The sequence below is a fragment of the Pedobacter lusitanus genome (assembly GCF_040026395.1).
In the GTDB taxonomy this organism is placed as follows: domain Bacteria; phylum Bacteroidota; class Bacteroidia; order Sphingobacteriales; family Sphingobacteriaceae; genus Pedobacter; species Pedobacter lusitanus.
In genome coordinates this window covers 2,768,227-2,998,912 of sequence record NZ_CP157278.1, presented here as the reverse complement: position 1 = coordinate 2,998,912, position 230,686 = coordinate 2,768,227, and the positions used below count along the sequence as shown (strand labels likewise).

The 230,686-nt window shown below is 38.9% G+C and carries 202 protein-coding genes and 3 tRNA genes (2 of these 205 running past the window's edge); 140 read left to right on the top strand and 65 right to left on the bottom strand.

Going from position 1 to position 230,686, the window contains the following annotated elements; translation table 11 throughout:
• Positions 1 to 2,540 carry the 5' portion of an OstA-like protein gene (locus PL_RS12760; RefSeq protein ID WP_082035979.1) on the bottom strand. 88 nt of this gene lie to the left of the window's left edge, so the window shows 2,540 of its 2,628 coding nt (coding positions 1-2,540); its start codon is at positions 2,538 to 2,540; its stop codon lies off the left edge, out of view.
• Between the two features lie 163 nt (positions 2,541 to 2,703).
• Here PL_RS12760 and tilS point away from each other — a divergent pair, with 163 nt between their 5' ends.
• The 3 genes from tilS to bshA all read left to right on the top strand — a co-directional run bounded on the left by tilS (position 2,704) and on the right by bshA (position 5,860).
• A complete protein-coding gene (gene tilS / locus PL_RS12755; RefSeq protein ID WP_348621842.1) occupies positions 2,704 to 4,038 on the top strand; it encodes a tRNA lysidine(34) synthetase TilS in 1,335 nt (444 codons plus the stop codon).
• Entirely contained in the window at positions 4,039 to 4,521 is a 483-nt protein-coding gene (locus tag PL_RS12750; RefSeq protein WP_041883721.1) for a hypothetical protein, read from the top strand. It begins immediately after the preceding gene.
• 190 nt (positions 4,522 to 4,711) lie between these two features.
• Positions 4,712 to 5,860 (top strand): N-acetyl-alpha-D-glucosaminyl L-malate synthase BshA, encoded by a 1,149-nt coding sequence (bshA, locus tag PL_RS12745; RefSeq protein WP_041883719.1) that lies wholly within the window; start codon positions 4,712 to 4,714, stop codon positions 5,858 to 5,860.
• A gap of 80 nt (positions 5,861 to 5,940) precedes the next feature.
• Here the strand turns inward: bshA and PL_RS12740 are convergent, their stop codons facing one another.
• Positions 5,941 to 7,059, bottom strand: coding sequence for a lactonase family protein (locus tag PL_RS12740; protein WP_041883717.1), 1,119 nt, complete (start codon positions 7,057 to 7,059; stop codon positions 5,941 to 5,943).
• A 14-nt stretch (positions 7,060 to 7,073) separates the two neighbouring features.
• Positions 7,074 to 8,558 (bottom strand): pseudouridine synthase, encoded by a 1,485-nt coding sequence (locus PL_RS12735; protein WP_041883716.1) that lies wholly within the window; start codon positions 8,556 to 8,558, stop codon positions 7,074 to 7,076.
• Positions 8,559 to 8,852: 294 nt separating this feature from the next.
• On the opposite strand from PL_RS12735, the gene PL_RS12730 reads away from it, so the two are divergent.
• From PL_RS12730 to PL_RS12705, 6 genes are all read left to right on the top strand, one after another.
• Positions 8,853 to 9,560: a lytic transglycosylase domain-containing protein gene (locus tag PL_RS12730; RefSeq protein WP_235324588.1), complete on the top strand. Its 708-nt coding sequence runs from the start codon at positions 8,853 to 8,855 to the stop codon at positions 9,558 to 9,560.
• Between the two features lie 128 nt (positions 9,561 to 9,688).
• Entirely contained in the window at positions 9,689 to 10,792 is a 1,104-nt protein-coding gene (locus PL_RS12725) for an alpha/beta hydrolase (RefSeq protein ID WP_041883714.1), read from the top strand.
• 32 nt (positions 10,793 to 10,824) lie between these two features.
• Positions 10,825 to 11,703 (top strand): hypothetical protein, encoded by an 879-nt coding sequence (locus PL_RS12720; protein WP_041883711.1) that lies wholly within the window; start codon positions 10,825 to 10,827, stop codon positions 11,701 to 11,703.
• An 84-nt stretch (positions 11,704 to 11,787) separates the two neighbouring features.
• Positions 11,788 to 13,239: a Gfo/Idh/MocA family oxidoreductase gene (locus PL_RS12715; protein ID WP_041883708.1), complete on the top strand. Its 1,452-nt coding sequence runs from the start codon at positions 11,788 to 11,790 to the stop codon at positions 13,237 to 13,239.
• A 155-nt stretch (positions 13,240 to 13,394) separates the two neighbouring features.
• Positions 13,395 to 16,238, top strand: coding sequence for an excinuclease ABC subunit UvrA (gene uvrA / locus PL_RS12710; RefSeq protein WP_041883706.1), 2,844 nt, complete (start codon positions 13,395 to 13,397; stop codon positions 16,236 to 16,238).
• A 42-nt stretch (positions 16,239 to 16,280) separates the two neighbouring features.
• The gene (locus PL_RS12705) at positions 16,281 to 17,750 is read left to right on the top strand and encodes an NAD(P)H-hydrate dehydratase (RefSeq protein WP_082035982.1); all 1,470 of its coding nucleotides are present in this window, start codon (positions 16,281 to 16,283) and stop codon (positions 17,748 to 17,750) included.
• On the opposite strand, the gene PL_RS12700 is transcribed toward PL_RS12705, so the two are convergent.
• The 3 genes from PL_RS12700 to lipA all read right to left on the bottom strand — a co-directional run bounded on the left by PL_RS12700 (position 17,743) and on the right by lipA (position 20,107).
• The gene (locus PL_RS12700; protein ID WP_041883702.1) at positions 17,743 to 18,609 is read right to left on the bottom strand and encodes an anti-sigma factor; all 867 of its coding nucleotides are present in this window, start codon (positions 18,607 to 18,609) and stop codon (positions 17,743 to 17,745) included. The genes PL_RS12705 and PL_RS12700 overlap by 8 nt on opposite strands.
• Before the next feature lies 1 nt (position 18,610).
• Positions 18,611 to 19,162 carry an RNA polymerase sigma factor gene (locus tag PL_RS12695; RefSeq protein WP_348621835.1) on the bottom strand — a complete coding sequence of 184 codons (552 nt, stop codon included), beginning with the start codon at positions 19,160 to 19,162 and terminating at the stop codon, positions 18,611 to 18,613.
• Between the two features lie 66 nt (positions 19,163 to 19,228).
• Positions 19,229 to 20,107 carry a lipoyl synthase gene (gene lipA / locus PL_RS12690; protein WP_041880761.1) on the bottom strand — a complete coding sequence of 293 codons (879 nt, stop codon included), beginning with the start codon at positions 20,105 to 20,107 and terminating at the stop codon, positions 19,229 to 19,231.
• Between the two features lie 183 nt (positions 20,108 to 20,290).
• Here lipA and PL_RS12685 point away from each other — a divergent pair, with 183 nt between their 5' ends.
• Positions 20,291 to 20,695, top strand: coding sequence for an OsmC family protein (locus PL_RS12685; RefSeq protein ID WP_041880760.1), 405 nt, complete (start codon positions 20,291 to 20,293; stop codon positions 20,693 to 20,695).
• Here the strand turns inward: PL_RS12685 and ytxJ are convergent.
• The 4 genes from ytxJ to PL_RS12665 all read right to left on the bottom strand — a co-directional run bounded on the left by ytxJ (position 20,685) and on the right by PL_RS12665 (position 23,734).
• On the bottom strand, positions 20,685 to 21,017 hold the full coding sequence (gene ytxJ, locus PL_RS12680; protein WP_041880758.1) for a bacillithiol system redox-active protein YtxJ: 333 nt from the start codon (positions 21,015 to 21,017) through the stop codon (positions 20,685 to 20,687). The two genes, PL_RS12685 and ytxJ, sit on opposite strands and share 11 nt — an antisense overlap.
• Before the next feature lie 212 nt (positions 21,018 to 21,229).
• A complete protein-coding gene (gene ribH, locus PL_RS12675; RefSeq protein ID WP_041880755.1) occupies positions 21,230 to 21,721 on the bottom strand; it encodes a 6,7-dimethyl-8-ribityllumazine synthase in 492 nt (163 codons plus the stop codon).
• Between the two features lie 157 nt (positions 21,722 to 21,878).
• Entirely contained in the window at positions 21,879 to 22,595 is a 717-nt protein-coding gene (locus PL_RS12670) for a M12 family metallopeptidase (protein ID WP_041880753.1), read from the bottom strand.
• A gap of 467 nt (positions 22,596 to 23,062) precedes the next feature.
• Positions 23,063 to 23,734 carry a tetratricopeptide repeat protein gene (locus PL_RS12665; RefSeq protein ID WP_041880751.1) on the bottom strand — a complete coding sequence of 224 codons (672 nt, stop codon included), beginning with the start codon at positions 23,732 to 23,734 and terminating at the stop codon, positions 23,063 to 23,065.
• Between the two features lie 198 nt (positions 23,735 to 23,932).
• On the opposite strand from PL_RS12665, the gene recF reads away from it, so the two are divergent.
• Complete coding sequence (gene recF, locus PL_RS12660) at positions 23,933 to 25,036, top strand: DNA replication/repair protein RecF (protein WP_041880748.1); 1,104 nt, start codon at positions 23,933 to 23,935, stop codon at positions 25,034 to 25,036.
• Positions 25,029 to 25,319 (top strand): DUF721 domain-containing protein, encoded by a 291-nt coding sequence (locus PL_RS12655; protein WP_041880746.1) that lies wholly within the window; start codon positions 25,029 to 25,031, stop codon positions 25,317 to 25,319. Before recF ends, PL_RS12655 begins: the two co-directional genes overlap by 8 nt.
• Positions 25,320 to 25,326: 7 nt before the next feature.
• Here PL_RS12655 and PL_RS12650 read toward each other — a convergent pair whose 3' ends face one another.
• The 3 genes from PL_RS12650 to PL_RS12640 form a co-directional block, all read right to left on the bottom strand.
• Complete coding sequence (locus PL_RS12650) at positions 25,327 to 25,512, bottom strand: hypothetical protein (RefSeq protein WP_041880743.1); 186 nt, start codon at positions 25,510 to 25,512, stop codon at positions 25,327 to 25,329.
• A gap of 57 nt (positions 25,513 to 25,569) precedes the next feature.
• Positions 25,570 to 26,295, bottom strand: a complete 726-nt coding sequence (locus PL_RS12645) for an FKBP-type peptidyl-prolyl cis-trans isomerase (protein ID WP_052496196.1) — start codon at positions 26,293 to 26,295, stop codon at positions 25,570 to 25,572.
• A gap of 128 nt (positions 26,296 to 26,423) precedes the next feature.
• Entirely contained in the window at positions 26,424 to 26,843 is a 420-nt protein-coding gene (locus tag PL_RS12640) for a nucleoside-diphosphate kinase (RefSeq protein ID WP_041880742.1), read from the bottom strand.
• A gap of 141 nt (positions 26,844 to 26,984) precedes the next feature.
• Between PL_RS12640 and PL_RS12635 the strand changes: the two genes are divergently transcribed.
• From PL_RS12635 to PL_RS12600, 8 genes are all read left to right on the top strand, one after another.
• Positions 26,985 to 27,995, top strand: coding sequence for a DHH family phosphoesterase (locus PL_RS12635; RefSeq protein ID WP_041880740.1), 1,011 nt, complete (start codon positions 26,985 to 26,987; stop codon positions 27,993 to 27,995).
• Positions 27,996 to 28,136: 141 nt separating this feature from the next.
• Positions 28,137 to 29,129, top strand: coding sequence for an FKBP-type peptidyl-prolyl cis-trans isomerase (locus PL_RS12630; RefSeq protein ID WP_348621829.1), 993 nt, complete (start codon positions 28,137 to 28,139; stop codon positions 29,127 to 29,129).
• A gap of 70 nt (positions 29,130 to 29,199) precedes the next feature.
• Positions 29,200 to 29,967 carry a TatD family hydrolase gene (locus tag PL_RS12625; RefSeq protein WP_041880738.1) on the top strand — a complete coding sequence of 256 codons (768 nt, stop codon included), beginning with the start codon at positions 29,200 to 29,202 and terminating at the stop codon, positions 29,965 to 29,967.
• Positions 29,968 to 29,973: 6 nt separating this feature from the next.
• Complete coding sequence (locus tag PL_RS12620; RefSeq protein WP_041880736.1) at positions 29,974 to 30,990, top strand: asparaginase; 1,017 nt, start codon at positions 29,974 to 29,976, stop codon at positions 30,988 to 30,990.
• A gap of 25 nt (positions 30,991 to 31,015) precedes the next feature.
• On the top strand, positions 31,016 to 32,431 hold the full coding sequence (locus tag PL_RS12615) for an MBL fold metallo-hydrolase (RefSeq protein WP_041880733.1): 1,416 nt from the start codon (positions 31,016 to 31,018) through the stop codon (positions 32,429 to 32,431).
• Positions 32,432 to 32,437: 6 nt separating this feature from the next.
• Entirely contained in the window at positions 32,438 to 33,412 is a 975-nt protein-coding gene (locus tag PL_RS12610) for a YpdA family putative bacillithiol disulfide reductase (protein WP_041880732.1), read from the top strand.
• A 73-nt stretch (positions 33,413 to 33,485) separates the two neighbouring features.
• Positions 33,486 to 34,457, top strand: a complete 972-nt coding sequence (locus PL_RS12605) for a polyprenyl synthetase family protein (RefSeq protein ID WP_041880731.1) — start codon at positions 33,486 to 33,488, stop codon at positions 34,455 to 34,457.
• A 72-nt stretch (positions 34,458 to 34,529) separates the two neighbouring features.
• Complete coding sequence (locus tag PL_RS12600; RefSeq protein ID WP_041880730.1) at positions 34,530 to 35,981, top strand: M20/M25/M40 family metallo-hydrolase; 1,452 nt, start codon at positions 34,530 to 34,532, stop codon at positions 35,979 to 35,981.
• A 64-nt stretch (positions 35,982 to 36,045) separates the two neighbouring features.
• On the opposite strand, the gene PL_RS12595 is transcribed toward PL_RS12600, so the two are convergent.
• Positions 36,046 to 36,699, bottom strand: coding sequence for a hypothetical protein (locus tag PL_RS12595; protein WP_152620291.1), 654 nt, complete (start codon positions 36,697 to 36,699; stop codon positions 36,046 to 36,048).
• A 443-nt stretch (positions 36,700 to 37,142) separates the two neighbouring features.
• Here PL_RS12595 and PL_RS12590 point away from each other — a divergent pair, with 443 nt between their 5' ends.
• The 12 genes from PL_RS12590 to PL_RS12535 all read left to right on the top strand — a co-directional run bounded on the left by PL_RS12590 (position 37,143) and on the right by PL_RS12535 (position 57,567).
• Entirely contained in the window at positions 37,143 to 38,171 is a 1,029-nt protein-coding gene (locus PL_RS12590) for a LacI family DNA-binding transcriptional regulator (protein WP_041880728.1), read from the top strand.
• 422 nt (positions 38,172 to 38,593) lie between these two features.
• Positions 38,594 to 41,578 (top strand): SusC/RagA family TonB-linked outer membrane protein, encoded by a 2,985-nt coding sequence (locus PL_RS12585; protein ID WP_041880726.1) that lies wholly within the window; start codon positions 38,594 to 38,596, stop codon positions 41,576 to 41,578.
• A gap of 22 nt (positions 41,579 to 41,600) precedes the next feature.
• Entirely contained in the window at positions 41,601 to 43,184 is a 1,584-nt protein-coding gene (locus PL_RS12580; RefSeq protein ID WP_052496194.1) for a RagB/SusD family nutrient uptake outer membrane protein, read from the top strand.
• A 44-nt stretch (positions 43,185 to 43,228) separates the two neighbouring features.
• Entirely contained in the window at positions 43,229 to 44,257 is a 1,029-nt protein-coding gene (locus tag PL_RS12575; protein ID WP_041880725.1) for a SusE domain-containing protein, read from the top strand.
• Between the two features lie 71 nt (positions 44,258 to 44,328).
• Positions 44,329 to 46,803, top strand: coding sequence for a TIM-barrel domain-containing protein (locus tag PL_RS12570; RefSeq protein ID WP_041880724.1), 2,475 nt, complete (start codon positions 44,329 to 44,331; stop codon positions 46,801 to 46,803).
• 10 nt (positions 46,804 to 46,813) lie between these two features.
• Positions 46,814 to 48,664 (top strand): glycoside hydrolase family 13 protein, encoded by a 1,851-nt coding sequence (locus PL_RS12565; protein ID WP_041880766.1) that lies wholly within the window; start codon positions 46,814 to 46,816, stop codon positions 48,662 to 48,664.
• Between the two features lie 47 nt (positions 48,665 to 48,711).
• Positions 48,712 to 49,392 carry a beta-phosphoglucomutase gene (gene pgmB, locus PL_RS12560; protein WP_041880721.1) on the top strand — a complete coding sequence of 227 codons (681 nt, stop codon included), beginning with the start codon at positions 48,712 to 48,714 and terminating at the stop codon, positions 49,390 to 49,392.
• 2 nt (positions 49,393 to 49,394) lie between these two features.
• The gene (locus tag PL_RS12555) at positions 49,395 to 51,716 is read left to right on the top strand and encodes a glycoside hydrolase family 65 protein (RefSeq protein WP_041880719.1); all 2,322 of its coding nucleotides are present in this window, start codon (positions 49,395 to 49,397) and stop codon (positions 51,714 to 51,716) included.
• Positions 51,713 to 53,470 (top strand): alpha-amylase family protein, encoded by a 1,758-nt coding sequence (locus tag PL_RS12550; protein WP_041880715.1) that lies wholly within the window; start codon positions 51,713 to 51,715, stop codon positions 53,468 to 53,470. The genes PL_RS12555 and PL_RS12550 overlap by 4 nt, the downstream gene beginning before the upstream one ends.
• A 67-nt stretch (positions 53,471 to 53,537) precedes the next feature.
• Positions 53,538 to 54,890, top strand: coding sequence for an MFS transporter (locus tag PL_RS12545; RefSeq protein WP_041880713.1), 1,353 nt, complete (start codon positions 53,538 to 53,540; stop codon positions 54,888 to 54,890).
• Positions 54,891 to 54,976: 86 nt separating this feature from the next.
• Positions 54,977 to 56,524 (top strand): S10 family peptidase, encoded by a 1,548-nt coding sequence (locus tag PL_RS12540; RefSeq protein WP_041880711.1) that lies wholly within the window; start codon positions 54,977 to 54,979, stop codon positions 56,522 to 56,524.
• An 80-nt stretch (positions 56,525 to 56,604) separates the two neighbouring features.
• Positions 56,605 to 57,567 carry an acetyl-CoA carboxylase carboxyltransferase subunit alpha gene (locus PL_RS12535; protein ID WP_082035877.1) on the top strand — a complete coding sequence of 321 codons (963 nt, stop codon included), beginning with the start codon at positions 56,605 to 56,607 and terminating at the stop codon, positions 57,565 to 57,567.
• A gap of 283 nt (positions 57,568 to 57,850) precedes the next feature.
• Here the strand turns inward: PL_RS12535 and PL_RS12530 are convergent, their stop codons facing one another.
• On the bottom strand, positions 57,851 to 60,916 hold the full coding sequence (locus PL_RS12530) for a protein O-mannosyl-transferase family (protein ID WP_052496065.1): 3,066 nt from the start codon (positions 60,914 to 60,916) through the stop codon (positions 57,851 to 57,853).
• A gap of 231 nt (positions 60,917 to 61,147) precedes the next feature.
• Between PL_RS12530 and PL_RS12525 the strand changes: the two genes are divergently transcribed.
• The 4 genes from PL_RS12525 (at position 61,148) to pth (ending at position 63,630) form a co-directional block, all read left to right on the top strand.
• Positions 61,148 to 61,218 (top strand) — tRNA-Gln (locus PL_RS12525).
• Between the two features lie 74 nt (positions 61,219 to 61,292).
• Positions 61,293 to 62,234: a ribose-phosphate pyrophosphokinase gene (locus PL_RS12520; RefSeq protein ID WP_041878463.1), complete on the top strand. Its 942-nt coding sequence runs from the start codon at positions 61,293 to 61,295 to the stop codon at positions 62,232 to 62,234.
• 94 nt (positions 62,235 to 62,328) lie between these two features.
• Positions 62,329 to 62,907 carry a 50S ribosomal protein L25/general stress protein Ctc gene (locus tag PL_RS12515; RefSeq protein WP_041878464.1) on the top strand — a complete coding sequence of 193 codons (579 nt, stop codon included), beginning with the start codon at positions 62,329 to 62,331 and terminating at the stop codon, positions 62,905 to 62,907.
• A 162-nt stretch (positions 62,908 to 63,069) separates the two neighbouring features.
• Entirely contained in the window at positions 63,070 to 63,630 is a 561-nt protein-coding gene (pth, locus tag PL_RS12510; protein WP_041878466.1) for an aminoacyl-tRNA hydrolase, read from the top strand.
• 7 nt (positions 63,631 to 63,637) lie between these two features.
• Here the strand turns inward: pth and PL_RS12505 are convergent, their stop codons facing one another.
• The 5 genes from PL_RS12505 to PL_RS12485 all read right to left on the bottom strand — a co-directional run bounded on the left by PL_RS12505 (position 63,638) and on the right by PL_RS12485 (position 71,969).
• A complete protein-coding gene (locus PL_RS12505) occupies positions 63,638 to 65,239 on the bottom strand; it encodes a response regulator (protein ID WP_041878468.1) in 1,602 nt (533 codons plus the stop codon).
• A 29-nt stretch (positions 65,240 to 65,268) separates the two neighbouring features.
• The gene (locus tag PL_RS12500) at positions 65,269 to 66,105 is read right to left on the bottom strand and encodes a CheR family methyltransferase (RefSeq protein WP_348621814.1); all 837 of its coding nucleotides are present in this window, start codon (positions 66,103 to 66,105) and stop codon (positions 65,269 to 65,271) included.
• A 1-nt stretch (position 66,106) separates the two neighbouring features.
• Positions 66,107 to 69,592 carry a response regulator gene (locus PL_RS12495; protein ID WP_041878470.1) on the bottom strand — a complete coding sequence of 1,162 codons (3,486 nt, stop codon included), beginning with the start codon at positions 69,590 to 69,592 and terminating at the stop codon, positions 66,107 to 66,109.
• Positions 69,593 to 69,779: 187 nt separating this feature from the next.
• The gene (locus tag PL_RS12490) at positions 69,780 to 70,463 is read right to left on the bottom strand and encodes a LytR/AlgR family response regulator transcription factor (RefSeq protein ID WP_041878471.1); all 684 of its coding nucleotides are present in this window, start codon (positions 70,461 to 70,463) and stop codon (positions 69,780 to 69,782) included.
• A gap of 3 nt (positions 70,464 to 70,466) precedes the next feature.
• Entirely contained in the window at positions 70,467 to 71,969 is a 1,503-nt protein-coding gene (locus PL_RS12485) for a sensor histidine kinase (RefSeq protein WP_041878473.1), read from the bottom strand.
• Positions 71,970 to 72,108: 139 nt separating this feature from the next.
• Here PL_RS12485 and PL_RS12480 point away from each other — a divergent pair, with 139 nt between their 5' ends.
• From PL_RS12480 to PL_RS12445, 8 genes are all read left to right on the top strand, one after another.
• On the top strand, positions 72,109 to 72,456 hold the full coding sequence (locus PL_RS12480; RefSeq protein WP_041878476.1) for an ArsC family reductase: 348 nt from the start codon (positions 72,109 to 72,111) through the stop codon (positions 72,454 to 72,456).
• A 145-nt stretch (positions 72,457 to 72,601) separates the two neighbouring features.
• Positions 72,602 to 73,339, top strand: coding sequence for a hypothetical protein (locus PL_RS12475; protein ID WP_041878478.1), 738 nt, complete (start codon positions 72,602 to 72,604; stop codon positions 73,337 to 73,339).
• 23 nt (positions 73,340 to 73,362) lie between these two features.
• A complete protein-coding gene (locus tag PL_RS12470) occupies positions 73,363 to 75,333 on the top strand; it encodes a M1 family metallopeptidase (protein WP_160292065.1) in 1,971 nt (656 codons plus the stop codon).
• A gap of 252 nt (positions 75,334 to 75,585) precedes the next feature.
• Positions 75,586 to 78,048: a GNAT family N-acetyltransferase gene (locus PL_RS12465; protein WP_052496067.1), complete on the top strand. Its 2,463-nt coding sequence runs from the start codon at positions 75,586 to 75,588 to the stop codon at positions 78,046 to 78,048.
• Positions 78,049 to 78,139: 91 nt separating this feature from the next.
• On the top strand, positions 78,140 to 79,966 hold the full coding sequence (locus tag PL_RS12460; RefSeq protein WP_041878480.1) for an IucA/IucC family protein: 1,827 nt from the start codon (positions 78,140 to 78,142) through the stop codon (positions 79,964 to 79,966).
• A complete protein-coding gene (locus tag PL_RS12455; protein ID WP_041878482.1) occupies positions 79,966 to 81,372 on the top strand; it encodes an MATE family efflux transporter in 1,407 nt (468 codons plus the stop codon). The genes PL_RS12460 and PL_RS12455 overlap by 1 nt, the downstream gene beginning before the upstream one ends.
• A 49-nt stretch (positions 81,373 to 81,421) precedes the next feature.
• Entirely contained in the window at positions 81,422 to 81,661 is a 240-nt protein-coding gene (locus tag PL_RS12450; protein ID WP_041878484.1) for an acyl carrier protein, read from the top strand.
• 149 nt (positions 81,662 to 81,810) lie between these two features.
• Positions 81,811 to 83,184, top strand: a complete 1,374-nt coding sequence (locus PL_RS12445; RefSeq protein WP_041878486.1) for an AMP-binding protein — start codon at positions 81,811 to 81,813, stop codon at positions 83,182 to 83,184.
• On the opposite strand, the gene PL_RS12440 is transcribed toward PL_RS12445, so the two are convergent.
• Complete coding sequence (locus PL_RS12440; RefSeq protein WP_041878488.1) at positions 83,181 to 84,512, bottom strand: mechanosensitive ion channel family protein; 1,332 nt, start codon at positions 84,510 to 84,512, stop codon at positions 83,181 to 83,183. The two genes, PL_RS12445 and PL_RS12440, sit on opposite strands and share 4 nt — an antisense overlap.
• 31 nt (positions 84,513 to 84,543) lie before the next feature.
• The gene (locus PL_RS12435) at positions 84,544 to 85,188 is read right to left on the bottom strand and encodes a hypothetical protein (protein ID WP_041878490.1); all 645 of its coding nucleotides are present in this window, start codon (positions 85,186 to 85,188) and stop codon (positions 84,544 to 84,546) included.
• Between the two features lie 268 nt (positions 85,189 to 85,456).
• On the opposite strand from PL_RS12435, the gene PL_RS12430 reads away from it, so the two are divergent.
• From PL_RS12430 to rpsJ, 5 genes are all read left to right on the top strand, one after another.
• Positions 85,457 to 85,678: a VF530 family DNA-binding protein gene (locus PL_RS12430; protein ID WP_041878492.1), complete on the top strand. Its 222-nt coding sequence runs from the start codon at positions 85,457 to 85,459 to the stop codon at positions 85,676 to 85,678.
• A gap of 217 nt (positions 85,679 to 85,895) precedes the next feature.
• Positions 85,896 to 86,309 carry a 30S ribosomal protein S12 gene (rpsL, locus tag PL_RS12425; protein WP_008244597.1) on the top strand — a complete coding sequence of 138 codons (414 nt, stop codon included), beginning with the start codon at positions 85,896 to 85,898 and terminating at the stop codon, positions 86,307 to 86,309.
• A 16-nt stretch (positions 86,310 to 86,325) separates the two neighbouring features.
• Entirely contained in the window at positions 86,326 to 86,793 is a 468-nt protein-coding gene (gene rpsG, locus PL_RS12420) for a 30S ribosomal protein S7 (protein ID WP_041878496.1), read from the top strand.
• 16 nt (positions 86,794 to 86,809) lie between these two features.
• Entirely contained in the window at positions 86,810 to 88,924 is a 2,115-nt protein-coding gene (fusA, locus tag PL_RS12415; protein ID WP_041878497.1) for an elongation factor G, read from the top strand.
• 64 nt (positions 88,925 to 88,988) lie between these two features.
• Positions 88,989 to 89,294 carry a 30S ribosomal protein S10 gene (rpsJ, locus tag PL_RS12410; RefSeq protein WP_008244591.1) on the top strand — a complete coding sequence of 102 codons (306 nt, stop codon included), beginning with the start codon at positions 88,989 to 88,991 and terminating at the stop codon, positions 89,292 to 89,294.
• A gap of 82 nt (positions 89,295 to 89,376) precedes the next feature.
• Here the strand turns inward: rpsJ and PL_RS12405 are convergent, their stop codons facing one another.
• Entirely contained in the window at positions 89,377 to 90,000 is a 624-nt protein-coding gene (locus tag PL_RS12405; protein ID WP_041878499.1) for a hypothetical protein, read from the bottom strand.
• Positions 90,001 to 90,078: 78 nt separating this feature from the next.
• Between PL_RS12405 and PL_RS12400 the strand changes: the two genes are divergently transcribed.
• The 33 genes from PL_RS12400 (at position 90,079) to dnaK (ending at position 109,905) form a co-directional block, all read left to right on the top strand.
• Positions 90,079 to 90,915: a sulfite exporter TauE/SafE family protein gene (locus tag PL_RS12400; RefSeq protein ID WP_041878501.1), complete on the top strand. Its 837-nt coding sequence runs from the start codon at positions 90,079 to 90,081 to the stop codon at positions 90,913 to 90,915.
• Positions 90,915 to 91,310: a DUF1634 domain-containing protein gene (locus PL_RS12395; RefSeq protein ID WP_041878503.1), complete on the top strand. Its 396-nt coding sequence runs from the start codon at positions 90,915 to 90,917 to the stop codon at positions 91,308 to 91,310. The genes PL_RS12400 and PL_RS12395 overlap by 1 nt, the downstream gene beginning before the upstream one ends.
• A 183-nt stretch (positions 91,311 to 91,493) precedes the next feature.
• Positions 91,494 to 92,111 carry a 50S ribosomal protein L3 gene (gene rplC / locus PL_RS12390; RefSeq protein ID WP_041878505.1) on the top strand — a complete coding sequence of 206 codons (618 nt, stop codon included), beginning with the start codon at positions 91,494 to 91,496 and terminating at the stop codon, positions 92,109 to 92,111.
• A 4-nt stretch (positions 92,112 to 92,115) separates the two neighbouring features.
• Positions 92,116 to 92,745 carry a 50S ribosomal protein L4 gene (rplD, locus tag PL_RS12385; RefSeq protein ID WP_041878506.1) on the top strand — a complete coding sequence of 210 codons (630 nt, stop codon included), beginning with the start codon at positions 92,116 to 92,118 and terminating at the stop codon, positions 92,743 to 92,745.
• 1 nt (position 92,746) lies between these two features.
• Complete coding sequence (gene rplW / locus PL_RS12380) at positions 92,747 to 93,037, top strand: 50S ribosomal protein L23 (protein ID WP_041878507.1); 291 nt, start codon at positions 92,747 to 92,749, stop codon at positions 93,035 to 93,037.
• Positions 93,038 to 93,060: 23 nt separating this feature from the next.
• On the top strand, positions 93,061 to 93,885 hold the full coding sequence (gene rplB / locus PL_RS12375) for a 50S ribosomal protein L2 (protein WP_041878509.1): 825 nt from the start codon (positions 93,061 to 93,063) through the stop codon (positions 93,883 to 93,885).
• Positions 93,885 to 94,151 carry a 30S ribosomal protein S19 gene (rpsS, locus tag PL_RS12370; RefSeq protein WP_008244581.1) on the top strand — a complete coding sequence of 89 codons (267 nt, stop codon included), beginning with the start codon at positions 93,885 to 93,887 and terminating at the stop codon, positions 94,149 to 94,151. The genes rplB and rpsS overlap by 1 nt, the downstream gene beginning before the upstream one ends.
• A gap of 7 nt (positions 94,152 to 94,158) precedes the next feature.
• A complete protein-coding gene (gene rplV / locus PL_RS12365; protein WP_012780780.1) occupies positions 94,159 to 94,521 on the top strand; it encodes a 50S ribosomal protein L22 in 363 nt (120 codons plus the stop codon).
• A gap of 5 nt (positions 94,522 to 94,526) precedes the next feature.
• Complete coding sequence (gene rpsC / locus PL_RS12360) at positions 94,527 to 95,387, top strand: 30S ribosomal protein S3 (RefSeq protein WP_041878513.1); 861 nt, start codon at positions 94,527 to 94,529, stop codon at positions 95,385 to 95,387.
• A 38-nt stretch (positions 95,388 to 95,425) separates the two neighbouring features.
• A complete protein-coding gene (gene rplP, locus PL_RS12355; RefSeq protein WP_041878515.1) occupies positions 95,426 to 95,848 on the top strand; it encodes a 50S ribosomal protein L16 in 423 nt (140 codons plus the stop codon).
• A 75-nt stretch (positions 95,849 to 95,923) separates the two neighbouring features.
• Positions 95,924 to 96,133, top strand: coding sequence for a 50S ribosomal protein L29 (gene rpmC / locus PL_RS12350; RefSeq protein ID WP_041878521.1), 210 nt, complete (start codon positions 95,924 to 95,926; stop codon positions 96,131 to 96,133).
• 13 nt (positions 96,134 to 96,146) lie between these two features.
• On the top strand, positions 96,147 to 96,401 hold the full coding sequence (rpsQ, locus tag PL_RS12345) for a 30S ribosomal protein S17 (RefSeq protein WP_037442595.1): 255 nt from the start codon (positions 96,147 to 96,149) through the stop codon (positions 96,399 to 96,401).
• A 1-nt stretch (position 96,402) separates the two neighbouring features.
• The gene (gene rplN / locus PL_RS12340) at positions 96,403 to 96,771 is read left to right on the top strand and encodes a 50S ribosomal protein L14 (protein WP_041878524.1); all 369 of its coding nucleotides are present in this window, start codon (positions 96,403 to 96,405) and stop codon (positions 96,769 to 96,771) included.
• A gap of 1 nt (position 96,772) precedes the next feature.
• Positions 96,773 to 97,114 carry a 50S ribosomal protein L24 gene (rplX, locus tag PL_RS12335; RefSeq protein ID WP_041878526.1) on the top strand — a complete coding sequence of 114 codons (342 nt, stop codon included), beginning with the start codon at positions 96,773 to 96,775 and terminating at the stop codon, positions 97,112 to 97,114.
• On the top strand, positions 97,114 to 97,686 hold the full coding sequence (gene rplE, locus PL_RS12330; protein WP_041878528.1) for a 50S ribosomal protein L5: 573 nt from the start codon (positions 97,114 to 97,116) through the stop codon (positions 97,684 to 97,686). The genes rplX and rplE overlap by 1 nt, the downstream gene beginning before the upstream one ends.
• Positions 97,686 to 97,955, top strand: a complete 270-nt coding sequence (rpsN, locus tag PL_RS12325) for a 30S ribosomal protein S14 (protein ID WP_041878530.1) — start codon at positions 97,686 to 97,688, stop codon at positions 97,953 to 97,955. The genes rplE and rpsN overlap by 1 nt, the downstream gene beginning before the upstream one ends.
• Positions 97,956 to 98,089: 134 nt before the next feature.
• Positions 98,090 to 98,488, top strand: a complete 399-nt coding sequence (gene rpsH, locus PL_RS12320) for a 30S ribosomal protein S8 (RefSeq protein WP_041878531.1) — start codon at positions 98,090 to 98,092, stop codon at positions 98,486 to 98,488.
• 18 nt (positions 98,489 to 98,506) lie between these two features.
• A complete protein-coding gene (gene rplF, locus PL_RS12315; protein ID WP_041878532.1) occupies positions 98,507 to 99,064 on the top strand; it encodes a 50S ribosomal protein L6 in 558 nt (185 codons plus the stop codon).
• A 5-nt stretch (positions 99,065 to 99,069) separates the two neighbouring features.
• A complete protein-coding gene (gene rplR, locus PL_RS12310; protein ID WP_037442582.1) occupies positions 99,070 to 99,423 on the top strand; it encodes a 50S ribosomal protein L18 in 354 nt (117 codons plus the stop codon).
• 18 nt (positions 99,424 to 99,441) lie between these two features.
• Positions 99,442 to 99,960 carry a 30S ribosomal protein S5 gene (gene rpsE / locus PL_RS12305; RefSeq protein ID WP_041878534.1) on the top strand — a complete coding sequence of 173 codons (519 nt, stop codon included), beginning with the start codon at positions 99,442 to 99,444 and terminating at the stop codon, positions 99,958 to 99,960.
• A 4-nt stretch (positions 99,961 to 99,964) separates the two neighbouring features.
• On the top strand, positions 99,965 to 100,144 hold the full coding sequence (gene rpmD, locus PL_RS12300; protein ID WP_041878535.1) for a 50S ribosomal protein L30: 180 nt from the start codon (positions 99,965 to 99,967) through the stop codon (positions 100,142 to 100,144).
• A gap of 107 nt (positions 100,145 to 100,251) precedes the next feature.
• Positions 100,252 to 100,698, top strand: coding sequence for a 50S ribosomal protein L15 (gene rplO, locus PL_RS12295; protein WP_041878576.1), 447 nt, complete (start codon positions 100,252 to 100,254; stop codon positions 100,696 to 100,698).
• Positions 100,699 to 100,711: 13 nt separating this feature from the next.
• The gene (gene secY / locus PL_RS12290; RefSeq protein WP_041878536.1) at positions 100,712 to 102,052 is read left to right on the top strand and encodes a preprotein translocase subunit SecY; all 1,341 of its coding nucleotides are present in this window, start codon (positions 100,712 to 100,714) and stop codon (positions 102,050 to 102,052) included.
• 6 nt (positions 102,053 to 102,058) lie between these two features.
• A complete protein-coding gene (map, locus tag PL_RS12285) occupies positions 102,059 to 102,844 on the top strand; it encodes a type I methionyl aminopeptidase (RefSeq protein ID WP_041878537.1) in 786 nt (261 codons plus the stop codon).
• 71 nt (positions 102,845 to 102,915) lie between these two features.
• Complete coding sequence (gene infA / locus PL_RS12280) at positions 102,916 to 103,134, top strand: translation initiation factor IF-1 (protein ID WP_008244555.1); 219 nt, start codon at positions 102,916 to 102,918, stop codon at positions 103,132 to 103,134.
• Between the two features lies 1 nt (position 103,135).
• Positions 103,136 to 103,252: a type B 50S ribosomal protein L36 gene (ykgO, locus tag PL_RS12275; RefSeq protein WP_008244551.1), complete on the top strand. Its 117-nt coding sequence runs from the start codon at positions 103,136 to 103,138 to the stop codon at positions 103,250 to 103,252.
• 80 nt (positions 103,253 to 103,332) lie between these two features.
• On the top strand, positions 103,333 to 103,710 hold the full coding sequence (gene rpsM / locus PL_RS12270) for a 30S ribosomal protein S13 (protein ID WP_037442576.1): 378 nt from the start codon (positions 103,333 to 103,335) through the stop codon (positions 103,708 to 103,710).
• Between the two features lie 21 nt (positions 103,711 to 103,731).
• On the top strand, positions 103,732 to 104,121 hold the full coding sequence (rpsK, locus tag PL_RS12265; RefSeq protein WP_041878538.1) for a 30S ribosomal protein S11: 390 nt from the start codon (positions 103,732 to 103,734) through the stop codon (positions 104,119 to 104,121).
• A gap of 65 nt (positions 104,122 to 104,186) precedes the next feature.
• Complete coding sequence (gene rpsD, locus PL_RS12260) at positions 104,187 to 104,795, top strand: 30S ribosomal protein S4 (RefSeq protein ID WP_041878578.1); 609 nt, start codon at positions 104,187 to 104,189, stop codon at positions 104,793 to 104,795.
• Positions 104,796 to 104,875: 80 nt separating this feature from the next.
• Positions 104,876 to 105,868 (top strand): DNA-directed RNA polymerase subunit alpha, encoded by a 993-nt coding sequence (locus PL_RS12255; protein ID WP_068403471.1) that lies wholly within the window; start codon positions 104,876 to 104,878, stop codon positions 105,866 to 105,868.
• 85 nt (positions 105,869 to 105,953) lie between these two features.
• A complete protein-coding gene (rplQ, locus tag PL_RS12250) occupies positions 105,954 to 106,484 on the top strand; it encodes a 50S ribosomal protein L17 (RefSeq protein WP_041878541.1) in 531 nt (176 codons plus the stop codon).
• A 141-nt stretch (positions 106,485 to 106,625) separates the two neighbouring features.
• Entirely contained in the window at positions 106,626 to 107,810 is a 1,185-nt protein-coding gene (locus PL_RS12245) for a class I SAM-dependent methyltransferase (protein ID WP_041878543.1), read from the top strand.
• 184 nt (positions 107,811 to 107,994) lie between these two features.
• Positions 107,995 to 109,905, top strand: coding sequence for a molecular chaperone DnaK (gene dnaK / locus PL_RS12240; protein ID WP_041878544.1), 1,911 nt, complete (start codon positions 107,995 to 107,997; stop codon positions 109,903 to 109,905).
• 105 nt (positions 109,906 to 110,010) lie between these two features.
• Here dnaK and PL_RS12235 read toward each other — a convergent pair whose 3' ends face one another.
• The 4 genes from PL_RS12235 to PL_RS12220 form a co-directional block, all read right to left on the bottom strand.
• Complete coding sequence (locus PL_RS12235; protein ID WP_041878546.1) at positions 110,011 to 110,910, bottom strand: nucleotidyltransferase family protein; 900 nt, start codon at positions 110,908 to 110,910, stop codon at positions 110,011 to 110,013.
• A gap of 101 nt (positions 110,911 to 111,011) precedes the next feature.
• Positions 111,012 to 112,127 carry a M42 family metallopeptidase gene (locus PL_RS12230; protein ID WP_041878548.1) on the bottom strand — a complete coding sequence of 372 codons (1,116 nt, stop codon included), beginning with the start codon at positions 112,125 to 112,127 and terminating at the stop codon, positions 111,012 to 111,014.
• A gap of 102 nt (positions 112,128 to 112,229) precedes the next feature.
• Positions 112,230 to 113,774 (bottom strand): acyl-CoA carboxylase subunit beta, encoded by a 1,545-nt coding sequence (locus tag PL_RS12225; protein WP_041878581.1) that lies wholly within the window; start codon positions 113,772 to 113,774, stop codon positions 112,230 to 112,232.
• A gap of 85 nt (positions 113,775 to 113,859) precedes the next feature.
• Positions 113,860 to 115,092: a porin gene (locus PL_RS12220; protein WP_348621794.1), complete on the bottom strand. Its 1,233-nt coding sequence runs from the start codon at positions 115,090 to 115,092 to the stop codon at positions 113,860 to 113,862.
• A gap of 369 nt (positions 115,093 to 115,461) precedes the next feature.
• Here PL_RS12220 and PL_RS12215 point away from each other — a divergent pair, with 369 nt between their 5' ends.
• From PL_RS12215 to can, 3 genes are all read left to right on the top strand, one after another.
• Positions 115,462 to 115,740 carry a hypothetical protein gene (locus PL_RS12215; RefSeq protein WP_235324437.1) on the top strand — a complete coding sequence of 93 codons (279 nt, stop codon included), beginning with the start codon at positions 115,462 to 115,464 and terminating at the stop codon, positions 115,738 to 115,740.
• A gap of 79 nt (positions 115,741 to 115,819) precedes the next feature.
• Positions 115,820 to 117,415 carry a SulP family inorganic anion transporter gene (locus tag PL_RS12210; protein WP_348621792.1) on the top strand — a complete coding sequence of 532 codons (1,596 nt, stop codon included), beginning with the start codon at positions 115,820 to 115,822 and terminating at the stop codon, positions 117,413 to 117,415.
• Between the two features lie 5 nt (positions 117,416 to 117,420).
• On the top strand, positions 117,421 to 118,089 hold the full coding sequence (gene can, locus PL_RS12205) for a carbonate dehydratase (RefSeq protein ID WP_348621790.1): 669 nt from the start codon (positions 117,421 to 117,423) through the stop codon (positions 118,087 to 118,089).
• Positions 118,090 to 118,188: 99 nt separating this feature from the next.
• Here the strand turns inward: can and pruA are convergent, their stop codons facing one another.
• Positions 118,189 to 119,817 (bottom strand): L-glutamate gamma-semialdehyde dehydrogenase, encoded by a 1,629-nt coding sequence (pruA, locus tag PL_RS12200; protein ID WP_041878552.1) that lies wholly within the window; start codon positions 119,815 to 119,817, stop codon positions 118,189 to 118,191.
• 163 nt (positions 119,818 to 119,980) lie between these two features.
• Between pruA and lpxK the strand changes: the two genes are divergently transcribed.
• The 3 genes from lpxK to PL_RS12185 are packed head-to-tail and all read left to right on the top strand — an operon-like array spanning position 119,981 to position 123,994.
• Positions 119,981 to 121,036: a tetraacyldisaccharide 4'-kinase gene (gene lpxK / locus PL_RS12195; RefSeq protein ID WP_041878554.1), complete on the top strand. Its 1,056-nt coding sequence runs from the start codon at positions 119,981 to 119,983 to the stop codon at positions 121,034 to 121,036.
• Positions 121,008 to 121,823: a purine-nucleoside phosphorylase gene (locus tag PL_RS12190; protein WP_041878556.1), complete on the top strand. Its 816-nt coding sequence runs from the start codon at positions 121,008 to 121,010 to the stop codon at positions 121,821 to 121,823. Before lpxK ends, PL_RS12190 begins: the two co-directional genes overlap by 29 nt.
• Positions 121,823 to 123,994 (top strand): putative porin, encoded by a 2,172-nt coding sequence (locus tag PL_RS12185; RefSeq protein WP_041878557.1) that lies wholly within the window; start codon positions 121,823 to 121,825, stop codon positions 123,992 to 123,994. The genes PL_RS12190 and PL_RS12185 overlap by 1 nt, the downstream gene beginning before the upstream one ends.
• A 2-nt stretch (positions 123,995 to 123,996) precedes the next feature.
• Here PL_RS12185 and PL_RS12180 read toward each other — a convergent pair whose 3' ends face one another.
• Positions 123,997 to 125,178 carry an asparagine synthetase B gene (locus PL_RS12180; RefSeq protein ID WP_235324438.1) on the bottom strand — a complete coding sequence of 394 codons (1,182 nt, stop codon included), beginning with the start codon at positions 125,176 to 125,178 and terminating at the stop codon, positions 123,997 to 123,999.
• Positions 125,179 to 125,433: 255 nt separating this feature from the next.
• Here PL_RS12180 and PL_RS12175 point away from each other — a divergent pair, with 255 nt between their 5' ends.
• Both PL_RS12175 and PL_RS12170 read left to right on the top strand, forming a co-directional pair.
• Positions 125,434 to 125,895, top strand: coding sequence for a peptidylprolyl isomerase (locus tag PL_RS12175; RefSeq protein ID WP_041878562.1), 462 nt, complete (start codon positions 125,434 to 125,436; stop codon positions 125,893 to 125,895).
• A gap of 3 nt (positions 125,896 to 125,898) precedes the next feature.
• Positions 125,899 to 126,432 carry a DUF5606 family protein gene (locus PL_RS12170; protein ID WP_041878564.1) on the top strand — a complete coding sequence of 178 codons (534 nt, stop codon included), beginning with the start codon at positions 125,899 to 125,901 and terminating at the stop codon, positions 126,430 to 126,432.
• 284 nt (positions 126,433 to 126,716) lie between these two features.
• On the opposite strand, the gene rlmH is transcribed toward PL_RS12170, so the two are convergent.
• Entirely contained in the window at positions 126,717 to 127,190 is a 474-nt protein-coding gene (rlmH, locus tag PL_RS12165; RefSeq protein WP_041878566.1) for a 23S rRNA (pseudouridine(1915)-N(3))-methyltransferase RlmH, read from the bottom strand.
• Positions 127,191 to 127,343: 153 nt separating this feature from the next.
• Here rlmH and PL_RS12160 point away from each other — a divergent pair, with 153 nt between their 5' ends.
• Complete coding sequence (locus PL_RS12160) at positions 127,344 to 129,176, top strand: MutS-related protein (RefSeq protein WP_041878568.1); 1,833 nt, start codon at positions 127,344 to 127,346, stop codon at positions 129,174 to 129,176.
• A gap of 95 nt (positions 129,177 to 129,271) precedes the next feature.
• Complete coding sequence (locus PL_RS12155; protein ID WP_041878571.1) at positions 129,272 to 130,609, top strand: GH1 family beta-glucosidase; 1,338 nt, start codon at positions 129,272 to 129,274, stop codon at positions 130,607 to 130,609.
• 65 nt (positions 130,610 to 130,674) lie between these two features.
• Here PL_RS12155 and PL_RS12150 read toward each other — a convergent pair whose 3' ends face one another.
• Both PL_RS12150 and PL_RS12145 read right to left on the bottom strand, forming a co-directional pair.
• A complete protein-coding gene (locus PL_RS12150; protein WP_041878572.1) occupies positions 130,675 to 132,942 on the bottom strand; it encodes an aconitate hydratase in 2,268 nt (755 codons plus the stop codon).
• A gap of 282 nt (positions 132,943 to 133,224) precedes the next feature.
• Complete coding sequence (locus PL_RS12145) at positions 133,225 to 133,842, bottom strand: polysaccharide deacetylase family protein (protein ID WP_041886303.1); 618 nt, start codon at positions 133,840 to 133,842, stop codon at positions 133,225 to 133,227.
• An 83-nt stretch (positions 133,843 to 133,925) separates the two neighbouring features.
• Between PL_RS12145 and PL_RS12140 the strand changes: the two genes are divergently transcribed.
• From PL_RS12140 to ggt, 6 genes are all read left to right on the top strand, one after another.
• Positions 133,926 to 135,308, top strand: a complete 1,383-nt coding sequence (locus PL_RS12140) for a TolC family protein (protein ID WP_041886301.1) — start codon at positions 133,926 to 133,928, stop codon at positions 135,306 to 135,308.
• A 30-nt stretch (positions 135,309 to 135,338) separates the two neighbouring features.
• Positions 135,339 to 136,691 (top strand): efflux RND transporter periplasmic adaptor subunit, encoded by a 1,353-nt coding sequence (locus PL_RS12135; RefSeq protein ID WP_041886298.1) that lies wholly within the window; start codon positions 135,339 to 135,341, stop codon positions 136,689 to 136,691.
• Positions 136,692 to 136,763: 72 nt separating this feature from the next.
• A complete protein-coding gene (locus PL_RS12130) occupies positions 136,764 to 137,765 on the top strand; it encodes an NAD(P)H-dependent glycerol-3-phosphate dehydrogenase (RefSeq protein ID WP_041886296.1) in 1,002 nt (333 codons plus the stop codon).
• A 112-nt stretch (positions 137,766 to 137,877) separates the two neighbouring features.
• The gene (locus PL_RS12125; protein WP_041886294.1) at positions 137,878 to 138,195 is read left to right on the top strand and encodes a hypothetical protein; all 318 of its coding nucleotides are present in this window, start codon (positions 137,878 to 137,880) and stop codon (positions 138,193 to 138,195) included.
• A 203-nt stretch (positions 138,196 to 138,398) separates the two neighbouring features.
• A complete protein-coding gene (locus PL_RS12120; RefSeq protein ID WP_041886291.1) occupies positions 138,399 to 141,179 on the top strand; it encodes a TonB-dependent receptor in 2,781 nt (926 codons plus the stop codon).
• A gap of 246 nt (positions 141,180 to 141,425) precedes the next feature.
• Positions 141,426 to 143,114, top strand: coding sequence for a gamma-glutamyltransferase (gene ggt, locus PL_RS12115; RefSeq protein ID WP_041886289.1), 1,689 nt, complete (start codon positions 141,426 to 141,428; stop codon positions 143,112 to 143,114).
• A 340-nt stretch (positions 143,115 to 143,454) separates the two neighbouring features.
• Here the strand turns inward: ggt and PL_RS12110 are convergent, their stop codons facing one another.
• Together PL_RS12110 and PL_RS12105 are read right to left on the bottom strand one after the other, a co-directional pair.
• Positions 143,455 to 145,326 carry a DEAD/DEAH box helicase gene (locus PL_RS12110; RefSeq protein ID WP_200890809.1) on the bottom strand — a complete coding sequence of 624 codons (1,872 nt, stop codon included), beginning with the start codon at positions 145,324 to 145,326 and terminating at the stop codon, positions 143,455 to 143,457.
• Positions 145,327 to 145,519: 193 nt separating this feature from the next.
• On the bottom strand, positions 145,520 to 145,972 hold the full coding sequence (locus tag PL_RS12105; RefSeq protein ID WP_041886286.1) for a DUF4293 domain-containing protein: 453 nt from the start codon (positions 145,970 to 145,972) through the stop codon (positions 145,520 to 145,522).
• A 78-nt stretch (positions 145,973 to 146,050) separates the two neighbouring features.
• Between PL_RS12105 and truA the strand changes: the two genes are divergently transcribed.
• The 13 genes from truA (at position 146,051) to PL_RS12040 (ending at position 161,736) form a co-directional block, all read left to right on the top strand.
• The gene (gene truA, locus PL_RS12100) at positions 146,051 to 146,809 is read left to right on the top strand and encodes a tRNA pseudouridine(38-40) synthase TruA (RefSeq protein WP_041886305.1); all 759 of its coding nucleotides are present in this window, start codon (positions 146,051 to 146,053) and stop codon (positions 146,807 to 146,809) included.
• Positions 146,810 to 146,811: 2 nt separating this feature from the next.
• Positions 146,812 to 148,581, top strand: a complete 1,770-nt coding sequence (locus tag PL_RS12095) for an ABC transporter ATP-binding protein (RefSeq protein ID WP_041886285.1) — start codon at positions 146,812 to 146,814, stop codon at positions 148,579 to 148,581.
• A 957-nt stretch (positions 148,582 to 149,538) separates the two neighbouring features.
• Complete coding sequence (gene sucD, locus PL_RS12090) at positions 149,539 to 150,411, top strand: succinate--CoA ligase subunit alpha (RefSeq protein WP_041881437.1); 873 nt, start codon at positions 149,539 to 149,541, stop codon at positions 150,409 to 150,411.
• A gap of 126 nt (positions 150,412 to 150,537) precedes the next feature.
• Positions 150,538 to 151,014, top strand: coding sequence for a methionine-R-sulfoxide reductase (locus tag PL_RS12085; protein WP_041881439.1), 477 nt, complete (start codon positions 150,538 to 150,540; stop codon positions 151,012 to 151,014).
• A 136-nt stretch (positions 151,015 to 151,150) separates the two neighbouring features.
• On the top strand, positions 151,151 to 151,549 hold the full coding sequence (locus PL_RS12080; protein ID WP_041881440.1) for a septal ring lytic transglycosylase RlpA family protein: 399 nt from the start codon (positions 151,151 to 151,153) through the stop codon (positions 151,547 to 151,549).
• A 385-nt stretch (positions 151,550 to 151,934) separates the two neighbouring features.
• Positions 151,935 to 152,906 carry a ribonucleoside-diphosphate reductase small subunit gene (locus PL_RS12075; protein WP_041881443.1) on the top strand — a complete coding sequence of 324 codons (972 nt, stop codon included), beginning with the start codon at positions 151,935 to 151,937 and terminating at the stop codon, positions 152,904 to 152,906.
• Positions 152,907 to 152,983: 77 nt separating this feature from the next.
• On the top strand, positions 152,984 to 155,362 hold the full coding sequence (locus PL_RS12070; protein ID WP_041881446.1) for a ribonucleoside-diphosphate reductase subunit alpha: 2,379 nt from the start codon (positions 152,984 to 152,986) through the stop codon (positions 155,360 to 155,362).
• A gap of 77 nt (positions 155,363 to 155,439) precedes the next feature.
• Positions 155,440 to 155,658 (top strand): cysteine-rich CWC family protein, encoded by a 219-nt coding sequence (locus tag PL_RS12065; RefSeq protein WP_082035903.1) that lies wholly within the window; start codon positions 155,440 to 155,442, stop codon positions 155,656 to 155,658.
• Between the two features lie 121 nt (positions 155,659 to 155,779).
• Positions 155,780 to 156,655 carry a carbon-nitrogen hydrolase gene (locus tag PL_RS12060; RefSeq protein ID WP_041881449.1) on the top strand — a complete coding sequence of 292 codons (876 nt, stop codon included), beginning with the start codon at positions 155,780 to 155,782 and terminating at the stop codon, positions 156,653 to 156,655.
• Complete coding sequence (locus PL_RS12055; protein WP_041881452.1) at positions 156,639 to 157,694, top strand: agmatine deiminase family protein; 1,056 nt, start codon at positions 156,639 to 156,641, stop codon at positions 157,692 to 157,694. Before PL_RS12060 ends, PL_RS12055 begins: the two co-directional genes overlap by 17 nt.
• A 168-nt stretch (positions 157,695 to 157,862) precedes the next feature.
• Entirely contained in the window at positions 157,863 to 158,606 is a 744-nt protein-coding gene (gene fabG, locus PL_RS12050; RefSeq protein ID WP_041881454.1) for a 3-oxoacyl-[acyl-carrier-protein] reductase, read from the top strand.
• Positions 158,607 to 159,029: 423 nt separating this feature from the next.
• On the top strand, positions 159,030 to 161,111 hold the full coding sequence (locus PL_RS12045) for a hypothetical protein (protein WP_041881563.1): 2,082 nt from the start codon (positions 159,030 to 159,032) through the stop codon (positions 161,109 to 161,111).
• A gap of 13 nt (positions 161,112 to 161,124) precedes the next feature.
• Positions 161,125 to 161,736: a trimeric intracellular cation channel family protein gene (locus PL_RS12040; protein WP_041881456.1), complete on the top strand. Its 612-nt coding sequence runs from the start codon at positions 161,125 to 161,127 to the stop codon at positions 161,734 to 161,736.
• Between the two features lie 13 nt (positions 161,737 to 161,749).
• On the opposite strand, the gene PL_RS12035 is transcribed toward PL_RS12040, so the two are convergent.
• The gene (locus tag PL_RS12035; protein WP_041881458.1) at positions 161,750 to 162,049 is read right to left on the bottom strand and encodes an FtsB family cell division protein; all 300 of its coding nucleotides are present in this window, start codon (positions 162,047 to 162,049) and stop codon (positions 161,750 to 161,752) included.
• 345 nt (positions 162,050 to 162,394) lie between these two features.
• Between PL_RS12035 and PL_RS12030 the strand changes: the two genes are divergently transcribed.
• The 5 genes from PL_RS12030 to PL_RS12010 all read left to right on the top strand — a co-directional run bounded on the left by PL_RS12030 (position 162,395) and on the right by PL_RS12010 (position 171,010).
• Positions 162,395 to 165,679: a DUF6443 domain-containing protein gene (locus PL_RS12030; protein ID WP_348621778.1), complete on the top strand. Its 3,285-nt coding sequence runs from the start codon at positions 162,395 to 162,397 to the stop codon at positions 165,677 to 165,679.
• Positions 165,669 to 166,058 (top strand): hypothetical protein, encoded by a 390-nt coding sequence (locus PL_RS12025; protein WP_041881464.1) that lies wholly within the window; start codon positions 165,669 to 165,671, stop codon positions 166,056 to 166,058. Before PL_RS12030 ends, PL_RS12025 begins: the two co-directional genes overlap by 11 nt.
• A gap of 64 nt (positions 166,059 to 166,122) precedes the next feature.
• Complete coding sequence (locus PL_RS12020; RefSeq protein ID WP_041881467.1) at positions 166,123 to 166,707, top strand: hypothetical protein; 585 nt, start codon at positions 166,123 to 166,125, stop codon at positions 166,705 to 166,707.
• An 86-nt stretch (positions 166,708 to 166,793) separates the two neighbouring features.
• The gene (locus PL_RS12015) at positions 166,794 to 167,126 is read left to right on the top strand and encodes a hypothetical protein (RefSeq protein ID WP_041881469.1); all 333 of its coding nucleotides are present in this window, start codon (positions 166,794 to 166,796) and stop codon (positions 167,124 to 167,126) included.
• A gap of 467 nt (positions 167,127 to 167,593) precedes the next feature.
• Entirely contained in the window at positions 167,594 to 171,010 is a 3,417-nt protein-coding gene (locus PL_RS12010; protein ID WP_348621776.1) for a hypothetical protein, read from the top strand.
• 85 nt (positions 171,011 to 171,095) lie between these two features.
• Here the strand turns inward: PL_RS12010 and eno are convergent, their stop codons facing one another.
• The 4 genes from eno to carA all read right to left on the bottom strand — a co-directional run bounded on the left by eno (position 171,096) and on the right by carA (position 175,581).
• On the bottom strand, positions 171,096 to 172,388 hold the full coding sequence (eno, locus tag PL_RS12005; protein WP_041881475.1) for a phosphopyruvate hydratase: 1,293 nt from the start codon (positions 172,386 to 172,388) through the stop codon (positions 171,096 to 171,098).
• A gap of 109 nt (positions 172,389 to 172,497) precedes the next feature.
• The gene (locus PL_RS12000) at positions 172,498 to 173,589 is read right to left on the bottom strand and encodes an ABC transporter permease (protein WP_041881567.1); all 1,092 of its coding nucleotides are present in this window, start codon (positions 173,587 to 173,589) and stop codon (positions 172,498 to 172,500) included.
• 12 nt (positions 173,590 to 173,601) lie between these two features.
• Positions 173,602 to 174,369: an ABC transporter ATP-binding protein gene (locus PL_RS11995; protein WP_041881478.1), complete on the bottom strand. Its 768-nt coding sequence runs from the start codon at positions 174,367 to 174,369 to the stop codon at positions 173,602 to 173,604.
• Between the two features lie 99 nt (positions 174,370 to 174,468).
• Positions 174,469 to 175,581: a glutamine-hydrolyzing carbamoyl-phosphate synthase small subunit gene (gene carA, locus PL_RS11990; protein WP_041881480.1), complete on the bottom strand. Its 1,113-nt coding sequence runs from the start codon at positions 175,579 to 175,581 to the stop codon at positions 174,469 to 174,471.
• A gap of 260 nt (positions 175,582 to 175,841) precedes the next feature.
• On the opposite strand from carA, the gene panB reads away from it, so the two are divergent.
• Complete coding sequence (panB, locus tag PL_RS11985) at positions 175,842 to 176,657, top strand: 3-methyl-2-oxobutanoate hydroxymethyltransferase (RefSeq protein ID WP_041881482.1); 816 nt, start codon at positions 175,842 to 175,844, stop codon at positions 176,655 to 176,657.
• A gap of 2 nt (positions 176,658 to 176,659) precedes the next feature.
• Positions 176,660 to 177,346 carry an RluA family pseudouridine synthase gene (locus PL_RS11980; RefSeq protein ID WP_041881484.1) on the top strand — a complete coding sequence of 229 codons (687 nt, stop codon included), beginning with the start codon at positions 176,660 to 176,662 and terminating at the stop codon, positions 177,344 to 177,346.
• Between the two features lie 17 nt (positions 177,347 to 177,363).
• Here PL_RS11980 and PL_RS11975 read toward each other — a convergent pair whose 3' ends face one another.
• From PL_RS11975 to PL_RS11950, 6 genes are all read right to left on the bottom strand, one after another.
• Positions 177,364 to 177,828: a hypothetical protein gene (locus tag PL_RS11975; protein ID WP_041881485.1), complete on the bottom strand. Its 465-nt coding sequence runs from the start codon at positions 177,826 to 177,828 to the stop codon at positions 177,364 to 177,366.
• Between the two features lie 138 nt (positions 177,829 to 177,966).
• Positions 177,967 to 179,385 (bottom strand): glycoside hydrolase family 30 protein, encoded by a 1,419-nt coding sequence (locus tag PL_RS11970; RefSeq protein WP_041881487.1) that lies wholly within the window; start codon positions 179,383 to 179,385, stop codon positions 177,967 to 177,969.
• Between the two features lie 2 nt (positions 179,386 to 179,387).
• Entirely contained in the window at positions 179,388 to 181,688 is a 2,301-nt protein-coding gene (locus tag PL_RS11965; RefSeq protein WP_041881489.1) for a glycoside hydrolase family 3 N-terminal domain-containing protein, read from the bottom strand.
• Positions 181,689 to 181,748: 60 nt separating this feature from the next.
• Positions 181,749 to 183,167 (bottom strand): RagB/SusD family nutrient uptake outer membrane protein, encoded by a 1,419-nt coding sequence (locus PL_RS11960; protein WP_041881491.1) that lies wholly within the window; start codon positions 183,165 to 183,167, stop codon positions 181,749 to 181,751.
• A 12-nt stretch (positions 183,168 to 183,179) separates the two neighbouring features.
• Positions 183,180 to 186,089, bottom strand: a complete 2,910-nt coding sequence (locus PL_RS11955; RefSeq protein ID WP_041881494.1) for a SusC/RagA family TonB-linked outer membrane protein — start codon at positions 186,087 to 186,089, stop codon at positions 183,180 to 183,182.
• Positions 186,090 to 186,410: 321 nt separating this feature from the next.
• Positions 186,411 to 188,318, bottom strand: a complete 1,908-nt coding sequence (locus PL_RS11950; RefSeq protein WP_041881497.1) for a 7TMR-DISM family protein — start codon at positions 188,316 to 188,318, stop codon at positions 186,411 to 186,413.
• Positions 188,319 to 188,452: 134 nt separating this feature from the next.
• Here PL_RS11950 and lgt point away from each other — a divergent pair, with 134 nt between their 5' ends.
• On the top strand, positions 188,453 to 189,289 hold the full coding sequence (gene lgt, locus PL_RS11945; RefSeq protein ID WP_052496241.1) for a prolipoprotein diacylglyceryl transferase: 837 nt from the start codon (positions 188,453 to 188,455) through the stop codon (positions 189,287 to 189,289).
• On the opposite strand, the gene PL_RS11940 is transcribed toward lgt, so the two are convergent.
• Genes PL_RS11940 through PL_RS11930 form a run of 3 tightly spaced genes read right to left on the bottom strand, consistent with a single transcriptional unit; the run spans position 189,279 to position 191,887 of the window.
• Positions 189,279 to 190,475: an MFS transporter gene (locus PL_RS11940; RefSeq protein ID WP_041881500.1), complete on the bottom strand. Its 1,197-nt coding sequence runs from the start codon at positions 190,473 to 190,475 to the stop codon at positions 189,279 to 189,281. The genes lgt and PL_RS11940 overlap by 11 nt on opposite strands.
• Positions 190,476 to 190,516: 41 nt before the next feature.
• The gene (locus tag PL_RS11935) at positions 190,517 to 191,155 is read right to left on the bottom strand and encodes a hypothetical protein (RefSeq protein WP_041881502.1); all 639 of its coding nucleotides are present in this window, start codon (positions 191,153 to 191,155) and stop codon (positions 190,517 to 190,519) included.
• Between the two features lie 18 nt (positions 191,156 to 191,173).
• Positions 191,174 to 191,887 carry a YqjF family protein gene (locus PL_RS11930; RefSeq protein WP_041881505.1) on the bottom strand — a complete coding sequence of 238 codons (714 nt, stop codon included), beginning with the start codon at positions 191,885 to 191,887 and terminating at the stop codon, positions 191,174 to 191,176.
• Between the two features lie 627 nt (positions 191,888 to 192,514).
• Here PL_RS11930 and PL_RS11925 point away from each other — a divergent pair.
• Positions 192,515 to 192,856: a single-stranded DNA-binding protein gene (locus PL_RS11925; protein WP_041881576.1), complete on the top strand. Its 342-nt coding sequence runs from the start codon at positions 192,515 to 192,517 to the stop codon at positions 192,854 to 192,856.
• 44 nt (positions 192,857 to 192,900) lie between these two features.
• Here the strand turns inward: PL_RS11925 and PL_RS11920 are convergent, their stop codons facing one another.
• The 3 genes from PL_RS11920 to PL_RS11910 form a co-directional block, all read right to left on the bottom strand.
• Positions 192,901 to 194,958, bottom strand: a complete 2,058-nt coding sequence (locus PL_RS11920) for a TonB-dependent receptor (RefSeq protein WP_041881512.1) — start codon at positions 194,956 to 194,958, stop codon at positions 192,901 to 192,903.
• The gene (locus tag PL_RS11915; RefSeq protein ID WP_041881516.1) at positions 194,959 to 196,278 is read right to left on the bottom strand and encodes a PQQ-dependent sugar dehydrogenase; all 1,320 of its coding nucleotides are present in this window, start codon (positions 196,276 to 196,278) and stop codon (positions 194,959 to 194,961) included.
• 219 nt (positions 196,279 to 196,497) lie between these two features.
• On the bottom strand, positions 196,498 to 197,733 hold the full coding sequence (locus tag PL_RS11910) for an isocitrate dehydrogenase (NADP(+)) (protein ID WP_041881519.1): 1,236 nt from the start codon (positions 197,731 to 197,733) through the stop codon (positions 196,498 to 196,500).
• Between the two features lie 129 nt (positions 197,734 to 197,862).
• Here PL_RS11910 and PL_RS11905 point away from each other — a divergent pair, with 129 nt between their 5' ends.
• Positions 197,863 to 198,288, top strand: a complete 426-nt coding sequence (locus tag PL_RS11905) for a hypothetical protein (protein ID WP_041881521.1) — start codon at positions 197,863 to 197,865, stop codon at positions 198,286 to 198,288.
• Here PL_RS11905 and PL_RS11900 read toward each other — a convergent pair.
• Positions 198,280 to 200,121, bottom strand: a complete 1,842-nt coding sequence (locus PL_RS11900; RefSeq protein WP_041881527.1) for a DNA polymerase III subunit gamma/tau — start codon at positions 200,119 to 200,121, stop codon at positions 198,280 to 198,282. The two genes, PL_RS11905 and PL_RS11900, sit on opposite strands and share 9 nt — an antisense overlap.
• Before the next feature lie 215 nt (positions 200,122 to 200,336).
• Between PL_RS11900 and PL_RS11895 the strand changes: the two genes are divergently transcribed.
• The 5 genes from PL_RS11895 (at position 200,337) to rplI (ending at position 205,288) form a co-directional block, all read left to right on the top strand.
• Positions 200,337 to 202,808, top strand: coding sequence for a TonB-dependent receptor (locus PL_RS11895; protein ID WP_041881530.1), 2,472 nt, complete (start codon positions 200,337 to 200,339; stop codon positions 202,806 to 202,808).
• Between the two features lie 72 nt (positions 202,809 to 202,880).
• The gene (locus tag PL_RS11890; protein ID WP_041881532.1) at positions 202,881 to 204,131 is read left to right on the top strand and encodes an outer membrane beta-barrel protein; all 1,251 of its coding nucleotides are present in this window, start codon (positions 202,881 to 202,883) and stop codon (positions 204,129 to 204,131) included.
• Positions 204,132 to 204,209: 78 nt separating this feature from the next.
• Positions 204,210 to 204,572: a 30S ribosomal protein S6 gene (gene rpsF / locus PL_RS11885; protein ID WP_037444035.1), complete on the top strand. Its 363-nt coding sequence runs from the start codon at positions 204,210 to 204,212 to the stop codon at positions 204,570 to 204,572.
• Positions 204,572 to 204,835 (top strand): 30S ribosomal protein S18, encoded by a 264-nt coding sequence (gene rpsR, locus PL_RS11880; RefSeq protein WP_008244392.1) that lies wholly within the window; start codon positions 204,572 to 204,574, stop codon positions 204,833 to 204,835. The genes rpsF and rpsR overlap by 1 nt, the downstream gene beginning before the upstream one ends.
• Positions 204,836 to 204,844: 9 nt before the next feature.
• Positions 204,845 to 205,288: a 50S ribosomal protein L9 gene (rplI, locus tag PL_RS11875; protein WP_041881537.1), complete on the top strand. Its 444-nt coding sequence runs from the start codon at positions 204,845 to 204,847 to the stop codon at positions 205,286 to 205,288.
• Between the two features lie 112 nt (positions 205,289 to 205,400).
• Here rplI and PL_RS11870 read toward each other — a convergent pair whose 3' ends face one another.
• Both PL_RS11870 and tal read right to left on the bottom strand, forming a co-directional pair.
• A complete protein-coding gene (locus PL_RS11870; RefSeq protein ID WP_041881540.1) occupies positions 205,401 to 205,694 on the bottom strand; it encodes a hypothetical protein in 294 nt (97 codons plus the stop codon).
• Between the two features lie 35 nt (positions 205,695 to 205,729).
• A complete protein-coding gene (gene tal, locus PL_RS11865) occupies positions 205,730 to 206,827 on the bottom strand; it encodes a transaldolase (RefSeq protein WP_041881542.1) in 1,098 nt (365 codons plus the stop codon).
• A 138-nt stretch (positions 206,828 to 206,965) separates the two neighbouring features.
• Between tal and mtgA the strand changes: the two genes are divergently transcribed.
• On the top strand, positions 206,966 to 207,700 hold the full coding sequence (mtgA, locus tag PL_RS11860; protein WP_041881545.1) for a monofunctional biosynthetic peptidoglycan transglycosylase: 735 nt from the start codon (positions 206,966 to 206,968) through the stop codon (positions 207,698 to 207,700).
• A gap of 15 nt (positions 207,701 to 207,715) precedes the next feature.
• Here mtgA and PL_RS11855 read toward each other — a convergent pair whose 3' ends face one another.
• Complete coding sequence (locus PL_RS11855) at positions 207,716 to 208,195, bottom strand: hypothetical protein (protein ID WP_041881549.1); 480 nt, start codon at positions 208,193 to 208,195, stop codon at positions 207,716 to 207,718.
• A gap of 51 nt (positions 208,196 to 208,246) precedes the next feature.
• On the opposite strand from PL_RS11855, the gene PL_RS11850 reads away from it, so the two are divergent.
• Positions 208,247 to 208,723, top strand: coding sequence for a hypothetical protein (locus PL_RS11850; RefSeq protein WP_041881551.1), 477 nt, complete (start codon positions 208,247 to 208,249; stop codon positions 208,721 to 208,723).
• Here the strand turns inward: PL_RS11850 and PL_RS11845 are convergent.
• The 3 genes from PL_RS11845 to PL_RS11835 are packed head-to-tail and all read right to left on the bottom strand — an operon-like array spanning position 208,647 to position 211,598.
• The gene (locus tag PL_RS11845) at positions 208,647 to 209,486 is read right to left on the bottom strand and encodes an MBL fold metallo-hydrolase (RefSeq protein ID WP_041881554.1); all 840 of its coding nucleotides are present in this window, start codon (positions 209,484 to 209,486) and stop codon (positions 208,647 to 208,649) included. The genes PL_RS11850 and PL_RS11845 overlap by 77 nt on opposite strands.
• Positions 209,476 to 210,276 carry a (Fe-S)-binding protein gene (locus PL_RS11840; RefSeq protein WP_348621764.1) on the bottom strand — a complete coding sequence of 267 codons (801 nt, stop codon included), beginning with the start codon at positions 210,274 to 210,276 and terminating at the stop codon, positions 209,476 to 209,478. Before PL_RS11840 ends, PL_RS11845 begins: the two co-directional genes overlap by 11 nt.
• Positions 210,277 to 210,302: 26 nt before the next feature.
• On the bottom strand, positions 210,303 to 211,598 hold the full coding sequence (locus PL_RS11835) for a 4Fe-4S dicluster domain-containing protein (protein ID WP_041881557.1): 1,296 nt from the start codon (positions 211,596 to 211,598) through the stop codon (positions 210,303 to 210,305).
• A gap of 210 nt (positions 211,599 to 211,808) precedes the next feature.
• Between PL_RS11835 and PL_RS11830 the strand changes: the two genes are divergently transcribed.
• Positions 211,809 to 211,881: transfer RNA gene (locus PL_RS11830), tRNA-Phe, on the top strand.
• Positions 211,882 to 212,107: 226 nt separating this feature from the next.
• Here the strand turns inward: PL_RS11830 and PL_RS11825 are convergent.
• The 3 genes from PL_RS11825 to PL_RS11815 form a co-directional block, all read right to left on the bottom strand.
• Positions 212,108 to 213,532: a hypothetical protein gene (locus PL_RS11825; protein WP_041883089.1), complete on the bottom strand. Its 1,425-nt coding sequence runs from the start codon at positions 213,530 to 213,532 to the stop codon at positions 212,108 to 212,110.
• 50 nt (positions 213,533 to 213,582) lie between these two features.
• Entirely contained in the window at positions 213,583 to 214,284 is a 702-nt protein-coding gene (locus PL_RS11820; protein ID WP_262496972.1) for a porin family protein, read from the bottom strand.
• Positions 214,285 to 214,540: 256 nt separating this feature from the next.
• Positions 214,541 to 215,461, bottom strand: a complete 921-nt coding sequence (locus PL_RS11815) for an AraC family transcriptional regulator (RefSeq protein ID WP_235324558.1) — start codon at positions 215,459 to 215,461, stop codon at positions 214,541 to 214,543.
• Between the two features lie 166 nt (positions 215,462 to 215,627).
• Here PL_RS11815 and PL_RS11810 point away from each other — a divergent pair, with 166 nt between their 5' ends.
• From PL_RS11810 to PL_RS11800, 3 genes are all read left to right on the top strand, one after another.
• Positions 215,628 to 217,121: an aldehyde dehydrogenase family protein gene (locus PL_RS11810; RefSeq protein ID WP_041883087.1), complete on the top strand. Its 1,494-nt coding sequence runs from the start codon at positions 215,628 to 215,630 to the stop codon at positions 217,119 to 217,121.
• Between the two features lie 20 nt (positions 217,122 to 217,141).
• Complete coding sequence (locus tag PL_RS11805) at positions 217,142 to 217,522, top strand: DUF779 domain-containing protein (protein WP_041883084.1); 381 nt, start codon at positions 217,142 to 217,144, stop codon at positions 217,520 to 217,522.
• Positions 217,523 to 217,637: 115 nt separating this feature from the next.
• Positions 217,638 to 217,710, top strand: a tRNA-Phe gene (locus PL_RS11800).
• A gap of 49 nt (positions 217,711 to 217,759) precedes the next feature.
• Here the strand turns inward: PL_RS11800 and PL_RS11795 are convergent.
• Positions 217,760 to 218,902, bottom strand: coding sequence for a dipeptidase (locus tag PL_RS11795; RefSeq protein ID WP_041883083.1), 1,143 nt, complete (start codon positions 218,900 to 218,902; stop codon positions 217,760 to 217,762).
• Positions 218,903 to 218,968: 66 nt separating this feature from the next.
• Positions 218,969 to 219,274 carry a hypothetical protein gene (locus PL_RS11790; RefSeq protein ID WP_348621760.1) on the bottom strand — a complete coding sequence of 102 codons (306 nt, stop codon included), beginning with the start codon at positions 219,272 to 219,274 and terminating at the stop codon, positions 218,969 to 218,971.
• 27 nt (positions 219,275 to 219,301) lie between these two features.
• Between PL_RS11790 and PL_RS11785 the strand changes: the two genes are divergently transcribed.
• From PL_RS11785 to PL_RS11750, 8 genes are all read left to right on the top strand, one after another.
• On the top strand, positions 219,302 to 220,159 hold the full coding sequence (locus PL_RS11785) for a helix-turn-helix domain-containing protein (protein WP_041883081.1): 858 nt from the start codon (positions 219,302 to 219,304) through the stop codon (positions 220,157 to 220,159).
• A 98-nt stretch (positions 220,160 to 220,257) separates the two neighbouring features.
• Positions 220,258 to 220,836, top strand: a complete 579-nt coding sequence (locus PL_RS11780) for a DUF417 family protein (RefSeq protein ID WP_041883079.1) — start codon at positions 220,258 to 220,260, stop codon at positions 220,834 to 220,836.
• A 263-nt stretch (positions 220,837 to 221,099) separates the two neighbouring features.
• Positions 221,100 to 222,839, top strand: coding sequence for a GMC family oxidoreductase (locus tag PL_RS11775; RefSeq protein ID WP_041883077.1), 1,740 nt, complete (start codon positions 221,100 to 221,102; stop codon positions 222,837 to 222,839).
• 10 nt (positions 222,840 to 222,849) lie between these two features.
• Entirely contained in the window at positions 222,850 to 223,476 is a 627-nt protein-coding gene (locus tag PL_RS11770) for a gluconate 2-dehydrogenase subunit 3 family protein (protein ID WP_041883076.1), read from the top strand.
• 320 nt (positions 223,477 to 223,796) lie between these two features.
• The gene (locus PL_RS11765) at positions 223,797 to 225,110 is read left to right on the top strand and encodes a gluconate:H+ symporter (RefSeq protein WP_041883075.1); all 1,314 of its coding nucleotides are present in this window, start codon (positions 223,797 to 223,799) and stop codon (positions 225,108 to 225,110) included.
• Between the two features lie 10 nt (positions 225,111 to 225,120).
• Positions 225,121 to 225,594, top strand: a complete 474-nt coding sequence (locus tag PL_RS11760) for a RidA family protein (protein ID WP_041883073.1) — start codon at positions 225,121 to 225,123, stop codon at positions 225,592 to 225,594.
• A gap of 1 nt (position 225,595) precedes the next feature.
• Complete coding sequence (locus tag PL_RS11755; RefSeq protein WP_041883091.1) at positions 225,596 to 226,711, top strand: D-TA family PLP-dependent enzyme; 1,116 nt, start codon at positions 225,596 to 225,598, stop codon at positions 226,709 to 226,711.
• A gap of 10 nt (positions 226,712 to 226,721) precedes the next feature.
• On the top strand, positions 226,722 to 227,792 hold the full coding sequence (locus tag PL_RS11750; protein WP_041883072.1) for a dipeptidase: 1,071 nt from the start codon (positions 226,722 to 226,724) through the stop codon (positions 227,790 to 227,792).
• Positions 227,793 to 227,876: 84 nt separating this feature from the next.
• Here PL_RS11750 and PL_RS11745 read toward each other — a convergent pair whose 3' ends face one another.
• Complete coding sequence (locus PL_RS11745; protein ID WP_041883071.1) at positions 227,877 to 229,016, bottom strand: acyltransferase family protein; 1,140 nt, start codon at positions 229,014 to 229,016, stop codon at positions 227,877 to 227,879.
• 71 nt (positions 229,017 to 229,087) lie between these two features.
• Positions 229,088 to 230,686, bottom strand: the 3' portion of a protein-coding gene (locus tag PL_RS11740) for a RagB/SusD family nutrient uptake outer membrane protein (protein ID WP_041883070.1). The gene runs 189 nt beyond the window's last position; 1,599 of the gene's 1,788 nt are visible here — the last part of the coding sequence; its start codon lies off the right edge, out of view — the gene reads right to left on this strand; it ends in the stop codon at positions 229,088 to 229,090.

Here is a 230,686-nt window from a genome sequence, read left to right as displayed (position 1 = left end):
ATTTTTGACGGAATCTTCTCTGCCAGCTTCAATGGATTGACATTCTTTTTCAGAGAATCAACCTGCTTGTTTAGGGAATCTATGTTCTTCTTCGGAGCCAGTTTATCTGTTGCCTTTTTCAGGGTAAGTGAATCCACATCCTTTGTGGCTTGTTTGATAAGGCCTTTAGCTCCCGGAATCTGATCGCCAATGGCATCAATTGCTGAATCTTTCAGGTCTTTAACTGCAGGCTTATCTGTTGCTTTTGCACCAGGTTTAACCGCTGTCCCCGGAGCTGTTTTTCCGGTAGTTTTTCCTGTGGTTTTTGCTCCTGCTTTTATAACTGGTTTTGCTTTGGCAACTACTTTTGGATTAGTGACTTCTCTTTTTGAACGTGGTCGTAATTCAGGTTTCCAGATAAAGCCAGTCAGGATTACATCTTGTTTAATATCAGCTACAGGAGTAGTTGCACCTTCTACATCTTTGATAGGCACTACATCTGAGATCTCATTTTTCTTGAAATTGACTTTAATCCTGCTGCTGATAGTCTGATTCATTTTGTCATATTTTTTACCATCATCAGTCTTCGTAAAATACACACTTTCAGCGTTTCCATCTACGTACATGCTGGTTAATGTTCCGTCCTTAAAGAAGCCGGTAATCATTTTTCCTTTAATCTGATTGAATTTGGCAGAGTCAGTATCTACATTGACCGCAAATGCAGTATGAATAACCTGTACGGAATTTATCTTCTTATTTCTAAGCTGCAGATAAATAGTATCTCCGGTCTGCTGAGAATTCTGAGACCAGATAATAGGATTTTTATACCACCTTAAGGTCGAATCTGCACTGGTATAGAACAGAGAGTCTGCCTTAGCCTGCATATTTGTTTTAAATACGTTGACATGGTGATAAGCTTTGATACTTCGGGTAAGAACAGTGTCTGCCGGGTTAAATGGCAAACTGTCTTTGGTTGTTTTTTTAATTGCCCCCTTTATTCCGCTTTTAATTTTCGAGGTATCTGTTTTAAGCTTTGCCGTGTCGGTTTTAAGTTTTGCCGTATCACCTTTTAAGGTCAGGCCAGTCTTTAAGTTAATTTGCTTTTTCAGACTATCGCCTTTTAATGTACCAGCAGCCGGGATGCCTTTTTTAATTACGGAATCTATGCCTTTGAGTATGATGGCTTTCTTTTTCAGTGAATCAGTTAGCCCGGGCAGATCGGGTTTATCCTTGCCTCCTGCCTTTTTTAGCTGATCGGAGACCCGCAGTTCTGCTGTCTTTTTAAGAATGGAGTCAATTTTATTTATCGGAACTTTCGCTTTAAGGAGGCTGTCTCTTTTTAAGCTGTCTTTTGCAGTTAAAACAGGTTTATCATTGTTTTTCTGATTCTTCTTGTCATCGGCCGGTGTTTTAGGGTTTTTGCCATTAGCAGCAGGAACAACTGGTTTTTTAGTATCTGTACCTTTCTTTTTACTACCCACCTTACTGCCTTCCCGGTCTTCCTCACCCAGTTCATTATCTTTCTTGATCACTGGTGCTTTGATCAGTTTTAAAGTCTTTTGAAGCACCATTTGTGTCTCCAGTGTATCGGCACCCAACCATAATGTGTCTGCCCGTTTCACGTCTTTGACCGTAATGGAATCACTGGTTCCAATACCCGCATAGGCATTTTTGGTAACGAGTGTCCGCTGATCTTTCTTATAATAAAAACCCAGCTGACCATGCATCAGCATTTTATCGATGGTATCTTTAAAAACAATATTTCTTACTGCTTTACCATATCCTGCACGTCCGTCATAATACAGGCTGTCACCTTTCAGAGATTTACTGCCGGATGTGTAAAGATTGTTTTTTCCGAAATAGGCATAGGTTGTCTTTGTATTATATGCGCCGTTTTCGGTGTAAAGATTACCGCCGTCTTTCTCTCTGATATTGGTAGGGCCATAGAAATAAGCCCAGTTGCTGAAGGTGTTGTATCTTAAAGTATCAGATTTTATTGTACTCTGATCTGTTACAACGAGTACGTTAAAACGAAAATAGGCATCCCTGCTATTAGCAAAATAATAACCGTTTTTACTCGTAATGGTTGCATCTTTATTGACAATTTTACCTCCGCTTACATAGGTTCCGACTTTTGGTCCCATGGCATAGTCAAGTATATTGGTAGTGAGTACAGAGGTTCTGTCCAGTAAACGGACATTACTGGTTAAGTGAGCCAGTTTGGCATTTCCGTCATAGGTGAGATAGTCTGAATAGATATTGATCGTATCTGCCTGGTTGATATGTACATTGTTAAATGCTTCGAAGTAATTTTTTGCAGTGTAGAAAACGGCACTGTCACAAGTCAGAATAGCGTTATCCTGCCTGAATACTGGTTTTCTCAGATAGGTGATATCTGTTTTGGGAATAATTTTACTTCTCTCTGAGCTCTGCAGAATAATCTTTGTCCGCTGCTGCGCAGATTGTACTACATTTTGCTGTGCGGAAAGGCACAATGGAAATAAGAAAAACAGGATAAACCCTGTAATCTTTATAGTCAGATTAGCATATAATGAATTCATGATCATACCATGAATGTTAAAAAACGTATTTATTTTACTGGAAATGTGTATTTTTTGCACAATACAAAGTTAGTTTTTTGCTTACCATTATAAGCGCCTGTTTTAAATTTATCTAATAATTAGTTTGTACCGCTTTTTGGCCTCAAATCGTTATTTTTGGAGAATGTTACCCTTACAAAATTTCCTCGGTTATATCGGTCAGAATTCCTTATTTAATCCGGATCAGCGAATTCTGTTAGCCGTAAGCGGAGGTAAGGACTCTGTGTTGATGGCTCATCTTTTTAAGTTGGCAGGATTTAAATTCGGAATAGCACATTGTAATTTCGGACTGAGGGGTGAAGAGTCACAAAGAGATGAACGTTTTGTAAGTTCTCTGGCTACTCAGCTGGAAGTACCGTTGTATGTAACGCATTTTGCTACTAAAACGTATGCCGCTGAACATCGGGTTTCCACGCAGATGGCTGCCAGAGATTTAAGGTATCATTGGTTCGAAGAACTCAGACAGCAGGAAGCCTATGATTATATTGCTGTTGCTCATCATCAGGACGATGCTATAGAGACAGTTTTACTGAACCTGGTCAGAGGAACCGGCATAGCAGGATTACATGGTATTTCATCAAAAAGAGATCGTCTGATCAGACCTTTGCTGTTCCTGTCGCGTGCTGATATCGATGAGGCAATTCAGCAGCATAATTATGATTTTGTAGAAGACAGTTCTAATTCAAGCACTGCTTACGCCAGAAATAAGCTAAGGCTGGGCGTGATTCCTCTGCTTAAGGAGATTAATCCTAATCTTGAACAGACTTTCGAACATAATATTCTCCGTTTTGCGGAAACTGAAATGGTTTTGCAGCAGCACGTGATTCAATTGAGAAAAGAGATTTTTGAGGAAAAGAAAGACGGTATGTATCTGTCGCTAAATAAAATTAAAGCATTGAATCCTAAACGGTTGCTTTTGTTTGAGCTGCTTAAACCCTACGGTTTTACAGAAACGGTAGTAGAGGATATACTGAACTCCTTATCTAAACAGAGTGGTACTTCTTTCTATAGCACGGGGCACCGGTTGACATTAAACAGAGGTAAGCTTTTACTGACTGCAATTGAAAAGGAAGGAACTGGTCTGAACGGTATTATTCATCCGGATGATAAGGAGGTAATATTTGGGAATCAGGTTTTTGATATTTCATATTCTGAGCAGATTGTATTTGAAAATAATCCCCGGAAAGCATTTATAGATGCAGATAAACTGATCTTTCCGGTAGTTATCAGAACCTGGCAGGAAGGGGATCGTTTTATGCCTATAGGAATGAGAAATTATAAAAAGCTGAGCAATTTCTTTATTGATGAGAAAATACCTCTGCCCCAAAAAGATAGTATTCCAATTCTGATTAATGGAAACGGAGAAGTGGTATGGGTAGCGGGTTTAAGGCAGGACAATAGATATAAAGTAACTGCTACAACAAAAAAAGTCGCTATATTCGAACAGAAATTAAATTAAATGGGCAATAAGTACGCTTTTCTGGAGAAACAATATATAGGCAGGGATTATATCAGGATCTGTATCCGGTTATTGATGGCCGCTTTCTGTTTTGGTGCATATGTATATGAAAGAGATCGCGACAATACACAGGATTTGTTCCTTGTAGTAGGCTTTGGTATCATTGGTATATCCATTGCCTTATTATTCCTGATTCAGTATAAAACCATTATTCATAATAAAAGTATGATCATTGATGGGCTGTGGACAGCAAAAAAAGTCAAGATAGATTTAAATAGTATAACTGATGTAAGAAAAGATACTTACAGTAGTTATCTTTTTAATAACCCGGTTTATAATCTGCATCGTAAAGGTAGTATCCGTTTTTATTCTTCAGGTAAGGATGCAGTTGTGCTGACAGACCGTGATGGTCTGGAATATTATATTGGTACGCAAAGACCAAATGAAATGCTTCTGGTCATTCAGGCCGAAATGAAAAAGTAATTCTGTCGCAAATCAAATAATTGCAATTGTTTAACATAAAGATCAGTTTTAGTACTGTTATTTGCGGTTGAAACAGTTTAATGAAAACTGTTGTTGAAATCATCATGTGCAGCAGAACTTGAACTGAAATGAATACAGAACGGATAGCACATGATAGCTTCATTACAATTAAAAAAACAATTATATTCCAATGAAAATAGGTATTGTTTGTTACCCTACATTTGGTGGTAGCGGTGTTGTCGCTACAGAATTGGGAAAGGCACTGGCCGATGAAGGACATCAGGTCCATTTTATCACCTATAGCCAGCCTGCGAGGTTAGACTTTTTTTCTGCTAACCTTTATTATCATGAAGTATCTGTCCGGGATTATCCATTATTTGATTATGCACCTTATGAGTCTGCTCTGGCCAGTAAACTGGTAGATGTGGTAAGGTTCGAAAAACTGGATATCCTCCATGTACATTATGCAATTCCACATGCTTCTGCTGCCTTTATGGCAAAACAGATCCTGGAAACTTATGGTATACATATACCGTTTGTAACTACACTCCATGGAACTGATATTACTTTAGTTGGAAAAGATCCTACTTACAAACCTGTGGTTACTTTCTCTATCAATAAATCTGATGGGGTAACTACTGTTTCAAATGACCTGAAAGAAGATACCAATAATCATTTTGATATTACCAATGAGATCAGGGTAATCCCGAATTTTATTGATTTCAGCAGATTTAGCCTTAAACCAAAAGATCATTTCAAAAAAGCTATAGCGCCTAATAATGAAAGAATCCTGATCCATACGTCTAACTTTCGTAAAGTAAAAAGGACAGCAGACGTGATTAAAATGTTCAGACTTATTCTGAACAAAATCCCTTCTAAATTACTGATGGTAGGAGATGGACCTGACCGCGCCAATAATGAGATGTTATGCAGGGATCTTGGTATTTGTGATCATGTCCGTTTTTTAGGAAAACAGGATGCTGTGGAAGAAATCCTTTCGGTAGCTGATTTATTCCTGATGCCTTCCGAAACGGAAAGTTTCGGACTTGCCGCTCTTGAAGCAATGGCCTGCAAAGTGCCGATCATTACTTCGAATGCTGGTGGTCTGCCCGAATTGAATATAGATGGCTTTTGCGGATATATGAGCAACGTTGGTGATGTGGATGATATGGCAGCCAAAGCGATTGCGATTCTTGAAGATGACGATGTTTTAAACAGGTTTAAAGAAAATGCTTTTAAAAGAGCACAGGATTTTGATCTGAAAAAAATACTGCCTTTATACGTAGATTATTATAATGATATTATAGCAAAGAATCTTGAACTGCAGGCAGTACTTTAAATGCTGTCCTGTTATTAATAAAAAAAGCCCGGTAATCAATTACCGGGCTTTTTTTATTAATTAAGTATCTGTTTAAACTATTATTTGTCTTTGAGTACAAAAGCGAAACAAACCGGAGCACCTACACTGATTCTCTTTCCACTGTCTTTTAATGCGCCTGTAGCCTTATTACGTTTAAAAATGACTACATCATTTGTGTACTGATGACCAACTAATAACCAATTACCACTTGGATCGATTACGAAAGCTCTCGGGCCTTTACCTAAAGTACTGGTCAGACCTTTATTAATCAGGTGTCCGTTACTTTCAACAGCAAAAGTAGTAATGGTATTGGCAGTGCCTCTGTTACTTACGTACAGGAACTTTCCATCAGCAGAAAGTTGTATGTCTGCAGCTCCGCTCTCCCCTTTGAAATCTTTAGCCAGCATAGATATCTCCTGTATTTTCTTGAAGATACCGTCGTTATAACTGAAAACAGTTACCTCTGCAGTCATTTCCTGTATCAGATAGGCAAATTTACCATTGCTGCTAAAGATGATATGTCTTGGGCCGCTACCAGGTTTAACACTGATACTGTCTTTTAAAACCAGAACTTCATTTGGTGAGTCCTGATGATAAGCGTAGGTGTAAACCATATCTTTTCCAAGATCATTGGAAATTATATAACGATGATCAGGGCTAAAACGCACCATGTGAACATGCGCACTGCTTTGTCTGGCTTTGTTAATGCTTGAGCCTGTATGTTGAACTACCTGTTTAGCAGGAGTCAGCGCACCGTTCGCTTCTCTGCCAAAGACACCAATGTTGCCACCGCTATAATTAGCGGTCAGCACATTTTTGTCATCAGCAATCAGATAACACGGATCTGCTCCCTCTGCTTTTTGTTTATTCAAAAAACCTAATTTTCCTGTAACCGCATCAAAGCTAAAAGCACTAACCATGCTTTTGTCTCCATCTTCATTTACCGCGTAAACAAATTTCCTGTCTGGTGTAATGGTAAGAAAGCTTGGATTAATCACATTCTTCTCTACATTATTTAATCTGAGTGCAGCGTCAGATGTGTTAAAATCGTAAACATAGATTCCTTCACTTTTACCAGGAGCAGTATATGTTCCAATAACAAGATGATAGTCTTCCTGTTGTGCTTTAGCAGATAAAAAACAAACGGTAGCGGTTAACAGACAAATCAGGTTCTTCATATTTTAGCCTATAATTATTGAATCAGATGTTTAATCTGTATCAGTTCATGTTCTTCTAAAAAGCGCCATCTTCCACGTGGAAGATCTTTTTTGGTCAGATTGCCATAAACCACACGGTCTAATTTGACAACTTCATAACCCAGGTGCTCAAATATTCTGCGGACGATTCTGTTTTTACCACTATGAATCTGAATACCTACCTCACGTTTAGAACCTCCGGCAACGTAAGATACAGAATCTGGTTTAATAATACCATCTTCTAATTCCAATCCGAACTGAATTTTGTTCAGGTCACCCTGACTTAAACTTTTGCTTAACTCAACGTGATAGATTTTAGTAATACCATTTTTTGGATGCGAAAGCTTATCTGCCAGGTCACCATCGTTGGTCATTAATAAAAGTCCTGTGGTGTTACGGTCTAAACGTCCAACCGGATAGATACGTTCTCTGCTTGCTTTTTCTACTAAAGACATTACTGTACGACGCTCCTGAGGATCATCGGTAGTAGTAATATAATCTTTAGGTTTATTTAAGAGTACATAAACTTTCTTTTCACGTTTAAGTAACTCACCGTTATAACGTACTTCGTCTTTTCCCGGGTCTACTTTATGTCCCAGTTCAGAAACCGGAACTCCGTTTACAGAAACCACACCAGCGGCAATCAGCTCATCTGCCTTACGACGTGAACAGATACCTGAATTAGCGATATAACGGTTTAAACGAATCTTTCCATCATCTATAGTGTTGCTTTCCTTTCTGGCACGCATTACCGGTGCTTTAGGAGCATAAGGCTTAGGTGAACCTGAATATGGTTTTGCCGGTGCGCCTTCTTCTCTTTTTCTGAAAGGTCTGCTATCTGTACTTCTGGAAGTGTTTTTCTTATCGTCGAAAGTTCTGAATGGTCTTTCACCATCAGTACTGAAATTGTCTTTCTTTATATAACTACGACCTTCATTTCTTGGCATTTCTTTTGAACTGCCTTCTTTGAATGCACGTGGTTTGAATGTTTTGCCACCGGCACCTCTTGAGGAGAAACTCTTAGCCTCACCATCTCTTGGAGGTCTTGAAGAGAAACTTTTGGAATCGCCATCTCTGCCTGCTCTTGGTTTAAAACTGCTGTTGCCGTCTCTTGGAGGTCTTGAGGAGAAGTTTTTAGCCTCACCATCTCTGCCTGGTTTTGATCTGAAACTGCTGTCGCTGTCTCTTGGAGGTCTTGAGGAGAAGCCTTTAGCCTCACCGTCTCTGCCTGTTCTTGGTCTGAAACTGCTGTCGCTGTCTCTTGGAGGTCTTGATTTGAAATCATCGCCATCTTTACTGGCTCTTGGTCTGTAATTATCCTTTCCAGCACCAAACTTACTTTTGTCGTTCCCTTCTTTATCTCCAAACTTGCTTTTGCCTTTGTAAGAACTATCTGCTCCACTACGACCTTTACCTGTTGTGCTTCGGTTTCCCGGTTTGGACTTGTCATCCCGACTGTTCCTGTTGTTGTTATTTGTCATGATACGCTGTTAACCACATAATTAATGCGGGGTGCAAATTTAATAAAAATCGCGCAATTACTCATTTATATTTTCAGCATGCCAGATAAAAATAAAATCATGCTCTATGGGTGTTTAAACGTTGATTTTATTGCTTATTTCTGTAAAATGTTGATAATTAGATAAATATAAGGTACATTTGCAGGCGTTTTATAATTGTTCACCAAAAAAAGGAGGAAAATGATAAAGAAACACATAATAACATGTTCGATAATTTTAGGATTATTGGTTATGGCAAAAGTGTTTGCTTACAACATGCCCCAAGCATTTAAAAGTCAAAAAAAAGGACTTAATAACACTACAAAAAGTATTACCACTACTACCACTACTATTACAGAAGAGCCTGTAAATCTGATGGCTCAGTTAAATTTCGCAGAAGAAACTTTACCTCTTGGTGACAGGAAGGTGGAGCAAAAAATGAAAAGAGTTCTTGCGGGATATAGTTACAGTAATCTCCAGACAAATCGTTTACACAGAATGGCTGCAGAATGGTTCCCTATTATTGAACCGATTCTTGCTGCATATGGTATTCCCAACGATTTTAAATACATGCCCCTTGTTGAATCTGGTTTACAGGGTGGAATGTCTCCAAAAGGAGCAAATGGATTCTGGCAGTTTATGCCAGGTACAGCACGTACTTACGGACTAAAAGTGAACTCTGAAGTAGATGAACGTAAAAATTTGCGTAAGTCTACTATAGCAGCCTGCAAATACATTAAAGAATTGTATGGTGTTTTTGATAGCTGGACCCTGGTCGCAGCAGCTTATAATGTGGGTGATAACCATATGAGAAAGCAGATCAACAGACAAAATCAGGATAATTATTTCAAAATGAAGCTTAATCGTGAAACAGGTGGTTATGTTTACAAGCTTATCTCAATGAAACAGATTATACAGGATCCGTCACGTTATGGCTATCGCGAATCTAAAGGCGTATTGGCTATGAATACGAATCAGGAATAAGAGATCAATAACATGAAATTAAAAAGCCGGCACATGCCGGCTTTTTTTGTGAATAAGAATATTAATATCGACGTAACTAAATTGACTAATTTGTTTCTAATCAGTATTATATTAATTCCAGGAAACTTATGCGTACTTTATTAATCGCGTTGATTTATCTAACCTCATTTTCTCTGCTTGCGGTAGGGCAAAACAAGATACCCCAGCAGGATCCTTATGCTGAAGGAAAAGAAATTATAGCTGGTCTTGGGAAGATTGTTAATCCAAATGGAATACAGGAAAGTTATAAAGTTAAAATAGGAGGGATTAATCAATGGGTCACTGTTCGGGGACAAAGTCGTAATAACCCTGTAATTATATTCGTTCATGGTGGTCCGGCTTCTCCGATGACACCTCTGATCTGGACATTTCAGCGACCTGTCGAAGAATATTTTACAGTCGTTAATTATGATCAGAGAGGCTCAGGAAAGACTTATCTTGAAATTTCTCCGGATTCAATCCGCAATTCGATAAAAATAGAAAACTATGTTCGTGATGCAATTGAATTGGCTGAATTCGTAAAAAAGCATTATCAGGTAAAGAAAGTTATCCTGATTGGGCATAGCTGGGGAACAATTATTGGTATGAAGGCAGCATTGACGCGTCCTGATTTATTTTATGCTTATGTTGGAATAGGTCAGATTATTAATACCAGGGACAATGAACGTTTAAGCGTTGAATATGCGATCTCACAGGCTGTGAAATTCAAAAATGATACAGCACTAAAAGAATTAAAATCTATATCACCATATCCGGGAAATTTACCCGTTACCAGACCACGCATTATTCTTGCAAGAAAGTGGGCACAGTATTATGGTGGATTGAGTGCTTTTACAGCTGATTTCAGGTATTATTTCAATGCACCTCTTCTTTCTCCTGAATACAATGAAAAAGAAGTCTCAGCTATAAACAAGGGTAGTATGCTTACTTTAGGTAATGTGCTGCCTGAATTTCTGGAAGTAGATTTTAAGAACATTCAAAGATTTCCAATTCCTGTATTTATGTTTATGGGAAGATATGATTATACAACTCCATCAGTACCGACAGAAATATGGCTGAGTAAAATACAGGCGCCTGTGAAAAAAGGGATCTGGTTTGAAAATTCTGCGCATTTAATTCCATTTGAAGAACCAGGGAAAATGCTCGTTACTTTATTACAATATGTCAGACCACTCGCTGAAGATTCAAAATAAGCTTAGCTTTATATCATAAGCAAAAATATGATATGGAGCATTTATACTATAAACCATCGGGCAAAATACCAGTAAAGGGTATTGTTATTTCTTTGATAACGACTGTGATCCTGACTGTGATCCTCAGCATTCTTTATATCGCTCTGCAATGGTTTATTCCTTTTATTTATCTGAATTTCTTTATTGCCGTTGGGCTGGGGCTTGGAGTTGGGGCAGTTGTATTTATAGCAATTGGTTTAGGAAAGATAAGGAATACAGGGTATGACCGCTTACTGGCTTTGGTCAGTGGTTTGTTGGCCTGGTACTCACAATGGTCATTGTTTGCCTCTTTAATGTATGAGGCAGAAGGGAGCATGGCCGGGGGCATGTGGGTCCGTTCTTCTTTTAATCTGAATGGTTTCCGAAATGTATTTACACATCCTGATCTGCTTTTTCAGGCAATGCTCAATCTGAATAATGCCGGGACTTTTACCTTAAAACATAATGTAGTTTCTGGTGCTCTTTTATGGGTGATATGGGGTATTGAGGCTTTGATTATAATTGCAATACCTATTATATTCTCAATTTCCGGAAGAACAACAAGCCCGTTTTCTGAACAGAATGATATGTGGATGGAAGAACGTGATCTTGAAGGTAAACTGAAAACCATTGAAAACCCTGAAGAATTGACTCTTGAACTAAATTCGGGTGATTTCAGATCGTTGAAAAACTTTCTGCCTGCTGATGATCCGGGCGATCATTATGCTGTTTTACGTGTGTATGAATCTCCTGGTGATCCGGTCAGTTATATAAGTGTAACAAACATCAGTCATATAACCAATAAGAAAGGTGAACTCAAGAAAGAGAGTAAAACAGTAATTGAATATTTCAGGGTTGTTTCGGAAGTAAAATTTTATTCACTGAATTCATGATTTTTTCACTTTATCTTAATTAAGAAATGTTTTTCTTCTAACTGAAAACGTATATATTTAGTGAGTTTAAAAAATACTCCTCTAATGAAATCTGCTATACGAATAATTCTGATTGGTGTCGGTCCTCATTCTAAACGTGTATATCTGCCTGCTCTGGCTAAGTTGAAGAAGAAATTTGATGTTGAAATTTCTCTGGCAATCGATGTTAAATCTGAAGCCCGGAAGATTGAGCAACATTTTGAAAAACATGATTATATAATCAATACGCTCTTTATAGATCCTTTTACAGGTGCATTGCCGGCAGATCTGAGTAATGATCTGACCCGCTTTGTTAGTGAAAATCACATTAATGCGGTCATTATTGCGACAGAGCCTTCGGTTCATCATACCTATGCGGAATGGGCTTTAAGCTTAAAGTTACATATCCTGATGGATAAGCCTGTCAGTACGAGAGAAAATGCGGTTTCTGATCTGGAACAGGCCAATGGGATACTGGCTGATTATCTGCAGCTGTCTGATCTTTATCAGGAATTTCAGAAAGAAAAACCAACGATCTTTTCTATTAATGTTCAGCGAAGATATCATCCGGGTTTTCAATATGTCATGGAGAAGATAAAAGAAGTGAGTCTGGCTACCAACTGCCCGGTTACTGCTATTCATTCCAGTCACAGTGACGGCCAGTGGAGGCTGCCTTCAGAAATGGTTTCACAGGATTATCATTCCTATAATAAGGGACATGGAAAGATGTCTCATAGTGGGTATCATATTTTTGATATTGTAAGTCAGCTATATAATGTTCCTGATATAAAGGCCAAATTACCTGATGGTATGGAGGTCATCAGTTCTCTGATACAACCAGACGGTTTTATTACTCAGATGAATGAGCAGGATTACGCAGGCTATTTTAATGCCGAATATGAATCAGTGAAAGTATATAAAGACGAGCAGCTGATGAACATCTTTGAAAACTATGGAGAGGTAGATGCGGCGATCCTGATACGGATGCTTAAAGAGAAGAGGAATATTGCGAACATCACGATCAATTTATTGCATAATAGCTTTAGCAGAAGAAGCTGGGTTTTGCCTAATGCAGACCTTTATAAAGGGAATGGCCGGGTAAAACATGAATATCATAATATACAGCAGGGACCCTTTCAGAATATTCAGATCCATTCTTATCAGGCTAAGGATAAACATCATCATAACAGTAAGAAAGATCATAAAGCCGGGGGCAATAATCATTTTGATATTTATATCTTCCGTAATATCGGAATATTGGGAGGAAAGCATCCTTTAGAAGTCATTACGATGAAAGATCTTTCGGCAAAACATGATCTTGACGATTCCAAACTGCTAACTGAACAGGCCAAGACTGCGGTAGTTGAAGAGTTTCTCGGTTTCATTGATGGCAGGCTAGATAAAAAAGAGCTGAAATCAAATATTGACAGTCATCTTAATAGTGTAAAAATGATGTCAGCTTCTTATGTGTCACATATTAACCAGAAAGATGGGAAAACACCGGTAGTGAATATTTAATGGCTCATCTTTCTTTTAATACCTGTTGATTTTCTTTGAACAGCCTGTGCTGATTTATAAATCCGGATAGGCTATTCAAAGAAAAATGGGTACTTTTGTGGCTGCAAATTTGCTTTCTTTATTTCAAAGATTTCAATAGCATTTTTTAGACACATATGAGCAAAAATACCATCGACCTGGGTGAACAAAAAGATGTTGAAGTATACGGTGCAAGGGTTCACAACCTTAAAAACATAGATATTTCTTTTCCGCGTAATCAACTGGTTGTAATAACCGGTTTAAGTGGCAGTGGTAAATCTTCTCTGGCATTTGATACGATTTATGCCGAAGGACAACGCCGGTACATGGAAACCTTCAGTGCTTATTCCCGCCAGTTTATGGGGGGTATGGAGAGACCTGATGTTGATAAAGTATCAGGACTGAGTCCTGTAATTGCCATTGAACAAAAAACAACAAGTAAAAATCCAAGATCTACTGTTGGTACCATTACTGAAATTTATGATTTCATGCGTTTGCTGTATGCCCGTACTGCTGATGCTTTCTCTTATAATACCGGAGAGAAAATGGAACGCATGAGCGAAGATCAGATTCTTAATAATATCTATAATAAGTATGAAGGCGTTGCGGTTAACATTCTTGCACCCGTTGTTAAAGGCCGGAAGGGACATTACCGTGAACTGTTTGAACAAATTCGTAAACAGGGATATGTAAAAGTGCGTATTGATGGAGAAATACAGGATATGACTCCAAAAATGCAGGTTGACAGATATAAGATTCATGATATTGAGATTGTCGTAGACAGACTTTTAGTAGATAGAAAAGATCATAAACGACTGATTGATTCTGTCCAGACCGCTATGCGTGTGGGCAAGGGGATTATAAAAATCAGTGATAAAGAGAATAACGTTTCTCATTTCAGCCGTTTCCTGATGTGTCCTACCACAGGAATATCCTATGATGAACCTCAGCCAAACAGTTTCTCCTTTAACTCTCCTTACGGAGCCTGTGAGCAATGTGATGGTCTGGGTTATATTTTTGTAGTTGACAGGGAGTCGGTGATGCCTAATCCTAAGTTAAGTATTATGAATGGCGGACTGGCTCCGCTTGGAGAATACAGGGATATCTGGATGTTCCAGGTGATTAAGGCACTGGCTAAAAAATATAATTTCTCGCTTTCAACGCCTATAGAGAAATTGGGAGAGGAGAATATCAATATTCTTTTAAACGGTAGTCCGGACCTGCTTTCTGTAGCTGTTGAATATAATAAGTGGAACGTACAGAACTACCAGATCACTTTTGACGGGATTATCAAATTGCTCGAAGAACAAAATGAGAAAAAAGGAGAAGGTGCTGTGGACGATATGGATACCTTCCGTAAGCTAAAAACCTGTCCTTCCTGTAATGGTGCAAGACTGAAAAAAGAAAGTCTGCATTTTAAAGTGGACGGCAAAAATATCTTTGAACTGGCTGAAATGGACATTAACAGTCTTAAAGGATGGTTTAATGAACTGGAGAACCGTTTAAGTGAAAGACAGAATACAATTGCCAAAGAGATTTTAAAAGAAATCAGAACGAGACTGGGCTTTCTGACCGATGTAGGTTTAAATTATCTTTCTCTCGATAGAACAGCAAGAACGTTGTCAGGAGGGGAAGCGCAGCGGATAAGGCTGGCTACGCAGATAGGATCACAACTGATGAATGTCATGTATATTCTGGATGAACCAAGTATTGGTCTTCATCAGCGTGATAATGAACGGTTAATTGGTGCGCTGAAAAACCTGCGCGATCTTGGGAATACAGTGCTGGTTGTAGAACATGATAAAGACATGATCCTTGAAGCGGATTATGTAATTGATGTTGGTCCTGCAGCCGGTTTACATGGTGGACAGGTCGTTGCCGAAGGCACACCCGCAGAGATTCTGAAGTCAGGAACATTAACTGCAGCTTATCTGAATGGCAGTAAGGAAATAGAAACTCCGGCAAAAAGAAGAAAAGGCAACGGACATAAATTGTCTATTGTCAAAGCAAGTGGTCATAATCTTAAAGATGTTTCTGTAGATTTTCCATTAGGTAAGTTTATTGCGGTTACCGGTGTTTCCGGTAGTGGTAAATCAAGCTTAATCACAGAGACGCTCTATCCGATATTAAACCATCACTTTTTCAGAGCAAAAAAACATCCTTTGCCTTATGAGAAAATCAATGGGATCAAAGAAATTGATAAGGTCATTGAAATTGATCAGGCACCTATTGGCAGGACACCAAGGTCAAATCCTTCTACTTATACCGGTGTTTTTTCAGATATAAGAAACTTATATGTACAGCTGCCGGAAGCCAAGATCAGAGGATATAAACCTGGTCGTTTTTCTTTCAATGTAAAAGGTGGCAGATGTGAAACCTGTCAGGGTGCAGGGATGAAGGTTATTGAAATGAATTTCCTGCCCGATGTACATGTGCCTTGTGAGGAATGTGGTGGCAGAAGATATAACAGAGAAACACTGGAAGTGCGTTATCGTGGTAAATCAATCAGTGACGTACTCGATATGAGCATTGAAGATGCCTGTACATTTTTTGAGAATATGCCGGTGATTTATCGTAAGATCAAAACGTTGAAAGATGTTGGATTAGGCTATATCACATTAGGACAGTCTTCCACTACTTTATCCGGCGGTGAAGCACAGAGGGTTAAGCTGGCTACTGAATTATCTAAAAAAGATACCGGTAAAACTTTCTATATTCTGGATGAACCTACAACAGGTCTGCATTTTGAAGACATCAATGTACTATTGGGAGTGTTAAATGAGTTAGTAGACAAAGGAAATACCGTACTGGTGATTGAACATAATCTGGATGTGGTTAAAGTGGCCGACTGGGTTATTGATTTAGGTGAAGAAGGTGGTGCCGGTGGTGGAAGAATCATCTTTGAAGGAACACCGGAAGGTCTGATCCAGAGTCCGATCAGTTTGACCGGTAAATTCCTGAAAAAAGAAATGAAACATTAATCTATACTATTTTACATGCAGAACCTGATTAATCAAGAGCAGATGCGTTCAGCAGACGTATTTACCATTAAAGAGCAAGAGATATCCTCCATAGAGTTAATGGAAACTGCTTCTGCAGCTTTTGTAAAAGAGTTTGTCCGGGAGATTACTGACGAGAATACACCGATAGCTGTTTTATGTGGTAAAGGAAATAACGGCGGTGACGGATTAGCGATTGCCAGAATACTTAATGATAAAGGATATAACCTGGTCTCGGTATATCTGATTGATTTCTCCGCTCAGGAAACTGAAGAGTATAAGGTTAACCTGAACCGTTTAAAAGACCAGTGGTTTCCTTTAACAACTGTAAAATCTGTTGCAGACCTTAAAAATCTGAAAAGCGGGGTAATTATCGATGCTGTTTTAGGAGCAGGATTAAATAAAAAATTAAGTGGTCTTTATCTGGAGCTTGCGCAATTCGTTAACGGATTAAATCTTCATGTGATTGCTGTAGATGTTCCGACGGGTTTCCCTGCCGAAGGTAAACTGGATAAGGATAATGTCTATATTAAAGCTGAACTGGTCATCTGTTTTCAGCGGCCAAAGATCAATTTTTTCTTTCCTGAATCGGCAGCTGCTTTAAACCGGTTTATAGTAACGCCAATCGGACTTAGTGAAGAATTTATTGAACGTTTTGATTCTCCCTATAAGCTTTCGGATGCTGGAGATATCAGCGATTTAATCAAACCGAGAAAGCCATTTACACATAAAGGTACTTATGGTCACGCATTGATTGTGGCCGGACAAAGAGAAACCATGGGCGCTGCAATTCTTGCTGCCAGAGCCTGTTTATATAGCGGAGCAGGATTGACAACTCTTTCTATTCCTGAAAGCGGATTAACTGCCCTGAACGCCACTCTTCCTGAGGTTATGTATAAAGACCGGACAGCGTTAAGTCAATCTGGCGGAGGGTTTGAAAACTTTAGCGCAATTGCGGTAGGGCCGGGGCTGGGTACAGGAGCAGAAAGTCTTGATATCTTAACCAGTCTGCTCAAGCTAAAGCTTCCTCTGATTATTGACGCTGATGCCTTAAATCTGCTTGGTGAATATGAAGAACTGTTTAAGCAGGTACCTGAAGGCTCTGTATTAACACCTCATATCAAAGAATTTGATCATCTGTTTGGTGTGCATGATTCCTGGTGGGACCGTTTGCAAACTGCAAGAGCACAGGCTGTTCAGCGGAAATGTGTCATTGTTCTTAAGAATCAGTATACTTTTATTATTGATCAGTATGGTGGGGTAAAGATCAATCCTACTGGTAATCCGGCAATGGCGCAGGGTGGAATGGGAGATGTGCTGACCGGCATAATTGCCTCATTATCTGCTCAGGGCTATCCAGCTGATCAGGCTGCCAGTGCAGCTTGTTATCTGCATGGATTGTCAGGAGATAAACTTGCTGTATCAAAGATTGCTGTCACTGCTTCTGCAGTTGCCGGTTATATCCCTGAAGTTTTAAAAGAATTGATTAAATAGAGACACCGCCCATAACAACCATTTTTTCCATAGTTGGGTTAATGCTGCCTCCGCGTTTTTCAAGAGTTACCGCAAATGCCTGAGCATTTCCAACTTCTTTCATAGAAATGAGTAGTTTTTTAGGTACAGCAGTTGCGTCAAATACACCAAGATCTACAGGTTTGCCATTGACGATTGCCCATAGCTGATACTGATGGGAAGCATCATTTTCCGGAAGTGCCATTTTAGTAATGTCTACCATTACATGCTGACCTTTTTTATGCCAGTAAACCATCATATTAGCTTGCGGAGAAATTTTTGTCCCGGCAAGTTTAACAGATGTCCATGTAGGATCTGCGGCAATTGTTGCGATTTGCTGCAGATCTTTATTCTCTTCTTTCATAAAGCTTACCGTACTGGCAAACTTTTCTTTATTAACATTTAAAGCTATAATCTGTTGATTGGCACTATTGAGCTTGTCATGCGCAGAATACAGTGCAACCACACTGACAATTAAGAGTCCGATACAAGCTACAAGGGCGTATCTTAATGTTTTGATAGTCGAAGCAGCATTGTCGTTTTGCAAAGGAATAATTCTGGCTTCATGATTTGTAGCTGGCAAAGATTTTTTTGGAGCAGCTTCTGTACTGGCAGGAACAAGTATTTTCTCAAATATCTGTTTATCGAGTCCACCGGTTGGTTCAATAGCATGTTTAATCGCATATTGCTCCATGGCAATTTCAATAGCGCTGATCTCCTCTTTAATTGCAGGATATTTAGCCGCCATCTCTTCTACTTCACGTTGTTCATGAGCATTTAACTGCCCCAGAACGTAAAGTTCAAGTATGCCTGTTTCGATATATGCTTTTACTTCTTCCACTTTAATTAAAATACTTTCTTAATTCCATAATAGCCATTCTGATACGGGTTTTAACCGTTCCCAATGGTAAATTCAGTTCTTCTGCGGCCTCTACATGGGTGTAACCTTTGAAATAAACCATGTCTAACACACTATTGAATTCAGGTTTAAGTGCAGTAACCATATCTTTTAATCCCATTGTATCGGCATTAAAAGTCACCTTTCTTTGTTGGTCAATGAAATCTACGTTATTTTCTATGTCTTGGTTTTTATTGGCATTACGGAAGTCTTTGGAGCGTACCTTATCTATAGCCAGGTTACGGGCTACATTGATCATCCAGGTAAATAAACGGCCTTTAGAGCTGTCGTAACTATCGGCCGAATGCCATATCTTAATGAAAGTATCCTGTAAAAGATCTTCAGCTATTTCTGAATGTTGTACAATTCTGGAAATTACACCTAACAGTGCCCCTGAATACATATCGTATAATGCCTGAATAGCGATTTTATCGCGATCTTTCAGTGCACGCACCAGATCTTCTTCTGTAAGGGATATTTTTCTATTTGGTGCCAATATTTGCTAATATACAGAATGTGTAACAAGTTCAAACATCTTTTTGTTTGAACCTGCTATTTGTTGTTAGAAATCGAAAAGATGTTTTTCAGCATGGTAGGAAGAACGTACCAGCGGGCCGCTTTCTACATATCTCAGGCCTTTTGCCATTCCAATTTCTTTGTATTTAGCAAATTGATCAGGATGAATCCAGTCTACAACAGGGTGATGGTTACGTGTTGGCTGTAAGTACTGGCCTAAAGTCAGAATATGAACGCCATTTGCAACCAGGTCATCCATAGCTTCCAGTACGTCGTCTTCAGTTTCTCCCAGTCCAAGCATAATACCTGTTTTGGTTCTCAAACCAAATTCTGATATTCTTTTCAGACATTCCAGACTTCTGTCATATTTAGCCTGAACACGTACTTGTTTGGTTAAACGGCGTACTGTTTCGATATTATGTGACATCACTTCAGGGCGTTCTTCCAGAACACGGTAAAGGTTATCCCAGATACCTCTGAAGTCCGGAATAAGTGTTTCTAATGTAGTTGAAGGACTTTCTCTGCGGATAGCCTGTAATGTTTCTGCCCAGATAATAGATCCGCCATCTTTTAAATCATCACGGTCAACCGAAGTAATTACGCAATGTTTTACCTGCATTAACTTAACTGAATTGGCTACACGGTTTGGCTCATCAGTATCCACAGCTTTTGGTCTGCCTGTTGCAACTGCACAGAATGAGCAGGAGCGGGTACAGATATTACCCAGGATCATGAATGTTGCTGTACCGGCACCCCAGCACTCACCCATATTCGGGCAATTTCCACTTTCACAAATGGTGTGTAATTTATGGGTATCTACAAGGCTGCGCACTTGTGCATACTCTTTACCTACAGGAAGCTTAACTCTAAGCCAGTCTGGTTTACGTTGTACTGTGTTTGCTGAAACAACCGGAAGTTCGATCATGAAGCAAAGTTAAGCAATAGGTTTGAATTGTTATAAACATGAAATGTATGTATGGTGTAATGTTATGCTTAAATACTATTGAAATATGACAAACATTGCAGAATCGGGAGGGCGGGATTATTGATTTCGTAAATTATTTATGCTAATCTTGTAAACCGGCTCTTAGAAACCGGCCTCAACAATATGGCAACTTCAAAAATAACTTATACCGGAGGGCTTAGAACCAGCTCTGTTCACTTACGCTCAGGAAATGAAATTATTACAGATGCACCAGTAGATAATAAAGGCAAGGGAGAAGCATTTTCACCTACAGATTTGCTGGCTACTTCTTTAGGGAACTGTATGGTCACTATTGTAGGGATCGCCGCTGCTGAGCATGGCTTTAATATTGATGGAACAACCTGTGAAATCACCAAAGTTATGGCAGAAGGCCCCAGAAGAGTAGCGGAAATTATCGCTGTCTTCCAGTTTCCTGCAAATAATTATTCTGAAAAAGAGAAAAAGATTATCGAAAGGTCTGCAAATACCTGCCCGGTATTTTACAGTCTTCACCCTGATTTAAAGAAAACAATTTCTTTTAATTATTAATCAGTTCGGCTACTTCGTCTGCTGAGATGTCACTATGAGAGGCATCCAGCACACAATCACCATCCTTGATTAATAAGATCTGAGGGGATTCATGATGAACCTGAAATGTTTCAGCTATCTGTGCAGAAATTGCACGGTGGCTGATCAGGTCAAGGAAATACAGATTTGTATCTGACGGGATAACCTCCCAGTCAAGTTCAAATCTTTTTTTTGCCATCATACTCACTGAACAACGGGTGCTGTGTTTGAAAATTAAACTATAACCCGCCTGCGTTTTTATGTCACTGATCTGATTCAGATCAGTAATGTTCTTCCACTCCATCAAATTTGTATTTTTAAATTATGTCAAGCTTACTTTCTCCTGCTGCCTTTCGGATACGAACTGTATGCCGGGCAGATACGGTTAGAGCAAGACTCTAAAACTGTTATCGCAAAGAATACTCCAAGCAATACTATAGCTATCTTTTTCATGAGCGTAGATATTATTTTCTTCTGCTAATCTACACTATTCCAGAAAATAAAACAATTCAGATATTAAGCTGTTGCCAATAAATGAGCCATTTTTATTGCTGTAATAGCTGCTTCATCTCCTTTATTACCATGTTTGCCACCAGATCTGTCTAATGCCTGCTGAAGATCGTTGGTTGTCAGGACACCAAAAATAACTGGTTTGCTATATTTAATTCCTACTTGTGTTACGCCGTTAGCTACTGCATCACAGATAAAATCAAAGTGTTTGGTATCACCCTGTATCACACATCCAAGACAGATAACAGCATCAAGATCTGCATGTTTTTTAAGTAAGATCTCTGCTGCACCGGTTAATTCAAAACTTCCCGGAACTGCTATAGAGGTGATATTCTCTTCTTTTACGCCATGTTTTAACAGCGTTTCCAATGCACCTTTGTAAAGACTGCCTGTTACATCTGCATTCCATTCTGCTACCGCTATTGCAATTTTATAAGCTGCGCCATCAGGTACAGTAGTATGAGAGAAGTCGGACAGGTTTTTTAATTGTGTTGCCATAATGCAAAGATAAGTATTAAAACAAAAAGGCCTGCAATAAATAAGAGATTGTAAAAATGACCTTTATATCGTTCTACTTTCTGATGTTATGACCGGTAAACTGAAAAGACCAGTAAATATATTTACCGGTCTTTTCTCTGGTGTGTTATAATGTTTTTTATCTTGGATAAATACTACTGATGAAATCCTTGTCTATTTGAGATAGTTCGCCTTTAAGGTCATATACATACCCAGGTATTCCAAGACCAGATTTTGTATACTTTGCTTGTATAGCATAATGCATAATGGATTTTTTATCGTAAGGAGATTTTAAATATTTTGAAAACGAAGCTGAGTCTATTTTTTTTCCGCCAATATCTAACTGATCATCCCATTTAACATCACCGTCTGGTCGACCCTGCTCGTGTGTTAATCCTAACATATGCCCAAATTCATGTCTTACTGTTGCAAGGTCAAATATTGGTGCAGGTGCTCCATTTTTTCCTTTTGAACCTAATGTTGCAAATAAAAACATTGTTGGTTCTTTTGCGTCTATAACTTTATTATCTAAACCAACAAAACTATTACCGCTTAATATCTTTGGAGTAAATTTTATTCTTATATCTGATCCGACAGGAGAGTTTACATAATCAAATATTAGATTAATCTGATTTTGCCATGCTTGTGAAGATTGTTTTACAAATTCCTGCTGTTCTTTAGTCCCATTTAAAAATGCAATTTTTATCTTGTATTTTTGTGGCCATAAATACTTTTTCCCGGGTATTATTGCTTCTGTTGTTGCTTTTAATCCAACCGGCTTATTAAATTGCTTTTCTTTTTTACAAGCAACAAAACATATAGCAATTAATGCTATCACTAATAATTTAAATTTCATTTAATTGTTTTTATAAAGATGAATAATGGCGGCAAAGATGTAAGCTTTCTAAATAAATTCATCTACTGAAATATACTAATTACCCTACTAAAATGTACTAATTATCGCTTTATAGAGCCATATTTAATGCAGATAAAAAGAGAAAGTCCGGTGTGATATATTAGAGCCGGATACGCATTTAGAATAGCTGTTTGTCCTGGTAAAACTTAAACCCGGGACTTGTATTTCTGCATTGCTCTTAAGTCTGTAGTAAATAGTCAAATGCGCCAATGTGTCCTGATTAAAGCCAATGCCTTCTGTTTATTTCATTCTTAAAGGAGCCATTTGATTGGCTGGACTAGCTGCATCTGATCTCACAGTAAAGTCAGGATATTTTGTGTGACAACAATATAATGACCTTTTTAAAATTCTCAGTAAAAATAAAAGGCCCGCATAAAATGCAGGCCTTTGTCAAATATTTTTAAATTTTATTTTCCTTGTGCAGCTGTAGCGCGTGCGATATACTCATCAATCATCGCAGCTTCCTGACTTGCAGGGAACTCATTTTTGATTTTGTTATATGCTTCTTCAGCATTTTTGAAGTCTTTTTGTGATTCGTAAACTAATCCCAGTTTTTTCAGGAACAATGGAGAAGTAAATTTGTTGCTTGATTTTTCAGCTGCTTTCTTGTAATAAGTGATCGCCTGGCTGTAATCTTTCAATTCACTGTAAGCATCTCCCAACATTCCTAATGCCAGAGGGTCTGCTACAGGACTTCCTGTTTCTGAATATTTACCTAAAACCTCAGTTGCTTTTTTGTACTCCCCTTTACGTAAATAGATTCCTCCAAGATACAGGTTAGCTAAGTTAGCTGATTTGGTATTGTTGTATTCTTCAGCAATTTTTTCAAATCCAGGATAACCTGAATCTCCGTTAATAGCTTTGTTAGCCAGAGAATCTACCCCAACATATTGTTCTGCTTTGTACATTTTTGCAGAAGCTTCTTCAGCTCTGCCTTTCAAATATACATTCTGATACCAAAAGTATATGATCACTAATACGATTACCGCTGCGGCAATGAATAAAAGGCTTTTAGAGTTTTCCTCTAAGAATGAACCTTTTTTAACGTTATGATTTACTTCTTTTTCTGTTGTGGACATTTTATTTAAAAAAATTAAGGATTGCAAAAATACATTTTTCAGTTAAAGTATCAACCTCTTTTTCAGTATTTAAATAAAAATTTTATAGGCAGTGCTTTTTCGAACCTCCTGAATTAGATGTGAATAGGATATTGATGAAACAAATCTGCAGATCAGCTTCTTTTAACAAAGCTAAACGGTAACTTTGCATTTCATACTATGTGGTTAAAAAACATTACTCTGCTCAACTTCAAGAATTATTCTGATGCTGATTTACGCTTTTCGAAAACTGTAAACGCATTCATTGGGAATAATGGTGCCGGGAAGACCAATTTGCTGGATGCTATTCATTATCTGTGTCTGTGTAAAAGCTATTTTAATCCGATTGATAGTCAGCAGATCAAAACTGCCGAAGATCTTTTTATGATCCAGGGGGATTTTGACCGTCAGGAAAAAAATGAGAAGATTACCTGCGGGGTTAAGAAAAATCAGAAAAAGCAATTCAAAAGAAATAAAAAGGAGTATGATAAACTAGCCAGTCATATCGGGCTTTTTCCGCTGGTCATGATTTCTCCCTATGACGTAACCATCATTATGGACGGGAGTGAAGAACGACGGAAGTTTATGGATAATGTAATTTCCCAGACAGATGCTCAGTATCTGGATGAACTGATGTTGTATAACAGACATCTGTTAAACAGAAATGCTTTGCTCAAACAGATTGCTGTCACCCGTCGTTATGATCCTGCTTTGCTGGAAATATTTAATGAGCAGTTAATTGGCTGTGGAGAGAAAATATTTGAGAAGCGCAAGCAGTTTATGCTTGATTATATAGAGCTGTTTAATAAGTATTATCAGTATCTGACACAGGATGCCGAGCAGGTTAATCTGATCTATCAGTCTCAGCTTAATGAAACTGCTTTTGATACTTTATTGCAGCAGTCGGTAGAAAAGGATAAAATTCTGGAAAGAACCACAACCGGTATACATAAAGATGATCTGATTTTTACTATCCGTGACATGCCGCTAAAGAAATTTGGTTCACAGGGACAGCAGAAATCCTTTCTTATTGCACTAAAACTGGCGCAATATGCCTATGTAGAGAAGTTTAAAGGCTTTAAACCTTTGCTGCTGCTGGATGATATTTTTGATAAGCTCGATGAACACCGGATGCATAAACTGATGGAGATGGTTTCACACCATGATTTCGGACAGATATTTATTACAGATACAGGAAAAGAAAGAGTCATGAATATCTTTGATAAGATCAAAGTTCCCGTAACTTTATTCGAAGTAATTAACGGAGCTATAAAACATGCGTAAACCTAATGATATGACCCTTAAGGATGCCATTTCAAAAATGTTGTCCGTATATAGGTTAAAAGGTAAGTTTGATGAAACAGGCGTTGTAGCGATGTGGCCTGAAATTATGGGAACCGCAATCGGAAACAGAACAACGCAGATCTATATTGCGCATAAGAAATTGTTTGTCCGTATTGAATCTTCGGTAATTAAAAACGAGTTACTGATGGTAAGAACCGGCATCATCCAGAAACTGAATGAACGCGCCGGTTCGGAGGTTATCAATGAAATTGTATTCTTATAAGGATCGGTCAGTTTCCGTTTCCACCACCGAAAATCTTGCTGACCACCCAGATAATCAGGGCAAGTACCACAACAACTACAATTATACCGGACCAGACTCCGGCCTTGAATATACTCTCCACAAGCTGACAGCTACTTAGAGTTGTCATAATTAAAGCCACAAAGGCCAATGGTAAATATCTTTTTATGTTCATAGCAGAATTAATTGTCTTCTCAGAACAAACCATCTCTGTAATGGTTTTCGAAAAAAATTATTTGCCGTTTATTTTAAGCAATTCAACTTCAAAGATCAGCATGCTGTAAGGAGGGATGTCTTTTCCCATAGCCCGCTCACCGTAAGCCAGATTATAAGGAATAAAGAATTTATATTTAGCCCCTGGCGACATTAACTGTAAACCCTCTGTCCATCCCGGAATTACTCTGTTGACAGCAATGGATAGTGGTTCTTTTCTGTCATATGAACTGTCAAATTGTTTTCCGTTTAATAAAGTACCTTTATAATTAACCAGTACATTGTCTGTAGCTTTTGGTTTAGGCCCTTCTCCCGGAGTAATAACCTGGTATTGTAAGCCGCTGGATGTACTTTTAACGTCAATGACCTTCAGATTGCCCTCCAGAAAGTTTTGCTCTTTTGCGATTTGGGCCGCATACTTTTCTCTGGTAATCTCTTTGAAAAAGTTGCCGATAACCTGTTGTGAAGCCTGCTCAGTCAATAAAAGAGTCTGACCCTGAAAGGCATCTTTTAAACCTTTGATCAATAAATCGTAATTCAGTGTTTTTACACCGTTTGTTTTAAGACCTGAGCCCATGGAAGTTCCAAAAGCATAACTTGCCGAATCTGCCAGGCTGGTCATTTTTACAGTAGCAGCAGCCGCTGTTTTTACCGGTGCTTTTTTGTTTGTAGGTTTACGTTTAGTCTGTGCGTTCACAGCATAACCGCAAAACGGAATTAAAAGAGTAAGGACTAATTTCTTCATTTGTAATTATAAGGTTCTGTAATTTGCAATAGCGGTTGCCGGCTTCAGCATGCAGTTGAAAACAAAGATGTCTTAACGAAAATAAGCACCCTTTTGAGGTGCTTAGCTTATCCGGTTGTTGAGCAGAATTAGAAACGTTCTGCAGCTGTAAAGAAGAAATCTCCTTCGATTGCAGCGTTCTCATCAGAATCAGATCCGTGAACTGCATTAGCGTCAATTGACTTCGCATATTTCTGACGGATAGTGCCTTCAGCTGCATCAGCAGGGTTTGTAGCACCGATCAGTTTTCTGAAATCTTCGATAGCGTTATCTTTTTCAAGAATTGCAGCTACGATTGGTCCTGAAGACATGAAGTTAACCAGTTCGCCATAGAATGGACGATCTTTGTGAACCTCATAAAACTTACCAGCAGTTTCTTCTGTCAGTTTAGTGTATTTTAAAGCAATGATTTTAAAACCAGCAGCAGTAATGTCATTGATAATTGCTCCGATATGTCCATTTGCAACTGCATCTGGCTTAATCATTGTAAATGTTCTGTTTGTAGTCATCGTTGTGTTATTTATTTTGCAAAATTACATTTTCTGCTGTTAATATTAAACATCAAAATCAAACAAGCATTCAGCTAATATTTTCTAGCTAAATTTAAGCCGCTTCTTATTCATTAAATTATTAGATTTGCAGCGAAAATTATGCTATCCCTTTCCGAACTTAAAACATTGCTGGCAACGCCGCAGAAAATTGTAATCACTACACACCATAAACCTGATGGCGATGCTATGGGCTCTTCTCTGGGCTTATATGCTTATCTGATCCAGAAGGGGCATCATGTCAAAGTAATTACCCCAACTGATTATCCATACTTTCTGCATTGGCTGCCTAATAATGCTGATGTACTGATTTATACTGAAGCTAAGGAACAGGCAGAACAGCTGGTTGCTGATGCAGCTCTTGTATTCTGTCTGGATTTTAACACCTTAAGCCGTATCAATGAGCTCGGTGAAGTTATCCGTGGTTGCTCTGCGTATAAGATCATGATTGATCACCATCTGGATCCTGAGGATTTTGATGATTACAGACACTGGAGTATCAATGCCTGTGCAGCGGCTCAGCTGGTTTACGATTTTATTGTCAATGAACTGGACGACGCAGAAATGATGAACAAGGATATTGCCACCTGCTTATATACAGGAATTATGACTGATTCAGGATCTTTCAGATTCCCTTCAGCCACATCTACTGTTTATCGTATAGGTGCTGATCTGATTGACGCAGGTGCAGAACACTGGCGTATCCATCAGCTGGTCTATGATAATGCCACAGAAAACCGTTTACGGTTCCTGGGAAATTGTCTGACCAACAAGCTGGAAATTATCAGAGAATACAATACAGCTATCATATCGGTTACTGCCGAAGAACTTAAGCGTTTCAGTATTGTTACCGGTGATACAGAAGGTATTGTAAACTATGCACTCTCTATTAACGGGATCAAACTGGCTGCCTTCATTATAGAAAGGACAGATAAAGTAAAACTATCTTTACGCTCAACCGGTGATTTCCCTGCAAATGAAATTTGTAAGAGATATTTTAACGGGGGCGGACACAGAAATGCTGCCGGAGGATACTCTGATCAGAATCTTGAGGATACTATAGCACACTTTAAATCAATTCTGCCAGAGTATAAAACACTATTATTGCAGTAAATAATTTAAACTTTGCTTAAACTTGCGTTTGGTAAAAGAAAAACAATCAAAAAATATTGAAACGAATAGCTGATATTGTATAAATTGCAGGAAAGCTGCATCGTGCTTCATGAAACTAAAATAAAAAACAATAAATCTGAAATGAAAAAAACATTAGTAATTCTTTTTGCAGCTACACTTGGTTTAGCGGCTTGTAACAACTTCAAAAAAGGTCCGGGAGGCCTGATGTATACTATACACAAGACTGAAGGAAAAGATAAGATCGTTGAAGGCGATATCATTAAAATCAATGCTATCCAGAAAACTGAAAAAGATTCAGTAACCAGCAGTACTTATGATATTCAGCAACCAGCTGTATTCCCTGTTTCTAAAAAACAATGGGCAGGAGATATCTCTGATGCTTTAATGTTATTGGCAGAAGGTGATAGTGCTACTTTTAAAATTGACCTGGATTCAATGGCTAAATATTCGAACCAGCCAAAACCAGCTACTCAGAAAGACAAGTACATGGTTTTTACTGTGAAAATCGAAAAAGTAATGCACAAAGCTAAAGGTGAAGCTGATTCAACTTTCCAGAAAAAAGCTACTGAGTTTTTCCAGAAAGATTTCCAGGCTACAGTTGCTAAACACAAAGCTGCTGAAGCAGGTAAAATCAAAAACTTCATTGAAGACAATAAATTAAAAGTACAAACTACAGCATCTGGTTTACAGTATGTGATTACAGCTCCTGGTGATGCACAAAGAGCTACACCTACTGATACTTTAATGGTGAACTATACTGGTAAACTATTAACTAAAAAATCAAATGGTAAAGAAAGCATTTTTGATACAAGTATCGAGAAGATAGCTAAGGAATCTGGTAAATTCAACCAGATGGCACAATACGGTCCCCGTCCATTTACTTTAGGAAGAGCAATTCCAGGATTTGACGAAGGTCTTAAATTAATCGGAAAAGGTGGAAAAATCACTTTGATCATTCCTTCAAGATTAGCTTACGGTGAAGGTGGAATGCCACAGGGTGGTATTACTCCATTCTCTCCACTGGCTTTTGATGTTGAAATTACTGACATCAAAAAACCTACAGGAGCACCTGTAGCAGCAGCGCCGGTTGCGGCTCCTGCAGCTAAAAAATAATTTTGATATTAATCATTACTATAGACCCTGTCCGGATTACCGGACAGGGTTTTTTTATTAACTTTGTTCTATGTTTTTAACCGATACGCATACGCATTTGTATTACGAAACGGACGAGGAAAAACAGGCATTACTTTTTCAGCGTTGTTTCGAAAATAAGATAGACCGTTTATTCCTTCCCAATGTTGATATCTCTTCGATCGCGAAGATTGATGATCTGGTCAGAAAATATCCGGATAATTGTTTTGCAATGGCAGGACTACACCCCTGCGAGGTAAAAGAAGGGTATGCTGAGGTACTGGCAGAAATCCATAAGAGCATTGAAGGACGCAGAATCTATGCTATTGGTGAGATCGGTATAGATCTTTACTGGGATAAAACTACGCTGGGTATACAACAGGATGCCTTTGCTGAGCAGATCCGCTGGGCTAAAGAATTGAAACTTCCTATTGTGATCCATTGCAGAGAAGCTTTTGATGAGGTTTTCGAAGTCCTGGAATCAGAAAAGGGAGATGACTTAAGAGGAATACTCCATTGTTTTACCGGTAATCTGGAACAGGCAGAAAGAACAATTGATCTGGGATTCTATTTGGGAATAGGTGGTGTGGTTACCTATAAAAAGGCCGGACTGGATGAAGTCCTTTCACATCTCTCATTAGAGAGCCTTGTGCTGGAAACAGATTCGCCTTACCTGGCTCCTGTACCTTACAGAGGTAAACCCAACGAAAGTAGTTATCTGATTCACATTGCACAGAAAGTTGCTGATATTTACCATATTCCGGTTGAAAAAGTTGCGGAAGTAACTACAGCCAATTCTATAAAAATATTTAACGTCTAGTATTACATGACAAAAATTCTCATTATCTATACGGGTGGAACTATCGGTATGGTCAATAACCCGCTGACGGGTTCATTAATTCCTTTTGATTTCGAGCAGATTCAGCAAAATGTACCGGAACTTGCGCGGTTGAATTACCAGCTTGCTGTACATTCTTTCGACCCTATTCTGGACTCCTCGAATATGGACCCGGTAATATGGGCAGAACTGGCAGGAATTATTGAGAGAACATATGATGATTATGATGGATTTGTTGTCCTGCATGGCTCAGATACAATGGCCTATACTGCATCGGCACTGAGTTTTATGCTGAAGAATCTGGCCAAGCCCGTTGTACTTACCGGTTCACAGTTACCGATAGGAGAAATCAGGACAGATGCAAAGGAGAACTTAATTACCGCACTGGAAATTGTAGCAACGAAGAATAACGGGGTTGCCATGGTACCCGAAGTATGTATTTATTTCGACTACCAGTTGTTTCGTGGTAACCGCTCCATTAAATATAATTCAGAGAAATTTGAAGCCTTTCAGTCCCCTAATTACCATATTCTGGCAGAGGCAGGTGTAAATCTGTCATTCTATAATAATTATATCAGTGAGCTTCCGAAAGAACCTATGCAGGTACAATCCGGTTTCAACGCAAATATTGGTGTACTGAAATTGTACCCGGGTATTACGGCGCAGGCAGTACAGGCAATTACGCAGTCTTCTGTAGATGCTATTGTACTGGAAACTTTCGGATCTGGTAATACAAGCACGGCACAATGGTTCATAGACAGTTTGCAGGCAGCTATAGATCAGGGTAAACTGATTGTTGATATCTCACAGTGTCAGGGTGGGTCAGTTGAACTGGGTAAATACGAGACAAGTAAGAAATTGCAGCAAATGGGTATTATCAGTGGTTTTGACATGACATTTGAGGCTACAGTAACCAAGCTAATGTATTTGATGGGTCAAAATCTTACAAATACAGAAATAGCAGTGCTAATGGAGCAATCTTTGCGCGGAGAGTTAACAGCGTAATTTAAATAGCAGAAAGATATTCTATATGAAGATAGAGCAAATTTATACGGGCTGTCTTGCCGAAGCAGCTTATTACATTGAGAGTAATGGAGAGGCGGCAATTATTGACCCTTTAAGAGAAGTACAACCTTATCTTAAAAAGGCCAAACTGGCAAATGCCAGAATTAAATATATTTTTGAGACACATTTTCATGCGGACTTTGTTTCCGGTCATGTTGATCTTGCTCAGCATTCGGGTGCTCAGATTATTTATGGACCTACCGCACAGACGACTTTTGATTCTTATGTTGCTGCTGACGGAGAAACCTTTAAAATAGGTGAACTCACGATCATGACATTGCATACTCCGGGCCATACGCCTGAATCCACTACTTATCTGCTTAGTGATAAAGATGGTAATCCTTATTGCATTTTTACTGGTGATACACTTTTTATTGGTGATGTCGGCAGACCCGATCTGGTACAAAGAGGAACTCAGACAGCAGAAGAAATGGCAGGAATACTTTATGACTCGTTGCAGTCAAAAATTCTTTCTCTGCCAGATCATATCCTGGTATATCCGGCGCATGGTGCGGGATCTGCCTGTGGTAAACATATGAGCAAAGAAACCTTTGATACTTTAGGAAATCAGAAGCAGGTTAATTATGCGCTTAAGACATCCGGCCGGGAAGATTTTATTCAGCAGGTAACAGAAGGTACTTTGCCTCCTCCTCAATATTTTGCAAAAAATGCCGCAATCAATAAAAGCGGTTATGAAAGCTTTGCCCGGGTTAAAGAAAAGGGATTAATTCCTATGGAGCCTGAAGAATTTGAGGCGACAGTTAATCACGCAGGTGCGCTGATTCTGGATACCAGGGATCCGCAGGAGTTTGCTAAATCATTTATTCCTTCGTCTATCAATATTGGGCTGAACGGACAGTTTGCACCATGGGTTGGAGCTTTGATTACTGACCTGCAGCAGCCTTTATTATTAATTGTAGAAGAAGGAAAAGCTGAAGAAGCAATTACCCGTCTGGCCAGAGTAGGCTATGATCAGACCATTGGATATCTGGAAGGTGGAATAGCAGCATGGATTGCAGCCGGTAAAGACACAGATACTATTGATTCAGTTTCTGTTGATGTTTTTGAGGATATAGTTCAGGCCAATCCGGATTTAAAGGTACTTGATGTGCGTAAACCCGGAGAATATGAAGCCGGACATTTAGAGTGTACACTGACACGTCCCCTGGATTATATCAATGACTGGACAAACGAAATCAAACCACAGGAAACTTATTATATTCATTGTGCCGGGGGATACAGATCGATGATCGCGGCTTCAATTTTAAAGGCAAGAGGTGTAGACAAGGTGATTGATATCAAAGGTGGTTATGCAGCGATCCGTTCAACGGGGCTGAAACGTACAGATAATGCCTGTTCTTCGAAAGAAGTTAAATCCTGATACCAGATGGAAGAATATGATGTTTTGATCATTGGTGCCGGGCCAATAGGCATGGCATGTGGAATAGAAGCGAAAAAAGCAGGACTTAAATACGTCATTGTAGAAAAGGGGGCTCTGGTCAACAGTTTATACAATTACCCTGTATTTATGACTTTTTTCTCTACTTCCCAGAAACTGGAGATCGGAGGGGTACCTTTTGTCAGCATCAGTCCTAAACCAAACAGGAATGAGGCGGTTGAATATTATCGCCGCGTGGCAGAGAAATTTGATCTGCAAATCAATCTTTTCGAGAAGGTGATGGAAGTGAATAAAGTGTCTGCGGCACAATTTGAGGTTAAAACATCTAAAAGGGCTTATAAAACCAAAAATGTGGTTGTGTCCACAGGATTTTATGATACTCCGCTGTTGATGAATATTCCCGGTGAAGACCTGCCCAAAGTTACCCACTATTATAAAGACCCCCATTTATATGCTTTCCAGAATGTAGTCGTAATCGGGGCAAATAATTCTGCTATAGATGCTGCTCTGGAAACTCACCGTAAAGGCGCAAAGGTTACATTGGTTATCCGTAATTCAGAAATCGGATCTTATGTCAAATACTGGGTTCGTCCTGATATAGAAAACAGGATTAAAGAAGGAGAAATCAAGGCCTATTTTAATGCAGAGGTTATTGCGATAGCTGAAGATAATGTAACGATCAGAACAGCGGAAGAAACATTTACACTTGCCAATGATTTTGTTATTGCAATGACTGGTTATAAACCTGATTTTGAGATGCTGAAAAAACTGGGTGTAAATCCTGAAGACAAATTTGCTGCTACCTCTGTTTATAATCCTGAAACAATGGAAACTAATCTGCCTGGTTTATATCTTGCCGGTGTAGTTTGTGGTGGTATGGATACACATAAGTGGTTTATTGAAAATTCGAGAATCCATGCCGAACAGATCTTTCAACATATTGCTGCAAAGCATAAACAGTAATATTTAATTTAAAAATTTCATACAAGCAGAATTAGCTGAATTTAGTTAAGTTTGCAAATATTTTTAAACCTGAATGCCGGGAATAAGCCAGATTAAGAAACCCATAGCCGCAGATATAGCAGTCTTTGAAGAGAAATTCAAAGCTTCGATGCACAGTGATGCCCCATTATTGGATCGTATCACGCACTATATTGTCAAGAGAAAAGGTAAGCAGATCAGACCTATGTTTGTTTTTTTTGCCGCCAAACTTTGCGGGGGGATTATTGAATCCACACATCGCGGAGCTGCACTGGTTGAATTATTGCATACCGCTACCCTTGTTCATGATGATGTTGTGGATAATGCTTATGAGCGCAGGGGATTCTTTTCAATCAATGCCTTATGGAAGAATAAAATTGCAGTACTGGTAGGTGATTATTTACTGGCCAAAGGTTTATTGCTTTCTGTAAACAATAATGAATTCCGTCTTTTACAGATCGTTTCTGAAGCTGTGAAGCAAATGAGTGAGGGTGAACTGCTGCAGATTGAGAAGGTGAGAAGAATGGATATCAGCGAAGATCTTTATTTTGATGTTATCCGTCAGAAAACAGCTTCACTGATTGCGTCATGTTGTGCCTGTGGCGCTGCATCGGCCGGAGCCAGTGATGAGACCATTGAGAAAATGCGCTTATTCGGAGAAAAGGTTGGTATTGCTTTCCAGATTAAGGATGATACTTTTGATTTTGGAACAGATGATGTTGGTAAACCTCTGGGGATAGATATCAAAGAAAAGAAAGTTACTCTTCCTTTGATCTATGCTTTAAACCGTGCGGATAAAGCTGAAAAGAAAAGGATCATTAATCTGGTTAAAAATCATAATGATGAGCCGGCTAAAATACAGGAGATCATAGATTTTGTTAATGGCAGGGATGGGGTACATTATGCTACAGAGAAAATGATTCAGTATCAGCAGGAAGCATTTGATATTCTTTATACTTTTGAGGAAAGTGAAGCCAGAACCGGGCTTGAACAATTAGTCCGTTATACTACAGAACGTAAAAAGTAACAATTCCTATACACTATATTTTTGTCCGGATATATTTTAATTAAAAGCTTATTTTAATCAAAATATATTTTCATGAAGATTCTTTACGTTCTCTTTTTTGCCGGGATGGCAATTTCTGCACATGCCCAGGACAATTTCAGTACTGCTTTTAACCGGATCAATACAGATGTACAACAGCATTCAAGGGCTTATAGTACCTTAAAGTCTGCTACAGAAACTATTGGTCACCGTTTAACGGGATCTGCAAATGGGGCCCGAGCCGAAGAGTATGCCTTTAATCTATTTAAATCTTATGGTTATAATGTCCGCTATCAGCCTTTCGAAGTAGAAAGCTGGAGCAGGATCACTAATGAAACTAAAATTGGTGACGGGCCGGCAAACCTGAAAACGGTACCTTCAGTTGCACTGGCTCATTCACCGGTAAAATCCGCTGTTTCGGCAGAAGTAGCAGATCTGGGCAATGGTCTGGAAAGTGACTATGCGCATGATGCAGGTAAGGTTAAAGGTAAAATAGCCCTGGTTTATCTGGGAGTATTACCCGGATCGCCTGCCGGTACGCCTTCTCTTCATCGCTCTGAAAAGACTGCAATCGCAATTAAACACGGGGCAGTTGGAATTATCATTATCAATGGGGTAAAGGGCGGTGTTTTACTGACCGGGACAGCTTCTGTAACCGGTAAACTCATTACCATACCTGCTGTTTGTATCGGTCTGGAAAACGGCATGGAGATAAAGCAGCAGCTGAAATCAAAAACACAGTATGCAAGTCTGAGTATGACCAATTTCTCAGGTATGATCAAAGCCAGAAATGTGATTGCTACTTTAAAAGGAGATTCTCTTCCTGAGGAAAAGATTTTGGTTGGCGGACATCTGGACAGCTGGGATCTGGCTACCGGCGCTATAGATAATGGCATTGGCTCTTTTGCGGTAATGGATATGGCAAGATCTTTTAAGGCGCTGAAGCTGAAAACGAAACGTACAGTTGAGTTTATCCTGTTTATGGGTGAAGAGCAGGGGCTGTTAGGTTCAAAGGCATATATCGCACAGGCGGAAAAGAAAAATGAGCTGGGCAAGGTGAAATTTATGCTCAATTATGACATGACAAATGATCCTAAGGGTTTTGCAACCAGCAGAGTAGAAATGAAAGATACATTTACAGACTGGGGCAGCCAGATTGCTCAGATTGATACCGGATTTAAAAATGTATTTGTTTCAGGGGCGTGGTTACATAGTGATCACCAGCCTTTCATGCTCGAGGGAATTCCAACCGGTGGAGGTGCAGGCGGTCAGTTGCCTAATCATTCCGGACAGTTTTATCATTCTGATGGCGACAGTTTTAAACTGGTTGATGAACAGGGGTTAAAGAATACAGTAAGATATAGTGCAATGTTAACTTACGGGCTGGCTAACATGAAAGTTATTCCGGTTGGTGTACAGGAAGAGGGGAAGTTAAAGGCGTTTTTGAAAGAGAACAAACTGGAAGAGCCGTTAAGGATTGCAGGAGAGTGGAAGTGGGGTGATTAGGTCTATAAGCTAAAAAGCCAGGTATAGCGATATACCTGGCTTTTTATTGATTATCCAACAGAGATTACCATTTTGCAGGTGTAACCTTATTTTGATCAGGTATAATAAATTCATTGTCATTTAACTTCATCGGGGTTATTTTTATTGCTGTGCTTGTGAAGATAAACTGATCAATTTCATATACCACTTTCAGGGGGATTGCTTTGGTTTTAGACAGGAGATAGTACCAGTTTCCATACTGATGTCTGGCTAGTAATTCTGAATTTACCCCATATTTTTTATTGTAATAATAGGTGGCTTTACTTCCGGCTGTATAGATGGTGATTTCATCACAGATTAACCCCATAATTGTAGCTGTGTTTTTCCTGATCTCGAATTTTGTGGCAATATCTTTATTTTTGCTATAATCGTCCCAGTACAGAGAATCAGATTTTGCTGTAAGCGCGTAGCTTTTATTCTCAGCTGCCCTGTATAATTGCATTTTAACAAATGAACCATTAAATACAGACTTGTAATTCCCTCCTTTAATATAATATTCCTGCGTTGTACCCATCATTGAATTGAGCTGCTCATCTTTCAATTGGGGAGATTTACTTTTGTAGCTGTTAGCGAAAGTAATTGTTCCTTCAAATAATTGTGAAAAAACCACTGCCGGGGTAAATAATAATATTAAAACAACCAATCCTATATGTCTGGACAGGGTTTTTGTGAAATTCATGTTAATCATCATTAGCTGATTCTGTTAAGGCGCTATTGGTAAAATTTCCGCAAGATACACTTTTGGGAAATTCATTGCTCATAAGATCTTTGAAGGCCATAAGTACGTCAAAAAGGAGTATTTAAGAAAAGGTTATCTGCAGTTAATACAGGTGTTATTCGAAGCCATCTGAATACTGTCTGAAGAAGCTGTGAACAAGGTCTGAATGATGTCTGAACAAAGTGGGTTTAACTATCTGTTAATCAGTCTATTGAAAATGTGTTGTTCAGACGGTTTTTCTGATGTATTTTAAGCGGGTTTCACAGGGGAATATCCTTACGCAACAGGCTGGGTTACTGCGTTCTGAAAATAATGACTTTAGTAAACAGAACGAATTATAAATTAGTACAGGTTAATGAATTTCGGTTATATTTACCCTGTAAAAAATAATTGCAGGGGCGTAGATGCGTAATATCAATATAAAAGAACTGGCGAAAACGCTTAATTTATCAACTTCAACTGTTTCCCGGGCATTTCGGGATAATAGTGATATCAGCAAAGAAACCAAGGATAAGATATTGGCTGCGGCAAAAGAACTGAATTATCAGCCTAATCATTATGCAAGTAATCTGAGAGAGCAACGCAGTAAAACTATTGCTGTTATCGTTCCCGAGCTGGCTAATAATTTCTTTTCACAGGTTATACATGGCATTGAAGGGGTAGCCAGAGCAAGAGGTTACCATATCCTGATTTATTCTACAGATGATGACTATGAAAAAGAAGTTTCATTTATCAGACACCTGCATAACGGACGTGCTGATGGAATTATTATGTCTGTATCAGGCGAAGCCAATGATCACAATTACCTGAATGAACTGAATCAGAAAAGACTGCCATTGGTTTTCTTTGACAGGGTATATGAAGATATTATTACACCCAGGGTTATTACCAATGATTACGAAAGTAGCTTTTCTGCTGTTCAGCATCTGATTAAGCAGGGATGTAAACGCATAGCCTGTTTAGTTATTAATAAAAACTTATCAATCGGTAAAACCAGGATGCAGGGCTATCTGGATGCGCTGGCAAAGTATGACATTCCATTTGATGACCGCCTGATTGTAGATTGTACCAATAGCTATAAGCGGAATAATGTAATCCTGAAGGATATGCTGAAACGCCTGAAACCTGATGGGGTATTTACTTCTGTAGAGCGTCTGGCCTTTGCTACCTATTATGCCTGCAATGATCTGGAGGTTGCTATCCCTGAACAGGTCAAAGTTGTCGGGTTTTCAAGTCTGCAGATTGCACCATTACTAAATCCTTCATTAACTACAGTTACCCAGCCATCTACAGAAATTGGAGTGGAGGCAGCTTCGCTTTTATTCAAAATGCTGGAGCATCCTGAAACAGTCAATATCAATGAGAAAATTGTGCTGGGATCCAAACTGGTAAAGCGGAATTCTACCGCTTTGGGAGAGTTAAAAAAACGTTAAATTTCTATTACTAAATCGAGGGTTTTTGAGCAGAATATTTTAGGATTCTCCAGAAATACGCAGAATTCCAGTTTTTTTTTCTGTCGTGATTGTTAATAAGGTTCCCGAAGTTCGGGAACGTTCCCGGTATCGTTCCCGAAAAACAGACGGAAAAACACTTAGTGTAAAAAAAACACTTTTATAGGGTTAAAATTGATGTTAAGTTGTTGATTTACAATTTGATGAATGTGAATTTTGTGCCAGTGTGTTGTATTTGGCTATAGAATATTTTAGGGTGTTTTTGTGCTTTTGAAATATTAAATATTGTGTTAAAAAATTATTTGATATAAAATTTTGAAATCTGATCACCGAATGTAAATTTACGATGTGTGTGATACACACCCTGGATTATCCAAATATATAACCAAAAAAAATTATTAAATATGAGAGTATTTTACGTGATGAGGTATTGTCTGCTATTGATTTTTACAATCACAGCATTGGCCGTACAAGCACAAACCGGTTCTATCACTGGTAAAATTATTGATGAAACCGGGCTGGGTCTGCCGGGGGCTTCAGTACTGGTTAAAGGCCTGGGCAGAAGCGCGAGTACAGATGTAAACGGAAACTTTAAACTGACTGGTGTAACTAACGGGCCTGTTACTTTAACGGCAAGCTATATTGGTTACAGTTCAGTAGATCTGAATGTTACTGTGAAAGGTAATACTACAGCAAATTTCTCTCTGAAGCCAGATGCACAGAACTTAAATGAAGTTGTGGTAATTGGTTATGGTACTTCGCAAAAAAAGGATCTGACTGGTTCGATCACTACGGTAAGCTCAAAGAACTTTCAGGGCGGAAATATTACTTCACCGGAGCAATTGATTGCTGGTAAAGTCGCTGGTGTTTCGATCGTGTCCAATGGAGGTGCGCCAGGAGCAGGAAGTACGATCCGCGTACGTGGAGGAGCTTCTTTAAGTGCAAGTAATGATCCTCTGATTGTGGTTGACGGAGTTCCTTTTGGGAGTAACAAATTACCGGGGGCGATTAGTTCCAATGCAATTTCAGGAGTATCTAATCCTTTGAGTTTGATTAATCCCAACGATATTGAAACTTTTACAGTGCTGAAAGATGCAAATGCGACTGCTATTTATGGTTCCAGAGCTTCTAACGGTGTTATTCTCATTACTACAAAAAAAGGGAAAAGCGGTGAACCCAGTATTGATTTCAGTACGGTGAATTCATATGCCACTATAGCCAGAAAAGTAAAGGTATTAACCGGTGACCAGATTCGTGCATTTGTAAACGCAAATGGTAATGATGCTCAGAAAGCATTATTGGGTACTGCAAATACAGACTGGCAGGATGTGATTTTTAACAATGCTTTCAGTACAGATAACAACCTGAGTATTTCCGGGAAATTTAAAAATGTTCCTTACCGTGTTTCGGGTGGTTATTTAGATCAGAGAGGATTATTACTGACAGACCGGATGAAAAGAGCTTCAGGTGGGATTACATTGAACCCGACTTTCTTTGATAATCATCTGAAAGTTGATCTGAATTTAAAAGGTACAATAAGTGAATCGAATTTTGCTAATCAGGATGCCGTATTTCAGGCTGTTCAGTTTGATCCGACACAGCAGGTTTATGCAAATAATCAGTATGGCGGATACTTTGAGTGGATAGGGACTTCAGGACAGTTAAATCCAAATGCGCCGAGAAATCCTCTCGGGCTGATTGAACAAAAAAGTGATGTTGGTAAGGCTGACAGAAGTTTTGGCAATTTAAAACTGGATTACTCTTTCCATTTCCTTCCTGAACTGCATGCAAATGCCAACGTAGGTTATGATGTTTCCAAAGGATATGGAACTACATTTATTCCTGCATACGCAGCACAGAAATTTACGGTAAGTGGTGTGGCTACTCAATATGAGCAGGTACAGCACAATAAGGTTGCAGAGTTTTATCTTAATTATATCAAAGACCTGAAAGGTATAAATAGTAATATCAATGCTACGGCAGGTTATGGTTATTATGATAACGCAACTACTGTATATAATTTTACGGATTATAATGCATTGGGTGGGGTACAGAAATTACCGGTCTTCCCTTTTGATAAACAGCAAAATAGATTGTTATCTTATTATGGTCGTTTGGTTTATACTCTGGCGGATAAGTATATTCTGTCAGGAACAATGCGTGCCGATGGATCTTCGAAGTTTAGCGAATCTGGCAGATGGGGTTATTTTCCATCAGCTGCTTTCACCTGGAGAGCCATTGATGAATCTTTCCTGAAAGACAGTAAAGTGTTCTCTGACTTAAAACTTCGTTTAAGTTATGGTGTTACAGGTCAGCAGGACGGACTTCCAAATTATAGTTACCTGCCTAATTATTCCAATAGTACGAATGAATCCCAGTATCAGATTGGTGGTCAGTTTTATCATTTATATTCTCCTATTGCATATGATAAAAATCTGAAGTGGGAAACTTCCACAACTTATAATGCCGGTCTGGATTATGGCTTATTCAATGGAAGAGTTTACGGTAGCGTAGATGTGTATTACAAAAAAACCAAAGACCTGTTAAGTCTGGTTCCGATTGCTGTGGGTACAAACTTCAGTAATCAGTTGATCACCAATGTTGGAAATATGGAGAACAAAGGGATTGAAGCCAGTATCAATGTCAGCCTGATTAAAAGCGCTGATGTAAACTGGGATATGGGCTTTAACGTAACCTATAATAAAAATAAAGTAACCAACTTATCTTTAAACCCGGATCCCGATTTCAAGGTTGGTACTACTGGTATTGATGGAGCAACCGGTACTACGATACAATGGAACTCTGTGAATTACAATCCTAATTCATTCCTGGTATACAAGCAGGTATATGATGCAAAAGGTGCACCTGTTGAAGGGGTATATGCTGATTTGAACAATGATGGAAAAGTGAATGAGCAGGACAGATATTTCTATAAATCTCCTGCACCTAAATATATCATGGGCTTCACCTCTTCGTTCAGTTATAAAAAATGGACCTTGAGTACGGTATTACGTGCTAATCTGGGCAATTATATTTATGATAATATTTCTTCCAACTTAGCTGTGAGCAGAAATATTCTGAGTCCAAGCGGATTATTGAATAATGCTACGACTACCATATTTGATAGTAATTTCTCCAATAACCAGTTTCTGAGTGATTATTATATCCATAATGCTTCTTTCCTGAAAATGGATAATGCAGGACTGGCTTATAATTTTGGTCGTCTGTCACCAAACTCAAAAACAACTTTGCGTATTACAGCGAATGTTCAGAATGTATTTGTAATCTCTGATTATAAAGGTCTTGATCCTGAAATCAGCACTGGTATAGATTACAAATTGTATCCAAGACCAAGAACTTACAGTTTAGGGCTTAATGTTGGATTTTAATAAATTATAATTTAAGAAAGAGATGAAGAATCTATTCAAAATATTTACGGCAGCTGCCTTTCTTGCAGCAACATTATCATCTTGTAAAAAAGATTTGGTTTTAAAGCCAACCAACGACCTGACATCAGAGGTGGTTTACGCAAACCTGAGTGGATATAAGCAGGTACTGGCCAAAGCTTACGCAAGTTTTGCAACTACTGGTCCAAAGGGTTCCGGTGACAGTGATCTTGGTGGTATTGATGCAGGAACTTCTGATTTTCTGCGTTTATACTGGAATGCGCAGGAATTAACTTCTGATGAAGGGATCTGTGTATGGAATGACCCTGGAGTTTATGATTTAAACTACCAGACTTATACTTCTGATAACATTCTTCTGCGTGGTTTATATACCAGAAGTTTATATCAGATTACGATCGTAAACGAGTTTCTTCGTGAAAGTACGCCAGAGAAACTGGCTGCGCGGAATATCACTGGTGCTGATGCGGCTGAAATTACCAGATACAGATCGGAAGTAAGATTTTTACGGGCTTATCAATACTGGGTGCTAATGGATTTATTTGGTAACCCTCCGTTCATTACTGAGGCTAATGAAATAGGCGTAATTGCACCTAAGCAAATTAAACGTGCCGATTTATTCAAATATGTAGAAAGCGAACTTTTGGCTATAGAACCGGAATTACAGGCTTCCAATGAATATGGAAGAGTAACAAAAGGTGCTGATCAGCTGCTTTTATCACGATTGTATCTGAATGCTTCGGTTTATACGGGAACAGCTAAAAATACAGAAGCAGTTACTTATGCAAATAAAGTAATCGGAGGTAGTTATTCCCTGAACAGTGCTTACAAAAATCTGTTCCTTTCAGATAATGATACGAATAACCCTGAAGTGATTTTATCGATTAACTATGATGGGAATTTTACGCAGAATTTTGGTGGTACAACTTTCCTGACCAATGCTTCAATCAATGGGGATATGAAACCTGCTGATTTTGGTATTCCGGGTGGAGGATGGGGTGGTATCCGTACCCGTTCAACGTTACCTGCTATTTTTGGTATTTCCGGCGCTTTTACCAGTAACCCGGATTCAAGAGCTATGTTTTATGGAACTAAATCAGCAAATGATGATGTGGCGGTATTTACTGATGGTCTGCGTGCTGTTAAATTCAGAAATGTAGATCGTGCCAATGTTCCTGCTCCATCTAACAACGGAACATTCTGTTCTATTGATTTTCCTTTATTTCGTTTACCTGAAGCGTATTTAAATTATGCTGAAGCTGTTTTACGCGGTGGAGGTGGTGGCTCATTAAACCAGGCAATTGACTATGTAAACAAATTGCGCCGCCGTGCTTATGGTAACGATTCCGGAAATGTTTCCTCGCTTAATTTAGATGATGTATTAGCTGAAAGAGCTAAAGAATTTTTCTGGGAAGGTTACAGACGTACAGACCTGATACGCTACAGCAAGTTTACAGAAGGATCTTATTTATGGCCGTTTAAAGGGGGAGTTAAAGCAGGACGTGGTGTAGAATCATTCCGCAGTATTTTTCCATTGCCGTCAGCAGATGTAATTGCGAACAGCAACCTGATTCAGAATCCTGGTTATTAATTATCAAAGACGCCATCTTACAAAAACATAAAATAAATAAACGGATGAAATCATTATTTATAAAAACCATGACCTATAGCCTTTTGCTGCTATTATTTGCGTCATGTAAAAAGGATGAAACTAAAACTGTAGCCGGAAACGGTACAGCACCGGTTTTGACTGCGAGCCAGAATAACCTGGTATTAAGTGCTGATCATGCTGCGCAGACTGCAACGGTACTCAACTGGTCAGCTTCTTCATTTGGCTATAGTGCTGATATCGCTTATGCTGTACAGATTGACAGTGCAGGGAAAAATTTCAAGGCACCAAAAGAAGTGGCCCTGGCAGGGTTATTAACTAAAACTTTTACTGTTGCAGAAATCAATGACCTGGCTAATCAGTTAGGCCTTACTTCGGGTGTAGCAGGAAAAGTGGAAGTGAGAGTCAAAGCGAGTATCAGTGATAAATATACACCCGCCTATTCGAACGTATTAGCGTTAACTGTAACTCCTTATCTGGTTGTGATTAACTATCCATCACTATATGTTCCGGGATCTTATCAGGGCTGGGATCCTAAAAGTGCTGCAAAAATTTCCTCTGTAAATGATGATAAAGCTTATGAAGGATATGTTAATTTTCCGGATGCAACTACCGACTTTAAGTTTACTTCACAAGGTGACTGGAATGGTATAAACTACGGCACTTCAACGCCAGGTATACTTAATGCCGGTGGTGGAGATAATCTGCATGTAGATGGTGCCGGATATTACCGCATTAAAGCGGATACCAAAGCATTGACTTATTCGCTTACCAAAACTGTATGGGCAGTCATTGGCAGTGCTACCGGATCATGGGATAATGAAACACTAATGACTTATGATGCAACTGCTAAAGTATGGACAATTACCAAAGCTTTAACCGCCGGAGAATTTAAATTCAGAGCCAATGGTTCTTATGATATCAACTTCGGTGATGACAAGGGTAAACCAAAATATGGAGGCGACAATATTAAAGTCGCGGCCGACGGAAATTACAAAATCACTTTAAATCTGAGTGTTCCGGGTAACTATGCTTACAGTGTAACAAAACTTTAAAAATGTAAATGCCCTGAAGATTCTTCAGGGCATTTGCTTCGTTAATTCCAAATCTAATTTTTCCGATCAATATGAGAAAACTGACCACGATCCCAAAGCTGCTGCTGCTTTTAACTTTCCCTGTGCTGACCTTTGCCCAAAATGGCCCGGTACGTGGTACTGGAAATATAACCTCGGTGAGTATCACCGGGCAAAAAATAGAGTTTACAACAGAAAATGCACATGGGGAACTGACAGTTTACAGTCCCAATGTGATCAGTGTCAGATTAGATCAGAAGAAGCTGGGTAAAGACTTTTCTTATGCGGTGATTTCATCGCCGGTAAAGACTCCTGTTGCTATCAGTCAGAATGAACAGGAGATTATGGTAACGACCGATTCTCTGAAAGCCAGGATTACTAAAAAACCTTATAGTATTGCTTTTTATACATTGGATGGCCAGGTGATCAGTCAGGATGAAAAAGGGCTGACTACTTCGTGGGTGGAAAGTGAAGTCACAACCTACAAGAAAATGCAGGAAGGGGAACGTTTTGTCGGGCTCGGAGAAAAGACAGGTAACCTTGACCGTAAGGGAAGTGGTTATACCAACTGGAATTTTGATGCTTACGGCTATTCGACCGGGCAGGACCCGATTTATTCTACGATACCTTTTTACATGGGAATACATCATGGATTAAACTATGGTATATTTCTGGACAACACTTACCAGAGTGATTTTAACTTTGGTGCGAGTAACAACAGATTTTCATCTTTTGGTGCACAAGGCGGAGAAATGAATTACTATTTCATTTATCATAAACGCCTGGCAGATATTATTACTTCTTATACAGCGCTGACAGGGCGTATGAATCTGCCACCCCTGTGGAGTTTAGGCTATCAGCAAAACAGATATACTTATTATCCGGAAACAGAGGTTTTGCGTATAGCACAAACCCTGAGAGAGAAGAAAATTCCCGCAGACGGAATCACACTGGATATCCATTATATGGACCAGTATAAATTATTCACCTGGGATAAATCGCGTTTCCCCAATCCGCTGGCTATGAATAAAAAACTGGCAGATATGGGCTTTACCACAACGGTAATCGTAGATCCGGGCATTAAAGTAGAAAAAGGTTATCAGGCTTACGAAAGCGGTCTGAAAGAAAATATATTTATTAAATACCCTGACAGTACAAATTACTCCGGACAGGTTTGGCCCGGCTGGTGCAATTTTCCTGATTTTACCAGTGAAAAAGGCAGATCATGGTGGAGAAATGAGGTGAAGTTTTTTGCCAGTACCGGCGTCTCAGGTATCTGGAATGACATGAACGAAATTGCTACCTGGGGAAACAAAATGCCAAATAACGTTTTGTTTAACTATGATGGTGCTATGGCCAGTCACAAGCAGGCACATAATGTATACGGCTTACAAATGGCACGTTCCAGTTATGAAGGCGCCAAAGCATCTATGGATAACAAACGTCCTTTCATTTTAACCCGTGCAGGTTATGCCGGACTACAGCGTTATACTGCAATCTGGACCGGAGATAACCGTCCCGAAGAAGATCATATGTTATTGGGAGTACGTTTAATTAACAGTTTAGGGCTAAGTGGTGTCCCTTTTGCCGGAATGGATATTGGCGGATTTATTGGTACGCCCAGCAACTCGCTGTTTGCAAGATGGGTTCAGATTGGTGCATTTAACCCGTATTTCCGTAACCATGCAGCAGTGAATACCCAATCTTCTGAGCCCTGGACACATGGCGAAGAGGTACTGGAAATTTCCAGAAATTACATCAATCTCCGTTATAAACTGATGCCATATTTGTATGCTGCTTTTTTTGAAGCTACACAGAACGGACTGCCTGTGATGAGAACACTGGCCATAGACTATACCTTTGACGCAAAAATATTTGATACTGCTTTTCAGAACCAATATTTATTTGGTAAAGCATTTATGGTATTGCCATTTGAAAGCACAAAAGAATTTGGAAATGCTTATTTCCCTAAAGGATTATGGTATGATCTGTATACTGATGAAACGCAAACCGGCGGCACAGAAAAGATCCTTCGTTTATCTAAAAACAAACTTCCGGTTTACGTAAAAGAAAGTAGTATTGTACCGATGCAATCACTGGTTCAGTCTACTCAGGAAAAACCAACAGACACCTTGACGGTTCATGTCTATAAAGGAGCATTAAATAATTCTTTCGTTTACTATGAAGATGATGGTCAGACATTTAATTATCAAAAGGGCGATTTTTATAAACGTACAATCACTTATGATCCGGCCGGCCGGAATATTATATTTGAACAGGCCGAAGGTTCGCGGAAGTCGAAATTCGGCCAGCTTCAGCTAGTTTTTCATGGTTTTAGTGATGCAGATAAAATAACTGGTACTACAGCACAATTAAATAACGGCCAAAAAGTCAAAGAGTCTTTGAATTCATTTCTTACACCAATTTCCCATTTCGATCCTCAGGGAACTGCAAACCCGGTGGAAGGGGCGAAGGTTAAAAATTTAACCCTCACCCATACTGCTGCCCGGTTTGTGATTGCCTATTAAAACATTAAAAATGAAGAAACTATTAATTGTACTATTTGTTCTGTTAGCAGCAAATACATGGGCACAGTCTAAACCCGATCGTATAGAACCTATGTTCTGGTGGGCTGGAATGAAAAATCCAAAACTTCAGCTATTGGTTCATGGTCAGCATATCGGAGCATATAGTGTACGGCTGAATTATCCCGGGGTAAAGCTGCTTAAAGTTCATGAGGTGGAAAATCCAAATTACCTGTTTATTGATCTGGAGATTACTGCGGATGCTAAAGCTGGTAAGTTCCCGATTGTTTTTATGGATAAATGGAAGAAGGTTGCTGAATATAGTTATGAACTGAAGAACAGAGATCTTTCTCCTTCAAGAATTCAGGGAGTAACTGATAAAGATTTGATCTATCTGCTAATGCCTGACCGTTTTTCAAATGGTGATAAATCAAACGATATTGTCAAAGGGCTTGCTGAGCATAAACTGAATCGTGATTCTATGTATTACCGTCATGGCGGAGATATTCAAGGGGTAATTAATCACCTGGATTATCTGAAAGCATTGGGGGTAACGACTATCTGGATGACACCGGAAATCGAGAACGATATGCCACTGGCTTCTTACCACGGATACGCAGCAACAGATCATTATAAAATAGACCCGCGTTATGGGACTAATGAATTATATAAAACCTATGTAGACAAAGTACATGCTAAAGGGTTAAAAGTGATCAAAGATATAGTGCATAATCACATCGGTACAGGCCATTGGATTTTTAAAGATATGCCAATGAAAGACTGGGTGAATCAATGGCCGGTTTATACACAGACAAGCTACCGTGATGAGCCGGTAATGGACCCGCATACCTCACAGGCTGATCTGAAAAAACAACTGGATGGCTGGTTTGTACCAACCATGCCGGATCTGAATGAAAAAAATCCTTATGTACAAAATTACCTGACGCAAAATCATATCTGGTGGATTGAATATGCTGGTATTGATGGATTGAGGTTAGATACCTACGCTTATAATGATCCTGCTTACATGGCCGACTGGGCCTTGAAACTTAAAGCGGAATTTCCTTCTTTATCTATTTTCGGGGAAACACTGGTAAACTCTGTTCCTGCACAAGCTTATTTTACCCAGGGTAATACGGCAAACAGAGGTTTTGATACACATTTACCAGGGGTAACAGATAATGTACTGAAGAGTGCTGTTTATGAAACACTGAATGGTAAATCCGGATGGGTAGATGGGGTTTTCAGATTATATAATGTCATTTCACAGGATTTTCTCTATCAGGATGCAACAAGAAATGTTATCTATTGGGATAATCATGACATGAGCCGTTTTTATTCTATGATACAGGAAGATATCAATAAATATAAATCAGGAATGGCTCTGCTGCTTACGATGAGAGGTATCCCTCAGTTATATTATGGAACAGAAATCCTGATGAAAAATTATTCTGCTCCTGATGGACTGGTACGTTCTGATTTCCCGGGAGGATGGGCAGGTGATGCGAAAGATAAATTTACAGCTGCCGGCCGGACTCCTCAGGAAAATGAAGCATGGAACTTTGTGAGTAAACTGGCACTTTACAGAAAAAATAATCCTGCACTGCAAAATGGTAAGATGATGCAATTTGTTCCTGAAGATGGGATGTACGTTTATTTCAGGTATCTTCCAGAAGGAAATGGTAAAGATGTGATGGTGATCTTAAATAGTGAAGATAAAACTAAAGTACTGGACACCTCGCGATTTGCAGAAAGAATGAAAAATATACACTCGGCTGTGAATGTGATCAGCGGAGAAAAATTAAATACGGTAAAAACGATTAACATTCCAGCTAAAACAACACTGGTACTGGAGTTGAATTGAAATTAACAGGAAAGCGGCAAGCTTCAAATCTATAAATAGAAATAAGGATGAAACATACAACTATAGCATGCATTTTTGATCTTGATGGAGTATTGGTAGATACTGCGGTTTATCATTATCAGGCATGGAAGAAACTGGCTAACTCATTAGGTTTTGATTTTAGTGAAGCACAGAACGAACAGCTGAAAGGTGTAAACCGGATGCGTTCTCTGGATATGATCTTAAACTGGGGTAGAGTAACAAAAACAGCCGCCGAAAAAGAAGAACTGGCTACACTTAAAAATAGCTGGTATGTGGATATGATTAATAAAATGTCGGTCTCTGAAGTATTACCCGGCTCGCTGAATCTGTTAAAGGCATTGAAAGCACAGGGAATTAAAATTGCTTTGGGGTCGGCAAGTAAAAATTCAGGACTCATCCTGGAAAGAACAGAGCTGGCACACTTTTTTGACGCAATTGTGGATGGTAATGCGGTTACAACTTCAAAACCGGATCCGGAAGTTTTCATTAAAGGGGCAGAGCTGTTAAATGCAGCTGCTGCTGATTGTATAGTTTTTGAAGATGCAGCTGCCGGTGTACAGGCAGCCATTGCAGCAGATATGGCGGTAATTGGTATAGGAACAGCGGCTAATTTGCCTGGGGCAGATGAGTATTATAAAGATCTTTCGGCAATTACTGTTGAAGGACTGATTAATTTAGTAAAGAGTAAGCATAGCGTAAAAGGATAGACATGAAGAATTACATACAAGCGCAAGAGTGGGATATCGTAGAGAATGGTTTTGATTCTCATTTGAATAAAATATCAGAAAGTATATTCAGTCTGGGTAATGGCCGGATGGGACAGCGTGCAAATTTTGAAGAAACCTATACCGGTGATACTTTGCAGGGAAATTATGTAGCAGGAGTTTATTATCCTGATAAGACCCGTGTGGGCTGGTGGAAAAATGGTTATCCTGAATATTTTGCTAAAGTATTGAATGCTGCAGACTGGATGGGACTGGAGCTTAAACTGGATGGAGAGCTTTTAGATCTTAATCAATGTAAGGTAACAGCATTTCAGCGGGTGTTAAACATGCAGGAAGGTTACCTGGAACGTACATTTACTGCAGAACTGGTATCTGGCAAGCAGGTACAGGTGAAGGCTAAGCGTTTCTTCAGTATTGCCAATGATGAGATTGCTGCTTTACATTATCAGTTAACTCCGCTTAACTTTTCAGGAAAACTGGATCTGATCTCTTTTATTGACGGGGATGTGAAAAATCAGGATTCAAACTATGAAGAGAAATTCTGGGACGAGGTTAGCAGTGCACAGGAAGCAAGTGGTTCTTATTTAACATTGAGAACTAAAAAAACAGCATTTGAGGTTATAACAGGGGTTAAAACTGTAGTGATTAAAAATGATAAAACGGTTCAGCTATCAATAGATACTAAATCGCGTGACAAGTATCTTTCGGAAAGTGTTTCTCTGGATCTGACTTTGAATGAAGGAATCAGCATTTATAAAATAGCGACTAACCTGTCTTCACAAAATTATGCTCCTGCTGATTTACCGGATAGAGCCAAAGAAGTAATTAAGGCTGCGGTTGAAAAAGGTTTTGAGGAGTTATTAAAGGAACAGGCTGCTGCATGGGCGACCAAATGGCAGGAAGGTGATATTATCATAGAAGGTGATGTTGCAGCACAGCAGGCTATCCGTTTTAATATTTTCCAGTTAAACCAGACTTATACCGGAAAAGATGCCCGTTTAAATATTGGCCCGAAAGGCTTCACAGGAGAAAAATACGGAGGTTCTACTTACTGGGATACCGAAGCTTATTGTATTCCTTTTTACTTATCGACAGCACCTCAGGAGGTTTCCAGGAACCTGCTGGTCTATCGTTATAAACATCTGGAAAGAGCTATAGAAAATGCGGGTAAACTAGGGTTTAACAAAGGTGCAGCGCTATATCCGATGGTAACGATGAATGGTGAGGAATGCCATAATGAATGGGAAATTACTTTCGAGGAAATTCATAGAAACGGAGCAATTGCTTTTGCAATTTTCAATTATATCAGGTACACAGGTGACTCTTCTTATCTGAAAGAATTCGGACTGGAGGTCTTGATTGGTATTGCCCGTTTCTGGAAGCAAAGAGTAAACTGGAGTGCTGATAAAAAACAATACGTTATGCTGGGAGTGACCGGGCCTAACGAATATGAGAACAATATCAATAATAACTGGTATACCAATACACTGGCTGCATGGTGTTTAAAATATACGATGGAGGCTGCCGGAATCGTGAAAGAGAATGATCCGGAACAGTATCAGCGTATTGTAGCTAAAACGGCATTGGAAGAAGGGGCAGAATTTGCTGACTGGAAAGAAATCTCTGAGCACATTTATCTTCCATATGATGAAGAACTAGGCGTATTCCTGCAACAGGACGGATATTTAGATAAGGAGCAGATTCTGGTAAAAGACCTGCCTGCTTCAGCACGTCCGTTAAACCAGAAATGGAGCTGGGATAGAATCCTGCGTTCGTGTTTCATTAAACAGGCGGATGTTTTACAGGGAATGTACTTTTTTGAAGATGACTACGATCTGGAATCTTTAAGAAGGAATTTTGATTTTTATGAATCCCGTACTGTACATGAAAGTTCTTTATCGCCCTGCGTACATAGTATTCTGGCAGCTAAATTAAATGATGGGGACAGGGCGTATGAATTTTATCTGCGTACGGCACGTCTGGATCTGGATGATTATAATAACGATACAGAAGATGGTTTGCATATCACTTCAATGGCCGGAACATGGATGAGTATTGTAGAAGGATTTGGTGGAATGCGTGTTAAGAATGACACCCTTTCATTTAACCCTTTTCTTCCGGAACAATGGAAATCGTTTGCCTTTACTATCGGATTCCGCGGAATTCAGCTGAACATCAAGATTAAAAAGGACGAAATCATTATTAATACGACGAGCAAAGAGTTGCTGCACATTAATATATTTAATAAGTTACACCCCGTTCAGGCAGGTGAAACGGTAATTAATTATAAAGGACTACTGGTATGAAAACCCGTTACTGGATTTTAACTGTAGTTGTTTTACTGTTTTCAGGATCTATAAATAGAATTATGGCGCAGAATAATAAAAAAATCATGATCTACCAGCTGTTGCCAAGGTTATTTGGTAATAAGGAGCAAAACAATATTCCTTACGGCACTATTGAGCAGAATGGCAGCGGGAAATTTAACGACATTACTGCTGACGCCCTTGATGGGATTAAAGAGCTGGGAACAACACATGTTTGGTTTACCGGTGTAATCTCTCATGCTACTTTAACAGATTATAGCCGTGCAGGTTTGCCGGCAAATAATGCCAGTGTTGTCAAAGGCAGAGCAGGGTCCCCTTATGCAGTCAGAGATTACTATGATGTAGATCCTGATCTGGCCGTTGATGTGAATAAAAGAATGGCCGAATTTGAAGCATTGATCAAAAGGACGCATGATAAAGGATTGAAAGTGATTATTGACTTTGTCCCTAATCATGTCGCCCGTCAGTATCAGTCAAAAATGAAGCCTGCCGGTGTTAAGGATTTTGGAGAGGGTGATAATGTACAGGTAGCTTTTAGTCCGGCTAATGACTATTATTATGTGCCGGGAAAAGACTTTGTTGTTCCGGCACCTAAATCTGATCAGCCAACGCCGCTTTCTGTTTTGCAGCAGGCGAGTTACCTGGAGTCACCGGCTAAGGCTACAGGAAATAATGTTTTCTCTGAAAGACCATCTGTGGATGACTGGTATGAAACCATCAAACTCAATTATGGAGTAGATCAGCAAAATGGTGCAAAACCACACTTTACACCAACACCTGCAGTCTGGACTAAAATGAGAGATATTTTGGTTTACTGGACAGGAAAAGGAGTAGATGGTTTCCGTTGTGATATGGCCGAGATGGTTCCTCTTGAATTCTGGAATTGGGTAATCCCTGAAGTGAAAAAGGTAAAACCAGGACTGATATTTATTGGGGAAGCCTATGATCCTGCAACTTATAAATCATTTCTGACTACTGGTAAATTTGATTATTTATATGATAAGGTAGGTTTATATGATGGACTGAAGAAATTGATCAGAAGTGAAGATCATGCGGATGTCAATGATATCCGGAAAGTCTGGCAGCAGGAAAGTGCCGGTTTCGGGGATCAGATGCTGCGTTTTCTGGAGAATCATGACGAAGAGCGGATAGCTTCTGCTGGTTTTGCCGGACAGGCGGAACTGGCATTGCCTGCCATGGTTGTTTCTGCTACCTTATCGGGTGGCCCTGTAATGACCTATTTTGGCCAGGAGGTTGGTGAACCAGGCAGGGGTGCAGAGGGTTTTGGCGGAGAAGATAATCGTACGACCATTTTTGATTACTGGGGTATACCGGAACATCAGAAGTGGATGAACGGCGGTGCTTTTGACGGTGGAAAAATTTTGGGCGCACAAAAGGAACTCAGGAAATATTATGTCAGACTGCTTCAGTTTACTGCGGGATCAGAAGCCATAGCCAATGGTCAGTTATGGGAAATCCCTGTTGGTGGTAATATGAACAAAAGGATGTATGGTTATGTGCGTTATACGGCTAATCAGCGTCTGCTGATCCTGGTCAACTTTGACCGCCATTACAGAATGGAAAGCCAGGTACAGATCCCGGCAGAGATTTTACAGCATCGTCCGGTTACTACTGCCACAGACCAGCTGTCTGATCTGAAATTAACTGATCTCAAAGATAATACGATACCCATCCGGGTATTGCCTATGCAGGCGCAGATCATTGCATTTTAATCCCGCGGACCTTCAAAATTACCAGAACTCAATATAACACCTGAACCTCCAAACCGAACAGATCCTCATGGAACAAAATAAAGCCGTTGCCGCTAAACCAAGATTGTCCAATGCTCAGATTTTTAATATGAGTGCAGGTTTTTTTGGGATACAATTTGGTTTTGCCCTGCAAAATGGAAATGCCTCAAGAATTCTGCAGACTTTTGGTGCAGATGTTGAACATCTTTCCCTTTTCTGGCTGGCAGCTCCTCTGACTGGTATGATCGTCCAACCGATTATTGGCTATTACAGCGATAAGACCTGGAACCGTTTTGGCAGAAGGAGACCCTATTTTCTGATTGGTGCAATTTTAACAGCTATTGCTTTAATCCTGATGCCTAATTCGGGTGCTATGGCCAGTTTTCTGCCTCCTATTATTATCGGGGCAGGAATGCTGATGATTATGGATGCTTCAATTAATGTAGCAATGGAACCTTTCAGGGCTTTGGTAGGAGATAAATTGCCTGAAAGTCAGCGGAGTTTTGGGTTTTCCATGCAGACTTTTCTGATAGGAGCGGGTGCGATATCCGGTTCCTGGCTGCCCTATATATTTTCTGAATATCTGGGTGCGTCTAAGGTTGCAGCAGCAGGACAGGTTCCCCATAATGTGATTTACTCTTTTTATGCAGGGGCTGCGATTTTACTGTTTACTATATTATGGACGGTATTAACGACTAAAGAATATCCGCCGGAAGAAATGGCTTTATACCATGCTGCGGAACCGGAAACAGAAGAACAAAAAGGATTATTATCTATCCTGACCGATTTCTCCAAAATGCCTTTAACGATGAAACAGCTGGGGCTGGTTCAGTTTTTCTCCTGGTTTGCCCTGTTTTCTATGTGGGTATTTACCACACCGGCTATTGCCCAGCATATCTATAAGGTACTTCCGGGTGATACTTCTTCTGTGAAATTTGCTGATGCGGGTAACTGGGTAGGTATCCTGTTTGGTGTATATAATGGTGTTTCGGCTATTTATGCTTTGGTTTTACCTGCTATTGCCAGAGCTACAAGCCGTAAGGTAGCGCATGCTTTTTCTTTACTGGCAGGTGGTGCAGGTTTGTTATCTATCTACTTTATCAGTAATCCTGATCACCTGATCTATTCAATGATCGGTATTGGTCTGGCCTGGGGAAGTATCCTTTCTATGCCTTATGCGATTTTATCCAGCGCAATACCGGCACGTAAAATGGGGGTTTATATGGGGATATTTAACTTCTTTATCACTATGCCGCAAATTGTAAATGGCATTTTCGGCGGGTTGATTGTCAAGAAATTTTATCATGGTGAGGCTATTTATGCAATTGTGCTTGCGGGTATATTCATGATCCTTGGTGCAATCTCTGTTTTATATATACAGGGTAGTAAGGACGCCAGGTAGGCTAATGGAAGAGTAACATTTTTAAGGTGTTAACATATATTCAGATCTTATTTTGATATTTAAGGGACCTAAACAATCCCATTGAAATGAAGATATTTTATACTTTAATCCTGGCTGGATTGTGTGTTTGCCATTCAGTAAATGCACAAAAAATGCAGCCGCTCAAGTCTGTTCCTGAAACAAAGAAAGGTGACAGTTCAGCAAATAACGAAGTAAACTCCCGTAATATTGTAACTGAAAGCTCTGTAGTGACGCAACATCAGGTCACTATTAAAGGCCAGCGTATTCCTTATAAAGCGGTTACAGGAACACTGCCTGTCTGGGACGAGACCGGCAAGGCCATAGCTGGTCTGTTCTATACTTATTATGAAAGATCAGATGTCAAAGAACGAAGCAGCAGACCGCTTGTTATTTCTTTTAATGGTGGTCCGGGTTCGGCATCAGTATGGATGCATATCGCCTATACAGGCCCTGTTTTACTCAATATTGATGATGAAGGATATCCGGTACAACCTTATGGATACACAGAAAATAAATATTCTATACTGGACGTAGCAGATATTGTCTATATCGATCCTGTAAACACCGGGTACTCCAGAGCAATCAATAAAGACATACCCGGCAGTAAGTTTTTTGGTGTGAATGCAGATATTAAATATCTCGCTGAATGGATTAATACCTTTGTAACCCGCAATAACCGCTGGGGTTCGCCCAAGTTCCTGATTGGTGAAAGTTATGGTACCACCCGTGTTTCCGGTTTGGCACTGGAGCTGCAGAATTCACAGTGGATGTATTTAAACGGAGTAGTACTGGTTTCGCCTACTACGCTGGGTATACAAAGAGGAGACGCTCTTTCTGCTGCGCTGCGTTTACCTTATTTTGCTGCCACAGCCTGGTATCACAAAGCACTGAAAGCAGATTTACAACAGAAAACCTTAAGTTCGTTGTTACCCGAAGTAGAGCAGTTTACCATGAATGAACTGATTCCTGCGTTAGCAAAAGGGAGTCAGCTGAGTGATGAACAGAAAAAAGTGATGGCGGCTAAGATGTCTGCCTACTCGGGAATTACGGAGAAGACCATACTGCAGCACAATCTGGATGTTCCAGCCGACTTCTTCTGGAAAGAATTACTCCGGGATAAAGGATTTACTATTGGCAGACTGGATTCCAGATACCGCGGGATGGATAAACAGGATGCGGGAGACGGACCTGATTACAATGCAGAGCTCAGTTCATGGCTGCATTCTTTTACACCGGCAATTAATATGTATATCCGCAATGAGCTTAATTATAAGACTGATCTGAAATATAACATGTTTGGTTCTGTTTATCCATGGGATAATACAGGAAACCGTACAGCAGAAAACCTGCGGGATGCGATGTCTCAGAATCCTTCTCTTCACCTGCTGGTACAATCCGGTTATTTTGACGGCGCTTGTGATTATTTTAATGCAAAATATAACCTGTGGCAAATGGATCCGGCAGGTAAATTAAAAGACCGAATGAGCTGGGAAGGATACGAAAGTGGACATATGATGTATTTGAGACGTGCTGATCTGCAGAAAGGCAACGACGATCTCCGCGACTTTATTAAAAAATCTTTACCTAAAGCAGGAATAGCTTCAAAATTTTAGACTCTTTATAAGAGGCTGTTTAAATTTATCATCTAAATTTAAACAGAACAAAATAAAATACCTATTTTTACCGCCCACTTATGGAACAGATAAAAACGTCATTTGATTTTGAAAAGCCTATTGCTGAACTGATACAGCAAATTGAAAAGGTTAAACAGGTTGCTGATAAAACAAAAGTAGATATGTCTGCTACACTGATTGAGCTTGAAGATAAGCTGTCTAAAACGCAGAATGCACTTTATGCAAACCTAACAGGTTGGCAGGAAGTACAATTGTCACGTCATCCTGAACGTCCTCAGACGCTCGACTATATTGGAATGATCTGTGATGATTTTATCGAATTGCACGGTGACCGTACAGTAAAAGATGACAAGGCGATTATCGGTGGTTTTGCTACTATTAATGGTGAAACAGTTATGGTAATCGGTCATCAGAAAGGTAAAAACACTAAGGAACGTCAGTACCGTAATTTCGGAATGGCAAATCCTGAGGGATACCGCAAAGCATTAAGACTAATGCGTCTTGCAGAAAAATTCAATAAACCGGTTATTTCTTTTATTGATACTATGGGTGCTTATCCTGGTATTGAAGCTGAAGAGCGTGGTCAGGGAGAGGCTATTGCCAGAAACCTGCTGGAAATGTCTGTATTGAAAGTACCTATTATCTGTTTGATTATCGGTGAAGGTGCATCAGGTGGTGCATTGGGTATTGGTATCGGTGATAAAGTATATATGCTTGAACATACGTGGTATTCGGTAATTTCTCCGGAATCCTGTTCGTCAATTTTATGGCGCAGCTGGGACTTTAAAGAGAAAGCGGCTGAATGTCTGAAGCTGACATCGAAAGATATGTTAAAAAACAAGCTGATTGACGGCGTAATTAATGAACCTCTGGGTGGTGCACATCAGAATCCTGTGTTAATGGCAGAGACACTGAAAGTGCAGATCCTGAAAGATATGAAAGCATTGAAAAAAGAGAAACCAGAAAAGATGATCTCTAACCGAATTGATAAGTTCTGCTCGATGGGCGTAGTTGTCGAATAAGTTTTCCTGCTTTAAAGCTTAAAAAAAAGGCTCAGATAATTAATTATCTGAGCCTTTTTTTGTGGGCTGTATACGGATTGCATAAGGAATATGCTGTTTACCCCATTAACAAAGTGTACGCATAACAGCAGTTAAATCTGTACCGCTTTGCGTGATGTGATATTCTTTCGATTGAGGAGGGTGCACACTTTGGAAAGGCCTGTCTGAGTTTTTGAAGCGTCTGCAATTGTTCTTAAATAAAAAAGCCTGCTTATGAACGGCAGGCTTTTTTATTTAATTGTTATTACTCTTCAGGAGCTTGAGGTACCTGTGGAGGCCCCTGTTGTTGTTCCTGTGCAAAGTAAATAGAGAACCTTGCTTCCAGACCCTGGAACTGCTGTGCCAGTTTCTGAGATAACTTAGTCTGTTTTTGCTCCGCTGTAGTTTTAACCATCTGGTTAAGGAACTGCAGGCCTAACTGAACATTCTGTCCGCCAACAAATCTGTTTTTGCTTTTGGAAACATCAGCCAGGTAGGTTAATTCCTTCTGGATATAATCTGCTGATTTTTCTATCAGTGCGTTCGCTTTGTTGGTATCTCCCAGGATATACAGGTTTTCTGCAAAGAAATAAACACCCATCATAGAACGCATACCGTAGAAACGCTCAGGCATTACCTCGAAGTAACGGGCTACTACTTTTTTCGCATCAGCAATTTTTCCTTCTTTAATCAATCCTGAGATTGTAGTATTGAATACATTGTTAAAGATAGAAATATCATCTGCAGATTGCGGATCAAGATAGCTGGCTGTTTTAACATTACCCCATTTGAATTTGGTATACATGTTATGGTAAAGGATATCTGTATTAACCAGGTCACCTCTTCCTGACGCTGAATCCGTTTTAAGTGGTAATAAACGCATCGCAAGACCTTCAGTATATAAATAGTTATCTAAACCATTAAACTGGTCAGATGGAACTGTACTGGCAAAATAGATAGGTCTTTTCCAGTTATTGTGTACCAGGATATCCAGCATAGCCAGCGTACCTTTGGTTACATAACTCTTATTGAAAGTCCATTCCATTGCAGGAGTGATTTTTGATGCATCAGCTGCTTTAACAGTTCCGGTTTTAATTACTTCTTCCGGGTTAATTGTCAGCTTGAAGTTTTTAGTAGGAATGAAATTCTCTTTGGTCCCGTTTTGCAATGGAATTTTATCATCGTCATCATCTGACAATAATACATCAAGAATATTCTTTAATTCTACTGAACCGGCAAGCTTATAATCCTGATAATACATCACATCTCTCACACCCTGTACATATTGAGAAGGTTTCATACTGATCGGAAGCGGAGCAGAGGCATTCTGCTGACGTTTCATACCATCAATGTACCAGTCAGTATCAAATAAACTCAGGTTAACCAGTCTAACATCAGGTCTGACATTTTCCACTTCCTGTATATACCAGAGCGGATAAGTATCATTGTCACCATAGGTAAACAGGATCGCATTCGGAGCACAGGATTCCAGATAATCAACTGCAATATCATGTGCAACCATTTTCTCTGAACGGTTATGTGCTTTCCATCCCTGCGCACCCATAATTACCGGGCCGGCAAATAAAGAAACTGCCGTAGCTGCAATAGCACCATTTTTTGGTGTGATTTTTTTAAATACCCATTCTCTTAAGGCAAGAACTCCAAATCCTATCCATATGGCAAAGGCATAGAAAGATCCTGCATAGGCATAATCTCTTTCTCTTGGTTCCAGTGGCTTCTGATTCAGATAAAGAACGATAGCCAGACCAGTAAAGAAGAATAACAGACCAACTATACCTGCATCTTTCTCATTACGTTTGAAGTGCCATACTGCTCCCAGTAATCCCAGGATCAGCGGAAGGAAGAAAAAGCGTGTATATGCACTGCTTTCTACAATAGATGGAGGTAAGTGACTCTGGTCACCCAGCATTGCAGCATCAATAGGCTTAATACCACTTAAAAATTGTCCCTGATAAATACCAGCACCCTGATCATCGTTCTGACGGCCAACAAAATTCCACATGAAATAACGCATGTACATATTGCCGATCTGGTATTTAAACAGATAGGAGATGTTATCAAACAAGCCAGGGAAATGTGCATCATCAAAACCCATCAGGCTTTTATATTCCTGTACGTGTCTTGGATCATCACTATACATCCTTGGGAATGGTGTTGTTCTGTCATACTCATAGTCGGTTTTTTTACCAGCTACTTCGTATTTGGTATCTCCTTTTCTATAAATGTTTTTGCCTTCTTTAAGACTTACCTTTTCTGAATTATAGTTAGGACCAAATACTAATGGTCTGTCTCCGTATTGCTCTCTGTTCAGGTAACTTAAGAAAGAGAATGCATTGTCCGGATTACTGTTATTCAGGTTAGGACTTGCTTTTGCCCTGATAATGATCATGGCAAATGAACAATAACCGAAAATAATCAGTGCGGTCGAAAGCAATGCAAGATTTAAGAATTTATTACGCTTTTTAATGGAGTAGGTGATACCCCAGGTTAAACCGCCTATCAGCAGGACAGCGAAAAAGACTACCCCGGTTCCAAAGCCCATACCTAAGGTATTGACGAAGAACAGGTCGAAATAAGCACCGAAAGATACTACATACTGTATGATACCATATTGCACAAATGCCAGGATCAGTACACCAACAATAAAGGTTTTTATAATACCAAAGTTTGTAGGCTTTGGCGTTTTCTTGAAATAATATACAAATGCTATCGCAGGGATAGTTAATAAGTTTAATAAGTGGATACCGATGGACAGTCCCATAATATAGGCGATGAATAATAACCATCTGTCTGCGCGGGGTTCATCCGCATGAGCTTCCCATTTCAGGATACCCCAGAATACGATTGCCGTAAACAATGAAGAAAGTGCATATACCTCAGATTCTACTGCTGAAAACCAGAAACTGTCTGAAAAAGTATAAGCCATTGCTCCTACAACTCCTGCTCCCATAACGGTGATCAGGTTTCCTGTAGTAAGATCTGCTTCAGTTTTAATCAGCATCTTTTTAGCCAGGGCAGTAATTGTCCAGAATAAAAAGAGGATGGTAGCAGCACTGGCCATTGCAGAACCTATGTTCATGAAATAGGCTATTTTATGAATATCTCCAAAAGCAAATATTGAAAAGAAGCGCTGAATCATTAAAAATAATGGTGCACCAGGCTGGTGAACAACCTGCATTCTAAGTGCAGATGCTATAAACTCTCCGCAGTCCCAAAAGCTAACTGAGGGTTCCAGCGTGAGTATATAGGTGATGGCCGCCAGGATAAAGCACATCCACCCTGTAAGGTTATTAATTTTTGAATAGTTCATTTCTTTATTAGTATAAAATTTCGGCTTTTAAAAATGCAGCCGAAAATAATCAAATAGATTGATAATAGTACATATATCCATCTACATTAACAAATTTTAATGTGTTACATGTGTTTAAAGGCGGTTTTTAAAAATATTTAATTTTTTTTTGCGGAAGATTTGCATTTATCAAAAAGCTGCGTATATTTGCATTCCCAAACGAAACAACTCATACTTATTTCGTCGGAAGATTGCCCGATAGTATAAAGGTAGTACAACGGTTTTTGGTACCGTTTGTCTAGGTTCGAATCCTGGTCGGGCAACTAAACAACATATAGGATTGTGATATATTCACAATCCTATTTTTTCGTAACCCAGCATTGATACCCGTCTAATCATGCCCTTGCAGTTTAATCCAGTTAAACTTTTTGCCGGAAGCGGTACAAAAGCATTAGCACACAAAATTGCCGAAAGTTACGGCAAACCACTCGGTAATGTAACCTTAAGCAAGTTCAGCGATGGTGAGTTTCAGCCTTCTTATGATGAAACAGTAAGAGGATGCGATGTCTTCCTTATACAATCAACCTACCAGCCTTCTGATAATTTAATGGAACTTTTGTTGATGATTGATGCTGCAAAGAGAGCTTCTGCGCATTATATCACAGCTGTAGTACCTTATTATGGTTTGGCCAGACAGGACAGAAAAGATAAACCAAGGGTTGCAATAGGAGCAAAGTTAGTAGCTAACCTGTTAAAATCTGCAGGTATCCACCGCATCATGACGATGGACTTACACGCAGCGCAGATACAGGGCTTCTTCGATATTCCTGTTGACCATTTGGACGGTTCAGTGATTTTTGTGCCTTATATCAAAAGCTTAGGTCTGGAAAATCTGACTATTGCTTCTCCTGATATGGGTGGATCATACAGAGCACGTACCTTTGCCAAGTTTTTTAATGCCGAGGTTGTGATTTGTGATAAACGCCGTAAACGTGCCAATGAGATTGAGTCTATGTCAATCATTGGAGATGTAACGGGAATGGATATTGTTTTAATTGACGATATTTGTGATACTGCAGGAACATTGGCTAAAGCTGCGGCTTTAATTATAGAGAAAGGTGCGAAAAGTGTAAGAGCGGTTTGTACACACCCTGTATTGTCAGGTAAAGCTTATGAGACTGTTGAAAATTCTCAGCTTACCGAACTTATTGTTACGGACACTATTCCTTTAAAACAGGAAAGTCCAAAAATCAGAGTACTGAGTACAGCTAGTTTATTTGCAAAAGCAATTGCGAATGTAAATGAGCATGGATCAATCAGTGACCTGTTTAGAGTTTAATATTAATAAACAAATAAATATATAAGATGAAAGCTGAATGGTCTGCAAGACCATGAAAGCTTCATCTCCATTAAAAAAACAAATTAAAAACAAGATGAAAATAATCGCAATTAGCGGTTCTCCAAGAGAGAACGTAGGGAAACGCGATGCTAAAGAGCTTCGCTATGAAGGTAAAGTTCCTGCAGTATTGTATGGTGGTAAAGAACAAGCACATTTTGCTGTAGTTATTACAGAATTAAAAGATGCTATTTACACTCCTGAAGCAAACTTTTTAGAAATTGATATCAATGGTACAAAAACCAAAGCAATCATAAAAGAGTTACAATTTCACCCATTAACAGACGTATTATTACACGTAGATTTTCTTCAGTTATTTGATGACAAAGAAATCGTTATGGAAATCCCTGTTAAATTAGCAGGTACTTCTCCAGGTGTTAAAATGGGTGGTAAATTAGTTCAGAAATTACGTAAACTTCGTGTTAAATCTTTACCAAAAGATATGCCACAGGTTGTTGAAGTAAGCATTGCTAAATTAGAAGTAGGTAACTTATTCCGTGTACGTGACCTTGGAAAAGGTGCTTATACTGTTACAAACACACCAGAAGATACTATCGTTTCTGTTGTTATGTCAAGAGCTCTTAAACAAGCTGAACAACAAGCAGGTAAAAAATAAGCTGATTTTTCAGCCCAATTTGAAAGCAGCACTGATTTTCAGTGCTGCTTTTTTTATGTCTTATTTTTGCACCACATACAGGTTTGACAGAAACTGTTATCTTTGCGGCCGGTGTATACTGCTGTTTGAAATTAGCTATACGACAATAAAATTATACAATAGATGAAATATTTGATAGTAGGTCTGGGAAATATAGGGGCGGAATATGTGGGCACGAGACACAATATAGGTTTTGAAATTGTCGATGAACTAGTCAGACAGCTGGGCGGATCTTTTTCTAATATACGGTTAGCCTATTATGCAGAAGTGTCATGGAAAGGGAGAAAACTTCATGTGATCAAACCTACAACTTATATGAACTTAAGTGGAAGGGCTGTAAACTATTGGATGCAGGAATTGAATATTCCATTGGAAAATGTATTGGTTGTTGTAGATGATATTGCGCTTCCTTTAGGAAAGTTACGTCTTAAGTTAAAAGGCAGCAGTGCCGGGCACAATGGATTGAAGAGTATTGAAGCAAGTTGTGGGAGCCAGGATTATCCGAGATTACGTTTCGGTGTAAGTGATAATTTTGCCAAAGGCAGACAAGCTGATTATGTACTTGATGGATTTGATAAAGATGAATTACCTGAATTACCTGCATTGGTTGAGAAGAGTGTAGCACTGATCCAGAGTTTTGTAACTGTAGGACCAGCGCTTACCATGACTGCTTTTAATAAATAAGAAGAGATTAAAGCATTAATGCCTTCTTATCAATAAAATGTGTGATTTTCTGATGCAATAATCTGAGTTCAAATGGTTTGCTCAGTACGTCATTTGCACCAGCTTCAATAGCAGCTATTTTATCATTTTCCATTACAGCCGCAGAGAAAGTAATGATTGGAATATCTTTTTTGCCAGGTATAAAATCCGTTCTGATGAGCTTGGTAGCTTCCAGTCCGTTCATAACGGGCATGAAGGTGTCCATCAGGATCAGGTCGTAATTATTATCTCTGAGTTTATCTAATGCTTCTTGTCCGTTATCCACAAAATCCGCATTGACCTCCCAGTCTTTCATGATTTTAACAATCAGGAATTTGTTTATCGGGTTATCCTCTGCTACCAGAATTCTGACATTGGTGAAAGGCAGTAGTTTTTCCTGAACCTTTTCTTTGGCCTGCGGAATATCCTGCAGAACCTCATACCAGTTGATAAAGCAGAAAGTGCTGCCCTGGCCTTCCAAACTATCTACAGTAAGGACTCCACCTTTTAAACGGGCAAGATTCTTAACGATTGACAGCCCCAGACCAGTGCCGCCAAAATTCAATGTAGTATTATCATCTGCCTGTTCGAAAGTTTCAAATATCTTATCAATCTTATCTTCTGGAATACCGATACCTGTGTCTGTGATAGAAAACCTGATCTGAAGATTATTCCCTTTACGGTCCATGACTTCTACCTTTAGTTTTACACTGCCCTTATTGGTGAATTTAATAGCATTGCCAATCAGGTTCATGAGGATTTGGTTGAGTCTTAAAGAATCTGCCGATACGTTTTTAGGCAAATCGGGATCAAACTCAGTAATCAATTCCAGATCTTTTTCTTTTGCTCTTATTCTTAACAGGTTATTTACTGCATGGCAAACCTCAACAATATCAGTTGCAGTCCGGTTAATTTTGAACATACCTGCATCAATCTTGGACAGGTCAAGAATATCATTAATCACGCCCAGTAACGAACTGGATGAAATCTGCAGTAAAGAAATCATCTCATTTTGTTCTGCAGTAAGTGGTGTTTTCTCCAGTAAATTTGCCAGACCAATGATACCATTGATAGGTGTGCGAATCTCGTGACTCATATTGGCCAGAAAATTCTCTTTTATTTTTTTGCCTTGTTCTGCCAGTTCCTTTGCCTTAATCAGCTCTTTCTGATAGGCCTCCAGTTGTTTATTCTTTTTAACAATATCCCTTTGTGTTCTCACAAATTGTAAAAATGAATCTACTTTTGCAGAAGTCACATAAGGGTTTAAAGGTTTGTATAAATAATCAACAGCCCCGGTGTTGAGTCCTTTTACTGCATATTTGGCATCTGTGGAAATCGCAGTTACAAAGATGACAAGAATGTCTTTTGTCCTGGGGTTACTTTTTAATATCTCTACTAGTTCAAACCCATCCATCTCCGGCATCTGGACGTCTACCAATGCAATTGCGATATCCATTTCCCATGCCAGTCTGAGTGCTTCGTTAGGCAGTGTAGTAGAAACCAGATTTACATCGTCTCTTTCCAGTAAAGCCTCTAATGCGATAATGTTCTCGGGTCTGTCATCAACGATAAGAATGTTAATCTTTTCCATAATTTTAGTGGGTATCTTTTTGAAAAGACTTATGCTATTTTCTGGTAAATATTATTTTTTTGATCTACGATCCTGAAACGTCCGATTTCAGTACTTCTGAGTGTTTCTTTAGAGCCTAAACAAAGAAAGCCAAAATTAGCTAAACTATTGTAAAAAAGATCAATCACCTTTTTTTGAAGCTTAGTATTGAAATAAATCAGCACGTTGCGGCAGGAGATTAACTGGAACTCATTAAACACGCCGTCCGAAGCTAAATTATGTGCTGAAAATAACATGTTCTTTTTTAAAGAATGATTAATTGAGGCGGCGCCATAACGTGCCGTATAATAATCTGCAAGCGTATGTAGTGCACCTGTCTTCTGGTAGTTTTCTGAATAGTGCTTCATCTTCTGCAAGTCATATATCCCATTTTTGGCAAATTCCAAAACATCTGCATTGATATCAGTTCCGTAGAAGAAACTCCGTTCATATAAATTCTGTTCAGAAAACAGGATCGCGAACGAGTAAAGCTCTTCTCCTGTTGAGCAGCCTGCATTCCATACCTTTATCCTTTGATAGGATCTGAGATAAGGAATGATATGTTCAGCAACAGACTTGTAGAAAAGCGGATCTCTGAACATTTCAGTCACATTTACGGTAACTTCTATCAAAAAGTACTCAAAATAATCATGATCATTTGTCAGTAATGTACGTAATTCAAACAAGCTCAGTTGCTGTAACTGCATAATTCTGGTCACTCTTCTTTTGAGTGATGCAGCGGAATAATCGCTGAAATCAAAACCATGTATATTATTAATAAAATCAGTCAGGCTTTCCAGCTCCTCATAACTAATCACTTCTTCCGGGTTTTCGGCTGCCTGTTTCATATTAACTTAACCACACTCTTAACATAGACAATAACTGATCAATATCTACGGGTTTAGCAATATAATCATTGGCCCCGGCTTCGATACATTTTTCCCGGTCGTTTTTCATAGCCTTAGCCGTTAACGCAATAATTGGTAATTTCTTATATTTTCGGTCCTGCCGGATTATCCGCATTGCTTCGTAACCATCCATCTCAGGCATCATAATGTCCATCAGGACCAGATCAATAACTTCCGTCTCTTCCAGTTTTTCCAGTGCCTCTCTGCCGTTGTTTGCAATTACAATATTGATATCATAAACCTGTAAAGCACTTGACAGGGCGAAGATATTTCTCATGTCATCATCTGTAATCAGAATCGTTTTGTTCTTCAGTACTTTTTCTATGGTAGATACTGTTTTTGTTTGGGCTGTCCCTTTGGTACCAGTCTGAAAGTTGTCCTGTTTTTTCAGTTTATTCATAAACAGACTTACTTCATCAATTAATCTGTCATTGGATTTATTTGATTTCAGCACCATAGCTTCAGAGTACCTCATAATATGAGCCAGTTTATCCTGGTCAAGTTCCATAGCTGTATTGATAATGACTGGTATATGCGTAAATCTTTCCTGTGTTTTGATCTGGTCAAGTAAGTTAAACCCAGAGATATCCGGAAGATTTAAATCCAGAATTATACAGTCGAAAGTCCGGTTCTCAAGCATTTCCAATGCCTCCTGTCCGGTAAAGGCCTGGGCAACTTCAATTCCCTTTTCTACCAGTTGTTCTTTAACGGCAAGACTTTGGAGTTCATGATCTTCAATGATCAGTACAGTCTGGAAGTCATATAAAATATGACCTGCATTCAGTACCGAGAATGCATGATCAAGCTGGTCTTTTTCTATAGGTTTTTTTAAGAAACCAATCGCACCTTCTTTTAAAGCTCTTTCACCTTTTACCTCTCCGGCAGACATCATGTGAATTGGAATATGTTTGGTCTGCGGATTTGCTTTTAATCTTTTGAGTATGCTCCATCCATCCATCACGGGTAACATAATATCAAGAATAATCGCATCAGGAAGTTTTGCAATTGCCATTTCCAGTCCGGTATCACCACTATGAGCGAGCAGCGGTTCAAATCCTTTTTCTATAGCATAGTCCTTGAGTACATCTGCAAACACCAGATCGTCCTCAACAATTAGTAAGGTTTGTTTTTTGTTTTTGGATGCCGGACTAATAAGCGGTGTTTCTGCAATAAAAGGTAATGGTTCCGGTACGGCTGTGATTTTGGTTTCCGGTTCAGCTACTGAGAGCTCTTCTTTAGGTAATACCGGCAGGAACAGGGTAAAACGGCTGCCCATTCCTGGTTCACTCGTTACCTGTATTTCTCCGCCCAGGATATTAGCCAGTTCTTTACTGATAGATAAACCAAGACCTGTACCACCGTATTTTCTGCTGGTTGTACCATCAGCCTGTTTAAAGGCTTCAAATATTAATTTCTGTTTATCTTCAGGAATTCCGATTCCGGAATCTTTCACACTGAAAGAAAGAATCTGCTGTTTTGTACTTTTAAGCTGATCAGAGTAAAATGCTGTTTGCGGAACGGCCGTACTGATCTCGAGTCTGATCTCTCCATTTTCAGGAGTAAACTTAAAGGCATTGGATAAAAGATTTTTAATGATTTGTTCAGCTCTGGATAAGTCTGTCATGATTCTCTCCGGTAAATCTGTGCCGAGAGTAATCTGATAATTTATCTTTTTGCTTTTGGCTATCTCGGTAAAGAGAGATTCCATATTCTGTTTTATTTCCTTCGGTCTTACCGGTTCAATGTCCAGATCAACCTTACCCGACTCAATTTTAGAAAGATCAAGGATGTCATTAATCAGCGTCAGCAGGTCACTGCCTGCATTATGGATGACTCCTGCATATTTAAGTTGTTCTTCATTTAAATTTTCAGGTCTGTTTTCTTTTAAAATCCTGGCCAGGATAAGTATACTGTTCAGCGGCGTACGTAATTCATGACTCATATTTGCCAGGAACTCTGATTTATATTTGCTGGATACTTCCAGTTCTTCGGCTTTTAAGCTCATCGCTTCTCTGGCTTCATTGACTGAGATATTGCGCTCTTCCAGTAAACTTGCTTTTTCTTCCAGTTCAGCATTAGTCTGACGTAGTTCTTCCTGCTGTACCCTGAGTTCTTCTTCTGAAGCCTGTAATTCTTCAGATTTATGAATCAGTTCCTCATTGGTAGTTCTTAATTCCTCCTGCTGACTTTCCAGTTCTTCTGCCTGCTGCTGTGTCTGCATAAACAGATCACGTAACTGATCTCTTGCAATTGAACTATTAATTCCTACTCCAATACTTTCGGTAATTGTACTTAAAAAGACATTGATAATTTCAGTAGGTTCGTTCAGTAATCCAAGCTCGATTACTGCGATCGTTTCCTCTTCAAAAAGAACAGGTAATACAACAATTGTATGAGGAGCTGTATCCCCCAGACCAGAGGAAATTTTCAGGTAGTCCGCAGGTACATCATTTATTTGTTTAATGCGTTTTTCCAGTGCAACCTGGCCTACCAGACCTTCGCCCAGTGCAATTTCTTTTACTTTACCCTTTTTTTCCTGATAAGCATAACCGCCACTTAGCTGTAGTGTCTGTTTTTTGGGATTAAACAGGTATAATGCGCCAACTGAAGCTGACAGATAAGTACATAACTCAGTCATGATATGCGTTGACAGGTCATCTGTTTCCTGTTCTCCGCGCATAGCTTCATTGATAACCGATGCACCTGATAACAGCCAGTTCTTTTGTTTATTCTCTTCTGAAAGTGCTTCCAGCTGATTGTTATTTTCCCGGATGGTTATTTCCGTTAGCTTTTGTGCGTCAAAAGTCTTTTTGATAAAACTAAACAGGTACAAAATCAGACCAAAGATAATCACTGAACTTACAGCAACTATAATGATAGACTGCTGAGCGCTGTCCGCTCTTCTCTCAGTTCTTAATTTAAGGAGTCCTTTTTCTGCCTGGATTGCTGCGTTATTGACCCTAAGCATATTTGTCTTGTAAATTCTTCCTTTATCCGTAAGAATTGCCTTAATGGCAGCCTCTTTGCCCGAAACCTTATTGGTCTGAAGAACTTCTTCCATATCCTTGACTTTCTGCGCAGAATAAAATTCAAGAGAATCAAGTCTTTGCTGCTGAACCGGGTTGTCAACCGTCATCTTTTGCATTTCCCTGATTTTAGGAAGAATCTGGTGAATGTTTTTAGTATAAGTATCCAGGTATTCAGTACGCTGTGTAATGATGTAGCCACGCAGTGAAGTTTCAGAATTCAATAATTTCAGTTCTATATCCTGTGCGACATCAATTACATCATAAGTATGATTTTCCCAGGCTGCATCTTCATTCACCATGCGGATGCTGATTGTTGAAGTAATTGCAGAGAGGAGCACAAATAGTAAGGAAATAACAAATCCTGTTAATACCTGCTGTTTAAACGTTAATTTGAACATATGTATTTTGAAAATCAGATGATTAATAATATGGTTAATAGTTTTAGAAGCCGTTAACCTGTAAATTCATACGGCTCTTAAATTATTAAAATAACTGACAATAATACAGATAAATACGCATCCAACTGACCTTGGTATGAAATATACAGTCCGTTTTTAATCGCATGTTAAAATATTAAACTTTTTTTTAGAATTCCTGTAGACATTGAGCATAGGTCGGCCCTATAGGAATGATCTTTTCGCCGATCCAGACCTGATTCCGGTCAAATCTGGTTACCGCATTTTTGGCAACAATAAAAGCCCGGTGGGTGCGGATGAATTTTTGGGCAGGAAGCAGCGCATGCATATCACTGATAGGCATTCTGGTACTTAGAGAAGAGTTGTTCACCAGGTTAATTTGTGTATAATTACCGGCGGCTTCTATAAACAGGATGTCGTCAATGGCAACTTTAATCTGCTCATAACCATCCTTAATAAAAACATGCGCAGACTGGAAATTTGTATTTGACTTTTTACGCAGGCTATAAAGCTCTTCAGCTTTGTTGCATGCTTTTAAAAAGCGGGCCAGTGAGAAAGGCTTTAGCAGATAATCCAGTGCATTCAGTTCAAAACCTTTGACTGCATGTTCAGCGTAGGCCGTGGTGAAAATAACAAGTGGAGGATTACTTAAGCTGTTTAAAAAATCAATCCCATTGATATCGGGCATTTTAATATCCAGAAAGATGAGATCTACCTCGTTTTGCTGCAAAAATGAAATGGCATCAAAGGCGTTGGTGAACACAGCCTGCAGGGTAATAAAAGAAACTTTAGAGGCATGGGATTTGACCACATCCAGTGCTATGGGTTCATCATCTATGGCTATGGCAATCATTATTTAATCCAGATTCAACGTCAAATGTACATAAAACTCCCGGGCACTCTCTCTTATAATCAGTTCGTGCTTTTTAGGATAGAGTAAATTTAAGCGTTGTTTCACATTTTGCAGACCAATACCACTATTTATTTTTTCAGGATCACCATCGGCTTTCAGGTGAATGCTGTTATTTACATCGAAATACAACATGTTTGCTTTGGTTTGCAGAGTAACTTTGATATGTGAAGGTGACTGTAAACTAATCCCGTGTTTGAAGGCATTTTCTACAAAAGGTATCAGTAACATAGGCGATATTTTCAAATCAGCCAGCTGTTCTTCAATTTCTGTTTTAATGAGGATGTCTACTGTAGTTGATGTTCTGAGTTTCTGCAATTCAATATAATTATTCAGGTAATCAATATCCCTGGTCAGAGAAATCTTATCCTGCATGTTTTCGTGCAGCATAAAACGCATCATGTCACCTAATTTTTGTATCCCTTCACCAGTGCGGTCGGCCTTTTCCTGCAGGGCAGTTCCGTAAAGTGTATTCAATGCATTGAAGAGGAAGTGAGGATTAATCTGTGATTTAAGGAAGCCAAGATTGGCATCAGACTTACCCAGCTCCTTTTTAAGCGTAAAGATCTGCTGATCCGTTGCATTCCTTGTCTTATAAATATACCAGGCCAGCGGGGTGCTGATCAGCAGCTGGGCCGGGATATGAAAAGCATTTACTATAGGAAACATTTCGCCTCTTCCTGTAATTACAACTGCTATTAATCCCAGCGGAATGGTAAAAAGAAGAGTTAACAGGATATTCTTGCCGAAAAAATGACGGAATCTTTTTTCCTGTGCGAGGGTCGTCGGGATCAGATAATAAATACTATATATAGTTAAGAAAGCACAGGCTCCGACTACCAGAGTCCAGCAAAGAATAACTTCAAAGTCAACACCAATACTAAGCCAGACCAGTATACCCACAAACCAGAAAGCAGAAGCGAATGCAATCTCCAGTTTCATTCTTTTATTACTTTCCTCTCCCTTGTTCTCTATCAGGTGGATGATCAGCTTTTTAAGCGCAACATAAATAGCAGTCAGGACAACTACCCAGCCTGCATAGGTAAAACCTTTAAAAAAGATGTGGTCATAAGCCTCATCCAGGTTGTCATATTGAACCAGAATATAAGCCTGGCTGTAAGTCTGTGCAATACTCAGAACTAATCCTGAAACCAGGTATACAGCAAACAGGATGGAAAGATTGACGCCGGTGTTGGTTTTTTTATATAACTGTGGCAGGCAGCAGAAGTTGAGTAGCAGAAAGCTGAAATACAGGATAGAGTATTTGAACAGTCCCGGCATAAAATAATTGGAAAAGTAACTGAAGTTTATTCTGGCCAGTTCAAAATTATAGGGAGTTGAAATATGGCTGTCTGATCCATTTGAAATCAGTAACATAATAGCAAAGCCATATATGACACTCACTGTCCAGAATTCTATTTTATTTAAATCTTTAATATCTATTTTCATGTGCTGGCGTTAATTTATCTCCACGGATAGAGCACAATATTACAAAGGGTTTTTCTGTATGTCGTCAAAATGTGATGAAAGCCCCAAAAAATGTGACGAATAAGGAAATATAGGTATCTTTAGCTTTTATTTTATACAGATGATAGTTTACGGAATTCCAAATTGTAATACAGTTAAAAAAGCAAGAACGTGGTTAACAGATAATGGTATAGATTATGAATTTCATGACTTTAAAAAGCAGGGAATAACAGCTGAAAAGCTTCATGAGTGGTGTGCCGTGTTTGGTTGGGAAGTCGTTTTGAATAAGAAAGGGACTACCTGGAAAAAGCTTACAGCAGATGAGCAACTGGCTGTTAAAGATGAAAAATCGGCAATAGCTGTTCTTTTAAATCATACCAGTGCAATTAAGCGACCTGTTATTGAGCAGGATGGTAAGGCCGTTCTGATTAGTTTCGACGAAGAATTATATAACAAAGTATTAAAATAGGGAAACTATTACCTGTTAATTTTTGTTAAAAAATAAGTTGCAGTGACAAACTGGATTATATTTGAATCCTGCACTTATAAAAAACCACGCATGTTTCTAAACATCCTGCAAAGGAAATAGCAGAAACAGCGAAAAAATAAACACAATGAAAACGTTTAAGAAGCTGATTGCCGTATTGTTTCTGACAATACCTCTATATACATTTGCACAGACCGGTATAACGGGTGGTGTATTTGATTACGATAACAAAAGTTTCCCGCTGCAAAAAGTAACAGTAAGAAACCTGAATAACAACGAAACTACATTTACAGGTGCTGCAGGTCAGTTTCTGATCAAAGCCAGCAAAGGTGATCTGCTGGAGTTCTCTTTACCTGGTTTTCATACAGATACACTGTATCTGACCAATATGTTATCAAAAACTGTTTATTTGCCTGCTGCTTCTACAACTCTGAAGCAGGTTGATATCAAAAGTGCAAAACTTTCCAAAGATCTGAATCTGAGAAACCCCAATGCTAAAGGCTTTGAACGTGTACACGGGATTTCTCCAACACAAAATGTACAGCGGGCCGGAGGAATAGGACTGGCCTTTGGATCAGGAAAAGTAAGAAGAGAAAAAGCAAAAGAAAGAGCGCTGGAAGAAAGAGGTGCATATGAGGCAGAAATCAATCAGTATTTTAATGAGGAACATGTAAATGGCCTGATTAAGCTGCAGGGGCAGGAGCTGAAAGAATTTATTGAGCTTTACAGACCTACAGTAGAAAGAGTGAAAGCTGAAGATCCTTTCAATTATGATTACTATATTGCCGTTGCTTATCAGACCTGGCTGAAATTACCTCCTGAACAAAGGAAGCTGCCACCAATGAAAAAGCTGGAAAAGAAATAGACTCATAAACCAACTTAATCATAATGAATTATCAATTTATCCGGAAAACACTCCTTTTTGTAGTGTTTTTTGCTTTTAGTGCCAATTTGCAGGCACAACAGACAGGTACAGAAAGTAAATATGATCCGCATCTGGCCTTTAGTCCGCTGTTTTATACTCAGAATGGAAATGAGTTCCGTTCGGCCAGTGGATATCCGGGAGCTAAATACTGGCAGAACAGGGCAGACTATAATATTTCTGCTACGCTGGATGATCAGAACAATACAGTAACAGGCACCGTAACCATTACCTATAAAAATAATAGTCCGGATCAGCTGCCGTATATATGGCTGCAACTGGATCAGAACCTTTTTGCAGAAAACTCAAGAGGTAACGGACTGATTAAAGCCGGAAGCCGTTATGGAGCAAGAGGAGAAAAGGTAAATGGTGGTTATAAAATTACTGATCTGGCTGTTTCTCAAAAAACACAGGCAGTGAAATTTACTTCTGTCATTGAAGATACCCGTATGCAGATTCGTCTGGATAAGCCTTTAGCTGCAAATGGTGAACTGATTACTATCAAAATGAATTATTCATTTGTGATTCCTATTAACGGATCAGACCGGATGGGGCATCTTGCCACTAAAAACGGAGAGATTTATTCTATAGCACAGTGGTTCCCGAGATTATGTGTTTACGACGATGTACTGGGCTGGAATACCTTGCCTTATTGGGGTGCAGGAGAATTTTATTGTGAATATGGTGATGTAAATTATAGTGTCACTGCTCCGGCCAGTCATATCCTGATGGGCTCAGGAGAATTGCTGAATGCTGAAGAAGTATTTACTCCGGCACAGTTAAAAAGATGGAATGCAGCCAAATCAAGTGACCAGACTATTGCTATACGTACAGCAGAAGAGGTGACTGATCCAAAATCACGTCCTGCAAAAGATAAGCTGACCTGGAAATATAAAATGTCTAATACAAGGGACGTAGCTTTCGCTTCTTCAAAAGCTTTTGTGCTTGATGCAGCAAGAATTAATCTGCCAAGCGGTAAAAAATCTCTTGCAGTTTCTGCGCAACCTGTGGAAAGTAATGGCCGTGAAGGTTATGGCAGGGGAGTAGAATATGTAAAGTCTTCTATCGAACACTATTCTGAAAAATGGTTTGAATATCCATATCCAATGGCCGTTAATATCGCTTCCAATATCAGTGGTATGGAATATCCGGGTCTGGTTTTTTGTGGCTGGAAAGCTCAGAATGAACAAGCCTGGGGAGTAATCGATCACGAATTTGGCCATAGCTGGTTTCCTATGATCGTTGGCAGTAATGAGCGCAAGTTTGGCTGGATGGATGAAGGATTTAATACATTCATTAATTCTATCTCTTCAGAAGCATTTAATAAAGGAGAATATAAAAGTGCAAAAACCGATATGCATGCGACAGCCAGCTATATGGCAAAACCAGAAAGAGAAATGATTCTGGTAAGTCCGGATGCCATGGTTGAAGCCAATATTGGAACCAATCTATATTATAAACCGGCTATAGGGCTTAAATTATTGAGAGAACAGATATTGGGACATGACCGTTTTGATTATGCATTCCGGAATTACATTAAGCACTGGGCTTTTAAACATCCTACACCTTTTGACTTTTTCCGTTCCATGGAGAATGGCGCAGGCGAAGATCTTTCCTGGTTCTGGAAAGGATGGTTTTTACAGAACTGGAAAATGGATCAGGCCATTACCAGCGTAACACCGGTTAAAAAAGATGGACAGCTGGAGAGCTATAATATTGTAATCTCCAATCTGGAGCAAATGCCGATGCCTATTATTTTACAGGTAAAAAGTAAGAGCGGTAAAGTAGGAAATATTAAGATACCAGTTGATGTATGGATGAGTAATAAGAGCTGGACGATCAATTATCCGACTACAGAAGAATTACTTTCTGCAGAACTGGATCCGGAGAAAATTTTGCCGGATGTAAATGTGACAAACAATACCTGGTTCAAATAGGAAGACTTAAAAATACTGTTCTTTAAAAGACAGAAAATCCAAAAAAGGGGATAACACAGTAATTGTGTTATCCCCTTTTTTTTCGTCCTGGTATCTGGAAAAATATTTTTATGAAATACTATTTTACTTATTCTTTCGTTGAGCAAACTTTTATTTGCTATTTATAATAATTATAAATAGGTTTACCGCAGTTAATTTTAATTGTTCTAAATAAGAATAAACTGACTTGTTACACCCTACATCTGCTATTTTATGAAAACTACAAGCACTACTTTCGACTTAACTGAACTGCGTCAGCAGGCAGAGCAGGTTAACTTTAAATCCCTGATCAATTGCTGCTGCCGGGAGTTCAGCAACTGGAGTCGTTATGAAGGTATTCCGAAATATGATATAGCTCTGGCTGATTATATGCAGTCTTCGGGTTATACCTCCTTCTTAAGATTTGATTTTACCAGTATTGGAATAGAAGTATTTATTCCGCTGGCCTATTATTCTGACAGTGGGGTACACTCTTTCTTTTTTCCTGTTGTGGAGCGTAACTGTGAAAGCGATGTGATCACTACGATTAGCCCGAAACGGTTTATTGAGTTAATAGCTGAATATGCAAAAGGCGGTTATCCCGATATTGATCCTGAAATTACGCTGGGACGTCTGGAAAACAGTATAAGTAATTTAAGAGGATACCTGTTTGATTTCCAGGAGAACAAAAGGACAGCCAATCAGCCTGAACAATCATTTATTGAAGCTGAACAGTGCCTGGTTCTCGGGCATAGCGTACACCCGCTGCCAAAAAGCAGGGAAGGTTTCACCGAAAGAGAGCTTGCCTTATATTCTCCGGAAACGGGAGGACAGTTTCAGTTACATTATTTCCTGATTCATCCGGATAATGTAACAGAGAAAAGTTCTGAAAAAGAACTGACCACTGTTCAGTTAAGAAGGGATATATTAACCCATGGGAATGATGCTGTAAAAAGTATTGTGCAGCAATATCCTGACTGGACAGTTATACCGGTACACCCCTGGGAAGCAAATTATCTGTTAAATCTTGCAGAGGTTAAAGAGATGCAGTCAGCAGGAATTTTGCACAGTCTGGGGCAATCGGGTCCTTTGTTTACAGCTACCTCATCCGTTCGTACGGTTTACAATGCAGAAAGTGAGTGGATGTATAAATTCTCCCTTCATGTAAAGATTACAAATTCTTTCCGTGTAAATTATCCGCACGAATTACACCGCGGTTATGATGCAAGTGTATTGTTAAAAACAGCGTGGGGTGATGGCATAAGAAAAGATTTTCCCGAAATCAATTTCATAACTGACCCGGCTTTTATTATGGTAACCTATAAAGGGCAGGTTATTGATGGTTTTAGTACAAGTCTGCGTCAGAATCCTTTCAGAGCAGAGGCTGCAAAGAAGAATGTAGGTATGGTGGCTTCTTTATGCCAGGATGGGGTATTAGGACAGGCACCAAGAATGCTGAATCTGATTGAAGAGGCGGCCAGACGTAAAAATCGACCGGTAGAAGAAGTTGCTCTGGCCTGGTTTAGTCAGTATCTGAAAATCACGATCAAACCACTGGTAGGCATTTTTAATAAATACGGGCTGGGCGGAGAATATCATCAGCAGAATATGCTGGTTGAATTTGATCAGGATCTCTTTCCTTTAAAACTTCATTTCAGAGATAATCAGGGATACTTTTTCCGTCAGGGAATAGTAGAAGAACTTTATACCATCATTCCTGATTTTGGTATAGACAGCAGGTCCTTCATCGGAGAACCCAGACTGATTAATTTCCATAGCTATTACCTGCTCGTTAACCATCTTTTAGGTGTGGTTAATGCAATCGGCAGAAGCGGACTGGCCGACGAGCAGACACTGATCAGTTTGCTTTATGATGCCTACTGGGCAGAAGAAGAAGCTGATACGACAGGGCTTGTTGCACACTTGCTGAACAGTACCAGGCTAACGGTTAAAGGGAATCTGCTGACTAACCTGAACAATATGGACGAAGCCAGTGCGCCAAGAACACATCCGGCTATCTATATAGATTTTCCTAATCCATTAAACAAAAAGGTTTTCTCCAGAGAACTGATTAAGCCAGAAGGGAAAGAAATCGTTTTCAGCCGCTATTTTGCTAAAGAAGATGTTGAAATTACGATTCGTCCCGTAGACCTGGACCGTGACCTGGAAATGCTGCATGAGTGGTTTCACAGAGAACACGCTTTGAAAATATGGAAGATGAACTGGCCTATCCGTGAACTGGAAACTTTTTACCGGACACTGCTGGCAGGAGATGTGGTAAATAGCTATATCGGAGAAGCCAATGGAGTGCCAAGCTTTAATTTTGAAGTATACTGGGCATGCAGGGATCTGGTTGGTAATTACTATGATGCTTTACCCAATGATTATGGTACCCATCAGTTTATTGCACCGGTTGATCCCAAATTGAAATATGCTTCACCGTCTACGCAATCTATACTTGATTTTGTCTTTGCTGAACCAAAGGTTGGAAAAATGGTAGGTGAGGGATCTGTAGATTCTATGGCATCTATTATGAACAAAGCCCATGTTGGTTTCAAAATTGAAAAGGTGATCGAGCTGCCTGATAAAAAAGCAAATCTGAATTTCTGTTACCGCGAATGGTACTGGGCAAAATTCCCTGCTGCCAAAGATTTCCGGAATGAACTGGTATCAGAGCTGAGTACTAAAAAAGTATAGGCAAATACCAGGAGCGCCTGTCCCTGAGCTAAAGGACGGGCTGCCTGAATGAAGAATTTAATTTGTGGCAGCACAACAAAAACACCTTAAAATGACAACGACAAATTTCACAGGAAGCATAGAGCCCCTGAATATTACTATATGGGAAAAGGTAAACCTGAATCTGTTTGCTAAGACACTTACAGAGCTTATGCATGAGCATGTTGCTCTCCCGCTGATCACCGGTAAAGACGAAGATGGTTTAATCCATTTCAGATTGAATACTGATCATGAAAATATCTATTATACTTTTTCAGGTTATCCGCGGATGCTGGATTACTGGCATGTGCTGAAGCCTTCCATTAAAAAACATGAAAATGGAAAAGAAAGACCTGCAACAGATGTTTCAGCTTTCTTTGTGGAAGTGCAGGAAACTTTTGGGCTGAATTCTTTTACCCTGGCACATTATATAGAAGAAATCCTGCATACTTTATATGCTGATGCTTTCATGTTATCCAAAGGCCGTATTGCAGTAGGTACACTGGCTGATGCAGATTATCAGACTATCGAACACCAGATGGAAGGTCACCCCTGGATTATAGTTAATAAGGGCAGACTGGACTTTAATCATACAGATTATCTGAATTATGCTCCGGAAGCCAATAAGAACATAAAACTGTTGTGGATTGCTGTGCATAAAAGCCGTGCTGCTTTTAAAGCTGTAGAGGAGATTAATGAAAAGGATTTTTTTGAAGCAGAACTGGGAAAAGAAACAGTTGCGGCATTTAAAAATGTTCTGTCTGCAAAAAATGCAGACCCTGCAGATTATTTGTTTCTGCCCGTACACGAATGGCAATGGAATAATAAACTGCTGATCCTGTTTGCCTCAGATATTGCCAATCAGCTGCTGATTCCTTTAGCCTCTGGTGATGATATTTATTCTCCTCAGCAAAGTATCCGTACTTTTTTTAATCTGAGTCATCCTGATAAACATTATGTCAAGACGGCAATTTCTATTCTGAATACTGGTACGGTAAGAGGGTTACCACCAAAACAACTGGCCATAGCACCGCGTTTAACGGCATGGCTTAAGCATATCCTGCTGGGTGATCAGTATCTTCAGGATCTTGGTTTGATCCTGCTGGGTGAAGTTGCCACTATCGGCTATTTACATCCTGATTACACGGAGATCAAAGATCCGCCATTTCAGTACAATGAATACCTGGGTGCCCTGTGGCGTGAAAGTCCGGGAAAATTCCTGAAACCCGGGGAGCGTTTAATGACTATGGCAGCACTGCTTTATGTAGATGACAGCGGGAAAAGCCTGGTAGCCGAGCTGATAGAAAAATCGGGGCTTAAAGCCGGAGAATGGCTTATGAGTTATCTGAATGCTTATCTCAGACCAATATTGCATATCTATTATCAGCATGCTGTTTGTGTGAATCCGCATGGAGAAAATGTGATACTTGTAATGGAAAACTATGTTCCTGTTCGTATCGTCCTAAAAGATTTTGCTGGTGACATCCTGCTTAATGAAGAAGCACAGGCAAAATTACCCAAAGATTTTTCAGAGAATATGATCCTCTCTTCTAACCCGGAGAGCGTACCACTGGTTATACTTATTGGTGTTTTTGAAGCCTATTTCAGGTATCTGGGAGACATCTTTGAAACGACTACAGGTTATGATGAAAAATCTTTCTGGAGAAGTGTGTACAATGTCATACAGACTTATCAGGATGAACATCCGGAGCTGAACGCCAAATTTGAAAGATATAACCTTTTTGTTCCGCACTTTAAACGTTTGAATATCAATAGTCAGCGCTTATTTAACGGATATAAAGAAACTACAGGATTTGCAAGATCATTTAAAAGCGGCGAATTAGGAAATCCGCTCACCCAGTTCAGAACTGAGGAGACCGTATCCTTAAAAGAAAGTTAATGAAAACGATCATCCTGCAAACAAGATCAGTACTGCTGTTGCTGCGGCAGGCAGTACAGGGCACAGAGAAGAAATTTACTACCGGCGGCATTAACAGGGCAATAGTCCTGCTGTCGGTCCCCATGGTTCTGGAGCTGACCATGGAATCTCTTTTTGTGTTCGTGAATATATTTTTTGTCAGTAAGCTTGGTGCGAATGCCATTCTTATTGTAGGAATTACCCAGTCTATAAATGCAGTTGCCTATTCGGTAGCTATGGGCCTTAGTATTGCTGCCTCTACCATTATAGCCAGGCGCGTTGGAGAGTCTAACTTTAAAGAGGCCGGTTCTACTGCTATGCAGGCCATTTATGTCGGTGTAAGCATCGGTGGAATCATTGCTGCAGGTTTGTGTATCTTCTCTAATCAGGTATTACGTGCAGTAGGTGCTTCAGATTCACTGATTGTATACGGACATTTGTTTTCTCAGCTCATACTGGGCAGTGTGTTTTTACTGATCCTCAGAATGCTGTTAAACGGAATATTCCGGGGTGCCGGAGATGCAGCTATGGCGATGCGGAACTTATGGGTCTCCAATCTCCTCAATATTATACTCTGCCCTATACTGATTTTTGGCTGGGGTTTTATCCCTGGCTTTGGTCTTACCGGAGTTGCTCTGGCCACTGTGATTGCCAGGGTTATAGGTGTAATCTATCAATTCTGGTATCTGATCAGAGGCAGGACAATTATTGTGATCAGGAAGGCACAGCTTGCATTTGTTCCCGGAATCGTGAAGAGCATTTTGCGTCTGGGTTTTGCAGGTACTTTTCAATACCTGATTCCTTCTTCCAGCTGGCTGATCATGACCAAGATCATTACCCATTTTGGTGCTGACGCATTTGCCGGATACATTATCGCTCAGCGTGTAGCTTCAGTAGCTACAATGCCGGCCTGGGGAATCGGAAACGCTGCAGGCGTACTGACCGGACAGAATATGGGCGCCAATCAGCCCGAACGTGCCGAACAGACCGTATGGCGTGCAGGCTGGTTTAATATGTGCTTTTTAAGTCTGGTTGCTGTATTCTGGTTGTTTTTTGCCAAAGATGTCATTGGCATATTTACCAGCGTACCCGGCATACTTCAAAACGGAGTCATGTATATACAGTATTTGTCCATTGCTTATGTTCTGCTGGGTTATACCATGGTGATTTCCAGGGCGCTGAATGCTGCCGGAAATGTAAGACAGCTGACTATGCTCTATGTACTGATGTTTTATATTACCCAGCTTCCGTTAGCCTGGTTTCTGGGGATTAATATGAACTGGGGAACTAAAGGAGTCTTTATCGCTATTCTCACTTCCGAACTGGTACTGGCTATAGCCTGTATTATCATCTTCAGAAAAGGTGACTGGAAGAAAACCAAAGTCTGAACAATATGACCGTCTGGTCTTAATTATTAAAAATTAAAAACGAAACAACATGAGCATGTCACCAAAATTACAAGAAGTTTTTGCTACTGCCTTAGCACTTCCTGCTGATCAGATCACTAACGACCTGGCTTATCAGAGTGTACCGGAATGGGATTCCATGTCACATATGATTCTTATTGCAGAACTGGAATCTAAATATTCAATTACTATTGAAACCGAAGATTTACTGGAAATGAATGATGTTACCAATGTCATAACGGGATTAAAAAAATACGGAGTAGAGGCTTAATTAAACATGTCTCTGCAGATTACCTCTATAGTATCCGGAAATCATTGAAAAGAAGATGATTTCCGGATACTCAATACCTGGCCGGCTGCCTGAAAAGATTCACTTGCTTTTAAGAGGGATCATTCCTATGAAAAACAAAATACAACAGCATGAAACTTTACGATTTAATACAAAGCAATAAAAATCTGGTTTTTACAGATGCGCTGACAGATCTATCCTATAGTGTCAGTGAATTTCATCAGTCTATCAGCATAGATGATAAAAAAGCAGTGGTGTTTTTATATACAGATAATATGATCGGTTCGGTAGAAGTGTTTTTAAACTTTCTGCAAAGCCGTTTTACAGTAACCTTATTAAGCCCGCAACTGGATATACAGTTTAAGCTGGAACTGGAACAGGCTTATCAGCCTTATTATATCTATGATCCTTCCCGTACCGAAATTGATGGATTCAGTGCTTATACTGCCTCTTCAAGGATTCAATTGTTCAAAAATGAGTCTGAGCCGGATTATCCGGTACATGAAGAGATCAAATTATTGCTGAGTACTTCAGGAACGACAGGCTCTCCAAAATTTGTCAAGTTATCAGATCAGAACTTAGTACAGAATGCCCATTCCATTCTTGAATTCCTTCCTATCCTGGAAACTGATGTAACACCATTGAATGTGCCCATCATTTTTGTCTACGGCTTATCTATTTTTACCAGTAATTGTATTGCCGGCGGAAGAATGATCTGTACCAACAGGGATATTTTACAGAAAACCTTCTGGGAAGATTTTGATAAATATGCCTGTACCTCTATCGGTGGTGTGCCCTATGTTTATGAGATGCTTAACCGCATCGGCTTTTTCAAAAAAGTATATCCTTCATTAAGATATATGACACAGACTGGCGGAATTCTTAACCGTACACTGGTGCAGGTGCTGGCCGAACACAGTACCAGACAGGAAACACAGTTTTTTGTCATGTACGGACAGACCGAAGCTGCCGGAAGAATGGCTTATCTGCCGCCCGCTGATCTGTTTACTAAAAATACTTCAATCGGTATTCCGATTAAAAACGGAAGTTTTGAGATTGACCCGGACAGCAGTGAACTGATCTATCTTGGACCTAATATTTTTGGTGGTTATGCCAAAAAGCCCGAAGATCTGAACACCTTTCATCATAGTGAACGTTTACAGACAGGCGATGTAGGCAGAAAAGATGAAGATGGTTATTACTATATCACCGGAAGGATCAAAAGGATTGTTAAATTATTCGGAACCCGGATGAATCTGGACGAAGTAGAGCTGATTCTTAAAAATGCACTGGGCGGGGAAACTTTTGTCTGCATGGGTATCGAAGATAAATCTATACTGGTACTTCATTTAAATGAAGAACTGGTAGCAGATCAGGTGAAATCGATATTGAAAGAGAAACTAAACGTGCATCCGAGTATGGTTAAAGTTAAATTCGTGGAGTCGGTTCCGCTGACACCAAATGGTAAGATAGATTACAGTACTGCGATCCAGCTGATGGATTAAAGTTTAGCCGGATTTGAAACCGGTTGACGGCTGACTGTTAAAGGATCATTAAAGCTAATGGTGGTGGTGTCTCCTGAAGCCTCAGTTTCGTAAATCTGCAGGTCAAAATAACGGGCGGCTGCAATCATATGGTCAAAAATATCGGCCATGATGTATTCGTAGTCGGCCCATTTTGTCGTGCTGGTAAAGGCATAAAGCTCAATGGGTAAACCATTGGGTGTAGGGGCAAGATGTCTGACCATCATCGTCATTTTTTTATGCGTGCCCGAATGGCTGTTCAGATAATTATCAATATACTTTCTGTAAAGCCCGGCATTGGTCAGGTTTCTGCCATTGATTAAAAGTGATTTGTCTATACCTAAACGTTCATTGTTTTTATCAATGTCTTTTTGCCGGTGTTCAATATAACTGGTCAGAGACTGAATTTTTTTGAATTCTTCTACTTCTGCAGGAGTGATAAACCGGATGGTTGCCTGTTTAATCAGAATGGCTCTTTTGATTCTTCTGCCACCGGCCTCGCTCATCCCACGCCAGTTCTGAAAAGAATCTGAAATCAGCGAATAGGTAGGAATAGTGGTGATGGTTTTATCGAAGTTCTGTACTTTAACTGTAGTCAGGTTAATGGCAATAACATCTCCGTCGGCCCCGTATTTTGTCATCGTGATCCAGTCGCCAATTCTTACCGTATCATTGGCCGTTACCTGTATACTGGCCACAAAACCCATGATAGTATCCTTAAACATCAATAGTAATACAGCCGAAATGGCACCCATTGCCGTAAAAAATGCAATTGGAGATTGTCCGGTTAAATGCGAAAATATAACTACAGCCCCCATCAGATAGAGGATCATCCTGATCACCTGTATATAGCTGTCTATCGGTTTTTCCCGGAAAGTGGATTTAGTCCGCAGGTCATCGCCGCTGGCTTTAATCAGTGCCATCAGCATCCAGATCACAATAAATACCATATAAACATCAGTAATGGCATTCATCGGTTTGATCATATCCGGGAAATCTGAAAACAGAGTCGGAATGACTGCATTAACCAGTATCAGCGGAGCGCACTGAGCCAGGAAATGCGGGAACCGGTTATTGAGTAAATGATGAAAGAATTTAAATTTTGAACGTTTACTAAAACGGATTAATGCAATCCGGAGTATCCGTCTTACTACATAATGAAAAACATAAACAATTCCGATCAGGGCAAAAAGGAGCAGGAAAAGATTGACAAAAGCTGCCAGATCTTCGGGCACGCCCCATTTAACCAGCAAATCATAAGTCCAGCGGCTGCTCGTGTTTAAAGTATGGGTAAATTTAAATTCTCTCATTCAGATTCTTCAATATTCCGGATGGCTGTACTTAACGGGCTTTAAAAAAACTTTCTTTTAATTTTTGTGCATCTATTAGCGGTGCAGGCTCATCCAGTCTGATTAACCAGCCTTTTTGTTTCAGTAAAGCAATTTCCACCTTGGCTACAGAAAGATCTTTTCCTTTGATGTTTTCACGATAGGTCAAAGGTGCGGGAGGTTCAATGTTGGCTGCGGTAGAGAACAGTATTTCAATATTGAATTTTGGCCACAGTTGTATATCTCCGAGATTGGCTGAGAAAATCTTTTTTGCACTGTGTGCAGGTATAACTGCTGCAAATTCACCTTTATAGTTCCCGCCTTTTTCTGTCGTTAAAGTAGCCAGTAACTGGAAAGACGTTTCGTTAAGTAAATTGAAATGTGCAACTGCTGTACTGTGCTGATCGGTAACCAGACCCAGATATACGCCTTCTCTGATAAATTCAGCAACCGGGGCAGCTACTGGCTGACGGTTGGAAACTACGGTGTTTTCATCAGGAATTTCACCATGTACCAAAGTTACTTTTGAAGCCTGCACAGGAATTTCAAAGTCATTTGAATCAGTAACGCCAATAGTGTCCTTGTCAATTATCCGGGTAATATAACCCTCTATATTTTCGTCAACAAAACGGACGAAATCTCCTAAGTTAAAGTTCATATAATTTTCTTTTAGTGGAATCGGTATGCTATTCTATACAAACCTAAGGAAATATATAGAATAATGGAGACCGGGAGGAGGGATTGATCAGGGGATGTCATGCGGCTAACCTGGGTGAGTGTGCAGATCAGTTCCATAGCAGCTCCATAGTGAGTCCACGTTTTTATGGAAAAAGGTGGACTCGACGTGGACTCATTGTGGACTCGGGGTGGACTCATAGCGACTTTATCCGGCTTTCTTTCTATCTTTGCCTGCACAGTGAAATTTTATGGCAGAAGAGAAACAGATTAACAACCCGCTGCACGGGAAAACATTGGAGTTTATACTCAAACAACTGGTCTGGCACTATGGGTGGCCTGAGCTGGGTGCGCTGATTAAGATTGCCTGTTTCAATAATGACCCGAGTCTGAAATCCAGTCTGACTTTTTTAAGAAAGACAGAGTGGGCAAGAAAAAAAGTAGAAAAACTTTATCTGAATACTTTCCATTAAGCTGTTTTCAGGTGTTATGCCTTAGCGTCTTTTGCCGGCGGTAAATAACATTCTGTATCCCGCAAACAGCCTGTAAGTCTGTGTTTTCGTTTTTTTATGTTTCAATGGGATTAAATTTGAGTTAACCCCTTGATTTATAAAATGTATTGTCATACCTTTGCAGTCCCTTATTGAGGGGTAAAGTTTTTAATAACAATATAGAAAAAACAAAAAAACAATGCCAACCATTCAACAATTAGTTAGAAAAGGTAGAGTAGCACTGGAGTTCAAGAGTAAGTCTCCGGCGTTGGACAGTTGTCCACAGCGAAGAGGTGTATGTACACGTGTATATACCACTACCCCTAAAAAACCAAACTCAGCAATGCGTAAAGTAGCGCGTGTACGTTTGACCAATGGAAAAGAAGTTAACGCTTATATTCCTGGAGAAGGTCACAACTTACAGGAGCACTCTATCGTATTGATCCGTGGTGGTCGTGTTAAAGATTTACCAGGTGTACGTTATCACATCATCCGTGGAGCATTAGATACTTCAGGTGTTGCTGGTCGTAACCAACGTCGTTCAAAATACGGTACTAAACGCCCTAAACCAGGACAAGTAGCTGCCGCACCAACAAAAGGTAAAAAGAAATAATTAGGAGGAACAGAAAATGAGAAAGTCAAAACCAAAAAAGAGAATTATCCTTCCTGATCCAAAATTTAACGATGTTCAGGTGACGAGATTTGTAAACAATATGATGTACGATGGAAAAAAATCTATCGCATATTCTATTTTTTATGATGCAGTAGAATTAGCTGAGAAAAAAGCTGGTGAAAACGGATTAGAAGTATGGAAACGTGCTTTAACTAATGTAATGCCTGCAGTAGAGGTTAAGTCACGCCGTGTAGGTGGTGCTAACTTCCAGGTTCCTACAGAAGTTCGTCCTGACCGTAAAATTGCTTTAGGCATGAAATGGTTAATTTCTTATGCACGCAGACGTGGTGAAAAAACCATGAAAGAAAAATTAGCAGGAGAAATCGTTTCAGCTGCTAAAGGTGAAGGCGCTGCAGTGAAAAAGAAAGAAGATACGCACAAAATGGCTGAAGCCAACAAAGCGTTCTCACATTTCCGTTTTTAATTATTGAAAACATAAGATGTCTAGAGATTTAAGATTTACAAGAAACATTGGTATTGCTGCGCACATTGATGCTGGTAAAACCACTACAACAGAGCGTATCCTTTATTATGCTGGTGTTAGTCACAAAATTGGTGAAGTGCACGAAGGTGCTGCAACAATGGACTGGATGGCACAGGAGCAGGAACGTGGTATCACTATTACTTCTGCCGCTACTACTGTTGGTTGGAAATACAGAGGACAGGATTACCATATTAACATCATTGATACACCGGGTCACGTGGATTTTACCGTTGAGGTAAACCGTTCACTGCGTGTATTAGATGGTTTGGTATTCTTATTTTCTGCGGTTGATGGTGTTGAGCCTCAATCTGAAACTAACTGGAGATTAGCTAACAACTACAACGTTGCCCGTATTGGTTTCGTTAACAAGATGGACCGTTCAGGTGCAGACTTCCTGAAAGTTGTCGGACAGGTTAAAAGTATGTTGGGAAGTAATGCAGTTCCATTACAATTACCAATCGGTTCTGAAGATAACTTCACAGGTGTGGTTGATTTAATCAACAACCGTGGTATCGTTTGGAATGAGCATGATAAAGGTATGACCTTTACTGAAGTGCCAATTCCTGAGGATATGATTGATGAGGTTGCTGAGTGGAGAGAAAAATTATTGGAATCAGTTGCTGATTACGATGAGACTTTGATGGAGAAATTCTTCGAAGATCCAAACTCAATTACTGAACGTGAAATCTTAGACGCTTTACGTAAAGCAGTTTTAGATGCTACAATTGTGCCTATGGTTTGTGGTTCATCTTTCAAAAACAAAGGTGTACAAACTATGCTGGACTATGTGATGGAATTATTGCCTTCACCAATGGATTCAGAAGGTATTGTTGGTACTAACCCTAATACTGGTGAAGAAATTTTACGTAAACCAAGTGAAGCAGAGCCTTTTGCAGCTTTAGCATTTAAAATTGCAACAGATCCTTTCGTTGGTCGTTTATGTTTCATCCGTGTATATTCAGGTAACTTAGAAGCAGGTTCATACATTTATAATGCACGTTCTGAAAACAAAGAGCGTATCTCCCGTATCTTCCAGATGCACGCAAACAAGCAAAACCCGATTCCTAATGTTGGAGCTGGTGATATTGCTGCGGTTGTAGGTTTCAAGGATATTAAAACAGGTGATACACTTTGTGAAGAGAAAAACCCAATCGTTCTGGAGTCAATGGTATTCCCTGAGCCGGTTATCGGATTAGCTATTGAGCCTAAAACTCAGGCTGATATCGATAAATTAGGTATGGGCTTATCTAAACTGGCTGAAGAAGATCCTACGTTCAGAGTTCAAACTGATGAGGAAACTGGTCAGACTGTAATCTCTGGTATGGGTGAGCTTCACTTAGACATCCTGATTGACCGTCTTAAACGTGAGTTTAAGGTTGAGGTTAACCAGGGAGCACCACAGGTTGCTTACAAAGAAGCAATCAATGGTACTGTTCAACACCGTGAAACTTATAAAAAACAATCAGGTGGTCGTGGTAAATTCGCGGATATCCAGGTTGTTATATCTCCAATCGATGCTGATTTCGAAAAAGGTGGTTTACAATTCGTAAACGAAATTACAGGTGGTTCAATTCCACGTGAATTTATCCCTTCAGTAGAAAAAGGTTTTGCAGCTTCAATGACTAACGGAGTTTTAGCAGGATACCCACTTCCTGATATGAAAGTTCGTTTAATTGATGGTTCATTCCACGCTGTCGATTCAGATGCTTTATCTTTCGAACTTGCTGCTAAAATGGCATATCGTGAGGCATTACCTAAATGTAACCCGGTATTGATGGAGCCAATCATGAAAATCGAAATCTTAACCCCTGAAGAAAACATGGGTGATGTTATCGGTGACATGAACCGTCGTCGTGGTCAGCTTTTAGGTATGGATACACGTAATGGTTCTCAGGTAATTAAAGCAACTGTACCTCTTTCTGAAATGTTTGGTTATGTAACTCAGTTACGTACTATCACTTCAGGTCGTGCAACGTCTACTATGGAGTTCGATCACTACGAACCAGCTCCTAAAAACGTTATGGATGAGGTAATTGCTAAATCTAAAGGTAGAATCAAATCTGCTGAATAATTTTTAAAATAAACCGGCTGCCTGTTATTAATAGCTCTAACAGGCAGCTTTAAATAAAAATAACATGAGCCAAAGAATCAGAATTAAATTAAAATCTTACGATTACAACTTAGTAGATAAATCTGCTGAGAAAATCGTTAAGACTGTAAAGCCTACGGGTGCAGTTGTTAGTGGACCAATTCCATTGCCAACAGAAAAGAAAATCTTCACTGTTTTACGTTCACCACACGTGAACAAAAAAGCACGTGAGCAGTTTCAATTATGTGCATACAAACGTTTGTTAGATATTTATAGCTCTAACTCTAAAACTGTTGATGCTTTGATGAAACTTGAATTACCTAGCGGTGTTGAAGTAGAAATTAAGGTTTAATGCTTTTTTAGATTACAACAAAAAAGGCCTCCGGATTTCCGGAGGCCTTTTTTGTTTATTTGATTTTAGGATTGAGGATCAGTTAGATACCTCTGCTTTTATATTCGTCAAGTTTGTTGCGTTCATCCTGCAGTTCCCTTGCTAATTTCTTTTCTTTCTCATTCGCCTTCACTTTATAAGCCTGGTATTCCTGAGAGATTTCTTCATAAAGTCCGCTTCTGTATTTCGCTTCATGTATGTTTTTGGCAGATCTGATCGTGACAAAGGCAAAGCCCAGTGCCAGGACAATGATCAGCGTCCATACGATCGTATTATAAGTCCCTTTGGCAAAAGAAATTCCCAGAAAGGTAATCTCATTTACCTTTGAGTTTGAACTGGCCAGCGAGCTTTGATTTCCTTTGATCTGATTATTCAGATCGGCAATTGTTTTTGCCTGTTCAGCTACTTTGGCATTGGCACTTTTATAGGTACTCCGTTCTTTTCTGATCGAATCAGTAACACTTTTATAAAAAGCAGAAAGCCTGTAAGGATTAATCAGTTTATAGGTATTGAGTGTTTTTGATTTTGACAGCATAAACTCGTACTGGCCTTTTAAGCTCGGATCAGTTTTAGTACTGTCAACAGGTGGTTTTACCTGGGCACCTGCCTGTATAAAAGACAGGTTAATCATCACAAGGGTAAGGAGCGGGAATAAAAATTTGTTCATTTGGAATAGATTATTTATAATTTAACAATGAGATTTTAATTTTATTGTGTTTTGATTGTAGATAGTATATTTGTCTCAATGTCGGTATTACTATTTACAATTATTGTCTTAGCGGGTGCTTTTTTAGCAGGACTTGTCGGTTCTTTAACTGGTCTGGGTGGCGGAGTGATCATAATTCCCTTATTAACACTGGTTTTGGGTGTTGATATTCATTATGCTATCGGCGCCTCAATTGTTTCTGTTATTGCAACTTCCTCGGGGTCGGCAGCGGCTTATGTTAAAGAAGGGATAACCAATATCCGTATCGGAATGTTTCTGGAAATTGCAACCACGATAAGTGCGGTCATAGGGGCGGTGATTACTGTTTATATCAATCCCGGCTATATAGCTGTTATTTTTGGCTGTATCCTGCTTTTCTCTGCGGCGATGATGGTCAGGAAAAAAGTAGATCACTCTGATGACAGAGCGACAGGCGTGCTGGCTAATTTCTTTAAATTAAACGGCAGTTATCCGACTGCTGACGGAACAGTTAAGTACGGTGTACATAATGTAATAGGCGGCTTTATAATGATGTTTATTGCCGGTATTATCTCTGGTTTACTTGGGATAGGGTCCGGGGCTTTAAAAGTAGTCGCGATGGATAATATCATGCGTCTGCCTTTTAAGGTATCTACAACCACCAGTAATTTTATGATGGGCGTGACCGCTGCAGCGAGTGCAATTGTCTATCTGCATCGTGGTCAGATTGATCCTGGAATAGCTATGCCGGTTACGCTGGGTGTACTGACAGGCGCAACAGTCGGCTCAAAATTGCTGGTGAAAACAAATACAGACAAACTAAAGATTATATTTGCCGTGGTGGTAACTTTCCTGGCACTGCAAATGATTTATAACGGATTATCGGGAAAATTGTAATGAAACAGACAGGTAAACATTATTTCGCAGATAAAGACATACAGGTAATCCTGGGGACTTTGCTTCGTGTAGGAGTGATCGCTTCGATGCTGATTGTTTTTATCGGAGGGCTGATTTATCTGAGTGGATACAGTCGTGAAATTATCGATTACAGCGTTTTTAATCCTTCAAAAACAAAATATTCTTCGATTCTGGCTATCTTTCAGGGACTGAGTGCATTAGACGGAAAGGCAATTATACAGTTCGGTACATTACTGCTGATTTTTACGCCTGTGACCAGGGTTGTGTTTTCAATTTTCGGCTTCCTGATTGAGCGGGATTATTTATATGTGCTGATCGGACTGTTTGTCCTGTGTGTAATTCTGATCAGTTTGAGTAACAAGCTGGTAGGATAAAATCTCGCTTAACTGCGTTTTATCAGATCTCTTCAAAAATATTAGCAATTATTTGCAAAATAAATTCGCTAACTATTTGATCATTAAGATTTATTTCTTATTTTTGCCCTCCCTTAATAGGGATGTGTATCCACCTTGAACGAAGCCCTACTGCTTCGATGGGTGTTAAATTAAAAAAAGAAAATGTCAGGTATTATTGGAAAAAAAGTAGGAATGACCAGCATTTTCGACGCCGATGGAAAAAACATTCCATGTACGGTGATCGAAGCTGGGCCTTGTGTAGTTACACAGGTTAAGACCGCAGAAAAAGACGGTTACGTTTCAGTTCAGTTAGGCTTCGATGAAGCTAAAGAAAAGAACACCACCAAGCCTTTGAAAGGCCATTTTGCGAAAGCAAGCACAACTCCAAAACGCAAGTTGGTAGAATTTGAACCGTTTGAGGAATCGTTGAATTTAGGCGATACTGTAACGGTTAACATTTTTGCTGAAGGCGATTATGTTGATGTAGTTGGTACTTCAAAAGGTAAAGGTTTTCAGGGTGTTGTGAAACGCCATGGATTTGCGGGTGTGGGTGGACAAACTCACGGTCAGCATAACAGAATGCGTGCGCCAGGTTCATTGGGTGCGGCTTCGTATCCAGCACGTGTATTTAAAGGTATGCGTATGGCAGGTAGAATGGGTGGAGATAGAGTGAAGGTTCAAAACTTACAGGTTTTGAAAGTTTATGCAGATCAAAATCTTGTTGTAGTTAGTGGTTCCATTCCAGGAGCTAAAGGTTCTTACGTAATCTTAGACAAGTAAGCAGATGGAATTAAATGTAGTAAACATTTCAGGAAAAGAGACAGGTGCCAAGGTGCAACTTCCTGAGTCGGTATTTGGTGTAACACCTAGCGATCATGCAATTTATTTAGATGTTAAACAGTATTTGGCTAATCAACGTCAGGGTACTCACAAGTCTAAACAACGTAATGAAATCGCTGGTTCAACACGTAAATTGTACAAACAAAAAGGAACTGGTGGTGCTCGTGCGGGTAGTATCAAATCTCCATTGTTCAATGGTGGTGGTCGTGTATTCGGTCCTCAACCACGTGATTACAGTTTTAAACTGAACAAAAAATTAAAATCTCTGGCACGTAAATCTGCGTTGTCATACAAAGCTCAGGATAACAATATCCTTGTTTTAGAAGATTTTACTTTTGATTCAATCAAAACTAAAAATTACGTATCGTTAGTTAATGCTTTAAGCTTAACTGGTGAAAAAACTTTGTTGGTTTTACCAGTACAGGATAACAATATTTATTTATCAAGCAGAAACATTCAGAAAGTAAAAGTAATTACTGTAGATCAGATCAATACATATGATGTATTAAACTGTGGTAAACTTTTGTTAACTGCAAACACTGTTAAAACATTGGGGGAGGCATTTGCCAAGTAATATGGAATTTTTAAAGAAACCAATACTAACCGAAAAAGCATCTGCACTTACAGAAAAGTCTAGTCGCTTTACTTTCCAGGTTGAACACAAAGCAAACAAATTGCAGATTAAACAGGCTATCGAAAAAATGTATGGTGTTAACATCCTTGCAATCAATACTATGGTTGTAAACGGAAAGTTAAAATCAAGAAATACAAAAGGTGGTTTAGTTACGGGTCGTAGCCCTAAATACAAAAAAGCGATTGTTACTCTGGCAGCAGGTGAAACAATTGATTATTACGCGAACATTTAATAAGAATTGAATATTTTATAACTATGGGCTTAAGAAAATTTAAACCAGTCACTCCGGGTACCCGCTTTAGAGTTGGGGCCAGTTTTTCGGAGATTACAGCAACCAAGCCCGAAAAATCATTGGTTGTTTCTTCTAAGAAATCGGGAGGACGTAACAATACAGGAAAGATGACTATGCGCTACATGGGTGGTGGTCACAAAAAATCTTACCGTTTAATTGATTTTAAACGTGATAAGTTTGATATTCCTGCAACAGTTGCTACTGTTGAATACGATCCGAACCGTACTGCGCGTATCGCATTATTACATTATGCTGATGGTGAGAAACGTTACATTATTTCACCAGAAGGCTTACAAGTTGGGCAAAAAGTATTATCAGGTGATACTGCAACTCCGGAAATCGGAAATGCTTTAAAATTATCAAATATCCCGTTGGGATCAATTGTACACAACGTGGAGATTCATCCAGGTCGTGGAGCTCAATTGGCTCGTAGCGCTGGTGCTTATGCACAATTAGCTGCTCGTGATGGTAAATATGCGACATTGAAAATGCCATCAGGTGAGACAAGATTAATCTTGACTACTTGTTTAGCAACAATCGGATCTGTTTCAAACTCAGATCACGCAAATGAAGTATTAGGTAAAGCAGGTCGTAAACGTTGGTTAGGACGTCGTCCTAGAACACGTCCGGTTGCGATGAACCCTGTCGATCACCCAATGGGTGGTGGTGAAGGTCGTTCATCAGGTGGTCAGCCTAGATCAAGAAATGGCATGTATGCTAAAGGCTTCAAGACCCGTCAACTTAAAAAATACTCAAATCGTTTCATCATAGAGAAAAGGAAGAAATAATGGCTCGTTCGATTAAAAAAGGACCTTATATTGACCATAACGTAGAGAAGAAAGTAGTATCTATGAATGATTCAGGCAAAAAGTCTGTCATTAAAACTTGGTCTCGCAGATCAATGATCTCACCAGATTTCGTGGGTCATACATTTGCAGTGCATAACGGTAATAAATTTATACCGGTATACGTAACAGAAAACATGGTTGGTCACAAGCTGGGAGAGTTTGCTCCAACCAGAACATTTAGGGGTCACTCTGAAAAGAAAAAATAATTAAGAGATGGAAGCAGTAGCGAAATTAAACAATTGTCCAACCTCACCACGTAAGATGCGTTTGGTTGTAGATCTTATCAGAGGTGAGCGTGTTGAGAAAGCATTACATATTTTAAAATTCACCAATAAAGATGCAGCAATAAGAGTTGAAAAACTTTTGTTATCAGCAATCAAAAACTGGGAAACTAAAAATGAAGGTTCTCGCCCTGAAGAAAACCAATTATATGTGAAAACTATAATGGTTGGTGGCGGCCGTCAGTTGAAAAGACTGAGACCAGCACCTCAAGGTCGTGGTTACAGAATACGTAAGCGTTCTAACCATGTAACTTTGATAGTAGATAGTAAAAACGTTGAAACTCAAACTAATTAGTAGAAATGGGACAAAAAGCACATCCAATAGGAAACAGGTTAGGAATCATCAGAGGTTGGGATTCTAACTGGTTCGGTGGCAACAACTATGCTGACAAATTAGTTGAGGACGAAAAAATAAGAAAATACCTTTCTGTGCGTATCGCAAAAGGAGGAGTAGCTAAAGTAGTTATCGAACGTACGTTAAAACGTATCACTGTAACTATCCACACTGCACGTCCCGGTATCGTAATCGGTAAAGCAGGAGCTGAGGTTGATAAAATCAAAGAAGAGTTAAAGAAACTGACTAAAAAGGAAATTCAAATTAACATCTTTGAGATCAAACGTCCTGAGCTTGATGCACAACTGGTAGCAGAAGGTGTAGCAAAACAATTAGAAGCAAGGATCTCTTTCCGTAGAGCCATGAAGTCAACTATCGCATCAACAATGCGTATGGGAGCTGAAGGTATCAAGATAATGACTTCAGGTCGTTTAGGTGGAGCAGAGATGGCTCGTAACGAGCAGTATAAAGAAGGAAGAATTCCTTTGCATACTTTCCGTGCTGATATTGACTATGCATTAGCTGAGGCATTAACTACCTATGGTAAGATTGGTGTTAAAGTATGGATCTGTAAAGGCGAAGTTTATGGTAAACGTGATCTTTCTCCAAACATTGGTGCAGTAAGTAACGCTCCTGGTAAAGGTGGCAGACCTGAAGGTGCTTTTGGTGCAGGTGGCAGAGACAGAGATAACCGTGGCGGTGGTGACAGAAGAAACGACAACAAAGGTGGTCGTGGAAGAGGTCCAGGTCAGGGTGGTCCAGGTCAAGGCGGTCCAGGTAGAGATAATAGAGGCGGAAACACTCCTAACAGAGGTCCTCGTAAATAATTAGTTAACAGATCGTTTTACGATAATATTAAGATAAAATGTTACAGCCAAAAAGAACGAAGTTCAGAAAGATGCAAAAGGGCAGAATGAAAGGTTTAGCTACACGTGGAGCTGAATTATCATTCGGGTCTTTCGGGATTAAATCTTTAGAGGCGACCTGGATTACAAGTCGTCAGATAGAGGCAGCCCGTATTGCGGTAACTCGTTTCATGAAACGTGAAGGCCAAGTGTGGATTAGAATTTTCCCGGACAAACCGGTAACTAAGAAACCAGCTGAAGTACGTATGGGTAAAGGTAAAGGTGCTCCAGAGTACTGGGTAGCTGTTGTTAGACCAGGACGCATCATTTTTGAAGCTGAAGGTGTACCTCTAGAAGTTGCTAAAGAAGCAATGAGATTAGCTGCTCAAAAATTACCTATCCAAACAAAATTTGTAGTACGTAGAGATTACGTAGAAGCATAGAAAAAAGTTTTGGGGTCAATGTTGTAAGTAACTTGTTATTATAACCGCTAGACCCAGAACATAAAAATTAATAAAATGAAGAACTCAGAAATCACAGGGCTTTCAACAGAAGAACTAGTAGTCAGGATTGCAGAAGAGAAAGAAAACTTAGTTAAGTTAAAATTTGCACATACAATTTCGGCTATAGAGAATCCTACCCGCATTACTAAGGTAAGAAAAGACATCGCCCGATTAAATACTGAAATGACTAAGCGTAAAGCACAGTCAGCTAGTGAAACTAAATAACTTTAGAGTCGAAATGGAAAGACAATTAAGAAAAACAAGAACCGGGTTGGTGGTAAGCAACAAAATGGATAAATCTGTTGTTGTAGCGGTAGAACGTAAAGTGAAGCACCCGATCTATGGTAAGTTTGTTAAGAAAACTACCAAATTTATGGCTCATGACGAGAAAAACGATTGTGGTATTGGTGATACAGTACTTATCATGGAGACTCGTCCGCTGAGTAAAAACAAGAACTGGAGATTAGTGGAAATTTTAGAAAGGGCTAAATAACATGGTACAACAGGAATCAAGATTAAACGTAGCCGACAATAGCGGCGCAAAACAAGTATTGGTTATCCGTGTACTTGGTGGAACCGGAAAGAGATACGCTTCTATTGGTGACAAAATCGTTGTTACCGTTAAAAGTGCATTGCCTTCAGGTAACATTAAAAAAGGAACCGTTTCTAAAGCAGTTGTTGTAAGAACAAAGAAAGAGATCAGACGTAAAGATGGTTCTTACATCCGTTTCGACGATAATGCAGCAGTCTTATTAAATGCACAAGATGAGCCGCGTGGAACACGTATTTTTGGCCCGGTAGCGAGAGAACTGCGTGAGAAACAATTCATGAAAATTGTATCATTAGCACCGGAGGTATTATAAAATGAAAAATAAAGTAACTGTTCAGCCAAAAATTAAAATCCGTAAAGGAGATTTAGTAAAGGTTATCGCTGGTGATTCAAGAGGCCAGGAAGGTAAAGTACTTTCTGTATTAATTACTAAAAGCAGAGTACTGGTAGAAGGTGTAAACCTTGTATCTAAACATACAAAACCAAATGCTGCTACTCCAAACGGAGGTATCATTAAAAAAGAAGCTGCTCTTCATATTTCTAACGTTGCGTTAATTGATCCTAAATCAGGAAAAACTACGCGTGTTGGCAGAAAGCTTAATGCTGATGGGAAATTAGTTAGGGTATCTAAAAAATCAGGAGAGGAGATCAAATAATGACTTACATACCAAGATTAAAGACTAAATACAAAGAGGAAATTGTAACTGCTCTTAAAGAGAAGTTCAATTACAAAAGCGTAATGCAGGTTCCTAAGTTAACTAAGATATCTGTCAACCAAGGTGTTGGTCGTTTCTCTGTAACTGATAAGAAGATTATGGATAGCTCTATTTTAGAGATGTCTACAATCACTGGTCAGCAGGCAGTAGGTGCGAAATCTAAAAAAGATATCTCAAACTTCAAATTACGTAAAGGTATGCCGGTAGGTGTACGTGTAACTTTACGTGATAACAACATGTTTGAGTTTTTAGATCGTTTAATTTCCGTAGCTTTGCCACGTATCCGTGACTTCAAAGGTATTAACGACAAAGGATTTGATGGAAAAGGTAACTACACATTAGGTATTACTGAACAAATCATCTTCCCTGAGATCAACATTGATAAAATCAGTAAGATTTTAGGTATGGATATTACCTTTGTAACATCTGCAACAACTGATGTTGAAGCAATGGAACTTTTAAAGCAATTTGGATTACCGTTTAAAAACCAAACTCTTAATACAGATCAATAATGGCAAAAGAAGGTGTAAAAGCTCGCGAAATTAAGCGCCAGAGATTGGTAGCTAAGTATGCAGACAAACGTGCAGAATTAAAAGCTGCAGGTGATTTCGAAGGATTAGATAAGTTACCAAAAAACTCATCACCAGTACGTTTACACAACCGTTGTAAATTAACTGGCCGTCCACGTGGTTACATGCGTACTTTCGGTATATCAAGGGTTACATTCCGTGATATGGCATTAGCAGGAAAAATTCCTGGAGTTACCAAAGCAAGCTGGTAAAATCGTTTTACGTTAGAAAGTTTTACGCATCATGCGTTTAACTTCTAACGTTATACGTTTAAATAGAAAAATTAACCGATGGAAGGTCGCTCCGAATAGTTCGGAAAGGAAACCACTATCACAAATCAACAAAGATGAATACAGATCCAATAGCAGATTATCTTACAAGAGTAAGAAATGCCATTAAGGCAAATCACAGAATTGTAGAAATTCCTGCATCAAATCTTAAAAAGGAAATTACTAAAGTACTTTTTGACAAAGGTTACATTGCCAACTACAAGTTTGAGGAAACAACAGTTCAGGGAACGATTAAAATCGCTTTGAAATATAATCCGATCACTAAAATACCTGCTATCCGCACTTTAATGCGTATCAGTAAGCCAGGTTTAAGGCAGTATGCAGGCGTTGATAATATGCCAAGAGTATTGAACGGTTTAGGTATCGCTATCCTGTCAACTTCTAAAGGAGTTATGACAGATAAAGAAGCAGCCAGACTAAACATTGGTGGCGAAGTTTTGTGTCACGTTTATTAATTAAAGGAGGATAGCAAAATGTCAAGAATAGGAAAAGCCCCAATTAATGTACCTGCTGGAGTTACAATTACAGTTGATAAGAACAATTTAGTAACTGTAAAAGGACCAAAAGGTGAATTACAACAAGCAGTTGATGCAGACATCACTGTTTCTCAGGAAGATGGTGTACTTACAGTAGCACGTCCAACTGAACAAAAAAGACATAAAGCATTGCACGGTTTATACCGTTCATTGTTAAACAATATGGTTATTGGTGTAACAGAAGGTTACAAAATCCAACAGGAATTAGTAGGTGTGGGTTACCGCGCAACTAATACAGGTAATACACTTGATCTTGTTTTGGGTTTCTCTCACCACTATGTTTTCCAGTTACCGGAAGAGATTAAAGTGACTACTACTTCAGAAAAAGGTCAGACTCCTAAAATCATTTTAGAAAGTATTGACAAACAACTGATTGGACAAGTAGCAGCGAAAATACGCTCGTTACGTGCACCAGAGCCATATAAAGGTAAAGGTATCAAGTTTGTAGGCGAAGTGTTAAGAAGAAAAGCAGGTAAATCAGCTTCTAAAAAATAATCATCATGGCAGGGAAAAAATTATCTCGTAGAGATCGTATAAAAAAAGGAATCAGAAAAAGACTTACCGGTTCTGAAAGCCGTCCACGTTTATCAGTTTATAGAAGCAATAAAGGAATTTATGCTCAAATCATTAACGACGTAACTGGAAGCACAATCGTATCAGCATCATCATTATCAAAAGACTTTTCTGGTAATGGAAATAAATCAGAGCAATCTGTAGCTGTAGGTAAATTAGTAGCTGAAAAAGCAATCGCAGCTGGCATTAAAGAAGTTGTTTTCGATAGAAATGGCTATTTATACCATGGTCGCGTAAAATCGTTGGCAGAAGGTGCCCGTGAAGCTGGTTTAGTATTTTAATCTGAAAATAGGATAAGAATGTCAACTATCAATATAAAAAGAGTTAAGACTAGCGAGGTCGAATTAAAAGACCGTTTAGTTAGTATACAGCGTGTTGCCAAAGTAACCAAAGGTGGACGTACTTTCAGTTTCTCAGCTATCGTAGTTGTTGGAGATGAAAACGGAATCGTAGGTTATGGTTTAGGTAAAGCAAAAGAGGTAACTGAAGCTATCGCTAAAGGTATCGATGATGCTAAAAAGAACTTGGTAAAAGTTCCTTTATTAAACGGTACTGTTCCTCACGAACAAATCGGTAAATTTTCAGGTGGTTTTGTATTAATCAAACCAGCTGCAATTGGTACCGGAGTTATCGCGGGTGGTGCAATGCGTGCTGTATTAGAGAGTGCTGGTGTACACAACGTATTAGCAAAATCAAAAGGTTCATCAAATCCTCACAACGTGGTAAAAGCAACAGTAGATGCTTTAACAAAAATGCGTGATGCTTATACCATCGCACAACAACGTGGTGTTGATTTAAACAAAGTTTTTAACGGATAAGAACATGGCTAAGATCAAAATAACCCAGGTAAAAAGTATCATTGACAGAAGCGAACGTCAAAAAAGAACTATGCAGGCATTAGGTTTAACTAAAATGAACCAGTCTGTTGAAGTTGAGGCTAACGCTGCTATCATTGGGATGGTGAGAAAAGTGAATCACTTAGTAGCTATCGAAAGTATATAATTCGCAGAGGTTGTAAATTAGTTTATTATTACTAATTTGCAACCTTTGTATATGTTTAACCGTTGCCCTGATTAGTGAAAGCGAAGGGCAGCACAATAAGTTTCAAAATGAACTTAAGTAATTTAAAACCTGCAGTAGGTTCTACTAAGAATAGCAAGAGAATTGGTCGTGGTACTGGTTCTGGTCGTGGTGGTACTTCCACCCGTGGTCATAAAGGTGCTGGATCCCGTTCTGGTCATAAGACTAAAATCGGTTTTGAAGGTGGTCAGATGCCATTACAACGTCGTGTACCAAAGGTTGGTTTCAAGCCAATTAACCGTGTTGAATATGTAGGCGTTAACTTAGACGTTTTACAAGGTTTAGCTGAGAAATTCAGCTTGACTACTATTGATTTCGCTACTTTGCAAGATCATGGTTTAGCACACAAAAATGATCTTGTTAAGATCCTTGGTCGTGGTGAAGTAAAAACTAAAATCGAAGTTAAAGCACATGCTTTTTCTGCAACTGCACAGAAAGCTATTGAGGCTGTTGGAGGCTCAATAGTAAAATTGTAATTAATTATAATTAATGAAGAAGCTCTTTACTACTTTAAGTAATATTTGGAAAATTCAGGAATTAAAAGAGCGTATAGTATTTACGCTCGTAATTCTTTTGGTCTACAGGTTCGTTTCTCACGTGGTTTTACCAGGTGTGGATGCAACAGCTTTAGGCGATAATCAGAAATCTGGAATCCTGGGTCTGCTGGATATGTTTGCAGGGGGATCATTCTCCCGCGTATCTATTCTTGCACTTGGGGTAATGCCGTATATTTCTGCATCAATTGTAGTTCAGTTATTAGGTATCGCTGTTCCCTCTTTCCAGAAAATGCAAAAAGAAGGAGAGAGTGGCAGAAATAAACTAAATCAGATTACCCGTTACTTAACTGTAGCTATTACAGCTGTTCAGGCTGTTGGTTATGTAAAGACGCAGGTCCCTGCAGAAGCAATTCTGATAGACCACACTTTATTCTTTGTTCTTGCAACTTTTGTTTTATCCGCAGGTACTTTGTTTGTAATGTGGTTAGGGGAAAAAATCACTGATAAAGGTATAGGAAATGGTATTTCACTAATCATTATGGTTGGTATTATTGCCCGTCTTCCGATAGCTTTACAGCAGGAGATCAGTTCAAGATTTGTTGGAGATGGTGGCTTAATCGCGCTTGTTCTGGAAATCGTAGCACTGTTTGCTGTTGTAATGTTTACTATCCTTATTGTTCAGGGTGTCCGTAAGGTACCTGTGCAGTATGCAAAACGTATTGTTGGTAACAGACAATTCGGTGGAGTAAGACAATATATCCCATTGAAAGTAAATGCAGCAGGTGTAATGCCTATCATCTTTGCTCAGGCACTGATGTTTATTCCAACTACAGTTACTCAGTTTTTCCCTAAATTACAGAATACCTGGTTAGTTCAGTTTAGTGATCCTACTTCACTGGCCTACAGTTTAACTTTTGCATTTTTAATCATTGCTTTCACATTCTTCTATACTGCGATTACTGTTAATCCGGTACAGATGTCTGATGATATGAAGAAAAATGGCGGTTTCATTCCTGGTATTAAACCTGGTTTGTCTACCTCATCATTCATTGATGATGTAATTTCCAAGATCACCTTTCCAGGTTCAGTATTCTTGGCAATTATCGCTATCCTTCCATCGATTGCAGTAAAATTTGGTATCAAATCAGAATTTGCGCATTTCTATGGTGGTACATCCCTGCTTATTCTGGTAGGTGTTGTATTAGACACTTTGCAACAGATTGAAAGTTATTTATTAATGCGTCATTATGATGGGTTAATGAAAACAGGAAGAGTAACAGGTCGTACCGGTGTAGCAGCTGCAAATACAAGCAGCAGCAGCGCTGTAATTTAATATTGAATGTCTAAGGTTTATTATAAGTCTCCCGAAGAGGTAGAGCTAATCCGGGAAAGCTCATTACTGGTGTCAAAAACACTCGCAGAAGTAGCGAAAATCATTGCACCAGGAGTTACTACGATGCAGTTAAACAAACTCGCGGAGACTTATATACAAGATAACGGAGCAATACCAGCATTTCTAAATTATAACGGATTTCCATACTCGCTTTGTATTTCTCCAAATGAACAGGTTGTTCATGGTTTTCCAGGTGATTATGTGATACAGGAAGGCGATTTGATTTCTGTGGATTGCGGTGTGATTAAAAACAACTTCTTTGGTGATTCGGCTTATACTTTCTCTATCGGAGAAATTAGCCCTGAGCGTCAGAAGCTGGTGGATGTCACCCAGGAATGTTTAAAACGTGCTATCGATAAAGCTGTTGTCGGATCCCGTATCGGAGATGTGGGGTTTGCAGTTCAGTCTTTAGCGGAAGAGAACGGTTTTGGTGTCGTGAGAGAGCTTGTTGGTCACGGTGTTGGTGTTAAATTACATGAGAAGCCCGAAGTACCTAATTACGGGAAAAGGGGCACAGGGATGAAATTAGAGGAAGGGATGGTAATTGCCATTGAACCAATGATCAATGCCGGTACAGCTAATGTAAAGTTTTGGTCTGATGGCTGGACAGTTACGAGTCGTGATAATTCTCCATCGGCACATTTTGAACACACAATCGCTGTTAAAAAGGGAAAAGCAGACGTTTTATCAACCTTTTCATTGATTGAAGAAGTTTTAAAAGAAAAAAGGTAAATAATTAAATATTTTTATTTAATTTTGCAACCCTGTTTAATAGCAGCTAATCAAGTAAAAATCAATATTATATGGCTAAACAAGCCTCGATTGAACAAGACGGTGTAATAAGAGAAGCATTATCAAATGCTATGTTCCGCGTTGAGCTGGAAAATGGTCATGAGATTATTGCTCATATCTCGGGTAAAATGAGAATGCACTACATTAAAATATTACCTGGGGATAAAGTAAAATTAGAGATGTCGCCTTACGATTTGTCAAAGGGCAGGATTACTTATAGATATAAATAAAATGAAAGTTAGGTCATCAATTAAAAAACGCAGTGCTGATTGCAAGGTTATTCGTCGTAAAGGTAAGCTTTACGTTATAAACAAGAAAAATCCTAAGTTCAAGCAGCGTCAAGGTTAAAAGAAATTATTGAAGTATGATTAGATTGAATGTACAGGTTACTCAATCTGTCGTCAAATAATCAAACATTTAGTACAAATATGGCAAGGATATCAGGTATAGATTTACCAAGAAACAAAAGAGGCGAAATCGGACTAACTTACATCTTCGGTGTAGGCAGATCAACTGCTCAGCGTATATTAACTGAGGCAGGTATCGATTTTAGCAAAAAAGTACAGGACTGGTCTGATGATGAGTTATCAGCGATTCGTACAATCATTAACGACGGAATTAAAGTAGAAGGTGCTTTACGTTCTGAAGTTCAGTTAAACATTAAACGTTTAATGGACATTGGTTGTTACCGCGGATTACGTCACAGAAAAGGTTTACCAGTGCGTGGACAACGTACTAAAAACAATTCTCGTACTCGTAAAGGCAAGAGAAAAACAGTTGCTAACAAGAAAAAAGCTACTAAATAAAATTAGTAACGAATAATAATTATGGCTAAGAGTAAAAAAGTAACCAAAAAGCGTATTGTTGTTATTGAACCAGTTGGTCAGGCACATATCAATGCGACTTTTAATAATATCATTGTTACCCTAACAAATAACAACGGTCAAACTATTTCATGGTCTTCAGCTGGTAAAATGGGCTTCAAGGGTTCTAAAAAGAACACTCCATACGCTGCCGGACAAGCTGCATCTGATTGTGGTAAAGTAGCTTTTGATTTAGGTCTGCGTAAAGTAGAAGTTTTTGTTAAAGGTCCAGGTTCAGGTCGTGAGTCTGCAATCAGAACATTGCAAATCTCTGGTATCGAAGTTACCTCAATCAAAGATATTACACCGCTTCCACACAATGGATGTCGTCCTCCTAAGAAGAGAAGAGTTTAATTTATTAATTTTTAAAGCTAAGAGTCTGCAGCTTAAGGTTGCATGATACTTTAAAACAAAAAGAAATGGCAAGATATACAGGACCAAAATCCAAAATCGCGCGTAAATTCAGAGAACCAATTTTTGGTCCTGATAAAGTATTAGATAGAAAAAACTATCCTCCTGGACAGCACGGTGCGTCTAAAAGAAGAGGTAAACAGTCTGAGTATTCAGTACAGTTAATGGAGAAACAAAAAGTTAAATATACTTATGGTGTATTAGAGCGTCAGTTCCGTAACTTGTTTACTAAAGCATCTTCCCGTCAGGGCATTACAGGTGATAACTTATTACAATTATTAGAAGCTCGTTTAGATAATACAGTTTATAGATTAGGTATTGCAACTACTCGTTCTGCTGCTCGTCAGTTAGTTAGCCATAAACACGTAACAGTGAACGGTGAAGTAGTAAATATCCCTTCTTATCAATTGAAAGCTGGTGATGTTGTTGCAGTTCGTGAAAAATCTAAAACTCTTGAAAGCATCACTAATTCAGTAGCAGGAAGAGTAATCAATAAGTTTAATTGGTTAGATTGGAATGCATCTGAACTAAGCGGTAAGTTCTTAACTTATCCGAATCGCGACGAGATTCCAGAAAATATCAAAGAAAACCTTATTATAGAGTTGTACTCTAAGTAATAAATTTAGTTAAAGCCTATTATACAGGCTTTAACTATTTTACGTTACATAATTTTAATAACGATCTAAAAACATTATAAATGGCAATTTTAGCATTTCAGAAACCCGATAAGGTCATCATGCAGAAATCAACGGATTTCGATGGTATATTTGAATTTCGTCCTTTAGAACCCGGTTTCGGTGTAACAATTGGTAATGCCTTAAGAAGAATCCTTCTTTCTTCATTAGAGGGCTATGCCATTACAAGTATTCGTTTTTCTGGCGTATCACATGAATTTTCTACAATGAAAGGTGTTGTAGAGGATTTAACTGAAATTATCCTTAATTTGAAACAAGTTCGTTTTAAAAAAGCTGGTGATTCAGGTGAATCTGAAAAAGTCTTTATTGTAGTTAATGGCCAGGATCAATTTCTTGCAGGCGATATAACTAAATTCTCTAACAACTTCGAAGTCCTTAATCCGGAATTCGTAATTTGTAATATGGAGAAATCAGTTACTTTAGAGGTAGAATTAACTATCAATAAAGGACGTGGTTATGTTCCAGCTGAAGAAAACAAAATTAATGATGCTGTAGTTGGTGTAATTGCTATCGATTCGATCTTTACTCCAATGAAAAATGTAAAATACACGATTGAAAACTATCGTGTTGAACAAAAAACAGATTATGAAAAATTAATTTTAGATATCTCTACTGACGGATCTATTCATCCTGAAGAAGCATTAAAAGAGGCTGCTAAAATTTTAATTCAGCATTTCATGCTATTCTCTGATGAGAACTTAGTATTAGAATCTCAGGCTAAAGAAGAAACTAAAGAAGTTGATGAGGAAATTTTACATATGCGTAAAATCCTTAAAACTGAGTTAGTTGATCTTGACTTATCAGTTCGTGCATTAAACTGCTTAAAAGCAGCTGATATCCGCACATTGGCTGACCTGGTTTCTTATGATGTAGCTGATATGTTAAAATTCAGAAACTTCGGTAAGAAGTCATTAACTGAAATCCAGGAATTAGTAAAATCTAAAAGCTTATCATTCGGTATGAATTTAGGTAAATACAAACTGGACGAAGAATAATTTCAACAGACAAATAACAAATTGTTAATAGTGTGTAATTCCCTCTTTAATTAAGAAGAGACGGTACAGACTAAATAGAAAAAAAATGAGACACGGTAAAAAACACAACCACTTAGGCAGAACTAAGTCCCATCGTAAAGCGATGTTGGCTAACATGGCCTCATCATTGATCAAACACAAAAGAATCTCTACTACCTTAGCAAAAGCAAAAGCTTTGCGTATGTATGTTGAGCCTTTGATCACTAAATCTAAAAACGATACTACACACTCTCGTCGTACAGTTTTTAGTTATTTACAGGACAAAGATTCAGTTACTGAATTGTTCCGTGACGTAGCTGCTAAAGTTGCTAACCGTCCGGGGGGTTATACCAGAATTATCAAATTAAACAATCGTTTAGGTGATAATGCTGAGATGGCATTAATCGAACTGGTTGATTACAACGAAGTTTACGGTAAAGAAGCTGCTACTGAAGAAAAGAAAACAACACGTCGTGGTAGAAGTAAATCTACTGCTAAGAAAGCTGACGCTCCTGCAAAAGCAGAAGCTGCTGCTGAAACTGAAGCGGTTGTTGAAGCTCCTGCAGCTGAAGAAACAAAAGAAGATAAAGGAGAATAATTTATTCCTTTCTTTATATAAAGATGCCTCTCTGAATTTCGGAGAGGCATTTTTCATTTATATCATATTTTTTTGCCGGTAATGAAACTAACATCAGCTCATGATGGTTTTCTTTCAGAGGCTCTAAGCTAATTTTATCGTATGTCAAATCCCGAAAATCTGGTTGTGTTCCAAGGCTTATTAAAAGATAGTCTGTCAGCAGGCACTTTTATAAAAATCTCTTTAGGTGGTTATACCGGAGAAGAAAAAGACCTGAAAAATATTTATGTCAGAAAGATCCTGATCAAAGGTACAGACCGTTTAGCTTTTACCTATCGTTACAAAACCAGGGATATCACTAAAAACTATATTTATACTGAAGGAGTGGAGCGGATAATTTCTTATCTGAAATCCGGGTTTAGAAACTGTACCTGTTTTACTACTGTCAATGACCTGGTACTGCAGGCTGGTAAAGCTGGTGTATATTCCTTAAAAATAAATAAACCTACCTCAACTGTGGCTCCGGCAGTAACTCATGATAAAGAGAAGGCAAGGCTTATAGAAACTATAGAGAAACCTTATCTGCATGCACTTCAGATTACGGATAAGCATGGGGTAGTTTATAAAAATGCACAGGACAAGTATAAACAGATTAACCAGTATGTGGCTTTGCTTGATCCGCTGATCCGTACTTTACCCGCAGGACAGTTTAAAAAGGTTGTGGATATGGGGTCTGGTAAGGGATATCTTACTTTCGCTTTATACGATTATCTGGTTAATGTGTTAAAGATTGAAGCGGGTGTTACTGGCGTTGAATATCGTCAGGATCTGGTAGACCTCTGTAATAAAATCGCTGCCGGATCAAACTTTAAAGGACTCGAATTTGTTCAGGGTACTATAGAAGATTATGAATCGGATGAGATCAACTTACTGATTGCTTTGCATGCCTGTGATACGGCTACTGATGATGCCATTTATAAAGGGATTAAAGGGAACGCTGAACTGATTGTGGTTGCTCCATGCTGCCATAAACAGATCAGGAGACAGATGGAAAAAGGGAAGGCCTCCAACGAACTTGATTTCTTAACCAGATACGGAATCTTTATGGAACGCCAGGCAGAGATGGTGACTGATGGAATCAGGGCACAGATACTGGAATACTCGGGGTATAAAACAAAGGTTTTTGAATTTATCTCGGATGCCCATACACCGAAAAATGTATTGATTGTTGGCGTGAAAACGAAAGATCAGTTAGTAAACAGAGCGGAGCTGCTGGATAAAATCAGGCAGACAAAAGAATATTTTGGCATTGAGTATCATCATCTTGAAACTCTGATGCAAATCTGAGGTATTTGCAGCTACATAAAATGTCAATTATGACAACCTGTCAGAATTGTAAAAGGTTTTTATTTACATTTTAACCAAAATATAAAAACCAGTGCCTGTTTAACTGACAAAAGCCAATTGGCACATTGCTTGTTAAATAGAATTAGGAAATAAGAATTCATAACATAAACAAAGATAAAATAGCATGTCAAAAATTATTGGTATAGACTTAGGAACAACAAACTCTTGCGTAGCCGTAATGGAAGGTAACGAACCTGTAGTTATAGCCAACAGTGAGGGGAAACGTACAACGCCATCCATTGTTGCATTTGCAGAAAATGGTGAGCGTAAAGTAGGTGATTCTGCAAAACGTCAGGCAATCACTAACCCAACAAAAACAATTTATTCAATTAAACGCTTCATGGGCAGCAGCTTTGCTGAGGTTGCTAAAGAAGTTGGTCGTGTACCTTACAAAGTTGTTAAGGGCGACAACAGTACTCCACGTGTTGAAATTGATGACCGTAAATATACTCCACAGGAAATTTCTGCAATGATCTTGCAAAAAATGAAAAAAACTGCTGAAGACTTTTTAGGTCACGAAGTAACTGAAGCAGTTATTACTGTTCCTGCTTATTTCAATGATGCTCAACGTCAGGCGACTAAAGAAGCTGGTGAGATCGCTGGTTTAACAGTTAAACGTATTATCAACGAGCCAACTGCTGCTGCTTTAGCTTACGGTTTGGATAAAGCACATAAAGACATGAAAATTGTTGTGTTTGACTGCGGTGGTGGTACTCATGACGTTTCTATTCTTGAATTAGGTGATGGTGTATTTGAAGTAAAAGCTACTGATGGTGATACACACTTAGGTGGTGATGACTTTGACCACATTATCATTGACTGGTTAGCTGCTGAATTCAAAGCTGAAAATGGTATGGACCTTAATCAGGATCCAATGGCATTACAACGTTTGAAAGAAGCTGCTGAAAAAGCTAAAATTGAGCTTTCAAGTACTACTTCTACTGAAGTAAACTTACCATATATTACTGCTGATGCAAGCGGACCAAAACACTTGGTTAGAACTTTAAGCCGTGCTAAATTTGAGCAACTGGCAGCTGATCTGATCAAACGTACTATCGAGCCTTGTAAATCTGCATTGAAAAATGCTGGTTTGAAAACTTCTGATATTGATGAGATCATTTTAGTAGGTGGTTCTACACGTATTCCTGCTATTCAGGAAGCTGTAAAAGCATTCTTCGGTAAAGAACCATCTAAAGGTGTAAACCCTGATGAGGTTGTAGCTATCGGTGCTGCAATTCAAGGTGGTGTTTTAACTGGTGAGGTTAAAGATGTATTGTTATTAGACGTAACTCCTCTTTCTTTAGGTATTGAGACTATGGGTGGTGTAATGACTAAATTAATTGAAGCGAATACTACTATTCCTTCTAAAAAAGCAGAGACTTTCTCTACAGCTGCTGATAACCAGCCTTCGGTAGAAATCCACATCTTACAGGGTGAGCGTCCAATGGCTGCTCAGAACCGTACGATTGGTCGTTTTATCTTAGACGGTATTCCACCAGCTCCACGTGGTGTTCCTCAGGTTGAAGTTGCTTTTGATATTGATGCTAACGGTATCTTACACGTAAGTGCAAAAGATAAAGCTACTGGTAAAGAGCAAAAAATCCGTATTGAAGCTTCATCTGGTTTAACTGATGAAGAAATCAAAAGAATGAAAGAAGAAGCTGAGCAAAATGCTGATGCTGACAGAGTAGCTAAAGAAGAAGCTGATAAAATTAACAGCGCTGATGCTTTAATCTTCTCTACTGAAAAACAATTGAAAGAATTTGGTGATAAAATCTCAGCTGATAAAAAAGCTCCGATCGAAGCTGGATTAGCTAAATTGCAGGCAGCTCATGCTTCAAGAAACTTTGCTGATATCGATGCAGCTCAGGAAGAATTACAGGCAGCATGGAATGCAGCATCTGAAGAGATGTACAAAGCTGGTCAGGACGGCGCACCTGCTGAAGGTGGTGCTGAAGCTAACGGTCAAACAGCTGACGCTGCTGACAACGTTACTGATGTTGACTTTGAAGAAGTAAAAGACGATAAGAAATAAGCTTATCTATCATATAAAAAAAGAGGGTAACTGAAAAGTTATCCTCTTTTTTTATGGCTTTTTATTTAGCCCTTTATTAATCCGGGCTTTAAATAGCAGCTGATTTTAGTTCCAGAGGTTTTCCGGATAAACACCGTCTTTAACCAATTGATCAATAGATGCCTGTACTATAGGCTTATCTTCTTTATAGGTTACGCCAAACCATTTGCTGTCAGTAGGGACAACTTTGAAATCTGCATTTTCTGAGCTCAGTAAACTGTCTGCTACCAGTGGAATAAAGAATTCTGCTTTTGGATTGTCTTTATTTGCATGTGCAAATTCTCTGAAAAGTTCTTCAGAAATTTTGAACATCTCTGGTGTAAAGCCCCAGAAATTCATAGATACACGAGTATCTAATGGCAATGGATATTGTTTTTCGTCTTCTTCGTAAACGATGGTTTCTCCTTCACGAAATACTTTGGTCCGTTCGATTACTTCTTCAAGATAACCGTCAGCACTAACTTTACATACACCACGTGATACAGAACCATAGTCTGATAATGTTTTACCAATCTCATAACCAATCATGGAGTAGTTGCTTCCGCTAACTTCGGTAGTTAAAAATTTAACCATTTTTTCATAAGCATCCAGACCGTAGAAATCATCAGCATTAATTACGCAGAATGGTTCTTTGATCGCATGTCTTGCTGCAAGAACAGCATGTGCAGTTCCCCATGGTTTGCTTCTTTCTATTTCAATATCAATACCGTATTGTTTAAGATCGAAATTCTGGAATACATAATCAGTTTCTATTTTTCCATTAAGTTTTGCGTCAAAGATCGCTTTGAAGTTTTCTACGTATTCCTCTTTGATAATAAACACTACTTTCCCAAAGCCGGCTTTGATAGCATCATAAATAGAATAGTCGATTATGGTCTCTCCGTTCGGACCAAAGCCATCAATTTGTTTCATGCTGCCATAGCGACTTGCCATACCGGCTGCGAGTATTAATAGGGTAGGTTTCATTGTTTTTATATTTTTAGTTCAGTGCATTTGATACAATTGCGTGCCATAAAAAAGCGTGTCCGAAAAATCAAACACGCTTAATTTTCTGTGAAGATAAGATCTTATTTATTGTATTTAAAATCGTGGTCTTTTTTTATGTTCAATAAAGAGTGATAGATCAGGCTGATGACGTTATCTACGTCTTCTTTATGGATCATTTCAACTGTGGTATGCATATAACGCAAAGGCAGTGAAATCAGTGCTGAAGGAACTCCTCCGTTTGAATAAGCGAAAGCATCTGTATCTGTTCCTGTTGAACGTGATGAAGCCTGGCGCTGGAAAGGAATATCATTTTTTTCAGCAGTTTCGATCAGTAATTTATTCAGATTGGTTTGTACTGCTGGTGCATAGGAGACTACTGGTCCTTTACCGCAGGCTAAATCTCCCTGAGTGATTTTATTGATCATCGGTGTAGAAGTATCATGGGTTACATCGGTCACGATAGCTACATCAGGTTTAATCCGGTGTGCAATCATTTCTGCACCTCTTAAACCTATTTCTTCCTGTACGGAGTTTACGATGTATAAAGCAAATGGTAATTTTTGTTTGTTTTCTTTAAGTAAACGCGCAACCTCAGCAATCATAAATCCACCTGCACGGTTATCCAGAGCCCGGCCTACATAGTAGCGATCGTTTAAGACCATGAATTCATCTTCATAAGTGATTACACAACCTACATGAACACCCAGTGCTTCAACTTCTTCTTTTGTAGTACAACCGCAATCCAGAAAAATGTTCTTTAAAGCCGGTGCTTCTTCTTTTTCTCCTGCACCTCTGGTATGAATTGCAGGCCATCCGAATACTGCTTTGACCAATCCTTTGTCGGTATGGATATTGACACGTTTAGAAGGAGCAATCTGATGATCTGAACCACCATTTCTGATTACATAAATTAAACCATCACTGGTGATATAGTTCACAAACCATGAAATTTCATCGGCATGTGCTTCTATAACGACTTTATATTCTGCTTTGGGATTGATAACGCCTACTGCCGTTCCGTAATTATCGATAAAACTTTCATCGATATAAGGTTTTAAATAGTCTAACCATAGTTTCTGGCCAGGGTACTCAAATCCTGTTGGGGATGGGTTATTGATATATTCTTCAAAAAACTGAAGTGATTTCTTAGTTACGACAGATACATGTTTCTGCTTCTCGTCTTTCTTTTTAGCCATCTTTATATTTTTATGATAAACAAATATATAAAGATGGCTTTAAGCATCAAGTCTATTATTGATATCTAAATCAATAATGACATAATCCAGAGTTGTTTTTTATTATAACGGAATATTTCCGTGCTTTTTACGTGGATTATTGACCACTTTATTTTCCAGCATCTTGAACGCCCGGATTAATTTAGCTCTTGTATCAGCAGGTTCAATGACCTCATCTATGAATCCACGTTCTGCCGCACGATATGGATTTGCGAAGATTTCCGCATACATTTTCTCTTTTTCAAGCAATTTGGCAGCCGGATCAGCAGCACTGGTAATCTCTTTTTTAAAGATAATTTCTGCAGCACCTTTAGCTCCCATGACTGCGATTTCTGCCGTCGGCCATGCATAATTCATATCTGCACCAATATGCTTGGAATTCATAACATCATAAGCTCCGCCATATGCTTTTCTGATAATTACTGTAATTCTTGGTACGGTTGCTTCACTAAAGGCATAAAGTAATTTTGCCCCGTTTTTGATAATCCCATTCCATTCCTGATCTGTTCCGGGAAGAAAACCCGGAACATCTTCCAGTACGAGCAAAGGGATGTTAAAACAATCGCAGAACCTGACAAAACGGGCTGCTTTGATGGAAGCATTATTATCTAATACGCCGGCAAGGTAGGCGGGTTGATTGGCAACAATTCCAATACTTCTTCCTGCCAGACGGGCAAAACCAACAACTATATTCTCTGCAAAATCTTTTTGTACTTCCAGAAAACTATCCTGATCGCTTAGCTGCTCTATTACACCTCTCACATCATAAGGCTGATTTGCATTCTCGGGTATAATTTTATTTAAAGCTGAACGGGTTTCATCCTGATCCTGTCTATAGGACAGCATTGCTGGTGTCTCTTCACAATTCTGAGGCATATAACTCAGCAATTGTTTAATATGATTAATGGCATCAAGCTCATTTACACAGGAGAAATGTGTTACTCCTGATTTTGTGGCGTGTGTACTTGCTCCACCCAGCTCTTCGGAACTTACTTCTTCGTGTGTGACTGTTTTAACTACGTTTGGGCCAGTTACAAACATGTAAGAGGTGTTTTCTACCATCAGGGTGAAATCAGTGATTGCAGGGGAGTAAACTGCGCCACCTGCGCATGGCCCCATAATAGCTGAAAGCTGGGGGATTACTCCTGATGCCTGTACATTGCGGTAAAAAATATCGGCATATCCACCCAGTGAGACAACACCTTCCTGTATACGGGCTCCTCCGCTATCATTTAAGCCTATCAGCGGAGCACCGGTTTTTAAGGCCATCTCCATGATCTTACATATTTTTTCAGCATGGGTTTCGGAAAGGGACCCCCCGAATATGGTAAAGTCCTGAGAGAAAATATAAACGAGTCTGCCATTTATGTTGCCATAACCGGTTACGACACCATCGCCGGGATATTTTTCTGTTTCCATACCAAAGTCAGTGCTCCGGTGGGTAACAAACATCCCTATTTCTTCAAAGGTACCTTCGTCCATTAAGAAATGAATACGTTCCCTGGCAGTTAACTTGCCTTTTTTATGCTGACTATCTATTCTTTGCGGACCACCGCCTGCATATGCCTGTTCTATTTTATCCTGTAGTAATTTTATTTTATTATCCATGGAATTAAACTCAGTTTTTATAAATGTATAAAAGAACCTCATTATAATTTATAATTCAGCAGATAAATTTTAACAAGATCAGGGTTTACCAGCGATATTGTAAACGGGTGGTAAAGACATCGTCTCTGATATCTTTATTATAATTAGGTAATTGTGTAGGGGAGTTGATTACTCTTTCGTTATAAACGGTTAATTTTAATCTTGAACTGAACAGGTAGGTTACGCCATAACCCAGCGTGCTGAATTTAATATCACCTGCGGTTGTATTATTATCAAGTCCTATCTGACTTTCCTTGATTTTTCTGTTCGGATCGTAAACGTCGTATGCCAGTAAAGCGCTGAATCTGCTTTTAAGAATTTGCTGGGTGAACCAGATATAATAACCTGTGAAATTTCTGAGATAAAGATCAGTGGCGGGTTGGGTAGAAAAGCTCTGACTGGCCAGTGCTCCGCTTACTGTACTGGAGGCAGCTACTCCTGGCTGTGTTCCGGTAACATATTCAGCTTTCAGGCTGGTAGTCCCAAAGGTGTTGTCATATTGGACCTGTATATTTCCGCCATAGTAATTCCTTTTCAGGTTAGAGCCTTTTATTGAGGGGTCGGTATTTTTGGTGAATCCGTTTCCATTATCTGAATAATAGGTGTCAGTAGCACTGCGAACTGACCCCTTATAAATGGAGCCTCCAAAACCAATATGAAGTTTTTTATTGGCAAGGCTATCAAATTTGAAAGACAGATTACCAATTACGTCTTTTTTTGAGTCATAATCTCTGGCAAACAGCCCACTGCCATTGACAACAGCCAGATCCATATTCAGGAAATGAAGTTCTCTGATAGGCTGATAGGATAACATTGCGCCAATATCACGTTCACGAGGCATCAGGGTTTGAAATACACGCGAACGTTCCGGAAAATCCCTGTAGCCGGAAGAGTACACAATCGAATAACCAAAAGGTCTGTTAAAAAGACCCGCGGTTAACTGAAATCTTTTGTTATCGGGTTGATGAAGTTGTATAAAGGCATCCATTAGCTGTACACCATTTTGTGTAGCGTCAATCTGAAAAACTATGCTGGAATATTTATCTACGCGGTCAATTTTAAGACGCCCCCTTCTGATCATAAATCTGTTATCGGAATTCTCTGCAAAATCTCCACCCGAAAAAGATGAAATTCCTGGTGACTGAGCCACTTGAAACTGTGTTTGGAGATAACCCGTAATCTTAATATCATGAATATCATAAGAAGATGGAGCATTATTACTCTGACTAAAGACTAACAGCGGATAAAATAAAATCAGGGTTAGCAGACTTTTTTTCATAGGTAGTTTATTGCTTTTAATGGTCATGAAGCTTTCGCGTGCTTTCAGGCACACTCAGGTTTCATAGGTAGTTTATTGCTTTTAATGGTCATGAAGCTTTCGCGCGCTTTCAGGCTTCACAGACATTATGTTGTTTAGGAATTGCGAAAATACAGTTATTGCTAAATTAATTCATCACGTAATCTGTAATTCCATTAACAGAATGAGCTTTCAGAAAACTTAATTACATTTTTTTTACATATTTTTTTGATAAAAAGGGGTTCTTGGTATTACATTTGGGAAGTAAAAATAGCTGAATCCGACAGAATGTCATTTTATAAGTATCGTCTACATATTGTTATAGCCTTCATAAGCATCTTCACCGTGAAGATGATTATTTCTGCTGCACCGGTATTTGTAGGTCATATGGACAAGAATGTAATTAAAACTGTTATTCTGCAATTAGAGCAGGAACATAGTTCTGATTGTGATTCAGGAAAGTCTTTACTCAAATTTATTGACTACAAACCTATAGATTTTCATAACACTTATACTTACGTACCATTATTAGTAGATTTTGGGATAAGGAATTGTTATATAGATCATTTTAAACGGTATGTAGATCCTTATCATCCTTCTGTACCCACACCGCCGCCTAACTTTTGCTAATCTTTATAGATTAAGCAGTCTGTCCAATGGGACAGACTGTAACTAAATAGTTATAAGTAATAATTAGCGCAGGAATGTTATGCAAAATGGAAACTCAACCTCTCCGCAGGTTGGATTGAAAAAATATATCTTAAAAAAGAATCTAAAGCGCGATTTACCGGCAAGTATTGTCGTGTTTTTAGTAGCCCTGCCTTTGTGTCTGGGGATTGCCCTGGCTTCGGGTGCACCATTGTTTGCCGGTATAGTTACTGGTGTGGTTGGTGGAATAGTTGTGGCCAGTGTAAGTGGCTCACAACTAAGTGTAAGTGGTCCGGCCGCTGGTTTGACAGTTATTGTACTGGGAGCTATAGCTCATCTGGGTAGTTATCAGGTGTTTTTGCTGGCAGTGATGCTGGCGGGACTGTTGCAAATTGTATTGGGTATAGTCCGGGCTGGGACTATTGGCAATTATTTCCCTTCAAGTGTGATTGAAGGAATGCTTGCTGCGATCGGTCTGATCCTGATTCTGAAACAATTACCTCATGCATTAGGAGTCGATAAAGACTTTCTGGATGAAAATCTGAGTAACGGTCATATGTATCAGGTTGTTCTGCAGGCGATAAAAATGCTCAATCCGGCTGCCATGATTATTACCATACTTTCGATAGCTATCCTGATCTTCTGGCCTAAGCTGAAAAAAGTAAGTGCTGTTCCGGCACCTTTACTGGTGGTTATACTTGGTGTGGTAATGACTTTGCTTTTCCAGCAAACACCTTATGCATTAAGACCTGAACAGATGGTTAGTATTCCTGTAGTAAGCGGGTGGACAGAATTCTCGAACTTATTCACTATGCCTGATTTTTCAGCTATCACTAATAAAGAAGTATGGATTGTTGCGATAACAATTGCTGTTGTAGCAAGTCTGGAGACTTTATTGAGTATAGAGGCTGTAGATAAGATAGATCCTGTAAAAAGAGTTTCACCAACCAACAGAGAGCTGATTGCGCAGGGAGTAGGAAATATGACGAGTGGTATGCTTGGGGGATTACCGTTGACTTCTGTAATTGTAAGAAGCTCTGCTAACGTAAATGCGGGTGGAAAAACTAAAGCTTCCGCTATTTTGCATGGCTGCTGGTTATTACTTTCTTTTCTTTTTATACCCGGTTTAATCAATATGGTACCGCTGGCCTGTCTGGCAGCCATCCTGCTGGTGACTGGTTATAAATTAACAAGAATTAGTTTATTCAAACATATGTATCACAAAGGCTGGGATCAGTTCGTCCCATTCTTTATTACTGTGGTTGCCGTTTTACTGACCGATTTATTAAAAGGTGTGGCAATCGGTATGTTGTTATCAGTGTTTTATCTGCTGCGTACCAACATGCGTAATCCTTTCTTTTACAAGATTCAGGAAGAAGGAAATAAAAAAAATCTGAGAATCAAGCTTTCTGAAGAAGTATCCTTTCTGAATAAAGCAGCAATACAGGTTGTATTGACGAAAATTCCTCAGGAAACAAATGTAATTATTGATGGCAGCAATTCCAGGTATATACATCCTGACGTGCTGGAAACCATTTTCAATTTCAAGCATAATGCTTATACAAAAGGTATTATCGTTACCTTAGTTGATATAAAAGAGCATTATATAGTACCAAAAATAACGGACAAAATTATTCAAGATATTCATAAAATATAAATATTATGTGTGCAACAAAATCAGAACCTCACAACCACAACATTACTTACGAAGGATTATTAAAAGGAAATAAAGAATGGGTAGCAGCTACTTTAGCTGAAGATCCTACTTTTTTTGATCGCTTATCAGCCGGACAAAAACCACCTGTTTTATGGATCGGCTGTTCAGACAGCCGTGTGCCGGCTAACCAGATTACGCACACTAATCCGGGTGACATTTTTGTTCACCGTAATATTGCGAATGTAGTAGTACATACGGACATGAATATGTTAAGTGTACTGGATTATGCAGTAAATGTACTGGAAGTTGAGCATGTTATTGTTTGCGGTCATTACGGATGTGGTGGTGTTGCAGCAGCAATGAGCAATAGACAATTTGGTATTATTGATAACTGGTTAAGAAATATAAAAGATACTTATCGTTTACATAATGATGAGCTTGACGGTATTGAAAATGAGAAAAAACGTACAGACAGACTGGTAGAGCTGAATGTAATAGAAGGAGTCTTTAATCTGACCAAGACATCAATCGTTCAGAACAGATGGGGTAATGGTAAAAAGCTAGGTATTCATGGCTGGGTATATAGTCTGGAAACCGGATTGATAAAGGATCTGAAAGTTACAACAGAATCTAATGATCATATCTCTTCTGTATTTAAAGTTGATGGTAAATAAATCATGAGGCTTCGGCTGATGCATCTGGTGATCAGGAATAACTGAGAACTTATTTATTATAAAAAAAGCCGGTATTAACCGGCTTTTTTTATAATTTGATTATCCCATGAAAGGGTAACGGTAATCCTTAGGCGGATCGAATGTTTCTTTAATAGTACGGGGAGAAACCCAACGTAATAAATTAATCATTGAACCTGCTTTATCGTTAGTACCTGAACCTCTGGCTCCGCCAAAAGGCTGCTGACCAACAACGGCACCTGTACATTTATCATTAATGTAGAAGTTACCTGCTGCATTACGTAAAGCATAAGATGCCTTATCAATAGCATAACGATCCTGAGCAATAACAGCTCCTGTTAAAGCATATGGAGAAGTTGTATCAATAATTTCCAATACCTGATCAAAATCAGCGTCATCATATACATATACACTTAAAACCGGTCCGAATAACTCTTCGCACATAGTTGTGTATTTAGGATCATCAACTACTAAAACTGTTGGCTCAATAAAATAACCTTTAGATTTATCATAGTTACCACCTGCAATGATTTCTACTCCCTTATCAGCTTTTGCCTGATCGATATATTTAGCCAGTTTGGTGAAAGAACGATCGTCAATTACAGCATTGATGAAGTTACCGAAATCTTCAGTTCCACCCATTTTGAAGGTAGCAAGATCACGCAGCATCAATTCTTTAATTTTTGGCCATAAACTTTTCGCAATATAAGTTCTTGAAGCAGCAGAACATTTTTGTCCCTGATATTCAAAAGCGCCACGTAAAATTGCTGTACTTGAAACTTCTGCATCAGCAGAACCGTGAATCAGGATAAAATCTTTACCACCTGTTTCACCCACGATACGCGGATATGTTTTGTATTTATGAATATTTGTACCAATTGTTTTCCATATGCTCTGGAAAACTCCAGTAGAACCTGTAAAGTGAATACCGGCAAAATCAGGACTGTTGAAAATAACTTCTCCGGCTTCCGGACCACCTACATAAACAAGGTTGATAACTCCGTCAGGTAAACCAGCTTCTTTGAAAATTTCCATCAATAAATTGGCAGCATAAATTTGTGTTTCCGCAGGTTTCCAAACAACCACATTACCCATTAATGCTGCTGATGTTGGCAGATTTGCTGCGATAGCAGTAAAATTGAAAGGAGTTAAAGCAAAAACGAAACCTTCTAATGGGCGCTGCTCAACTCTGTTCCAAACACCTTTTGGTGAAACAGGAGGCTGTTGCTTATAAATGTCAGCCATATAACTAACATTGAAACGCAGGAAGTCTATCAATTCACAGGCTGAATCAATTTCTGCCTGGTATGCATTTTTAGACTGACCGAGCATAGTTGCTGCATTTAATTTATAACGATACGGACCTGAGATTAACTCAGCGATCTTTAAAAATATAGCTGCACGTTGTTCCCATGGCAGATTTTCCCATTGAGGCTTTGCAGCTAAAGCTGCGTCGATAGCCTGTTGTACATGAGTTTTATCGCCTATGCTGAATTGTGCTAAAACGTGTTGGTGATCGTGCGGTGGAGTAACTGTTCCCTTTTTATCGGTATGGACTAATTTGCCTCCGATGTGCATAGAGATGTCACCTTTTTTTGAACGTGCTTCAGCTAAAGCAGCCTTCAATAATTCACGTTCTTTACTTCCTGGTGCGTAACCTAAAATAGGTTCGTTCTCAGGTGTTGGTACGTTAAAAAATCCTTTGAGCATGATATAATATTGTTGTTTGCACAAAGATAGTTTTTTATTTTATTGCCTGTCAATCCATTCTGCTATATGATATTCTTCTAACAGACCACAGGGCGAGAAAAATAATTCTTATTTTTGAGGTGCTGCTGTGGTTTACCGCCTAAACTTAAGCAGCTTTCACAACATGATAAAATACGTCCGATTACTATTGCTGCCCTTTTCTGTTATCTACGGTATAGTGGTAGTTTTAAGAAATAAACTCTATGACTGGGGCATTTTTAAGTCCCATAGGTTTGATATACCGGTAATTTGTGTAGGTAACCTGGTTGTTGGCGGTTCAGGAAAGAGCCCGGTTACTGAATATCTGGTACACTTACTTGGTGATTATAAAATTGCCATTCTGAGCAGGGGGTATGGAAGAGATACTAAAGGATTTTTATACGCCGATAAGACTTCAACTGCGAAATCGATAGGTGATGAGCCACTGCAGTTTTATCATAAATTTCCACAGTTGACTGTTGCAGTCTGTGAGGATAGGGTAAAGGGAGTGAGTATGTTGAGAGAGAGGCATGATGTGATTATACTTGATGATGCTTTTCAGCACAGAAGGCTGAATCCGGGATTCAGTATTCTGCTTTTTGAATTTCAGAAATTATTGGAATGGCAATTTTTACTACCTGCCGGGAATATGAGAGAACCTTTCAGGGGGTATAAGCGTGCAGATATTTTGCTCGTTACCAAATCACCACTGGAAATCGGTAGTCAACAAAAAAATCAATGTGCCGGACATTTTAAGCATGCGGCAGATCAGCTTTTTTTCTCTTCTATAGCTTATAAAGAGCTGCATGATCTTTATACAACCAAAGTTTTACCGGTAAATATACTGAAGCATAAAAAGGTGTTTTTATTGACAGGAATTGCTAATCCCGGGCCTTTGTTTGATTATCTGTCACAGTTTGCTCCGGCTATAGAACATCATGATTATCCGGATCATCATTCATTCAGTTCAGGAAATTTAAGTAAATTGGTAAAAGCTTTTCGCCAGGATCCGGCGAAAGAAAAAATTATTATCACAACAGAAAAGGATGCGCAGCGTTTATTTGATGTTACAATCAGAGAATTACTGTTAGATTTGCCTGTATTTTATCTGCCAATCCAAATAAATATTGATGCAGACTATAAAAAAACATTTGACCAAAAGATACTAAAATATGTTTCAGACACTACACGAGACCGTTGAATATATAAAGCTAAAATGCAATAATTTCCAGCCGGAAATTGGAATAGTACTGGGAACCGGATTAGGCGGCCTTGTGAATGAGATTGAAGTAGAATTTAGTCTGATGTATTCCAATATTCCGAATTTTCCGATTTCTACATTGGAGTTTCATTCGGGAAAATTGATTTTCGGAACACTGAATGGTAAAAAGGTAATTGCTATGCAGGGCAGACTGCATTATTATGAAGGCTATTCTATGCAGCAGATTACTTTTCCGATAAGAGTAATGAAAGCTTTGGGAATTCAGTATCTGTTTATTTCCAATGCAGCAGGTTCTCTGAATGCTGATTTTAAAAAGGGCGACCTGATGATTATAAATGATCATATCAATTTGCAGCCTGAGAGTCCTTTGCGTGGTAGAAATGATGCTGATATGGGACCAAGATTTCCTGATATGAGTCAGCCTTATCAGAAAGATTTTATTAAACGTGCGCTGGAAATTGCAGCAGCAGAAAAGATTAATTGTCATCAGGGAGTGTATGTTTCTGTAACCGGGCCTAATCTGGAAACTAAAGCAGAGTATAACTATTTGCGTATTATTGGTGGAGATGCAGTAGGAATGAGTACTGTTCCGGAAGTTATTGTTGCCAAGCATATGAGTATTCCGGTTTTTGCTATTTCAGTGTTGACTGATGAAGGTTTTACTGATGTTTTAGCTCCGGTCAGCCTGGAAGAAATACTGGAAACAGCAAGAATTGCCGAGCCTAAAATGACAAGAATATTAAGCCAGTTAATTCTTTCTTTATAATGCGTAAAACCATTGTTTTATTTCTTTTAAGCTGTGTCTTTTTTGGGGCAAAGCAAGTTGTTGCTCAGGATTTGAAGACTTCGGTGAATCAGAATAAAGAATTGGATTCTTTAAGAAGTAAACTGGAAAACAGTAAGGATTCAGTTATTTTTACCTCGAGATTTATCCGTTATACTACGCTTAAGCTGAATAAAGACAGTATCCAGACGCTGGCATTGGATACCAGTTTAAGGGGAATGCAAAATTTCAATCCGATAATACAGCCCACCAGGCCTACTATTAATACCGGAAACATTGGACTTGCCGCAAGAGATCTGTTATTTAATCCTTCTAAAACCATTGGTTTTGATCCTGGATTTCACTCACTGGATTGGTATGCCATTGGAAATGATGATATCAAATATTATAAAGCAAGAACGCCATTCAGCAATCTTTACTACGCGGGGCAATACAGTGGGGACAATGAGCAGCTTTTCAGGGTATTGCACTCTCAGAATATTAAGAAAAATTTTAATGTTGGAGCAAGTTATAACCGGATTGGTGCTAACGGTGGTTATCAGAGGCAAAGGGGAGATGTGTTGAATGGTACTTTCTTTAGCTGGTATACTTCACCCAATAAACGATATGCACTTTATGCAAATGCTATTTTTAATACGCTGAAGGCATATGAGAATGGATCGATTGTGAACGATAATATCTTTGGTGATAATCAGCTTTCTATCGACAGAATGTCTCAGAGTGTCAGGTTGTCTTCTGCAAGACAGATCTACAGAAAAAACACGTTTTTTCTGAAACAGACTTATTTTGTAGGTCGTATTGATACACTGGATCAGGAAATCAGTAAAAAGATATTACCTACCAATAAGATTTCCTATACCATAAAATATGATAAGGATTCTTATGCTTTCCAGAAAACCCAGTCAGATGATCATACTGTCCTGCCTTCTGGTATGCGTGATCTTTCTTATACCAATGACAGTACTTCGGTAAAACATATACAGAATGAATTTATCTATAGTTTTTTTCTTCGTGGAAAATCTAGCTCTGTAATCAAAAATGAATTGAAAATTGATGCGGGGATACGTCATGATTTCTATAATTATTCGCAAATGGTTGGTGTTTTACCTCAAACCACGACCAGTACCAATACTGATGCCAATGGGGTTGTTACAACGGTGACTAATACTGTGGATAACAAGTACTTTTCTAATTATACCAAGTCATTCCAGAATGTCACACTGCTGGGGTCCGCAGGTTATAGATTCAGTAACCGGATAGATCTGAACTTTGATGTGCAGCAAATATTCCAGGGCAGACAGGCCGGAGACTTTATGTATGAGGCCAAAAGTAATGTTCTGGTGAGCCACAATCTGGGCAGAATTGTATTGGGCGCATATATTCAGAATAAATCACCAGAAGAAATTTATGATACACATTATGGGAATCATTTTGGCTGGACAAATGCAGTTGCGGATCCCAAATATGCAGCCTATAGAAACGCTAATCCTTCTATTGATACTAATATGGTCATCCTGCCTAATCCATGGAACAGAACAAAAACGGTTAACCTGTCTTTTAAATATATTAATGAGAAATTAGGACTGGAAGCAAGTGCAGAGTATTCAATGGTTAATAATTATTTGTATTTCATACAAACCAGACCAGCAATAGACTCACTGACAATTGTTCCGGCACAGTTTTCCGGAAGTATCAATGTGTTAAAGTTAACGTTAGGAAAGAAGTTTACTTATGGCAGGTTTAACCTGGATAGTTACATAGTTTATCAAAAGACCAGCAAACAGGATATCATGCCTATGCCTGATTTTTATACTTTTAATAGTTTATATATGAAGGCAACTGTTTTTAAAGTTTTAAAGACAGAATTTGGCTTTGATGTAAGATATAACAGTAAATATGTAAACTACTCTTATTCGCCAGCTGTGAGCCAGTTTTATATTAAGCAGGCATCTGCAACTTATCAGCCGGTTAAATTCAATACCTATCCTATTGTAGATCTTTGGGTAAGAGCAAGTTTAAGGAAGGCAAATATCTTCCTTAAATATGAATATGTGAATCAGGGGCTTCAGTCGAAAGGATATTACGTGGTTAACAGGTATCCAATGCCTGATAAATTATTCAAGATCGGATTAAGCTGGAATTTCTACGATTAAGATCAGGTCTTCTGATGTTTTTTCTTGGCTGCAGGAAAGAGGACATTATTCAATATCAAACGATATCCGGGAGAATTAGGATGAAGATTTAAGTCAGTGGGCGGGTCGCCCACTGCATGCTGATAGTCTTCAGGATCATGCCCGCCGTAGAAAGTGAATTGCCCTTTTCCAATATCTCCATGCAGATAACGTACTTCTGCAGCTCCTTTATTTTCTCCCAGAACGGTAATATTTGGTTTGATCAGACTTTTTCTGAAGGCAGTAGTCTGGCCCATGAATCCTTTAATCACCCGGTCATGATCCTGAGTAAGCATAGTGGGAACAAGATCAGACTTTGCTGAAAATTCAAATAAGGTAAAGAAGTCGTTTTGCTGTGCCAGATTTCTGGTCTGTGTCACATCGATATCTGAGAATTCATAATTTGCAGGATTCAGGTCCAGTCTGAAGTCTTTAAAAGCAAGTGTTTTTTTGAAATCCAGTTTTGACTGGGCATTGGGGTCTTCAGCATCACCATCAAACATGCTGGCACAGATATCAACTCCTTCAGCCGATAAGGCTATGTCAAAGCTATCAGTGGCAGAACACATAGCGAAGAGAAAGCCACCACCTGCACAAAATTCGGTCATTTTTTTAGCTACGGCAAGTTTCATCTGAGACACTTTGCCAAATCCGTTTCTCTTGGCAGTTGCTTCCTGGGTCCTGACATCTTCCCGATACCATACTGCATTTTGAAAAGCACTCCAGAAGCGGCCATACTGTCCTGTAAAGTCTTCGTGGTGTAAATGAAGCCAGTCATAACCGTTTAGTTTATCTTTTAATACTTCATCATCGTAAACAACATCATAAGGGATTTCTGCATAGGTAAGCACCATAGTCACGGCATCATCCCAGGGTAATTTGCTTTTTGGTGAGTATACGGCAATTTTGGGAGCTTTCTCCAATTTAACCATTTCCATATTTACTTCAGGGTCACTGATCTCATTTAGTATGGCAGTAACCTTGCCATCGGCGATTACCTGGTAGGAAACGCCTCTTGTTTTACATTCGTCTTCTATAAGTTTGCTGTATTTGATCAGAAAGCTGCCACCCCTGTAATTTAGTAACCAGCTTACTTCTGCATTTTGTTTGATACTCCAGTAGGCAATCCCATATGCTTTGAGATGATTCTTCTGATCTTCATCCATATTAATCAGAATGGATGAGGCTTTGAGCATCAGTGTTAAAGTCAGAAATAACAGCAGGAGAAAACTCTTTTTCAAAATCATAATTGAGGGAACCAGATACGAATTTAAACTTTTAATGACCTGTTTAAAATTATTATCACTATTAAACGTTAAAATGGATCATTATATATACATTTATAGGTTGGATGGTTTTTTAAACCTTTAGTTTATCTAGTCATTTCAATTTACTAAATTTGACCATTACAAAAAAGGAATATGAGCAAAGCAATAATAAAAACAGAAAAAGGCGACATGACTGTCGAATTTTATGATCAGGATGCCCCTAACACAGTAGCAAACTTCAAAAAATTAGCAAATGAAGGGTTTTATGATGGAATCACTTTTCACCGTGTAATTCCTGATTTCGTAGTACAGGCAGGATGCCCGAATTCCAAAGATGCAGCTACAGCTCATTTAGCTGGAACTGGCGGTCCTGGTTATAAAATTGACTGTGAACTTGATGGTGGAAACCAACATCATGAGCGTGGTGTATTATCTATGGCGCATGCAGGTAGAAATACTGGCGGTTCTCAATTTTTCATTTGCCACAGCAGATCAAATACTGCACATTTAGATAGAAATCATACTTGTTTTGGTAAAGTTGTTGAAAATGTTGACATTGTTGACAGTATCAAACAAGGAGATAAGATTTTAGGTATAGAAGTGATAGAAGATTAAGATATGAATTTAAGAGGAATTGTAGCCGTATCTGGCAGACCAGGTTTATTTAAACTTGTTGGACAAAATAAAGCCGGTTATGTACTGGAAGGGTTAGATGCTCAAAAAGTTAAAATTGTAACCAGTATCTCTTCTACAAAATTAGCTTCATTAGAAGATATTACAATCTATGGTGAAGATGAAGATTTAAAACTGATTGATGTTTTGGCAAATATTGCTGCATTGAAAGGTGAAGTTGCTGATGCTAAAGCTGATGCTTCAGTGTTAAGAGCACTGTTCGTTGAGGTTGCACCTACACATGATCAGGATAAAGTTTATACTTCAGATATGAAGAAAATCGTTACCTGGTATCATTTGTTAAAGGATCTTCCTTTATTTACTGAAGCTGCTCCGGGAGCTGTTGAAGGTATTGAAGCGGTTAAAGCAGCAGAGGAGAAGAAAGCTAAAGCTACACCTAAACCTTCAAATGCTAAAGCGCCGGTTAAAACATCTCAGCCAGCAAAAAAAGCTAGTATGACAAGCAAAAAAGGAGTTTAATTACTCTTTAATGAATATAAAAAAACCGGATGTTTAACATCCGGTTTTTTTATGCATACAGAATTCTTTCTGTATCCGATATTGCTTAAAGGTAATATACGATTAGCAAAAATGCGATTATGGAAATTATAATAGCTATGGTAAAGCTCCAGCGGTTACCCTCAGCTTTGCTTCTGAATCTGTATTTTCTTTTAAAATCTCCTGGTTGCATAAAGTTCCTTTCTTAGTTTAATTCTTATAGTAATGATGCAGAAAATAAAATATTCCATAATAAACAGGAATATTTACTCATGGTGATAAGGCTCACCTTTTAAAATACTAAAAGCTCTGTATAACTGCTCTACAAAAAATAAACGAACCATTTGATGAGAGAATGTCATGTCTGATAAGGATATGCTTCCGTTAGCTCTTTTGTAAACACTTTCGTCAAAACCATAAGGTCCGCCAATAACAAAAATCATATGCTGAACACTTCCAATCATCTGTTTGTTTAAATAATTTGCAAATTGAACAGAGGTGTATTTTTTGCCTTTTTCATCCATTAAGATAACCGTATCCAGATTACTGATCTGTTTTAAAATCAGTTCAGCTTCTTTGTTTTTTTGTTGTGCTTCTGTTAAGTTCTTGGTATTCTTGACATCCGGGATTACCACCAGGCTGAACCCGATATAATGTTTTAGGCGGTTAAGATATTTTTCAATACCCTCAATCAGATATTTGTCTTCAGTTTTTCCAACAACGAGTAAAGTTATTTTCATTCAATATTAATCTGCTAGTGTAGTAATTCCTATATTTAGAAACGTCTCAATTAAAGAGTGGACTTAAATTCAGGTGATCAGCAAATTATCATATGAATTTTGAATCTGTCTGAAATTTCAGGCGTTTTTTAATAATTAAGAGGATTCAAAGATATGGTAAAATCTAAAGATAGTATTTTAAAGGACTATCAAAATAACGTTTCAACTCAGGAAGCACAAATTAGAGAACTCAATAAGACGCTCAATAATATCTCTTTATCCCGGCTTGGATTATTTATTGCAGAAATACTTTTAGTAAGTATTACTATCTATTTAGGATATCATTGGATAACAGGTATACTCATGTGTATCCCTGTTTTATACTTTATGGTGCTTGTCAAACGACAGACCATTAAAGAAAATGAACTTAATTATGCTGAAAAGCTGCTTTTTGTATTCCAGAATGAAGTAAGTGTTATGCTTACCGGTAAAAATAAATACAAGGAGGGTAAACATTTCGAAGATGAGTATCATCCCTATTCTTCTGATCTGGATATTTACGGACATTCTTCTTTATTTGCATTTATCAACCGGTCCAATACAGTAAACGGGATGAAGCTGCTTGCTGATAGTTTGAATAAACCGGCTAACCTGGAAATTATCAGAGAACGTCAGGCTGCAATAATTGAACTCACCGGTCACATCGGTCAGACTTTTCATTTCAGGGCCGGGTTACAAAACCATAAACCAGAACAACTGGAAATTATCAGTTATAAACTGGAGCATGAGATGCCTGATCAGTTGAAATTTACGCATAACAAGCTATTACGGATTTATACTGCGATAGTACCATTTATTTCCGCAGTACTGATTATCCTGGGTATATTATATGGGGATCCCTTCTGGAAAGGATTGGGCTTTTATGCTGTTATCAATATTGCTTTATCTTTTGGTCTTGGTAAAAAGATCAATCTGATCCATTCAGGATTTAGTGGCAGTGCAAGTTTACTTAATGCGATTTCCGGAACAGTAAAATGGACTGAAGAGCTGAAATGGGAGAGTAAATATATCAAAGGCTTCTTTACGGAAAAGATTCTCGCTGTACCATTGAGTTTACAGATCAAAAAGCTATCTGGTATTATCAATTCTTTTGATGTAAGATTGAATATGGTAGTTGGCACACTATATAATGTCTTTCTCTTATGGGATTTCAGATGTGCAATTCAGCTGGACAAGTGGTTTGTCAATTCATCGGATCAGTTAATCAAAGGTTTATATACTATAAGTCAGTTTGAAGAGCTGATTTCTTTTGCAACCTTCAATCATAACGAACCGGATCTTACTTTTCCGGTGATCACTGAAACTTTCCATTTTGAAGCAAAAGAACTGGGACATCCGCTGATTGCAGAGAATAAAAGGATAGTGAATGATTATAACTTTGATACCCATCCGACTGTTGATATCGTAACAGGGTCAAATATGGCAGGTAAGAGTACGTTTTTGCGAACTGGCGGTATCAATATGGTTTTGGCCTTTTCAGGCGCTCCTGTGTGCGCTAAATATATGAAGGTATCCATTTTTGAAATTCTTACCTATATGAGGATAAAAGACTCACTGAATGATCAGACTTCGACATTTAAAGCTGAGCTGAACAGGCTGAAAATGATTCTGGAAGGAGTGACAACGCTATCTCATCCTTTAGTACTGATTGATGAAATGCTGAGAGGTACAAATAGTAAAGATAAATATCTGGGGTCTAAGGTTTTTATCCAGCAAATGATTCTTAAAGCTACACCAACGCTGTTTGCTACCCATGACCTTCAGTTATCAGAGATGATTGAAAAATATGCTGGTCAGGTGAGGAATTATCATTTTGATATTCAGCTTGCTGAAGGAGAGATGAACTTTGATTACAAATTAAAAGAGGGTGCCTGCAAAACATTTAATGCAGCGCTATTACTTAAAGAGATTGGACTAAGTTTTAATCCGGTAGAAATGGACTCGTAAAAACAGGCCCGAATTTTAAGCGGACTATAACTTTACGGTAAACATAACATGAAGTTAACATCAAATTCTCATATTGCCTGTTATAGATTTCAGATATGATTAAAGCATCCGATTTTGGTGATGATTTTTTGTGGGGGGTAGCAACTGCTGCTTTGCAAATTGAAGGCGCTGCAGATATGTATGGTAAGGGCCCGTCTATCTGGGATACCTTTTCTAAAAGATCCGGTAAAATTAAAAAAGGACATCATCCGGCAATGGCCTGTGATTTTTATCATCGTTATAACGAAGATATTGCGCTTGTTAAATTACTCGGATTCTCTGTATTCAGATTCTCTATCTCCTGGCCGAGAATTCTTCCTTACGGGAAAGGAATTGTAAATGAAGAGGGAATAAGATTCTATCATAATGTAATTGATGAGTGTCTGGAACAGGGGATTACTCCTTATATTACTTTATATCACTGGGATCTGCCGGAAGCTCTGGAAGAGGAGGGTGGATGGACAGCATTTAGTATTAATATGGCGTTTAATGCTTTTGTGACGTTATGTGCTCAAACCTATGGCGATAAGGTGAAAAACTGGATTGTACTGAATGAGCCTTTTGGTTTTACTTCCCTGGGCTATATGCTTGGTGTGCATGCACCGGGTAAAACAGGACTGACAAATTTTTTCTCTGCGGTACATCATACTGCAATTGCTCAGGCTGATGGCGGACGTATCCTGCGGGCAGAAATATCGGGTGCAAATATTGGAACTACCTATTCCTGTTCAGAAATTATTCCCTATACGCAGAGCGATGCAGATGTTCTGGCAGCTACCCGTGTAGATTGTCTGATGAACAGATTGTTTATAGAACCAGCTTTAGGGATGGGTTATCCCGGACAGGACTGGGAGGTTATGGAGAAGTTTGCCATCTCACATTCTACCTGGAGACATACGGAAAGACTGACATTTGACTTTGATTTTATAGGGTTACAGAATTACTTCCCATTAACTATAAAATATAATGCATTTATACCTGTGGTTCAGGCCTGGGAGGTAAAAGCAAAAAACAGGAAAAAGCCTCATACGGCAATGGGCTGGGAAATAAACGGAGACAGCTTTTATAATATTATCAAACAGTTTGCAGCTTATCCCAATGTTAAAAATCTGGTGATTACGGAAAACGGTGCTGCTTTTCATGATAAGCTAACAGGTGGAGCAGTCGATGATACCGAACGTATTGAGTACTTCAGACTTTATCTGCTGGCTGTGCTGAGAGCCAAAAAAGAAGGGATTAATATTAGTGGTTATATGGCCTGGACACTGCTTGATAATTTTGAGTGGGCAGAAGGTTTTAATGCCAGATTTGGCTTGATACATAATGATTTCAAAACCCAGCAGCGTACCATCAAGTCATCAGGATACTGGTGGCAGGAATTTCTGAAGGGTTAACCTGAAAAAAGGGCAAAAAAAAAGCTCCCGTTCTGCAACGGGAGCTTTTTACAAAAGCTATTATATTATTGAGCTACTTGTTTACGAATAATATTTAATGCACCACCGGCTTTAAACCAGTCGATCTGTTGTGCATTATAACTATGGTTAACTTTGAATTCTTCTGTTGTACCATCCGCGTGGTTTAATACGATTGTAAGAGGTACATCAGGAGTAAAAGTTGTTAATCCTACAATGTCAATTACATCATCCTCACGGATTTTATCATAATCTTCCTTGTTAGCAAATGTTAAACCTAACATTCCCTGTTTTTTAAGGTTAGTCTCATGAATACGTGCAAAAGATTTAACCAATACTGCACGAACACCAAGGTGACGAGGCTCCATTGCAGCATGCTCACGTGAAGAACCTTCACCATAGTTTTCATCACCAACTACGATAGTTCCGATATGATCTGCTTTATAAGCACGTTGTGTTGCAGGAACAGGACCATATTCGCCGGTTAGCATGTTTTTAACGGTATCAGTTTTATCATTGAAATAATTCACTGCACCGATCAGCATGTTATTAGAGATGTTATCTAAGTGACCACGGAATTTTAACCATGGACCAGCCATAGAAATATGGTCAGTTGTACATTTTCCTTTTGCTTTGATCAGTAATCTTAAGCCTTTAAGGTCAGTACCTTCCCATGGAGTAAAAGGATCAAGCAATTGCAGCCTGTGAGAAGTTGGTGAAACTAAAATCTGTACACCGCTTCCATCAACTGCCGGCTCCTGATAACCTGCGTCATCAACAGCGAAACCTCTTGGAGGTAATTCAAATCCTGTTGGCTCATCCAGTTTTACCTGTTCACCATTTGCATTGGTTAATGTATCTGTCAATGGGTTGAAGCTTAAGTCACCTGCGATAGCTAATGCTGTTACCAGTTCAGGAGAACCAACAAATGCAAAAGTATTAGGGTTACCGTCAGCACGTTTTGCAAAGTTACGGTTGAAAGAGTGAACGATAGTGTTTTTCTCTTGTTTCTCCGAACCTACTCTATCCCACATTCCAATACAAGGTCCGCAGGCATTAGTAAATACTTTAGCACCTATTTGTTTGAATACATCCATAAATCCATCACGTTGTATAGTGAAACGGATTTGCTCAGATCCAGGGTTAATACAGTATTCAGATTTTGCGGTTAAGCCTTTTTCTGATACCTGTCTGGCTACACTCACTGCTCTTGAAATATCTTCGTAAGAAGAGTTGGTACAAGATCCGATCAGACCAACCTCGATTTTCATCGGCCATCCGTTAGCTAAAGCAACTTCTTTCATTTTTGAAATAGGAGTTGCCAGATCCGGAGTAAAAGGACCGTTCAGATAAGGCTCAAGTGTAGATAAGTCAATTTCAATTACCTGATCAAAATATTTAGCCGGGTCAGCATAAACTTCAGCATCACCTGTTAAATGTTCTTTAATAGCATTAGCTGCATCAGCAACATCAGCTCTGTCTGTAGCACGTAAATAACGTTCCATGCTCTCGTCATAACCGAAGGTTGAAGTCGTTGCACCGATTTCAGCACCCATATTACAGATGGTACCTTTACCAGTACAGCTCATATTTGTTGCGCCTTCGCCAAAATATTCAACAATAGCACCTGTACCACCTTTTACAGTCAGGATACCCGCTACTTTTAAGATCACATCTTTAGGTGAAGTCCAGCCGTTTAATTTACCGGTTAACTTTACACCAATTAATTTAGGGAATTTAAGCTCCCATGGCAAACCGGCCATTACATCACATGCATCAGCTCCACCTACACCGATCGCAACCATACCTAAACCACCAGCGTTTACTGTGTGGGAGTCAGTTCCGATCATCATTCCACCTGGAAATGCATAGTTTTCCAATACAACCTGGTGAATGATACCTGCACCTGGTTTCCAAAAACCAATACCATATTTGTTTGATACCGAAGCAAGAAAATCAAATACTTCTTTACTTTCTGTATTTGCTGCAGGAAGATCCTGCTCAGCACCTAGTTTTGCAGTGATCAGGTGATCACAATGTACCGTTGAAGGCACAGCAACTTTCGGTCTGCCAGCCTGCATAAACTGCAATAATGCCATTTGGGCAGTTGCATCCTGCATAGCTACACGGTCAGGGGCAAAATCTACATAATCAGTACCCCTTACATAAGCGGTATTTGTATTTTCATCCCAAAGGTGGGTATATAAGATTTTTTCTGAGAGTGTTAAAGGTCTGCCTACTAATTTACGGGCCGCCTCAACTCGGGGACCAAAGTTTGCATACACCTTTTTGATCATTTCTATATCAAAAGCCATTGATAATATGTGTTAAAAGGTAATATAATTTAAATTATTTGTAGCGAATTTACAAAAAAAAACAGGGTCAGACTAACCTATATAAGTTCATTATATTATTTATATATGTTCTAAATAAAACAGGCGTTAAGACTTGAATTCAATTTTTCTGAGGCTGTTCGTAAATGAACGATATCGTTCATTTACGAACAGCCTTTTTTCGGGTAATGCTTTAACAATACAGCCGGAGCGGTTTTAGACACTATTTGTCTTTTGGCCCGAACTTCGTAAGGCTTGGGGAAATTAAAGCGTATGGAACTTATAACCCTGAGCGGTTAAAAATTTTAAGGTGGCAGGCAAGGCGAATTTCAATCTGTCAAATGCTTTCAGACTATCGTGGAATACGATTATAGATCCGTTTCTAGTGTTTTTGATCACATTCTCATAACATTTTTCCGGAGAAAGGTTAAGATCAAAATCTCCGCTAAGTACATCCCACATAATAATATTAAGCTGTGGGTTAATTTTTCGGAGCTCTTTAATCTGAGATTTTTTTATTCGCCCGTATGGCGGACGAAAAAGATTGGTATTCGTGAGTTTTTGACAATCCTGAAAATTTTTTATGTAGGTCTTATCTTCAGTTATCCAGCCTTTTAAGTGGTTTAAGGTGTGATTTCCGATTGCATGACCATCATTTTTAACTTGTTCAAAAATTTCAGCATGTTTGTTTATATTGTCACCGATACAAAAGAAAGTTGCCTTGCAATTGAAACTTTTTAAAGTATTTAAAACAAAGTCTGTAACAACAGGTATAGGTCCATCGTCAAAGGTTAAATAAATGACTTTATCGGACCGGCTTTTGTTCCAGACTAAGGATGGGTAATACCATTTCAATAAAAGAGGTGATTTAACCAGATACATTGACCAAATGTAAGCAATAACAAATGGTTGTGAAGAAATTGATAAAACTGATAAGTTGTTTATTTAAGAAAAATATAAAGCCAATGAAAATGTTTACTAATAATACGCTGTTCTCAAAACTAACCTTTGCCGTTACTTTTAGTTTGGTAACGATGGGTCTTTCTGCTAACCTGCATGCTCAGGAAACGCTTACCATTCAGGATGCGATTGATCGTATGCTGGAAAATAACCTGAATATCAAGCAGTCTACACTTAATGTAGCAACTGCGACGGTGAATCTGGAACAATCTAAAGCAGCACTTTATCCCAGCTTAAGCGGAACGATCAATAACTCGCTGAATTATGGTAGAAGTCTGAACCCTGCGACGAATCAGTTAATCACTCAGAATTTTTATTCAGGAGATGGTACGCTGAGTGCACAGGTGGATGTCTTTGCCGGATTCAGTAAAATTAATCAGATCCGTCAGAATAAGCTCTTGCTGGAGGCTGGTAACAGTAATCTGGATAAGATAAAAAATGACCTTGTTTTACAGGTGGTGACAGCTTACTTCCAGGTGGTATTTAATACAGACCTGTTAAAAGCTTCCAAAGAACAATTGGTTGTTGCACAGGAAACACAGAGACGTGAACAAGCTTTATTAGAAGCCGGAAATAAAACTCTGGCAGACATTTCGCAGGCAAAAGCTCAGCGTGCTACAGCTGAACTTAATGTGACCAATGCACAGAATCAGCTAACCATTTCTTATCTGACACTTTCTCAACTGATGGAGATGCGTCCTGATTCACAGAATTATACAGTGGTTAAGCCAACCATTAAAGATATTGCACAGGCACAGAAAAGTTATGATGTCAATGATGTATATAATACGTCGCTGTCATTCTTCCCGGATATCAAGCTGGCACAGTTAAACAGAGAAGCTGCCGGGAAAGCAGTTGCAGTAGCTAAGGGCGGATTTTTTCCAAGACTTACACTTGGTGGTGGTCTGGGTTCAAGATATTCTTATTCAATGGGTGCAAAAGCCTTTGGACTTCCGGCAGATCCGCATTTGAATGACCAGATTAGTAATAACTTTTATCAGAATGTTGGATTTACTTTATCAATCCCGATTTTCAATGGTCTGACTGTCAGGTCAAATGTGAAAAAAGCTAAGATCTCTTACGAAACCAGTAAAATCAGTGAACAACTGGCTAAAAACAACTTAAATAAAGTTATTGCGCAGGCAGTGGCCGATTTAAGAGCTGCAGATAGCAGATATAAATCCAATGAAAATACTTTTAATGCACAGAAGGATGCTTTTAACGTAATTGAGCAACGCTATGCAGTAGGATTGGTAAACTCATTAGATTACAATACTTCAAGAACAAACAGAAATAAGGCAGAAGTTGATTATATCCAGTCAAAATATGACCTGTTGTTCAAATCAAAAGTTATAGATTATTATTTAGGAAAACAGATAACCTTTTAAGCACGTACCAAACAAATAAAAAAGAAAGAAATGAAACTAAAACACATACTCATCGCCGTAGGAGTCCTTGTCGTCTTACTTGTTATCGGTTCTTTGACCGGATTAATAGGCGGTGATAAAGCTGAAAAAGTTACTTTAGAAAAAGCTGCAACCAGGAATATAGTTGAAACAGTTACCGCAAGTGGTAAAATTAAGCCGGAAACCGAGGTTAAGGTGAGTTCTGAGGTCTCTGGTGAGGTAGTAGAATTACGCGTTAAAGAAGGTGATATTGTAAAAAAAGGACAACTTTTATTTAGAATCAGGCCAGACGTATTGAAGTCAGGTCTGGACAGAGCCAGTGCATCTTATAGCTCGCAGAAAGCTTCGGTAGGTTCTGCTGCTCAACAATTGAAACAGGCAGAAGCGAACTTTGTCAATCAGGAAGCAATCTATAAACGCAATGTAGAGCTGTTCAAAAAGAAAGTGATCTCAATATCGGAGTATGATGCTGCAAAAGCAGCATATGTTACCGGAAAAACAAACCTGGACGGTGCAAAACAATCCCTGATCGCGGCAAAGTTTAATCTTGCGCAGATGGGTGCAGGGGTACAGGAAGCAAGTGCAAACCTGGCCAAAGCAACTGTGTTTTCACCAGTTGATGGAGTTATCTCTAAACTATCGGTAGAAATCGGGGACAGGGTTTTAGGTACAGCGCAGTTTGCCGGTACAGAACTGATGAGGATTTCTAATCTGAATTCTATGGAGGTAAACGTGGATGTGAACGAGAACGATATCAACAGAGTAAATGTTGGTGATCATGCTGCAATTCAGGTAGACGCTTTTGATGATAAGAAATTCAAAGGAGTAGTTACAGAAATAGCCAGTTCTTCTAAAGATATAGCGGTTGCTGCTACAACGGTTGACCAGGTTACTAATTTCGTAGTAAAAGTTCGTATCTCAGCAGAATCCTATACTGGAGTTAAAGGTGGTGCAAAAGACCTTCCTTCACCTTTCAGACCAGGTTTATCAGCTACTGTTGATATTGAAAGTTCTTCAGTAAAAAGTCTGTCGGTTCCAATTATGGCCGTATTTGTTGAAGGACTTAAAAAAGATGCCGGTAAAGAAGATAAGGATGAAGATCCTAATGCCGGGAAACAAAAAACTAAGCTGAATGACAAAGCTGTTAAGCAGTATGTGTATACCTATGCAGATGGTAAAGTGAAAAAAGTTGAGGTTACCACAGGTATTCAGGATGATAAATATATCCAGATTAAAAGCGGCCTGAAAGAAGGAACTGAAATTGTAAGCGGGCCTTACTCAACAGTTCAGAACAAATTGAAGGACGGAATGAAAGTAGAAAAAGAGGCTAAAGATCAGTCAGTTTCTAAATCTGCCAAGAAGTAAGACAGGCTGTTCACAATAAATTAAGTAATTTGTCCCGGTTTAAAACATTAAGCCGGGATTTTTTATTTATATATGATGATACCAAGAGTCGCAATGATTGGTGGCGGTAGCTGGGCAACTGCTGTTATAAAAATGCTTTCAGATAATCTTACTCAGAAGGAGATTTATTGGTGGCTGCGTGATACTGCATCAATTGCACACCTGAAGCAATACAAACACAATCCTAAATATTTGAGTTCAGTGGAACTCAGATTACCGGAAAATAATATCTCTGCTGATATCAGTCAGATTATCAGTCAGGCTGATTATATAATTCTGAATGTTCCGGCCGCTTTTCTAAAAGAAACTTTGAGCGGGGTTACCCCAGAAATGTTAGCCGGAAAAAAAATTGTTTCAGCTATTAAAGGAATTGTACCTGATGAAAATCAGATTATCGGGGAATTTATGCATGAGAAGTTCAAAGTACCGCTGGAGGATATACTCGTGATCAGCGGACCCTGCCATGCAGAAGAAGTAGCACTGGAGAAGTTATCTTATCTGACTATAGCCTCTATCAATCTGGAAACAGCTGCTAGCTTTTCAAAATTATTGAATACGAGGTATATTAAAACGAATATATCAGATGATATCTTTGGAACAGAATATGCGGCTGTACTGAAAAATATTTATGCGGTAGCCAGTGGTATCTGCCATGGAATAGGATATGGTGATAATTTTCAGGCTGTACTGATTTCCAATGCGATCCGCGAGATCAAAAGATTTGTGGAGGCCGTACATCCTATTAGTCGTGATATCAAGGAATCTGCATATCTCGGTGATTTGCTGGTAACGGCCTATTCTCAGTTTAGCCGGAACAGGACATTTGGTAATATGATCGGGAAAGGGTATACCGTTAAATCAGCACAACTGGAAATGAATATGATTGCAGAAGGATATTATGCGGCAAGCTGTATGCATGTGATCAATAAAAAGTATAAGGTTGAAATGCCTATCTGCCGTGCAGTTTATGCAATCCTTTATGAACGTCATTCCCCGCAGATTGAAATGGCTTTACTTACTGAACAATTAAATTAAAACAATATAATTATCAGATTGTTATTGAATTTATACCGCTGTATAAAAACTCAGTTTCTAAGGAGAGAAACCGGATTTCTACAAATGGAAAACTTAAAAAACAATCTATAAAATGAACAAAAAATATCTAGCGGGTTTACTAACCCTGGCATTAGCGGGCACTATCTCTCTTTCTACACAAGCACAGGAGAAAAAGAAAACACTTGGTGAAAAAATTGAAAACACAGCTTCAGCAGTCGGTAATAAGACAGCAGAAGTAGCTGTAAAAGGAGTTTCAAAAGTAGGTGACAAAACCTATAAAGGTAAAGTTGCACCAGACGGTTCAGATGTTTATATCAATAGCAAAAACCGTAAATATTACATAAACAAAAAAGGAGCTAAAGTATATCTGAAAGCTTCTCAGATTAAAGATAAACCGGCTGGTAAATAAGCAGGTATCGTAATATCTCCAATCCGGATCATATGATCCGGATTTTTTTTTGCTGTTTTTTTATAAACCAATTGTTAAAAAAGTCTTTCTTTTTATTAAAATCTACTAAATGAGTAGTTTTTAATTTTAATAAGAATATATTTGAAAACTGCTGATAACCAGCGGTACTGTTTATCAGCTATCCTAAACCTAAACATGTGCATATGAACATTAAACTCTACTCCATTATTCTGGTTTTTATATCCCTTGCATTAACCACGCAGGCCCAAACTATACGCGGGACAGTCAGCGATACTTCCCAGACAATTATAGGAGCAACAGTCTCTGTCGTAGGAACCAGTCAGAAGGCAGGGACAAATGCTACTGGAAAATATCAGCTTAAACTGGCAAAAGCGGGTACTTATACAGTTGTGGTTTCCTATATTGGTTATCAGACGCAGCAAAAAAAGATTACCATAGCAGAAAATGAGACCAAAGACCTGGACTTTCAGTTGTTATCCAATGATAATAATCTAGAAAATGTAGTTGTATTAGGGTCCAGAAGTGCACCCAGATCCAATCTGGATACTCCGGTTCCGGTAGATGTGGTTGATATCAAAAAGATCACACAAAATATTCCACAGGTTTCGCTGAATCAGATCCTTAATTTTGTCGCTCCATCATTCACGTCAAATGTAATGAGCCTGACCGATGGGACAGATCATATTGATCCGGCTTCATTACGTGGACTGGGACCAGATCAGGTATTGGTTTTGATTAATGGAAAAAGAAGACATACTACGGCTCTTGTCAATATAAATGGTAGTCTGGGTAAGGGATCAGTTGGTACTGATATGAATGCCATACCTACTTCAGCTATCAAAAGAGTGGAAATTCTGAGAGATGGTGCTGCAGCGCAGTATGGATCAGATGCAATAGCAGGAGTAATTAATATCATACTCAATGATGATGTCAATAAGCTGACTGCCAATGTTTCCGGAGGCGGGTATACCGGAAAACATTCTGACGGCCTTGATGGTGAAACTATACAGGCTAATGTGAACTATGGAGTGAAACTAAGTGATAAAGGAGGCTTCCTAAACCTTGCAGGTTCGTTCGATTACAGGGATTTTGCTTCCCGTACCACACCTTATCGCGGAGTTATTTATTCTGATTATAACAATCCGGGCTTATATCCAACTCCAACAGGAGTTGATATTACAGATGCAGAACTGGCAAGGAGAGGACAAAGCAGGGCTGATTTTGTACCGAACATCGGACAATCAAAAAACAGGGGAGGTGCATTATTCTTTAATTCAGTGATTCCTGTTGCTCAGGATGCAGAGATTTATGCTTTTGGTGGTGTAAACTATAGAAATGGTATTTCTAATGCCTTTTACCGTACTCCACGTCAGTTGAATCAGAATAATGCAATTATCTATCCGAACGGATTCTTACCGGAAATAGTAACAAATAGTCTTGATCAATCTGTTGCGGGAGGGATCAGAGGAAAACTGGGAGAGTGGAAAACTGACTTTAGTAATACTTATGGCAGAAATGTAATCGATTTTAAAACGGCACATAGTCTGAATGCTTCTATGCTGACGGCTTCGCCTACCTCATTTGAATCCGGCGGTTATGAGTTTGTGCAAAACACGACTAATTTAGACTTTACCCGTTTTTTTAAAGAACCATTAAATGGAATCAACGTAGCTTTTGGATTTGAGAACAGATTTGAGAATTATAAAATCAAACCGGGAGAAGAAGCTTCCTGGAGAAATTATGGCAACGCACTTCAGATAGGTGTGGATGGTGCCGGTAAACCAATCCTGGTACCCGATGCAAACGGTAACATTTCTACCCGTTTCGCTCCTAATGGCGTTGCCTATGCCGGCGGGGCACAGGGATTTCCCGGGATCAGTACAGCTAACCTGACCAATGAATCCCGTAATTCATTTGCAGCTTATGGAGATGTGGAATTAAATTTCACAGAGAAGCTGTTACTTGATGCAGCAGCCAGATTTGAGAATTACTCAGATTTCGGTTCCACTTTAAACGGTAAGCTGGCAGCCAGATATAAATTCTCTGATCAGTTTCTGTTTCGTGCTGCGGCAAGTACAGGATTCAGGGCTCCTTCTCTTCATCAGCAGTTTTTCAGTTCTACTTCTTCAGTTTATGTAGATGGAAACATTGTAGAGTCAGGGACCTTTGCAAATGACAGCCGTATCGCGCAATTGCTGGGTATTCCTAAATTAAAACAGGAGACTTCTAAAAGTTTAAGTGCGGGTTTCACTTCTAATCTGGGGAAATTAAAAATCACTGTTGACGGTTATTTTATCAGAATCAATGACAGGGTAATTTATACAGGACAGTTTGCAGGTAATAACTCATCGACAGCATCACCACAGGATAAAGAGATTTATAACCTGTTACGTTTAGCCAATGCAACTACAGCAAGATTCTTTGCTAATGCTGTAAACACTGAGACCAAAGGTTTGGATATTGTGCTTTCTTACAATACAAGACTAGGTTCTGGTAATCTGAGAACAGACTGGGCAACTACTTTTACCAAAACTTCTATAGTAGGACCTGTTCATGCATCAGCCCTGCTTGCAGGAAAAGAAAGTACTTACCTGGATAATGCCAGCCGTATCCTGATTGAAAAGGTTACACCCCGTGTAAAATCGAATATAACTTTTGATTATACGATCAATAAATGGAATGTTTTTCTACGGAATGTATACTTTGGTAAAGTTTCTCAGCCAACCAACGTAGCTGCAAATGAGCAGGAGCTGGCAGGCAGGGTAATTACCGATATAGGCGCTGGTTACAATCTGACCAAAAACCTTAAACTTACAGTAGGGGCGAACAATATATTTGATGTTTATCCTCAGGAGTTATTGCTGGGCTCTCAGGGTACTTCAGGTATATTATACCCTAATCAGGCCCCACAATTTGGTTTCCTGGGCAGATATGTATTTACCAGGCTATCGTTAAACTTTTAATACCAATATAATTCTTTAAATTTAACGCGTTTTCCTGCCGCTGAATTTTGAGTCAGCTGAAATTAACAGGCTCAAAACTCAGCGGCAGGATTGTTTATAATACTGATGAAGTCGTTGTTTGCAATATAACAGTTCCTGAAATAAGCGGGAATTGAAGAGGCACATATTTGCTTTGTTACCGTTAAACCAAGTGGTGCGCTGGTATTATTTAAAACATATGTACTACGAAAAATAAGATATACTCCAATGAAAACAAAAACATCATTATCACGTCTGCTGCTCGCTCCGCTTTGTCTGGGGCTAATGGTTTCCTTTACAGTAAACGGTCAGGAATTTAAGCATGCAGCAGTAGTTTCGGCGCATCCTGAGGCTTCCAAGGCTGGGATTTCAATTATAAAACGTGGAGGGAATGCAATTGATGCGACTATAGCAGTACAATTTGCGCTGGCCGTAGTTTATCCCGATGCCGGTAATATCGGTGGCGGTGGTTTCCTGGTTTACAGAGATAAAAATGGAAATACAGATGCTCTTGATTATAGAGAGAAAGCACCTGAAAAAGCTTCCAGAGATATGTATCTTGATGCTCAGGGAAATGCAATAACAGATAAAAGCCTTTACGGTGCATTGGCATCAGGAGTTCCTGGTACAGTAGATGGAATGGTGAAAGCTCATAATAAATACGGTAAACTGAGTTGGAAGAAAGATATTCAGCCGGCTATAGACCTGGCCGAAAATGGTTTTCAGCTTACAGAACAACAAGCCGCATTGTTAAACACATACAGAGAGAAATTCCTGAAATACAATAACAAACCCACTGTCTTTGTAAAGAAAGATTTATGGAAAGCAGGAGATATACTGAAGCAGCCTCAGCTGGCAAAAACATTAAAACTGATCAGAGATAATGGTAGAAAGGGATTTTATGAAGGAGCAGTAGGTGCGGCGATTGTAGCCGCTATGAAAAATACCAGTGGACTGATTACTGCAAAAGATCTGAAAGATTATTCGTCAGTATGGAGAAAAACGGTGTCTGGTAAATACAAAAATTATACAGTAATTTCTATGCCTCCACCGTCCAGTGGTGGTATCGCTTTGCTGACTATGTTAAAACAGGTAGGTGAATATCCGTTAAGTAAATGGGGCTTTCAGAGAGATTCTACGGTACAGTTAATGGTAGAATTAGAGCGCAGGGCATACGCTGACCGTGCGAGTTACCTTGGAGACCCGGATTTCTTTAAAGTGCCTCAGGCAGCCTTACTGGATGGCGGTTATATAATGTCAAGAACAGAGGGAATCAGCCTGGATAAGGCTACCCCAAGTTCAGAAGTTAAACCTGGTACTTTGCCGTTAAAAGAAAGCGAGCAGACTACTCATTGTTCTATTGTTGATAGCGAAGGAAATGCTGTTTCGGCTACAACTACCTTAAACGGTTATTTTGGTTCGACGGTAGTGGTAGATGGGGCTGGTTTTATCCTGAATAATGAAATGGATGATTTCTCTGTAAAACCTGGTACACCTAACATGTATGGTCTTGTTGGAGGAGAAGCGAATTCAATTGTTGCCGGTAAGAGAATGCTCAGTTCGATGACTCCGACAATCATAGAAGAAGATGGAAAATTGAGAATGGTTGTAGGTACTCCCGGAGGATCAACTATTATCACTTCGGTTTTCCAGACTGTACTGAATGTTCTGGCATTTGGACAGAGTATGCAGCAGGCTGTGGCTTCCCCAAGATTCCACCACCAGTGGTTACCCGATGAAGTTTTTGTAGAGAAGGGAGCAATTGATAACGCAACCAGAGTTAAGCTGGAATACAAAGGCTATAAGATTACCGAACGTGAACCTATGGGCCGCGTTGATGCTATTCTTGTTAAACCAAACGGATCTCTGGAAACAGGGGCAGATCCAAGGGGAGATGATAAAGGGTTGGGTTATTAAGCAGGCGTCTTTCCAGAAAAATAACAATTTACGCCAGGTTATATTTTAACAAACAAAAAGAGTTTTGGCGGGAGTGAGGCAGGGCGATTAAGATTTACTTGCGGATTACAAGCTGAAACCTGAATAAAAAAAGCATGCCCTTAAAACCGGCGTGCTTTTTTTATGAAGATCATCCATCCGGACGAATCAAAAATCTTTGCTGACATAAACGGCATTAGCGTTCCGGTACCCCGAGGGCATAAGGAAATGCAGCGGAGTTTTTTTATTTCCCTGCCGAAAAACCCTCCAAAAAAAAACAGCCCGATCTCCCGGGCTGCTTATTTTTATATTTAGGTTGTGATTAAGATCTGCGTCTTCTTTCGCCTGTTCCGCTTCCGCCTTCACGAGGTTTACCAGAGAAATCTCTGAAACCACCTTCACGTCTTCCGCTTCCTCCTGAATTACCACCGTAGCTTCTTTTCTCGCCACCGCCATAACTCTTTCTCTCTCCGCCGCCATAGCTTCTTCTTTCACCGCCGCCAGAACTTCTTCTGTCGCCACCGCCACCATAGCTTCTTCTTTCTCCGCCACCTCTTCTTTCGCCACCTTCAGGAGCGTCGCCAGATTTTTCAATTCTAACACTACGGTTATTGAACTGGATGTCTTTGAAATTGCTGAACAATGAATCAACAATAGCATTTTCAACTTCAAAGAATGAATAAACACCTTTAAGGTCAATTTTACCAATGTTTTTTCCACTGATTTTACCGTTGTTACATACAAAAGATAATAAGTCACCTCTTGTAAATTCATCTACCGAACCTACGTTGATAAATAAACGGGTATAATCACTGTTTCTTGCACCTCTGCCAGAGCGGTCAGAACGTTCACCACGATCGTCAGCTGCTGCATTTAAGTCTGGTGCATTTTTGTAATACTCTAAAAAGCGGTTAAACTCTAAAGATGCAAAACGTTTGATTACTTCTTCTTTGCTTAATTCAGCAAATTCATCCATAATTCTAGGGATGTACTGCTCAATCTGTGCCTCATTTACTTCAACATTGTGAACTTTATGAACCAGTGAGAATAGTTGTTTTTCACAAACATCAAATCCTGTTGGTAATTCAGCTTTAGTAAATTGTTTACCGATGATTCTTTCAATCTGACGGATTTTTCCAATTTCCTTAGAGTTGACAATACAGATAGAAACACCTGATTTACCAGCTCTTCCTGTACGACCACTTCTGTGTGTATAACTTTCAATCTCATCAGGTAATGAATAGTTGATAACGTGAGTTACGTTATTTACATCAATACCACGTGCTGCAACGTCAGTAGCAATTAATAACTGCATGTTACGGTCACGGAAACGCTGCATAACTTTATCACGTTGTTGTTGTGATAAGTCACCATGCAATGCATCAGCATTGTAACCATCCTTGATTAAGTTCTCAGCAACATCCTGTGTATCCATTTTGGTTTTACAGAAAACTACTGCGAAAATTTCAGGGTTGAAATCTACAATACGTTTTAAGGCAGCATATTTATCTCTTGCACGTACTACATAGTATTCGTGTTCGATATTTACGTTACCTGTGTTTTTGGTTCCCATAGTCAACTCAGTAGGGTTGTCCATGTAGTTTTTAGCTATTCTTCTAACCTCAGGAGGCATAGTAGCTGAAAATAACCATGTTTTTTTGTCGTCAGGTGTAGTAGACAAGATATCATTAATGTCTTCCTGGAAGCCCATGTTAAGCATCTCATCAGCCTCATCAAGTACTACATATTTCACATTACTGAAATCTATAGCCTTACGACCGATAATGTCTAACATACGACCCGGTGTAGCTACAACTACTTGTACACCGTTTCTGATCTCACGCAATTGCTGCACAATGTTTGCACCGCCATAAACGGCAACAACACTAGCACCAGGCGTGTTTTTTGAGTAATTTTTGATGTCGCTGGCAATTTGCAAGCAAAGCTCCCGGGTAGGGCATAGAATTAAAGCCTGAGGCTTATTCATCTTGAAGTCAATCAGTTCAATTAGCGGCAAACCAAATGCTGCTGTTTTTCCTGTTCCTGTTTGGGCCAAACCAACAAAATCATTATTGCCCTCTAACAGCACAGGAATAGCTTGCTCCTGAATAGGTGTTGGATTTTCGAAACCTAAATCCTTTACGGCATTAACAACGTCATCACTTATCCCCAATAATTTAAATGGGTTTATCATTTTAACTTTATTTATTAAGCCGCAAAGGTACGCTTAATTTTCGGTATTTGTTTGGTACATAACCAAATAATCGTTATAAGCTTAACTTTTTGAGTGTTAATGGTAAGGATGTCTGGCCTTAATTGAGAAAACAGGAGGAGAAGAGGATGTCACCGGATAATGGAAATTACGATGTCACAGCCAATTAAACCCTCTATCTTAATCTGTCAGCCGAGCGAATCAGTTTGTCATCGTTATTAATGCCCCTTATTGCCAGTAAACAGAAAATAATTGAAAGAATTGGTAAAAATGCACCTATACTCAGCTTAAATTCCTGTAAAATGTTAGGGATGTTAAGCAGGTTAGCTGCGGTCCATCCAATTAAAATGAGAATTAAAATTATAGTCAGCAGAATGATACGTTTTTGTAAGGATCTGTTTCTGAAACTGAAAATATTTACCAGGCAAATTAATCCAACAACGATTGTACCGCCAAAAAGGGCAGTAAAGGATTCTACTTTTGCACCATCTGTTTTACTATAAACACCGCCGATCTGGTAGGTTAAACCAGCCGGAGGATTACCAGTACTTAGTATAGGTGAAATCAGTAATAAAAACAGCGTAAGTGCTGCTAAAAACAACCAGATGGATTGAACCCTTTGTATCATATCAATTTAATAATTTCCAACAAATATATTAAAAGACATTAAACGTCTGTCTTGTTAAGCGGAAAAAAGTATTTTTGCATTATATTGGATACACAACGTTTTTTTATAGAATTAGCCTACGACGGAACTGCTTACCATGGCTGGCAGACGCAACCCAATGCGATAACTGTTCAGCAGGAACTGGATAAGGCATTATCTGTTTTCTTCAGACAGCCGGTTGAATCATTGGGCTGTGGCAGAACAGATGCAGGTGTGCACGCAAGCAAGTTTTTTGCCCATGCAGATTTACGGGGAATCACAGAGACTGCAGCTATAAATGCAGTGGGGGGAGTAAACGCTCTTTTGCCCTATCAGATTGCCGTGAAAAGAATTTTTTTGGTTTCACCGTCTGCTCATGCGCGTTTTGATGCAACAGCCAGATCCTATGAATATCATTTTCATTTCCATAAAGATCCGTTTAAATTAAACAGATCATGGTTATATAAGGGTGCACTGGATATCGAAGCTATGAATATTGCAGCTGCACAACTTTTAAACTATATTGATTTTACAAGTTTTAGTAAGTCCAATACCAATACAGCCACTAATAATTGTAAAATTACCGAAGCTTATTTCCGTGAAACGGATAACGGGCTTATATTTACTATCTCTGCAGACCGCTTTCTGAGAAATATGGTAAGGGCAATTGTAGGAACCTTAATCCTGATTGGAAGAAAAGAAATAGGACTGACACAGCTGGAAGAAATTATAGAAAGTAAAAACCGGAGTAATGCAGGACAATCTGTGCCTGCATGTGGTCTTTATCTGGTCAATATTATTTATCCTTTTGTAAAATAATTATGTCGAAAATTACTGGTGATGCGTTAAATGTTGGCTTGTTGAAAAGAGTATTTCAGTATGTAAAACCTTATCGCAGCATATTTATCTGGTCAGTTGTTTTAACGATTTTACTTGCATTAATTGCACCGGTAAGGCCTTTTCTGATCAAATATACCCTGGATAATTATATTCTTAAAGGGCAGTATAATGGATTGGTTATGATGACCATGGTCATGCTTTTTTTATTGGTTGTACAAAGTGTTATTCAATACAGTCATACTTTATTAACCAATACGCTGGGGCAATCGGCAATCAGGGATCTGAGAATTAATGTGTTTAATCATATTACCAAACTCAGACTACAGTATTTTGATAAAACACCCATAGGACAGCTGATCACCAGAACGGTTTCTGATCTGGAAACTATCTCTGATATTTTTTCTGAAGGCCTGATCGTCATTATCGGAGATATACTACAGGTCATTGCTATTATAGCGGTTATGTTTTATGCAGACTGGGAACTGACTGTAATTGTGTTACTGCCAATGCCTTTATTGATTATGGCAACTTCTATATTTCAGAAATCCATTAAATCAGCATTTCAGGAAATCAGAACTGAGGTTGCTAATCTGAATACTTATTTACAGGAACATATTACCGGGATTTCAATCATTCAGTATTTTGCAAGAGAAGAGCAGGAATATCGTAAATTCAAAAAAATCAATGCACGTTACCGGGATGCAAATATTCGTTCCAACTGGTATTATTCTATATTTTTTCCTGTTGTAGAAATTATATCTGCCATGTCACTGGGGCTTTTGGTTTGGTACGGGGCTAAAAGTATTCTGGCCAAACCTCTGGATGTAACTCCGGGTACTATTGCCGAATTTATTCTCTATATCAGTATGCTTTTCAGACCAATCAGAGAGCTTGCAGATAAATTCAATACGCTGCAAATGGGAATGGTAGGAGCTGAACGGGTATTCAAAGTGCTTGATACCAGAGAACTGACCCCTGATAACGGAGTTTACAAGCCTGAAAAAATGGCTGGTAATATCACTTTTGATAAAGTCTGGTTTGCTTATAATGAGGAGAACTTTGTACTGAAGAATATCTCATTTGAGGTTAAAGCAGGTCAGACAGTAGCGATGGTTGGGGCAACAGGTGCAGGGAAATCTTCTACGATAAATATACTTAATCGTTTTTATGCAATTCAGAAAGGAGAAATCAAAGTCGACGGTGTCAGTATTGATGATTATGAACTGAATTATTTAAGGCATAATATTGCCACTGTTTTGCAGGATGTTTTTCTGTTTTCTGATACTATTTATAATAATATTACGCTGAATAATCCGGCAATTACGATGGATGAAGTGGTGGATGCTGCACAAAAAGTAGGAGCCCACGATTTTATTGAAAGACTTCCGGGAGGATACCAGTATAATGTAATGGAACGCGGGGCTACACTTTCTGCAGGGCAGGCCCAGTTGATTTCATTTATCAGGGCTCTGGTTTATAATCCGTCGATTCTTGTTTTGGATGAAGCAACTTCGTCAGTTGATACGGAAACTGAAATGCTGATTCAGACAGCTATTGATAAGTTGATGAAGGGACGTACTTCTATAGTAATTGCTCACCGTTTGTCTACTATTCAGAAAGCTGATCAGATTATTGTGCTGGATAAGGGAGAGATTAAGGAAATTGGTAGTCACCAGGAGTTGCTCAGACTGGATGGGTATTACAAAAGGTTGTACGATTTGCAGTTTAACTCTGTTGGTATCGCTAAGTGAGGCTTTTCTAAAGGGATACTAAAAAGTGCAACAGGTGTATCCGGCCTACGCTCCTAAGGGAGCTGATGCCCGGATACACCTGTTGCACTTTTTTTAGTATAATACTTTTTGTAACCCTTTGGGCGCTCATGTGCTGGTTGGTGTTCATGTCTTTTGCCTTAACCAGGTGTTCATGCCTTTTGCTGATGCTTGGTGTTCATGCCTTTTGCTGATGCTTGGTGTTCATGCCTTTTGCTGATGCTTGATGTTTATGCCTTTTGCTGATGCTTGGTGTTCATGCCTTTTGCTGATGCTTGATGTTTATGCCTTTTGCTGATGCTTGGTGTTCATGCCTTTTGCTGATGCTTGGTGTTTATGCCTTTTGCTGATGCTTGATGTTTATGCCTTTTGCTGATGCTTGGTGTTCATGCCTTTTGCTGATGCTTGATGTTTATGCCTTTTGCTGATGCTTGGTGTTCATGCCTTTTGCTGATGCTTGATGTTTATGCCTTTTGCTGATGCTTGATGTTTATGCCTTTTGCTGATGCTTGGTGTTCATGCCTTTTGCTGATGCTTGGTGTTCATGCCTTTTGCTGATGTTTGATGTTTATGCCTTTTGCTGATGTTTGGTGTTTATGCCTTTTGCTGATGCTTGATGTTTATGCCTTTTGCTGATGCTTGGTGTTCATGCCTTTTGCTGATGCTTGATGTTTATGCCTTTTGCTGATGCTTGGTGTTTATGCCTTTTGCTGATGCTTGGTGTTCATGCCTTTTGCTGATGCTTGATGTTTATGTCTTTTGCTGATCCCTGGTGTTTATACCTTTTGCTTATGCTTGAAGTCAGCAGCTGATGTTTCTGTTTTTACAACATTCTTAAGCCGTTCAAAGTCTCCTGAAAAACATTCTTTTCATTATAATTGGAAATGCATTTGCCATTCCATTCAATAATCTTAGATTTGCATAAAAAATTATAGATACATGAGTGTTTTAGTAAATAAAGATTCAAAAGTAATTGTACAAGGTTTTACCGGAAATGAAGGTACTTACCATGCTTCACAAATGATAGAATACGGAACTGACGTAGTTGGCGGGGTTACTCCTGGTAAAGGCGGACAAACTCATTTAGATAAACCGGTTTTTAACACGGTTAAAGATGCGGTTGATCAAGCTGGAGCTAATGTATCTATTATCTTTGTTCCACCTGCATTTGCTGCAGATGCCATTATGGAAGCTGCTGAAGCTGGAATTAAAGTTATTGTATGTATTACTGAAGGTATCCCTACAAAGGATATGATTCAGGTAAAAGAATATATTTCTGGAAGAGATTGCCGTTTAATCGGTCCTAACTGCCCGGGTGTAATCACTGCTGATGAAGCTAAAGTTGGTATCATGCCAGGATTTATCTTCAAAAAAGGTACAGTAGGTGTTGTTTCTAAATCAGGAACATTAACTTACGAAGCAGTTGACCAGGTAGTAAAAGCTGGTTTAGGTATAACTACTGCAATCGGTATCGGTGGAGACCCGATCATCGGAACAACAACTAAAGAAGCTGTTGAATTATTAATGAACGACCCTGAAACTGAAGGTATCATCATGATCGGTGAAATCGGTGGTGGTATGGAAGCTGAAGCTGCCCTTTGGATCAAAGAAAATGGTACAAAACCAGTTGTAGGATTTATCGCTGGCCAGACTGCTCCTGCGGGACGTAGAATGGGCCATGCCGGTGCTATCGTTGGTGGTGCTGATGATACAGCTGCTGCTAAAATGAAAATTATGGCAGAATGCGGAATCCGTGTAGTAGAAAGTCCTGCTGAAATCGGTGAAGCTATGGCAGAATTATTAAAGAAATAATCCTTCTTAAATCAATATAAAAGAGGCTCGCGTAAAAACGAGCCTCTTTTTTTATATCATGTATTTGTCAGCTTAAATTCTTCCTGTGCTAAAAACTACAGGTCACCGTTAATCGTATATACAACTATGAGAACGATCATTGGTAAATCGATATTAATAGCCGGGCTGGTCTGTATTTGCAGCCTCTTAGCCTGCGCTCAGAAACATGAAAAAGAACCATCATCAAAAAACACAGGCAAAATGGAATGGAATAAACTAACTGCAGAGGAAGAAGATGTAATTGTCCATAAGGGTACAGAATACCCCGGAACTGGTACACTACTTAAAAACACAGCAAAAGGTACTTATATCTGTAAACGATGTAACGCACCTCTTTACCGGTCAGAGTCAAAATTTGAATCTTCATGCGGCTGGCCAAGCTTTGATGACGAAATTAAAGGAGCTGTAATACGGATTCCGGATGCTGATGGATCACGTACCGAAATCGTGTGCGCAAATTGTAAAGCACACCTGGGTCATGTGTTCCTCGGGGAAGGTTTTACTGCAAAAAATACAAGAAATTGTGTAAACTCAATTTCAATGAATTTTGTTCCTGATAAATAGCTTTTAAGATAATTTAAGCTCAGTTATAACCCCTTTGTTTTATGTAAATGCCCGATGATCAGTTCGTTGGGCATTTTTAGTTTGGGAGTATATACTTTTTTTACTTACCTTTGAAAGTTCACCAACAAAATTAAATATGAAATATTGTTTGCTTTTATTGAGTATGTTCCTGTTCTTGCGGGCTGACGCACAGGGAGATACTACAGCGTCAGACAGTACATTGTTAGATAGCGCTGCACAAATAAAAACAGGAATGGCAACCTATTATCATAGGAAGTTTGAAGGCAGAAGAACTACAAGCGGAGCCAGATACCGCCGCAAAAAATTAACGGCAGCTCATCGCACACTTCCCTTTGGCACAATCGTAACTGTTACCAACGTCGCCAATGGCAAATCAGTAGATGTCGAAATCAATGACAGAGGCCCCTTTACCAAAAGATATATAATCGACGTATCCGAACAGGCAGCCAAAGACCTTGGTTTTTTCAGAAAAGGACAATCGAAAGTAAAGATCAGCTACGATAAATCTTCTTAAATCCTGAATATCAGGTAGCAATAGTCAAATTTGCAAATGTTATTAACAGTTTTTTCAAGCTTCTTTGATAACAACAGAAATCAATAACAACTTTACAAAGTAAATTAACTGTAATTTTTGTTCCGCAGTGTGGATAACTACGTCCTCTTGTTAAGAACTATTGCTAACGTTTAAAAGCCTCAAAGTTTATATTTGTTTTAGTAAAAATTCTGGCATTATTATCAATAATTTGTTGGTTAAATGTTTAGTAGTTAATATTTTATGTTTAAATATTAAGCCCTGTTTTATTTAAATATTTTGATTTGTTAAAGCTTTCTGCTAAAAAAGACCGTTTAAGAGAATTTATACCTATTGACATCGTTTTATTACCCTTATAATATACCCCATGGAAGAAGAAGTATTACTGAAAGAGAACAAAGATCGCTTTGTACTTTTGCCAATTAAGTATCCGGCAATCTGGGAAATGTACAAAAAGAGTGAAGCTAGTTTTTGGACAGCAGAAGAGATTGATTTATCTGATGATCAGAAACACTGGGATAATCTTAATGATGGAGAGCGCCATTTTATCTCTCATATCCTGGCATTTTTCTCAGCCAGCGACGGAATAGTGAATGAGAACCTTGCAGTCAACTTTATGAGTGAAGTCCAGTTGCCGGAAGCACGTTGCTTTTATGGTTTCCAGATTATGATGGAGAATATCCACTCTGAGACTTACGCTTTACTGATTGACACTTATATCAAGGATGAAGCAGAAAAAGACAGACTGTTTCACGCAATTGAGACTGTACCTTGTGTAAAGAGAAAAGCAGAATGGGCATTACGCTGGATTGACGGAGGAAACTTCGCAGAACGTCTGGTTGCTTTTGCTGCAGTAGAAGGTATTTTCTTTAGCGGAAGTTTCTGCTCTATTTTCTGGTTAAAGAAACGTGGATTAATGCCAGGTTTAACCTTTAGCAATGAGCTGATCTCAAGAGATGAAGGTATGCACTGTGAATTTGCCTGCCTGCTTTACAAAATGCTGAAAAACAAACTTTCTCAGGAAGCAGTTCATGGTATTATCAAAGATGCTGTTGAAATAGAAAAAGAATTTGTAACAGATGCACTGCCAGTTGCTCTGATCGGTATGAATGCAAAACTAATGTCTCAATACATCGAATTTGTAGCAGACAGATGGTCAAGTGAACTGGGATATGATAAAATATATAACGCTACTAATCCGTTTGACTTCATGGAAATGATTTCATTACAGGGAAAAACCAACTTCTTTGAAAAACGTGTTGGCGATTACCAGAAAAGTGGTGTTTTAACATCTACAGAAGATAAAGCTTCAGCTTTCTCTCTGGATGATGATTTTTAATAAAAGAATATAAACTGTTGCCTATGTTCTGAATTGCCTTGAACAATAAGAATATGCAGCTTTAAACCTAAGAAAATATGTTTGTAGAAAAAAGAGATGGTCGCAAAGAAGCGGTGCGGTTTGATAAGATCACTGCCCGCATCGAAAAGTTATGTTATGGCTTTAATGTGGAACTTGTTGATCCTATAGATGTAGCCAAGAAAGTAATTGAAGGATTATATGATGGGGTTACAACCTCAGAATTAGATAACCTTGCTGCTGAAACGGCTGCCTCTTTAACCACTAAACACCCGGATTATGCTTTACTGGCGTCAAGGATAGCCGTGTCAAATTTGCATAAGAATACAACGAAGTCGTTTTCTAAGACGATGGAGATGTTATATAGATATATAGATCCTAAAACTGAAAAATCAGCTTCTTTAATTGCTGAAGATGTTTGGGAAGTAATTCAGGAGCATGCTGATTTACTGGACAGCACAATTATCTATGACAGGGATTTTGGCTTTGATTATTTCGGATTCAAGACTCTTGAAAAATCTTACCTGCTTAAAATTAATGGTGAAATCGTAGAACGCCCTCAGCATTTGTTTATGCGTGTATCGGTAGGGATTCACAAAGGTGATATTGATAGCGTAATTGCTACCTATAACCTGATGAGTGAGCGTTGGTTTACGCATGCCACACCTACTTTATTCAATGCAGCCACACCTAAACCTCAAATGTCTTCGTGCTTCCTGTTGTCTATGCAGGATGATAGTATCGAAGGGATTTATGATACCTTAAAACAAACTGCTAAAATCTCACAGAGTGCTGGTGGTATTGGTCTGAGCATCCACAATGTAAGAGCCACAGGTTCTTATATCAGCGGAACTAACGGAACAAGTAATGGTATCGTACCGATGTTAAAGGTATTTAATGATACAGCACGTTATGTAGATCAGGGCGGAGGTAAACGTAAAGGTGCCTTTGCTATCTATTTAGAACCATGGCATGCTGACGTTCTTGCTTTCCTTGATTTACGTAAAAATCATGGTAAAGAAGAAATGCGTGCCCGTGATTTATTCTATGCACTTTGGGTTTGTGATTTATTCATGCAGCGTGTAGAAGAAAATGGCGAATGGAGTCTTTTCTGTCCGCATGAAGCACCGGGGCTGGCAGATTGCTGGGGAGAAGAATTTAACGAATTATATACCCGTTATGAAAAAGAAGGTCGTGCGCGTAAAACAATCAAGGCTCAGGAATTATGGTTCGCCATCCTGGATTCACAGATTGAAACCGGTACACCTTATCTGTTATATAAAGACGCTGCCAATGGTAAATCCAATCAGCAAAACCTGGGAACGATCAAAAGTTCTAACCTGTGTACCGAAATCATAGAGTATACCTCTAAAGATGAAGTTGCAGTATGTAACCTGGCTTCGCTTGCTTTACCAAGATATGTAGTTAACGGAGAGTTTGATCATCAGAAATTATATGATGTGACTTATCAGGCTACTTTAAACCTGAATAAAATCATTGATTATAACTACTACCCTGTAGAAGAAGCAAGAAATTCCAATATGCGCCACAGACCAGTTGGTTTAGGTGTACAGGGATTGGCCGATGCATTTATCTTAATGCGTTTACCGTTTGAAAGCGATGGCGCAAGAGAACTGAACAAAGAAATCTTTGAAACGATCTATTTTGCTGCAATGAGTGCTTCGCATGATCTTGCGGTTAAAGACGGAGCCTATGAAACTTTCAAAGGTTCTCCTTTATCAAAAGGTAAATTCCAGTTTGATCTTTGGAATGTAACTCCATCGAGCAACCGCTGGGACTGGGAAACTTTACGTAAAAAAGTAGTGAAAGACGGTGTACGTAACTCTTTACTGGTTGCACCTATGCCTACTGCTTCAACTTCTCAGATTCTGGGTAACAATGAGTGTTTCGAGCCTTATACTTCAAATATCTATACAAGACGTGTATTGAGCGGTGAATTCATCGTGGTTAACAAACACTTATTGAAAGACCTGGTAGCTTTAGGTTTATGGACACCAGCAATGAAAGACAGAATTATTTTAGCTAACGGTTCTATCCAGGACATCGCTGAAATTCCTGATTATATCAAAGAACTGTATAAAACAGTCTGGGAGATTAAAATGCGCAGTATTATTGACATGGCAGCAGATCGTGGTGCCTACATCTGCCAGTCGCAATCTCTGAACCTGTTTATTAATGCACCTAATACTTCTAAACTGACTTCAATGCACTTCTATGCATGGAAAAAAGGTTTGAAAACAGGTATGTATTATCTGCGTACACAGGCTGCTTCTCAGGCGGTGAAATTCACTGTAGAGAATCAGGCAGGTAAAAATATGGAGCCGGTAATTCCGGAGCATATTGAGCAGGTAGCTGAAGAAATCACAGACGGTCCTGTTTGTTCTATGGAAGAAGGCTGTATCAGCTGTTCAGGATAATCTAAATCTCATAAAATGAAAGGCATAAAGTACGGTAATTCAAATTACCGTACTTTTGTTGTATTATCCCCCCTTTAATGGCAAAACACGAAATTATACCATGTGAACGTTGCGGTGTGCCGATTGAGTGCAAGGCTAACTCTTACACTAAATGTCAGTGTAGTGCAGTGCACCTTGACCTGAACGAGGTGCAGTATATCAGTGAGCATTATGATAGTTGTTTATGTGCCAAATGTCTGTTTGAACTGCAACAGGAATACAGAGATACGCTAACCAGGACAACTACTTCTTCTTAAGCATTTCCCACTCCCTGTTTGCCTGATTTTAGGCCCCTGTTTCTATCTGAGAGCTCCTTTTCAGAATAATGAACTACAGAATTTTTTTTCTGCTAACTTTGCATTCACAAAAATTCAAAGAATGGCTAAAGTACAAGTTGGATTGGTGCAGATGACCTGCTCCGGTAACAAACAAGAAAATTTAGATAAGGCGATTGCAAAGATCCGTGAAGTTGCGGCACAGGGTGCCCAGGTGGTTTGTCTGCAGGAGCTTTTCACCTCATTATATTTCTGTGATGTGGAAGATTATGAAAACTTCAAATTAGCAGAAACTATTCCCGGACCATCAACCGATGTTTTATCGGCTGTTGCCAAAGAATTGAATGTAGTAATAGTTGCCTCTCTGTTTGAAAAAAGAGCGGAAGGACTATATCATAATACTACTGCAGTTCTGGATGCAGACGGTGCATATTTAGGTAAATACCGTAAAATGCATATCCCGGATGATCCTGGCTTCTATGAAAAATTCTATTTTACTCCTGGTGATCTGGGTTATAAAGTTTTCAAAACCAAATATGCTAAAATAGGAGTGCTGATCTGCTGGGATCAGTGGTATCCTGAGGCTGCAAGATTAACTTCATTAATGGGAGCTGATTTCCTGGTTTACCCGACTGCAATAGGATGGGCAACTACACAGGATGAAGAAACCAATAAAGAACAGTATAATGCATGGCAGACTATCCAGCGTTCTCATTCCATTGCAAATGGAGTACCTGTAGTTAGTATTAACCGCGTAGGTGAAGAAGCTGGTGTGGCTTTCTGGGGCGGATCGTTCGTGTCTAATCCTTTTGGGTCACTTTTATACCAGGCTTCACATGATAAAGAAGAATTAAAAGTAGTAGAACTTGACTTGTCTAAATCTGACAGTTACAGAACACACTGGCCTTTTTTACGTGACAGAAGAATTGATAGTTATTCACAAATTACCAAAAGATATATAGATGACGAGTCTATTTGATAACTCTCCGAAGAAAGCCGGATATCGCTTTCCTGCTGAATGGGCAAAACATGAGGCAACCTGGTTAACATGGCCTCATAAAGAGGCTTCATGGCCTGGTAAAATCGATATGATCTATGCACCCTATTGTGAATTTATCAAAATCGTAGCTCAGGGAGAAAAGGTAAGGATCAATGTGAATGATGAAGCAACCAAAGCTTTTGCAATTACTAGATTGCAGGAAGCAGGTGCTGATTTAACACAGATTGAGTTTTATTTCAACCCAAGTAATGATGCCTGGTGCCGCGATCACGGCCCTGCTTTTTTATTAAACCTGAACGCAGAACAGAAAAAAGTAGTTATTGACTGGGGCTATAATGCCTGGGGCGGAAAATATCCTCCTTATGAACTGGATGATGTAATTCCTACGCGTATTGCGGATCACTTTGGTTTGCCGGTATTTAATCCGGGTATTGTGATGGAAGGCGGATCGGTAGAGTTTAATGGTGCGGGTACTATTTTAACTTCCAGAGCCTGTCTGTTAAATAAAAACAGAAATCCTCATCTTAATCAGGAGCAGATTGAAGAATATCTGAAAGAGTGTTATGGTGCAGAACAGGTTTTATGGGTAGGAGATGGTATCGTTGGTGATGATACTGATGGCCATATCGATGATATCACCCGTTTTGTAAATGCGAATACGGTCTTAACTGTAGTGGAATCAAATCCGCTGGATGAAAATTATATCCTTTTAAAGGAAAATCTGGAAGAGCTGAAAGCAATGCGTTTGTTAAACGGAGAACCTTTGAACATTATCCAGTTACCTATGCCATCGCCGGTTATCCACGAAGATACGCGCCTGCCAGCCTCATACGCTAATTTTTATATTGCAAATGAAGCTGTAATTGTACCTACTTTCAGAGATGTAAATGATGAAATTGCACTGGATATTATCAGAGGTGCTTTCCCTGACCGGAAAGTAGTTGGAATAGATTCTACAGATATTATCTGGGGATTGGGCAGTTTCCATTGTCTGAGTCAGCAGGAACCAGCTATATAAAACCTGAATTCAGGTTTGCCTGGCAGACCGGATATGAAATAACCATTATTAAAAAAATAGACAACAACTAAATGAATCCGGCATGATTAAAATAATTATTTAAACCCGCAGGGCAATAATTAATTAATCATCAAAGGCTCCTCTCACAAAAAAACAATATATAAACAGATGAAACTATTAGAAGGAAAAACAGCATTAGTTACTGGTGCTTCAAAAGGAATAGGCCGCAAAATAGCGGAGAAATTTGCGGAACAGGGTGCAAATGTTGCTTTCACTTATCTGTCTTCAGTAGAGAAGGGAGAAGCATTAGAACAGGAATTGCAAGCTTTCGGAACTAAAGTGAAAGGATACCGTTCTGACGCTTCTAAATTTGATGAAGCAGAAAAACTAATTAGTGATATCGTTGCTGAATTTGGTACTATTGATATCGTTGTTAACAATGCCGGTATCACTAAAGATGGTTTATTGATGCGTATGAGTGAAGAAAACTGGGATGACGTGATTAACGTAAACCTGAAATCTGTTTTCAACGTAACTAAAGCGGCTTCAAAGATCATGATGAAAAACCGTAAAGGATCTTTCATTAACCTGAGCTCGGTTGTAGGTGTACAGGGAAATGCTGGTCAGGCTAATTACGCGGCTTCAAAAGCAGGTATTATTGGTTTCTCCAAATCTGTTGCTAAAGAACTGGGATCAAGAAATATCCGTACTAATGTAGTTGCTCCTGGATTTATCCGCACTGAAATGACTGACGTACTGGATCCTAAAGTTGTAAAAGGCTGGGAAGAAGGTATTCCATTGAAACGTGCAGGTGAACCTGAAGATGTAGCTAATGTTTGTGTATTCCTTGCTTCTGATATGAGCGCATATGTGACCGGACAGGTACTGTCTGTTTGCGGCGGTATGCTATAAGACAAATTTATTAAATACAAAATTATTTGAAGGGTAAAAAACCACCTGTTAAAGGATGGGTTTTTTACCCTTTTTTGCTGGAACTAAGATATGCTCAGACTGGTCTTAAAAGACTCGTCGAAAAGCCCCGATAAATGTTGTTTCCAGTGCTTATTAAGGCTTTATTCAGGTTTGAGTGAACGTTGTCTGAACAATAAGTGGAGAGTGTCTGAACGATGTCTGAACAAAGTCCTTTTAAGGTGTTGATTCATAGTGTGTTACAAGAGACGTATTTTGGTCTTTTTTTGCACCTGAAAATCGCTTCGAAATGGTCTGAAAATTTGGGGAAATCACTTCAGGATTTTTAACAAACAGATTCATGAATTTGATTTTTCCTGATAAACTATCATGTTTTTTAAAAAATCAGCATCTTTACGAAGACCTATGAGTGATCACTTTAACTTTTATAGCTTTCTTGCATTTACCGGCTGCTTAGCAGCGGGATTATTTTTTGCATGGTTGCTCTATGGAAAGAAATCTGGTTTAACCCGTCCGGTAAGTATAGCTTTAGCAGTAATCAGAGCCATAACGCTAACACTGATTTTATGGTTTTTATTTGCACCATTGATCAGACAGGTTAGTTATACCCTGGAAAAACCTATCATAATTATAGCTCAGGATAATTCTGAATCTGTTGGTGCTTTTACGCCGGCAGGATTTGATAGTCTTCAGTATAGAAAAAACCTTCAGAAGCTCCAGGCTGACTTATCAGAAAAATATCAGGTTAAGATGTATAGCTTTAGTGATAAGGTGATCAGCGGGCTTGATTTTAGCTATAAAGGAAAAACAACCAATGCAGTCCAGCTGATCAGTCAGCTCAATGATGAGCTGATGAATAAAAATGTCGGAGCAGTAATTATGGCTACTGATGGTATTTTCAACCGGGGAGGAAATCCTGTTCAGGATCTGGCTTTGCTGAAAGCTCCTGTTTATACCATTGCGCTGGGGGATACGATTCCTAAAAAAGATATACTGATCAGTTCTGTAAATGTGAACGATCTGGTTTATCTGGATAATGATTTCAGGATGGAAGTGCAGGTACAGGCTTATCAGTGTAATGGGGCTGCGGTTAGATTAACTGTGCAGGAAGATGGGAAGAAAGTTTTTGAACAGGGGATTGCTGTTAATGCTGAACAGTTTTTGAAAAACATTCCTGTCAATTTGAAAGCGACCAAAACCGGGCAGCATAAATATATCATTTCCGTATCTCCGGTTGAAAAGGAGGTCTCAGTAAAAAATAATATTTTCCAGACTTTAGTAGAGGTTATTGATGAACGTCAGAAAGTATTGATTGCTGCTGCAGGCCCTCACCCTGATCTGGCTGTATTGAAACAGGCGATAGGATTGAATAAACATCACGAAGTTTCTGTGATCCTGAATGATGATCTGCTGAAAACTGACCTTAAGGGATATGGACTGATCATTTTGTATCAGTTACCGGATAATCAGTTTGACGCGAATGCCTTTTTAACTAAAGTTAAAGCTGAAAAAGTTCCGGTATGGTATATTACAGGAGCACAAAGTAATCTGAGCAGATTTAACCAGGTACAGCAGCAGGTTAATTTTTCGGGAAATACTGCTTTGCAATATCAGTATAGTGATGTGGATCAAAATTTATCTGTTTTTGATTTAAGTCCGGCTTCGCGTAAAGTCATTGAAAACTTTGACCCTTTACAGGCGCCTTCCGGACAGTTTAAAGTGCTGGGCAGCCAGCAGGTCGTACTGGATCAGCGTAATGGGAAAATGAAAACGGATCGTCCCCAGCTATTTTTTATGAATGATAACGGACGTAAAACGGGTTATTTGATTGGAGAAGGGCTATGGAAATGGAAATTGTCTGAGGCCCGTGAAAATCCTCAGACCCCTGTTTTTAATGAGCTGATAGGAAAAGTGGTACAATATCTTTCTGTTAAGGACGATAAAAGGAAGTTCAAAGTCAGGCCGATTAAAAATACCTTCGAAGAAAATGACCGCGTGCTCTTGAATGCAACCTTATACAATGATAGTTATCAGCCTGTCAATACACCTGACGTTAATTTTGTGCTGAAGGATGAAAAGGGAAAAACCTATAATTTTGCTTTTTCCAGATTTGAATCTTCCTACCAGCTGGATGCGGGTATACTGCCTCCGGGTAATTATAGTTTTGTAGCAAATACGACGTTGGGTAACCAGCGTTATCAGGATAAAGGTTCCTTTTTTGTCAATACCTTGACTGCCGAATTTCAGCAAACACTGGCAAATCATCAATTATTATATCAGTTAGCTAATCAGACCAATGGAAAATTGTATCTTCCAGACCAGATTTTAAAAATTAAAGATGATCTGCTTAAAAGTAACCAGTTAAAAACACTGAGTTATGAAGACCGTAAGTATGAGGAATTAATTAATTTAAAAAGTTTATTTATACTGATTTTGATATTGCTCAGTATAGAATGGTTTGTACGTAAAAGAAATTCGGCGCTGTAATTAAGGTTAATTTATGGAATTCACTACCTCTCAGGTTATAGAAATTTTAGGGACTATTGCTTTTGCGATCTCTGGTTCATTTTCTGCTATACAGCGGCGGCTTGACCCTTTTGGCGTATTAATTATTGCCTTTGTTACTTCTATTGGAGGGGGTACTGTCCGCGATTTGCTTTTGGGTGATACGCCGGTTAAGTGGATGAGGGATGTAAACTACTGTCTGCTGATCCTGGTAACTTCACTACTGACTATCTTTCTGAAAAGACATAGAAAGAGATTTACAGTTACCTTGTTTCTGTTTGACTCCATGGGACTGGGATTATTTACTATACTGGGAATCCAAAAGGGAATCGCCTTTGGCCTGAGCCCGGGAATTTGTATTGCACTAGGGACAATTACAGGTTGTTTTGGCGGGGTAATCAGAGATACTTTACTGAATACTATTCCTTTAATCTTTAAAAAGGAGATCTATGCCACAGCCTGTATTCTGGGCGGAATCCTGTACTTCACTTTATTGTTTTTTAATTTGAAAGCAGATATAGCGAAAGTGCTGGTTATCGGGTTTATTTTTACATTGAGAGTAATCGTAGTAAGATATAAACTGACTTTACCGAGATTCGGCTATTAGACTGGGCTGATTATTAGTCTTTAGGACTTGCTTTAATGATGACAAAAACATCTTCATTATCTTTTTTCATGAAGTATTTTTCTCTGGCAAATTTTTCTGCGGTATTCAGATTGGTATTCAGTTCGTTAAGATCTTTCTTTACCTGGGCAGTTTGCTTCTCATAGAAATCTTTCTCTTCCTGCAGTTTGTGTACTTCTGTACGATACTCATACTGAGAGAGCATATCATTCTTATCAAAGAATAACATCCATACCGCAAATGCTGCAGCTGACAGAAAGTATTTGTTGCGAAAGATTTCCAGTAATCTGTTCATATAAACAAAGATAGGAATTATAATACAAAAAAAGGTAGGGGAGTTTTTTGGTGTAAACGTTCTGGAAATTAGAGTATTCAGGGTTTATTGAAAAACTTTATCTATTTGTTTTTATTATCTGCTTTATGTTTAATGAGTTTCTATTTGAAAAATATTATATTTGTATTCTGTATTTTATATCGTTTTCAGGTGTTAAATATTATATTTTATTAGATTTTTTTATATCTGTAACTGTCATTTAATTAGCAGGTTATATTAGATTAATTGAGGTTTTGATGAGAGGTAAATAGTAGCATTCTTTTGAAAGTTGAAATGCTGTTTATTAAAGTAAGAATCAAAGATCTCATGAAATCCCTTCTAAATTACGCTATCTCTTTTTTTTGTGCCTTGTTTTTTGGTATCAATAGTTCCTCTGCCCAGCAGGATACTACGTTGAATGTTTATACTGGACAGAGTGAAATCACCGCAAGTAGAAGAATTACACTATCATCAGGGTTTTATATTCCTTCAGGTAAAAAGGTCCGTATTTTTATAGTGCCAAATTCACAGACATGCATTCCTTTGGCCAGTAATCCTAGTAATGATCAAAATTATATCAGTACAAGGGTTTTTAAGATACCGAAAGTGCTTACTGATAAGGATGCTAATTCAAATGCGCGTAGTACTTGTGAGGTAAACCAGACGATTCAATATTTTGATGGACTGGGGCGTCCGTTACAAACTGTTTTGGTACAGGGAAGCCCGGGATTTGCAGATGTAGTACAGCCTGTGATTTATGATGCTTTTGGAAGAGAATCTATAAAATATCTGCCTTATGCGGTTACCAGTAATGGTGGAACTTATCGTAAAGATGCAATAAAGGGGCAATCTACTTTTTATAATGGTAACCAGACAGGATTAACCAACACAGCTTTCCCTTTTAGTCAGACATCTTATGAGTTTTCGCCTTTGAATAGGGTAACAGAGATGAGTGCACCCGGCGCTTCATGGAACTTAGCTTCAGGACATACGCAAAAAATAGAGTACGGAACAAATATTGCAAATGATGTTAAGCTCTGGACTATTAGTGGAAACGGTGCAAAATCGACCTACTATGATGCTGGAAAATTGTATAAAACGACAACAAAAGATGAAAACTGGATTTCAACTGACCTAAAGGCAGGAACTACAGACGAGTACAAGGATCTTGCTGGTCGTATTGTTTTAAAGCGGAATTGGGAAAGTAATACTAAAAGTCTCTCAATTTATTATGTTTATGATGACCAGGGTAACCTGAATTATGTATTACCTCCTGCAGTAAATGAAAATGGATTGAATACTGTAAATACCTTTGATGAAAGCAATGATGTTTACAAGCAATTTATTTATGGTTATCATTATGACGGACGTAAACGCCTGATAGAAAAGAAAGTGCCTGGTAAAGGCTGGGAATCGATGGTCTATAACAAATTAGATCAATTAGTTTTGCGCCAGGATGTGAACCAACAAGGTAAAGAATGGATCTTCACCAAATATGATGCCTTTGGAAGAGTAGTAAGTACAGGAGTATGCAAAGATACTGGTGACCGCGCTGCTTTACAGGCTAAAGTGGATAGTCAAAATACTTTTGTTGAAAAAAGAGTAGCTACTGGTATAGGCTATGATAACTCTTCGTTTCCACAGGTTATTGATACATATTATGTGATCAATTATTATGACGATTATAATTTTCCAGGCAATACTTTTGGCTCTGCGACAGGTGATCAGGTGGGGGCTGGCCGTACCATGTCGTTGCTGACGGGAACCAAGGTGAATACTCTGGGGACTAAAGATACCTTATTATCAGTTCACTATTATGACAGTGAGGGGCGTGTCGTTCAAACTAAAAGTTTTAATCATTTAGGTGGTAAAGATGTTGTAGATAACACATATAATTTTGTAGGAGAACTGAAGATCAGTACACGTAGCCATACGGGAAGTAGCACCGGAGCAGCAACTACGATTGCTATGCGTTATACTTATGATCATATGGGACGTAAGAGTGCTGTAATGGAAAGTATTAACGGGCAGGATGAAGTAGTGCTGAGTAGGTCTGATTATACAGAGACCGGACAATTGGTTCGTAAGCAATTGCATAGTACAGATAGAGAAAAAAGCTTTCTTCAGAAAACAGATTATGAATATAATGAGAGGGGATGGCTGAATAAAAGTTCAAGTGATCAGTTCAGTCTGCAGTTGAAATATAATGATGGGAATACACCTCAATGGAATGGTAATATTGCTAACCAATTGTGGGGTTCGAAGAGCGATTTAAGGAATAATTTTAATTATACTTATGATAAGCTGAACAGATTGACACTTGCCTCTTCTGCAAATCTCGGGGAAAGCATTGTTTATGATGTAATGGGGAATATTACCAGCCTGACCAGAGATGGGTATGGAACAAATAAGTATACTGGTTATACAGGTAATCAACTTACAAAAATAGAGGGTTTTACTAATAGTACTTATATCTATAATGATAATGGTAATTTAACGAGTGATGAAGGGAAAGGAATTAAAATAAGCTATAATAGCCTGAACTTACCGGATCAGATTACTGGTGCTCAGACTATAAGTTATATTTATGATGCTACCGGAAGAAAGCTAAGAAAAGTCAGTAAAACAGAAGGAACCACAGATTATGTTGATGGTATCCAGTACCTGGGTGGAAAAATAGATATTATTACGACTGAGGAAGGATTGGCAAGAAATAACAAAGGTATTTATAGCTATGAATATACATTGACTGATCATCTGGGAAATAATAGAGCGACATTCTATAGGAACCCAAGTGGAGGTATTGAAATCCTGCAAAGGGATGATTATTTTGCATTTGGATTAAGGAAACCGATTCAAATAGGAGCAAATGATAATAAGTATCTTTATAATAAGAAAGAATTACAGGAAGAGTTAGGAGAGTATGATTACGGCGCTAGGTTCTATGACCCGGTGATTGGAAGGTGGGGTATTCCGGATCCTTTAGCTGATATGTATGATCATTTGTCGCCATATAACTACGGGATAAATAATCCAATACGGTTTACTGATCCTGATGGTATGGCTGTCGAGGATCAGCAGGAGGAGCCTCCTAAAAAGAAAACGATTCAGTTGAAGGAAGTGAATATAACAGCTTCAAGAATAGCAAGTACTGCTAGTATTGCACTTCCTCTGACTAGGCCGATTTCTCTTCCAGGATCAAAAATAAGTGCTCCCGCTTTACCAAACCCATTTTTTATATTTGTTGGTTTGTTATTGTGGCCAACAAATATGAATGACCAATCGAGTGACCGCATAACTCGAGACCCTATTGTTTATACTGAGAAAACAGTGGAAGATTTGGAAGCAGAATCAGAACCAATCAAGATAAAAAATAAGAAAAATAATAAATTTTACAAGAGAAAGGGTGGGATGACTCAAGCTGATAAAGATTATGATGCTTTAGGCTCCAGTGTTACAGGTACAATTCCTGAAAAAAAAGGTAGAATGGGTACATTGCCAGATGGTAGAAAAATTAATGTTAGAAATGGGAGCAGTACCCCGGGAGATGATCCAACATTACATGTAACGAACCCAGATGGTAGTACAATAAAATGGAGATATGAAAAGTGAAAATTTTAAAAAATGGGAGCCAATAAATAATATACCTTCAGAACTATTTCTAGATAGTATAACAGATGATCATAATGGTTTAGCTATTGCTTTAAGAGGTGAAGATAGTGACGATATGATTTTTATACAGTTTGGTTTGTTTGTTTTGTCTTACCAAAGTACTACCGAGACGTGTATACTTAAAAACTTAGATGATCATTTGGTACTGAAATCGGCCTGGCCTCTGTTTATTTGCGATGATTCAAATTATATTGATTGGTTAGTAAAACAGAGTTATAAGATAATTGAGAACGAACCAAAGAGTCATTATGTTATTAAGCATGCAGATGGCATTATTGACATTGTCAGTACAAAAGCTCCAGATGTAAAATGGCAATAAACCGTTCATAGTTTTGCACCTTAAAAGTAGAATATCAAACGAAAAAACTCCAATCAGTAAACCTATGAATTTTGATAAATCAGAAGAGTATAGAAAATATGTAATTGGACTACAATTTAAAGAAACTGATCTTTATACAGTTTGGGGCACGGATATGGTGGATGGTGAAAACGATAAATTTTTAGTGAATGAGACAAAATTAATGGTGTTTGAATCTCTGGATCTACTAGAGAGTTTCCTTAAAACATTAGACCATCCTTTTAAAGACAAACGGAATTTTAAAAGATGGGTAAATGAAGAGAGTTTAAAGAGAGTGTATAATTTTAACAATATGAGTTTGTTGGCAGATTTTAATCTAAACTTATTGAATGATAAGAAATCTTCATTAGATATTTTGCACTCTATAAATTTAATTCGGGATTTTTTTATTCAAATTAATGATAGTCAAATAGATATTGCTTGTGAAAACCCTTCGATTATTAATCTAAAGGATTTTATCTATGATAATTATTTTCGGGAAAAGAAGAATGAAGGCATTACGATTGATGAATTAAACTTTGTGAATGTTTCCATCTCTTTGAGAGAAATGTATGATCGTTTCTGTAATAAATTGGAAGTATTAAAGAATGAAATGTTGCAGGCAATTTAAAGTTAATTGGTAATGGTCCGTTTAAGGGGGAAATTTTCCAAACCAGCCTTAAAGCTTCGGGATATTTAAAGCAAAAGTAAAAATATATGGGCACAGCCTATGAAATAAGGATTAACTGCAATGAGCAGGAAAAAAAAGTTGAAGATGTTTTAGGGTTATCCAGTGATGATTCTTCAATGGGGTGGAGTTTGACAATTGAAGAGAATTCTCCCCAATTTTCAGATGCTTTGAGTATTTTTTTTGATTTAATATCAAATAACCTTCCGAAGTTAAATAGTGTTGGAATTAAAACTGAAATGATAACTTTTTGGTATTTGTATGAATATGAGCAGGAATGCAATATGGAGTTTTGGCCGGAAATCACTAAGAAAATAGGCGATTTAGGGGTTATCTTATGTATTAGTTGTTGGGAAAAATAGCTGTTGATGGAGATTAATGGGAGTGATATCAAAAATACAATTATCTATAGCAACTTTAAAGCAAAAATAATTTTAACAACTGTGATTTTTATGGTTGCGTTAATATTTCTGAGTTCATTAAAAGGTATGACTGATGGATTTGATCGGTTAAGTTTTCTTTCAGCATCATGATGGAAAATGTCGGGATTGTGACCATCTCAATTGGTTTAAGTTTTCTAATTTACTTTTTGATCTGCTTTACAGTTATATCTTCTCTTCTTGTGGAAATATATAAGAAAGGGTCCAATAAGAGCTAAAATTTAAGCAAATCTGTAGAATGTCTGATTATCTCCTGTGACTTGATGATGGAGAAGTTAAACTTAATTCATCTATTTGAAGAGGATGATCACGGGTCTGTATTTATCACTACCTTTTTAGCACCCAATATTATAAGAAAAACAAGCCATGTAATTGGCATTTAATAATTTATGAAGAAAATATCTATTTTAATTTTAAGCTTAGTCCTGGTTTTTAAATTTGATCTTAAGGCCCAGAATGGTGTTCAACGGGTTATTCCTTCCAGTCCGATTGCCTCATTGTTAGGTGTCTATGGGCAGATTCCTGTGTCTATGTTTACTGGGGTACCTTCGGTAGAAATCCCTTTGGGAAATGTATCGATCGAGGATGTTAGTATACCTATTGCAATGAATTATTATGGAGGAGGCGTTCGGCCAGATAATCATGCCAGCTGGACTGGAGTTGGATTTAATCTCTTTGCAGGTGGAGTAATTACCAGAAGAACTAATGGACAAATCGATGAGATGGAAAATGTGGAACTGATAAGAAACCCACCTGTTCCGGATTTGTTGAGTTATTATAAAAATTTTGGAGAATTAAATAATGAACAGTGGTTTACCAAGGAGTCAATTGTCAAATATATGACTACAGTCCCTGCTAAAGATGTCCGTCCTTTACCGGGGCCAGATGAATTTATTTTTAATTTTGGAGGTTATACAGGCTCTTTTCTTTACGATCATTATGGTAAATGGCAGGTTAAATCAGAGAGTCCATTAAAATTATCAATTCAGGAAGAAACAGCGAGTGATTTTAAATATCCTGGTTTGGGGTATATTTTTTCGACTAAACGTACTTTTTATAAATTTACGATCGTAACACCAGATGGCACAAATTATATTTTTGGTGGAAGTCCGGAGGCTGTTGAATTTACAGCAACAGGTACATTCAATAATAGCAGTGGTTATAATCCTGAGTTTAATTCAACAGCGTGGTACTTAAGCAAGATTATAACCAGAAACGGAAAAGAGGTAAATTTTAAATATGAAAGTGATGGTTTAACTAAGGAAATACAAGAGACGAGGGTTTTAAGTAGTTACAATTTGGGGAATCAGGCGGGCGCAAGCTCAAGTTCTGCCACCGATAATTTGAGTTTGATAACAGGATCATATCTTTCTGAAATAGTTGCCCCAAATCAGATTATTAAATTCTACAGATCGAAAAGTACTGAGTTAGAAGGGCCAACAGCTAATTCGAGTACTGTACATCCCAGTAGAATTCCTTTATTACAATATTTGACAAATGGTTCTGTTAAGGAATTTAAGCTTGATTCTATTTCTTTTCAATCCAACAAGGTTGAATTAAAAAAGATTATCTTTTCTTATACTCAGAACACATCTTCGCGTTTGTTTTTAGAACGTATTCAGCAAAAAGGGCAAGATGGGCAATACAATTCACCTTATAAATTCTTTTATAATCCAATTGTATTACCTAAATATAATTCTGGTGAAACAGATCACTGGGGATTTTACAATGCAAATAAATGGAGTGATAATGCTTCCGGATATTTTGAGAGGAGCAGAGAACCCAACCCTGATTATATGCAGGCAGGGATATTGACTTCCATTGTATATCCGACGGGGGGAAGTACCCAATTTGAATATGAACCACACCGATATTCAAATATTGTAAAAAGGAGCGATCCACTATATGAACTAATCTCTACATCTAATACAGACGCAGGCGGAGTTCGTATAAGAAAGATAACTCATAACGATGGAATTTCGAAAGAAAACAGAGTTGTTGAATATTTCTATGTTAAAGATTATCAGTTAGGAGGTACCAAGTCGAGTGGGATTTTAGCAGGTATTCCCGTTTATACTGATGCTGGAGCTACAGACAGTTATAATTATAGTTTTACCTATTCCTTTCCTGTTGAACAACTCAGCTTTACAAATGGAAATCATATAACCTATAGTGAAGTAGTAGAAAAAAATAGAGACGGAGGATATACGATTTATAATTATTCAAATCATGATCAACCAAAATATAGAGATAGAAAGCCACTTAATGGAGATTATTCGATAACAAAGAAATGGGTTTTAGATCCGGATATTAGTATGGCTCTTGATAGAGGTAAAATATTAGAGCAAAGGGTTTATAATCCGTCAAATACTTTATTGAAACATACAAAATTTGAGTATGATGAATCTGTTGATCGGGAAAGAGAAGCTGTAAGGAGTATTGCTTCATTTTCCAGAACCTTTCCCAGGGATAGGCTTAGTGCTTATGTTGATGCTAGGATAACAGCATATTTGATTTTTACTTTTCCAAGGTTATTAATCAAACAGACCGATAGTCTTTTTGATGTTAATGGGTTGAATCCTATTACAACAGTGAATGAATTTACCTATGATAGATCTTTCAGACAAAAGATTGATAGCAGGACTGTGGGCAGTGATCTTAAAAAGATAAAAACACGATACATTTATCCTTATGATATGGTATCTCAAAATCGTGATCCAAATAAAATATATGATGAAATGGTTAAAAGGAATCTAATTAATCCTGTAATTGAGCAGGAGCAGTTGGTAGATGAAGCCTTGCAAGAAAAATCGATAACAAATTATACAAAACAAAATACGACTGACCCTTATCTAATTCTACCGCAAAATACAGCAACACAATACAAAAATGAGACTCCTGAAATCCGCTTAAGGTACAAAGCCTATGATAATAAGGGAAATCTCTTAAGTATGGCTCAGGAAAATGGGCTGATTAGTTCTTTTCAATGGGGCTATAACCAGATGTATCCTGTTGTTAAAATTGATAATGCAGAAAATACTGTTATTACAGAATTAGCTGAGGAGGAATTAAGCACCTATGCATCGATGGATAAAGAACCGTCCAAAAAAATTACTACCAGTGTTAGGGGAGATATCCGACTTAATGTGGATGGGGAACCAGGACAGACTTTTAGCCTTCGCTATTCATTGACCGGACCAGTTACTAAAGAGGGGATTTTGTGTGTATCAAGAAGTACAACAACATGTAACTATCCAAGTAGCATTACTTTTCCTGATATGCCGGCTGGTGATTATACGCTTAATATTGCAAACGAAGCTGGGCCAACGAGTAATAAAAGAATGACGATCCGTTATTCTGTTCGCAGAACTATCTCGAAAGGTGTCAAAGAATTTTTTTATGAAAATTTTGAGGAAGACCCAACTGCTATGATTGGTAAAGGCCATACAGGAACCAAATACAATAATGGTGCTTATACTGTAAATTGGACAAAGCCGAATGATCGTAATTATGTAGTTAGTTATTGGTATCTGGATGATAAGGGATGGAAATATTCTGGCCTGAAAGCATACACTGGTACTTCCTTTGTATTAACCGGAGGGACTGCCTACGACGATGTCTGCATTCGTCCTTCAGATACTCATATAACTACTTATACTTACGACCCGCCAACTGGTGTGTCAAGTATGACAGATGCGAAAGGCAATACTACAACCTATGAATATGACGGTTTTCAAAGATTAAAGCTGGTTAAAGATCAGGAAGGTAATATAATCAAAAGCATGAATTACAATTACAAGCATTAAGCCTTTAGCAGGCAAGAGAAATCTTAACTAAAAAAAAGACACAGCCATTATGACTGTGTCTTTTTTTGCGTACTGGAAAACCAGCTTATTTTTTCAGGAATTTGAAATCTTTACCAATAAAACGTGCTGCAGAACCTAATTCTTCTTCAATACGTAATAACTGGTTGTATTTTGCTATTCTGTCAGAACGTGAAGCTGAACCGGTTTTGATCTGACCACAGTTTAAAGCTACTGCTAAATCTGCAATGGTTGTATCTTCAGTTTCTCCCGAACGGTGACTCATTACTGAAGTATAACCGTTGTTCTGAGCCAATGATACGGCATTGATAGTTTCAGTCAGTGAACCAATCTGGTTTACTTTAACCAGGATAGAGTTAGCGATGCTTTTATCAATTCCCTGTTGTAAACGTTTTACGTTAGTTACAAACAAATCATCACCTACCAGCTGTACTTTGTTACCGATAGCTAATGTCAGTGATTCCCATGCAGCCCAGTCATCTTCATCCAGACCATCTTCAATAGAAATGATAGGATATTTGTTTGCCCAGTCTACCCAATACTTAACCATCTCATCAGAAGTTAATTTCTCGCCTGAAGATTTATGGAAGTTGTAAGTTTTGGTTTTTGAATCATACATTTCAGATGCAGCTGCATCCATAGCAATCCAGATATCTTTACCAGGAGTGAAACCCGCAGTTTCGATAGCTGTTAAAACAGTTTCAATAGCCTCAACATTTGAACCGATGTTTGGTGCAAAACCACCTTCATCACCAACATTTGTTGAATAACCTTTTTTCTTTAATACGTCTTTCAGGTGGTGGAAAACCTGAGTTCCCATTTGTAATGCTTCAGAGAAACTTGCAGCTCCCAATGGCATAATCATGAACTCCTGGAAGTCGATTTTGTTATCCGCATGTGCACCACCGTTTAAGATGTTCATCATTGGAACTGGTAATGTATTTGCATTTACACCACCGATATAACGGTATAGTGGTTGTCTGCTTTCTGCCGCTGCTGCTTTAGCTACTGCTAAAGAAACACCCAGGATCGCATTAGCACCTAAGTTTCCTTTGTTTTCTGAACCATCAAGGTCGATCATCGCCTTGTCGATCAGGTTTTGCTCAAAAACATCGATACCCTGAAGTTCTTTAGCTATTTTCTTGTTCACATTTTCAACGGCTTTCAATACACCTTTGCCCATGTAAACTTTCTTATCTCCGTCTCTTAGCTCAACAGCCTCGTGTTTACCTGTACTTGCACCAGATGGTACAGCAGCACGGCCCATTTGGCCATTTTCAGTGATTACTTCTACTTCAACAGTAGGGTTACCTCTAGAATCGAGGATTTGCCTTGCATGAACATCAATAATTAAACTCATTTTAGTTGTTTTAAGTGTTTTTATCTCCTTAGTGTAAATAATACAATTACTAGGTGATGATCAAAGTTAAAATAAAATTTAAATTATAAAGATTGATTTTCCTATAATTTTATTCCCACTTGAATACCTTCACCGCTATTGCGTATATTCCTAACCCCCAGATCACCATGATTAAAATCTGTTGTTTTACATCCCATAGTCCGGCGCCTTCAAAAGCAACCTGTCTCATCGCATCGTTTAAATAGGTCAGCGGTAAAGCCCTGCTAATTGGTTGCAGCCAGTTTGGAAAGTTTTCTATAGAAAAGAACGTACCAGATAATAAAAATTGTGGTAAGGTAATAATATTTGAGATAGGTGGGATGGTACTTTCACTTTTTGCTATGCCAGAAACGACAAAACCGAAGCCCATGAAAACTATTACGCCAATCGTAGAAAGGATGAGCATATTTAAGACTGTCGCAGCCCCGTGTATCAGCGTGAAATGGAAAAAGAAATGACCAACCAGGATGATAAATAAAGCACCGATTAAAGCAAAGCCTATTCTGGCCAGTCCTTCACCCAGGATAATACTCGATCTTTTTACCGGAGTGGCAAAAAAACGTTTGATAACCAGTGTTTGTCTCAGACTGAAAAAAACAAAAGCTGTTCCGAAAACACCCGTGCTCAGTAAAGAGAAACCCAGCTGTCCGGGCAGGATAAAGTCAATTGTGCGGTAAGTTCTGCCATGAACGGTACTTTCTTTCAGTTCTGCTACCGAAGGCTTCAGATCCCTGGTATTCAGCGTATACATCAGGTTGTTTAAAATCGATTTCAGGATATTTCCCTTGTCCATCGATGCAGAAGTATATTTTACATCGGCTAAGTATGCCGGCTGCGGGACTGTATTTTTATGTACGTTAATTACCCCGGCAATAGTTCCTTTTTCTAAACACTGCTGAATTTCAACATCACCTTTATCTGTCATAAGATGGATGACAGGCGTATGCTGCAAGGCAATAATAACAGGATTCTGCAAATCGGAACCTGGTGCTACGGCAAGATCTAATTTTACACCTCCTCCTCCCAGAAATCCAAATACAAGAATAAAGATCAGTGGAAATGCAAGAGTAAAGACTACTGCCGAAGGACTGCGTGTGATAGATCTGAAACTTGCTTTGGCCAGTGCCAGTGTGGCTTTGATATTATTATAAGGTTTATTCATTTTTGAGCTCATTTAGCCTTCACGCCATTCCTGGCCTGTGAGATTGATAAATACATCTTCGAGGTTAGCTTTTTTTACTTCTTTTTTTCTTTCAAATCCGCTGCTGATTAACTGGTCAATCAGATTATCAGGGGTATCCAGGGCAATGATCTCTCCATGTTCCACAAAGGCCACACGATCACAAAGCTGCTCTGCCTCATCCATATAGTGCGTAGTCAGCACAACTGTAGTCCCATTGTTCCTGATATCAATAATCAGATCCCATAAATTACGGCGTGCCTGAGGGTCCAGTCCTGTGGTAGGTTCATCAAGAAATATGATTTTTGGAGAATTCAATAGGGTTGTAGCGATAGAAAAGCGTTGTTTCTGCCCACCTGAAAGTGCTTTGTATTTTGCTTTGGCCTTATCCTGGAGATTTACTTTCTCCAGCATTTCCATCGGTTTGATGTTTACACCATATAATCCGGCAAAAAGCTCCATCAGCTCCACCAGGTTCAGGTTAGGGTAATAACCCGCAGCCTGCAGCTGTACGCCAATAATTCTTTTGATTTCGCTGGCATCTTTATCTGCTGAAAGGCCATCTACAGTAATCTCTCCTGAAGTTTTATCACGGAGTGTTTCGATGATTTCCAATGTAGTAGTTTTGCCGGCACCATTGGGGCCCAGCAGTCCGAAAATCTCATTTTCATAGACATCGAAACTAATCCCTTTGACTGCCGGAAAATCGGCGTAGTTTTTTACCAGATTACGGACACTGATAATGGTATTCGTTTTATCCATGAGATAAATGTAATAAGGTTTAATGTAAAAAGGATTGATGTGACTCAATCCTTTCTTAAAATGTCGGTAAAATGATGTTTAGAACCGGTGATTACCAGTTTACCAGCTTAATTCGCCTTTGATCAGGCTCACGAAATCATCAAATAAATAACGTGAATCATGCGGGCCAGGTGAAGATTCCGGGTGATATTGTACCGAGAATGCTTTTTTGCCTTTCACACGAATTCCTTCGATAGACTGATCATTTAAGTTGATATGGGTGATTTCCACTTTGTCAGACTTTCTCACTTCTTCAGGGATTACACCGAAACCGTGATTCTGTGAAGTTACTTCGCAGTGGTTTTTAATAATATTTTTTACCGGGTGATTTAATCCCCTGTGGCCGTTAAACATTTTCATGGTTCCGATTCCATTAGCCTGTGCTAATAACTGGTGACCTAAACAAATCCCAAAAAGAGGTTTGTCTGAAGCAAGAATTTGTTTTACAGTTTCAATAGCATATGGCATAGCCGATGGATCACCAGGGCCGTTAGATACAAAGTAAGCATCTGCACCCCATTTATCCATTTCCTCAAAAGTAGTTTTTGCAGGAAAAACCTGTACGTATAAATCTCTCTGGTCAAAATTACGCAAGGTATTTTTCTTAATACCGAAGTCCAGGGTAGCCACTTTATAGGTAGCATCTGGTGAACCATAGAAATAAGGTTCTTTGGTAGAAACCTGTGAGGATAACTCAAGACCGTCCATAGAAGGTACCTGCGCCAGTTTAGCTTTTAATTCTTCAATGTCAGTAATTTCTGAAGAGATGATCGCATTCATAGCTCCCTGATCTCTGATCTTCCTTACTAATGCACGTGTGTCAATGTCAGATATTCCAACGATATTCTCATCCTGGAAATAGTCCTGTATAGATTCACTAGCTTCTTTACGGCTATAACCAATACTGTAATTTTTGCAAACCAGACCTGCAATCTTAATCGAATCTGATTCGATTTCTTCTTTATGAATTCCATAATTACCAATATGGGCATTCGTAGTGACCATGATTTGTCCGAAATAAGATGGATCAGTAAAAATTTCCTGATAACCTGTCATTCCTGTGTTGAAACAAATCTCTCCTGTTGTTGTACCAATCTTTCCGGCAGCTTTACCGTGGTAAACAGTACCGTCAGCCAATAACAGGATAGCAGGTAACTTGGTGTAGTTAGTCATCGTAATTAAAATGAAAAATAAAGTTTAAAAAAGGGATTAATGAATGAAGATTTGCGGTTTTGATGTCGCTATAGTGATTAACAAATGTGCTGTTGTTTAACCCGTTCATTTCGGGATACAAAGATAGTTTTTTCATCCTTAAATCCATATTTTTTTTATCAGGATTACAATGTTATGTAACATATCCCCCATAATATAAGAAGTAAGGGTAATTTTGTCAATTGAATACCCTAATTTTACCCCCCTAAAAGCATAAATTTATGTCTATACACAAAGAAGTAAAGCGTATTACAACCCACATTCTGCAAGAGATGAAACAGAGTGGTGAAAAAATATCGATGTTGACTGCTTATGATTATTCCATGGCTACTGTTCTGGATGATGCGGGACTTGATGTTTTACTGGTTGGAGATTCAGCTTCAAATGTAATGGCGGGTCATGAAACTACATTGCCGATTACACTGGATCAGATGATATATCATGCACAGGGTGTCGTTAGAGGCGCAACGCGTGCTTTTGTCGTAGTGGATCTTCCTTTTGGTTCTTACCAGGGTAATTCAAAAGAAGCTTTAAGTTCTGCGATCAGGATCATGAAAGAATCAGGTGCTCACGGTGTAAAACTGGAAGGCGGAACTGAAGTTGTGGATTCTATTTCACGTATTATTACTGCCGGAATTCCCGTAATGGGCCATTTAGGTTTAACTCCTCAGTCAATCTATAAATTTGGAACTTATACAGTAAGAGCTAAAGGAGAAGAAGAAGCTGAGAAATTAAAAGTTGATGCTAAAGCTTTGCAGGATGCAGGCTGCTTTGCTATTGTACTGGAAAAAATACCTGCGGCATTAGCAAAAGAGGTAGCTGAAAGTCTGCATATTCCGGTTATCGGGATAGGTGCGGGTCCGCATTGTGACGGACAGGTTTTAGTGGTAAATGACATGATTGGACTAACCAAAGGGTTTAAACCACGTTTTTTACGTCAGTACATTAATCTGTATGATGGAATTTTAGGTGCTGCAAAAGCATATATTAAAGATGTGAAAGCGAATGACTTTCCAAATGAAAAGGAGCAATACTAAAAATGCCGGTAACTGATAAAGATGTTCTTTTCGAAGATAATCACCTGATTGCAATTTGCAAACGTGCAGGTGATATTGTCCAGGTTGATGAAACCCGTGACGAACCATTGGAAGATATGGTGAAAAGATATATCGCTAAAAAATATAATAAGCCTAACAGTGCGTTTTTAGGTGTGGTACATCGTTTAGACCGCCCGGTAAGCGGGGTTATCTTATTTGCTAAAACAAGTAAGGCGCTGGAAAGAATGAATGCCATCTTTAAAAACAGGGAGGTGAAGAAAACTTACTGGGCGGTTGTACGTAACCGTCCGGCAAATATTTCAGGAACGCTGGTGCACTGGCTGGTTAAAAACCCCAAAACCAATATTGTTACTCCACATAATACTGAGGTTCCGGGTAGCCAGCGGGCTGAATTAAGCTACAGATTGCTTGGAGAACTGGGCGGATATTACCTGATTGAGGTTGACCCGTTAACTGGTCGTTCTCATCAGATCAGGGTACAGCTTTCTACTTTGGGCTGTCCGATTGTTGGTGATAATAAATATGGTTATCCCCGTGGCAGTCGTAAAGGAAGTATTTGTCTTCATGCCAGAAGGTTACAATTTATTCATCCTGTCAAAAAGGAACCGGTAAATATTTTTGCCAAACTTCCTGTAGATGGATTCTGGGAACGTTTCGAATCCTTTTAGGGATTCGAAACGCTTTATTATTTACAGGCTATAGCTGATAGGGTGATATCACCGAATTTTAGTCCGGCTAAATTGGTGAACACTCTTCTTCCGTCTGTTTCCTGGGTAGGGCCGTAACCTTCCAGCAACTGATCACCTTTCTTTACAAATGCAACTTGTCTGTAAGAGGTTTTTCCTTCTGAGTTAAAGGTGTAATCTGCAATAATGGTATCTCCTTTGACTATCCCTGAAATCGTACCTGAATTTTTATCTTTTTCATAAAAGTTGTAATTCAGATTTCCTGCAACTGCATTTCCTGCCATATTTAATGATAAAGAAACGGTGTCTTTATTTTTAATATAAGCGTAACATGTTTTTGCTTTGGAAACACTGGTATCAGGGGCAGCAGCCAGACTGTCTATTTTCTGCTCTGTGGTACTATTGCTCCTGCAGGCAGTCATTAAACCGGCCAGTACTGTTATGGATAAAATAATATTTTTCATTGATGTGATTTTTCTCTGTTGGTGATGAGGCTAAATTAGCTATATGTATGGTTTAGCACAAGAGTCTGGCCAGAAAATAAAAAAGAGATAAGCTGTATAAGCTTATCTCTTTTTAGAATGGATTAATCCTGATGATTGCTACCAGACATAAGTAGCAACGGCACCACCAGCCAGCGAAGTACTCACTTCTTTTCCATTATAATTGATATTAAAGTTTTTTTCAGCGGGGTTTTCATTCACAACAATCAGCGCAGTCTTTCCGTCAGGAGTTCTGAAAGCAACGTTCTGCAAGCCCTCAGTAATATTGGAACCGATTCTGTATGATCCCGGTCTTACAAATTTTGACGCATGACCAATGATATAGTAAGCAACATTTCTTGTGACCTCAGGGGCTATTGTAATCGCTCCTAAGCAAGTTGTACAGCCACCTGCAGTATGTGGTCTGTATAACGGGTCGGCAGCTAAATTCCACTCCAAAACATTTCTGCTCCAATTGCGGGTTGCTCCGATGATTAAAGTAGAAACATGCCACTTTAAATCTTCATCGAATTTTCCGGGGCCGCCAACCCATTGTTCTGTAAAGTAAAGGTTCTTATCCGGATGAGCTTCGTGAACTTTAGATAAGGCAGTGATCTGGCCGCCATATAAATGGAAAGCTGAGCCATCTGCATATTGGTTTGCCTGCGGGTCGTCCAGAATAGTTATCGGATAATCCGGGCGGTCTGCATTATGATCATAAATGATAATTTTTGTTTTGACTCCTGCTGATTTAAACACCGGGCCTAAAGCCGTTTTGATAAATATTGCCTGATCTTTTGCTTCCATATACATGCTTGGCACATTTCCAGGATGTAAAGGCTCATTCTGAATTGTAATGGCATCAATTGTGATTCCCTGAGTTTTCATTGCATAGACATATTTAACCAGGTATTTCGCATAAGATTCATAATATTCCGGTTTCAGACTTCCGCCTTTAAAGCTGTGATTGGTTTTCATCCAGGTAGGAGCAGTCCATGGAGAACCTAAAATTTTCAAATCAGGATTAATAGCCAGAATTCTTTTCAATACCGGCACCAGGTCTGTCATTTCTTTAGACATAGAGAATTTATCCTGATTAATGTCTGTCTGTCCTGCTGGCAATTCATTGTAGGTAAAGGTTTCTGCACTCAGATCTGAACCTCCGATACTGATTCTCAGATAACTTACACCAATACTGTTTTTTTTGGTAGAGAATAGCTCCTGTAGTAATGTATCTTTGGCTTTTTCATCCAATGCATTAATTAAACTTGCGCTGCCACCGGTTAAAGTATAGCCGAAACCATCAATAGTCTGGAATTTCTGCGTGTCATCAACAGTAATTATTGCATTAGTGGCTTGAGCTGTGCCAAATTTCAAAACAGCAGGCTGCTCTTCCAGCAGCGCTGTTTTGTCGCCTTTGGTGATCCAGTATTTCACCCCGCCATTAGATGCTGCAGACCTTGCAGGTCCCGTAGCATCTCTTTTTGCTGAACATGCCGATAGTGCAATAGCAAAAGCAAATAAAATATTCTTCTTCATGATTACTGATTGTACGTGAAATTGATTTTCTGATCGGCTATTTGTATGGTAAAGTCTCCGTCTTCTGTTATTTTCTGACCTTCAGGGTTAATAAACCCTAAGTCATCTGCCGTAATTTTAAAGGTTACTGTTTTAGTTTCACCAGCTTTAAGATCAATTTTCTCAAAACCTCTTAAGCGTTTTACATCAGGACTAACCAATGTAGCGACCAGGTCTGATGTAAACAGCAGTACACTTTCTTTACCTGCAACTTTACCAGTATTGGTTACATCTGCAGAAACTGTTAAAGTTTCTCCTTTTTTCAAAGTAGCAGTGCTTAGTTTAACCGGACTGTATTTAAAAGTAGTATAGCTTAGACCAAAGCCGAAAACATACTGAGGATTGTAATCTGCATCATAGTTATAAACACCTTCTGTAGTTGAACGTGATTCTGATGGTTTATGGTAATAGGTAAATAGTGCATTTGGGAATTGCGGATAGGTATAAGGCAATTTACCCGATGGATTCACTGTACCTAAAAGAACATCAGCAATGGCATCACCTCCAAAATTACCAGGTAAGTAACTTTGTACAACAGCACTCATCTTTTGCTCAAATTTAGAAATGATACGTGGCCTGCCTTCATTTAATACCAGGATGATCTTTTTGCCAGTTGCAGCAAGTTTTTGTGCAAGCTCAGTCTGAAGATCTGAAAGATAAAGGTCACTTAAATTACCAGGGGTTTCTGTATAAGAGTTTTCACCTAAACATAATACAACCACATCTGCTTCTTTTGCTGCTGCAATTGCTGCATCCAGCTGGTCTGCATATTCTTCAAAGTATCTGCCATCCATTTTATAGCTCACGCCCGGTACATAAGTTACGTTTTGTTTACCGGCCTTAAGTTCAAGAGCTTTTACAATAGTATTGTATTTTGCAGCAAATTCTTCAACCTTTTCTCCCTGCCATGAATATGTCCATGCACCATTCAATGTTCTCATTGAATTGGCATTGGGGCCGGTAACCAGGATTTTCATTGATTTATTCAATGGTAATGTCTGATCTGTGTTTTTCAACAGCGTAATCGATTCTGCTGCTGCCTGATAAGAGGCCAGCTCAAATTCCTTACTGCCAAACTTAGGATAGTCTTTAGGGTTGGTAGTTGGTTTATTAAAAAGATCCAGGTCATATTTTACCAGCAGAATTCTTCGTACTGCATCATCAATACGGCTTTCTTTTACTTTACCTTCTTTAACCAGGGCAATCAGATCGTCACAGAAAGGCTCATAGTTATAGGCTACCATAGACATATCAATACCGGCATTGATTGCAATCCGAACGGCATCTTTATTGTCTTTGGCTACATGATCCCTTTTATAAAGATTTTCTATATCTCCCCAGTCAGTAACGGCTAAACCTTTAAAACCCAGTTCTTCTTTTAGTAATTTGGTGAGCAGGTTATAATTGGCATGTACAGGAACACCATTAATGATTCCGGAGTTAATCATAATAGTTTTTGCGCCAGCCTGAATAGCTGCACGGAAAGAAGGCAGGTGATACTCTCTCAGTGCCTGATCAGAAATGAATGCCGGTGTTCTGTCCTTTCCTGAAACTGGTACCTGATAACCTAAAAAGTGTTTGATGGAAGAAGCTACATGGTAAGGGTTAGCTACGTCATTATTTTCTCCTTCCAAACCTTTTACAGCCTGAACTCCCATTTGACTTACCAAATAAGGATCTTCTCCGAAACTTTCCCACTGACGTGGAAAACGAGGGTCAGCACCCAGATCCAGTAAAGGAGAGAAAGCCCATGGAATAGAACTTGCACGGGTTTCATAAGCCGTAATTTCAGCTCCTTTACGCACAAGGCTTCTGTTAAAAGTTGCAGCCTGCCCGATTTGCTGCGGGAACATGGTTGCACCGGCAGTATAGGTCTCTCCGTGAATAGCATCAATACCATATAAAACCGGAATACCATTTTTGGTTCCTTTCATGGCTGTTTGCTGGATTTTGCTGATGATTTCATACCAGACCTGAGGTGTCCTTGCTCTGTTATTTGAAGTATTTAATACTGAACCCAGTTTGTACCGGATCAGCGCCTTTTCCATTGCCTGCTGATCTAGTGAGAATGGCTCAGTACTGGTATACCGGTCATTACCGGCGCCGATAACATCCAGTGTGATCTGAGCCATTTGACCTACCTTTTCTTCCAGAGTCATTTTTTGAAGCAGGCTTTCTACTTTAGCATTGTTCTTTGTCTGGGCATTTGCCATCCCATAAGAGACCAGCAATAACAGTACGGAGAGTGGTTTTTTTAAATACATTTTATTTTTAGTTAATTACAATGAAGGCAGGGTGTGCTGCCTTCAGGGATTCAAAATTGGTTATCTGATATTCGGATTCCTGTCTATTTCTTTTTGAGGAATAGGGAAAAGTAATTTTGCAGGGGTAACATTGTAGTTTAACGGGGTACCTTTGCCATCAAGCTGCGCGTTCATAACCGTAATAGCTCTGTTTGTTCTTAACAGATCGAACCAGCGGTGGCCTTCAAACGCAAGCTCCAGTCTGCGTTCTTTCTCCAGGGCAAGACGCATAGCTGCCTGATCTGCAGCAGGTGTACCAGCAAGTTTTACCCTGGCTCTGATCTGATCGACTATGATTTTTGATTGTGCCCAGCCTGAGGTTCCCGCCTCATTCAGTGCTTCTGCTTTTAACAGTAAAATATCAGCAAGACGTAAAATGTAATTATCACTTTTATCATCTGCTCTGTATTTATTAATAAACGGATAATTGGCTTTTGACCAGTAACTGTCTGACCAGCCGTCTGTACTTACATTTTTAAACAGAATGCTGGAGTTTTTCCGGATCAAATCTCCTTCATCGTCATAAGCTTTGACCAGGTCGTTGGATGGGGTGTTAAATCTTTTCCAGCCTGTTCCTGTAATAATACCAGGCATCCAGTTACCATGCTCACCACCATTTCCCTGAAATTGCAGTTCCCAGATAGATTCTGAATTATTCTTATTGGCGATATCAAATAGTCCATTGAAATCAAAGAATAGGGAATAACCGCCGGCTATAGTTGCATCACAGTACTGGAGAACTTTTGCCCAGTCTGGTGAGGGTTTGGATGCATAGACTTTAGCAAGTAATCCGTTAGCTGCACCTTTGGTAAAAATGCCCTTGTTTGCTGCTGTAGCACCGGCATTTGCTGCGGCAAACTCAAGATCTTTGATAATCTGTGCATACAGCTGATCTATGGTGGCCTTTGGCTGCTGAGTCTCCGTGAGATTCGAAGGAGTTTTCAGGATCAGGGGCACAGCTCCGTACAAACGTACCAGGTTGAAATACATGTAAGCACGTATTCCGCTTGCTTCTCCGAGAATCTGATTTCTTCTGCCACTGGCATCTAATGAAGGATCTGGTACTTTAGGGATGTTTTCCAAAATCTCGTTTGCATTCTTAATATCTTTATAAAGAGCAGTCCAGTCACGGTCAACGTTTCCGTTGGTTGAATTGGTTGTAAAGAGATCTATCTGAATATTTGCAGGATTATCACCACCGGCATAGGCATTATCAGAAGTTACATCACCATTGGTCATAAAATCCCAGATATGGTAATCATTGTACATGCCATCGTAGACACCTTTCATTAATTTATTTGCACCTTCAGCATTAGACAGTACGATGTCTCCGGTGATCTTGTCAATCGGATCTTTTTTTAGAAAGTCTTTTTTACAACCTGTTTGAATGGTAAAGAGAAAAGCCCCGGCTGCAATAAGTGAATATATTTTTAAGTTCATTTTTTTCTGAGATTAAAAGCCAACATTAATACCTAGTAAGAAACTTCTTGATTGTGGGTAGGTTCCATAGTCTACTCCCATGTCCGGGCCATTGGCGCCATAACGATTTACTTCCGGATCCAGGCCGCTATATTTGGTGAAAGTCAGGAGGTTATATCCTGTCGCAAATATCATCAGCTTATCCATTTTTAGTTTTCCCAGTGCTGTTTTCCCAAAGTTATAAGACAGGGTTGCAGTCTTTAGTCTAAGGTAAGAAGCATTTTCAACAAATCTGCTGGAGGTTAGTGAATTAGTATTTGTGAATGAAGATGTGGTTAGCTGGGCTCTCGGGATATCAGTAATCTGACCAGGGGTTGTCCATCTGTTTAAGACATTGGCAGATTGATTTTTAGCATCATACATTCCTTCCAGCTCAATTTTTGAGGCATTAAATAGCTGGTTGCCCTGTACACCCTGGAAGAATACTGACAGCCCAAAGTTTCCATAGGTGAAATTATTGTTGACACCATACGTAAACTTAGGTTGTGCCGACCCGATAAACTGGCGGTCATCATTATCTCTCTGACCATTGTTATTGGTATCCTGATAAGTAGCATTACCGGTCTGAGGATCAACACCTGTGAATACATAGCCATAAAAACTTCCAAGCGGACGGCCAACTACAACTTTTATCGCCGCATCACGTTCAAAAATTCCACCAAAGTCAAGTGATTTTGTACTGTTTCCCAAACTGGTTACTTTATTTCTGTTCAGGGAGAAATTTAAATCTGTTGACCAGGTAAACTTACTTTTCTCTATGTTTTTAGTTGAAAGGGCAAATTCTAAACCTTTATTTTCCATTGATCCGACATTAAGGGCTTGTGTTCCCAAACCTGATGATGTAGGTAACTGAACATTCACCAGCAGATCATTGGTTTTCTTCAGGTAGGCATCGGCTGTAAAAGTTACCCTGTTATTGAATAAGGTTAAATCAAGACCGATATTTGTTTGCGTAGTTTTTTCCCAGGATAACTGATCATTAGCCGGCTGATCAAGGATATAAGAGTTTTGCGCAGTGATCTGGTACAGCTTCATATAAGCATAATCGCCAATACCTTCATCGTTACCTACTTTACCCCAGCTTCCACGAATCTTTAAGTCATTGATTGTTTTACTGTCTTTCAAGAAGTTTTCTCCTGATATTCTCCATCCTGCGGAAACAGAAGGAAAATAACCGAACTTATGGTCAGGTGCGAAACGGGAAGATCCGTCTGCTCTAAAATTAGAGCTCAGTAAGTATTTACCATCAAAAGCATAGTTTATTCTTGCCAGATACGATTGTTTGGACCATTGAGACCGCTGTGGTATTTTTGGTGCAATAGAGGGAGTGATTGGAAGACCTTTCTGGTCTACAAAACGGGTAGCTGAGTATTCGAGATAGGTGTAGTCGGATTCCTGGACCGTATAGCCAGCCATAGCTCCGAAAACATTTTTACCTATGGTTTTATTATAACTCAGTATGTTCTCATTGAGCCATACATGATCGTTGGTTTTGTTATTGTTATAGATACCTCTTTCGTTACGGCCATAAACTGTTTGATATGGATCGAGTGTATAGTCGTAATATTCATTTCTGACATTGGTACTAATGGTAGATTTGAATACCAGGTCTTTTGTGAAATTAATCTCACCTCCAAAAGCCCCGATGAATTTTAACTGTCTTCTCATATTTCTGGAGCCAAATGCATTACCAATAGGGTTTTCATATCCCCCTGGTACTGGTGTATAATTACCATTTGGCTCAAAGATTGTTAAAGTAGGTGGTGTAGTTAAAGCAGCTAGTATGACACCGCCTTTGGAAATTCCAGCATTATCTGATACATCAACAGACTTATTGGAAGTTAAAGCCGCAGTAACATTAAATTTAAGCCAGCTGGTCATACGCTGACTACCGTTGAAATTTAAACTGTATCTGTCTAGTTTTGCCGGTGCAACAACACCTTTATCCTGTTGATAACCTGAAGACAGGTAGTACTGACCTCCTTTTGTTCCGCCGGAAAGCGATAATTGATAACTGTTTTGCTGTCCGGTTCCAAAAGCTTCTTTTTGCCAGTCTGTATGCTGTGTGCCGCCAAATTCTGTATAGCCAAGATCTTTCATCAGGGCGATGTACTGGTCACTGTTTAAAACATCTTGTTTTCTCCAGAAGTTAGAGATACCGGTGAATGCATTAAAACCAACTTTAACTTTACCTGCAGAACCTTTTTTAGTCGTAATGAGTACAACTCCGTTTGCACCGCTTGAACCATAAATGGCGGCGGCTGATGCATCTTTTAATATGGTCATCGTTTCAATATCGTTTGGATTAATGAAACTGGCATCTCTGGATGTAACACCGTTAATGACATACAAAGGGCTGTTTGAAGCTGTCAGTGAAGTATTACCACGGATACTTACCGTAATTCCAGCCCCGGGTTTACCTGACTGAGAAGTTACCTGCACACCTGCTGCTTTACCTTGCAGAGCCTGCAATGCATTGGTTACGGGTTGATTCTGAATATCTTTTGCAGAAATAGAAGTTACGGCTGTAGTCAGGTCTTTTTTGGTTTGAGTGCCATAACCAACCACAATTACTTCATTCAGCTGCTGGTTATCATCTGTCAGGATTACATTCAGTTTTTTACGACCAGTTACGGCTTCTTCTGTTGTTTTATAACCTATAAAGGAAAAAGTAAGTGTACTGCTTGCTGGTGCAGATAAAACAAAGGAACCGGTTCCGTTTGTTACTACTCCATTATTAGTGCCTTTAACCTTTACCGAAACGCCAGGTAAAGGAAGGCCCTGGTGATCTTTCACTTCCCCTTTTATAGTGATGTCCTGTGCTATGGCAACAGAAATTCCACATAAAAGACAAATGAGAAAAAGAGTAAAATTTTTAATCATGATTTGCTTGTTTAGGTTTGTATTTGATTACTAATTGATGGTCTAATATCTGTTAAAAATAAGATACTAGGTAATTAATTATTATATAAATAGCTGATATATAGATTGTTATGTCGATATTGATACGCTTCAATACCGTGAAGGAGGGAGGGGTTTATCGCTGATTTACAATGGATAGGAAAAGATATGCTTTCAGTAGCGTTCTATAAACGATACGCTCTGATACCATGGCAAATTAATTTGTTTTTTTGCTTAACTGATCTTAAATTATATGACCAGGGAAGAGAAATGCACCTGTGAAAGACTGGATTCTATCTGTTTTTAATCAAGAACAAGCTGGCTCCATCCATTTTTGTTCGCTTTTTTTAGCACTGTTTTTCTTTCTTCCATCAGCAATTTAATCTTGGAGCCATAGGTCCAGCAGGTACTCTGGCGGATATTAAGGATTTCAGCAAGTTTATGGGAAGAGATTTTTCCTTTGCTGGAATAGATCAGAAAAATCATGTAAAATGCTTTGTTTATAGGGATCCTTGTATTTTGAAAGACGGTATAGGCAGTAACTGATTCTTCATATCCACATTTGCTGCATCGTCTGCTAAAGGCAATATGTCCATTATAGTAGTGGGTATTCTTGCATTTGCGGCAATTGTAGCCATCTTTCCATTTCAGTTCAGAAAGGAAAAGATTACAGCTGTCTTTGTCTGGATAGATTTTGCTGAATTCTTCAAAATCTACGTCAGCAGACATGACACGGTCACGGGTAACTTTTTCAACATTAGTCTGCAGCTCCTGGTTATCCTGTTCCAGCAGAATATTCATTCTTGATATTTCTTCTGCCTGTTGTTGTAGTCTGTCATTAACTTCAAGCAGTTCTGCATTTTTGGCTTCAATGATTAGTGATTTATGAAATACCTCTTTGGTGCGTTCTTCTACTTTAGTTTCCAACTGCTGGTTTAAGGTATCTTTCAGTTTCACATTTTCTGCCATCTGACGGATCATCTGACGTTGTACTTTTTCTTTCTTTGTTTTCAGAATCCGTACTTTATCGCCAATGGCAAAAGAAAGAAAGACCATTTCCAGAACAAAACAAAAACTCAGGCTGTAATAACTGATCACACCAAAGTTTAACCAGGAAAATCCCAGCATAATCAGGAATTTTAAGGTAAAACCTATAAACAGGAAGCTATAGCCTAAGACAAAAAAACGGGCAGGTTTATAACCTTGCTTATAGACATAAATACCGGTGTAAAAAGCTACTGCTAAAGGAATGAATTCAAGAAATTTATAAGTGAACAATGACTGATCTATAAACAGGCTGTACAGAAAAAGGGCAGTGCGTATGCCGATAATATAGAGGATAAACTGGTTTAATTTCGGGGCTTTTGATTTAACGAGTAAAAGCTCTTTGGTGAACAGTAAAGCAAATACACTGGTCGCATATAAGGCAAAGGCATAGGCAATCTGGTTCCATGCAGGTGCGGCAGACCATAAGTATTGATATGCAATACCGTCTGTACTCATTTCAAAAAAGCCGACACTTAGATTATACAGCACATAGTAGAGGTATTGCCTTTGCCGTATGGCAATAAACATGATCAGATTGTAAAAACTAAAGACCAGGATCATTCCATAAAAGATTCCGAAGTAGAAATATTCATCAAGAGCGTAGGAAATAAACCAGTCTACACTTCTCAAAACAATAATTGCATCTGAAATTTGTGATGATTTAAATTTGAAATAGTAAAGTTGCGTTTCATCATTATTATTGTTGATATACAATTCGAAATTTTTATGATGAAGTTCCCGTTTATCAAAGCTGAACTGATCTCCGAATTCTTTAACTTCATAAAGACCGTTTTTCAGGGGCAGGTAGGCTGTTACATGATCTATGGTCTGATCGAAGAACTCCAGTAAGTATTTTTTACCGGCTTTACTGTTATGTTTGATTTTAATTCTGAACCAGTAGGTTGCCTGCAGATCTGTAGTTTGTGGTGTACTCTTCAAACTAGGCTTAAAATGCTTATCAAAGCTTTTACTGCTGATCTTTTCAAAACTTAAATCGTTTTGAGTGTCTTTTAACCATTCTATCTCGCCGAAATTGAAAATGTGCTGATCTACGCTATCATTTATTCCGACTGCTTTTTGAGCATAACTGCCCGGGCCAAAAGTGAAAATTAATACTGCTGTCAGCAGAAAGTATACTGGGATGAGAGAGAACCGGTTAAACATAGAAAATTAGGGAGGCCTATGGCATTTGGTACGAAAGCAAATATAAACTTAATTTGATTGCATTTCTGCAACGTTATTGATATGTGTATATATGGTCTATATTTGCAGGCATTAATACAAATTTTCGAACAGATATGAGCATAGCTACCATTATATGGAACCCCGGTGATTCAATCATAGATTTAGGTTTTTTTTCGTTGAAATATTATTCCCTGTTTTTTCTACTTGCTTTTGTTTCAAGCTATATTGTAGTGAAAAAGCAATTTATAAAATATGGGATTGATGTTGAATTAATGGATTCCTTAACTATTTATGCGGTTTTAGGAACACTTATCGGGGCACGTCTTGGTCATGTTCTGTTTTATGATTTTGCTTATTTCTCTCAGCATCCGCTGGAAGCTGTTCTTCCTGTTACTTTTTCACCACATTTTCGCATTACGGGTTTTCTTGGACTGGCCAGTCATGGCGGTGGAATAGGTATTATGCTGAGTCTGATCTTATTCAGCAGGAAATTTAAGATAAAGCTGTGGTTTTTGTTAGATCAGGTTGCACTGGTAGTTCCGCTGGCCGGGACTTTCATCAGATTGGGAAACCTGATGAATTCAGAGATTATTGGTAAACCAACAGATGTAAGCTGGGCCTTCATATTTTTGAAAGACGATAATATTCCACGTCATCCTGCACAGCTGTATGAGGCTGTTGCTTACTTACTGATATTTGGTTTTGTATACCTGATGATGAAAAAATATCCGAGATCTTCTGGTTTCTATTTCGGAATGGTCATCTTCCTTATTTTCTGCTTCAGGATAGCGATTGAATTTATTAAAGAAGATCAGTCTGCTTTTGAAGCAGGGCTGCTTTTAAATATGGGGCAGCTACTGAGTATCCCATTTATTTTAACAGGTATACTTATCATGTATCTTAAAAGGGGAAATGCTGAAAGTATGCCTGTAAAACCCGCTAAGCCATAGCAGGTTTTACTTTTGTTCGGTTACTTAATAGTGAGGTTAACAGCATGCATAACAGGAACCCGCCGAAAGCGAGTGCTGCACCTACATATTGCGGAGAGGTAAAGCCGTAAGCTGCAATTGGCAGTCCTCCTAAAAAAGCTCCAAGGGCATTTCCTGTATTTGCACTGGCCTGCATAGAAGAAGATGCCAGCATTTCGGCTCCTTTTGCTGCACCGATCATCAGCATCTGTAAAGGGGCAATCACAGCGAATGCGAGTGCACCGGTGATAAAGGTTAATAAGATTGCTGCGATTTGAATATGACTTAGCAGTGCGACAAGTATTAACGTAATAATCATAGCCATTAATAAATAGGTCGTAGTTTTTAACGGTGAAAACTTGTCTGCCAGACGACCCCCTACAAAATTACCAACGGCCATTCCAACACCGGCAATGACCATAATCGGGGTAATCATATTACTGTTAAAATGTGCAACTTCTGTCATTAGAGGTGCGATATAACTGATCCAGGCAAATAAACCTCCTGTACCGATGGCACAAATTCCTATAATAATCCAGAGCTCTGGTTTTTTGAACACTTTAAGCGTATCTGAGAATTTGGTTTCAGTCTGTGAAGGTAATACGGGTAACCATAGTTTTATACTTGCTGCGGTAATCAGGGCAATTACAGAAACCAGAGAAAATGAAATTCTCCAGCTGATATTATGACCGATAAATGTACCCAGCGGAACTCCTATAATATTAGCGATGGTCAGACCCGCAAACATCACAGATACAGACTTTGCTTCACTTCCAGGATCGGCTAACCGACTGGCAACAACTGCTCCAATACCGAAAAAGGCACCATGTGGTAATCCAACCAGAAAACGTGCGGCAAGCAGAAGTTCGTAGGTAGGAGCGATACTGAACAATATGTTACCAATGGCAACAATAATCATCAGTCCGATCAGTACTTTTTTAGGCGGATATTTACCAAGGACAGCAACCATGATGGGCGCTCCGATAATTACACCTAATGCATATATAGAGATTAAATTTCCTGCAGTAGGAATATTGATTTTGAGGGTGCCGGCTACATCTGGCAATACCCCCATCATCATGAATTCTGTCATTCCCAGGCTGATGCCACCCAGACAAAGTGTGATCAGACTTATTTTTGTATTCGTGATTAGCTTTAGTAATTTCATATCGGCCGCAAAGATAAGATTGTTTGAGGCGATTAGCTGATTTACAGATTTATATGATACGGATATGAAATTTCTATGAGATCTTCTATAAGCTGATCCCAGTCTTCAGGTTCTCCGATTATTGATGAAACCATTTCACGGGTTAATGGTTCCTGGTTAAAAATACGCGTTACAGTTTCGAGTGGAATTCCATCTGCATTATAACTTCCTTCGAAATAAACTGAGGCCCATTTCACATAAGTGGCGGGTTCTGCGTCCAGAGGGCTAAGCAGTTCTTCAGCATGGTCATCATGTTCTGAGGGGATACCAGTTGTCCATGGCTGATCATTTAATTGCCAGACAGAAAATGTAGTCCCTACAGAATTTACGGGTTCTCCAAAAATGAACTCGTGAAAAACTTCCGGCAGCTGATCGGTTAGTTTGTTTTTTTCTCCCTGTTCTGCCTCAGAAAAATATCCGTTAATCACTGCACCTTCGTTTCTGAACAGAATAAGTAACTGGTCTCCTTCTCCATTTCGCATTTCAAAGAATTCCTCTCCTTCGCTCCACTGGCTGTTGTAAGAGTAATAACGATAAGTCCAGTCCTGGCAAAGTATGGCATCCAGTACAGCCATAGCTTTGCAGGCGGATTGTAGTTTTTTGTTGTCTGGCAACAATTGAAGATTTGTTGTATTGATCATATAATTTAAATAGGGGTTTTAGCCCTGAATTCCTTTTTTGCCTTCTACCGAAATATCCGAACCCTCGGCGAGCATAACTGATACTGGCTGCTGACGATTCAGACAGTCAAATTCCGCTCCGTAAGTATGGGCGAAATCTACAGCAATTTTAAAATCTTTTACTTTATACTGTGCCCATTTAGGGTGTTTTACCTCATATTCATTGGTTTGTGTATCATTACACCTGGTATAACCCCAGTAGTGTCCGGTAATGAATTCAGCTTCGCTGCCTGGGAGAATTTCTGACAGTGCCTTGTTCGCTTTTACGGAGAAAGTCTGCCACTCATTTTTACATCGCCAGCTATATTCCACTTCTCTTTCGGTTTCTGTCTCAGACCAGCGGTGGGTCATTGGCATAGCTTCATAATGTTCATGGTAAACAGTATTGGCTACCACAGAAAGCGCAAACTTGGGTACGATTTCTTTAATAAAGACTACACCCCGTTTAATGGTGTCTCCATCCTTGTACTTCACATAAAAACGCAGGTTTACCTCTTCAAAGTTGGCATGAAAAGGAACACTGAAGCCCAATAGTTTAGTGTTTTTAAAAAGAAAGCCTATTAAACTCACGTAACAGGTATCATTCCAAATGTCCAGCTCAGTACCTGCAGGCAGGTAAGGGCGTAGGATTTCTTGATCGATGGCATAATTAGCAATAGCTAATTTTCTCCATTCTGCGGTTAAAAAACTCATTGAGGGTTAGGTCTAAATTGATTGATAAGCCAAAATACTAAACGTAAACGATAATGAAGTATTAACGTTGAAATAACCTGTCATTGGAATTTCACTATTTGTGAAAGACGGGCATATTTGGCCTGTCTTCTGATAAATAATTAGCTTGTTTTACGATTATTTCCTCTTTATTTATTTTTATATAACCATAATTGTAGCAACAGATGCAGATTTCTCCATTTTGACCGTATAAATGGTGCGTGAAAAAGGTGAAATTGAAACCGGTTAGAGAAAGCAGTGATTTTGTTGTATGATTAATACTTTGCCGGATTAGTTTTTCCAGAATATGATTGTTTCTTTTCAGGATACAATTGATTTCTTTAAAATTCAGATTGCGGTCTTTATTGACCGCATTGTTATAATGGCATCTGCAGTAATCATTACAGAATTTTTTATCGCTTCGTCCTCTGAGTATAGTTCCGCAATCCTGACAATGTTTCATAGCACTAAATTACTTTGTTCTGCTTAGTTTATGGTTAAATATTTTTTTGTTTTAGCTGATTATAAACGTTTAATGAACGATTAACCAGATGCTGTTTTTGATATTTACGCTTAATAATATGTCGTTTTAAATTTTAAATGGAAAATATGAATAGCGTAAGAAATAATGTCCGTTTGACAGGTTATGCAGCTGCAGATCCGGTAATTGTGTGTTTTGCCACAGGAAAAAAAATGGCCAGGTTAAGCCTGGGCGTGCATGAGTTTTATAAAAATAGTTTAGGAGAGGCAGTGGATCAAACCCAGTGGTTTAATCTGATTTTCTGGAATCAGAAAGTGGAACTGGTGGAAAACATTGTGAAAAAAGGATCTGCTATAAGAATTGAAGGTAAGTTAAGTACCCAGTCTTATACTGATAAAAACGGTGATCAGCGGTATTCGACTGAAATTGTAACCCATAACCTGGAGGTGGTTGATAAATATGAGTTATAACCAGCTATTCCCTCCGGGTAAAGGTGTTGGAGGGAATAGTTAAATTAGAAACGAATATTCAGACCGCCATAATAATTCCGGGTGGGGGCAGCATTGAAATATTTTCCACCGGCAGCATTCAGATCGTTACCCAGACTGTACTTCTGGTTAAGTAAGTTATCTGCGCCGGCAAAAATCTCAACTGGAATATTTGCAATGCGAAGCCCTTTCCAGCCAATTTTGCTCTGGACAAGATGGTATTCCCTTGCATATTCTGTATTGGCATCTGTCAATGGGATTTTTGCAGTATAATTATGCTGAAGAAAAATATAAAAGCCCCTTGGTAATTGTAAATTTACTGAGGTAACAATTACATTTTTTGGTACACCAGTGAGATATTTGCCGGATAGATCTGAGTTCCGGTCTATGTAATGATCAAATTTAAAGAGACTCAGGGAGTATGCACTATTGATTGACAGACCTCTTATTGGTGCAGAAGTGTTTGGTTTAATCAGCCATGCTGAAATGGAAGTTTCCACTCCCCATTGTTTTGTACCTCCTGAATTGATAAAATACTCTGTAGCTTTTTCATTTAATCTTCTGACAATTGCATTTTTCAGCTGATAATAAAACCCATTTACATCCAGGGTTATTCTCTTGTTCACACTCTGATACCTGACTCCCGTTTCGTAATTCCAGCCATTTTCTGGCTGCAGATTAATGTTTATCTGATTATCGGAAGCTCTGATTTCTGCGAGGGTAGGTGGAGAGTAGCCTCTGCTGACAGAAGTATGTAAAGACCACTCTTTTGTGAGTAAGTAAGAAAGGGCTGCTCTTGGCATAAACCTTAGTTCGAAATTCCTGTTTTTTGGGGCGATAGCTACGGGTGCTACTCTCTCATAACCTACCTGATATAAGTTTCCGCTAACTGATAATTCGAGAAGAAATCTTTGAAAGATATCCACATTTAAATGTGCATAACTAAAATCTGTTGTCGCTTTTAGTTTGTCTGAAGCTTGCAAATTAGTGGGCATTCCATAATTGTTATCTGAATTAACCGTGTTGGAGCGTGTTCTGGAGGCTTCCAGCCCAATATTGAATCTCCAGGTGATGTCTTGTAGCTTTTTAAAGTATTCCACATAAGTGCGAATGCCGAATGTGAATTCCTTCCTGTGTTCGTAGTTTGTAAGGAAAGGATTTTTGAGGTCTGTATAGGAAGTGAAAACTGAAAGGACATGTTTGAACCGGGTATTGAATTGCCAGTTATTTGTGATACCTGCATAGAATGTTTTGCTGTAAATTCCAGCTTGTTGTTCAGCTGCACTTCTGATGTTGCCAGCTGCTGGTCTAGATGATTTGGGGTCAAGTTCGTACTGATCGGCAGTTAATCCTCCGGGTGTTTCATAATGCAGATCACTATAAAATAATAATGCCCTGAGGTTTGCCTTTGGCGAGTAATTCCAATTTTGATGTAACTGCAGATATTTGCGTTCCATCCCGCTATGATCGCGATATCCGTCACTTCTCTGATAAGATTGATTAAGGCTGAAACTGTAATTTTTCAATTGCCTGCTTAAATTGAGGTTTTCCTGGAACAGGCCAAATGAACCGCCGGTAAGGTTTAAGGCAAGCTGAGCGCTATCCGTACTGATAGTATTTGGAGTGATTAGTATAACTCCTCCTGAATTTGCACCGTAAACACTACTTTGAGGTCCCTTTAGAATTTGGATATTCCCAATTCCGGATAAATCGAGTGCGTTTAAGTAACTATTTCCACCAGCATCAGTTAGCGGGAAATCACCAAAATATATTTTTACATTCCTGATTCCAAATGGAGAACGCAATAAACTACCACGTATAGACAATCTATAACTTCCAGGTGAGCGTTCCTCCATACGAACGCCGGCGATGGTATTCATAGCAGGTACTAATGAACTGCCTGGCTGCTGCTCCAATAGTGTTTTATCTAAAACGGCAACAGCCCCTGTTGTTCTTAACAAGGGCTGTGCAGAAAAATAAGGACGAATAATGACCTCATCAAGTTTTTTTATAGTATCCTGTTTAATTTGGCTAAAGCAGTTTAAAGTAAGCGCCAGTAATCCAAACGTAATTATTTTCTTCATTTATTTTGCTGCAACTCTCCATATGGTACCGCTTACGTCATCTGCAACCAGTAAAGCTCCATCATTGGTAACAGCAACTCCAACTGGCCGGCCGTAAACTTCGCCTTTAGCATCGTCAGCAATAAATCCTGTTAAGAAATCTTCTGGTTTACCAGTAGGTTTACCATTTTTGAACGGCACGAAGGCTACTTTATATCCCGCTAATTCTGATCTGTTCCAGGAACCGTGCTGGCCAATGAATGCTCCTCCCTGGTATTTTGCAGGGAACTTTTTGTCTGTGTAAAAAGCAAGGCCCAGAGAAGCCGTATGAGAACCAACTGCAATGTCTGGTACAATAGCAGATTTGACTAACTCAGGGTGTTGTCCTTTTAATCTTGGATCTTCATTCTGGCCGTAGTAAGAATAAGGCCAGCCATAAAAGCCGCCCGGTTTAACACTGGTGATATAATCAGGTACAAGATCATCTCCCAGACCATCTCTTTCATTTACCGCTGTCCATAATACATTTGTGACAGGAGCCCAGGCTACACCAACCGGATTTCTCAGTCCGGCAGCATATATCTTTTCTCCTGTTCCATCAGGATTGACTTCAAGTATGTTTGCACGGCGCACTTCATGCTCCATTCCATTTTCACCTACATTACTTCCCGATCCTACAGTAATGTAAATCTTAGAATGATCTGCATTGGTAATCAGGTTTCTTGTCCAGTGATTATTATATCCACCGGCTGGAAGCTCAACAATTTTCCTGCCTTTTCCTGTAATCTTTGTATCTCCGGTTTTATAAGGATATACATAAAGGCCATCGGTGTTAGCTACATAAAATGAATTCCCAATGATCAACACGCCATAGGGCTGATCAAGTCCTGACAGGAAAGTAGTCTGCAAATCAAATTTACCATCTTTGTTACTATCTCTGTACAACAGGACTGTATTTGCACTCAAACCGCTTACTTCAGCTTTGTCTTTTCCGCTTAATGCGTTAGCTATTTTCTCTTTAGTATTACGCTCGGAGTTGGAAAGGACTACCAGAATGTCACCATTGGGAGCTATATAAATATTTCTTGGACTCTTGATATTTCCTGCAAATTTGCTAACCGCGAATCCATCCGGGGCAACTGGCGTTTTTCCGTCCGTCCACCCAATTACTTTACTGAATTTTGTTTTCGAAGCTTCGGTGTCAGGTGCAGGCAGATTTAAAGTGCTGTTTTTAGCAGTATCAGTATTCGTCGTATCTGTCTTTGCCGTATTTGTTTTGGTCTGTGAATTACAGGCTAAAATGAAGGGCATGGTGCTGAGCAGTAAAAGATATTTTTTCATCAGTATAAATTTATTTTTTCGTAGTGTTTAAGTTTTTAATGGTGATGTTTCTTTGAAATATGTTTTTCTAATAGCTAACAAGTTAGCTAAAAGGATGTTTGGGTTGAAATATATTTTGTATTAGCATAGTATAAATGTTTTTTTACCTTATGACTTATAAAAAGAAAAGCCCTGTTCGGTTAAGAACAGGGCTTTTCTTTAAAAAACTTATTGTTATTATTAAGCTAGTTTTGACTGTAAGTTTTCGTCAATTGCAGCTAAGAATTCTTCAGTATATAAGTAATGTTTACCATGTTCAACTTTATTGCCATGGATACAAACAGCTAAATCTTTAGTCATTTTTCCACTTTCAACAGTTTCAATACAAACCTGTTCTAAAGCATGACAGAAGTTGATTAATGCCTGATTGTTATCTAATACACCACGGAATTCCAATCCTCTTGTCCATGCAAAGATAGAAGCAATAGGGTTTGTTGAAGTTGGTTTTCCTGCCTGATGATCACGGTAGTGACGAGTCACAGTACCATGTGCTGCTTCAGCTTCCATAGTTTTTCCATCTGGAGTAACCAATACTGAAGTCATTAAGCCTAATGAACCAAATCCCTGAGCAACTGTATCAGACTGAACGTCTCCGTCATAGTTTTTACAAGCCCAAACAAAGTTACCATTCCATTTTAAAGCAGAAGCTACCATGTCATCGATCAAACGGTGCTCATAAGTAATACCTGCTTCTTTGAATTTAGCTAAGAAGTCATTCTCATAGATCTCCTGGAAGATATCTTTGAAACGACCATCATATTTTTTAAGAATTGTATTTTTTGTAGATAAGTATAAAGGCCATTTTTTGATCAATGCCTGGTTGAAACAAGCATGTGCAAAACCGCGGATACTTTCGTCTGTGTTATACATCGCTAAAGCAACACCGTCACCTTTAAAATTGTATACATCAAATGACTGAACTTCACCACCATCTTCCGGAGTAAATGTAAGTGTAAGTTTACCTTTACCCTTTGTTACTAAATCAGTAGCGCGGTATTGGTCTCCAAAAGCATGACGTCCGATACAGATTGGTGCAGTCCAGTTTGGTACTAAACGAGGAACGTTACTCATCACGATTGGCTCACGGAAAACAGTACCATCTAAAATATTACGGATGGTTCCGTTTGGTGATTTCCACATTTGTTTCAGATTGAATTCTTTTACGCGTTCTTCATCAGGAGTGATTGTAGCACATTTGATACCTACACCATATTTTTTAATGGCTTCAGCTGAATCAATTGTTACCTGATCGTTAGTCTCATCGCGGTATTCTATACCAAGATCATAATATTTAATATCAAGATCAAGATAAGGTAAAATCAGTTTATCCTTAATGAATTTCCAGATGATACGGGTCATCTCATCACCATCTAACTCTACAACTGGCTGGTCTACTTTAATTTTTTGTACAGACATATTATGGTTTCAATTTTAACTTTATAAAAAAACAAAGATATAAATTTTGAGTTTATAGCCTCATTTTCGTGTAAATTACCAAAACAAATGAAGATTAAGTAACGTTATACTGACATAAAACATTCGGCCATGGTTACAGATACAAATAATAAGGGTGAAGGTAAAGGATCAGGAGATAAACTTCATAATTCTGACTTAGGTGAAACAAAAGATTTTAACGAGTTATCTTTTGATAAAGAGAAAAACAGCTACGAACTTGATGTAAAAGGTGCAGATAAAGAATATGATCACCCATTACCATATGATACTACAGCAGAGAACGGTGGTGATGAAAACTCTGATTACGACGAGGCTAATCCTTATATTGGTGATGAGTATGCGACCTGGGCCGAAAAAAGGAAAACGGAATTAGATAATCAGGCAATGCATATTGACCATGGACGTATTGTAGAGGTTAATGCTGAGGACGTATTTTTAGCCAGGACACCTGAAGATGACAGAACGGATCTGGATGAGGAAGGTTATCCGATAAATGATGAACCTAAATTAAGGTAATAAGTCCAGATTAAGACGTTTACGCAGTTCTTCCAGTTTAGGGTTCTTCTCTAAAAGGTAATGATACTTTTCAATGCTGGTATATAAACGGTTTTCAATTTTATTCTCTACTCTTTTAGTAACAATTCCGACACTGAAATTCTTTAATCTGGTTCTTAGGAAATTTAAAAACTCTACCAGCTCATTCTGGAGAATACTTTCCTGTGCAAGATTAGTTATCGATACGGTGATCTGATCAGGTCTGGTAAGCTCTGGTTCATTAGTGGTAAGAATGGTGTAGAAATTTATTTTATTCTCTTCTTTAACTTTCTGGACATACTCTCTCCATAAAACCATCAGATCTTCATGAGTAAAAGGCTCCTTCTCTTCTCCAAATATAAATTTTGGTTCATCACTATCTATTCCGCCTGCTGCATTAGTAATTGCTGTAAGTGACGGAATCAGCATTCCTCCGGTAGCATTACCTGCAGAATTTGGTTTTAATGCAATCTTGTTAACAGAATTTAAATTCGGAGTAATTGAAACCCGTTCTGTAGGTGGCAAAACAACAGGTACCTCTGATGGTGTAGGTTTAGACGTTGTTTCTGTAGGTTTAGTGAAGTTTCCTGCAGGAGGTGGCAGAGGCTCAGGCCTTTCCGTATTTGCCGCAGGTTCAGTTTTTACATCAGTTTTTTTTTTAGTCTGATCTGTGTCAGTTGCTGTTTTAGAGGCTGTATGGGGTAGTTGGGCAAGTTGGAGGACCGATGGAATGTGACACATTTTGATAAGTGCCAGTTCTACCTGTAATCGCTGGTTTTTACTGTTTTTATAAGTAAGATCACACTGATTTGCGAGATTTAGGGCCGTAAGGATGAACGATACCTGTACCTGCTGACTTTGTGTAATATATTTTTGCTTTATATTTTCACTCACTTCGAGTAATTTAACTGTTTGCGGGTCTTTACTGACCAACAGGTTTCGCAAATGGCTTGCTAATCCATTGATAAAGTTATTCCCGTCAAAACCGTTATTGAGAATTTCATCAAATAAAACAAGTGCTGAGCTTACGTCTGCACTGTTGAGGAATTGTGTTAATTTGAAATAGTAATCATAATCCAAAATATTCAGATTATCAATTACTGATTTATAAGTCAGATTTTTATTGGTATAACTTACAATCTGATCAAACATAGAGAGTGCATCACGTAAACCACCATCTGCCTTTTGAGCAATGATATGTAAGCCATCTGCTTCTACAGTAATTTGTTCACGGATAGCAATTTTATTCAGATGCCCGGAAATATCATCTACCTGAATCCTGTTAAAATCAAAAATCTGGCAACGTGAAAGTATGGTTGGTAAAATCTTATGTTTTTCTGTTGTAGCCAGTATAAATATGGCATACGAAGGTGGTTCTTCCAGTGTTTTCAGGAAAGCATTAAATGCATTTGCCGAAAGCATGTGTACCTCATCAATTATATAGATTTTATACTTGCCTGCCTGTGGTGGAATACGAACCTGATCAATCAGGCTGCGAATATCGTCTACTGAGTTATTGGATGCGGCATCCAGCTCATGGAAATTGAAGGAGTGACCAGTTTGGAAAGAAACACACGATTCGCAGGTACCACAGGCTTCTACCTCATTGGTTAAATTGGTACAGTTAATTGTTTTGGCAAGAATCCTTGCACAAGTCGTTTTACCTACACCTCTGGGACCGCAAAAAAGGAATGCCTGGGCAAGCTGATTATTTTTGATCGCATTTTTTAGAGTTCCGGTAATGTGGTTTTGTCCGACAACGGTTTCAAACGTTGCTGGACGATACTTACGGGCCGAGACAATAAAATTTTCCATTTCAATGCGAAATTAGAAAATTTTTATGGAGCAGAAGAGATTTTGCGTAAAATAAAATGAAACAGCTTGCGGTTATACTCTGCTGCTGCTGTTATTGAATCATTTACATTAATTAGTGTAGTTGTATTTTTGTTATTAGTATTAAATAATATTATAAATTAGTTCAATCTAATTTATTAGTTTTGTGAACACTAAAAATATAATCTAATATAATTATGCTGAAACTCGTTTTTACACAACTGATGCTGATCTCATTTTTGTTTTTTTCTACTGGATTAATGGCCCAGGAGATAGAAATATCAGGAATTATTAAAGACATCAATACTAATGAAGCTATAGGTGGGAGTAATGTAAAACTCAAAAACCATAAGCGTTCAACTGTTGCCGATAAGCAGGGCAAATTCAAATTGACTGTTCCTCAACAATTAAATGGGGGAAGACTTTTGGTGTCTTATATCGGATATAAACCGGATACAATATTAATCGACACCAATAAGAGATTTTATGAAATCCTGTTGAATGCTAAAGCTGATGCACTCAATGAAGTTGTTGTTACGGGTGTTTCCAGAGCTACATTGACAAAAGAAAATCCGGTTCCTATTGTGTCTGTTTCTAAAAAGAAGATCGAGCAATCTTCAGAAAGTAATATTATAGATGTACTGGTCAGGAATGTTCCCGGACTAAATGCTGTGAAAACCGGGCCGAATATTTCAAAACCCTTTATCAGGGGATTGGGATATAACCGGGTATTGACATTATATGATGGAATCCGGCAGGAAGGTCAGCAGTGGGGTGATGAACACGGGATAGAAGTTGATGCTTATAATATTGAACGGTCAGAAGTCATAAAAGGGCCTGCCAGTTTAATGTATGGTAGTGATGCCCTTGCTGGTGTAGTTAGTCTGATGTCTTCAATGCCGGGTATTAATGATAGTCTTTTACATGGTAAAATATTATCAGAGTACCAGAGTAATAATGGTTTGATTGGGAATGGCCTTGGGTTGTTTTATGCCAAAGACCGCTGGTCTTTTGCCTTGCGCAGTTCTTACAGAATCGCTAAAAACTACAGTAATGCTATAGATGGAAGAGTATATAATACCGGATTCCGGGAGACAAATGCTTCGGGAACTGTTCGTTATCAGGGGGCTAAGGGAAATTCTACACTTAATCTTACGCTATATGATAATATTCAGGGAATTCCCGATGGCAGCCGTGATTCACTGACCAGGAAATTTACGTATCAGACCCAGGAAGGAGAGTTGGATGATATTAAAAATCGTCCTGTTGTTTCTGATGCATTATTGAATTCTTATAAGCTTAGTCCATTGCATCAGCATATTCAACATTATCGTATCTATAGTAATAACCATTATGCACTTGGAGAAGGAGATATAGATTTTATGCTGGCTTTTCAGCAAAACGTTCGAAGGGAATATAATCACCCGACTATGCCCGAACAGGCGGGAATGTTTGTGAGATTAAATACGGTAAATTATGGAGTGAAATATAATGCGCCTAAAATATTAAATACTGAATTTACTTTAGGTGTAAACGGGATGTATCAGAATAATCTGAACAAGAATGCAACAGATTTCCCGATTCCCGATTATAATTTGTTTGATGCGGGAGCCTATATTTTTGCTAAATGGAAATATGAAAGATGGACAATTGGTGGTGGGGTAAGATATGATCTGCGCTATTTAAATGCACCTGACTTTTATACTTCTACTAACCCGAAAACAGGTTTTGGTCAGCAGGTTTCGCTCGCAGAAGATCCAAAGGCATACTTACAATTCTCCTCATTCAGCAAGTCATTTGGTGGTGTTTCATTAAGTCTGGGTACAACTTATCAGCTAAATGATCAGGTGAGTTTGAAAGCGAATGTTGCCAGAGGTTACCGTGCACCTAGTATTACAGAATTTGCTTCTAATGGATTAGATCCGGGCGCGCATATCATTTATCTTGGAAATCGTGAGTTTAAACCTGAATTTTCCCTGCAGGAAGATATTGGTGCAGATATAACATGGAAAGATTTATCAATGTCATTCAGTATTTTTAACAATAACATTCAAAACTATATTTACCTGAGCCAGTTATTAGATGCGGGGGGTGACCCTATCATCAGCGCCCAGGGAGATAAAACTTATCAATATCAACAGGCTTCCGCACAGCTTTTCGGATTCGAAGCTACATTTAATCTGCATCCCGAGTCTATGAAAGGTTTTTCATTTGATAATTCATTCTCAGTGATTCATGGCTATAATAGAAAGGCAATGTTTAAGGATAAAAAGACTGCTGGTGAATACCTGCCGCTTATTCCTCCGGTCAGGTTGCTTAGCAGTGTAAGTCAGGATGTCAGACTAAACTCAAGACTGTTTTCATTAATGAACTTTAAGATAGAAGCAGAATATAACGGAGCTCAAAATCGCTATTTAGCTTTAAACAATACAGAAACTGCCACCTCGTCTTATCTGCTTTTTAATGTGGCAGCCGGTACAACCTTTAATTATTCAAAAAAACATTCTTTACAATTGCAGCTGCAGGTCAATAATTTATTCAATGAGATTTATCAGTCGAATCTGAGCAGACTTAAGTATCTTGAAAGTTATGAACAGTCATCAAATGGATATAAAGGGTTACAGGGGATGGGAAGAAATATAGGAATTAGAGCTATTCTTTCATTTTAATAAGCAAATACTAACCAACTTTGGTCTTTTTGTGATTAACTTTGGGTTAATATTTATAATTAAAATAAATTCATGAAACGCTTTCTATTTTGCCTTTTATTAGGCATCCCAGTTCTATGTTCTGCGCAATCCAATTTTCAGAAAGGATATGTTGTCACTAATGTCAAGGATACTCTTAAAGGGTATATTGATTATAAAGAGTGGAAACTGAATCCTGTATCAATTATTTTTAAATCTAATCTTAATGCTGAGACACAAAATTTTACAGTAAATAATTCTTCGGCCTGGTCTGTGGATGGGGCTGAATTTTATCAGAATTATCTGGTTGATATCAGCATGAGTAAAATCAATATCAGTCAACTATCTGTTGGCCCTGATACTTCAAAAAAGAGAGAGGCTGTATTTTTAAAAGTGTTGCAGACCGGGAAAAATGTTACCTTGTTTTCTTATATAGATGGACTAAAACAAAGATTTTATATTCTGGAAAAAAATAGTTCTGTACCTTATGAACTCATCAGCCAACAATTTTTAAAGTCTAATGAAGAGCATGTTCTTGTTAATGGAACAGGATATATCAGACAATTATCAATAATCATGAGCAAATTAGATGTTGGTACTGCAGAGGAACGCCAGCGTTTAGGGAGCCTGTATTACGGGGAAAAAGATCTGATGAAAATTGTTGCTGTAATTAATGGACAGTCATTAGCTAAGACCAAACATGCTGGTGTAAGATTTTTTGCAGGTACAGGTTTAAATATTAGTAAGGCGGTTTATAAGGGAACTATAAGCTATGCGCAACCGGGAGCTACTACCAAGACATCCTATAGCCCTTTATTATCGATTGGTATTGATGTGTTTGCTAATCCGGCCATAGGTAAATTAATCTACAGAGGTGAGCTATCCTTACTTTCAAGTAAAAACGAAGTTTCTATCAGTACGGATCAGGCCGCAATGGCTAATGCAAAGCATACTTTTGATCAGGTGACTATTGCTTTTGCTCCTCAATTAATATATAACTTATATAATACTAATCGTTTGAAATGCTTTTTAGGTGGGGGAGTGGGGCTTAATTTCTCAGCCTACAGTAATAACAAAGAAACCAGATACAACTCTTTCAGAAATGAAACTGAGATTACTGAAAATACCATAACGATGGAAAAATTCAACTTCTCATTACCTTTTACGGCCGGTCTTGTCTTCAATAAAAAGATAGAGATATCAGTTGGTTATGCTTTCTCATCACCTATTACGGATTACAGCACCTCGAGTATTCATATGCAACGTTACCGTATTGGTGTTAATTACCTGTTTGGCAAGCCTTAAATGTTTTGAATTGTAGAAAATTATTCCTAAGTTTGCATCCCTGTTTAATACAGGATTTAACATAAAATAATCATAACAATGAATCAGTACGAAACTGTTATCGTTCTAACCCCGTTGTTGTCAGAAGAAGTTGCGAAAGAAGCATTAGCGAAATTCAGCAAAATCATCACTGACAGCGGTGCCGAAATTGTTCAAGAGGACAATTGGGGTTTGAGAAAATTAGCGTATCCGATTGAAAAAAAAGCAAGCGGATTTTTCCACCTTACAGAGTACAAATCTTCAGGTGAATTAATTAACAAATTGGAATTAGAACTAAAACGCGATGAGCGTGTTCTTCGTTTCCTTACCATTAGATTAGATCGTCATGCGGTTGCTTATAATGAGAAGAAACGCAGTGGTGCTTTTAACAAAAAACCTAAGAAAGAGGAGGCTGCAGCATAATGGCTAAAGATCAAATACAATATGTTACCGCTCCAAAAGTGGACGATAACAGAAAAAAATATTGCCGTTTCAAAAAGAATGGTATTAAATATATTGATTATAAAGACGCAAACTTTTTGTTAAAATTCATCAATGATCAGGGTAAAATTTTACCTCGCCGTTTAACCGGTACTTCATTGAAATTTCAACGTAAAGTGGCTCAAGCGGTTAAACGTTCTCGCCACATTGGTTTGTTACCTTTCGTTGCTGACCAATTAAAATAAGAGCTGAACATGGAAATTATATTAAAACAGGACATCAAATCTCTTGGAGAGAAGGATGATATTGTAAACGTAAAGCCAGGTTACGGACGTAACTACCTGATCCCACAAGGATTTGGTGCTTTAGCTACTCCATCTGCTAAAAAAGTATTAGCAGAGAACTTAAAACAAGCAGCGTTTAAACAAGATAAAATTAAGAAAGATGCTGAAGGTATCGCAACCCGTTTAACTGATGTTAAATTGAGTATCGGTGCTAAAGCTGGTGAAACTGGTAAAATCTTTGGTGCAGTAAACACTATTATGATTGCTGATGCATTAAAACAACAAGGTTTTGATGTTGACCGTCGCCGTATCACTTTCGAAACTGAACCTAAATTTGTTGGTGATTATATCGCTAACTTAAACTTACACAAAGAAGTGAAAGTTAAAGTTCCTTTCGCAGTTGTAGCTGAGTAATCTCATCTTAAACGATATAAAAAAAGCGTTCCGGTTTCCGGAACGCTTTTTTTATGCTTTACTAACTATGGCTCTTTGACTTTATGCCAATCCTTAGTATAGCAACAATGATTTAGAATCTTCTTCTTTTAGATCTGTTTTCATCAATTATTCTTCTGATTTCTTTGATGTCTTTTTTAGAGAAACCATGAACCTCGATCTTATTTCCGTTCATAAACAGACGGAGGGTTGCAAATCCGATCATTGGGGAATCAACCTCAATTGAAGTGATGTCTTCATAGTTCAGATATTTAGAGTCTCCGCTAAATAAACCGGGTGCTTTTATTTCCACACTATTTTCTTCTAAATAGATCTCCGTCGGAAAAACCTTGTTTCCCTCTGAGAGCCTTGATGCTGTAAACTTCATTTTCTTTAATCTGAATGTAAAGGCAAATCTAGTTATTAAGCTAATTGTTTTTGCTTTTCAATTGCATTTAATAATTTTTCATAAGGAGCGTTGAATTTTTCTATTCCCTCATCTTCCAGTTGCTGCGTAAGTTTTGCCAGATCAATCTCCTCATGGCGCAATTGTGCTAATATTGCTGATGCACCATCAAGATCTATTTCAAGCCGGTTTTCAGGATCACCATGATCGCGGTATGCTTCCAGTGTTTCCATAGGGATTGTATCAACTGTGTCAGGGCCAATCAGGGCCTCTACATACTTAGTATCTTTAAATGCAGGATTTTTACTGCTTGTGCTTGCCCAGAGTAAACGTTGTGGTCTGGCCCCCAAAGCAGCAAGTTTTTCCCATCGTTCTCCACTAAAGACCTGCTTGTAGATTTCGTACGCTTTTTTTGCAGAAGCAATAGCGACTTCTCCTTTCAATTCGCCCAGATGTCTTTCTTCCAGTATGGGGTCAATCAAAACATCTATGCGGCTTAAAAAGAAGCTCGCTACTGAAGCAATATCTTTTATACTCTCTCCATTGGCTGCGCGTTCTTCAAGTCCTTCTATGTAAGCGTCAGTCACTTGTTTATAACGCTCCAGTCCAAATAATAAAGTCACATTAATATTTAGTCCTTCGGAGATAGTTTTTCTGATTGCTGCTAATCCTGGTTGAGTACCCGGAATCTTAATCATTACATTTTTGCGGTTTACCTCTTCCCAAAGTTGTAAAGCCTGCTTGATAGTGCCTTCTGTGTCCAGAGCTAACAGGGGAGAGACCTCAAGACTGGCATATCCGTCACTTCCTTTTACTGCCTGATTATATACGGGTAGTAATAAATCGGCTGCCTGCTGAATATCTTTGATGGCCAGGCGGTAAAAAATATCTTCGTTACTTATTTTTTCTTTTGAGAATTGTGCGATATCGGCATCATAATCAGGACTGCTACTGATCGCTTTTTCAAAAATTGCGGGGTTAGAAGTTAACCCTCTTACTCCGTCAACTTCAATCAGTTCTTTTAATTTTCCGGATTTGATGATTTCACGATCAATAAAGTCGAGCCAGATACTCTGACCATAATCATGTATTTTTTTTACTTTACTCGCTTCCATATTGTGCTGTTTTTTTGAAAAACAAGTAAGTAGTCCGAATGTTTATATCGCTTTAAATATATGCACTCACATGACAAATCACCTTAAACATTTTGATGATCAGAATTTATACAAAGCTAATTTTATTACCTTTGGGCGATGGCTAGAAAACGTAGCAAAAACAGTAAATCAAGACGATTTGATTTCAGGAATTTACCGATATTAATTGGGAAATGTATATTATGGTTTTTCCTGAGCACCATCTTATGGGTTCTGGCATACCGCTTCATTAATCCTCCTTTTACTTCATTAATGATCTTGCGTAATATAGAACGTAAATCTGATGGAAAGACGTTCAAAACAGAAAAAGACTGGGTAAAGCTCAGTGAAATGTCTGATCAGATTAAGCGTGCTGCCATTGCCGGTGAAGATCAGAAATTTATTCACCACTGGGGCTTTGATATGAAAGCAATTGGCAGGGCATACAGTGCAAATAAAGAAGATAGTACGAAAATTAAAGGTGGAAGTACTATTTCACAACAAACGGCCAAGAACGTTTTTCTATGGCCGGGTAGATCCTGGATACGCAAAGGCTTTGAGGCTTATTTTACTATCCTTATCGAGATGTTGTGGAGTAAACAGCGGATATTAGAAGTCTATCTTAATGTAATAGAAATGGGAGATGGTATTTACGGTGCCGAAGCTGCTTCACAGAGTTATTATGGTAAGTCATGCAGGAAGCTGAACAGATCTGAGGCAGCACTGATTGTAGCCTGTTTCCCTAATCCTTTACGCTGGACACCTTCACACCCTACCTTATATATCAGGCATAGACAGTATCTGATTATGAGAAACATCAGAAATCTCGGGCCATTAAAATTTATTAAAGATTGATCAGGTTTCCGCAGATTAAAGTAAATCTGCGAAGACCTTATTATGCCAGCTATCTTTGAAAGGAACTTCCCACTTAGTCTGAAAATCTTCCAGAGTTTGAACCATATTGTTGAAAACAATAGAATCCGGCGTTATATTTTTAATGCTGATCAGTGTTTCGAAGTCTTCTTTATTTACTACGTTTACTTTCCCATCAACTTTATAGGCCATATTGAACCGGTTAAAGAGGTCGGCTCCATATTGGCTTTCAATTCCTTTAATTACCCGTACTGAGGCATCAATAGAACAGCCTGTAGCACCTGCAGTAGACTCATCTACGGTGAAAATAATAAAATAATTATACCTGATTTCTGCTTTTGCCTGCAACTGATGGCCATGGGCTTTCCATTGCGTAGTGAAACCGTCTAATTGTTGCTGAATTGCACTAACCTCCTGGTCACTGAATTCACGATCGCTCTGATAGATCCAAACTTTTGATTGTGGAGAAAAACTCATATAACAAATTTAACATTTTATTTAAATTGATATACCCAAATAGCAATTGAGATGAAAAAGTTTACATTCCTCTTAAAAATAGCTGCATATACCCTGTTATGTGCCGTTTTTCTTTCTTTTTCAGCTTATGGGCCAACTGAGGAGGAAGCTATTTATGTGCAGCAAAAATTGTATGATCATTATAATGCAGAGGCAAAAGGAGGACTTATAAAGAAATACGAGTTACATGTTACCAACACCGGATTTTGTCGCTACAAGTGTTTCTTAAGCAATGGAAAGATAGAGTATTTCTCTTTTAACTTTCTAAAATACAAGGATATAGACTATAGTGGGACCTTGCAATCTGGAACATTAATATTACGAACAAAAGGGGAGGATGTTATTGTACAGACTTATAATGGTGGCAGGGAGGGAGATATTGATAGTATGGCCACTTTTATGGCCATACCACTTAAGAATATTGAGGCTGAGGAGCTGAATCAGCTGATGGAAAAATTTCAGCAGATGAACCTGAAGCTCCGCCGATAGTAAATACTGGTGTTTCCATATCACGTGAAGCTACTATGATCATCGTATTTTGTGCATGCTCTTTAAACATAGTTTCTACCAGAGCAGGATTGTTATTATCTTTCGATAAGTGAGAGAGTAATAAATGTGTCAGATTAAGCGGCCGGGAGGTAATAAACAGATCTAAAGCTTGTTTATTACTTAAGTGACCAAAACCATCACTAATCCTTTTTTTTAGATAATAAGGATAATTCCCGTTATGTAACAGCTCTTCATCATAGTTTGTTTCTAAAAATGCCGCATCACATTGTTTGAAGTGAAAAGTCAACTGTTCACATACTGCACCAAGATCTGTAAAAACACCTACTTTGGTATCTTTATAAGAAACCATAAAACTATGTGGCTCTGCTGCATCATGGATTTTTGGGAAGCAGGTGATTTGTAATGCACCAATTGCTATTATCTGGTGACTGCTGAAAGAATTGATCAGTTCTTCCGGCAATTCAAGTCTGCTGTTACCAATAGTTCCGGGAGTAATATAAACCGGAATGCGATATTTTTTAGCCATCACGGTCAAGCCACGAATATGATCACCATGTTCGTGAGAAATAAAAATAGCTTTAACCTTACCCATAGACAGGCCAAGACGCAGCATTCTTTTTTCTGTTTCCCTGCAGGATATCCCGGCATCAATAAGCACGGCTTCCTGCTCGTTACCTACATAATAACAGTTACCGTTACTGCCCGAATTTAAGGAAGTAATAAAAAGAGGGTTACAACCCATTTGCTCTTACTGTAATTTCTGCTATATCCAATACCTGAACATTTTCATTTTGCTCTTTCATTTTAACACCGTCACTTAACATGGTCATACAGAAAGGACAGCCGGCAGCAATAATACCAGGATTGGTTTCCAGGGCTTCTTCAATCCTTTCAATATTAATGTCTTTGTTACCTTTTTCTGGTTCTTTGAACATTTGTGCACCACCGGCACCACAGCAAAGACCATTAGATTTACAGCGTTTCATTTCAACCAATTGTGCGTCTAAAACTTCCAGAGCTTTTCTGGGAGCTTCATATACACCATTACCGCGGCCTAAATAGCAAGGATCATGATAAGTGATTTTTTTACCTTTGAAGCTCTCGCCTCCTTCAGCTTTTAGTTTACCTTCACTGATCAGATCCTGAATTAACTGAGTATGGTGAATAACGTCGTAGCTACCACCCAGACCAGGGTATTCGTTTTTGATTGTATTGAAACAATGCGGACAGCCCGTTACAATTTTTTTTATGTTATAGCCATTCAGTACTTCGATATTGGTCATGGCCTGCATCTGAAATAGAAACTCATTTCCAGCCCTTTTTGCAGGATCACCTGTACAGCTTTCTTCAGTACCCAATACGGCATATTTAATACCCACATGGTGAAGAATTTTACAGATATCACGTGTTATTTTTTGTGCGCGTTCATCATAACTACCAGCACAGCCTACCCAGAATAAGATTTCAGGTTCTTCGCCCCTGGCAATCATTTCTGCCATCGTAGGCACTTCTATATTTAGTTTCTCGCTCATTATTCAGCTTGAGTAATAGATTAAAATTAGTTTTCTTTAGCCCAGTTCAAACGGTCTGCAGGAGAATATTTCCAAGGGGCACCGTTGTTTTCAATGTTTCCTAACATTGCATTGATGCTGGACGGTGCCTGTGATTCTTCCATCACGGCATATCTTCTCAGATCAGTAATAATTGCAAGCGGGTCTATATTGATAGGACAGGCCTGGACACAGGCATTACAACTGGTGCAAGCCCATATTTCTTCTCTGGTGATATAATTGTCAATCAGGGATTTTCCATCATCAAATCCTGACCCGGTTTTATCAATGTTTTTACCTACCTCTTCCATGCGGTCACGCGTATCCATCATGATTTTACGGGGGGATAACAATTTACCAGTAATATTTGCAGGACATACTGATGTACAGCGTCCGCATTCTGTACAGGTATAAGCATTCATCAGATTGATCCATGATAAATCATTTACGTCCTTGGCACCGAACCTGCCTGCTTCTGCTTCTGGTGGAGTAAATGATGGATCAAGCATAGCTTTAACTTCATTAGTTACACTTTGCATATTACTGAATTCACCCTTCGGTTCCAGGTTGGAAAAGTAAGTATTTGGAAAGGCAAATAAGATGTGAAAATGTTTAGAATATGGAAGATAATTAAGGAAAGCCAGAATACCCAAGATGTGAAACCACCAACAGCCTCTTTCTATTGCGATTAGGCTGCCTTCACTTGCTGGTAATAAGTTCTGCAGGAATTGACTTACCGGGAAAGAACCAGCTGTGATATAATGATGAGCACCTAATGCCTGTAATTTAGCATCTGCTGCGTTCATGATAAGAAAAGCTGTCATCAACAGAATTTCTGTAATCAGGATATAATTTGCATCAGATTTTGGCCAGCCTTTCAGTTCAGGGCTATTTAATCTTTTTAGTTTTAAAATATTTCTTCTGATCAGGAAAATAGCACAACCAACCCATACACCTAATGCCAGGATTTCAAATGAACCAATCAGGAAATTGTAAAGGCTACCCAAACCACCAAAAACACGGTGAGTACCGAATATTCCATCAATCATTATTTCGAGCACCTCAATATTGATGATGACAAAACCAATATAGACTACAAAATGCAGTGCAGCAGGAATTGGACGTACCACCATCTTGCTTTGCCCAAAGGCAACCCGGATCATGGTCATCAATCTTTTTTGAGGTTGATCAGTGCGGTCTGCCGCCTTGCCAATTTTGATGTTACGGATCACCTTTTTCAGATTGAAGCTGAATAAAGCGATAGCCGCTAAGGTGATTGCTATAAATAGAATTTGTGAAATCATTATTTGGTTAATCTTTTACAGTCATGCTAAGTTAAAATAATTAGCAGTAAATAAATACTATGCTTGCATAATTATTTCAAATTTAGAGCCGTTTTAAATAAATACGGAAGCTTTTTTGACTTTTTTCAAAAAAAGTTTTGCAATTCAAAAAAAGAAACTACATTTGCACTCCCAACCGAGGGGAACATGGTCAACATGTTTAAATAAGATGGTGCGGTAGCTCAGTCGGTAGAGCAAAGGATTGAAAATCCTTGTGTCGCCGGTTCGATCCCGGCCCACACCACTTCTTCTAAAAGCTTCAGAGAAATCTGAGGCTTTTTTGTTTTAAAGACATTTTTCAGAAAGAATTCGATTGATAAGGAGCAAAGTTGGAAATTTTGTCCATGTTCCACAACCTGGTCACCTGATTCGTTTTGTTTAGATCTGTAGAAAACCTTATCATCATAAAAAAGCCATCACATTATATAATGTGATGGCTTTTTTATGATGATAAGTGCCAGGTGAAGAAATTAATAAACTTGTTTTACTCTGCTCTCTCCCGAGCCATAGTAGAAGTTGACTACTTTTTTCTCTCCTTTATTCATTACAAGTGAAGTATTACTTACCTGTCTGTTTGTAGTTATGTTCAGGTTACTGGAGAAATTCAGAGTGTAGGTGTTTGAATAGGGATCATTTAGAATCGCTTTTAAAAATACTCCTTTAGCATCCGGGACTAAATTTCCTGTATTATCTCTTTTAAGCTGAAAATAACCGTATCCGCCTTCTGTAGAATTTACCATTGTTATTTTTCCATTTGGTCCGACAGTTGCAACTAGTTTTGGTGCTGATTGCATAATAGTTCCGGTTACATCAACTAATTCAACATCAATTTTAGTGTTTGGTTCATAGTTAAATAAGCCAGGATCATATCCATAATAGTTATTGGAGTTAATTCTTTCCAGTTGAAATTGGTTACCAGTATTTGATAAATAAACATTATTATAGTAGTTACTATAGTTATTAAAGCCTGGAGCGTAAAAAATCTTTCCATTTTTATCTGGTGCAACCTTAAAATAATAATAGTTATATGCACTTGGTACCGTTGCATTAAAAGAGTTTACATTAAAATAGGTTTTTAGTGTAGTGATTCTTGGTAAGCTGCTTGGAAAAGATGGAACTGCGTCATCTTCAGTTGCATTTACATAAAGTTTTTGATCAGCAGCAATTTGCTCAAATGAAAGATTATATCCGGCTGGTGTAGGAGGGACTTTTATAGTATAATTACCATTAGCGGTAGTATATGTTGGAAAGTATACTGTATATGATCCTGCAGTTCCTCCCTGAATAGTTGAAGAAGCAGTAACTAAAACATTGGCGCCTACTTTTTCCGCGCTCTGGTTAGTTAAATCTGTATCTATATACAGTGTGCCTGAAATTTCATTTGATAAGTCTGAAGTATTCCACAATCTTGCTGCTCCCTGAAGAATGTTTCTTTGCAGAATTTGTGTTGCGGCATAACCTGTTTTCGAAATCATGAAGGTACTTGTCGGGTATAAATACAAAGATGAAAATATAACTATTCCATCCGTACCTGTTTTTGCGGTATATATTTTTCCTTCTGAAGACACTGTAACATCAGCTCCTGCTATTGGTGCATTGGTATAAACATCAACAACAGTTACACTATAATCTTGTTTCTTTTCCGCAATAGCCTTTTTAGTAGCTAAACTGTCATTAAGTTTTAATTGTTCAAGTACTGCTGTATTCATTAATTGCTGCATAGCAGTTGCACCTTTTTGTTTCAGAGTCTCCAGGTCAAGTTCATGCTGATATTTTAAATTCAGCAGATCTTTTTGTGCATTGATGGCATCATTCTCGTTAAACTTATCTTTGCTGCAGCTTGCAATAAAGATAGTGAACGCCATAGCCATTAGAATAGTAAGTTTTGACTTCATATTACGCTTTTTTATTTAAGTAAATTTTGATTTTATAATTGAATAGATCTTTATTTAAGACCTGATAGTGGCATAATGATACCTAGTTTTGTCAGGAAAGAATTAGTTCTGATATCAGTTCCGAAACCAGCCTTTTCCATATAAGAATATTTATCTCTGGCTGAAGTCGCACCATTTAAGTATCTCATATCTATGAGTAGTAAAAACTTTGAAGTCAGCGGCAGTTTTAGATTTGCGCCTACAATCAGGTTTAGTCTGGAGGCATTGAATAGATTTGTGGCATTCTGAGATCCGCTAACTGTAGCAATGATGTCTTCCCCGGGTAACAGGTTACCCGTTTTCTGATAGGTTTCATTTACATTGTAGGTATAGGAATAACTTGCTCCCGCATATATAGAAGGCTTCCATAATGGTTTGATCTTAAAGGTGTAATTGATTAAAAGCGGGATCTCGATACTGTTCAGTTTATATGAACTATTTTTAACATTTTTAGTTTCAAAGCTCTCTGGTAAACCAATTCTGGTATCGTCTTTAAATCGGATCATCCGGCCGCCTTGTTGTAATACGTTGACTTCTAATTGCAGACTTATCCCTTTAGCCAATTTGTAATTAGCAGAGATTCCTGTAGTGTATCCTCTGTTTGAACCAGTTTGCGGTTGTCCCTGGGTAAACTGATTTAAACTAAGACCAGCAGCAATTCCAATCTCAAGACGATTTTTTAACGAATCAAGAAACTTGTTAGATCTATTGATTTCCCTATTTTTTGAGCTGAAGCTGATTTGATAAAGGAAAATACAGAGAAAAGTGTTAAAAGAAAAATGAAGACAGATCTGGAAACTACTTGATTGGAGATTTTTTTTTGAATATAAAGTAACATTGCCGGCGTTAAATGAGTTGTTTTCTTGCGCCGCAAATGTATTGAATTGTTTGTTAACTATTTTTTAATTGACACGCATAAAGATGTTTTGTTAGGTGGTTTTTTTAATAGCTGAGTGTTAGTTGAATAGTTTATAATCTTGAAAACTGCATCTGATAACTTCCCGGTGTAATCCCTTCCAGTTTCTTAAATACACGGATAAAGTAATTGGCATCACTGAAGCCCAGGTCATAACTGATTGCAGAGATCTTTGAACCTGGTCTGGCCAGCATCTGTTTGGCACGTTTTATTTTTTCTGTCAGGATAAAGTCGTTCGGGCTGATTCCAAGTTCCCGTTTAAATAATCTGTAAAAAGTAGCTTTACTCATGCAGGCTTTGCTGCTTAAACTATTGATACTGATTTTTTCACTCAGGTTAGCTTTGATATAGCCAATTACATAAGCTAAAGGATTGCGGTTCATATCTGCACCAGTCTTATCAATGATCTTTAGATTTTGCGTTTGCATAATTCTGACCAGTAATTCTTTTAGTGTCAGATCGGCGAGTACATCTTTCTCTTTCGATCCTTCTGCACAGATCCGGATAATTTTATTGATTAAAAAAGCAATTTCTTCATTATTGTAAAAATGATATTCATCAAAGTTGAGTGACCACTGCTGTCCGGTAGCTGCCTTTGGGAAATACTCGTTCAGGTAACGGATAGTCTGTTTAATCTGGTCATTATCTATGGCCAGCGCAATACATTGTGCCGGGGTCTGACCAGAAGCCTCCGGGAAATCTATCTGCATGGTTTGCGAAGGTGGGATAATGACTGTTTCTCCGGGGAGATAATCAAATCCTATTTCATCAAAAAGATGCATTACCTTTTTGCCGCGCAGCATACTGGTTATAACAAAATCATTAAAGGTCAGCGGAACCTTATAAGACTCGGAATAAGTTTCAAAAATGTTAAGTTCACAACGTTCCAGCGTGTAAGCTGTCCTGTTTTCTATTAAGGTTTGTAAACTGGCTTCCTTACTTAGCCCAACAAGATTTAATTTATGCTGCATCATAACCCGATCGTTTTGGTTAGCCCGAAGGTGTATTCTCAAATATAACTTTATTTCAATACTGTTACCAATTGTGCAACGATAATGCTACTACTTGCCACAATAGTCCTATCTCTGACTGCTTGTAGCTATTAGGTTTGTATGAACCAAATCATAAATTCATACAATCATGGAAAGACCGGCATTTAAAACCCATTATGATAATTTTATCGGAGGCAAATTTGTCCCGCCAGTAAAAGGCATCTATTTTGATAATATATCTCCTGTAGACGGAAAGGTTTTTACAAAAGCTGCCAGATCTTCTAAAGAAGATGTAGAACTGGCGCTGGATGCTGCGCACGAAGCTTTTAAAACATGGAGTAAAAGTTCTCCAACCTACAGAAGTAATATTCTTTTGAAAGTTGCGCAGAAAATTGAAGACAATTTAACTTACCTGGCTACGGTAGAAACTATAGATAACGGAAAGGCTATCCGCGAAACACTAGCTGCAGATTTGCCGCTTGTTGTGGATCATTTCAGATATTTTGCCAGTGTAATAAGAGGTGAAGAAGGTACTATTGCAGAGCACGATGAACATACAGTAAGTATCGTATTGCATGAGCCTATAGGAGTTGTAGCACAGATTATTCCCTGGAATTTCCCGCTATTGATGGCTACCTGGAAAATAGCTCCGGCACTGGCAGCAGGTTGTTGTACTGTTGTTAAACCAGCAGAGCAGACGCCCGTTTCTATTATGGTTCTGATGGAGCTGATAGGGGATATCTTACCTCCAGGGGTACTTAATATTGTCAATGGTTATGGCATTGAAGTTGGTAAACCACTGGCTACCTCACCGAGAATATCAAAAGTGGCTTTTACAGGAAGTACAACCTCCGGACGTTTGATTATGCAGTATGCTGCGGAGAATATTATTCCCTCTACTATGGAACTTGGTGGGAAATCACCTAATATCTTTTTCGAATCTGTGGCAGCACAGGATGATGAGTTCTTTGATAAAGCAGTAGAAGGAGCAGTAATGTTTGCTTTAAACCAGGGTGAAATATGTACCTGTCCTTCCCGTCTTTTAATACAGGAAAGTATATATGATCAGTTTATTGCCCGGGTTATCGAGCGTACAAAAGCCATCAAAACTTTAAATCCTTTAAATCAGGAAAGTATGATGGGTGCGCAGACTTCTAATGAGCAGTATCAGAAAATACTATCTTATATCAAAATAGGAAAAGAAGAAGGTGCCGAAGTTTTAACAGGTGGAGAAATCAATAAATTACCTGGTGAACTGGAAACAGGCTATTATATTGAACCGACAATTTTTAAAGGACATAACAAAATGCGCATTTTTCAGGAAGAAATATTCGGTCCTGTACTTTGCGTAACTACATTTAAAACGGTAGAAGAAGCTATAGAAATTGCTAATGATACTTTATATGGGTTAGGTGCCGGCGTATGGACACGTGATGCACATGAGTTATATCAGGTGCCACGTGCTATCCAGGCTGGTCGTGTCTGGGTAAACCAGTATCATGCCTATCCTGCACATGCGCCATTTGGCGGATATAAGAAATCGGGTTTTGGCCGCGAGAATCATAAAATGATGCTTGACCATTACAGAAGTGTGAAAAACATGCTGATTTCTTATGATAAGAATAAATTAGGATTCTTTTAATCCGCAATAAATAAAAGATTATGGGCAGCAAAAGAGTTTTGGTAACTGAAAAGGCTATAGCTATCATTCATCAGTTGAAAAAAGAATATGGTGAATTATTTTTTCATCAGAGTGGGGGCTGTTGTGAAGGATCTTATCCGCATTGTTTTGAGAAAGGCGGTTTTCTGATCGGTTCTAATGATGTTTGCCTTGGAGAAATTGAAGGATGTAAGTTCTATATGGCTGGTGATCAGTTTGAATACTGGAAACATACGCAGCTAACATTAGATGTGATTGAGGGGAGAGCCGCTGGTTTCTCCCTTGAATCGACCCTGGATGTCGCGTTTATCATACATTCAAGGCTATTTACAGCAGATGAACTGATCTCTCTGGACCCGGTAAGTTTAGGTGCTGAAGAATAAAAATGCATTATTTTTAAATAAAAGTGCTTATCCGTTTTGTAATTCAAAAAAAGAAGCTACATTTGCAGCCCACCAACCGAGGTGGGGCATGGGTCAAATCATGTGAATAAAGGATGGTGCGGTAGCTCAGTCGGTAGAGCAAAGGATTGAAAATCCTTGTGTCGCCGGTTCGATCCCGGCCCACACCACTGCAAAAAGCTTCAGAGAAATCTGAAGCTTTTTTGTTTTAGAGCTATTTTACTTCCCTGTATTTGCAGCCAGTACCCTTAAGAAATTCCCGCCAAATATCAGTCCGATGGCTTCTTCCTTATAACCCAGTTTTCGTAATTCAGCAACTATCTTAGGGTAATCAACTACCGAATCCAATCCTGTAGGATAAGATTCAGATCCGTCAAAATCAGAACCAATCCCTACATGTTCGGGGCCCATAACTTTAACCATATGGTCAATGTGTTTAATCAGCATACTTAATGGCGGACGCATTTTGTCAGCTTCAGCCTTGTGCAATTCATTAAGTTTCATTGGAGCATAAGGCCCATAGATCTTATTTAAGGCATTTAGCTCTCTGGCATGTTTTTTAAGAAAAAGTTGTTCCTTCGCATCATAAGAAGGATCTACAAAACCACTGTAAAAATTAACGAAGGCCACACCACCGTTTTTTGCCAATGCTTTTAACTGTTTATCTTTCAGGTTACGCCGGTGAGGATTCAGACTATAAGCACAGCTATGTGAGGCAATGACGGGTTTAGTAGTTGAAGCCAGTACATCATAAAATGTGGCTTCACCAACATGTGAAATATCAACTATTACACCCAGCGTATTTAAACGATGAACAATTTGTTTTCCAAAGCCGGTAAGGCCTTTACGTTTCAGCTTTGCTGAAGTTTCATCTCTGGCCGAAGTAGCCCAGGGAGTACTGTTATTCCACGTTAAGGTTAAATACCGCATACCACGTTTAGCCAGGCTATCTAAATAATCCATGCGGTTCTCGATCATATGCCCACCCTCAACACCAATTAAGGCAGCAAGCCGATGTTGTTTATAGGCTTGTTTCAATTCAGCAGCATTATTGACCAGAACTATTTTTTTGGGATTACGTCTGATCAGTGCATCTAAAGAATCTATTTCCCTGTTTGCCCTCGAAAAGGCCTTTCCTTTTCCTAAACTTTCATCACACCAGATAGAAAATACCTGGGCATTTAATCCACCTTTGGCAGCTCTTACCAGGTCAAAATTACCTGAACGTTGTAATTTGCCTAAATCAGCTTTAGTGAGCAGCTGCGAAGAAAGGACGTCATTATGTGTATCCACCAATAAATGCTGTTGTGCCAGCGACTGGAATCCTATAAGTACAAACAGGGGAAATAGTAGTTTCTTCATCTATCTTTTTTTAGGGAGTTGTTATAGTTGTTACATGATCTGCGGGTTTGAAATCCATAGCTTCCTTCAGGCCTGATACACAGAATTAATCAGGTTTAAAATAACCATTAAAGTGCCTAAACCCGAAAGAATACAGACTACAGAACCCAGATTGTTTTTTTTAGCTGATACAGACATCAAAGCGTATACAAAAGAAACAGGTAATATAATCCTTACGACATAAGCAATAACTCTATAAGTGATATCGGGTGCTACCTGAATCTCATAACTTGCATTTACTTCACAAATTGTCAGCCCAATAGCTATTATTAATAGTATTAATGATATTATTGCATATTGGGACGATCTTTTAGCAGCAGTCATATTATTCATTAAAATATTCTTAAAGCTACTCAATTAATGAAAAAGATATTTTCAAAATCAGGTGAATATTTACTCGGTGTTAAACAAACAGACGGAAAGGATTTAAATACCCCTGTTCAGTTTTCTTCCTATACAGTTCTTTTTGTGCCAGAAGGAAATGGAGTATATCATGCTGATTTTGGGAGCTTTCCTTTTACAGGTCCTGTTCTTTTATTTTCCACACCGCTGCAATTTATCCATATAGAATCAGCTGGTGCTTTGAAGCTATTCATGCTGCAATTCCATGGAGATTTTTATTGTATAGAATATCACCGGGCAGAAGTATCCTGTAACGGGCTTTTATTTAATAATATTTATGTTGCTCCACTGGTCATGCTGAGCAATAAGGAAAAACGGGTCTTTGATCACCTGTTAAATGACCTGGCAGAAGAATTTAATCAGGAATCGCCCTCAGAAATAGTTCTCAGAGCATATCTTCAGTTGTTCCTGGCCAAGTCAAGCAGTATTAAAATTAATTCAATAGCTACCGGGGAGGAGGAGCCAGAAAAAGACGAGTTGATGGAACAATTCAGACAGCTGCTGGAAGAAAATTATCTTGTGCTGCATAAACCTGCCGATTATGCCAGATTACTGGCGATGACACCTAATAATCTGACCAAACGTTGTACCCGGTATTTTAGAAAATCCCCTTCGCAGCTAATTCAGGAAAGACTGATTCTGGAAGCTAAAAAACAGCTGCATCTTACCCGGATGAGTATTAAAGAGATTGCCTACTCCCTGAAGTTTACGGATGAATTTTATTTTAGCAGAGTTTTTAAAAAGGTAACCAAAGTCTCTCCGCAAACCTTTCGGGACCAGACCGGGATCTCTGTAATGGCAGATTTATCCAAATAATATCCCGTATTGTCCATGTCAGGGCTAAGCCGGCTTACCTAGATTTGTATCCACAGGATACGCTGATGTACAGCATAGCTGAATAACAAATCTTTTTTATGGAAAATTCTCTTTTAAACACTATTGCCAATCTCGATCAGTATGGGAAAAATGTAATACGCTTCGGTATTGTAGTCGTTTTTCTCTGGATAGGCGGATTGAAATTTTTTACTTACGAAGCAGACGGTATAGTACCTTTTGTAGCTAATAGTCCATTTATGTCTTTCTTTTATAACCATCCGGCAGATTATAAAACTCATATGAATAAAGAAGGTGAACTTATTCCTGCAAATCATGAATGGCATACAGCCAATAATACCTATGGCTTTTCCAAAGGATTAGGTGTTTTCCTCATCACAATGGCAGTTTTTATCGCACTGCATAAAATAGCTCCTTTGCCGTCTATGATTGCCAGTATGTTTGTTTTTCTGATGTCATTGGGGACGCTTTCTTTTCTGGTGACTACTCCGGAGAGCTGGGTGCCGCATTTAACCGATAACCAGTGGGGCTTTCCATATCTATCAGGAAGAGGTCGTCTGGTGATCAAAGATTTAGTGATTCTTGGAGGTGCGATTATAACTATGAGTGAATCTGCTAAGCTCTATCTAAAACGCCAGAAACTTAAAGAACAGAGATAAATCTGAAAACACGTACTGCCGCCTGCTTTAAACAACCAGGTTTATTTCTCCCGGGACGAAATCAATTAACAGTAACGTATTTGATACAACCATCAGGTGCAGCAGAAATACCAACTGAAATGAATCAAATCAGGTAGTACATGATCGCTTCGTCAACTTTAGAAACAAATTATACATACGAAAATTCCAGAATTTAGAATTTAATACTAAATTACATACACCAAATACGAGCTAAAACCATTTAATATATAAAAGCAGGTAGTATGAACGAATTTCAAATTAAAAAGTCAGACGTCGAATATGACGCCATAATAGTTGGATCCGGAGCAGGCGGTGGTATGGCAGGGTACGTGCTGGCTAATGCTGGTCAGAAAGTACTTATGCTGGAAGCAGGTGCTTATTTTGATCCGCGTCTGGATGCGCAGCAACTAAAATGGCCATGGGAATCTCCGAGACGGGGTGCAAGTACTGTACGTCCATTTGGAGATTTTGATGCTGCTTATGGAGGCTGGGAACTTGATGGAGAACCCTATACCCAGAAAAATAATTCTGAATTTGCCTGGTTTCGTTCCAGAATGCTGGGAGGGAGAACCAACCACTGGGGACGGATTTCACTGAGAATGGGCCCCGATGATTTTAAATGTAAAGATGGTCTGACAGATGACTGGCCTATTACCTATGAGGAAATCAAGCCTTATTATGATAAAGTTGACCGTATGATCGGTATCTACGGAACTGTTGAAGGGATTGAAAGTGAGCCGGACGGGATTTTCATGGCTCCGCCAAAGCCCAGACTTAATGAATTGTTTATCAAAAAAGCAGCAAAAAAGAATGGAGTAACCGTAATTCCGGGCAGGGGTTCTGTATTAACAGAAGCCTTACCAAATAATAAAGACCGGGCTCCTTGTTTTTATTGCGGGCAATGTGGCAGAAGCTGCAAGGTCTACGGCGATTTCTCTTCTTCTTCCTGTCTGGTTATACCAGCTGTAAAAACAGGAAATCTGACTGTGATTACCAATGCAATGGTGCGTGAAGTACTTACAGATAAAGGCGGTCTGGCCACTGGAGTATCTTATGTAGATAAAACTACAATGCAGGAACATCAGGTCAGAGGGAAAATTGTAATCCTGGGTGCCAGTGCCTGTGAATCTGCCCGTTTGCTGCTCAATTCCAAATCAGTTGCACATCCTAATGGTCTTGCCAATAACAGTAATGTCGTAGGAAAATATCTTCATGATTCAACAGGTGCAAGTCTGAGTGGCTTTCTTCCGCAGTTAATGGATCGTAAACGCTATAATGAAGATGGAGTAGGCAGTGTACATATCTATTCTCCGTGGTGGTTAGACAATAAAAAATTAGACTTTCCACGTGGTTATCATATTGAATATGGCGGCGGATTACATATGCCAGGTTATGGCTTTGGCGGCGGTATAGAAAACATGAATGGCGCAGTACCCGGAAAAGATGGTAAGATGAAAGAGGCTGGTGGATATGGTGCAGGACTGAAGGACGATTACAGACGCTTTTTTGGGACACAGGTTGGTATGGCCGGACGTGGAACTGCAATCGCCAGAGAATCTAATTACTGTGAAATAGACCCTAAAGTTGTGGATAAGTACGGTATTCCGGTACTCCGTTTCAATTATAAATGGGCAGTTGAAGAAGTTAAACAAGCTAAACACATGCAGGATACCTTTCAGGAAATGATGCATACCATGGGCGCAATCGTTACTTCTAAAATTCATGGCCCCGAAGATAATTACGGGCTGGAAGCACCAGGTAAAATCATCCATGAAGTTGGTACAGTGAGAATGGGTGATGATCCTAAAAAATCTGCTTTAAATAAGTGGTGTCAGGCACATGATTGTAAAAATCTATTTGTGGTCGACGCTGCTCCTTTTGTACAGCAGGGCGATAAAAATGCAACCTGGACTATTCTTGCTTTATCTATGAGAACAGCAGAATACATCCTTGCGCAAAAGAAAAAACTAAATCTAAGTTAAGCAGGCAGACATGAACAGACGTGAATCACTAAAAGCCATCGGTCTAACGGCAATCAGTTCGGCAGTATTGCTGGAGGCTTGTAAACCGGGAGTTCCGGCAACAGAAAATACAACAGAAGGAAAGGCTGCTGCCCAGCCGGGCAGGGAAGCTTTCGAAGTAGAAAGAGACAGAGCTTTAAATGCAGCAAAGTTTTTTGATGCACATGAAATGGCTACTATCGCTATACTTTCGGATATTATCATTCCTAAAGATGAAAAATCAGGAAGCGCTACAGACGCTAAAGTACCTGAATTTATTGAATTTATAGTTAAAGATATGCCTGAACACCAGACACCAATGCGTGGCGGGTTAAAATGGTTAGACATTCAGTGTCTTAACCGTTTTCAGCAAACATTTAAAGACGCATCTGAAAAGCAGCGCATTGAAATGGTTGAGGATATAGCTTATCCTAAAAAAGTTAAACCAGGGATGGAGCAGGGGGCAGCTTTTTTTAGTCTGATGAGAAACCTGACTGCATCTGGTTTTTTTACTACCGAAATGGGAGTAAAGGATTTGGGTTATGTTGGAAATGTGCCTAATAAATGGACTGGAGTACCAGCAGATGTATTAAAACAATACGGAATGGAAAACGTCTGATTTTAGTAATGGACGAGTGAAAGATTAGAGATTACCGGATATTTAATCAGAGGATGTCCGGTAACTCCTCAGCCTGCTAAATCAACCCGGCCTTTAAATTCCATAGGGTTTAACTGCAGAAATAAATTGCGAAAAACTACGTTTTAGCTTGCTCGAAAATGCAGTAGAAGACTAAAAAAATTGTATCTTCCTTTCTGTAACATCTTAATCAGCGGATGTTTATATGTTTTAATGAGAAGCACCTGCTGGGGGCTGTAGTTTGGAAGAAGAGAGTTATCAGGCAGCTTTATTTATAATTTATCCGATCATAAAAAAGCCAGATGACCCTTATCATTGTACTGCTCTGTATCCTGTTATTAATTGTGATGGTGTCCGCTTTGCGGATCAATGCATTTCTCTCCTTCCTGATCGTATCCATCGTTGCCGGCATAGCGCTCGGCATTCCATTAAATAAGATTGCCGGTTCTGTTGAAAAGGGCATGGGAGATGTTCTGGGTTCCCTGCTGATTATTATTACAGTTGGAGCCATGTTGGGTAAACTGGTTGCAGACAGTGGTGCTGCCCAAAGGATTGCTGCAGTAATTATGAATATCTGCGGAGAAAAGTATATTCAGTGGGGGGTGGTTGTCACCGGATTTCTGATTGGTATCCCTTTATTTTACGGAATTGGTTTTGTCCTGATGATTCCGCTGATCTTCTCTGTAGTTTACAAATATAAACTACCTGCAATTTATATTGGTTTACCTATGCTGGCTGCTCTTTCTGTAACCCACGGATTTCTTCCTCCGCATCCATCGCCTTCTGCATTAGTCATACAGTTTAAAGCAAACATGGGGCTTACCCTGTTATATGGTCTGATTGTAGCTATACCAGCCATCATTATTGGCGGTCCGCTTTTTGCCAGGACACTCAGGAGTATTCCTTCCGCACCCCTGCAAAGTTTTGTTCCTGTTGAAAAACCTGAGAGCGAACTACCGGGGACTTTTAATAGCTTTTTTACAGCATTGCTGCCAGTTCTGCTACTGGTTATGGCTGCTGTATTTTCTTTTTTTGCAGGGCGGATACCTGCATTAATTTCTATTATGGGGCTGGTAGGCGAATCTAATGTGGTTATGCTGATCGCGTTGATTACAGCAACACTTACCCTTGGAGTTTTTCAGGGAAAGAAAATAACCTATATCATGAATCTCTATGCAGAGGCTGTTAAAGATGTAGCTATGATTCTTCTGATTATCGGAGGTTCCGGTGCATTGAAACAAATCCTGGTAGATAGTGGGGTGAGTGGACAGATTGCAGTAATGCTGAAAGAATTACATATGCAGCCTCTGTTTCTGGCCTGGCTGATTACAGCTATTATCAGATTTTGTGTAGGCTCTGCTACAGTTGCAGGACTGACAACGGCGGGAATTATTTTACCATTAATGGTTGCAACGAATACGAACCCCAATTTAATGGTACTGGCAGTTGGAGCAGGAAGTTTAATGTTCTCTCACGTCAATGATGCGGGGTTCTGGATGTTTAAAGAGTATTTCAATTTAAGTCTGAAAAATACGTTTAAATCATGGGCATTAATGGAATCAATTGTTGGGATCGCCGGTCTGATCGGCGTACTTTTATTAAATCAAATTATCTAAAAAATATACAATGGAAAATTTAAGTGCAGAAGCGCAATTTGCAAAATTAGGATTAACCCTGCCACCGGCACCAAAACCTCTTGGAGTTTATAAGCCATACCTGATTGATGGTAAATATCTTTACTTATCCGGACACGGGCCTGTTAACGATGATAAAAGTTTGATTATTGGCCGTATAGGTGCAGATATGGATCAGGAACAGGGAAAACTGGCAGCAAGACAGGTTGGTTTAACTATGTTATCTACCATTAAAACCAATCTGGGAACATTAAACCGCGTAAAAAGAGTAATCAAGGTTTTGGGCATGGTGAACTGCACTCCTGATTTTGAAAAACATCCATTTATTATAAACGGGTGCAGTGAATTATTTGCGCAGATCTGGGGAGAAGAAAATGGTATCGGTACACGCAGTGCTGTAGGTTTTGGCTCATTACCTGATAATATTCCAGTAGAAATTGAAGCGATGTTTGAATTACATGAATAATATGGATACACCAGATTGGTATTTGATTGACGATGTGGATCAGCTTGATTCACCCGCCCTGATATTTTATCAGGATAGGATGACGGCTAATATTGAAAAATTAAAGCAGAGCATTAATGATATAAACAGGCTTAGACCACATGTCAAAACACACAAGACTATAGAAATCACCAGGCAATTGCTGGAGGCGGGTATTACTAAATTTAAGTGTGCAACTATTGCTGAAGCAGAGATGCTGGCTATTTGTAAAGCACCAGATGTATTATTGGCTTATCAGCCGGCAGGACCTAAAATTGACAGATTTATTCAGTTAATCAAAACCTATCCGGCAACTACTTTTTCCTGTCTGGTTGATAATGAGTTTTCACTGAAAGCTATTGCCGGGGCAGCAATAAATGCGGAGACCGAAATTGATCTTTTTCTGGATCTGAATGTGGGAATGAACAGGACCGGTATTCATCCGGAAAAAGGAGCATTGGAACTCTATTCAGCCGGTGTAGCTGAAAAGGGGGTAAAGATGCTGGGTCTGCACGCTTATGATGGTCATATTCATGATGCTGACTATGCTGTAAGAGAAGCTAAAGCTGGTGGGGTATTGGCATCCATAAGTAAATTAATCAAACAGCTGGTCTGGAAAGGTATACCTGAACCGGTTGTTATTGCCGGCGGAACACCAACCTTTCCGGTTTATGCAAAACTGGAAGATATAGAATGCAGTCCCGGAACTTTTATTCTCTGGGATAAAGGATACCTGGATGCTTTTGCAGAGCAGGATTATCTGACTGCCGCACTGGTACTGACCCGTGTCATATCTTTAACCGATAAGACAAAGATTACGGTTGATCTCGGGCATAAGTCTGTTGCTGCAGAAAATGTATTAAAAAGAAGAGTCTTTTTCTTAAATGCGCCTTCAGCAGAAGCGGTAAGTCAGAGTGAAGAACATTTGGTTCTTGAACTGGGGCCGGATCATGGTTTCCGGATAGGCGATGTCCTTTACGGTTTGCCGATACATATTTGTCCTACGGTAGCTCTTTATGATCATGCTGATATCGTTGCCAGTCATAAAATAACAGGGGGGTGGAAGATAATCTCAAGAGAGAGGAAGATTAATATTTAATTTTTAAAAGATGTTTACCATAGATGCACACCTCGATTTAAGTATGAATGCGCTGGAATGGAATCGCGATCTGCGGTTACCGGTTTCAGCTATTAATGATAGAGAACAGGGATTGACCGATAAACCCGACCGGGCTAAAGCGGTGGTTTCCCTGCCCGAACTGAGAAAAGGTAAAATAGGTCTGGTTGTAGCTACACAGATAGCCCGTTATGTCGCTCCCGGAAATAATCTGCCCGGCTGGCATTCTCCTGAGCAGGCATGGGCGCAGACACAAGGGCAGCTGGCCTGGTATAAAACGATGGAAGAGGCCGGAGAAATGGTGCAGATTAATAACCTGGAAAGTCTGGAGAAACACGTTCTTTTATGGGAAAGTGAACTGGCAGATGAAAAAAAAACTGTCGGATATATATTAAGTCTGGAAGGTGCAGATTCCATGGTTACTGTCCAGCATCTGGAACGTGCTCATGCTTATGGGCTGCGGGCAGTTGGTCCGGCACATTATGGACCTGGACGATATGCACAGGGAACTGACGCTACAGGTTTTATGGGACCAAAAGGTCATGAATTACTCAGAGAGATGGAGCGGCTGAATATTATTCTGGATGCTACACATTTATGCGATGATAGTTTCTGGGAAGCACTGGACCATTTTAACGGACACATCTGGGCTTCACATAACAACTGCAGGGCGCTGGTTAATCATAATCGTCAGTATAGTGACGGACAAATTAAAGCTCTCGTTAACCGTGGTGCTGTAATCGGACTTGCACTGGATGCCTGGATGATGGTTCCGAACTGGGTTCGCGGGCAGTCAACACCAAAAGGTATGAATTGTAATCTTGAAGTGATGGTTAATCATTTGGATCATATTTGCCAGATAGCCGGTAATACTTTACATGTCGGCATTGGATCAGATCTGGATGGAGCTTTTGGAAAAGAGCAATGTCCATATGATGTGGAAAACATCGCAGATCTGCAGAAAATACCAGGACATCTGGAAAAAAGAGGATATACAGCGCAGGATATAAGAAATCTGATGCAGGGTAACTGGCTTCGCTTTCTGAGAAAAGCATGGCTTTAAGATAGCCCGAAGGGCGATGTTGTGAATAATCAACAAGTTATCCACAAAAAATGTGGATAACTTGTTAGTCTCAGAATTTCAGTATCAGACTCTGATATAGATTTTACGTTTGTCCAGTATATAAGCTACCATCCAACATACTAACATAAAGCAGATTGCGAATAATAGTGAGCCTACCGGTCCGGGTGCAATGACCTGGAAGAAATTAACATTTATCCACTTGTTGAAATGTAAATGTGGAAAAAGAGTATCGATAATAATCAGCAGCAGGTCTGCAACAATGTAAATAAACAAAGGATTTTTCCCGAAAATAACAAAGAACTTTGTCCAGCTGATTGACTGTCTGACTTCAATAATATATAACAGTGTCCCAATAATCATCAGGTCAAGTCCGCAGGTGATCAGTACAAATGAGCTGGTCCACAGTTTTTTATTGACAGGGAATACTGAATTCCAGCAGATAGCTATTAAGACCAGTAAACTTCCTGCAAGAAACAGTTTGGCAATACTTTCATATCCTTTTCCCTTTTCCTGAATAAACTTACCCGCAAAGTATCCGATAATCACATTCACAATTGCCGGAATCGTACTGAGTATGCCCTCCGGATCAAAGGCAATATGCTTGCCATGCAGCGTGTCACCATGATACAAATGTGACTCCCCAAGCAACAGCTTATCCAGGTAATAACCCGCGTTACCTGTCATGGTTAATTCAGCACCCGAATCTCCGAACAGCAGCAAACAGATCCAATAACCTATCAGGAAGAAAACACTCATCCAGATGACAGTCTTACCTGACAGGTAATGGATCATTAGCGAAGCAACTCCAAAACACACCGCTATTCTTTGTAAAACACCCATAATACGGGTGTTTTCTATGACTGCAAATATGATATGACCTTGTTTGTCATACTTGAAAAACGGAAACCAGTACATCAGGTAACCGATAATGAAAATCAGAAAAGTACGTTTGAAAATTTTTAGCAGCACCTGTGAATTATCCATCTGACTGAATCTTTTCATAGAAAAGCTCATGGCATTCCCTACCGCAAAAAGAAAAGAAGGGAAAACGAGATCAGTTGGCGTAAATCCATGCCAGGCGGCATGTTCAAGCATGGCAAATGGGATTGCGCCTCTACCCGGAGTATTTACAATGATCATGAAACATAAAGTCATGCCACGGAATACATCCAGTGAAAGAAAACGCTCGGTTAGTGGTTTCATAGGCTTTTTATTAATTTCTACAGGAATTTTATTAAAGATATCTTAAATGATTTCCTGAATGAATTTATCCCTTAATTATATCCGGGATTTTGTGTTAGTACTTTGGTATTGCCTTTAATACTCAGGTCAATCTGGCGCTGCGGAATAGGGTAGTACTCGTTTCTGCCCGCAGTGAATCTTCCTCTTCTTACATCCGAAGTCAGTTTTCCCTGATAATCAAAGTATGCATTCAGCTCTTTTTCTGCAATACCCCAGCGTACCAGATCAAAAAAGCGATGTCCCTCCATAGCCAGTTCTATTTTACGTTCATAGTAAATAGCACTCAGTGCATAGGCCTGACCTTTACCCGCAAAATCACCTGCCGGATATTCACTGATTTTATAGTTTGCCGCAGGTACATCAGAAAATCCTTCCATCGGCTTGCTGTCATCTTTATACTTATAGACCCAGCCCTCTTTATTGGCAGCTCTGGCTCTTACCCTGTTTACATATTGCTGTGCCACAGTCAGACTTCCGGCCTGCGCTTCACATTCTGCTGCCAGTAACAAAACATCGGCAAAACGGATAACCAGGTAATTGATTGCTGATCCCGGTGCCCAGGTAGTTTTATCGGCATCAGTAGCTGCTGTTTTCTGCCAGTATATATTTTTCTTTGGTCCGTATGGTCCGCCATAGCTCTGATCCCTGATCCAGGCAGCCCCCGGATAATTACCCCAGTCCAGATAAGGAACTCCGCGTCTGCCAGCTGTCCAGTCTATCCTTGGATCAAGTGTCCCCTGATCAGGTGTGAATTCAGCACCACCGCCAATTCCCATATCATTTTTAACTGCGTAATCATTGTAGCTGGTCAGATAAGGAAGGCCGGTAGTCTCATTGGTTCTGAATCGGTTGACCAGATCAATAGAAGGCTGGAAAAATCCGCAGCAGCCAAACGGGCTGCCACCATAAGGAAAGTTGAGCATGTCTCCGTTATTCCCGCTTGTAGGTCCCGAAGGATCTGCGTTGGCTGCCATCTGTATAGTAAATACTTCTTCAGGATTGTTTTCTTTACTTGGCATGAAATTATCCTCAAATGAAGGGTTCAGATCATATTTTTTACCACTGCTTGTTACCCCCGACGCGATTACGATGTCAAATATTGCTTTAGCTTCTGCGTATTTGCGCTGGTATAAATAAGATTTAGCCAGGTAAGCTCCGGCTGCCCATTTATTTACCCTGCCAATTTCACCTTGTGTGCCAGGAAGATTCTCATAGGAAAATTTGAAATCTTCGGTAATCTTTGCCCACAGATCAGCACTAACCGGTTGGTTGAAATCTGTTATAGTTTCATCAATCCAGGGTGCCTTATTCCATAATTTTCTAATTTCAAAATAGAAATGTGCTCTTAAAAATCTCGCTTGTCCGGCAATTACTTTACCTTCTTCAGGTGTGATATCTGTTGCTTTTGCTAAAAACTTTAATACATTATTGGTCCGTGAAACACCTTCGTATAGCGCTTTCCATTTTCCGTTGTAGTAAGCATTGTTCGCATCTGAGTAAAAATTTGCAATCGGATCAATAGCTGGCTGATCAGAGCCGGCACTACCTTTGGAAGCATCACCTCCGGCAATGGATCCGAAAACCCAGTTACTTGGAGAACCCTGCCAGGCTTCACCACCACCTAAACTCTG

Bases quoted from the DNA above. Each gene is read 5' to 3' on its own strand.
- rpsH (WP_041878531.1), top strand. From the start codon at position 98,090: ATGAATACAGATCCAATAGCAGATTATCTTACAAGAGTAAGAAATGCC.
- PL_RS12685 (WP_041880760.1), top strand. From the start codon at position 20,291: ATGGCAACTTCAAAAATAACTTATACCGGAGGGCTTAGAACCAGCTCT.
- bshA (WP_041883719.1), top strand. From the start codon at position 4,712: ATGAAAATAGGTATTGTTTGTTACCCTACATTTGGTGGTAGCGGTGTT.
- PL_RS11905 (WP_041881521.1), top strand. From the start codon at position 197,863: ATGGTTACAGATACAAATAATAAGGGTGAAGGTAAAGGATCAGGAGAT.
- mtgA (WP_041881545.1), top strand. From the start codon at position 206,966: ATGGCTAGAAAACGTAGCAAAAACAGTAAATCAAGACGATTTGATTTC.
- PL_RS12575 (WP_041880725.1), top strand. From the start codon at position 43,229: ATGAAATCATTATTTATAAAAACCATGACCTATAGCCTTTTGCTGCTA.
- rpsD (WP_041878578.1), top strand. From the start codon at position 104,187: ATGGCAAGATATACAGGACCAAAATCCAAAATCGCGCGTAAATTCAGA.
- PL_RS12440 (WP_041878488.1), bottom strand. From the start codon at position 84,512: ATGAGAGAATTTAAATTTACCCATACTTTAAACACGAGCAGCCGCTGG.
- PL_RS12020 (WP_041881467.1), top strand. From the start codon at position 166,123: ATGAATTTTGATAAATCAGAAGAGTATAGAAAATATGTAATTGGACTA.
- PL_RS12730 (WP_235324588.1), top strand. From the start codon at position 8,853: ATGCCCCAAGCATTTAAAAGTCAAAAAAAAGGACTTAATAACACTACA.
- rplO (WP_041878576.1), top strand. From the start codon at position 100,252: ATGAACTTAAGTAATTTAAAACCTGCAGTAGGTTCTACTAAGAATAGC.
- recF (WP_041880748.1), top strand. From the start codon at position 23,933: ATGTGGTTAAAAAACATTACTCTGCTCAACTTCAAGAATTATTCTGAT.
- rpsF (WP_037444035.1), top strand. From the start codon at position 204,210: ATGAATCAGTACGAAACTGTTATCGTTCTAACCCCGTTGTTGTCAGAA.
- ggt (WP_041886289.1), top strand. From the start codon at position 141,426: ATGAAAACAAAAACATCATTATCACGTCTGCTGCTCGCTCCGCTTTGT.
- PL_RS12435 (WP_041878490.1), bottom strand. From the start codon at position 85,188: ATGAACTTTAACTTAGGAGATTTCGTCCGTTTTGTTGACGAAAATATA.
- PL_RS11805 (WP_041883084.1), top strand. From the start codon at position 217,142: ATGGGCAGCAAAAGAGTTTTGGTAACTGAAAAGGCTATAGCTATCATT.
- PL_RS12045 (WP_041881563.1), top strand. From the start codon at position 159,030: ATGAGTGATCACTTTAACTTTTATAGCTTTCTTGCATTTACCGGCTGC.
- rpsM (WP_037442576.1), top strand. From the start codon at position 103,333: ATGGCAAGGATATCAGGTATAGATTTACCAAGAAACAAAAGAGGCGAA.
- PL_RS12725 (WP_041883714.1), top strand. From the start codon at position 9,689: ATGCGTACTTTATTAATCGCGTTGATTTATCTAACCTCATTTTCTCTG.
- PL_RS12025 (WP_041881464.1), top strand. From the start codon at position 165,669: ATGAAAAGTGAAAATTTTAAAAAATGGGAGCCAATAAATAATATACCT.
- PL_RS12160 (WP_041878568.1), top strand. From the start codon at position 127,344: ATGGTAAAATCTAAAGATAGTATTTTAAAGGACTATCAAAATAACGTT.
- rplD (WP_041878506.1), top strand. From the start codon at position 92,116: ATGGAATTAAATGTAGTAAACATTTCAGGAAAAGAGACAGGTGCCAAG.
- PL_RS12565 (WP_041880766.1), top strand. From the start codon at position 46,814: ATGAAGAAACTATTAATTGTACTATTTGTTCTGTTAGCAGCAAATACA.
- PL_RS12190 (WP_041878556.1), top strand. From the start codon at position 121,008: ATGTTTCAGACACTACACGAGACCGTTGAATATATAAAGCTAAAATGC.
- PL_RS12640 (WP_041880742.1), bottom strand. From the start codon at position 26,843: ATGACTACAAACAGAACATTTACAATGATTAAGCCAGATGCAGTTGCA.
- PL_RS12715 (WP_041883708.1), top strand. From the start codon at position 11,788: ATGAAATCTGCTATACGAATAATTCTGATTGGTGTCGGTCCTCATTCT.
- PL_RS12140 (WP_041886301.1), top strand. From the start codon at position 133,926: ATGAAAATGTTTACTAATAATACGCTGTTCTCAAAACTAACCTTTGCC.
- PL_RS12615 (WP_041880733.1), top strand. From the start codon at position 31,016: ATGAAGATAGAGCAAATTTATACGGGCTGTCTTGCCGAAGCAGCTTAT.
- PL_RS12720 (WP_041883711.1), top strand. From the start codon at position 10,825: ATGGAGCATTTATACTATAAACCATCGGGCAAAATACCAGTAAAGGGT.
- PL_RS12590 (WP_041880728.1), top strand. From the start codon at position 37,143: ATGCGTAATATCAATATAAAAGAACTGGCGAAAACGCTTAATTTATCA.
- PL_RS11940 (WP_041881500.1), bottom strand. From the start codon at position 190,475: ATGAAATTACTAAAGCTAATCACGAATACAAAAATAAGTCTGATCACA.
- PL_RS12215 (WP_235324437.1), top strand. From the start codon at position 115,462: ATGATTATTTCTGCTGCACCGGTATTTGTAGGTCATATGGACAAGAAT.
- PL_RS12220 (WP_348621794.1), bottom strand. From the start codon at position 115,092: ATGAAAAAAAGTCTGCTAACCCTGATTTTATTTTATCCGCTGTTAGTC.
- PL_RS12080 (WP_041881440.1), top strand. From the start codon at position 151,151: ATGAAATATTGTTTGCTTTTATTGAGTATGTTCCTGTTCTTGCGGGCT.
- rpsJ (WP_008244591.1), top strand. From the start codon at position 88,989: ATGAGCCAAAGAATCAGAATTAAATTAAAATCTTACGATTACAACTTA.
- PL_RS12085 (WP_041881439.1), top strand. From the start codon at position 150,538: ATGAGAACGATCATTGGTAAATCGATATTAATAGCCGGGCTGGTCTGT.
- PL_RS12055 (WP_041881452.1), top strand. From the start codon at position 156,639: ATGACGAGTCTATTTGATAACTCTCCGAAGAAAGCCGGATATCGCTTT.
- PL_RS11825 (WP_041883089.1), bottom strand. From the start codon at position 213,532: ATGAAGTCAAAACTTACTATTCTAATGGCTATGGCGTTCACTATCTTT.
- PL_RS11925 (WP_041881576.1), top strand. From the start codon at position 192,515: ATGAATAGCGTAAGAAATAATGTCCGTTTGACAGGTTATGCAGCTGCA.
- rplP (WP_041878515.1), top strand. From the start codon at position 95,426: ATGTTACAGCCAAAAAGAACGAAGTTCAGAAAGATGCAAAAGGGCAGA.
- PL_RS12655 (WP_041880746.1), top strand. From the start codon at position 25,029: ATGCGTAAACCTAATGATATGACCCTTAAGGATGCCATTTCAAAAATG.
- PL_RS12670 (WP_041880753.1), bottom strand. From the start codon at position 22,595: ATGAAATTTAAATTATTAGTGATAGCATTAATTGCTATATGTTTTGTT.
- rpsC (WP_041878513.1), top strand. From the start codon at position 94,527: ATGGGACAAAAAGCACATCCAATAGGAAACAGGTTAGGAATCATCAGA.
- PL_RS11770 (WP_041883076.1), top strand. From the start codon at position 222,850: ATGAACAGACGTGAATCACTAAAAGCCATCGGTCTAACGGCAATCAGT.
- PL_RS12405 (WP_041878499.1), bottom strand. From the start codon at position 90,000: ATGAACAAATTTTTATTCCCGCTCCTTACCCTTGTGATGATTAACCTG.
- PL_RS12060 (WP_041881449.1), top strand. From the start codon at position 155,780: ATGGCTAAAGTACAAGTTGGATTGGTGCAGATGACCTGCTCCGGTAAC.
- PL_RS11780 (WP_041883079.1), top strand. From the start codon at position 220,258: ATGGAAAATTCTCTTTTAAACACTATTGCCAATCTCGATCAGTATGGG.
- PL_RS12600 (WP_041880730.1), top strand. From the start codon at position 34,530: ATGAAGATTCTTTACGTTCTCTTTTTTGCCGGGATGGCAATTTCTGCA.
- PL_RS12620 (WP_041880736.1), top strand. From the start codon at position 29,974: ATGACAAAAATTCTCATTATCTATACGGGTGGAACTATCGGTATGGTC.
- PL_RS12445 (WP_041878486.1), top strand. From the start codon at position 81,811: ATGAAACTTTACGATTTAATACAAAGCAATAAAAATCTGGTTTTTACA.
- PL_RS11955 (WP_041881494.1), bottom strand. From the start codon at position 186,089: ATGATTAAAAATTTTACTCTTTTTCTCATTTGTCTTTTATGTGGAATT.
- PL_RS11775 (WP_041883077.1), top strand. From the start codon at position 221,100: ATGAACGAATTTCAAATTAAAAAGTCAGACGTCGAATATGACGCCATA.
- PL_RS12475 (WP_041878478.1), top strand. From the start codon at position 72,602: ATGAAAACGTTTAAGAAGCTGATTGCCGTATTGTTTCTGACAATACCT.
- PL_RS12065 (WP_082035903.1), top strand. From the start codon at position 155,440: ATGGCAAAACACGAAATTATACCATGTGAACGTTGCGGTGTGCCGATT.
- PL_RS11760 (WP_041883073.1), top strand. From the start codon at position 225,121: ATGGAAAATTTAAGTGCAGAAGCGCAATTTGCAAAATTAGGATTAACC.
- PL_RS12235 (WP_041878546.1), bottom strand. From the start codon at position 110,910: ATGAAACCTACCCTATTAATACTCGCAGCCGGTATGGCAAGTCGCTAT.
- rplX (WP_041878526.1), top strand. From the start codon at position 96,773: ATGAAAAATAAAGTAACTGTTCAGCCAAAAATTAAAATCCGTAAAGGA.
- PL_RS12605 (WP_041880731.1), top strand. From the start codon at position 33,486: ATGCCGGGAATAAGCCAGATTAAGAAACCCATAGCCGCAGATATAGCA.
- tal (WP_041881542.1), bottom strand. From the start codon at position 206,827: ATGGAAGCGAGTAAAGTAAAAAAAATACATGATTATGGTCAGAGTATC.
- PL_RS12665 (WP_041880751.1), bottom strand. From the start codon at position 23,734: ATGTCCACAACAGAAAAAGAAGTAAATCATAACGTTAAAAAAGGTTCA.
- rpsR (WP_008244392.1), top strand. From the start codon at position 204,572: ATGGCTAAAGATCAAATACAATATGTTACCGCTCCAAAAGTGGACGAT.
- PL_RS11840 (WP_348621764.1), bottom strand. From the start codon at position 210,276: ATGAGCGAGAAACTAAATATAGAAGTGCCTACGATGGCAGAAATGATT.
- PL_RS11795 (WP_041883083.1), bottom strand. From the start codon at position 218,902: ATGAAGAAACTACTATTTCCCCTGTTTGTACTTATAGGATTCCAGTCG.
- PL_RS12395 (WP_041878503.1), top strand. From the start codon at position 90,915: ATGAAACAGACAGGTAAACATTATTTCGCAGATAAAGACATACAGGTA.
- PL_RS12465 (WP_052496067.1), top strand. From the start codon at position 75,586: ATGAAAACTACAAGCACTACTTTCGACTTAACTGAACTGCGTCAGCAG.
- PL_RS12110 (WP_200890809.1), bottom strand. From the start codon at position 145,326: ATGATAAACCCATTTAAATTATTGGGGATAAGTGATGACGTTGTTAAT.
- PL_RS12610 (WP_041880732.1), top strand. From the start codon at position 32,438: ATGGAAGAATATGATGTTTTGATCATTGGTGCCGGGCCAATAGGCATG.
- PL_RS12645 (WP_052496196.1), bottom strand. From the start codon at position 26,295: ATGAAGAAATTAGTCCTTACTCTTTTAATTCCGTTTTGCGGTTATGCT.
- PL_RS11765 (WP_041883075.1), top strand. From the start codon at position 223,797: ATGACCCTTATCATTGTACTGCTCTGTATCCTGTTATTAATTGTGATG.
- rplI (WP_041881537.1), top strand. From the start codon at position 204,845: ATGGAAATTATATTAAAACAGGACATCAAATCTCTTGGAGAGAAGGAT.
- PL_RS11755 (WP_041883091.1), top strand. From the start codon at position 225,596: ATGGATACACCAGATTGGTATTTGATTGACGATGTGGATCAGCTTGAT.
- PL_RS12040 (WP_041881456.1), top strand. From the start codon at position 161,125: ATGGAATTCACTACCTCTCAGGTTATAGAAATTTTAGGGACTATTGCT.
- rpsE (WP_041878534.1), top strand. From the start codon at position 99,442: ATGTCAACTATCAATATAAAAAGAGTTAAGACTAGCGAGGTCGAATTA.
- PL_RS12550 (WP_041880715.1), top strand. From the start codon at position 51,713: ATGAAAACCCGTTACTGGATTTTAACTGTAGTTGTTTTACTGTTTTCA.
- rlmH (WP_041878566.1), bottom strand. From the start codon at position 127,190: ATGAAAATAACTTTACTCGTTGTTGGAAAAACTGAAGACAAATATCTG.
- rpsQ (WP_037442595.1), top strand. From the start codon at position 96,147: ATGGAAAGACAATTAAGAAAAACAAGAACCGGGTTGGTGGTAAGCAAC.
- PL_RS12515 (WP_041878464.1), top strand. From the start codon at position 62,329: ATGAAAATAATCGCAATTAGCGGTTCTCCAAGAGAGAACGTAGGGAAA.
- rplB (WP_041878509.1), top strand. From the start codon at position 93,061: ATGGGCTTAAGAAAATTTAAACCAGTCACTCCGGGTACCCGCTTTAGA.
- PL_RS12155 (WP_041878571.1), top strand. From the start codon at position 129,272: ATGATTAAAGCATCCGATTTTGGTGATGATTTTTTGTGGGGGGTAGCA.
- PL_RS12145 (WP_041886303.1), bottom strand. From the start codon at position 133,842: ATGTATCTGGTTAAATCACCTCTTTTATTGAAATGGTATTACCCATCC.
- lgt (WP_052496241.1), top strand. From the start codon at position 188,453: ATGAGCATAGCTACCATTATATGGAACCCCGGTGATTCAATCATAGAT.
- PL_RS12505 (WP_041878468.1), bottom strand. From the start codon at position 65,239: ATGGAAAAGATTAACATTCTTATCGTTGATGACAGACCCGAGAACATT.
- lpxK (WP_041878554.1), top strand. From the start codon at position 119,981: ATGATAAAATACGTCCGATTACTATTGCTGCCCTTTTCTGTTATCTAC.
- ribH (WP_041880755.1), bottom strand. From the start codon at position 21,721: ATGGCAACACAATTAAAAAACCTGTCCGACTTCTCTCATACTACTGTA.
- PL_RS12630 (WP_348621829.1), top strand. From the start codon at position 28,137: ATGAAAAAAACATTAGTAATTCTTTTTGCAGCTACACTTGGTTTAGCG.
- PL_RS12635 (WP_041880740.1), top strand. From the start codon at position 26,985: ATGCTATCCCTTTCCGAACTTAAAACATTGCTGGCAACGCCGCAGAAA.
- PL_RS12210 (WP_348621792.1), top strand. From the start codon at position 115,820: ATGCAAAATGGAAACTCAACCTCTCCGCAGGTTGGATTGAAAAAATAT.
- PL_RS12105 (WP_041886286.1), bottom strand. From the start codon at position 145,972: ATGATACAAAGGGTTCAATCCATCTGGTTGTTTTTAGCAGCACTTACG.
- rpmC (WP_041878521.1), top strand. From the start codon at position 95,924: ATGAAGAACTCAGAAATCACAGGGCTTTCAACAGAAGAACTAGTAGTC.
- PL_RS12625 (WP_041880738.1), top strand. From the start codon at position 29,200: ATGTTTTTAACCGATACGCATACGCATTTGTATTACGAAACGGACGAG.
- PL_RS12555 (WP_041880719.1), top strand. From the start codon at position 49,395: ATGAAGAATTACATACAAGCGCAAGAGTGGGATATCGTAGAGAATGGT.
- PL_RS12650 (WP_041880743.1), bottom strand. From the start codon at position 25,512: ATGAACATAAAAAGATATTTACCATTGGCCTTTGTGGCTTTAATTATG.
- PL_RS11810 (WP_041883087.1), top strand. From the start codon at position 215,628: ATGGAAAGACCGGCATTTAAAACCCATTATGATAATTTTATCGGAGGC.
- PL_RS12075 (WP_041881443.1), top strand. From the start codon at position 151,935: ATGGAAGAAGAAGTATTACTGAAAGAGAACAAAGATCGCTTTGTACTT.
- rpsL (WP_008244597.1), top strand. From the start codon at position 85,896: ATGCCAACCATTCAACAATTAGTTAGAAAAGGTAGAGTAGCACTGGAG.
- PL_RS12400 (WP_041878501.1), top strand. From the start codon at position 90,079: ATGTCGGTATTACTATTTACAATTATTGTCTTAGCGGGTGCTTTTTTA.
- PL_RS11965 (WP_041881489.1), bottom strand. From the start codon at position 181,688: ATGTATTTAAAAAAACCACTCTCCGTACTGTTATTGCTGGTCTCTTAT.
- PL_RS12460 (WP_041878480.1), top strand. From the start codon at position 78,140: ATGACAACGACAAATTTCACAGGAAGCATAGAGCCCCTGAATATTACT.
- sucD (WP_041881437.1), top strand. From the start codon at position 149,539: ATGAGTGTTTTAGTAAATAAAGATTCAAAAGTAATTGTACAAGGTTTT.
- PL_RS11845 (WP_041881554.1), bottom strand. From the start codon at position 209,486: ATGGGTTGTAACCCTCTTTTTATTACTTCCTTAAATTCGGGCAGTAAC.
- PL_RS11995 (WP_041881478.1), bottom strand. From the start codon at position 174,369: ATGGATAAAACGAATACCATTATCAGTGTCCGTAATCTGGTAAAAAAC.
- can (WP_348621790.1), top strand. From the start codon at position 117,421: ATGTGTGCAACAAAATCAGAACCTCACAACCACAACATTACTTACGAA.
- PL_RS12150 (WP_041878572.1), bottom strand. From the start codon at position 132,942: ATGGCTTTTGATATAGAAATGATCAAAAAGGTGTATGCAAACTTTGGT.
- PL_RS11960 (WP_041881491.1), bottom strand. From the start codon at position 183,167: ATGAACTTAAAAATATATTCACTTATTGCAGCCGGGGCTTTTCTCTTT.
- rplN (WP_041878524.1), top strand. From the start codon at position 96,403: ATGGTACAACAGGAATCAAGATTAAACGTAGCCGACAATAGCGGCGCA.
- uvrA (WP_041883706.1), top strand. From the start codon at position 13,395: ATGAGCAAAAATACCATCGACCTGGGTGAACAAAAAGATGTTGAAGTA.
- PL_RS12580 (WP_052496194.1), top strand. From the start codon at position 41,601: ATGAAGAATCTATTCAAAATATTTACGGCAGCTGCCTTTCTTGCAGCA.
- fusA (WP_041878497.1), top strand. From the start codon at position 86,810: ATGTCTAGAGATTTAAGATTTACAAGAAACATTGGTATTGCTGCGCAC.
- PL_RS12570 (WP_041880724.1), top strand. From the start codon at position 44,329: ATGAGAAAACTGACCACGATCCCAAAGCTGCTGCTGCTTTTAACTTTC.
- ytxJ (WP_041880758.1), bottom strand. From the start codon at position 21,017: ATGGAGTGGAAGAACATTACTGATCTGAATCAGATCAGTGACATAAAA.
- PL_RS12455 (WP_041878482.1), top strand. From the start codon at position 79,966: ATGAAAACGATCATCCTGCAAACAAGATCAGTACTGCTGTTGCTGCGG.
- PL_RS12495 (WP_041878470.1), bottom strand. From the start codon at position 69,592: ATGTTCAAATTAACGTTTAAACAGCAGGTATTAACAGGATTTGTTATT.
- PL_RS12000 (WP_041881567.1), bottom strand. From the start codon at position 173,589: ATGAATAAACCTTATAATAATATCAAAGCCACACTGGCACTGGCCAAA.
- PL_RS12175 (WP_041878562.1), top strand. From the start codon at position 125,434: ATGAGCAAAGCAATAATAAAAACAGAAAAAGGCGACATGACTGTCGAA.
- PL_RS11790 (WP_348621760.1), bottom strand. From the start codon at position 219,274: ATGAATAATATGACTGCTGCTAAAAGATCGTCCCAATATGCAATAATA.
- PL_RS12135 (WP_041886298.1), top strand. From the start codon at position 135,339: ATGAAACTAAAACACATACTCATCGCCGTAGGAGTCCTTGTCGTCTTA.
- infA (WP_008244555.1), top strand. From the start codon at position 102,916: ATGGCTAAACAAGCCTCGATTGAACAAGACGGTGTAATAAGAGAAGCA.
- PL_RS12585 (WP_041880726.1), top strand. From the start codon at position 38,594: ATGAGAGTATTTTACGTGATGAGGTATTGTCTGCTATTGATTTTTACA.
- PL_RS12245 (WP_041878543.1), top strand. From the start codon at position 106,626: ATGTCAAATCCCGAAAATCTGGTTGTGTTCCAAGGCTTATTAAAAGAT.
- ykgO (WP_008244551.1), top strand. From the start codon at position 103,136: ATGAAAGTTAGGTCATCAATTAAAAAACGCAGTGCTGATTGCAAGGTT.
- PL_RS12470 (WP_160292065.1), top strand. From the start codon at position 73,363: ATGAATTATCAATTTATCCGGAAAACACTCCTTTTTGTAGTGTTTTTT.
- PL_RS12530 (WP_052496065.1), bottom strand. From the start codon at position 60,916: ATGAACTATTCAAAAATTAATAACCTTACAGGGTGGATGTGCTTTATC.
- PL_RS12520 (WP_041878463.1), top strand. From the start codon at position 61,293: ATGCCCTTGCAGTTTAATCCAGTTAAACTTTTTGCCGGAAGCGGTACA.
- PL_RS11975 (WP_041881485.1), bottom strand. From the start codon at position 177,828: ATGAAAAATATTATTTTATCCATAACAGTACTGGCCGGTTTAATGACT.
- PL_RS12595 (WP_152620291.1), bottom strand. From the start codon at position 36,699: ATGAATTTCACAAAAACCCTGTCCAGACATATAGGATTGGTTGTTTTA.
- PL_RS12740 (WP_041883717.1), bottom strand. From the start codon at position 7,059: ATGAAGAACCTGATTTGTCTGTTAACCGCTACCGTTTGTTTTTTATCT.
- rplV (WP_012780780.1), top strand. From the start codon at position 94,159: ATGGAAGCAGTAGCGAAATTAAACAATTGTCCAACCTCACCACGTAAG.
- rplQ (WP_041878541.1), top strand. From the start codon at position 105,954: ATGAGACACGGTAAAAAACACAACCACTTAGGCAGAACTAAGTCCCAT.
- PL_RS11745 (WP_041883071.1), bottom strand. From the start codon at position 229,016: ATGAAACCACTAACCGAGCGTTTTCTTTCACTGGATGTATTCCGTGGC.
- PL_RS12500 (WP_348621814.1), bottom strand. From the start codon at position 66,105: ATGAAACAGGCAGCCGAAAACCCGGAAGAAGTGATTAGTTATGAGGAG.
- PL_RS11890 (WP_041881532.1), top strand. From the start codon at position 202,881: ATGAAACGCTTTCTATTTTGCCTTTTATTAGGCATCCCAGTTCTATGT.
- PL_RS12185 (WP_041878557.1), top strand. From the start codon at position 121,823: ATGCGTAAAACCATTGTTTTATTTCTTTTAAGCTGTGTCTTTTTTGGG.
- PL_RS12490 (WP_041878471.1), bottom strand. From the start codon at position 70,463: ATGATTGCCATAGCCATAGATGATGAACCCATAGCACTGGATGTGGTC.
- dnaK (WP_041878544.1), top strand. From the start codon at position 107,995: ATGTCAAAAATTATTGGTATAGACTTAGGAACAACAAACTCTTGCGTA.
- PL_RS11915 (WP_041881516.1), bottom strand. From the start codon at position 196,278: ATGAAAAAATATCTTTTACTGCTCAGCACCATGCCCTTCATTTTAGCC.
- PL_RS12015 (WP_041881469.1), top strand. From the start codon at position 166,794: ATGGGCACAGCCTATGAAATAAGGATTAACTGCAATGAGCAGGAAAAA.
- rpmD (WP_041878535.1), top strand. From the start codon at position 99,965: ATGGCTAAGATCAAAATAACCCAGGTAAAAAGTATCATTGACAGAAGC.
- carA (WP_041881480.1), bottom strand. From the start codon at position 175,581: ATGACTAACTACACCAAGTTACCTGCTATCCTGTTATTGGCTGACGGT.
- rplE (WP_041878528.1), top strand. From the start codon at position 97,114: ATGACTTACATACCAAGATTAAAGACTAAATACAAAGAGGAAATTGTA.
- lipA (WP_041880761.1), bottom strand. From the start codon at position 20,107: ATGATCGAACTTCCGGTTGTTTCAGCAAACACAGTACAACGTAAACCA.
- PL_RS11920 (WP_041881512.1), bottom strand. From the start codon at position 194,958: ATGAAGAAAATAATTACGTTTGGATTACTGGCGCTTACTTTAAACTGC.
- PL_RS11950 (WP_041881497.1), bottom strand. From the start codon at position 188,318: ATGTTTAACCGGTTCTCTCTCATCCCAGTATACTTTCTGCTGACAGCA.
- pth (WP_041878466.1), top strand. From the start codon at position 63,070: ATGAAATATTTGATAGTAGGTCTGGGAAATATAGGGGCGGAATATGTG.
- rplW (WP_041878507.1), top strand. From the start codon at position 92,747: ATGGAATTTTTAAAGAAACCAATACTAACCGAAAAAGCATCTGCACTT.
- PL_RS12170 (WP_041878564.1), top strand. From the start codon at position 125,899: ATGAATTTAAGAGGAATTGTAGCCGTATCTGGCAGACCAGGTTTATTT.
- secY (WP_041878536.1), top strand. From the start codon at position 100,712: ATGAAGAAGCTCTTTACTACTTTAAGTAATATTTGGAAAATTCAGGAA.
- PL_RS12750 (WP_041883721.1), top strand. From the start codon at position 4,039: ATGGGCAATAAGTACGCTTTTCTGGAGAAACAATATATAGGCAGGGAT.
- pruA (WP_041878552.1), bottom strand. From the start codon at position 119,817: ATGCTCAAAGGATTTTTTAACGTACCAACACCTGAGAACGAACCTATT.
- PL_RS11935 (WP_041881502.1), bottom strand. From the start codon at position 191,155: ATGATCAATACAACAAATCTTCAATTGTTGCCAGACAACAAAAAACTA.
- fabG (WP_041881454.1), top strand. From the start codon at position 157,863: ATGAAACTATTAGAAGGAAAAACAGCATTAGTTACTGGTGCTTCAAAA.
- PL_RS12010 (WP_348621776.1), top strand. From the start codon at position 167,594: ATGAAGAAAATATCTATTTTAATTTTAAGCTTAGTCCTGGTTTTTAAA.
- PL_RS11870 (WP_041881540.1), bottom strand. From the start codon at position 205,694: ATGAAGTTTACAGCATCAAGGCTCTCAGAGGGAAACAAGGTTTTTCCG.
- PL_RS12225 (WP_041878581.1), bottom strand. From the start codon at position 113,774: ATGGATAATAAAATAAAATTACTACAGGATAAAATAGAACAGGCATAT.
- PL_RS12545 (WP_041880713.1), top strand. From the start codon at position 53,538: ATGGAACAAAATAAAGCCGTTGCCGCTAAACCAAGATTGTCCAATGCT.
- panB (WP_041881482.1), top strand. From the start codon at position 175,842: ATGTCTATACACAAAGAAGTAAAGCGTATTACAACCCACATTCTGCAA.
- PL_RS11835 (WP_041881557.1), bottom strand. From the start codon at position 211,598: ATGATTTCACAAATTCTATTTATAGCAATCACCTTAGCGGCTATCGCT.
- PL_RS12035 (WP_041881458.1), bottom strand. From the start codon at position 162,049: ATGAACAGATTACTGGAAATCTTTCGCAACAAATACTTTCTGTCAGCT.
- PL_RS11850 (WP_041881551.1), top strand. From the start codon at position 208,247: ATGAAAAAGTTTACATTCCTCTTAAAAATAGCTGCATATACCCTGTTA.
- eno (WP_041881475.1), bottom strand. From the start codon at position 172,388: ATGAGTTTAATTATTGATGTTCATGCAAGGCAAATCCTCGATTCTAGA.
- PL_RS12180 (WP_235324438.1), bottom strand. From the start codon at position 125,178: ATGGATGAAGATCAGAAGAATCATCTCAAAGCATATGGGATTGCCTAC.
- PL_RS11970 (WP_041881487.1), bottom strand. From the start codon at position 179,385: ATGAAGAAGAATATTTTATTTGCTTTTGCTATTGCACTATCGGCATGT.
- PL_RS12535 (WP_082035877.1), top strand. From the start codon at position 56,605: ATGGAACAGATAAAAACGTCATTTGATTTTGAAAAGCCTATTGCTGAA.
- PL_RS12130 (WP_041886296.1), top strand. From the start codon at position 136,764: ATGATGATACCAAGAGTCGCAATGATTGGTGGCGGTAGCTGGGCAACT.
- PL_RS11910 (WP_041881519.1), bottom strand. From the start codon at position 197,733: ATGTCTGTACAAAAAATTAAAGTAGACCAGCCAGTTGTAGAGTTAGAT.
- PL_RS12480 (WP_041878476.1), top strand. From the start codon at position 72,109: ATGATAGTTTACGGAATTCCAAATTGTAATACAGTTAAAAAAGCAAGA.
- PL_RS12450 (WP_041878484.1), top strand. From the start codon at position 81,422: ATGAGCATGTCACCAAAATTACAAGAAGTTTTTGCTACTGCCTTAGCA.
- PL_RS12125 (WP_041886294.1), top strand. From the start codon at position 137,878: ATGAACAAAAAATATCTAGCGGGTTTACTAACCCTGGCATTAGCGGGC.
- PL_RS11785 (WP_041883081.1), top strand. From the start codon at position 219,302: ATGAAAAAGATATTTTCAAAATCAGGTGAATATTTACTCGGTGTTAAA.
- rpsG (WP_041878496.1), top strand. From the start codon at position 86,326: ATGAGAAAGTCAAAACCAAAAAAGAGAATTATCCTTCCTGATCCAAAA.
- PL_RS12255 (WP_068403471.1), top strand. From the start codon at position 104,876: ATGGCAATTTTAGCATTTCAGAAACCCGATAAGGTCATCATGCAGAAA.
- PL_RS12485 (WP_041878473.1), bottom strand. From the start codon at position 71,969: ATGAAAATAGATATTAAAGATTTAAATAAAATAGAATTCTGGACAGTG.
- rpsS (WP_008244581.1), top strand. From the start codon at position 93,885: ATGGCTCGTTCGATTAAAAAAGGACCTTATATTGACCATAACGTAGAG.
- PL_RS11895 (WP_041881530.1), top strand. From the start codon at position 200,337: ATGCTGAAACTCGTTTTTACACAACTGATGCTGATCTCATTTTTGTTT.
- rplR (WP_037442582.1), top strand. From the start codon at position 99,070: ATGGCAGGGAAAAAATTATCTCGTAGAGATCGTATAAAAAAAGGAATC.
- PL_RS12120 (WP_041886291.1), top strand. From the start codon at position 138,399: ATGAACATTAAACTCTACTCCATTATTCTGGTTTTTATATCCCTTGCA.
- PL_RS12095 (WP_041886285.1), top strand. From the start codon at position 146,812: ATGTCGAAAATTACTGGTGATGCGTTAAATGTTGGCTTGTTGAAAAGA.
- PL_RS11900 (WP_041881527.1), bottom strand. From the start codon at position 200,121: ATGGAAAATTTTATTGTCTCGGCCCGTAAGTATCGTCCAGCAACGTTT.
- PL_RS12540 (WP_041880711.1), top strand. From the start codon at position 54,977: ATGAAGATATTTTATACTTTAATCCTGGCTGGATTGTGTGTTTGCCAT.
- PL_RS12230 (WP_041878548.1), bottom strand. From the start codon at position 112,127: ATGGCTAAAAAGAAAGACGAGAAGCAGAAACATGTATCTGTCGTAACT.
- rpsK (WP_041878538.1), top strand. From the start codon at position 103,732: ATGGCTAAGAGTAAAAAAGTAACCAAAAAGCGTATTGTTGTTATTGAA.
- rplC (WP_041878505.1), top strand. From the start codon at position 91,494: ATGTCAGGTATTATTGGAAAAAAAGTAGGAATGACCAGCATTTTCGAC.
- tilS (WP_348621842.1), top strand. From the start codon at position 2,704: ATGTTACCCTTACAAAATTTCCTCGGTTATATCGGTCAGAATTCCTTA.
- PL_RS11750 (WP_041883072.1), top strand. From the start codon at position 226,722: ATGTTTACCATAGATGCACACCTCGATTTAAGTATGAATGCGCTGGAA.
- PL_RS12070 (WP_041881446.1), top strand. From the start codon at position 152,984: ATGTTTGTAGAAAAAAGAGATGGTCGCAAAGAAGCGGTGCGGTTTGAT.
- PL_RS12030 (WP_348621778.1), top strand. From the start codon at position 162,395: ATGAAATCCCTTCTAAATTACGCTATCTCTTTTTTTTGTGCCTTGTTT.
- PL_RS11980 (WP_041881484.1), top strand. From the start codon at position 176,660: ATGCCGGTAACTGATAAAGATGTTCTTTTCGAAGATAATCACCTGATT.
- rplF (WP_041878532.1), top strand. From the start codon at position 98,507: ATGTCAAGAATAGGAAAAGCCCCAATTAATGTACCTGCTGGAGTTACA.
- PL_RS11930 (WP_041881505.1), bottom strand. From the start codon at position 191,887: ATGAGTTTTTTAACCGCAGAATGGAGAAAATTAGCTATTGCTAATTAT.
- rpsN (WP_041878530.1), top strand. From the start codon at position 97,686: ATGGCAAAAGAAGGTGTAAAAGCTCGCGAAATTAAGCGCCAGAGATTG.
- map (WP_041878537.1), top strand. From the start codon at position 102,059: ATGTCTAAGGTTTATTATAAGTCTCCCGAAGAGGTAGAGCTAATCCGG.
- PL_RS11855 (WP_041881549.1), bottom strand. From the start codon at position 208,195: ATGAGTTTTTCTCCACAATCAAAAGTTTGGATCTATCAGAGCGATCGT.
- pgmB (WP_041880721.1), top strand. From the start codon at position 48,712: ATGAAACATACAACTATAGCATGCATTTTTGATCTTGATGGAGTATTG.
- PL_RS12430 (WP_041878492.1), top strand. From the start codon at position 85,457: ATGGCAGAAGAGAAACAGATTAACAACCCGCTGCACGGGAAAACATTG.
- PL_RS12735 (WP_041883716.1), bottom strand. From the start codon at position 8,558: ATGACAAATAACAACAACAGGAACAGTCGGGATGACAAGTCCAAACCG.
- PL_RS12705 (WP_082035982.1), top strand. From the start codon at position 16,281: ATGCGTTCAGCAGACGTATTTACCATTAAAGAGCAAGAGATATCCTCC.
- PL_RS11815 (WP_235324558.1), bottom strand. From the start codon at position 215,461: ATGATGCAGCATAAATTAAATCTTGTTGGGCTAAGTAAGGAAGCCAGT.